183 protein-coding genes, 6 pseudogenes and 5 riboswitches are annotated in these 219979 nt (G+C 69.6%); of the genes and pseudogenes, 108 read left to right on the forward strand and 81 right to left on the reverse strand.

The genetic code is table 11. From position 1 onward, the window contains the following. Both RZ84_RS39500 and RZ84_RS01915 read right to left on the reverse strand, forming a co-directional pair. Positions 1-306: MFS transporter (locus tag RZ84_RS39500; RefSeq protein ID WP_241777510.1), on the reverse strand; the 306-nt coding region annotated here is incomplete at its 3' end. Between the two features lie 235 nt (positions 307-541). Beyond that, complete coding sequence (locus RZ84_RS01915; protein WP_063772649.1) at positions 542-1117, reverse strand: MarR family winged helix-turn-helix transcriptional regulator; 576 nt, start codon at positions 1115-1117, stop codon at positions 542-544. 1263 nt (positions 1118-2380) lie between these two features. Between RZ84_RS01915 and RZ84_RS39505 the strand changes: the two genes are divergently transcribed. Next, positions 2381-2803: a hypothetical protein gene (locus tag RZ84_RS39505; protein ID WP_043262829.1), complete on the forward strand. Its 423-nt coding sequence runs from the start codon at positions 2381-2383 to the stop codon at positions 2801-2803. Positions 2804-4081: 1278 nt separating this feature from the next. Next, positions 4082-5461 carry a cytochrome P450 gene (locus tag RZ84_RS01930; protein WP_052229695.1) on the forward strand — a complete coding sequence of 460 codons (1380 nt, stop codon included), beginning with the start codon at positions 4082-4084 and terminating at the stop codon, positions 5459-5461. A 464-nt stretch (positions 5462-5925) separates the two neighbouring features. On the opposite strand, the gene RZ84_RS01935 is transcribed toward RZ84_RS01930, so the two are convergent. The 12 genes from RZ84_RS01935 to RZ84_RS01990 form a co-directional block, all read right to left on the reverse strand. Beyond that, positions 5926-7335: an alpha/beta fold hydrolase gene (locus tag RZ84_RS01935; RefSeq protein WP_043262831.1), complete on the reverse strand. Its 1410-nt coding sequence runs from the start codon at positions 7333-7335 to the stop codon at positions 5926-5928. Positions 7336-7346: 11 nt separating this feature from the next. Next, positions 7347-7847, reverse strand: a complete 501-nt coding sequence (locus RZ84_RS01940; RefSeq protein ID WP_043262832.1) for a GNAT family N-acetyltransferase — start codon at positions 7845-7847, stop codon at positions 7347-7349. Between the two features lie 10 nt (positions 7848-7857). Beyond that, positions 7858-9402 (reverse strand): MFS transporter, encoded by a 1545-nt coding sequence (locus RZ84_RS01945; protein ID WP_052229696.1) that lies wholly within the window; start codon positions 9400-9402, stop codon positions 7858-7860. A 2-nt stretch (positions 9403-9404) separates the two neighbouring features. Next, positions 9405-10091, reverse strand: coding sequence for a PIG-L deacetylase family protein (locus tag RZ84_RS01950; RefSeq protein WP_043262833.1), 687 nt, complete (start codon positions 10089-10091; stop codon positions 9405-9407). Beyond that, positions 10088-10771 (reverse strand): WbqC family protein, encoded by a 684-nt coding sequence (locus RZ84_RS01955; RefSeq protein WP_043262834.1) that lies wholly within the window; start codon positions 10769-10771, stop codon positions 10088-10090. Before RZ84_RS01955 ends, RZ84_RS01950 begins: the two co-directional genes overlap by 4 nt. After that, positions 10768-11706 (reverse strand): GNAT family N-acetyltransferase, encoded by a 939-nt coding sequence (locus tag RZ84_RS01960; protein ID WP_157878748.1) that lies wholly within the window; start codon positions 11704-11706, stop codon positions 10768-10770. The genes RZ84_RS01955 and RZ84_RS01960 overlap by 4 nt, the downstream gene beginning before the upstream one ends. Beyond that, positions 11699-12970, reverse strand: a complete 1272-nt coding sequence (locus RZ84_RS01965; protein WP_078893500.1) for a DegT/DnrJ/EryC1/StrS family aminotransferase — start codon at positions 12968-12970, stop codon at positions 11699-11701. The genes RZ84_RS01960 and RZ84_RS01965 overlap by 8 nt, the downstream gene beginning before the upstream one ends. After that, a complete protein-coding gene (locus RZ84_RS01970; RefSeq protein WP_043262837.1) occupies positions 12958-13956 on the reverse strand; it encodes an NAD-dependent epimerase/dehydratase family protein in 999 nt (332 codons plus the stop codon). Before RZ84_RS01970 ends, RZ84_RS01965 begins: the two co-directional genes overlap by 13 nt. Before the next feature lie 26 nt (positions 13957-13982). Next, the gene (locus tag RZ84_RS01975) at positions 13983-15173 is read right to left on the reverse strand and encodes a DegT/DnrJ/EryC1/StrS family aminotransferase (RefSeq protein WP_043262838.1); all 1191 of its coding nucleotides are present in this window, start codon (positions 15171-15173) and stop codon (positions 13983-13985) included. Next, complete coding sequence (locus RZ84_RS01980; RefSeq protein WP_052229698.1) at positions 15166-16122, reverse strand: sugar phosphate isomerase/epimerase family protein; 957 nt, start codon at positions 16120-16122, stop codon at positions 15166-15168. Before RZ84_RS01980 ends, RZ84_RS01975 begins: the two co-directional genes overlap by 8 nt. Then, positions 16119-17369, reverse strand: a complete 1251-nt coding sequence (locus tag RZ84_RS01985; protein ID WP_043262839.1) for a nucleotide sugar dehydrogenase — start codon at positions 17367-17369, stop codon at positions 16119-16121. The genes RZ84_RS01980 and RZ84_RS01985 overlap by 4 nt, the downstream gene beginning before the upstream one ends. An 805-nt stretch (positions 17370-18174) precedes the next feature. After that, positions 18175-19029, reverse strand: a complete 855-nt coding sequence (locus tag RZ84_RS01990; protein ID WP_043262840.1) for an esterase/lipase family protein — start codon at positions 19027-19029, stop codon at positions 18175-18177. Between the two features lie 478 nt (positions 19030-19507). Here RZ84_RS01990 and RZ84_RS01995 point away from each other — a divergent pair, with 478 nt between their 5' ends. The 5 genes from RZ84_RS01995 (at position 19508) to RZ84_RS02015 (ending at position 23280) form a co-directional block, all read left to right on the forward strand. Further along, positions 19508-19723, forward strand: a complete 216-nt coding sequence (locus tag RZ84_RS01995; protein WP_043262841.1) for a DUF397 domain-containing protein — start codon at positions 19508-19510, stop codon at positions 19721-19723. A 450-nt stretch (positions 19724-20173) separates the two neighbouring features. Next, positions 20174-20830 carry a class I SAM-dependent methyltransferase gene (locus RZ84_RS02000; RefSeq protein WP_043262842.1) on the forward strand — a complete coding sequence of 219 codons (657 nt, stop codon included), beginning with the start codon at positions 20174-20176 and terminating at the stop codon, positions 20828-20830. Positions 20831-20973: 143 nt separating this feature from the next. Continuing rightward, positions 20974-21222 carry a hypothetical protein gene (locus tag RZ84_RS02005; RefSeq protein WP_043262843.1) on the forward strand — a complete coding sequence of 83 codons (249 nt, stop codon included), beginning with the start codon at positions 20974-20976 and terminating at the stop codon, positions 21220-21222. Positions 21223-21560: 338 nt separating this feature from the next. Beyond that, entirely contained in the window at positions 21561-22709 is a 1149-nt protein-coding gene (locus RZ84_RS02010) for an NAD(P)/FAD-dependent oxidoreductase (protein ID WP_052230394.1), read from the forward strand. A gap of 97 nt (positions 22710-22806) precedes the next feature. Continuing rightward, positions 22807-23280, forward strand: a complete 474-nt coding sequence (locus RZ84_RS02015; RefSeq protein WP_043262844.1) for a flavodoxin family protein — start codon at positions 22807-22809, stop codon at positions 23278-23280. Between the two features lie 41 nt (positions 23281-23321). Here RZ84_RS02015 and RZ84_RS42220 read toward each other — a convergent pair whose 3' ends face one another. Beyond that, positions 23322-23456 carry a hypothetical protein gene (locus RZ84_RS42220; RefSeq protein WP_277816864.1) on the reverse strand — a complete coding sequence of 45 codons (135 nt, stop codon included), beginning with the start codon at positions 23454-23456 and terminating at the stop codon, positions 23322-23324. A gap of 224 nt (positions 23457-23680) precedes the next feature. Then, positions 23681-24211 (reverse strand): GNAT family N-acetyltransferase, encoded by a 531-nt coding sequence (locus RZ84_RS02020; protein ID WP_043262845.1) that lies wholly within the window; start codon positions 24209-24211, stop codon positions 23681-23683. Positions 24212-24381: 170 nt separating this feature from the next. Between RZ84_RS02020 and RZ84_RS02025 the strand changes: the two genes are divergently transcribed. Then, positions 24382-26661, forward strand: coding sequence for an APC family permease (locus RZ84_RS02025; protein WP_043262846.1), 2280 nt, complete (start codon positions 24382-24384; stop codon positions 26659-26661). A 1884-nt stretch (positions 26662-28545) separates the two neighbouring features. On the opposite strand, the gene RZ84_RS40420 is transcribed toward RZ84_RS02025, so the two are convergent. Next, positions 28546-28734 carry a hypothetical protein gene (locus RZ84_RS40420; RefSeq protein WP_241777511.1) on the reverse strand — a complete coding sequence of 63 codons (189 nt, stop codon included), beginning with the start codon at positions 28732-28734 and terminating at the stop codon, positions 28546-28548. 108 nt (positions 28735-28842) lie between these two features. Here RZ84_RS40420 and RZ84_RS40425 point away from each other — a divergent pair, with 108 nt between their 5' ends. After that, the gene (locus RZ84_RS40425) at positions 28843-29079 is read left to right on the forward strand and encodes a hypothetical protein (protein WP_241777512.1); all 237 of its coding nucleotides are present in this window, start codon (positions 28843-28845) and stop codon (positions 29077-29079) included. Between the two features lie 130 nt (positions 29080-29209). On the opposite strand, the gene RZ84_RS35990 is transcribed toward RZ84_RS40425, so the two are convergent. The 4 genes from RZ84_RS35990 to ligD all read right to left on the reverse strand — a co-directional run bounded on the left by RZ84_RS35990 (position 29210) and on the right by ligD (position 34808). After that, entirely contained in the window at positions 29210-29545 is a 336-nt protein-coding gene (locus RZ84_RS35990) for a DUF3040 domain-containing protein (RefSeq protein ID WP_107068217.1), read from the reverse strand. Positions 29546-30609: 1064 nt separating this feature from the next. Then, the gene (locus tag RZ84_RS02035) at positions 30610-32139 is read right to left on the reverse strand and encodes an alpha/beta hydrolase (RefSeq protein WP_241777513.1); all 1530 of its coding nucleotides are present in this window, start codon (positions 32137-32139) and stop codon (positions 30610-30612) included. Between the two features lie 516 nt (positions 32140-32655). Next, positions 32656-33654, reverse strand: a complete 999-nt coding sequence (locus tag RZ84_RS02040) for a pyridoxal-phosphate dependent enzyme (protein ID WP_043262848.1) — start codon at positions 33652-33654, stop codon at positions 32656-32658. 152 nt (positions 33655-33806) lie between these two features. Further along, positions 33807-34808 carry a non-homologous end-joining DNA ligase gene (ligD, locus tag RZ84_RS02045; RefSeq protein WP_043262849.1) on the reverse strand — a complete coding sequence of 334 codons (1002 nt, stop codon included), beginning with the start codon at positions 34806-34808 and terminating at the stop codon, positions 33807-33809. Positions 34809-35125: 317 nt separating this feature from the next. Here ligD and RZ84_RS02050 point away from each other — a divergent pair, with 317 nt between their 5' ends. Beyond that, positions 35126-36268 (forward strand): DUF4185 domain-containing protein, encoded by a 1143-nt coding sequence (locus RZ84_RS02050; RefSeq protein ID WP_043262850.1) that lies wholly within the window; start codon positions 35126-35128, stop codon positions 36266-36268. Between the two features lie 235 nt (positions 36269-36503). Here the strand turns inward: RZ84_RS02050 and RZ84_RS02055 are convergent, their stop codons facing one another. Next, entirely contained in the window at positions 36504-38225 is a 1722-nt protein-coding gene (locus tag RZ84_RS02055) for an acyl-CoA dehydrogenase family protein (RefSeq protein WP_043262851.1), read from the reverse strand. Positions 38226-38319: 94 nt separating this feature from the next. After that, positions 38320-38877, reverse strand: coding sequence for a PadR family transcriptional regulator (locus tag RZ84_RS02060; RefSeq protein ID WP_043262852.1), 558 nt, complete (start codon positions 38875-38877; stop codon positions 38320-38322). 190 nt (positions 38878-39067) lie between these two features. Between RZ84_RS02060 and RZ84_RS02065 the strand changes: the two genes are divergently transcribed. Next, positions 39068-39772 carry a DUF2470 domain-containing protein gene (locus tag RZ84_RS02065; protein ID WP_043262853.1) on the forward strand — a complete coding sequence of 235 codons (705 nt, stop codon included), beginning with the start codon at positions 39068-39070 and terminating at the stop codon, positions 39770-39772. 271 nt (positions 39773-40043) lie between these two features. Here the strand turns inward: RZ84_RS02065 and RZ84_RS02070 are convergent, their stop codons facing one another. The 10 genes from RZ84_RS02070 to RZ84_RS02115 form a co-directional block, all read right to left on the reverse strand. Beyond that, on the reverse strand, positions 40044-41576 hold the full coding sequence (locus tag RZ84_RS02070) for a PepSY-associated TM helix domain-containing protein (protein ID WP_043262854.1): 1533 nt from the start codon (positions 41574-41576) through the stop codon (positions 40044-40046). A gap of 311 nt (positions 41577-41887) precedes the next feature. Then, complete coding sequence (locus RZ84_RS02075) at positions 41888-42625, reverse strand: YcnI family copper-binding membrane protein (RefSeq protein ID WP_043262855.1); 738 nt, start codon at positions 42623-42625, stop codon at positions 41888-41890. 112 nt (positions 42626-42737) lie between these two features. Further along, positions 42738-43376, reverse strand: coding sequence for a hypothetical protein (locus RZ84_RS02080; protein WP_043262856.1), 639 nt, complete (start codon positions 43374-43376; stop codon positions 42738-42740). A gap of 526 nt (positions 43377-43902) precedes the next feature. Next, positions 43903-45222: a C2 family cysteine protease gene (locus tag RZ84_RS02085; protein ID WP_043262857.1), complete on the reverse strand. Its 1320-nt coding sequence runs from the start codon at positions 45220-45222 to the stop codon at positions 43903-43905. A gap of 209 nt (positions 45223-45431) precedes the next feature. Then, the gene (locus RZ84_RS02090) at positions 45432-45929 is read right to left on the reverse strand and encodes a DUF3995 domain-containing protein (protein WP_078894515.1); all 498 of its coding nucleotides are present in this window, start codon (positions 45927-45929) and stop codon (positions 45432-45434) included. 668 nt (positions 45930-46597) lie between these two features. Next, entirely contained in the window at positions 46598-47347 is a 750-nt protein-coding gene (locus RZ84_RS02095; protein ID WP_043262859.1) for a PIG-L deacetylase family protein, read from the reverse strand. A gap of 153 nt (positions 47348-47500) precedes the next feature. Further along, positions 47501-50065, reverse strand: a complete 2565-nt coding sequence (locus RZ84_RS02100) for an ABC transporter permease (protein WP_043262860.1) — start codon at positions 50063-50065, stop codon at positions 47501-47503. Positions 50066-50185: 120 nt separating this feature from the next. Next, on the reverse strand, positions 50186-50962 hold the full coding sequence (locus tag RZ84_RS02105; protein WP_052229702.1) for an ABC transporter ATP-binding protein: 777 nt from the start codon (positions 50960-50962) through the stop codon (positions 50186-50188). Between the two features lie 280 nt (positions 50963-51242). Next, the gene (locus tag RZ84_RS02110) at positions 51243-51911 is read right to left on the reverse strand and encodes a response regulator (protein ID WP_043262861.1); all 669 of its coding nucleotides are present in this window, start codon (positions 51909-51911) and stop codon (positions 51243-51245) included. Next, on the reverse strand, positions 51908-53629 hold the full coding sequence (locus tag RZ84_RS02115) for a sensor histidine kinase (protein WP_241777514.1): 1722 nt from the start codon (positions 53627-53629) through the stop codon (positions 51908-51910). The genes RZ84_RS02110 and RZ84_RS02115 overlap by 4 nt, the downstream gene beginning before the upstream one ends. A gap of 285 nt (positions 53630-53914) precedes the next feature. On the opposite strand from RZ84_RS02115, the gene RZ84_RS02120 reads away from it, so the two are divergent. Together RZ84_RS02120 and RZ84_RS02125 are read left to right on the forward strand one after the other, a co-directional pair. Next, on the forward strand, positions 53915-54673 hold the full coding sequence (locus RZ84_RS02120) for a class I SAM-dependent methyltransferase (protein ID WP_052230395.1): 759 nt from the start codon (positions 53915-53917) through the stop codon (positions 54671-54673). A gap of 142 nt (positions 54674-54815) precedes the next feature. Further along, the gene (locus tag RZ84_RS02125) at positions 54816-55088 is read left to right on the forward strand and encodes a hypothetical protein (protein ID WP_078893507.1); all 273 of its coding nucleotides are present in this window, start codon (positions 54816-54818) and stop codon (positions 55086-55088) included. A 298-nt stretch (positions 55089-55386) separates the two neighbouring features. Here the strand turns inward: RZ84_RS02125 and RZ84_RS02130 are convergent, their stop codons facing one another. The 3 genes from RZ84_RS02130 to RZ84_RS35995 form a co-directional block, all read right to left on the reverse strand. Next, on the reverse strand, positions 55387-56574 hold the full coding sequence (locus RZ84_RS02130) for a cytochrome P450 (protein WP_043262862.1): 1188 nt from the start codon (positions 56572-56574) through the stop codon (positions 55387-55389). Next, on the reverse strand, positions 56571-57284 hold the full coding sequence (locus RZ84_RS02135; RefSeq protein WP_078893508.1) for a cyclodityrosine synthase: 714 nt from the start codon (positions 57282-57284) through the stop codon (positions 56571-56573). Before RZ84_RS02135 ends, RZ84_RS02130 begins: the two co-directional genes overlap by 4 nt. 278 nt (positions 57285-57562) lie before the next feature. Then, positions 57563-58249, reverse strand: coding sequence for a polyketide synthase dehydratase domain-containing protein (locus RZ84_RS35995; RefSeq protein WP_078894518.1), 687 nt, complete (start codon positions 58247-58249; stop codon positions 57563-57565). On the opposite strand from RZ84_RS35995, the gene RZ84_RS02145 reads away from it, so the two are divergent. Then, the gene (locus tag RZ84_RS02145; RefSeq protein ID WP_241777515.1) at positions 58234-58761 is read left to right on the forward strand and encodes a class I SAM-dependent methyltransferase; all 528 of its coding nucleotides are present in this window, start codon (positions 58234-58236) and stop codon (positions 58759-58761) included. The genes RZ84_RS35995 and RZ84_RS02145 overlap by 16 nt on opposite strands. A gap of 293 nt (positions 58762-59054) precedes the next feature. Here RZ84_RS02145 and RZ84_RS02150 read toward each other — a convergent pair whose 3' ends face one another. The 3 genes from RZ84_RS02150 to RZ84_RS02160 form a co-directional block, all read right to left on the reverse strand. Continuing rightward, positions 59055-59810, reverse strand: a complete 756-nt coding sequence (locus tag RZ84_RS02150; RefSeq protein WP_043262864.1) for a PE-PPE domain-containing protein — start codon at positions 59808-59810, stop codon at positions 59055-59057. A gap of 276 nt (positions 59811-60086) precedes the next feature. Further along, positions 60087-60800 (reverse strand): DUF6585 family protein, encoded by a 714-nt coding sequence (locus RZ84_RS02155; protein ID WP_043268885.1) that lies wholly within the window; start codon positions 60798-60800, stop codon positions 60087-60089. A gap of 8 nt (positions 60801-60808) precedes the next feature. Further along, positions 60809-61879: an AfsR/SARP family transcriptional regulator gene (locus tag RZ84_RS02160; protein WP_043262865.1), complete on the reverse strand. Its 1071-nt coding sequence runs from the start codon at positions 61877-61879 to the stop codon at positions 60809-60811. Positions 61880-62041: 162 nt separating this feature from the next. On the opposite strand from RZ84_RS02160, the gene RZ84_RS02165 reads away from it, so the two are divergent. Both RZ84_RS02165 and RZ84_RS02170 read left to right on the forward strand, forming a co-directional pair. Next, positions 62042-64447 carry a helix-turn-helix domain-containing protein gene (locus RZ84_RS02165; protein ID WP_241777516.1) on the forward strand — a complete coding sequence of 802 codons (2406 nt, stop codon included), beginning with the start codon at positions 62042-62044 and terminating at the stop codon, positions 64445-64447. A gap of 427 nt (positions 64448-64874) precedes the next feature. Further along, entirely contained in the window at positions 64875-65639 is a 765-nt protein-coding gene (locus tag RZ84_RS02170; protein ID WP_043262866.1) for a CAP domain-containing protein, read from the forward strand. Between the two features lie 212 nt (positions 65640-65851). Here RZ84_RS02170 and RZ84_RS02175 read toward each other — a convergent pair whose 3' ends face one another. Then, positions 65852-66247: a GNAT family N-acetyltransferase gene (locus RZ84_RS02175; RefSeq protein ID WP_043268889.1), complete on the reverse strand. Its 396-nt coding sequence runs from the start codon at positions 66245-66247 to the stop codon at positions 65852-65854. Between the two features lie 86 nt (positions 66248-66333). Beyond that, on the reverse strand, positions 66334-67932 hold the full coding sequence (locus tag RZ84_RS02180; protein ID WP_241777518.1) for a phosphodiester glycosidase family protein: 1599 nt from the start codon (positions 67930-67932) through the stop codon (positions 66334-66336). Between the two features lie 353 nt (positions 67933-68285). On the opposite strand from RZ84_RS02180, the gene RZ84_RS02185 reads away from it, so the two are divergent. Together RZ84_RS02185 and RZ84_RS02190 are read left to right on the forward strand one after the other, a co-directional pair. Next, complete coding sequence (locus RZ84_RS02185) at positions 68286-69521, forward strand: acyl-CoA dehydrogenase family protein (protein ID WP_043262867.1); 1236 nt, start codon at positions 68286-68288, stop codon at positions 69519-69521. A gap of 408 nt (positions 69522-69929) precedes the next feature. Further along, positions 69930-70241: a YciI family protein gene (locus RZ84_RS02190; RefSeq protein ID WP_043262868.1), complete on the forward strand. Its 312-nt coding sequence runs from the start codon at positions 69930-69932 to the stop codon at positions 70239-70241. Positions 70242-70435: 194 nt separating this feature from the next. Here RZ84_RS02190 and RZ84_RS42225 read toward each other — a convergent pair whose 3' ends face one another. After that, complete coding sequence (locus RZ84_RS42225; protein ID WP_157878749.1) at positions 70436-70900, reverse strand: MarR family winged helix-turn-helix transcriptional regulator; 465 nt, start codon at positions 70898-70900, stop codon at positions 70436-70438. A 65-nt stretch (positions 70901-70965) separates the two neighbouring features. Between RZ84_RS42225 and RZ84_RS34905 the strand changes: the two genes are divergently transcribed. The 7 genes from RZ84_RS34905 (at position 70966) to RZ84_RS02230 (ending at position 77992) form a co-directional block, all read left to right on the forward strand. Next, a complete protein-coding gene (locus RZ84_RS34905; protein ID WP_052229706.1) occupies positions 70966-71841 on the forward strand; it encodes a CE1 family esterase in 876 nt (291 codons plus the stop codon). A 36-nt stretch (positions 71842-71877) separates the two neighbouring features. Beyond that, on the forward strand, positions 71878-72450 hold the full coding sequence (locus RZ84_RS02205) for a YbhB/YbcL family Raf kinase inhibitor-like protein (RefSeq protein WP_043262871.1): 573 nt from the start codon (positions 71878-71880) through the stop codon (positions 72448-72450). Between the two features lie 680 nt (positions 72451-73130). Next, entirely contained in the window at positions 73131-73892 is a 762-nt protein-coding gene (locus RZ84_RS02210) for an iron-containing redox enzyme family protein (RefSeq protein ID WP_052229707.1), read from the forward strand. 32 nt (positions 73893-73924) lie between these two features. Next, positions 73925-75205: a pyridoxal phosphate-dependent aminotransferase gene (locus RZ84_RS02215; RefSeq protein ID WP_043262872.1), complete on the forward strand. Its 1281-nt coding sequence runs from the start codon at positions 73925-73927 to the stop codon at positions 75203-75205. 238 nt (positions 75206-75443) lie between these two features. Further along, positions 75444-76013 carry a membrane protein YczE gene (locus RZ84_RS02220; protein ID WP_241777519.1) on the forward strand — a complete coding sequence of 190 codons (570 nt, stop codon included), beginning with the start codon at positions 75444-75446 and terminating at the stop codon, positions 76011-76013. 213 nt (positions 76014-76226) lie between these two features. Beyond that, positions 76227-77153: a 2-dehydropantoate 2-reductase gene (locus RZ84_RS02225; protein ID WP_043262873.1), complete on the forward strand. Its 927-nt coding sequence runs from the start codon at positions 76227-76229 to the stop codon at positions 77151-77153. Between the two features lie 632 nt (positions 77154-77785). Then, positions 77786-77992: a hypothetical protein gene (locus RZ84_RS02230; protein WP_043262874.1), complete on the forward strand. Its 207-nt coding sequence runs from the start codon at positions 77786-77788 to the stop codon at positions 77990-77992. 762 nt (positions 77993-78754) lie between these two features. On the opposite strand, the gene RZ84_RS02235 is transcribed toward RZ84_RS02230, so the two are convergent. Then, the gene (locus RZ84_RS02235) at positions 78755-79654 is read right to left on the reverse strand and encodes a hypothetical protein (protein ID WP_078893513.1); all 900 of its coding nucleotides are present in this window, start codon (positions 79652-79654) and stop codon (positions 78755-78757) included. A gap of 567 nt (positions 79655-80221) precedes the next feature. Between RZ84_RS02235 and RZ84_RS02240 the strand changes: the two genes are divergently transcribed. The 12 genes from RZ84_RS02240 to RZ84_RS39510 all read left to right on the forward strand — a co-directional run bounded on the left by RZ84_RS02240 (position 80222) and on the right by RZ84_RS39510 (position 92633). Continuing rightward, positions 80222-80593, forward strand: coding sequence for an OsmC family protein (locus RZ84_RS02240; protein ID WP_052229709.1), 372 nt, complete (start codon positions 80222-80224; stop codon positions 80591-80593). A 528-nt stretch (positions 80594-81121) separates the two neighbouring features. Continuing rightward, entirely contained in the window at positions 81122-81367 is a 246-nt protein-coding gene (locus tag RZ84_RS02245; protein WP_043262875.1) for an acyl carrier protein, read from the forward strand. Then, a complete protein-coding gene (locus tag RZ84_RS02250; RefSeq protein ID WP_043262876.1) occupies positions 81364-82584 on the forward strand; it encodes a beta-ketoacyl-[acyl-carrier-protein] synthase family protein in 1221 nt (406 codons plus the stop codon). Before RZ84_RS02245 ends, RZ84_RS02250 begins: the two co-directional genes overlap by 4 nt. 893 nt (positions 82585-83477) lie before the next feature. After that, positions 83478-83651: riboswitch (M-box (ykoK) riboswitch) on the forward strand. A 296-nt stretch (positions 83652-83947) separates the two neighbouring features. Further along, the gene (locus RZ84_RS02255; RefSeq protein WP_043262877.1) at positions 83948-85597 is read left to right on the forward strand and encodes an NRAMP family divalent metal transporter; all 1650 of its coding nucleotides are present in this window, start codon (positions 83948-83950) and stop codon (positions 85595-85597) included. 74 nt (positions 85598-85671) lie between these two features. Beyond that, on the forward strand, positions 85672-86040 hold the full coding sequence (locus RZ84_RS02260; RefSeq protein WP_043262878.1) for a VOC family protein: 369 nt from the start codon (positions 85672-85674) through the stop codon (positions 86038-86040). A 326-nt stretch (positions 86041-86366) separates the two neighbouring features. Continuing rightward, positions 86367-86633 carry a hypothetical protein gene (locus RZ84_RS02265; protein WP_043262879.1) on the forward strand — a complete coding sequence of 89 codons (267 nt, stop codon included), beginning with the start codon at positions 86367-86369 and terminating at the stop codon, positions 86631-86633. 45 nt (positions 86634-86678) lie between these two features. Next, the gene (locus RZ84_RS02270) at positions 86679-87044 is read left to right on the forward strand and encodes a VOC family protein (protein ID WP_043262880.1); all 366 of its coding nucleotides are present in this window, start codon (positions 86679-86681) and stop codon (positions 87042-87044) included. A 171-nt stretch (positions 87045-87215) separates the two neighbouring features. After that, positions 87216-87608 carry a hypothetical protein gene (locus tag RZ84_RS02275; RefSeq protein WP_347232723.1) on the forward strand — a complete coding sequence of 131 codons (393 nt, stop codon included), beginning with the start codon at positions 87216-87218 and terminating at the stop codon, positions 87606-87608. 441 nt (positions 87609-88049) lie between these two features. Continuing rightward, entirely contained in the window at positions 88050-89303 is a 1254-nt protein-coding gene (locus RZ84_RS02280; RefSeq protein ID WP_043262882.1) for an MFS transporter, read from the forward strand. Positions 89304-89531: 228 nt separating this feature from the next. After that, a riboswitch (M-box (ykoK) riboswitch) is annotated at positions 89532-89712 on the forward strand. Positions 89713-90112: 400 nt separating this feature from the next. Then, on the forward strand, positions 90113-90322 hold the full coding sequence (locus RZ84_RS38720; protein ID WP_157878750.1) for a hypothetical protein: 210 nt from the start codon (positions 90113-90115) through the stop codon (positions 90320-90322). 244 nt (positions 90323-90566) lie between these two features. Continuing rightward, positions 90567-91130 carry a hypothetical protein gene (locus RZ84_RS34910; RefSeq protein ID WP_157878751.1) on the forward strand — a complete coding sequence of 188 codons (564 nt, stop codon included), beginning with the start codon at positions 90567-90569 and terminating at the stop codon, positions 91128-91130. Positions 91131-92060: 930 nt separating this feature from the next. Further along, positions 92061-92633, forward strand: a complete 573-nt coding sequence (locus tag RZ84_RS39510; protein ID WP_043262884.1) for a hypothetical protein — start codon at positions 92061-92063, stop codon at positions 92631-92633. 299 nt (positions 92634-92932) lie between these two features. Here the strand turns inward: RZ84_RS39510 and RZ84_RS02300 are convergent. Then, positions 92933-93592, reverse strand: a pseudogene (locus RZ84_RS02300) (erythromycin esterase family protein); the annotation flags it as partial. A gap of 306 nt (positions 93593-93898) precedes the next feature. Here RZ84_RS02300 and RZ84_RS02305 point away from each other — a divergent pair. From RZ84_RS02305 to RZ84_RS02320, 4 genes are all read left to right on the forward strand, one after another. Continuing rightward, on the forward strand, positions 93899-94396 hold the full coding sequence (locus tag RZ84_RS02305; RefSeq protein WP_043268903.1) for a SigE family RNA polymerase sigma factor: 498 nt from the start codon (positions 93899-93901) through the stop codon (positions 94394-94396). Then, positions 94389-94823, forward strand: coding sequence for a hypothetical protein (locus RZ84_RS02310; protein WP_052229711.1), 435 nt, complete (start codon positions 94389-94391; stop codon positions 94821-94823). Before RZ84_RS02305 ends, RZ84_RS02310 begins: the two co-directional genes overlap by 8 nt. An 81-nt stretch (positions 94824-94904) precedes the next feature. Beyond that, positions 94905-96167 (forward strand): mannosyltransferase family protein, encoded by a 1263-nt coding sequence (locus RZ84_RS02315; RefSeq protein WP_043262885.1) that lies wholly within the window; start codon positions 94905-94907, stop codon positions 96165-96167. 201 nt (positions 96168-96368) lie between these two features. Further along, on the forward strand, positions 96369-98105 hold the full coding sequence (locus RZ84_RS02320; RefSeq protein ID WP_347232724.1) for a sensor histidine kinase: 1737 nt from the start codon (positions 96369-96371) through the stop codon (positions 98103-98105). A 60-nt stretch (positions 98106-98165) separates the two neighbouring features. Here the strand turns inward: RZ84_RS02320 and RZ84_RS02325 are convergent, their stop codons facing one another. From RZ84_RS02325 to RZ84_RS02345, 5 genes are all read right to left on the reverse strand, one after another. Continuing rightward, entirely contained in the window at positions 98166-99134 is a 969-nt protein-coding gene (locus RZ84_RS02325; RefSeq protein WP_043262887.1) for an alpha/beta fold hydrolase, read from the reverse strand. A gap of 198 nt (positions 99135-99332) precedes the next feature. Next, positions 99333-100115 carry a DUF899 domain-containing protein gene (locus RZ84_RS02330; RefSeq protein ID WP_043262888.1) on the reverse strand — a complete coding sequence of 261 codons (783 nt, stop codon included), beginning with the start codon at positions 100113-100115 and terminating at the stop codon, positions 99333-99335. Between the two features lie 475 nt (positions 100116-100590). Beyond that, a complete protein-coding gene (locus RZ84_RS02335; RefSeq protein WP_043262889.1) occupies positions 100591-102189 on the reverse strand; it encodes a serine/threonine-protein kinase in 1599 nt (532 codons plus the stop codon). A gap of 329 nt (positions 102190-102518) precedes the next feature. Beyond that, a complete protein-coding gene (locus tag RZ84_RS02340) occupies positions 102519-103721 on the reverse strand; it encodes a polysaccharide deacetylase family protein (protein WP_043262890.1) in 1203 nt (400 codons plus the stop codon). A 545-nt stretch (positions 103722-104266) separates the two neighbouring features. Next, positions 104267-104800, reverse strand: a complete 534-nt coding sequence (locus tag RZ84_RS02345; RefSeq protein ID WP_043262891.1) for a DUF4232 domain-containing protein — start codon at positions 104798-104800, stop codon at positions 104267-104269. Between the two features lie 572 nt (positions 104801-105372). Between RZ84_RS02345 and RZ84_RS02350 the strand changes: the two genes are divergently transcribed. Further along, positions 105373-105726 (forward strand): hypothetical protein, encoded by a 354-nt coding sequence (locus RZ84_RS02350; protein ID WP_157878752.1) that lies wholly within the window; start codon positions 105373-105375, stop codon positions 105724-105726. A gap of 136 nt (positions 105727-105862) precedes the next feature. Here the strand turns inward: RZ84_RS02350 and RZ84_RS02355 are convergent, their stop codons facing one another. Continuing rightward, a complete protein-coding gene (locus RZ84_RS02355; protein WP_043262893.1) occupies positions 105863-106780 on the reverse strand; it encodes a hypothetical protein in 918 nt (305 codons plus the stop codon). A gap of 669 nt (positions 106781-107449) precedes the next feature. On the opposite strand from RZ84_RS02355, the pseudogene RZ84_RS40440 reads away from it, so the two are divergent. Together RZ84_RS40440 and RZ84_RS02360 are read left to right on the forward strand one after the other, a co-directional pair. Continuing rightward, positions 107450-107901: pseudogene (locus RZ84_RS40440) on the forward strand (aminoglycoside phosphotransferase family protein); the annotation flags it as partial. A 268-nt stretch (positions 107902-108169) separates the two neighbouring features. After that, complete coding sequence (locus RZ84_RS02360) at positions 108170-112714, forward strand: cation-translocating P-type ATPase (RefSeq protein WP_043262894.1); 4545 nt, start codon at positions 108170-108172, stop codon at positions 112712-112714. Positions 112715-112903: 189 nt separating this feature from the next. Here RZ84_RS02360 and RZ84_RS02365 read toward each other — a convergent pair. Both RZ84_RS02365 and RZ84_RS02370 read right to left on the reverse strand, forming a co-directional pair. Then, a pseudogene (locus tag RZ84_RS02365) lies at positions 112904-113092 on the reverse strand ((4Fe-4S)-binding protein); the annotation flags it as partial. 20 nt (positions 113093-113112) lie between these two features. Then, positions 113113-114333 carry a cytochrome P450 gene (locus tag RZ84_RS02370; RefSeq protein ID WP_043262895.1) on the reverse strand — a complete coding sequence of 407 codons (1221 nt, stop codon included), beginning with the start codon at positions 114331-114333 and terminating at the stop codon, positions 113113-113115. A gap of 267 nt (positions 114334-114600) precedes the next feature. Between RZ84_RS02370 and RZ84_RS02375 the strand changes: the two genes are divergently transcribed. The 8 genes from RZ84_RS02375 (at position 114601) to RZ84_RS02410 (ending at position 121301) form a co-directional block, all read left to right on the forward strand. After that, positions 114601-115218 (forward strand): TetR/AcrR family transcriptional regulator, encoded by a 618-nt coding sequence (locus RZ84_RS02375; RefSeq protein WP_078893520.1) that lies wholly within the window; start codon positions 114601-114603, stop codon positions 115216-115218. A 508-nt stretch (positions 115219-115726) separates the two neighbouring features. Further along, positions 115727-116698: a metal ABC transporter solute-binding protein, Zn/Mn family gene (locus tag RZ84_RS02380; RefSeq protein ID WP_043262896.1), complete on the forward strand. Its 972-nt coding sequence runs from the start codon at positions 115727-115729 to the stop codon at positions 116696-116698. Further along, positions 116695-117660, forward strand: coding sequence for a metal ABC transporter ATP-binding protein (locus tag RZ84_RS02385; protein WP_241777520.1), 966 nt, complete (start codon positions 116695-116697; stop codon positions 117658-117660). The genes RZ84_RS02380 and RZ84_RS02385 overlap by 4 nt, the downstream gene beginning before the upstream one ends. Continuing rightward, positions 117647-118552 carry a metal ABC transporter permease gene (locus tag RZ84_RS02390; RefSeq protein ID WP_043262897.1) on the forward strand — a complete coding sequence of 302 codons (906 nt, stop codon included), beginning with the start codon at positions 117647-117649 and terminating at the stop codon, positions 118550-118552. The genes RZ84_RS02385 and RZ84_RS02390 overlap by 14 nt, the downstream gene beginning before the upstream one ends. Further along, a complete protein-coding gene (locus RZ84_RS02395) occupies positions 118549-119418 on the forward strand; it encodes a metal ABC transporter permease (protein WP_043262898.1) in 870 nt (289 codons plus the stop codon). Before RZ84_RS02390 ends, RZ84_RS02395 begins: the two co-directional genes overlap by 4 nt. A gap of 15 nt (positions 119419-119433) precedes the next feature. After that, a complete protein-coding gene (locus RZ84_RS02400) occupies positions 119434-119874 on the forward strand; it encodes a Fur family transcriptional regulator (protein ID WP_052229712.1) in 441 nt (146 codons plus the stop codon). Positions 119875-119950: 76 nt separating this feature from the next. Further along, positions 119951-120121 carry a 50S ribosomal protein L32 gene (gene rpmF, locus RZ84_RS02405; RefSeq protein ID WP_043262900.1) on the forward strand — a complete coding sequence of 57 codons (171 nt, stop codon included), beginning with the start codon at positions 119951-119953 and terminating at the stop codon, positions 120119-120121. Positions 120122-120128: 7 nt separating this feature from the next. Then, positions 120129-121301, forward strand: a complete 1173-nt coding sequence (locus tag RZ84_RS02410) for a GTP-binding protein (RefSeq protein WP_043262901.1) — start codon at positions 120129-120131, stop codon at positions 121299-121301. 249 nt (positions 121302-121550) lie between these two features. Here RZ84_RS02410 and RZ84_RS02415 read toward each other — a convergent pair whose 3' ends face one another. Beyond that, the gene (locus RZ84_RS02415) at positions 121551-122204 is read right to left on the reverse strand and encodes a response regulator (protein ID WP_043262902.1); all 654 of its coding nucleotides are present in this window, start codon (positions 122202-122204) and stop codon (positions 121551-121553) included. Between the two features lie 22 nt (positions 122205-122226). Continuing rightward, positions 122227-122835 (reverse strand): hypothetical protein, encoded by a 609-nt coding sequence (locus RZ84_RS34915; RefSeq protein ID WP_052229713.1) that lies wholly within the window; start codon positions 122833-122835, stop codon positions 122227-122229. 532 nt (positions 122836-123367) lie between these two features. Here RZ84_RS34915 and RZ84_RS02425 point away from each other — a divergent pair. Then, positions 123368-124171 (forward strand): class I SAM-dependent methyltransferase, encoded by an 804-nt coding sequence (locus RZ84_RS02425; protein WP_043262903.1) that lies wholly within the window; start codon positions 123368-123370, stop codon positions 124169-124171. Between the two features lie 219 nt (positions 124172-124390). Here RZ84_RS02425 and RZ84_RS02430 read toward each other — a convergent pair whose 3' ends face one another. Beyond that, entirely contained in the window at positions 124391-125659 is a 1269-nt protein-coding gene (locus RZ84_RS02430) for a PP2C family protein-serine/threonine phosphatase (RefSeq protein WP_052230403.1), read from the reverse strand. A 194-nt stretch (positions 125660-125853) separates the two neighbouring features. On the opposite strand from RZ84_RS02430, the pseudogene RZ84_RS36020 reads away from it, so the two are divergent. Then, a pseudogene (locus tag RZ84_RS36020) lies at positions 125854-125970 on the forward strand (GNAT family N-acetyltransferase); the annotation flags it as partial. 140 nt (positions 125971-126110) lie between these two features. Beyond that, a pseudogene (locus RZ84_RS40445) lies at positions 126111-126726 on the forward strand (IS701 family transposase); the annotation flags it as partial. 122 nt (positions 126727-126848) lie between these two features. On the opposite strand, the gene RZ84_RS02440 reads toward RZ84_RS40445, so the two are convergent. Then, positions 126849-127556 carry an AAA family ATPase gene (locus RZ84_RS02440; protein ID WP_043262906.1) on the reverse strand — a complete coding sequence of 236 codons (708 nt, stop codon included), beginning with the start codon at positions 127554-127556 and terminating at the stop codon, positions 126849-126851. Between the two features lie 709 nt (positions 127557-128265). Here RZ84_RS02440 and RZ84_RS02445 point away from each other — a divergent pair. The 5 genes from RZ84_RS02445 to RZ84_RS02465 all read left to right on the forward strand — a co-directional run bounded on the left by RZ84_RS02445 (position 128266) and on the right by RZ84_RS02465 (position 134195). Then, the gene (locus tag RZ84_RS02445; RefSeq protein WP_241777521.1) at positions 128266-129081 is read left to right on the forward strand and encodes a papain-like cysteine protease family protein; all 816 of its coding nucleotides are present in this window, start codon (positions 128266-128268) and stop codon (positions 129079-129081) included. 12 nt (positions 129082-129093) lie between these two features. Then, positions 129094-129963, forward strand: coding sequence for a hypothetical protein (locus tag RZ84_RS02450; RefSeq protein WP_043262907.1), 870 nt, complete (start codon positions 129094-129096; stop codon positions 129961-129963). A gap of 511 nt (positions 129964-130474) precedes the next feature. After that, positions 130475-131986 carry an arsenate reductase/protein-tyrosine-phosphatase family protein gene (locus RZ84_RS42230; RefSeq protein WP_078893522.1) on the forward strand — a complete coding sequence of 504 codons (1512 nt, stop codon included), beginning with the start codon at positions 130475-130477 and terminating at the stop codon, positions 131984-131986. A 167-nt stretch (positions 131987-132153) separates the two neighbouring features. Further along, positions 132154-132882, forward strand: coding sequence for an SDR family oxidoreductase (locus tag RZ84_RS02460; protein ID WP_043262908.1), 729 nt, complete (start codon positions 132154-132156; stop codon positions 132880-132882). Continuing rightward, positions 132882-134195: an MFS transporter gene (locus RZ84_RS02465; protein ID WP_052229717.1), complete on the forward strand. Its 1314-nt coding sequence runs from the start codon at positions 132882-132884 to the stop codon at positions 134193-134195. Before RZ84_RS02460 ends, RZ84_RS02465 begins: the two co-directional genes overlap by 1 nt. 137 nt (positions 134196-134332) lie before the next feature. Here the strand turns inward: RZ84_RS02465 and RZ84_RS02470 are convergent, their stop codons facing one another. Further along, positions 134333-135979 carry an NRAMP family divalent metal transporter gene (locus tag RZ84_RS02470; protein ID WP_052229718.1) on the reverse strand — a complete coding sequence of 549 codons (1647 nt, stop codon included), beginning with the start codon at positions 135977-135979 and terminating at the stop codon, positions 134333-134335. Between the two features lie 296 nt (positions 135980-136275). Then, positions 136276-136449: riboswitch (M-box (ykoK) riboswitch) on the reverse strand. 287 nt (positions 136450-136736) lie between these two features. Here RZ84_RS02470 and RZ84_RS02475 point away from each other — a divergent pair. Continuing rightward, entirely contained in the window at positions 136737-137438 is a 702-nt protein-coding gene (locus RZ84_RS02475) for a mechanosensitive ion channel family protein (RefSeq protein ID WP_052229719.1), read from the forward strand. Positions 137439-137656: 218 nt separating this feature from the next. Here RZ84_RS02475 and RZ84_RS02480 read toward each other — a convergent pair whose 3' ends face one another. Continuing rightward, positions 137657-138121, reverse strand: a complete 465-nt coding sequence (locus tag RZ84_RS02480) for a winged helix-turn-helix transcriptional regulator (protein ID WP_043262909.1) — start codon at positions 138119-138121, stop codon at positions 137657-137659. A gap of 100 nt (positions 138122-138221) precedes the next feature. Here RZ84_RS02480 and RZ84_RS02485 point away from each other — a divergent pair, with 100 nt between their 5' ends. Next, a complete protein-coding gene (locus RZ84_RS02485) occupies positions 138222-139454 on the forward strand; it encodes an MFS transporter (RefSeq protein WP_078893525.1) in 1233 nt (410 codons plus the stop codon). 352 nt (positions 139455-139806) lie between these two features. Here the strand turns inward: RZ84_RS02485 and RZ84_RS02490 are convergent, their stop codons facing one another. Beyond that, complete coding sequence (locus RZ84_RS02490) at positions 139807-140265, reverse strand: hypothetical protein (protein ID WP_157878753.1); 459 nt, start codon at positions 140263-140265, stop codon at positions 139807-139809. Positions 140266-140418: 153 nt separating this feature from the next. Between RZ84_RS02490 and RZ84_RS02495 the strand changes: the two genes are divergently transcribed. Beyond that, a complete protein-coding gene (locus RZ84_RS02495) occupies positions 140419-141096 on the forward strand; it encodes a sigma-70 family RNA polymerase sigma factor (RefSeq protein WP_043262911.1) in 678 nt (225 codons plus the stop codon). A gap of 112 nt (positions 141097-141208) precedes the next feature. On the opposite strand, the gene RZ84_RS02500 is transcribed toward RZ84_RS02495, so the two are convergent. After that, positions 141209-142000: an SAM-dependent methyltransferase gene (locus RZ84_RS02500; protein WP_043262912.1), complete on the reverse strand. Its 792-nt coding sequence runs from the start codon at positions 141998-142000 to the stop codon at positions 141209-141211. Positions 142001-142117: 117 nt separating this feature from the next. Here RZ84_RS02500 and RZ84_RS02505 point away from each other — a divergent pair, with 117 nt between their 5' ends. After that, the gene (locus RZ84_RS02505) at positions 142118-143104 is read left to right on the forward strand and encodes an Lrp/AsnC family transcriptional regulator (RefSeq protein ID WP_043262913.1); all 987 of its coding nucleotides are present in this window, start codon (positions 142118-142120) and stop codon (positions 143102-143104) included. 286 nt (positions 143105-143390) lie between these two features. On the opposite strand, the gene RZ84_RS02510 is transcribed toward RZ84_RS02505, so the two are convergent. Then, positions 143391-143846: a peptidoglycan-binding domain-containing protein gene (locus RZ84_RS02510; RefSeq protein ID WP_043262914.1), complete on the reverse strand. Its 456-nt coding sequence runs from the start codon at positions 143844-143846 to the stop codon at positions 143391-143393. Positions 143847-144568: 722 nt separating this feature from the next. Here RZ84_RS02510 and RZ84_RS02515 point away from each other — a divergent pair. From RZ84_RS02515 to RZ84_RS02540, 6 genes are all read left to right on the forward strand, one after another. Further along, on the forward strand, positions 144569-145087 hold the full coding sequence (locus RZ84_RS02515; RefSeq protein ID WP_043262915.1) for a DUF1203 domain-containing protein: 519 nt from the start codon (positions 144569-144571) through the stop codon (positions 145085-145087). A gap of 325 nt (positions 145088-145412) precedes the next feature. Beyond that, a complete protein-coding gene (locus RZ84_RS02520; protein WP_241777523.1) occupies positions 145413-146483 on the forward strand; it encodes a hypothetical protein in 1071 nt (356 codons plus the stop codon). A 325-nt stretch (positions 146484-146808) separates the two neighbouring features. Beyond that, a complete protein-coding gene (locus RZ84_RS02525; RefSeq protein ID WP_157878754.1) occupies positions 146809-147768 on the forward strand; it encodes a hypothetical protein in 960 nt (319 codons plus the stop codon). Positions 147769-147789: 21 nt separating this feature from the next. Beyond that, positions 147790-148518 (forward strand): hypothetical protein, encoded by a 729-nt coding sequence (locus RZ84_RS02530; protein ID WP_241777524.1) that lies wholly within the window; start codon positions 147790-147792, stop codon positions 148516-148518. Positions 148519-148530: 12 nt separating this feature from the next. Then, complete coding sequence (locus RZ84_RS38735) at positions 148531-149298, forward strand: hypothetical protein (protein ID WP_043262918.1); 768 nt, start codon at positions 148531-148533, stop codon at positions 149296-149298. A 136-nt stretch (positions 149299-149434) separates the two neighbouring features. Next, positions 149435-150538: a M14 family metallopeptidase gene (locus RZ84_RS02540; protein WP_043262919.1), complete on the forward strand. Its 1104-nt coding sequence runs from the start codon at positions 149435-149437 to the stop codon at positions 150536-150538. Positions 150539-150629: 91 nt separating this feature from the next. Here RZ84_RS02540 and RZ84_RS02545 read toward each other — a convergent pair whose 3' ends face one another. Both RZ84_RS02545 and RZ84_RS02550 read right to left on the reverse strand, forming a co-directional pair. Then, positions 150630-151877, reverse strand: a complete 1248-nt coding sequence (locus RZ84_RS02545; protein WP_043262920.1) for an ATP-grasp domain-containing protein — start codon at positions 151875-151877, stop codon at positions 150630-150632. Between the two features lie 117 nt (positions 151878-151994). Next, complete coding sequence (locus RZ84_RS02550) at positions 151995-153374, reverse strand: MDR family MFS transporter (protein WP_043262921.1); 1380 nt, start codon at positions 153372-153374, stop codon at positions 151995-151997. 515 nt (positions 153375-153889) lie between these two features. Between RZ84_RS02550 and RZ84_RS02555 the strand changes: the two genes are divergently transcribed. From RZ84_RS02555 to RZ84_RS02580, 6 genes are all read left to right on the forward strand, one after another. Then, on the forward strand, positions 153890-155197 hold the full coding sequence (locus RZ84_RS02555; protein ID WP_052229721.1) for a hydroxyacid-oxoacid transhydrogenase: 1308 nt from the start codon (positions 153890-153892) through the stop codon (positions 155195-155197). Positions 155198-155244: 47 nt separating this feature from the next. Then, on the forward strand, positions 155245-156702 hold the full coding sequence (locus RZ84_RS02560; protein ID WP_241777526.1) for an aldehyde dehydrogenase family protein: 1458 nt from the start codon (positions 155245-155247) through the stop codon (positions 156700-156702). A gap of 208 nt (positions 156703-156910) precedes the next feature. Continuing rightward, complete coding sequence (locus RZ84_RS02565) at positions 156911-157333, forward strand: LuxR C-terminal-related transcriptional regulator (protein WP_052229722.1); 423 nt, start codon at positions 156911-156913, stop codon at positions 157331-157333. A 77-nt stretch (positions 157334-157410) separates the two neighbouring features. Further along, positions 157411-158385 (forward strand): GlxA family transcriptional regulator, encoded by a 975-nt coding sequence (locus tag RZ84_RS02570; RefSeq protein WP_043262922.1) that lies wholly within the window; start codon positions 157411-157413, stop codon positions 158383-158385. 31 nt (positions 158386-158416) lie between these two features. Next, complete coding sequence (locus tag RZ84_RS02575) at positions 158417-159466, forward strand: aspartate-semialdehyde dehydrogenase (protein ID WP_043262923.1); 1050 nt, start codon at positions 158417-158419, stop codon at positions 159464-159466. Next, complete coding sequence (locus RZ84_RS02580; protein WP_052229723.1) at positions 159463-160662, forward strand: amino acid kinase family protein; 1200 nt, start codon at positions 159463-159465, stop codon at positions 160660-160662. Before RZ84_RS02575 ends, RZ84_RS02580 begins: the two co-directional genes overlap by 4 nt. Before the next feature lie 133 nt (positions 160663-160795). On the opposite strand, the gene RZ84_RS02585 is transcribed toward RZ84_RS02580, so the two are convergent. The 4 genes from RZ84_RS02585 to RZ84_RS02600 form a co-directional block, all read right to left on the reverse strand. Beyond that, positions 160796-161005 carry a cold shock domain-containing protein gene (locus tag RZ84_RS02585; RefSeq protein WP_043262924.1) on the reverse strand — a complete coding sequence of 70 codons (210 nt, stop codon included), beginning with the start codon at positions 161003-161005 and terminating at the stop codon, positions 160796-160798. A 181-nt stretch (positions 161006-161186) separates the two neighbouring features. Continuing rightward, positions 161187-161870 carry a hypothetical protein gene (locus RZ84_RS42450; protein WP_347232725.1) on the reverse strand — a complete coding sequence of 228 codons (684 nt, stop codon included), beginning with the start codon at positions 161868-161870 and terminating at the stop codon, positions 161187-161189. An 87-nt stretch (positions 161871-161957) separates the two neighbouring features. Beyond that, the gene (locus RZ84_RS02595; protein WP_043262926.1) at positions 161958-163613 is read right to left on the reverse strand and encodes an NRAMP family divalent metal transporter; all 1656 of its coding nucleotides are present in this window, start codon (positions 163611-163613) and stop codon (positions 161958-161960) included. 297 nt (positions 163614-163910) lie between these two features. Beyond that, a riboswitch (M-box (ykoK) riboswitch) is annotated at positions 163911-164084 on the reverse strand. 394 nt (positions 164085-164478) lie between these two features. Then, positions 164479-164733 (reverse strand): hypothetical protein, encoded by a 255-nt coding sequence (locus RZ84_RS02600; protein ID WP_043262927.1) that lies wholly within the window; start codon positions 164731-164733, stop codon positions 164479-164481. A 290-nt stretch (positions 164734-165023) separates the two neighbouring features. Between RZ84_RS02600 and RZ84_RS02605 the strand changes: the two genes are divergently transcribed. The 11 genes from RZ84_RS02605 (at position 165024) to RZ84_RS02655 (ending at position 178944) form a co-directional block, all read left to right on the forward strand. Further along, entirely contained in the window at positions 165024-166226 is a 1203-nt protein-coding gene (locus RZ84_RS02605) for an epoxide hydrolase family protein (RefSeq protein ID WP_043262928.1), read from the forward strand. 276 nt (positions 166227-166502) lie between these two features. Continuing rightward, entirely contained in the window at positions 166503-167513 is a 1011-nt protein-coding gene (locus RZ84_RS02610) for a FecCD family ABC transporter permease (protein ID WP_043262929.1), read from the forward strand. Continuing rightward, positions 167510-168580 (forward strand): FecCD family ABC transporter permease, encoded by a 1071-nt coding sequence (locus tag RZ84_RS02615; RefSeq protein ID WP_052229724.1) that lies wholly within the window; start codon positions 167510-167512, stop codon positions 168578-168580. The genes RZ84_RS02610 and RZ84_RS02615 overlap by 4 nt, the downstream gene beginning before the upstream one ends. Further along, positions 168577-169395, forward strand: a complete 819-nt coding sequence (locus RZ84_RS02620) for an ABC transporter ATP-binding protein (RefSeq protein WP_043262930.1) — start codon at positions 168577-168579, stop codon at positions 169393-169395. Before RZ84_RS02615 ends, RZ84_RS02620 begins: the two co-directional genes overlap by 4 nt. Before the next feature lie 94 nt (positions 169396-169489). Then, positions 169490-170500 (forward strand): ABC transporter substrate-binding protein, encoded by a 1011-nt coding sequence (locus RZ84_RS02625; RefSeq protein WP_043262931.1) that lies wholly within the window; start codon positions 169490-169492, stop codon positions 170498-170500. Positions 170501-170733: 233 nt separating this feature from the next. Then, positions 170734-171924, forward strand: a complete 1191-nt coding sequence (locus tag RZ84_RS02630; protein WP_043262932.1) for an ATP-grasp domain-containing protein — start codon at positions 170734-170736, stop codon at positions 171922-171924. Next, on the forward strand, positions 171921-173720 hold the full coding sequence (locus tag RZ84_RS02635) for an IucA/IucC family protein (RefSeq protein ID WP_043262933.1): 1800 nt from the start codon (positions 171921-171923) through the stop codon (positions 173718-173720). Before RZ84_RS02630 ends, RZ84_RS02635 begins: the two co-directional genes overlap by 4 nt. Further along, positions 173717-175033 (forward strand): MFS transporter, encoded by a 1317-nt coding sequence (locus RZ84_RS02640; RefSeq protein ID WP_043262934.1) that lies wholly within the window; start codon positions 173717-173719, stop codon positions 175031-175033. Before RZ84_RS02635 ends, RZ84_RS02640 begins: the two co-directional genes overlap by 4 nt. Further along, entirely contained in the window at positions 175033-176886 is a 1854-nt protein-coding gene (locus tag RZ84_RS02645) for an IucA/IucC family protein (RefSeq protein WP_043262935.1), read from the forward strand. Before RZ84_RS02640 ends, RZ84_RS02645 begins: the two co-directional genes overlap by 1 nt. Beyond that, a complete protein-coding gene (locus RZ84_RS02650) occupies positions 176883-178175 on the forward strand; it encodes a type III PLP-dependent enzyme (protein ID WP_052229725.1) in 1293 nt (430 codons plus the stop codon). Before RZ84_RS02645 ends, RZ84_RS02650 begins: the two co-directional genes overlap by 4 nt. Position 178176: 1 nt before the next feature. Then, complete coding sequence (locus RZ84_RS02655; RefSeq protein WP_043262936.1) at positions 178177-178944, forward strand: HpcH/HpaI aldolase family protein; 768 nt, start codon at positions 178177-178179, stop codon at positions 178942-178944. Between the two features lie 145 nt (positions 178945-179089). Here the strand turns inward: RZ84_RS02655 and RZ84_RS02660 are convergent, their stop codons facing one another. After that, the gene (locus tag RZ84_RS02660; protein ID WP_043262937.1) at positions 179090-179950 is read right to left on the reverse strand and encodes an alpha/beta fold hydrolase; all 861 of its coding nucleotides are present in this window, start codon (positions 179948-179950) and stop codon (positions 179090-179092) included. On the opposite strand from RZ84_RS02660, the gene RZ84_RS02665 reads away from it, so the two are divergent. Next, a complete protein-coding gene (locus RZ84_RS02665; protein WP_347232803.1) occupies positions 179936-180367 on the forward strand; it encodes a DUF3224 domain-containing protein in 432 nt (143 codons plus the stop codon). The two genes, RZ84_RS02660 and RZ84_RS02665, sit on opposite strands and share 15 nt — an antisense overlap. Before the next feature lie 219 nt (positions 180368-180586). Here RZ84_RS02665 and RZ84_RS02670 read toward each other — a convergent pair whose 3' ends face one another. Together RZ84_RS02670 and RZ84_RS02675 are read right to left on the reverse strand one after the other, a co-directional pair. Beyond that, positions 180587-181771 (reverse strand): RNA polymerase sigma factor, encoded by a 1185-nt coding sequence (locus tag RZ84_RS02670; RefSeq protein WP_043262938.1) that lies wholly within the window; start codon positions 181769-181771, stop codon positions 180587-180589. 8 nt (positions 181772-181779) lie between these two features. Beyond that, complete coding sequence (locus tag RZ84_RS02675; RefSeq protein ID WP_043262939.1) at positions 181780-182187, reverse strand: YciI family protein; 408 nt, start codon at positions 182185-182187, stop codon at positions 181780-181782. 819 nt (positions 182188-183006) lie between these two features. Here RZ84_RS02675 and RZ84_RS02680 point away from each other — a divergent pair. Then, entirely contained in the window at positions 183007-183369 is a 363-nt protein-coding gene (locus tag RZ84_RS02680; RefSeq protein WP_043262940.1) for a hypothetical protein, read from the forward strand. A gap of 548 nt (positions 183370-183917) precedes the next feature. Here the strand turns inward: RZ84_RS02680 and RZ84_RS02685 are convergent. Further along, complete coding sequence (locus tag RZ84_RS02685) at positions 183918-185144, reverse strand: MFS transporter (RefSeq protein ID WP_052229726.1); 1227 nt, start codon at positions 185142-185144, stop codon at positions 183918-183920. A gap of 707 nt (positions 185145-185851) precedes the next feature. On the opposite strand from RZ84_RS02685, the gene RZ84_RS02690 reads away from it, so the two are divergent. Further along, the gene (locus RZ84_RS02690; RefSeq protein ID WP_043262941.1) at positions 185852-186796 is read left to right on the forward strand and encodes an ornithine cyclodeaminase family protein; all 945 of its coding nucleotides are present in this window, start codon (positions 185852-185854) and stop codon (positions 186794-186796) included. A gap of 201 nt (positions 186797-186997) precedes the next feature. On the opposite strand, the gene RZ84_RS02695 is transcribed toward RZ84_RS02690, so the two are convergent. Together RZ84_RS02695 and RZ84_RS02700 are read right to left on the reverse strand one after the other, a co-directional pair. Continuing rightward, a complete protein-coding gene (locus tag RZ84_RS02695; RefSeq protein WP_052229727.1) occupies positions 186998-188566 on the reverse strand; it encodes an AMP-binding protein in 1569 nt (522 codons plus the stop codon). A gap of 356 nt (positions 188567-188922) precedes the next feature. Then, the gene (locus RZ84_RS02700) at positions 188923-190023 is read right to left on the reverse strand and encodes a cytochrome P450 (RefSeq protein WP_157878756.1); all 1101 of its coding nucleotides are present in this window, start codon (positions 190021-190023) and stop codon (positions 188923-188925) included. Between the two features lie 618 nt (positions 190024-190641). Between RZ84_RS02700 and RZ84_RS02705 the strand changes: the two genes are divergently transcribed. After that, positions 190642-191097, forward strand: coding sequence for a DnaB-like helicase N-terminal domain-containing protein (locus tag RZ84_RS02705; protein ID WP_043262943.1), 456 nt, complete (start codon positions 190642-190644; stop codon positions 191095-191097). Positions 191098-191320: 223 nt separating this feature from the next. On the opposite strand, the gene RZ84_RS02710 is transcribed toward RZ84_RS02705, so the two are convergent. Continuing rightward, complete coding sequence (locus tag RZ84_RS02710) at positions 191321-192463, reverse strand: ROK family transcriptional regulator (RefSeq protein ID WP_043262944.1); 1143 nt, start codon at positions 192461-192463, stop codon at positions 191321-191323. An 88-nt stretch (positions 192464-192551) separates the two neighbouring features. Between RZ84_RS02710 and RZ84_RS02715 the strand changes: the two genes are divergently transcribed. Beyond that, on the forward strand, positions 192552-193847 hold the full coding sequence (locus RZ84_RS02715; protein ID WP_043262945.1) for a DUF1479 domain-containing protein: 1296 nt from the start codon (positions 192552-192554) through the stop codon (positions 193845-193847). A gap of 422 nt (positions 193848-194269) precedes the next feature. Next, positions 194270-195448 (forward strand): bile acid:sodium symporter family protein, encoded by a 1179-nt coding sequence (locus RZ84_RS02720; RefSeq protein ID WP_078893530.1) that lies wholly within the window; start codon positions 194270-194272, stop codon positions 195446-195448. A 54-nt stretch (positions 195449-195502) separates the two neighbouring features. On the opposite strand, the pseudogene RZ84_RS37815 reads toward RZ84_RS02720, so the two are convergent. Continuing rightward, positions 195503-195624: pseudogene (locus tag RZ84_RS37815) on the reverse strand (IS5/IS1182 family transposase); the annotation flags it as partial. Between the two features lie 614 nt (positions 195625-196238). Here RZ84_RS37815 and RZ84_RS02725 point away from each other — a divergent pair. The 4 genes from RZ84_RS02725 to RZ84_RS02740 all read left to right on the forward strand — a co-directional run bounded on the left by RZ84_RS02725 (position 196239) and on the right by RZ84_RS02740 (position 200438). Further along, the gene (locus tag RZ84_RS02725) at positions 196239-197111 is read left to right on the forward strand and encodes an isocitrate lyase/PEP mutase family protein (RefSeq protein ID WP_043262946.1); all 873 of its coding nucleotides are present in this window, start codon (positions 196239-196241) and stop codon (positions 197109-197111) included. Between the two features lie 1013 nt (positions 197112-198124). After that, entirely contained in the window at positions 198125-198697 is a 573-nt protein-coding gene (locus tag RZ84_RS02730; RefSeq protein WP_206743087.1) for a sensor histidine kinase, read from the forward strand. Positions 198698-198792: 95 nt separating this feature from the next. Then, the gene (locus RZ84_RS02735; protein ID WP_043262948.1) at positions 198793-199452 is read left to right on the forward strand and encodes a response regulator; all 660 of its coding nucleotides are present in this window, start codon (positions 198793-198795) and stop codon (positions 199450-199452) included. Positions 199453-199637: 185 nt separating this feature from the next. Next, entirely contained in the window at positions 199638-200438 is an 801-nt protein-coding gene (locus tag RZ84_RS02740; protein WP_241777527.1) for an alpha/beta fold hydrolase, read from the forward strand. A 519-nt stretch (positions 200439-200957) separates the two neighbouring features. Here the strand turns inward: RZ84_RS02740 and RZ84_RS02745 are convergent. After that, a complete protein-coding gene (locus RZ84_RS02745) occupies positions 200958-202304 on the reverse strand; it encodes an NAD(P)/FAD-dependent oxidoreductase (RefSeq protein WP_052229729.1) in 1347 nt (448 codons plus the stop codon). 952 nt (positions 202305-203256) lie between these two features. Between RZ84_RS02745 and asnB the strand changes: the two genes are divergently transcribed. Both asnB and RZ84_RS02755 read left to right on the forward strand, forming a co-directional pair. Then, positions 203257-205101, forward strand: a complete 1845-nt coding sequence (gene asnB, locus RZ84_RS02750) for an asparagine synthase (glutamine-hydrolyzing) (RefSeq protein WP_043262950.1) — start codon at positions 203257-203259, stop codon at positions 205099-205101. A gap of 66 nt (positions 205102-205167) precedes the next feature. Beyond that, a complete protein-coding gene (locus tag RZ84_RS02755) occupies positions 205168-205596 on the forward strand; it encodes a MarR family winged helix-turn-helix transcriptional regulator (protein ID WP_043262951.1) in 429 nt (142 codons plus the stop codon). Between the two features lie 182 nt (positions 205597-205778). Here the strand turns inward: RZ84_RS02755 and RZ84_RS02760 are convergent, their stop codons facing one another. After that, positions 205779-206279 carry a DUF1003 domain-containing protein gene (locus RZ84_RS02760; RefSeq protein WP_063772651.1) on the reverse strand — a complete coding sequence of 167 codons (501 nt, stop codon included), beginning with the start codon at positions 206277-206279 and terminating at the stop codon, positions 205779-205781. Between the two features lie 422 nt (positions 206280-206701). After that, positions 206702-206875, forward strand: a riboswitch (M-box (ykoK) riboswitch). 292 nt (positions 206876-207167) lie between these two features. Here RZ84_RS02760 and RZ84_RS02765 point away from each other — a divergent pair. From RZ84_RS02765 to RZ84_RS02790, 6 genes are all read left to right on the forward strand, one after another. After that, positions 207168-207416, forward strand: a complete 249-nt coding sequence (locus RZ84_RS02765; protein ID WP_043262952.1) for a hypothetical protein — start codon at positions 207168-207170, stop codon at positions 207414-207416. A gap of 291 nt (positions 207417-207707) precedes the next feature. Beyond that, positions 207708-208148, forward strand: coding sequence for a hypothetical protein (locus tag RZ84_RS02770; protein ID WP_043262953.1), 441 nt, complete (start codon positions 207708-207710; stop codon positions 208146-208148). 25 nt (positions 208149-208173) lie between these two features. Beyond that, positions 208174-208512 (forward strand): hypothetical protein, encoded by a 339-nt coding sequence (locus RZ84_RS02775; protein ID WP_043262954.1) that lies wholly within the window; start codon positions 208174-208176, stop codon positions 208510-208512. A 118-nt stretch (positions 208513-208630) separates the two neighbouring features. Further along, complete coding sequence (locus tag RZ84_RS02780; protein WP_043262955.1) at positions 208631-209026, forward strand: VOC family protein; 396 nt, start codon at positions 208631-208633, stop codon at positions 209024-209026. Positions 209027-209516: 490 nt separating this feature from the next. Continuing rightward, on the forward strand, positions 209517-210083 hold the full coding sequence (locus RZ84_RS38740) for a TIGR03086 family metal-binding protein (protein ID WP_052229730.1): 567 nt from the start codon (positions 209517-209519) through the stop codon (positions 210081-210083). Between the two features lie 459 nt (positions 210084-210542). Next, positions 210543-211910 (forward strand): ABC transporter substrate-binding protein, encoded by a 1368-nt coding sequence (locus RZ84_RS02790; protein ID WP_043262956.1) that lies wholly within the window; start codon positions 210543-210545, stop codon positions 211908-211910. Between the two features lie 134 nt (positions 211911-212044). Here RZ84_RS02790 and RZ84_RS02795 read toward each other — a convergent pair whose 3' ends face one another. Further along, positions 212045-213304, reverse strand: coding sequence for a helix-turn-helix domain-containing protein (locus tag RZ84_RS02795; RefSeq protein ID WP_107068060.1), 1260 nt, complete (start codon positions 213302-213304; stop codon positions 212045-212047). A gap of 305 nt (positions 213305-213609) precedes the next feature. On the opposite strand from RZ84_RS02795, the gene putP reads away from it, so the two are divergent. Then, positions 213610-215199: a sodium/proline symporter PutP gene (gene putP / locus RZ84_RS02800; RefSeq protein WP_078893533.1), complete on the forward strand. Its 1590-nt coding sequence runs from the start codon at positions 213610-213612 to the stop codon at positions 215197-215199. A 230-nt stretch (positions 215200-215429) separates the two neighbouring features. On the opposite strand, the gene RZ84_RS02805 is transcribed toward putP, so the two are convergent. Beyond that, positions 215430-215837 carry a hypothetical protein gene (locus RZ84_RS02805; RefSeq protein ID WP_052229731.1) on the reverse strand — a complete coding sequence of 136 codons (408 nt, stop codon included), beginning with the start codon at positions 215835-215837 and terminating at the stop codon, positions 215430-215432. 532 nt (positions 215838-216369) lie between these two features. On the opposite strand from RZ84_RS02805, the gene RZ84_RS40460 reads away from it, so the two are divergent. Further along, complete coding sequence (locus tag RZ84_RS40460) at positions 216370-216894, forward strand: hypothetical protein (protein ID WP_241777529.1); 525 nt, start codon at positions 216370-216372, stop codon at positions 216892-216894. A gap of 8 nt (positions 216895-216902) precedes the next feature. Beyond that, entirely contained in the window at positions 216903-217490 is a 588-nt protein-coding gene (locus RZ84_RS02815; protein ID WP_241778002.1) for an AfsR/SARP family transcriptional regulator, read from the forward strand. A 53-nt stretch (positions 217491-217543) separates the two neighbouring features. On the opposite strand, the gene RZ84_RS02820 is transcribed toward RZ84_RS02815, so the two are convergent. After that, positions 217544-219403 (reverse strand): choice-of-anchor C family protein, encoded by a 1860-nt coding sequence (locus tag RZ84_RS02820; protein WP_078893536.1) that lies wholly within the window; start codon positions 219401-219403, stop codon positions 217544-217546. A gap of 243 nt (positions 219404-219646) precedes the next feature. Further along, positions 219647-219979, reverse strand: a 333-nt coding sequence (locus RZ84_RS40465; RefSeq protein WP_241777530.1) for a response regulator transcription factor, incomplete at its 5' end; no start/stop codon positions are given.

Consider the following 219979-nt stretch of genomic DNA (forward strand, 5'->3'; position numbering starts at 1 on the left):
CCAACGCCATACGCCCACCGTCAAGAGCGCGCCGATGAGGGCGAGGACGGCGAAGACGTAGCGCCAGGACACCGCCAGCAGCAGGGCGCCGCCGGCCAACGGCGCCAGCACCAGGGCCGTGGCGGTGTTCGCTCCCAGGCGGGAGAAGACCGTAGGAAGGTCACGGTCGTCGAAGAGATCGGCGACGACAGCACGGGAGACGACGATCCCAACCGCTGCCGCAATACCTGGCCCGACGCGTGCGGTGTCGAGGACCTCCACCGTTGGCGCCAGCGCACACACGGTGGAGAAGGCGGTGAACACCACGGCCCCGCCGAGGAGAACAGGTCGGCGGCCGACCGCATCGCTGATCGGGCCCCGGGCGAGTTACCCGGTGATGATTCCCACCAGGAAGCCGGTCAACGACATTTGGACGCCGAAGGCATCGGTCGCCAAGGAGCGGGCGAGGTCCGGCAGGGCGGGGACGTACATATCTGTGGCCGGCGGGCTTACGCCGCTCAGCCCGGCCAGAACCATTAACAGCGGGAAGGATTTCGGCAGTTCAAGGGGCGGACGCGGAAGACCTGCAGCCGCCCTGCCGGTCGAACGGGGCGTCATATTGGCGGCGCCGCCCCCCTTTCTGCGTGACTGTCTGCGCCGGTCCACGGCGCCCCTCGACGGCCGCCTCGGCCTGGGCCACCTGCTCCAGAAGCCCGGCCGCGATCCGCAGCACGCCGCGCTCGGCCGGTGACAGCGTCCGGCCCAGCGCCGCCGCCAGCCAGGCATTGCCGTCACGGACGTGCTCCCGCAGAGCCTCCCGGCCCGCTTCGGTGAGCTCGATGTTCTGGCGACGGGCATCCACCTCGCTACGCGACCGGCGGATGCGGGCCTCTTCCTCCAACTCGTTGAGCACCCGGGTCAGTGACTGGGTCTGCAACCCTTCGATGGCGGCCAGTTTCGACGGGCTCAGTGCGCCGCGGTGTCGGAGGTTGGCGAGCACGGATGCGGCCAGTCGCGTCAGGGATCTCCCGTCCCCCGGCTGCTCGGCGCGCAACCGGGAAGCCAGGCCCGACATGCCCCACCGCAACGCCTCGGCCAGGGCGAGATCATTCGATGCCTCTTCCGGCACATCAACCATGCATACCAAGCTAATGCTTTGCAGATTGCCCACTCAAGCAACACAAAGATCCAAATTCGACAAGCTTCATCTTGCTATCTGCGAGGCGAGTCGAGAGGTGTCGTGTCCCACGGCCCCAGGCATCCTCGTGGCGTCGGCCGCCACCCTGGGAAACCGAGCCCTGGGCGACAAGGCCACTACCAGTGGTCTGGCAGCACAGTTGCCTACACCGGGGGCGGATACCCGATCCTCGAGGATTTCCGGTGCACTCGGTGCAGGTACCCCTCGCTGACTCCGCCCGACACCGCCCACCCCTCGGGCTCTCGTCCGTGGCCTCCTTCCTCTGCTTCCACTTCGCGTTTGAGGCCACCGGCCAGGGTTCACGCGCCTTCCCCGCGGCAGCTGCTACCTCCCTCAGCGCCTGGCCGAACTCGTTCCCACCATCCACCACGCGCGAGGGTTGGCAGTAGAAGAGGACCACCACCGCGTCTCGGTGACATGGCGCCACCTGTACGGACGCGAGCAGACCCGCCACTGCGCAGCTGCCGTCCTGGCCGTGCCGCCGCCCGGTGCCACGGCTCTGTGCTACAGCTCCCGGCAGCCCAATGTGCCAAGCACGCCCCACAGAACGCCCCCTTCTGTGGTGCGCGCAGCGTCCCCGCCATCCGGCAAGCCAGGGAGGGGCCCGGACAGGGAGGGCACGCCGCTACCGTTCTCACTTCCCCCAGCCCCGAGTCAACGCCGACGCGCTGAAGGAGTGCTCCAGCCACTGCCTGCCTTCGGCGGGCCGGAGCGCGACGCACCCTGCGAGTTCGCGGTCGATCATGCTGATCGACGTGACTCCGTGACGAAGGATTCCCGCAGCAGCTACCGCAGCCGGTGCTCGTCCTAGCGCCCAAGGCGTTCCAAATCCGCCGGCATCACCGTCGCCCGCAACTCCGCGACCATCTCGATGTCCGCCTCCGTCGAAGCCCGCAGCATACAGCCCGCAGGACGCTGCGACATGGGCCGTGCAGGCACCGCTCTCTCCGATCTCGGACCGCTCCCCATCCCCCGGCATTCAGGCCGGAGCATCTCAACCTGCCTGCCCTGACAGGCACATGGGCATCTCAATGGGTTCACGAAAGCTCGTGGCACGCTCACTTCGGAAAGGTCGCAGCATTCGCCGAGGTTGGATTGATCCGGCGCGTCGCCTAATTCTTTCGTCATATTTCGTATTACCCTTCCGTAAATGTACGAAGTTGGTACATCAAGGATCAGATCGCTCACACTTCCGGAGAAGAAATGCACAAGCTTCACAAGGCTGCCGTCCTGGCCGCCGCGCTCTGCGGCATCTCTGCCCTCGGCGCCGGCACCGCCCACGCGGGCGGCCATGGCGGCAACAGCTTCGAGGTCAGTCAGCACAGCGCCTGCCGCTCCCACGACCTGAATGTCGACGTGCTCGGCGAGGTCGGGATTGTCAACGGCTTGCTCGGCAACGCGCTCGGCGGCGAGGGCTCGGCGGGTGGACAGGCCAGCTCGCTCGGGTCCCAAATCGGCTGCGACAACACGGCCGGCGCCCACATGGGCGACGACGACGATCACGGCCACGGCGGTGGCGGTGGCGGCGGTGGCGGCGGTGGCGGCGAAAGCCACGGCGGTGGCGGCGGCCACGGCGGCGGTGAAGGCGGCGGTGGCGAAGGCGGCGGCCACGGCGGCGGCGAGTAAGGGAATCAGGTAAGGAGAGGGGCCCCGGCGTCCGACCCCATCATCCTGGCGCCGGGGCCCCTCCACATCCGCACTCCGCGGGCTTGCGGAACCCTCCCAACACCCGTGCGAACGTGGCTACATCCATGACCCCGTTCCCATCACGGACTCTCCGCCGGGATGCCTTCAGCGGGGCGACGCCGTATGGGTAACCCCCGTTCACGACATCCCTGTTGGCCGGCCGCACGTAGTCGGCCGGGCAGCTGGAGCGTTCGACCTTGCATTCGTGACGAACGGACGGCCAGGCCGAATCCGATGCGCCGGTCAGGCTTGGGGGCGGTGTCCGTCTCTCCGCGGCGGCCTTGACTGACAAACGTCTTCGGGCGGGCGCGCGTCGGGGTCGGTGTAGAACAGGTGGAATGCGGGCCATTGCGCCCGCTCTCCTTGGGGAAGTACTTCACATGAGATAGCAGAGGGGACCGGCGCGCAGGCCGGGCCTCTCGCTATCCCATGCGCTGGGCGCCGTAGCGGGCGAGCCCCGGCCGGCCCTGTTTTCGTCCGAAGAGTGAAGTGACGAAGCGGTGTCCATTGCCCCAGACGGGGCCGCCCCTTCGAGTGATTGGTGTTTCTCCAGTCATCCGACGGAGATTGTCTTGGTGGCACTAATCAACAGGAGGAAATCATGCGCGCACCTACTGTCATCGCCGTGGTGGGCTTGACCGTCACCGCTCTTTTTTCCGCTGCCGGGGCCGCTGTTGCAAATAGCCACGACGCCCCTTCCGCTGGAAATGGCGTTCACCGCCCGGGAGTTGATCCCGGGAACCACGCTCAGGATCCATGGGAAGCCCCAGATAGTTCCGCCGGAAACGCGGGGACCGCCAACGACGGGCTGAACCAGACCTTCGGCGAGAACGGCTCCAGCGGCTGACATGCCGTAACACCCGTGAGGCCCTGCCTCTCCACTGGTCCAGTGGGAAGGGGCAGGGCCTATGCCTCGCACCGCCAGGGGCCGGTCTCCGCTTCCCTACCGGAAGCCACCGGCCCTCTGAATACTCCTCCTTACTCCGCTTCCGCCTCCCAGCCGAACACCGCCCGCGGGCGAAGCACGGTGCGCGACACCCTGCACGCTCTCAGCACCGCTTCATGACCGTGATGACTGCCGGGCAGATCGGCTGTTGACGAACTCTTCCCCGCTGATCTCCGTCTCGGCGTCGCGGTCAGTAGACATGGCGGGCCGGAAAGCGGGCTGAGGGAGCCCAATTCGTACGAAAACATTATTGTGCGAGAGCCGGGGTTGCCATGCCGAGGAAATCTACGTTCTCGTCTGCCGGCTGCTCGCGCCGGCCTGCGAATGTCCCGCTTCCCACGCCGGCCAAGCCGCCCGGGCCGCGGCTTCCCCCCATGGTGCAGACCCTGCTCTTCGCGCGGTACCGGGATCGCTGGTTTCCTCGACTGCGACGTAGGTATGGCGAGGTGTTCTGGCTCGACCTGGCGGCGCCGATCCGGCACAACGTCGTGGTCCTGGCCCGGCAAGAAGAAATCAACGAGGTCTTCGGCGGGCCGGTCGACGTACTGCACGCGGGTGCAGGCAACACGGTCCTCAGACCCATCATGGGCGATCACTCGGTGCTGCTCACCGACGAGGACGAACACCGCAGGCTGCGACGGCTGCTGCTCCCCGCCTTCAGCAGTCCGGCCTTGCGCACGTACGAGGACATGATGAGGTCGGTGGCTGTGGCGGAGATCGATCGATGGCCGGTGGGAGAGGTGTTCTGTGCTCACCACCGCATCAGGGAACTCACGCTGGAAGTCATCGGTCGGCTGATTCTCGGGGTGACCGCACAGGCACAACTGACCGCGTTGCGGCCGCTGATGCGTAGGCTCACCGACATCAACCAGATGACCCTGCTCGGACTGTGCCACGCAAAACTGCGCCGGCTGCGTCCCTGGCGCCAGTACCTTTCCGTCCGGCAAAGGCTGGACGAGTTGATCGACGCCCAGGTGGCCCACCGACGGATGGCGGCAGACAACCGGATCGATGTGCTGTCCCATCTGCTGCAGGCGGGACACCGGGCGGACGGTGGTGGCTTGAGCGACGCGGAGCTGCGCGACCAACTCGTCACGCTGCTCCTCGCCGGGCACGAGACCACCGCGACCGGGTTGGCCTGGGCGCTGCACGAACTCAGCCGCAGCCCCGAGCACCTGCGCAGGGCACAACGGGCAGCCGATGAAGGCGACGATGCCCACCTCACCGCGGTCTTCCAGGAGACACTGCGCCGCAAGCCGGTGATCTATCAGGTGGCCAGGTGCCTCACCGAGCCGTTCACCATCGCAGGCTACCGGCTGCCTGCGGGCACAACGGTCATGCCGGCCATCGGCCTGGTCCATCTAGATCCCACGCACCACGAGCAACCGGAGGCGTTCTGCCCGGAACGGTTCCTGGACGGCCAGCCTAGGTCACTTGCCTGGATCCCCTTCGGGGGAGGAGTACGCCGATGCCCGGGTGCCGGCTTCGCCTTGCTGGAGGCGACCATCGTGCTGCGGGAGGTACTCACCCGCTACGACCTGCGCCCCGATCGCTCCCGCCCGGAGACCGCATGCCCCCGCCAGGTCACCCACGGTCCGGCGCGAGGGGCGCGTCTTGTGGTCGCCCCTCGCGGGAATGGTGCCATGGCGTGACAGCCGAATAGCCACAGGGCGCGGCTCCGTCTGCTCGACTCCCCGCCGCCGTCCAGCGGCTCACCGGCCGGGCCTTGCTGCCGTTGAATTGTTCGCAGCGTGCACTCCGAGTGCTCGACCAGCCTGTCGTTCCCGAGCTGCTGAGCCGTCCTGCCGAGCGGCGTCCGGGCCGCTGTCCTGATCCCGGCTGAACGACTGTCGCCGGCACAGGATTCGACGGCGCGTCGCTGCACCCGGCCCCCGGCTCTGCTGCGCACTGTCTTCGGGGCCGTCGCGGACCGGGTGGCCGCCAGGTATCCGCTGTCGCGGTACGGCTCGGCGCCACTGGCGTGGGCCACCGTCGTCACCGACGCGTCGTGGGCGTGCCGGACGGCGACCGAAGGCTGCCGCCCACGCGGCGGGGCCGGCGGGGTGGGCGGGGAGCTCCCGGACGGAGCCCGGTCCCGCCCTGGTGTCCGTCGTCGTCATGTCGCATTGACGAGATGCTCGGCTTCCTTCTGTCGGCCGTACCCGGAGTGCGGCGTGACCGTGTGCCCGTCACCGTCGTAGACGAACAGCCGGGCATGGTCGAACTGGGCGGTGAGCGAGCGTGCCCAGCTCAGCGGCGTTGCGGGGTCGTGGGTGCCATTGGCGACGAGTACGGGAGGGGAGCCGTGGACGTATTGGGGAGCCGGTGGATTGGCGGCGGGAACAGGCCAGTTGAGACAGGTCGTGGCCCAGGTCCACATCTCTGAGTAGCGCCAGGTCAGAGGGGCCAGGATGCGCAGCCGGTCTGCCTTGGCGCGTAGGTCGGGCAGGCTCTTCACTTCGGACGGGAAGTCGTGGCATCCGACGGTGATGTTGGCGGCCTCTTCCGGATCACCGCTGAGCACGACATCCGTCAGGGGTCCGATGTCCGGCCGGGCGGCGGTGGCCTTGGCGAGGAGCCGGGCCAGCTCCGGCCACTCCGCGCGCCGGTAGAGGCGTAGGTACATGGCCTTCGTGATGACCGCTCCGTCCACCTTCTGGCCATCAGGACCGATGAAGGCCCCCCGGTCGGCGCGGGCGGCCAGCGCGGCGAAGTCCGCCGCCACGTCGCGGCCGCGCAGCGCGCAGGAGGGCCGGTGGGCGCACCATGCGGCGAAACGGTGGAAGGCGTCCTCGGTGGCCGCGGCCTCGTCCTGGGCCGCCTGCCATGTCGATCTGGTGTGGTCGACGGCCCCGTCGAGCACGGCTGCGCGGACCTGGCGTGGGTGGAGGGCGATGTAGGCGGAGAACAACTCCGTACCGTAGGAGCCTCCGAGGAGCGAGACGGTCTTCTCTCCCAGGGCGATGCGTATCGCTTCGATGTCCCGTGCCGCGCTCACGGTGTCCACGTGGTGGATCAGCGGTCCGGTGCGCCGGGCGCATTCGGTGCCGGCCCGGCGGTTCGCGTCGAGGAGTTGTCGGTAGCCGCTTTCCTTGGTGGGAAAGGAGCTGACCGAGGCACTCCTGAGGGGAACGGGGCACCGGATGGGGGTGCTGCTGCCCACCCCGCGCGGGTCGAAGCCGATCACGTCGAAACGCTCGTGGAGGATGTCGAACTCCGGTCCAGGGCCTGCTCCTTCGGTGGCGACGTCCTGGACGCCGGATCCTCCGGGTCCGCCGGGATTGGTCAGGAGTACGCCTATCCGCTTCGCCGGGTCGGTGGCCGGGAGCCGGTCGACCGCGAGGTCGATCTTCTGCCCTGTCGGCCGGGACCAGTCGAGCGGGACGGTCACGGTGGCACACTCCAGGCGGGCGGGCGTGCTGTCGGTGTGGCAGTCGTGCCAGGCGAGGGGGGAACGAGGTGGTGGTGTGTCCGCGGGTATGACGGTTCCCGCCAGAACGAGGACAACCGCAAGCAGGGTGCGCAACCGGGACTCTCCTATGCGGTGGGCGCGGTGAGTGTGCGGCGCATGGCAATGCGGGGAGCGACCCCGACCCCGGCCTCGTCTTCTTCTTGCCAGACGTGGTGCAGGTCCGGACCCCATTCCGCGGCGTCAAGGTCGATGAAGCCGCGCGCTCGGTACCAGGGGGCGTTGAAGGGGATGTCGCGGAACGTCGTCAGCGTGATGGCCGGAGCGCCTTGGTCCTGTCCGTGGCGGACGACCGCGTCCAGCAGCAGGCTGCCGAGCCCCCGCCGTCCGTGCTCGGGGCGAACCGAGAGCTGCGCGAGATGGAGATTGCCGTCGACGGTCTCAGTCGTGGCGAACCCGACGGCGGGCTCTCCGATGACGAAGACGTGCTCGGCCTGCAGGACGGTGGCAGCCGGGTCGTCTGGCGGCAGGTCCAGGTCGTATGCGGCGAACATGGTGTCGGCGGCAACGCTGACCCTGACGAGGGTGTCCAGATCCGAGGGGCGGAACGGACGGACGGTTTCGGGCACGGAGGCTCCTTCATCTCGGTGTTGTACGTCGTGCGCGTGGTGTGCGGCGGTGAATGTATGTCAGCAGGAGGCAGAGGGTGAGCAGTACGAGGGCGAGGACGACGACGGAGCGCAGCCCGGTCAGGAACGCCCGCTGGGCGGCCTCCTTGAGCAGTGCCGCGTCGGCTGCCGGGAGCCGGCCGGCTGCCTCGTGCGCAGCCGCCGCCGAGTTCCTGGCCCGGTCCAGGATCCCCGGGGCGAGGCCGGGCGTGTCGTCGAGCGTCGCCGTGTAGAGGGCGCCGGCGATCACTCCGGGAATCGCCACGCCGAGTGCGGTGCCGAGCTCGAAGGCGGTCGCGTCGATGGCCGCGGCCCCGCCGGCCCGGTCGGAGGGAACCGAGGACAGAGCCGTCTCCGAGGCCACGTTGACGGCGACCTGGAACCCGAGCCCCATGCCGAGAAAGCAGAGCGCGAAGACCACCGGACGGTCGGCGCCGCCGACCAGAGTGAGCGGTGCGCAGGCCAGCACGGCGACGGTGAGCCCGGCCCGCAGGGATCGGGATATGCCCACGCGTCCGACGATCGCTCCGCCCGCCAGGCTTCCCAGCATCGTGGCCAGCGCCAGGGGCATCATGCGCACTCCGGCCTCCTGCGGGCCGAGGCCGAGGACGTACTGGAAGTACTGGGCGAAGAGCACTTCCAGTCCGCTGACCGCGATCACCGCGAACAGCACACACGTCACCGCGACCGCGAACCCCCGGTTCCGGAACAGCGTGAGGTCCAGGACCGGATGCGGATGCCGGGCCTGCCGTCTGACGAACCAGCAGAGTCCGACGGCGGCGAGGAGGAGTACCGCGCAGGGGGCCGGCCGTACGCCGGAGTGGGCCATCTCCTTCATCGCGTGGACCAGGCCGAACAGCGAGAGCGCCACCACGAGCGCACCCCGAGCGTCGAACGGTGTCGGGGTGACCTCGCGGTGCCGCGGCACCAGCCGGACAGCGGTGGCGCATACCAACGCCAGCACCGGGAGGTTCATCAGGAACACCGCTCCCCACCAGAAACTCTGGACGAGGGTTCCCCCCACCGCGGGTCCGAGGGCCGAGCCGACCGACCCCACGGCGGTCCAGAGTCCGATGGCGAAGACCCGCTCCTTGCGTTCGTGGAAGACCTGGCGGAGCAGCGCGAGCGACGTGGGCATGATGAGCGCCCCGCCGACGCCCATCCCCGCCCGTGCGGCGATCAGTGCGCCTGGCGAGGTCGACAGCGCGGCCGCGGCGGAGCCGGCGAAGAACAGCACCAGCCCGGCGAGCAGGCACCGCTTGTGGCCGACGCGATCGGCGACCGCCCCCGCGGGCACCAGCAACCCGGCCATGACCAGGGAGTATGCGTCCAATACCCACAGCACCTGGGTCGTGTCGGCCGGCAGGTCGGCGGTCAGGGCCGGCACTGCGACATGCAGGGCCGTGTTGTCCAGGCCCACGGGGAGCAGGCTGAGGCAGAGCACGGCGAGAACGGCCCACCGGCGGCGGCCGGTCGCCGCCGGTGCTGCCGCTGGGACGGCGGTGCGCTCGGGCATGGCTAGCGCTGTCCTGGAGACCAGGTGCCCCGTATGACGCTGAACGCCTCGGCGGCGGCGCCCCCCGCGGCCGCCCCGAAGAGCTCCGCCTGGCTCCGCATGGCCTGGAGGGAGCGGGGGTGCGGAAAGTCGCGCAGCTCGGAGGAGTAGCGGCGCATCGCGGCGAGCTTGGTCTCGAGTGTGTCCGTGACGTCGACGTGGACGGACGGTTCGAAGGGCGGGCGGCCCGCGTAGCCGGCGTCCGTCGCGGACAGTGTGGCGAACGCGAACAGCCAGCGGACCGCGCTCACATGGGGACGGCAGGCGATCATGCAGGCCCGCGCGGTCAGTTCGTGGTCGATGTTGAGGTCACCGGGATGGTGTGTGTAGACGACCTCCGGGGCGAACTCGTCGACCACGGCGCTCACCTGTTGGGCGAGTTCCAGCAGCGGGTAGCTGTCCAGCTGGTTGTCGCGCAGGTCGAGCCGGGTCCACCGGGTGATGCCGAGCTCTGCCATGGACGCCACGGTCTCGTCCCCCGACGCGGCGAGGCTGCCGGCCGGGTCCGGGTCGTCGGCCCTGGACGTCTTGCCCTCGGCGAGGATCAGCACATGGACGTCGTCACCGGCACGCACGTGCTTGGCCAGCGTGCCACCGGGTCCGATCACCTCGTCGTCCGGGTGGGCAACAACCGCCATAACGCGGGTCATTCGGTTCCTTTCACAATGCTGCGGCTGTCGGGGCCGCAGTTCATCAACAGGTCGAGGACGGACAGGTGGGACTCGAAGCCGCCGTGCATCTGCGGGTAGACGGGGTGGCGGTACTCGAAGATTTCGACCCGTACGCCGGTGATGCGGTCCCACTCCAGGTAGTCCCTGGCGTGTACGCCCGCGAGGAAGGTGTGGGCAGAGAACTTCTCGGACAGTGCCGGGATGACGGAGGTACGGTCGAAGTCGCCGAGTCCGAGCTCCGAACTCCGCCACAACGGGCGCTCCAGTCCCAGTTGCCGCATGCAGTACTCGGTGAAGGGCAGGCACGCTTCGGTGATGGTGCGGTACGGCCTGGCGTAATAGTCGGCGAGAAAGTCCGCGTGCTCGTCGAAGTACGGGGCACGCCGGTACGCCATCTGGATCGCCTTCCAGTGCCTGCGCCGCCACCCGTCGTCGACCACTTCGACGACGTCCAGCGTGTGCTCCGCGCGCAGGTCGGTGTGGGACACCGGAACGGTCAGCCATTCCGGGCCGTTGGCGGTACGGATCTTGTTGCGGTTGACGGTTCCGCCGCGGTCGAAGCGGCTCAGGTCGTGCAGGACGAAGGCATCCGCGGCGGCCATCTTCGCGAAGTAGCCGAGCCAGGGCAGATAGGCGGGCTGGTGGGCGGTGAGGATCACGAGTTCGGCTCCTTGGGCCAGCTGACGAGTCGTGTGGGCCGCGGCACGCCGCCCCAGTCGGCCTTGAACCGCTCCTGTCCGCAGCCGGCCGCCGACCCGAGGTCGATCAACCGGACTCCGCGGCGTGCCAGGACGGTGACGGCTTCCCACAGCGCGAGATAGCCGGCATTGGTCCGCCGGCCCTCGTCGGACGTCGTCTGCATCACGTGGTACGCGGTATCAGGCCCCAGGGCGAACACCGCCGCGGCCTGCACACCGGTTTCGTCCCCGGCGACGGTGACCAGCGCGTTCCCGGCGGACCCGTCGACCAGGAACCGCAAATCGGCGTCGCGGTGGCGGGGCGTCACGCCATGACGGCCCATGGTGTGCCTGTACAGCTCCACCAGCCTGGACTCCTGGCCGGACCCGGCTGTCCGGGCGCGCAGCCCCTGCGACCGGGCGCGTCGCACCGCCGTGCGCATGCGTCCCTTGGCGTTCGACCAGACCGCGTCCGCACCGTCAGTCAGGTCGAGCAGATAGGTCGGCCGGCCCGGCGTCGCGGGCCACGCTTCGGTCCACCGGTCCGGTTCCGGATCGGCGGGCGGCAGCAGGGTGCGCACTTCGGTGAGCCCGAGGGTGCGGCAGATCGACTCGGCGAGGGTGGGGAAAGGCGGCAGCGCGCCACCCCGCCAGGTGGCGGCCGGGTAGACCATGCCGTACCCGAAGGCCCCGATCTGCGCCCCGGCCGCCCGCAGGCAGAGCGGCACGAGCAACTCGCCCCGTCCGGGCCAGCCGACCGCGAGGGGGGTGAAGACCAGGTCCGGGTCCGCTACCAGGCCGAGGTTGGTCCAGGTCGGTGTGCCGAACGGCAGGATGTGCGTGGCACCGCCGATCCGGTGCGCCCACTCGGCCGTGGACAGGGTGGTCACGTCTACTGCGGTGCACGGCTCAGGCACGGGAGTCCTCCGCTCGCACCGCGGCGTCGGCGGCGAGGAGGGCTGCCACGAGTCGTTGCGGGCTCAGCCGGGGCTGTGGCTGTTGGGGCACTGTGAGGATGCGTGGCCACAGGTGCTCGGAGCCGGGCATCGGGCCGTGAGCGAATTGCGTGTAAGGGGTCATCCGGTGCAAGGGGTAGTAGTTCCATCCGCTGGGGACGCCCATCCCGGCCAGCGCCCGCGCGAAGACGTGCCGGTGTCCGCGCCGGGCGAAGACCAGGTCGATGCCGGGGGTGAGCCCGGCGGCGGCCGTCGTGAAGCGGCAGCTGGTCAGGTGCTCGCCGGCCTGCGCACGCACGCGGGCCGCGAAGTGGGCTGCGGTGTCAGCGACCGACCGCGCACCGCCGAGCATTACTTGTGCCGCCGCCGTCTGCCAGCGATTCGAAGAGGCCAGCGGTACGTTCTCGGGTCGGTCCGGCAGGTGATCGGCCTTCGTCCGGGACCAGCCGGGGGAACGGCGCTGCCGTCGCTCCACGGTCCTGCGCACTCCGGCCGGCGCGCGCACGGACGCGTAGTGACCGGTGGCACGGAGCACCTCCGCGATGCCGCTCGCGTTACCGGACGCCCGGACCGTCGGGCCGGTACGAGTGTCCGCGCGGGCCGGCAGCAGCACCGCGCCCCCGCCGATGCCGCCGAGCGGTTTGCCCGCGCCGAAGCTGAGCACGAGGGAGCAGTCGGCGGAGGCATAGCGTCCGAGGACGGCGGAGGACGGCATCGCCTGCGCCACGTCCAGGACGGGTGTCCCGCCCCGGTCGGCGACGAGACGCGCGTGCCGCTCCCACTCGTCCATGCCCAGGCCGTTGGTGAGGACGACGAGTCGGCCCTCAAGGTCGGCGGATGCGAAGGCCGGCCCGTGGTCGGGATCGAAGTCCACGAGTACCGGGGTGGCCCCGGTGGACATGATCGCGTCCACCACCGCCGGACAGTTGAAGGTCGACGTCACGACCTGAGTACCGGGACGCGCGCCGTGATGTTCCAGTGCCCACCGCAGCGCGGACCTCCCCGAGGCCGCGAAGACACACGCCCGGCGTCCCGACGCGGCGAGGAGTTCCGCCGCCAGTCGGTCGCGGGTGATCCCGGGCCGCGCCGAGGCCAGCAGGGTGCCGGCCAGGCGGCGCGGGGACATCCGTCCGGGGTGAAGGTAGGCGACGGGTGTGTCCGGTGGGGGTGGATAGCGCAGGTCCTCCAGGACCGTGTCGCGATCGTCCGCGGTCACTGGTCCCATACCGGCCAGTCCTCACGCGTGATCCGCATCGGATGCGGCCCGCTGCCCTGCCTGATCCATTCGACCGTCTCGCGGAGCCGGTCGTCGAAGTCGTTGACCGGTTCGTAGCCGACGAGTTGACGTGCCCGGGTGAGGTCGGGCCTGCGCAGTTCGATGTCGGGCGCGGTGTGCTCCACGTGCACGATCGGGCTGCCGGACCCGCCCATGTCGCGGATGCGGCCGGCCAGTTCGGTGACGGTGAGGTCATTGCGGTCGTCGCCGATGTTGAAGGCCCGGCCGTCGGCGTCCGGGTGGAGCAAGCAGCGGATGAGGCCGTTGGCGAAGTCCTCGGCGTGGCACCACGCCCGGGACTGGGAGCCGTCCCCGTGCACCGTCACGGGCTCGCCGGCAACGGCTCGGGCGGCGAGTGCGCCCACCGCGTATCCGCCGGTGCGCAGCGGTCCGAAGACGTTGAAGGGCCGCACGATGGTGAACGGGAGGCCGTGCTCCGCGTGGTAGGAGTAGGCCAGCGACTCCGCGGCGATCTTGCTGACCGCATAGGACCAGCGGGGATCGTCGGTGCGTACCGCGAGCCAGCTGTCTTCGGCGGCGTTCTCGGCATCGGCTCCGTAGACCTCGCTGGTGCTCAGCAGAAGGAAGCGGCGGGTGTTTCCGCTGCGCACCGCGTAGTCCAGTGCGACCCTGGTGCCGTCGATGTTGACGCGGAGCGTCTCGGTCGGCTCGTTGCGCACCTTGGTGACGCCGAGGATGGCGGCGGCGTGGATGACGTGGTCGGCGGGCCCGAAACGGTCCAGCGAGCCCGGCTGGGTGATGTCCGCACAGCCTGTCGTGACACCGGGGTCCGCCAGCAGGCCGGACATCGCGAGGGAGGATCCGTCGAGGTCGCGGTGGTCGACCAGGACCACTTCGTGTCCGGTCTTCCGCAACCCGGCGGCTACCCAGGTCGCCAGGAATCCGAACCCGCCGGTAATGAGTGTGCGAGGCACGTGCCCAACTCCTTCGCTGTGTTGTGTCATATCGATGCGGCACGTCGCGTGCCGACGAGCTCTTCGACCGCGTCGATCACCCGCTTCTGGTCGGTGTCGCCGAGCCCGTACCAGAGCGGCAGCGAGACCAGCCCGGGGAAGGCGTCGTCCATCGACGGGAAACTCGTGCGCAGTTCGGGCGCCACGGTGCCGAAGGCACCCAGCAGGTGCAGCGGCGTGTAGTGAACCTGGCAGCGGATGCCCCGCTCGTGGAAGAACGTCAGCATCTCCCGCTTGGCCAGACCGAGCCGACGGGTGTCGAACACCACGGGGAAGAGGTGGTGTGCCGAGCCCTCCCGGCGGGTGCCGGGGATGGTGCGCACCGCCGGCAGCCCGGCCAGCGCCTCGTGGTAGCGGGCGGCGAGTCTCGCCCGCTCACGGCGCGTCTCGTCGGCCCGGCGAGCCTGCACCGCGCCCACAGCGGCGTGGAATTCCGACAGCCGCAGGTTCGTTCCCGGGGCTGCGATGTCGTACGGCCAGGGGTCGAAGTCGTCCTCGTGCGTCGCAACCGGTGCCATGTTGTGGTTGCGGAACAGGCGGAGCCGTTCCAGCAGTCGTTCGTCCCGGGTCGCGATCGCGCCTCCCTCGCCCGTGGCGACGGGCTTCGCCGGGTGGAAGCTGAAGTAGGCCGCCAGGGACTTCTCCGAGGAGCCGATCGGCACCGATGGGTCGCCGTGGTGTCCACCGATCGCATGGCAGGCGTCCTCGACAAGGTCCGCGCCGAAGCGCTCGCACACCGCCGAGACGGCGGCCAGGTCACAGGGGTGCCCCGCGTAGTGGACGGGCAGGACCACGATCCTTGCGTACCGGTGACGCACACGGTCGAGGAGCTCGGCGAGGCTGTCGGGGCAGACGGTGAGGTCGGTCGGGGTCACGTCACACAGACCGACGTCCCAGCCGAGCAGCTTCGCGGACGCCGGACCTGCGGCGAAGTTGAGCGTCGGCGACACCAGCAGCTTGGGGCCCTGGACCTGTTCGCCGAGGACCCGCAGCAGCGCGAGGATGGCGGCGGTGCCGCTGGACATGGTGACCACCGGAGCTCCGGTGAGCCTTTCCAACTCGCCTTCGAAGTCGGCGATGTGACCGCCGTTGGTCCAGAAGCCCGAATCCAGCACCTTCTGAAGTGCCACGGCTTCCTCGGTGTTCCAGTACGGCCGTGCGTAGGGTATGTCAGCCACGTGGGCCCTCTCGCATGTCGTTCAGTTCACTCAGTTCGGGACGGATGTTCACCCAGTCCAGGGTTTCCCAGCACTTCTCGCGGCGCAGATAGTCGGTCTCCTGCACCTCGAAAACCACGCCTACGCCTTCGGGCGACGTGCCGGCCGCCGCGTCGATCGCGTTGCGCAGCATTCGGGCGAGGAGTTCGCCGCCGACTTCACCGTCCTGCGGGGTGGCTCCCTCGAAACACTCGCCGCGCCAGAACGGCATCGCGTGTCCGGCGAACGACGCGAAGTGGATATGCCGGACCGGCAGGGGCGGCAAATCCAGTGGGGTCACACCGGCTTGCCGCTGATGGAGCTGAGCGATGGACGCGGCCGTGGTGCAGGTGACCGCCCAGTGGCACAGATCCCAGGTGACGCCGATTCGGGGTGAGTTGAGTGCGGTGAGCACGCGGAAGTCCTCGGGGTAGACGAAGACCGAGTCGTAGTCGATGCCTTGCGCCCCGATAACGGGCAGGTTCTCGATGCCGATCCACAATGGGGTGTCTCGGAGGTGCTCGTCCAACACCCCGAGCCTCTCGGTCACTCGCTCCCTGGCCGCCGGGAGGTCAAAACTGAGCCAGTCCGCCTGGTCGACGAATTGATTGGCGTGCAGTACCACACCATCGGCTCGGTACTCCGCGGCCAGTTCGCAGAACCGCCGCAGATCCGTGAAGGTGCGCGCGTCGTGCACCCAGTCGGCGTGGTCCGTCGGGAAGTGCATCGTCAACTTTTTGACGCCAAGGCCGCGCGCGTGCCTCAGGCTCTTTTCCAACGCCTGCCAGTCGCTCGCGTCCGTGAGGTCCTTCCCGTCGAAGACGTATGCCTCCAGACCGCCGCCGCGGGCCACCCATTCCGCGTCGATCTGTTCGGGCCGAAGCCCGTCGAACGTGTGCTGCCACATGGCCTTCGAGGTCTTCGGGTTCACAGTTGCTCGACCTTGGCGGAGTCGAATCGGCCGCGGCAGTCCAGGATCAGAGGCGCGTTCTGGAAGACCATGGCGTAGTCGAAGTCCTCGTGGTCGGTGACCACCAGCACCGCGTCCGCGTCCGCGCATTCCATCTCTGTCAACTCGGCACGCGTGAACGAAACGGCGCCGGCTCCCTCGGGGACATGGGGATCCACGACCCTGACCCGTGCACCGCGGGCGACGAGTGCATCGCTGATGTCGTAGGTCGGCGAATTCCGCGCATCCGCCACACCCGGCTTGTAGGCGAGTCCCAGTATGAGAACGGTCGCGCCCTCGACCGTCATGCCGGAGCGCTCCAGGGACCGCTCCAGCCGCTCGACGACATAGCTGGGCGCCGCACCGTTGACCTGCGCGGCCGTGCTCAGCAACGTGCTCGGACGGCCGACCGAGCGAAGTGCGTGGTTCAGGTAGTGGATGTTGTTGGGCAGGCAGTGGCCGCCCACACCGGGGCCATGGGAGAACGGCATGAATCCATACGGCTTGGACGCGGCGGCCTGCACCACCTCGTGGAAACTGACGTCCATCTCGCGGGCCGCTCGGCCCAGTTCATTGGCGAACGCGATGTTCAGATAGCGGAACGTGTTCTCGAAGAGCTTGGCGAACTCGGCGATTTCCGCACTCGAAACGGGAACCACGTGCTTGAACACGGTCTCGTAGAAGGCACGGGCCTCGGCCGTCGCCTGTTCGTCCAGACCGCCGACGAGCTTGGGTATTTCTGTGTACTGTGCGTCCCGACCCGGGTCGATGCGCTCCGGGCTGTGCGCGAAGCGCACATCGGTGCCGGCCTGTAGTCCCGAGAGCTGCTCGAACAGCGGCGCCACATGGTGACGTATCGCACCGGGGTATACGGTCGATTCCACCACGATCAACGCTCCCGGAGCGGCGGTACCGGCGACGGTGGCCAATGCTCCGTCAAGAAAACGGAAGTCGGGCTCGTCGGCTTCCGTGATCGGCGTCGGCACGGCGATCAGGTAGACATCGGCGGCCGGCTGGCCTCGGAGATCGGTTACCGGAATGAACCGACCACTGGCAGCGGCCTCGCGCAGATCCTCGTCCGAGACATCAACGATGTATGAGTGGCATCGCGCCAAGGAATCCAACCGATTGGGGTCGGATTCGACTGCGAGAACGGTATGTCCCGCAGCTGCTGCCGCGAGAGCAAGGGGTAAGCCGACATACCCCTGTCCAATGACGGCAACACGCATTATCAACCTTTCCATCACAGACGGGTGCTTGAGCAACCGGGTCAACACGTCGACCCACCGGGTGCTGGCACGGGGCGACCGATGTCGGGCTCATAGCGCAAAAACGTACCGATCTTGATCGCCGGCAGCCGTCAGCAGCAGCGCGTTCCAGACACAAGGAGTTCACCCACACAGGAATGGAACCGCCTGGCAAGAATCACGCCCATGACGGCGGATCACGTGCCTGCGTCCCACCACGTGACCTCAAGGCGTCCGCTCGGGCCAAAGCTCCCAACTTGACTCCCTCCACGGACAGTTGCGAGGACCCAGCAGGCTGGCCCACACGGTAGCGACGGAAATGCGCCTGACGCCGAACCTATGGGAGGACTGACCGGAAATCAGCTTTCGATGGGGAACTTCAAGGTATAGACAAGGTATAGATCAGGCCCCAACTTGGTAATGCACGATGGCCAAAAATATGCACCGCGGGCGGAAGAATCAGCCCACGGCGACCGCGACCAGCCGGCCGATAGGGCTTCGCGCATTCCCGGGACGCGAAATCCCGTTTCCGACCGGTGCTCTGCGGGATGCGGTCGGGCCGCTGCCGACGGACTCCGCCCGGCGGGGCGTGACGGCACAGCGGGCTGGGGCGCACGGACGGCCGGACCCGGCGAACAGACCCGACGATGTGGTCCTGTCCGCCGCGTCCGACGTCCGACTGACCGGCGCGCGGGCTCTACGGGAGGTGGGCCGACCGGCGCCGCCCGCACGCGGGAACCCCACCGCCTGCGCCCGGGCCGGGACCGGGACCGGGACCGGGTTGCACTCAGCTCAGGGCGGAAGCGCAGGTGGTCGGGGTGGCGTGGGCCGGGTCGAGTGCGTTGGCCGTCTCGTGGAAGGCGATCCGGTCGACAAGCCCGATGGAACCGTGCCCAGAGATGTCGAGCGGGCACAGGTCCTGGAGAACGATGTTGTGGACGTGGGGGCCGTGGAGGAACTCCGAGCGGTGGGGCGTGATGACCTCGTCGTACTTGGTGGCGATGACGGTGTAGTGGATGCCGGGAAGGGTGTCGCCACCGGCATTGAGGCGCGTGAGGAGGGGGGACCCCACCTCCTGCTCCATCAGTCCCGGGGTGAGCCCGTGCAGGCCCCTCTTGACGACGGGGACACTGTTCAGCAGCTTGGTCAGACCGTGCAGGTCGGTACCGTGGTTGCTGGGGGCCAGTGCGATCAGTGAGTGCACCTTGTGGCGACCGCCGTGGAACTTCAGGTACACCCGAGGCATCATGCCGCCCTGCGACTGCCCGACGATGTCGACCTTCCGCACCCCGGTCGCGTCCAGCACCCGGTTGACGAACGCGGCGAGCTGCTGGGCCGAGTGGTCGATCGGACCGGCCCCGCCGACGACCGGAAGGCCGAGCAACTGGCCGTAGGTCAGGGAGAATACGCAGTAGCCGCGTGCCATCAGATACGGCGCGAGACCGAGCCAGTTGTCAACGGAGTTGAAGAGCGTACCGTGGACGAGCACGACCGGGCGGGGGTGCGCCGGGGAGGGCTTGCAGGAGAAGTCGTTCCAGCCGCTGGTGACGGTGGGGGCAGCGGCGGCGGGTACCGCTGCGTGGCCCATGACCAGGGTGAGCGCCGGGAGAGCGGTGAGCAGTCTCGACCAACGCAGCTTCATACGATGCTCCTTGCAGAGTGAGGGGCTCCGACGTGCTCTGAGAACCGTTCATGTGCGTTACGGATCGCAAGGGCCAACGTGGTGAATGGCAGGCGGTTACGGTTGGGGAGCCGTACGTACCAGTGGTGGCGGATGCCGGCGCGTTCCTGCTCAGCGGCTGCGCCGGGGCATGCTGCCGGCCCGGAATTGGGTACGTGCGACGAGCCGGCGGACCGAGGGCTATTCCACGGGCTTCTCAAGCTCCAAGAAGGCCAGTAGCCCATGAGCTGTCCCGGAAACGATCTCTGCGCGAGCTGGCCAGGCCGGTTCGTCAGCAGCAGCCGTCCGGGGCCGCTCCTGTGGGTTGCAAACGCGGAGCCCCAAACCCACGGTCGACGACTTCCCGTCACCCGAATAGCCCAACCTGTTGCGTCACGGCTCCCGAGAGCCGTTGAAACTCTCCTGTACGGGCGCAATTGCATCGAGACTGGAGATCGCCATGCGCAAGCAGGACCTCTACCGTCTGGACATCCACGAAGCCGAGTGGCACCGGAGCAGCCACAGCAACCCGAGCGGTAACTGCGTGGAGGTGACACACTTCCCTCAGGGTGGCGTGGCTCTGCGCGACTCGAAGAACCCGAATCACGGGGATCTGCGTTTCACTCAGGACGAGTGGGATGCCTTCCTCGCCGGTGTCCGGGCCGGCGAGTTCTGACCTCGCAGTGCCCACCGGGCCAAACCTGGTGGGCACACCGCCGAAGCGGGCTGACCCAGCGAACCACTGCCGGAAAGACCGGTGAAGATCTTCAGCAGCGGTTTGGCCGAAGTCATGCGAGGGAGGGGCCGGTCACCGTCAGAGGTTGAGGACGTCCGGTGCTTTCGAAGTGCTTCGCGTCCTGGGGCAGCGACCGGTCAGGCCGCTGCTTGCGCCCCACCTCGTGTGGGATTCATGACTTCCCGCACGCACAGAACGCGACCGCTGCCCGCCGCATCGCGGATCCGCACACTCGGTGCGCGTCCTCGGCCGACGCTGCGCAGCGAATCGTGCAACCTACGACGGCAGGCAGGGTCAATCCGCCTCACTGCGTTGGCCGTTGTCGCCCAGCGAACCAGTCGCTCGGCGAAGGAGATGACGCAGACGCCAGGATCTTGATGGAGTGGCGGCATGACGACACTGCCGCACCGCCTCCTACGGGCTCTTGATCAGTTCAATGCCGCGCACCCTTGGGATCACAACGCCCACTACCACCCCTGGATCCTGCGGCAACTCCCCCGGCACTTCGGCAGTGCCCTGGACGTCGGCTGCGGCAGTGGCGACCTGGCCAGGCTCCTGGCCGAGCGCGCCGGCACAGTGCACGGCGTCGACTCCGACCCGGAGATCATCGCCCAGGCACAGCAACTGACCTCTCCGCCAACTCCCGTCACCTTCGCGACCGCAGACGCGCTGGCCGGGATCCCCGCGAACTCCTACGACGTCATCACGTGCGTCGCCGCGATCCACCATCTGCCGTTCACCGAGGCGCTCAGCGCCTTCCGCAAGCACCTGGCGCCCGGAGGAACCCTCGTGATCCTTGGGCTGTCGCGCCCGTCGACGCCAGGCGACTACCTGCTGGGGGCCTTGGCCAGTCCACTCAACGCCGTCACGGGCTGGCTCAAGAACAGGGGCCGTACCGCGCCTCGCCCGGTCTCGATGACGGCCACGACCCGACCGGCGGACATGGCCTTCCCCGACATCGTCCGCGAGGCCCAGGCCGTCCTGCCCGGCGCGCGACCGCGCCGTCGGCTGTTCTGGCGCTACACGCTCGTCTGGCATCACCGCTGAACGCGCGGCCGGAAGCCCGCAACACCAATCGTCCGCCGGCCCCGTAGAGTACGCGGCCACCGCCCGACATCCAGTCCGCGATCGGTGTGCTCGCCCGCCGACCGGAACATCCGGAGCCTCGCAGGATCGACCTCCGCGACGCAGTGCTGTGTGGATTCCTCCTGCAAGGATTCGAGTTCGACGAAGTACCGCGCACCGACCGGGTGTTCCGCACGCAGGCGGACCTGCGCCGGGCCGACCTGCCGGAGTGTGGCGGCCTCGCCGAGGAACAACTCGCGGACGCCCGCATCGAGGACTCCACCCGGCTGCCGCCCGCGCTGCCCGAACTCGCCACCAGGTGGATTGGGGACTGCGGCTCTCCAACGGTGCCCAGGCCGGCGGGCGATCCATGATGACCGCCAGGGTGCGCACTGGCGATGAGGAGCACGGTCTGGTTCTGGTTCTGGTTCTGGTTCTGGTTCCGGCTCCGTCTCCGCTCCTCGCCGGTCAACGGCCCCTTCTGTACGGATCCCGTTCAGTCAACCGGCAGCGGGCATACCGGCCGAACACGTAGCGGTGGAACCTGCCTGACCTGGCGGTTCGCGCGCATCTGTGATCGCGTACCGATCGATGTCACCGCCCCGCCCCACCAACAGCTCCTTGTGACCGTCGCCACATTCCCTGGATGTCACAATCGCCGCGCCTGCGGTGTCCTCAGGGTGTGAGGTCGATCTGATCGGAGGTGGTTGTGGTGGCACGGGTACTGGTGGTCGGCGCCGGCTACGCAGGTGTGATGGCCGCGAATCGGCTGGCGGTCGTGGGACGGTCCGACGTAAAGGTGACGGTGGTCAATCCCCGGCCGGAATTCGTGGAACGGGTCCGGTTGCACGAGCACGCAGCGGGTGGGGCGAGCGCGGTGCGACCGTTGAGCGGTCTGCTGCACCGCGAGGTGCGACTGCGGACAGCGACGGTGGAGGCGATTGCGGAGCGCTCCGTGCTGCTCGATGACGGTGGCGCACTCGACTTCGACTATCTGCTGTACGCGGTGGGCAGCACGGCTGCCCAAGGGCCGTCCGGGTCCGGGAACGCATGGAGTGTCGCCGACCTCGACGGCGCCGAGTCGTTGCGCACGCGACTGCGGCGGCTGCCTGCGGGAGCACATGTCGTGGTGATCGGCGGCGGCCTGACCGGGATCGAGAGTTCCGCCGAAATCGCGTACCAGTACCCGTCGTTGAAGGTCGAGTTGGTCTCACAGTCGGTAGCCGGGTGGTTGCCGGGGTCGAGCCGAGCGGATATCGAACGCAGGCTCGCGAACGCCGGGGTTGTAGTGCGCACCGGACTTCGGGTCACCGGAGTCCGACCGGATGGCGTCGAGACCGATGTCGGCCTGCTGCCCAGCGATTGCACGGTATGGGCGGGCTCGTTCGACGTACCGGACCTGGCACGGCGCAGCGGCCTGCCGGTGACCTCCGACGGCCGCCTGCGCACCGACGATGCTCTGGTGTGTGTGGGCCATCGACGCATCGTCGGTGCCGGTGACGCCGTTGCGGCACCTGGGCATGTGGGAAGTCACCTGCGGATGAGTTGTCAGACGGCGATGCCCATGGGTGCCCACGGCGCCGACACGGTGCTCGCGCTGATACGGGGTGAACAACCCGCGCCGGTGTCGATCGGCATGACCGGCCAGGCGATGAGCCTTGGCCGGCGTGACGGATTCATCCAGGCCACACACCGGGACGACACCCCTCGGGGGTTCGTGTTGTCGGGACGGGTGGCGGCGGTGGTCAAAGAACGAGTGTGCCGCTACACCATCACCTCGATGCGGTTCCCGCGTGCCTACCGGTGGCTTCCCGGCGCCACGCCGACGGAGCCCGCGCCGGCCCCGGCCGCGGCCAGATGAGCGAGGCGGGATCGGGCGGCAGGCGAGCCCGCGCCCGAACTGACCGACAGCACAAGGAAATCGTCGAAGTGAAAGTGGAAGTGAAGGGAGCAACATCATGAAGGCAGTGATCGTGTGCACCTCCGTGTCTCACGGCAACACGAAGCGGATCGCCGACGTCATGGGACAAGTCCTGGAGGCCCCGGTCGTCAACCCCGAACAGATCGACAGCGCGGAGCTCGCCACCTACGATCTGGTGGGATTCGGCTCGGGAATCTTCTTCCAGAACTTCCACCCGCAGCTGCGCCAGTTCGTCCGGTCACTGCCGAGGGGGGACCACGGCAGGGCGTTCGTCTTCGCGACCAGCGGACTGCCCGAACCACCGATCCGCCCCTTCACCCGCCCCCTGGTGCGGCTTCTCGGCCAGAAGGGATTCGAGGTGGCCGACACCTTCACCTGCCGTGCGTTCGACACCTGGCTTCCCATGAAGCTCGTCGGCGGCATCAACAAGGACCGGCCCAACGCCACCGATCTGGAGGCGGCGCGCACGTTTGCCGAACGGCTACGGGCTCGGACCGGTGCGGTGTCCTGACCGGCCGGGCAGGTCATGGCGTGGCCAGGAGTTGCGCCGGATCAGGGCAGGCTGATCCGGCGCAACTCTGGAGCAGGCCCCATGCCGGGCAGGGGCCGGACGGTCACGTGGTGGTCCTGCACGATCCGGCCGTCGGCGTCGTGCCTGACGTGGTATCCGCCGGAGACGACGACCATCCCGTACGCACCTCTGCGACCCGGTCCGCCAGCCAGGCATGGCTTCGGAACTCGGCGTCTTCGACGAACTCGATGCCGCCCGGTGCCCACAACTCGGCGACGGCGCGCTTGCGTACCGTGGCGTCCGGCTCGCTATGCCCTGCCAGGACCCACCGACGGGCGCCGATCCGGTCCCTGGCCCTGACCCGCCGGACAAGCGCATCGCCGGATTCCCTGCCCGCGCGTCAGGCGACCCGGCGGGCCAGCACCTGCCCGGGCCACGCGTCGGAAAGGAAGCGGTCGGTGCGGGTGAAACCGCTGCGCTCGTAGAACGCGACCAGTTCGCCCCCGCCGCCCGCCCAGCAGTCGACCCGCAGCAGTTGTACGCCGGCTCGCCGGGTCTCCTCGGCGGCGTGGGCCAGCAGTGCCGCCCCGATGCCCCGGCCTGCGTACCGTCGGTCGGAGACCAGCAGCCGGACGTATCGCTCGGGTTCCGCTGCCGGCGCGATGGGCATCTGCGGGCTGGGCCCGGAGTCCAACACCAGGGCTCCGACGGGCATGCCGTCCAACTCCGCGATGTAGGGGGAGTTCTCGGTCGTGTAGCGCTCGACCCGGGCCACCCCGCCGGGCTTCTGCGAATACGGTGTCGTGCCCCACTGCTCGGTGTTGCCGCGCGCGTTCATCCAGGCCACCGCGGAGTCCAGCATGTCCAGGATGGCCGGGGCGTCGGCCAGGCTGCCTGGTCTGATCCGTATGCCATGTGTGGTTTCGTTCACGCCGGAAGCTTAGGCACGGTCGGGCGGATCATGGTTGAAACCGTGACCTGATCGCAGCGGTCATGCGGATCCACCCGGATCCCCTCGCCCAGCGGTCCGCGGGTCGGTCGCGGTGCGCTTGCGTCGTGGCGTGCCCTCGGGAGCTGCTCTCGGGGTGCTAGAAGTCGGCTATGGTGCGTCGCCACAAGTCGGACGAGGGTGAGCCGGGTGCTCCGAGCCCGTCGGAGCTGCTGCCGGCTCTGGATGAGGGGCAGCGGGCCGATCTGCGCCAGGTCGGGCGCGTGTGGGGTCGGGCCACGGGTGACGCGGAGGCGTGGCGGCGGGCCTTGCCGGTGAACCCGAGTGTCGGGGACTACCCGGAGACCGTCGAGCCCGGGCGCTTCGGGCGTTTCGTGCGCATCGCGTCGCTGTCGGCGCCCTCGGGCGTGGAGGCGCTGGAGGAGACCGAGGAAGCGACAGAAAGACCGTCGCCCCGCGCGGCCGTCGGCCATCGCGTGCGCCGGATCGTGCTGGGTCACCCGCTCAAGAGCACCGCCATCGCCCATGAGCGCATGCGGAAGTCGGTTGCCCTGCCGGTGCTGTCCGCCGACGCGCTCTCCTCGATCGCGTACGGCCCGGAGGCGTTGATCACGATCCTGGTGCTGGCGGGCGCGGCGGGGCTTCGGTACTCGCTGCCGATCTCGGCCGCGATCGCGTTCTTGATGCTCGCGGTCGGGCTGTCCTACCGGCAGACGATTCGCGGCTACCCGCACGGCGGCGGCTCGTACATCGTCGCCGGCGACAACCTCGGCGAGGTGCCCGGCCTGGTGGCAGCCGCCGGGCTGATGATCGACTACATCCTGACCGTGGCCGTCTCCGTCGCGTCCGGGGTCGCCGCCATCACCTCGGCCCTCCCCTCCCTGGCCCCCGCCACAGTGCCGATCGGACTCGGGGTGATCGCATTACTGCTCGCCGGGAACCTGCGCGGGGTGCGCCAGGCCGGAGTGCTGTTCGCCGCCCCCACCTACGTCTTCATCCTGGCCGTCGCCCTCCTGATCGGCTTCGGACTGGCCGACGCCGCCGGGCGGGGCTTCCGGCCACTGCCCACCCCGCACCTGGCCGGGCACGAGGCGGCGGGACTGCTGCTGGTCCTGCGGGCCTTCGCCTCCGGCTCGACGGCGATGACGGGCATCGAGGCCATCTCCAACGCGGTCCCCGCCTTTCGGCGCGTCGAGTGGCGCAACGCCCGGACCACCCTCAGCTGGATGATCGCGCTGCTGATCGCGATGTTCGTCGGCACCGTGGTGCTGGTGCACCTGGATGCCGTCGTGCCCCAGTCCCAACAGACGGTCCTGTCGCAACTCGCCCGCCACACCTACGGATCCGGGCTCCGCTACGGCTTCACCCAGGCCGCCACCGCCGCGATCCTGCTGCTGGCGGCCAACACCGCCTACAACGACTTTCCGCGGGTGCTGTTCCTGCTGGCCCGCGACCGCTACGCGCCGCGGATGTTCCTACGCATGGGCGACCGGCTCGCCTTCAGCAACGGCATCGTCGTGCTGTCGGTCACCGCAGCCGGACTCTTCGCCGCGTTCGGCGGCCGCACCGATCCACTGATCCCCCTGTACGCCGTCGGCGTCTTCCTCGCCTTCACCATGTCGCAGGCCGGCATGGTGGCCCACTGGTGGCGCGAACGCGGCCGCAACTGGCGCCGTAGCCTGGCCTTCAACGCCGTCGGCGGGTTCCTGACAGCGGTGGTGTTCATCACCGCCGGCATCACCAAATTCATCTCCGGAGCCTGGGTCGCGGTGATCGCCATCGCGCTGTTCATCCTGCTGGCGCTGCGGGTGCGCCACCACTACGACGTCGTCAACCAGGCGACCAGGCTCCACCCGCAAGCCATCGAGGTACCCAAGCGGTCACTGGGCCGCCGCAGCCCGGCCCCCGGCAAGCGGACTCTCCCCGAACACATCCATCCGTCCGCCCGGCCGGACACCGAACCCGAACCCGGCAACCGCATCGAGTCCCGGGAAGACGCGCCGGAAAGCGAGGAAACACCCGAGGAGATCCACCACCTGACCGTGGTCCCGGTGGCCGCCCTCGACCTGGCCGCCATGCGCGCTCTCGCCTACGCCGCCTCGCTCGAACAACCCGTCCTTGCCCTGCACGTCAGCCCCACCCGCGACGAAGCCGAACGCTTCCGCGGCTACTGGCGTGACTGGGGCGACCATCTCCCCCTCGAAGTGCTTGTCTCCCCCTACCGCGCCATCGTCGCCCCACTCGTCGACTACCTCGAAGCACTCCACCACCAGCGCCCCGACCTCACCCTGACCGTCGTCCTCCCCGAAATCGTCACCCGACACTGGTGGCATACCACGCTCCACAGCCACGTCGCGCCCCGGCTGCGTCGTGCCCTGCGCCCCCTGCCGAAAATCGTCATCACCACCATCCCGTTCCACATCCGGCACTGACACCCACGCCCCGCCCTGGAACCATGCGAGGTGGCGGAGGTTGGGCACCGCCGCGGTGGTCGAAGGGGCGTGGCGGCGGGAGGCGCAGTCTCCGGAGATCCGAGTCGGCGGGAATGGGGGGCCGTTACTCGTGGTTGAAGGAGATGCGGGTGGCACGATCCGGAAGCAGGATTCACCCTTCGCAGGGATGTGCTCCGGTCATTCCCTGAAGATTGCTTGTCGACAGAGCCGGCAACTTGCCACCCGCAGTAACCGACTGGTTGCCATTCGGGGCAAGTTGCTTCCGACCTTCTGTGCAACGACCGTGCGAACGCTGCTCAATTGCGCTCTCGAACGTGGGCCTGCCCGGCGCCGGCGTTTGTTTTCGGTGATTCCTCGGGGACGGGAAGCGAGCGCCAGAGGCCACCGCCGGCAGCAGTGACAAGGTTCGGGGCCGCCTTGCGCAGCCGGCCCGCAACGGCGCCGGGGTTCGGCACGGACACGACGAGGAGACTGAAAGCGGACGACGGCCGCAGTCCGATACACAGCACGGGCCCACCGGGCCGCATCGCCACAAAATCCCTTCCGGCGGAGTGCCGGCGTACGCCGATGCACACCACTTCGGGTGCCCAGACGCCCCGCCCGTGTCTCCCGCGCAAGGCACGCCACCAATCCGGTTCGATCACTACGGTACGCACAGCGGAGAGCGGCACCCGTACGCGGCTGCGCCTCGCGGCCACCTTCTCCGACCACGTCAGACGGAGGACGAGCTGATCGTCTTCGACTGTCAGCCGTGCCATCACTCGACACCTCCTCGTCGGCTGCGTGGGGCCTGGCCGCTGCTCGGACACGAGGATGAGTTCCGCTGGACCGGCACGGCCGGGTACGGGATCCCTGGTGCGCGGCGAACGACGTGGAGCAGGGCGTCGGGAGGCGCTCCGCAGTGCGCCGCGTCCTGTGAGGGCGGGTCGGGCAGTTCGTCTTGCGGGGTCAGCCTCCGAGGTGCCGTGAACGGCGCCTGTCCGTGCATACCGGGCACATCCACGGCGTTACCCACAGTGCGCGCCGCGGCAGCGACCCATGCGGAATCGGCACCCTCAGATATCGGCTCGTCACGCAGATGCCGCCGACGCAGCACGATAGCGGGGTCCGGATCCTCGTTGGCGCTGTCGGGCGAGGTGACCAGGTGCAGCGAGGCGTGCGCGCCGGGTTCTTGACGGCGGGGTTCGAGGAAGGAAAGTCGCATCGTCGCTCCTCAGACCGGTCGTCGACGCCTCCGGCCGCAGTTGCCGCCCAGGCCGGATACACCGGGCGAACGGCACCGCGGGGCATGCCTCGTGTCCATGATGCGCCTGCGGGCATGGCCGCGCGCCGGGAGCAGGGCCGGGCCGGTCCCCGGCAGGCTCGCGGCTGAGTCGCGATGACCCGGTGTCGTCTTCCGCGGGGCGATGCATCGAGCTGACCGCGCCGAAGTCACACGCCTGTGCGCGCTACCTGGACCTTGGCCCGCCCGCAGCCGGTCGGGTCGTCTGGCGGGACCCGGGTACATACCAGACACGAGAACTTGACGGAACAGGCAGGCGACCGGGCATGCGCGACGTCGACATCGTGGTGACTGGGATAGGGGTTGGGGTTGGGGGTCAGGGTTGGGAGTGAGAGTGGGGGGCCGGCACGTCGGCGAGCACCGGCCGGGACCGGGCCGAGCGCGGTCGGGGCGGAGACAGAGCTGGTAGGTGGGGAGTGTCCGTGCGCCGCAGCGACACCACCGGCGCGGAAGGTCCTTGAAAGTTCTTGGAAATGGGAAAGGCGGGCCGATGGCACCACGGCTGTTGCTGACTCTGCTCGGCGTGGGGGCGATGAACTCGCCGCGCTTCGCGCCGGCCGGCCTGCTGCTGCGGTACGGCATCACGGATCGCCTTCGATGGCGGCCCCGGTGCCGAACCGCCGTATGACCTGGATGCCTGGTTGGTGACAGACGAACAGGCGGAACTCACCTCCGCTCTGCGGAAGATGGCCGCGGATCGCGGCCTGGAGCCCCGGGTCGGAAACGTGGCAGCGGGCGAGCTCCGGGTAGGCGCGCACCCCGTGGTCCATACCTCGCACCCGGCCTACGGATACCGTATCCGGGCGGCCGGCGGTGTGGTCGTCGTCTAGGCACCGGAGTTCTTCGGTTTCCCACCGTGGGCGGCCGACGCGGATCTCATGTTCGCAGAAGCCTCCGCCTGGGACCGGCCGATCCGCTTCCGCGGAGGTGTGGGAGGCCACGCCGGCGTGCTCGAAGTCGCCACCCGGGCAGAGCAGTACCGAGTGCGGCGCCTGGTCTACGCGCACATCGGACGCCCGTGCATCCGGGCCATCGATGCCGGGCTCAAGCCGGAGTTCGGCACCTGGGGCCGAGAGAACCACACCTACACCGTGAACCCCCGCCCGTGGTCGTGAACCGCTCGGCCTGGAACGCCCTCTCCGTGCAGGCGTGGCACCTGGCGTTTCGTGAATGACTCGCTTCCTGTGCCTGGACGTCTGACGGCTGCGCTCCTCGGGCGATGCCCCGGCACCGCCTCCCTGCCGTCTACTCCGGCGGCTCCTGTTGCGGTGGACCCGTACCGCGTTGCCTTGCCCAACGGCACACCAGCCGGCGGAGGGCGGCGAGGGTCAGCGCCGATACGGCCGCGAAGGCCGAGGCCACGGTTGCTGAGGAGGTCGCGATGGCTGCGGCCAGCAGGGCCACGGAGGAGGCCCCCAACACACAGACGGCACAGCAGAGTTCACGTAGCGGCGACCATGGTGGCAGGGGGTGCCGTCGCATCCTCGCCAGGCGACGGTCCAGGACCGCGTCGTCCGCACGCAGATTTTCTTCGATCACGGCCAGGACGAACTGCTCCCGTGGGGACAGTGCTTCACCCATCGCAGACACCTCCGCTCTGCGTTCACCCGTCCTCCGGGCGGAGCTCCTTCCTCTTCGCGACTCTGCCCGTGCGCGGCGCCATCCGCCCCGTCGGCGGGCCGGGCGGCGAACCGCTCCTGGGCCTGCCGCCAGTGTTCGGTGTATCGGTCCTGGACTGGCACCGGTAACGGCGCGATGTCCGCCGTAACGCTGCCCGGCGGGCAGCGGAGATCGTGCCCGGCCTGCCGTGGGCGGCTGCTTTGGCCCGTCGCCACACGCCAAGCGAGGTACCCGGCCAGAGCGCGCGCCACGAGTCCGGCGGCAATCGGTACGACGATGACGAGATTCCCAGCGGACATCGGCTACCGCCTACGGCTACTCCAGCACGTCAGACATCGAACGAGCCCTCCCTCCCACTGTGGTCCCCGGCTGAGGGGAGGGCAAGCGCTGCCACAAGTCCCGCGCCCGGGCCCGGGCTGCTGCGGCGGCGGGAGCGGCGTGCCAGTCTGGACGTGAGGCTCGGCGCAGTGCCTGAAGCCGTCGCCGCTGCCGAGCCTCACTGCGCCCGTGCGAACCGGCGAGAGGTTCGGTTATGGGCCGAAGTGGACGGTGGCGCTCTGCCGGTCTTCCGGGGTGCGTGGTCCGTAGTCCCGGCTCGCGCTGGAAACCCCCTGGAAGAGTCCGCGCGAGCCGGGCCTTCGAAGGCGCCTGTCTGCGTTGTCCGTCTGTGCCCGGGAGTACACACGCAAGCAGACGCCGTGGCCCCGCGGCGCAGTTGGAAGGGGACCATTGGACCGGGGACCTTGGGCATGACATTACGCCGTGGGTAGTGCGTGACGCGGCAACGACGCACGGCATATGCCCGAACTGGCGGCAGACCGCGTCACGTCGGGGGGTAGTCCCCATCGACGTCTGGAGCGACCGATACGTGTTCCGGTTCGGCGCCCTCGGCGGCGCCCCGGCCGACGAATGCCACCGGGGCAGCCCCCTCACCACCGGGGCAGCCCCCGCGTCGCCGCCCTGCTCACCTGGTACGGAGCCGGGGTCCGCCAATGGGACCCGCCGGCCCCCGACCTGCGTTCCCGTTACCTGATGCCGTGAATGGCTTGGGGGTCGGTGGCCGGGAGGGCGGGCTTGGCCTTCATGGCGGAAGGTGGCGGAGCCACATAGACCGGGGCGGGGTCGGGTTCGGGGGCGCAGGTCTTGGCGATGAAGCCCTTGCCGGTTGGGAGGCGGCCGTCTCGCAGATAGGCGGTGAAGGTGTCGTCCAGACAGGAGTTGCCGTGGAAGAGGATCTCGTGGAAGCTGCCGCCCTTCTGGACGACCAGCTTGGATCCGGGCAGCGCCCTGTGCATGGCGACAGCGCCCGGGTAGGGGGTGGCGGCGTCCTCGGTGGCCTGGAAGAGCAGGACGGGCGGCAAGCCCTTGCCGGTGATCTTCAGTCGGCCGGCCTTGTTGCCCTGGTAGGGCCAGAACATGCAGGCAGCGTTGTACCACATGTTGTTGTAGGTGTAGAAGGGCGCGATGGCGTTGACCTTGGCCTGGTCCTTCTTCCAAAACTCCCAGTCGCGCGGCCAGTTGTTCTCAGTGCACTGGACCGCGTTGTATGCCGGGAACGTTCCGTCGTCAGCGCCCGGGGCCGCGTAGCGGTTGTAGGCGATCTGCAGCGGACGGGTGTCGTTCTGGGTGAGGTAGGCCGACAGTGCCGTCGCCATCTGCGGCCAGCGCAGGAAGTTGTAGCCGCCGCCGTAGAAGGTGTCTTCGAACTCGGCGGGGCCGATCTTGCCGGGAGCCGGGGTGGCATCCACCGGTTTGGTCCGTAGTGCGGCCTCGACCTGGTGGTACTTCCGCTCCACGGTGGCGGCGTCGGTGCCCAGGTGGTAGATCGAGTCGGCCTTCGCGGTCCACGCCGCGAAGGCGTCGAATCGGCGCTGGTGCTCCTTGTCCTGCAGGATGTTGTGGTCGTACCAGGCGATGGTGGGGCCGACGATGCTGTCCAGCACCATCCTGCGCACGTGTGAGGGGAAGAGCTGGCCGTATGTCGAGCCCAGTGAGGTGCCCCATGAGCCACCGTAGAAGTTGATCTTCTGGACGCCGAGCGCCCGCCGGATGCTGTCCATGTCGCGTGCGTTGTCGACGGTGGTCATGTGCGGCAGGATCCGGCTCCAGTTCGCGGCGCAGTCGGCGGCGTACTTGGCCGACTTCTCCAGCCATGCCTTCGAGGTGCCCTGGCTGACTTGGTAGTCCGGCCGCTCGGCGTCGAAGAAGTGCGCGTCGCAGGTGACGTGCGGGGCGCTGGCGTTGGTGCCGCGCGGGTCGAAGCCGATCCAGTCGTAGGTCGAGGCGACGTCCTGGGGGAGCTTTCCGGCGATGTAGGCGGGCATCCACAGGCCGGAGTCGCCGGGACCGCCGGGGTTCAACAGGATCGGGCCCTGCCGCTTGCCCTTGGGCGCGGTGGCCGGGAGCCGGTTCACCTTGATCTTGATCTTGGTGCCGTTCGGATGCGCGTAGTCCAACGGCACTTCGAGCATGGCGCATTGGAGCGCGGGAGTGGTCGCGTCGTGGCAGGAGCTCCAGGTGAGCTTCCCCTGACGTGCGCCCTCTGCTGTGGGCACGGAAGCGGAGGCAGGCGTGATACCCGCGAAGACTCCGCCGATGGCGGCGACGGCCGATAACAGGGCTCTGGCTCTTCTCATGGATGCATGATGTGACATGTGCAATATCACATGACGCTTTACGGAGTGCGTGTTACCCAACTGTGACCGTGATGCGCGGGTTCGTCGAGAAGACCTCGATCAGCAACACGGACCGCACCTGGGACATACGGATACGCCCACTCGCCCGCCCCGATGTCCTCCGGACCGTCGAGTCCGGACACATGTCGCGATCCTGGGCAGCGCTCCTACGCAGCGCCGTCGGCGGGGAGGCTCCAACGAAGCTCCGTGGCGCTTCAGTCGGCGCCTGGGGTGCGAGGCTGCGCCGTGGCCGTCGGCATCCACTCCGAAGCGATGCGCAACGCCGCACGCAATGCTCCCCGCCGCGGCGGCCTGGGCGCGGCCCGCACCGCGCCGGGCCGTTGGACACCGCCGGCGGGTCCGCTCCAACCGGTATGCCCGCGATGGGTCGGCCTGTTACGCCTCGCCGGCCGGGAGGCCGTCGCCGATCTGCTCGCGCAACCACTCGTCGTCGTACACCTTGCTCAGGTAGTTGCGGCCGGAGTCCGGGATCACCACGACCACCAGGTCGTCCGGACCGAGCCCGGCGGCTACCCGGAGCGCCGCAGCCACCGCGGTCCCGGCCGATGCACCCACCAACAGCCCCTCCTCACAGGCCAGTCGGCGGGCGGTCAGCAGCGAGTCGCAGTCGCTGATCCGCTCGAACCGGTCCACCACATCGGTATGGAACGACTCCGGCCAGGAGTCGTCCACCGTCTCGGGGTGCCGGAACAGGCCGATGCTCTCCACCGCGTAGGCGGTGCCGGGCCCGCCCGAGTAGACGGATGCTTCCGGGTCGGCGCCGATCACCTGGACCTGGCCGCCGCTGACCTCCTTGAGGTAGCCGCCGGTGCCGCTGATCGTGCCGCCGGTGCCGACGCCCGCCACCAGGTGCGTGATCCGGCCCTCGGTCTGCCGCCACAGTTCCGGTCCGGTACTGCCGTGGTGCGCACGGGGGTTGGCGGGATTGTTGTACTGGTCGACCAGCCACGCACCGGGCGTGGTCCGGGCGATGCGCTCCGCCGCCGACCTGGGGTGGTCCGGGTGCTCGCGGGGCACGTCGCCGGGGCAGACCACCACTTCGGCCCCATAGGCGCGGAGCACCGCCACCTTCTCGGCGCTGCTCTTCTCCGGCAGGGTGAACACACAGCGGTAGCCGCGCTGTGCCGCCACCATGGCCAGGCCCACTCCGGTGTTGCCCGAGGTGGTCTCCACGAGGGTGCCGCCCGGTCGCAGCAGCCCGGCGTCCTCGGCGGCCCGCACCATGGACAGCGCGATGCGGTCCTTCACACTCCCGCCCGGGTTGACGTACTCCAACTTCGCGTAGATCGGCGTGGAAAGGCCCGCGGTGATCCGGTTGAGCCGGACCAGCGGGGTGTTGCCAACTACCTCGACAAGGGATTCGTAGACGTCCATCACAGCAGTCTGCCGCACAGGCCGAACAGCGGGAGCGGCCTCGCATCCAGTGTCCTGGCCCAGGCAACGGATAGACGGCGACGATGCGTTCAAGGGTTCGGGTCCTGGCGCGGGTAGAGCGCGCCGGCCGGCACGCGACTTCGGTGCGGAACTCATCGCCGCCCTTCGACCGGTTGCTCGCGGACCACGTCGGTGGCGCGCTTGTCGTCGCGCAGCCCCAGGAAGCGCGGGTGCCGCAACCGGCCGGCCCGAGTCCACTCGGTGAAGTCGATCTGGCCGACCAGGCTGGGCCGCACCCAGTGCGCTGTCCGTTCACCGACCTCGTCGACGAACGGCCGGCGGGACCGGGCGAGGCCGTCGAGGCGGTGGCGCAGGTCTGTGAGGGTGGCGGTGTCGTAGCCGGTGCCGACCTTCCCCGCGTACCGGAGTCGGGCGTCCTGGTAGTAGCCGACCAGCAGGGCCCCGAACCCCACGCGGTTGCCGGCCGGTTCGGTGAAGCCCCCGATGACGAACTCCTGCCCCGCACTGCATTTCAGCTTCAGCCAACTGGTAGAACGCTTGTGGACATAGACACCGTCGGCGCGTTTGGCGAGCAGCCCCTCCCAGCCACCGGCACATGCCTGGTCCAGGAGGTCCTGGCCACCTTGATTGCGGTGTGGCGTGAACCGCAACGGAGTACGGAATTCCAGGGCGCCGCGCAGCAATGCCTTGCGGGTGCGCAGCGGCAGCCCGGTGATGTCGTAGCCGTCCAAGCGGAGGAGGCCGAAGAGGTAGAAGTGGACCGTGACGCGGCTGGCTCGGGCAGCGGCCGGGTCCCTGAGCCCCATCCGTTGCTGGAGGGGGGAGAAGTCGGTGCGGCCGTGTCGCAGCGCGACGATTTCGCCGTCCACGGTGAAGTCTTGGCAGTCCTGCGCGGCCAGGGCGTCGACGAGTTCCGGGTAAGTGGCGTTCAGCGGCTTGCCGGTCCGGGACATCAGGCGTACCTCGTTCCCGTCGCGTAGCGCCAGGGCCCGCACACCGTCCAGCTTCCGCTCGAAGAGCCAACCGTCGTCGAAGGCACGGCGGTTGCTGAGGACGGCCAGCATCGGCGGCCCGGTCGATCGGGCCCGCCGGGCACGGCGGGGCAGCTGTCGTTGCTGTTCGGGCAGAACCATGCGACTCGCGACGGTAACCGATCGGATACGCGTTGGGCTCTGCCCGGTGGCGCGGGCGCCCGCGAGGTCGGCCGGCCCATCAGCCACGTCATCGTTGTGTCATCGCCATTTCATCGGCCGTGGTTAGCGTCGACGCCGTCTGCTGCCGAGCCGCTGCCCGGCTCGGACAACTGCCGGGCCATGCCCGACCGGGGATTCATCGCTGCCTCTCCGTCGGCCCAAGCGTGCCGGAGCCCGGGCGACTCGGGACCGGCAGCCGGGCAATGTCCCGACTTCCTCTGCGTGCAAGTGAGTTGACTCCGAAAGGCATCGAGCGAATGACACGTCCATCGGACGAGCAGGACCCGGCGGTCGGCGGGTACTCCCGCCGTAAGCTCCTCAAGATCGGCGTCGGACTGGGTGTCGCCGTGGGAGCGGGCGTCGTCGGTTCGGGTGCCGAGGTAGCGATGGCCGGCGGGCCGAACGACCCGTCCAGTCCGACGCTCGCGACCAAGGTGAAGAACCTGAGCGGTCCGGCCGAGACCGGCCCGTTCGCCTCGCCGTGGACCGACCTCGGCATCCCCGCGCTGTGCCCGAACGGCACCATGCTGTTCGTCGGCGGCGACACCTTCAACGGCGACCACGTACCGCAGCCGGGCGAGCCCGCCGAGGACTGGCGCGCCCCGGTCGGCCTGCGCTCCAGCAGCGCGGACCTGAACAACCTGCGTATCGACGGCAGCGTCGGCGGCGACCACGCCATCAGCCTGGTCGGCGAGCCGCACAACCCGGTCGGCGACAAGGCCACCACGGCGATCCCGTCCGATGTGTTCGTCGTCGACGGCGTCATGTACATGCATCTCATGCGCGGCGTCATCTACGACACCCACCACACGGACTTCTGGCGTTCCACCGACAACGGTGAGACCTGGGAGTACCTGTGCCAGTGGCCGGGTGACCTGCACGGCGGCCAGTTCCAACAGAAGACCTACGCGGTGGCCGAGGGCGACTACTGCTACGTCCTGTCCACGGTCTTCAACCGCGAAGTGGAATCGGGGATGCTGCTGCACCGGGTGCGGAAGGACAGCCTCGGCAACGCGGACGCCTACGAGCCCTGGGGCTACGCCGACGGCGACTGGCGGTGGGGCGCGCCTCCGACGACCGTCTTCGGCACCCGCAAGTGGGGCGAGATCTGCTTCCGTGCCATGGACGGCAAGTACGTTCTCACATGGCTGAACATGAACCCGCTGTCGATCCGGGCTATGGTCTTCCCGCTCCCGACCTCGGACCTGACCAGGACGCTGGAGCAGACGATGATCCTGCCCTGCGCCCCGGGACAGGAGATCGCCAACCTCGTCGCCAGCCCGTACGGCGGGTTCGTCGTCCCCGGCTCGACGTTCGGCAACTTCCACATCGTCGTCAGCCAGTGGTACGACCCGAGGAACTACCGGTTCATGCAGTACAAAATCAACATGCTGTCCTGAGTCCCGTTACGTGTCCCGCACGTAGAACTCGCCGCTGTCAGGTCCGCGCCGGGGCCCTCGTCTTCTGCGGCGACGATGTCGCGAGCGCCGCCGTCGGTGACGCGGCCCTGGACGCTGTCACCGACGAGACATTCACCGCTGGGACGACGAGGTGCCGGCGACACGGCAGGCTCGGGCGGCGTCCTTGGACCTCACCCGAGCCTGCCAAGCCGTCAGGGGCTGGTAACTCCCCGTGCTACGGGGCCATCTCGTACGCTCCGGACAGCGCCGCGACGCGCTCCCAGACACGCTTCGAGCGGGCGTCGTCGACGACCGGGCGCCGGACCGCGCCCAGTGCCCAGCTCTGCTGTTCCGCGGTGGCGGAGTCCTTGCCGTGCAGCTCGACGGCGTGCGCGGAGAAGTCGCGTACGAGGACCGCGAACAGTTCGTCGAGCACGTCTGCGTCGAGGCCGGTCAGGTGTGCCTGTTCCAGGATCAGCTGGGCGTGCACGACGAGCGCGAAGAGCTGGCCGACGGCGAGCAGGAGGTCGAGGTCGCGGCTCTGCGCCTCGTCGGGGGCCGCGGTGGTGACGAACTCGCACAGGGCGTCGGCCTGTTCGCGGAGGCGGGCGACGTTGGGCGTCTCGGCGTAGGCGTCGAAGGCGGCCCGCCAGTCGTGGAAGCGGACGGATCCCAGACCGCGGGCCGGTCCCTGCCGGAAGAGGAACGCATCGTCGGCCGCGTCGAGGCGGGTCGGCACCGGTGCGTACTCGGTGGGGTTCAGCAGGTGGTTGCCCATGAACTTGAGGATCAGGGCGAGGTTGACGTGGACCGTGCCCTCCAGCTTGGGCAGGCCCCGGATCTCGGTGGCGGCCTGGGCGAAGTAGGTGTCCTTCTCGAAGCCCTTGGCCGCGATGACGTCCCACATCAGGTCGATGACCTTCTCGCCCTCGGTGGTCACCTTCATCTTCGTCATCGGGTTGAAGAGGAGGTAGCGGCGGTCGTCGGGGCCGGCGGAGCGGAAGTAGTCGACGGCGCGGTCGCTGAACAGCTTCATCCCGACGAGGCGTACGTAGGCGTCGGTCAGCTCGCGGCGCACGTGCGGGAAGGCGGTGACCGGGCGGCCGTAGAGGATGCGGTTGTGCGCATGGGTGACGGCCTCGTACATCGCGTGTTCGCAGATGCCGATGGCGCCGGTGCAGAGGTTGAACTTGCCGACGTTGACCGTGTTGAGGGCGGCGTCGAAGGCGGCACGGCCGGTGTGCAGGATGTCGTCCTGGCCGACCGGGTAGTCCTCGAGGCGGAATTCGCTGACGTACTTGGAGGAGTCGACGACGTTCTTCACCAGCTGGTAGGCGGGGTGACGGCTGTCGGCGGCGAAGAAGACGTAACCGTCCGGGCCCTCGATGTCGGTGCGGCGGCCGAAGACGGAGACGAGTCCGGCGGCGTTGCCGTTGCCGATGTAGTACTTGGAGCCGCTGGCGCGGAATCCGCCGTCACCGTCGGGCTCCAGCAGCATGTCGGTGGAGTAGATGTCGGCGCCGTGGGCCTTTTCGGACAGGCCGAAGGCGAACACCTCGCCCTCGTCGAGGAGTTCGGCCGCACGGGCACGGACGGTGGCGTTGTCGCTCTGCCAGACCGGGCCGAGACCGAGGATGGTGACCTGCCAGGCGTACCAGTAGTCGAGTCCGTAGAAGCCGAATATCTCGTTGAGGGCGGCGATGCGGGCGGTGTCCCAGCGCTTGTCAGGCTGCCCGTCGGCGGCGGAGGCCGGGGTGAGGAAGGTCGCGAACAGCCCTTCCTTGGCGGAGAACGCGAGGAAGTCCGCCAGCCAGGTGCGGGAGCGGTAGTCCTCGATCAGCCGGCGCTTGCCGCGGTCCTCGAACCAGTCGACGGTGGCGCGCAGCAGCCTGCGGGTCTCGGGGTCGAAGTGCGCCGGGTCGTAGGTGCGGGGGTTGAACAGCAGCTGGTCGGTCATGGACGGTCGCCTTTCCGGATCGGGGTGTGAGGGTGGTGACGGAAAGCTCAGGGCATGCCGGTGGACGGCGGGTCGGGAGTGCGTCGGTGGCGGTTCAGCGCTCGGGGTCGAGTCGGTGGAGGGTGGCGAGCACGTCGTCGAGCCAGGCGAGGGTCATCTGCTCGTACGCGATGCCGCCGCGCAGCACGACGTGCTGGAGCTCCTGCCCGGCGTCGAGCGTGGCGGGGGCCTCGGGGCCGGTGAAGTCCCGTCGCTCCCCGGCGAGATAGTGCGCGAGCCGGTCGGAGTGCGCCTGGTGGTGCCGCTCGACTTCACGGATCAGTGCGGCCGGGTCGTCGAAGGCCGCGCCGCGGATCTTCACGGCGAGTTCGTGCCGGACGCTCTCGGGTTCGATCGGCTCGTGGAGCCATGCGGAGAGCACGGCCCGGCCCGGTGCGGCCACCGAGTACTCCTTCTTGTCCGGTCGGGCCTGCTGCGGCACCTCTCGGACATCGATCCACCCGTCGCCCTCCATCCGCTTGAGGACGCGGTAGATCTGCTGATGGGTGGCGGTCCAGAAGTATCCGATGGACCGGTCGAACCGCCGGGCCAGCTCATAGCCGGAGCCCGGCTGCTCCAGCAGAGAGACGAGGATCGCGTGTTCGAGCGCCATACCTCGAATCTTCTATGCAACTCGTTGCATAGACAAGGGCGGGGCTCCCGGTGAGACGGGGCTCACCCGGGCCGCACAACGGCGGCATCCCATACCGCTCGACAACAACATAGGTTAGCCTTACCTAAGTTGTTGACCCTGCCTAAGTTGTTGCCTGTCTGAGCTCGACCGTCTGACCGGGAGAATCTGGATGCGTCCTCTCCGTGCTCGCCCCACCACGCCGACCTCCGCCGAGCGCGTCCGGTCGATCCTGGCCAGCGCCCACTCGATGACCGTGGTGACTGACGGAGTGCGCACGGAAGTGCGCCACCTCGACAACAAGACGGCGTTTGGCCATATCCACTTGCACGCACCGTCCGAAGACGCCGACGTGAAGCCGTCGACGCTCATCCCCATCCGGCTGGAACTCACCGACATCTCCCCCACTCCGGTGCGCGACCGCCTGCGGGCCCGGGTCACCATGACTGGCCTGTTGGCCGCCCCGTACAACACCGAGACGGCAGAGAGCACCTGTATGGAGTTCGGTCAGGCATTCCTGGACGGGCCGGACGGTCGCAGCCAGGTGACCTTCCAGGACCTGGAGGCGACGGAGCTCGATCCGATCGCGGCGAGCGAGGCCGGCATGCTGACGCATCTCCTTGACCAGCACAGCAAACTCATCCCCCTGCTGCTGCGCCTCGTCCACCCGCGACCCGAGCGCGGCATGACCCGCGCCCTGCCGGTGGCGATGGACCGCTACGGCCTGACCTTGCGCCTGGAATACCCTCACGCCCACCGCGACGTCCGACTGCCTTTCAAGACGACCGTCACGAACATCGACCAGGCCGGCCCGCAAGTACGAGCTCTGCTGGCCACTGCACGACGTGTCACCCATCGCAACCACCTGCTGACCTGACGGACCTGCTCGCCGGCCGGGCCGCCGGGGCGGTGCAGGAGGGTGAGCAGGAGAGCGATGGGAGGAGCGTGCCGGTGCTGCCGGCGAGGTGGCAGACCAGGGCGGGACGGACGTGGGTACCGCCGTGGCGCTCGGACAGGTACGCGAAGGTTGGGTCAGCTCCGGCAAGGTTTCGGCGTCCGCAGGCACGGCCGACCGCCTGAGTGGGGGCGGCGGGTCAGGCGCGTGCTGCGGCGGCGGCAGTGAGGTGTCCCAGGCAGGCAGGGGCCGATCATCCGGCACAGGCGGGGACGCGACGCCGGCGCGCGATCATGCCCAGAGCGACGTCCACGATCAGGAACCCGGCGAGCGAAATGCCGAGCAGCGGTACCGCCCAGCCCACCACCGCGACGACGAGTGCGGACGGAAGCAGTACCCGGAGCGGTATCCGCCGCCAGGCGCCGCGTGGGTTCGGACGCCCGAAGGACAGGGCGCGGTCGCGGGTGGGACGCCGTTGCCACCACATCACGTAACCCCAGACGACCAGGAAGATCAGCGCGAGGGCGAGCGCGGCCAGGGCGATCTGGTTGGCGATGCCGAAGAGGGTACCGGTGTGCAGGTCGATGCCGTAGCGGGTGAGTTTCGCCAGGACGGGATAGTCGGCGAACCGCGAGACGTCGGTGATCTTGCCGGTGGCCGGGTCGACGGCGACCGCGTCCTGCTTCTCGGGCCAGCTGCGCTGGACCTGCTTGACGACATAGGCCGTGTCGCTGTCCTTCGGCAGGTCGATCTCCACGGGATTCGACAGCCCCTCGGCACGGGCCGCCCTCAGCACCCTGTCGATGCCCACGTCCGACGGCGCGGACCCGTCCGACGCACCGCCCTGCTTCCCTTCCATCCCCGGCATGTCGGGCATCCCCGGCATCCCCGCCATCCCCGCCGTGCCGCCATGTTGGGTGTGGTCCCCGGCCACGGCTGTCGAGACGGCCGGCGTCGCCTGCCCCAGGGACTGGCGCAGTGCGCCGATGTTCGCCCCGGCGTAGGTGGACCAGGTCAGGCCGGTCGCGGACAGGAAGAACAGGCCGACCGCGGCCCACATCCCCACCGCGCCGTGCCACGAGAGCGTCCGGCGCCGTCCGGTGACGGTGCGGTCGGGCAGCACGAGCGCCCGCAGCGTGCGGTGTCTGCGCCTACGTGCGATCCACAGCGCGAGGCCGCCGCCGGCGACCACCCACAGCCAGCTGGCGGCCAGTTCGCTGTAGAGGCGCCCCTTCTCCCCCAGGTGCAGATCGCGATGCAGCTCGTCGAGCCAGGCGCGCAGCGGCAGCGCGCCGGTGGAGCCGTAGGTCTGCAGTGCGCCGCGGACATCGCCCGTGTACGGGTTGACGAAGACGGCGAGCTGGTGGTCATCGGGCACCCCCGGCACGCCGGAGAGCAGAACACGAGTGGTGTCCCCTGCTCGCGGCGCCGGGCGTACCGCGGCGACCTTCCCCTCCGGGTGTGCCCGGCGCGCGTCGGCGACCTGCTGCGACAGCGGCAGCGTGCGCGTACCGACGGGAACGTTCAACTCGTGTGCGTAGAGCACCTTCTCGGCCTGGAACGAGCCTGCGTAGAGCAGCCCGGTGACCGCGGCAACCAGGAGAAACGGCGCGACCAGAACACCGGCGTAGAAGTGCAGGCGCAGCACCAGAGGGCGCAGGACCGACCACCCGAACCGTTCGGATCGCCTTACGGGCGCTGCTGGTTGCTCGCCGGAGCCGACACCATCGGTGCTGTCCGGGGCATCGCCGGCATCGCTGGAACGGAGATATTGCTCGGTGGGCACGAAGGTGCTCCCTGGTCGGAGGTGATGTGGCCCGGTCCGCTGCCGTGCCGCTCCAGGGAGTCGGGGGAACGGAAGCCGGAGTTCCGGCGGTGTGCTGTGAGGTGACCCACAGGAAAGGGGCCGGGCCGGCGTCATCACCGACCGCTCGTACGACGAAGAGGACTGGCTTCGACACGGTCGGAGCCAGTCCTCTTCTGCTTCTACCCACGGCCCCCGATCCGCCGACCGGATCGGGGGCGATCGACGCCCCGACGGGTATCCGGCTATACCGGGCGCTCACCTGGGCAGTACGGGGGGGCGGCACCCAGCGGTTACTGCCTCTGCTGCTTGCCGGAGCGGCTTCGGGCCAGGCCGAGGCCGCCCGCGACCAAGCCGAGCACGCCGACCACCAGGCCCGCGATGCCGAGGCTGCGGGCGATCGAGTCACTCGCCTTCGCCGGCACGGTCGGGGAACCCTTCGGCGCCGCGCTCGGTTCATCGGAGGAGGTCGCGGCGGTCAGCTTCAGGGTGGGGGCGGGGTTTTCCGGCTCGGGTCGGCCGGGCCGCTTCGCCTCGATCCAGCGGACGACCTTGCCATTGGAGTAGGTCTGGAGGGCCTTGAAGGCCAACTGGTTGGTTCCGGTGGGCAGTTGTCCGAAGGCGACGGTGAAGTCCTGGTAGTTGCGGGGATCGATCTTGCCGCCGGTCCAGATGACTTCCGAGACGGCGTCGGTGATGTTTCCGTCGTCGGTCTTGATGGGGGTCTTGAGCTTGGTGGTCTTCACCTGCGCCGTCCAGTTCCCGACGGGCGTGACCAGGACGGACGGGATCGGATGGTCCATGGGAAGCGTGATGTCCACCTTGGTGGTGCTCGCGTCGTCCTCCTCGTTCGGCACCCGGAAGGTCAAGGTGCCGTCCGAGGCGCCCTGTGGATAACTGTCGGGGTGGACGGTGACATGGGCGAACGCGGCACCGGCACTGGCCAGCACTCCGGCGGTGGCCAGGGCGCCGACCACGGCGGCGCGGCGCAGCGCACACCGGGCGGCAGAACGTAGGGATGTCGCAGACATGCGATGACTCCGTACAGGTCGACCGGCGGGCGTAACAGCCGCCGGCGAAGCGGTGAGGTGGATCGCCGCACACCGGATCAGCGTGCGGCGTACGGAACCGCGCGAGGACGGCTCACTCGTACAGGGCCGGAGTGAGCCCCACCGCTGGCGGCCCCCGCCGCACCACCGCGTGCCGCAGCCGAAGCTGCCGCGTCCACCGCCCCTCCGCGGCTCTCCGTCCTGTCCGCCCGAGCGATGGCGGCGCCGGTGCTACGACGGCGCGCCACCAGGCCACAAGTCCCGGGACCAGCACCGCCACTTGACGCAGCAGGGACCACACGGCCGCCTCACCGCGGCGCAGCCACCATGACGCCACCAGCGAGGCCACGGCGTGTGCGGCCACCGCCTGACCGCTTTCGCGGTGCTGCGCCGCCATCGCCATCATCGGATGGTGCATGCCCGACATACCGGCCATCGCCATACCCGGCACAGGCGATCCCGACGGCCCGGCGCCCGCGCCCATGGACGCGGCATCGAAGAGGACATGGAGACCGACCTGCACGACGGCCATGACCCCGCAGATGCCCGCCAGTGATCGCTCCCGGCCGCCCAGCACGCACCCGAGACCGAAGACCACCGCAAACCCGACCCCGTCGGCCCACAAGGCGGGCGTCCGATGGCACGCGAGGCTGTGCCCGGCCGCACCCAGCGTGACGCACACCGTGGCGAACACGGCAGCCCGCAGGCTCCGGACCACCAGGGACGCACTCACGCGACGAGGTCCCTTCCCATCGATCGGGCGCAACCGTCCCAGAATGCTGCCCACGTCACTGCAACGCCAGGGCGCACGGCCGTTCACCCGCGCTCCGCTCCGAGTCCGTGCACCACGCCCAGGGCTTGCGACTACGGCGCGAAAGCGGTAGTCGGCCGTCAGGGCGGTGAGCTGCTTGCGATCTCAGCGTGACGACCGCCTGAACATTCCCCTCCGTGGCGTTCGTGCCGGCCGGAGAAGCGCGAGCGGTCGGCCGGCTGCGATCCGGTCGATCGGCGGCCGTGTGCCGGCCGGGAGAATGAACGCCTCCCGTCGGCGGGCGGGGTCCATGCCGCGGCCCGCGGCCACCGTCTCATTGTCGGCACACACATCTCACGATGTTCTTCGGTTGAGGTTCGCAGTATCCATCGGTGCCCTTCAGTCACGGAACGGGTGACCAGCAGGATCCGCGAGGACGCGCCAACTGCGGCGGCCTTCCGGGCGCTGTAGGGCGAGCCACATCAACCGCCACTGTGACGTGGGAATCTCACCAGGTGTCGACGGCGTCGATCTGCACCAGGTAGTAGCCCACCTCCTGCAGCGTCAGCCAGCACTCCCACAACTTCCGGGTAGACCCGTCGCCCCACGGATTGCCCAGGCAGACCCGGCCGCCGGCGGGGTCCGCATCCTTGATGAAGTAGGCGTGGTTCTGGACCAGTCGGCCGCCCGCGATCTGCGCGGCGTCGCCAGGGTCAGCGTTGGGTGCGGCGGCGGTGGTGGCGACGAGTGCCTGACCGCGCGACTTGCGGTTGGCGATCTCCTGGACGAGCCATGGCGAGTTGAGATCGACCTTCTGCCCCACGCGGCCGGTGATCAGGGTGAGCGCGGTGCTCGGGGGACCACCGTGGACGATGTCGTGGTAGTTGCCGTGGAACTGGGCGGCGGCCTTCTCGAAGTAGCCCGGCCAGCTCTCCGCGTAACGGGCATCCTCGGTGTGGCCCTTGGCACCCCAGAGCTTGCCGTGGCCGTACGGCAGGTCGGGCACCAGGGTGATGGCGACCGGGCTGCCCTCGTCGTAGAGGGTGACGGTGACGGTGCCGTTGGCCTCCTGCCGGAGGTGTCGCGGGGCGTGCTGCGGATTGGCCTGGAGCACGGCCTGCATGCTGGTCAGCAGCCAGCAGTCCCCGAAGTGGCCCTGGTCCATGTCCTGCCAGGACATCGCCTCGGTCGAGCCCGGGACCCACTGCCATTTCTCGGTGACGTACGCACCGTCCACCTGGGCGAACGGCCCCTCGGGCAGCACCCAGCCGTGGTCGTCGCAGTGGCACCCGCTGCACGCGGCGTCGAAGTCGGGCTGGCTGCACGACATCCCGGTGCCGATCAGCATCGCGCCGTACGGGCTGACGGTACGGAGCAGCCGGCTGAAGAGCTCCTGCTGCCGCCGCCAGTCATAGGCGGCCTCACCGTGCTCGTCCTCGACGTGGGTGAGGCGGTCCCAGCGGTCCAGGCCCTGCGTCCCGAACCGGCGGACCACCATGTCAAGTTCGGTGGGTGGCAGCGGCATCAGCAGGTTGCCGACCTGGTCGAGCAGCGAGCGGGCACTGTACTGCTGCTCGTCGGCGAACAGCACGTCCCATGCCTGGCGGCCGACCGCCTCCGCCCGCTGTGGGTTCGGTGGCGGACCGGGCGGCTGCCAGGGCAGTTCGACCACCGGATGGCCGCCCCGCACGTACTGGAGCCGGTCCAGGCTGACGCTGTCGCTGATCCCCTGCACCATGTCCACGGCGCCCATCAGCGCCTCACCGCCGGGAATGAACGGCGCGGCCATGTCGGCGACCTGACGCCAGTTATTGCGGTGGTAACCCACGTATTATCCCCCGTCCGTCTCCCAACTCAGCCAACGAGGGTACGCGGCCGGCTCGGCGGCCCTGCCACCACCCCTGCCCGGGGACCAACCCCACCGAACCCGGTCCGGCTCGACCGGTCGCCTGCGCAACTCCCCGGAAATCGGAGGTGGAAGGCGACCCGGGGGCAACGCCGCTCTGCGGCGCTCGTCGTACCCGGTTGCAGCGACCATCAGCTCACACCGCCGCTTGGGCCCTCCACCCTCCCGAATTCCCGTGCGGCCAGACCGAAGGCCAAACCGCCGAGCAGGAACCAGGGATTCCACAGCACCAGCGTCCACAGCCGCTGTTCCGGGCTTATGTCCACCTCCGGGCCGGCCGCGCCGGAGAGCAGCAGCACCTCGACGGCGACGCCGCGCAACAGCAGCACAGCGCAGGCACACCAACCAAGGAACCGGACCACCCGACCTGCTGGGCCACGAAGAGGCCGCGGCCGGGCGAGCAGCCGTCCCAGCACTCCGCCGACCAGGCACAGCATCCCCACGCCCCACAGGCCCAGCGCCACAAACCAACCGGGGCGTTCCTCGGCCAGGGGCCCCGCCGAGACACTCAGCCCCCAACTGCCGCCCAGCGCCCAGTAGAAATGCAGCAGGGCGAAGGCGACCGCCCATATACCGGCAATACGTCCCCACAACCCCGGCATTGATCTGTCCTGCGACTCTTCATGCATGGCCAGAAGCATGCCACTGTCCGGGCACGCAGCCGCCGGCATCGCGCCGCCACCGACCGGCAGAAACGGCCGTATCCGTGTCGCTGGGCGGGCCCGCGCGCGGCTGCCAGGTGTGCGGGAAGGTGGGGATCAGAGAACGCCCTGCGCAGCGAGCTCTCCGGCGAGGCGGGCAGTTGGCGCCCGGCATCGGCGACGGAAGCGACGTGGTCCAAGATGCCGGCCGTCTCGTCGTCTGCGGACTCGGCCGGCATGGCGGCGAAGCTCTCACCTCTCTCGGACGAGGTCGGTCGGGTCGATCGCGAGTGGACACATCGCGAAGTGGGTGTCGATCCCGTGCCAACGACATGCGCCACAGCGGTCCGGCATCCTCGTCACACATCAAACCGTGGCGCTCATCGCGCCGGGACGAACGCACGGAACAAGTGCCGGACCTGCCGGGCGGCCCTGGTGAATCTGCCCGCCCAGGTCCAGTCCCGTCACGGGGGGCCGGCCCAAGGGCGGGGTCTTGGTGATGAGCTGGGGGTGCCGAGCGGGCCTCCACGCCCCGGAAGGGTTGGTGGAGGCCCGCGCTGTCGCTGTCGGTGTCGGGTGACGGTCTCCGGCCGCTTCCCCACGGACCGCGGGCGTCGACCGCAGCCCGTCGGGCGCGTCCGCCTCCGTACGCGGCCTCAGCAAGTGAACAGCTCGAAGGGCACGGCGGGGCGGCCGTCGAACCGGGCGGACGCGGCGTGCAGGGTGCGGTTCAGAAACGACCGACAGTACTGCTCGGGGTCCTGGCCGGTGAGCGCTTCGATGTAGCTGCGGTGGGCCATCAGCGACCGGACGGCTCGCTGGTATCCGGGGCCCGCGTCGACCGCGTGCGTGGGCTTCGGCGAGCCGGCCACGGCCACGTAACGCACGCCGTTCCACGGTACGAGGCCGTCCTCGACGAGTTCGGGGAAGATCCAGCGGTTGCCCGCGTCGCCGACGGCGTCGAGGACGGCGCGGCCGACGGCCCGGTGGTCCGGCGTGTTCCAGGTGACGCCGCCCCAGGTGTCGTGGTGGTTGAGGGTCAGCACCAGTTCGGGGCGGTGGTGCCGGATGGCGGCGGCGAAGTCGCGGCGCAGCGCGGTGCCGTACTCGATGACGCCGTCGGGGTGGCCGAGGAACTCGACTGTGGTGACCCCCACGGCGGCGGCGCCGGCTCGCTGCTCCTGCTCGCGCAGGGGGCCGGCCTTGGCGGGTTCGACGGCGTCGATGCCGGCCTCGCCGAGGGTGGCGAGGACGTAGACGACGTCGCGGCCCGCGTCGGTCCAGGTGGCGATGGCGGCCGACACCCCGTATTCGAGGTCGTCGGGGTGGGCGACGATCGCGAGGGCGCGCTGCCAGTCGGTGGGCATCTCGGCCAGTTGCGCGGGTGCGCGGGAAGTCTCGGCCATCTCGGTCTCCTTCGTCCGCGGTACGGCAGCAGCGTAGGACCTGCCCGCCACAACGGGTCGGCTCTCGAACGGCGGGGGGCCCCCGCACGGCGGGGCGGCAGTGCCGGGGTCCTGTGTCTGGGGCACGTGGCCGGAGGCGGGCCGTGCGTCACCTCACCGCTCGGCGACGGCTTCCAACGGGCTGAGGGCGGCAGCCCGGCGGGCCGGGACGGCTGCCGCGACCACGCCGATCGCGAGGGAGCCCAGGCACACGAGCAGCAGCGTTCCCCAGGGCAGCGCCAGGGAGTACTGCTCCATCGCGCCGTTGGCCAGTGCGCCGACCGCCCACGCGCCGAACAGTCCGCCCGCCAGGCCGAGCAGTGTGCCGAACGCGGCGACGGTCACCGACTCCAGGCGGATCATTCGCCGGATGTCGGAGCGGTGCATGCCGATGGCGCGCAGCACACCGATCTCGCGGGTGCGTTCCGAGACCGACATGGCCAGGGTGTTGACGATGCCGAGCGAGGCGATCACCACGCCGATGGCGAGCAGTCCGTACATCAGGGTGAGCAGGTTGCTCATGGTGCCGGCGGCCTCGTGGACGAGTTGCGCCCGGTCCTGGACGGTCAGCAGCGGGTTATCGCCCACAGCGGTGCGCAGCCGGGTCTCGGTGGTCCGGGAGGTGGTGCCGTTGTCGGTGCGGACCAGGATCCGCTGAACGGAGTGGGGCGTGATGCTGTTCTTCTGTACGTCGGTTCGGGCGCCCAGGGCGTCGTGGGCGATGGGGTTGTCCTTGTAGACGCCGGCGACGGTGTACTGCTTGAGGTCCTGGCCGCGGCCGATGGCGGCGTTGAGTCGGCTGCCGGCGTGCAGGCCCTGTTCCCGGGCGAGGGTGGTGGAGACGGCGATCCGGCCCGGGCCGAGGTCGTGTGGGGAGCCGCTGACGAAGTCGAGCTTCATGACGGCGTTGACGGTGGTGGGGTCGATGCCGGAGATCTGCCGGACATGGCCGCCGGTGAACAGGGTGGAGTCGGCGACGGCCGTCGCGGTCCGTACTCCGGAGGTGTCGGCGACCCGTTGTACGGCGGCGGGGTCGATGCGGATCGTGGGGGTACGGGTGCTGATCACGTAGTCGGCGCCGAGGCCGGCGGCGGCCTGGCGGTCGAGGGCCTGCCCGGTGGAGTTGCCGATGACGGCGAGTCCGGCGACCAGTGCGGTGCTGACCATCAGGGCGGAGGCGGTGGCGGCGGTGCGCCGCGGGTCGCGCAGTGCGTTCTCGCGGGCGAGCCGGCCGGTGATGCCGAAGCGGCGGGTCAGCCGGCCGGTCAGCTTGATCACGGGGGCGGCGAGCAGCGGTGCGAGCGCGATCAGGGCGATGACGAGGAGGGCACAACCGAGCATCGCGCTCTGCAGGTTCCCGACCGAGGCGTCCTTCGCCCCGGTGAGCGAGATCAGCAGCCCTGCGCCGAGGGCGAGCAGGACCAGCCCCACCACGCCTCGAATCCGGGATCGGGTGGTGGAGGGCGGCTGTTCGGCCGAGCGCATCGCTTCGACGGGTGCGACCTTGGCTGCCCGGCGGGAGGGCAGCCACGCGGCGAGCACGGTGACGCCCACGCCGACACCGAGCGCTGCCACGATGGGGCGCGGTCCGATGACGAGGGGACCGTGGGGCAGGGTGTCCTGTGCGGTGCCCAGGATGTCGGGCAGTACGGCGGCGATGCCGAGGCCCAGCAGGAATCCGGCCGCCGATGCGGCGAGGCCGAGCAGGGCGGCCTCCCAGAGGACGGAGCGGACCACCTGGCGGCGTGTGGCGCCGATCGCCCGGAGCAGCGCGATCTCGCGGGTGCGCCGGGACACCAGCATGGTGAAGGTGTTGACGATCAGGAACGAGCCGATGAACAGCGAGACCCCGGCGAAGACCAGGGGCAGCTTCGTGTAGCCCCGGGTCAGGGTGTCGACGTAGGTGGCCTGCTGGGCGGCTTGGGCGGCGCCGCTGGTGGCCTCGGCCCGGTCGGCCGGGAGCATGGCGGTGACCCGGTCGGAGAGGGTGAACTGGTCGGTGCCGGGTGCGGCGGACAGGTCGATCCCGGTGTAGTGGCCCGGGGAGGCGAACAGCCGCTGGGCGGTCGCCTTGTCGAACAGGGCGAGGGTGCCGCCGGCGGTCACCCGGGTGTCCTTGGTGGTGACGATGCCGACGAGCCGCTTGGTCATGACCGGACCGTCGGTGGCCAGCGTGACCTTGTCCCCGATGCCGAAGTGGCCGGCGGCTGCGGTGGTGCTGTCCACGGCGAGTTCGTCGCCGTTGCGGGGGGCGTGGCCCTTGACGAGGGGGTAGCGGCTGTCCTTGCCGTCCTGGCCCGGTACGTAGCCGGCGGCCAGGTTCGCCCATGCCTTACCGGCCCGCAGCGGGGTGCCGTCGGCGGCGTTCAGGATGGCGGAGCCGTCGACCGATGGTCGGACGGTGGCGACGCCGGGGACGTCGGTGAGTTTCCGGGCGAGGGCGTCGTCGAGCACGCCGGTGGGCTGGTTCTCGGTGGCCCCGGGCGGGGGGTCCTTCGGGGTCACGGTGACCGCGGTGTCGGCGAAGTTCTTCGACGCGGCGGCGCGGTAGGCCGCGGCGGAGGAGTCCGCGAAGACGAGGGTGCCGCAGACGAACGCGACACCCAGGCCGACCGCCAGGACGGTCATGACCAGACGGGCCTTGTGCGCCAGGACGTTGCGCAGAGCTGTTCTCAGCATGGCGGAGCTTTCGGGAGTCCGGAAGGTACGGGAGAGGTGCGGCGCGCGAGCACCGGGGGGTCCGGGTGGGGATGTCGGTCAGGGCGAGCAGCGCCGGGTGCGGACCGGGACCGGTCGCGCTCAGGGCGTGTGGTCCTGGGCCTCGAACTGGTGCATCCAGTCGAGGACACGGTCGGAGGTCGGCTCGTGCAGTTCGTCGACGACGCGGCCGTCGGCGAGGAACACCACTCGGTCCGCGTATCCGGCTGCCACCGGGTCGTGGGTGACCATCACCACCGTCTGTCCCAGCTCGCGCACCGAGTCGCGCAGGAAGCCGAGGATCTCGGCGCCGGATCGCGAGTCGAGGTTGCCGGTCGGCTCGTCGGCGAAGATGATCTCGGGCCGGGAAACCAGCGCGCGGGCCACCGCGACCCGCTGCTGCTGGCCGCCGGACAGCTCCGCGGGCCGGTGGCCGAGCCGGCCGGCCAGCCCGACGGTGGCGACGACGGTCTCCAACCAGGCCGCATCGGGCTGCTGTCCGGCGAACCGCAGCGGCAGCGTGATGTTCTCCAGCGCCGTGAGTGTCGGCAGCAGGTTGAAGCCCTGGAACACGAACCCGACCTTTTCCCTGCGCAGTTGGGTCAGTTCCCGCTCGCTCAGGGTCGACAGTTCGATGCCGCCGATGCGGGCCGAACCGGAGGTCACCGGGACCAGTCCGGCCAGGCAGTGCATCAGGGTGGACTTGCCGGAGCCGGACGGCCCCATCACGGCGGTGAACCGGCTCCGTGCGAACTCGACGAACACCTCGTCCAGGGCGGTGACCCGGGTCTGTCCCGCCCCGTACGCCTTGGTCAGGCCCGTGGCTCGCGCGGCCGGTTCGGGAACGGGATGGCTGGGGGCAGGGAACATCTGCGACATGGGTACTCCGCCTGGGATGCGACGGCCCGCGAGAAGTGCGGCGGACCTGGGGACACATCCATCCTCACGGCCCTCACCTGCGGAAACATCGCTCTGAGGGCGGGACTTGGCGTCTGTCCAAGGGAAGTGTTCGCCCTGGCCTTCTCTGCCTTTGGGCAGAGTCCTCGGCGGACGGTGCTCTGCCTTTTGGGGACGGGCAGGCTATGGAGAGACGCGGGCCGAGCAGGGATGCGGGCCGGGGCGGGCTCCTCTGCCTGTTCCCGTCACCCGCCGGTCCCCGTCAGGACGTCAGGCCCATCTGGTGGGCCAGGAGCGCCGCCTGGACCCGGCTGGCCGAGCCGGTCTTGTCGAGGATCGCGCCGACATGGGTCTTGACCGTGCCGATCCCGATGCCGAGCCGTCCGGCGATGTCCTGGTTGGACAGTCCTTCGCCGAGCATCGCGAGGACCTCCCGCTCCCGGGCGGTGAGCCCGGCGATGCGGTCCTCTCCGGGTGCCGTGGCGGGTTCGCCGACGCGGAGCATCCGGGCGATGACCGTGCCGGTCACGCCTGGGGAGAGCACGGCGTCACCGGCGGCGGCCGCCCGCACCGCGCTGATCAGCTCCTGCGGGCCCTCGTCCTTCAGCAGGAAGCCCGTAGCGCCTTCCCGCAGGGCCCGGATGACGTTGTCCTCCTCGCCGAACGTCGTCAGCATGACGATCCGCGGCGCGGGATCAAGGGCGAGCAGCGGTGCGATCGCGGCCAGGCCGTCGCACACCGGCATCCGGATGTCCACCAGCGCCACGTCGGGGCGGTGGGCGGCGGCCAGCTCGACGGCCCGCCGCCCGTCCGCGGCCTCGGCGACGACGTCGATGCCGTCGGCGTGCCGGAGGATCAGGCGGACACCGTGGCGGACCATCGTCTCGTCGTCGACGAGCAGTACGCGGATCGGCTCGGAGGGCTCGGTCACGGGGTCTCCCAGGGTGCGGCGTCCCGGACCGACGGGACGGTGAAACGGTCGATGGCGATCAGACGCTGCGAGGCGTCGAAGCAGTAGCGGGCGACCGTCAGGCCGCCGGGGCGGCTCTCCGTCGCGCCGTTGAACGGATAGATGCAACCGGCCGCACCGGCGGGGCGGGGCGGCTCGTGGCCGGTGGCCGCGGCCCGGACCGCGGCATTGTCCAGTACGCCCGTTCCCGCCACTTCCTGATAGGTCATGCCGAGGCGGGGCAGCGGCGGCGGCCCGGCAGGCCCATGAGGCCGCGCGGCATACACGAAGCCGACGCCGAGGACCATCAGCACGCACAGCGCCACCAGCCCGAAGGCCAGCGTCACCGCCTCGACGGTCCGACGAACGGCCGGAGCAGGCCGGTCACCTCCCATGTACTGCCTCACCGCTGACGGCACGTCGTCTCCCGCCGTCCCGGGCGCAGCAGATCCCGCGCCGGGCCGCTCCAGGACGACGGCATCTCCGGGCTCGGCCGGCAAGCGCGCCTCCACCAGGAACCCCCCGGACGGCAGCGGGCCGGCAGCGAACGTTCCACCGAGCAGTTCCACCCGCTCCCGCAGACCCAGCAGACCGCGACCGGTGCCCCTGCCCTCGACCGAGAGCTGAGCGATCGGCGGAGCGCCGTTGCGGACCGTGACCCGCACCTCCTCCTCGCTGTGCACGACCGTGACGGCGACGTGCGCCGCACTCGCGTACCGGTGCACGTTGGTCAGGGCCTCCCGCACCACCCGCTGCACGGCGCGGCGTACCCGCGCCGGGCGGATGTCGAGGTCAGGGCCCGTCCAGTCGAGCCGTACGGCGATCCCTCCGTCGCGGGACTGTGCCACCAGCGTCTCGATGTCGGCGCGGGAGCCGGTCGCATCCGTGAGCATGTCGGGTCCGGTGTCCCGGCCGCGCGGACCGAGCACCCCGAGGGCCTGCCGCAGTTCGCGCATCGCGTCCCGGGTGGCCTGCCGCACCAGGACCGCCTCCTCGCGCAGTTCGGGGGCGGCTTGGGCCAAGGCCAGTTCCAGTCCGCCGGTGTGCAGCGAGACGAGACTGAGCCGGTGGCCGACCAGATCGTGCATCTCGGCGGCGATACGGGACCGCTCGTGCATGCGTGCCTCGCTGTCGGCGAGCCGGCGGGCTCGTTCGGCCGCGTCGCCGCGTTCGCGCAGCGCCCGCATCAGGCGGCTCTGCTGCCCGTACGCGGTGCCGACCAGGCCGGGGACGATCACCGTGGTCGGTACCAGAACCAAGCCGAGCGCCAGCCCGTACAGCATCCGTCCGGGGCCGGCCCAGGGCGCGGCCACCGTGGCGGATACCACGACCAGTGCGCCGGCCGTGCCCAGCAGCCAGGTCAGCCGGCGGGCCGGGACCGCCCGGCGGGCCACCGCGTACGCGGTGGCCGCGGTGATCGGCCCGAGACAGGGCGCGGGCCCGGTCAGCACCGCGAGCGTGAGGAGCACAGCTCCGGGAAAGCGGCGGCGCAGCGGGAAGAGCACGGCACCGGCGGCGATCACCGGCAACTGGAATCCGGGGTGCGGCAGGTACCCAAGCCATGTGACCGCCGCAAACACACCCAGGGAGGCCAGCACCACGCCGACCGTCTCCGCCCCCGCGCGCCCGGCCCTGCCCCACATCGTTCCGGCGGGCAGACGGGATCGGACGAAGCGGTTGAAGGAGCTGGCGAGAGGCACGGTGTCCAGTATCGGCGTCCGGCAGCCACGGAGGCGTGCGCCTCACGGGGGATCCACCGCTCTACCGAAAGGCAGAGACGCACCGGCAGGCCGCTCGGAGCCTCAGCCCCCGTGCGACGTCCACGGGGCGCTACGGCCGCCGCTCCCCACTCCCACTCCCCCGCCACCGCCGCCACCACCGATACGCAGCTTCCCGAAAGGGCCCCTCCTTGACTGTGGTGAGGCCGACTCAGGAGCCGGGATAGCCTTCGGATGCCATGTGCTACAGGATGTCAGGGAGTGAAATTGAGTTACGACATAGCGTCGCGGCCCTCCGCCCGGCGTCAGGGGAAGTACGGGGTGGACGCCCCCTACGTTCCGGCAATCTACGGAGCCGCGGGCACCGCGCTGCTGGCCTGGGGCGTCATCGCCCTGGCCCTGGGCATTCCCGCCGCCGCGCCCTGGGCGTTCTCCTACGGCTGTCTGGCCCTCATGGCCGCGGGACTGTACATGTACGCCACCCGGCGCGGAAAGTTCGTCGTGTGGGACAAGCTCCTCGACGATCTGGCGCTGCGTGGCGACGAGAGCATCCTCGATCTGGGCTGCGGCCGGGGCGCGGTGCTCCTGACGGCTGCCCGCCGCCTGCCCGAAGGCCGTGCCCACGGTGTCGACCTGTGGCGCAGTCAGGATCAGAGCGGCAACGACCCCGCTGTCACCGAGCGCAACGCGCAGGCAGAAGGTGTGGCCGACCGCATCGAGCTGCACACCGCCGACATGACCCGACTTCCTTTCGAGGACGGCACGTTCGACGCCGTGGTCAGCAGCCTGGCGATCCACAACATCTCCGACTCCGCCGGCCGTACGACGGCAATCGAGGAAGCGGTACGCGTGCTCAGGCCCGGCGGCCGACTCGTCATCGCCGATATCCGCAACACCCGCCGGTACCACGCTGATCTGCAACGGCTCGGACTGCACAGCATCACCCGCCGCGGCGTGGGAGCACGGATGTGGTGGACCGGCCCCTGGATGCCGACCACCGTCGTGTCCGGCACCAAGCCGACGTGACCCACCCCTTCCTCGCCTCTCCGGCGCCCCCTCTGGCCCGTCACCACGACGGAGTAACGGAGCGTAACCGTCATGTTACTGTCCCGTTATCAGCGGTGATCCCGGGACAGGACCGGGACCAGGACAGGAAGGAAGTTCCGTCATGGGTAAGGCAATGCGGTTGGTCGCGGGCGCCCTCGGGGCCGGTGCGCTGCTGGCTTCGGCGGCAGGCACGGCCAACGCCGGGGGGAGTGACGGGCTCTTCGATCAGGATATTCGGTGCACGCCGTCGCTGAGCCTCCTGCTCCCCTCGGAAGGTTGCCAGACCGACATCTTCATTGACAACCACAAGTCGATCTTCAACTTGAAGCAATCCGCCGGGGGCAGCATCAGCGGCACCACTGTCAGCACCAGCCGGAGAGGTTCCGACCGCTAATCCAGGCGCCGTACCCCGGAGCGCGATGCTCGATGCTCCGGGGCGCAGTGTCGCCTCTCACAGCACTGCCCGCCGGTTCCACCGGCGGGCAGTGCTGTGCCCGTATCCGAGAAGCCCGGTGCGATGGCGCAGCCGGCGGGTCGGTACCGCAACGGAGTCCTGGACATCGGACCGGGACCGGTGCCGGAGGGCCGGGGCCGGTCCCGCCGCGATTCCCACAAGGGTGACGGCCCCGACCTCTCTCGGGTCGGGGCCGTCGTGTTGCGTTGGGTGCCGGCTCACGCCGGCGCTGCTGTTCCTACCAGGCGACCGGCAGCCGCTCGGGGATGCGCTTCATGAAGCGGGTGCGCCATACGAGTTGGTCGACGGGGACGGCCAGGTGCAGGCCGGGCATGCGGGTGGTGAGGGTCTCGATCGCTATCTCGATGTGCTTCTTGCCGAGCGGGACGGCGGGGCAGTAGTGCCCGCCGTAGCCGAACGAGAGGTGAGCGGCCGCGTTGGGCCGGTCGATGTCGATGGTGTGCGGGTCGGGGAACACGCTCTCGTCGGTGTTGGCGGCCTCGACCAGGACGAGGACGAGTTCGCCCTGCTTGATCTCCGTGTCGCCGAGCTGCATGTCTTCCATGGCCAGGCGGGGCAGCCCATCGGCGATGGACAGGTTCACCCGCAGCAGCTCATCCACGGCGGCCGGTATCCTGCCGGGCTCCGCACACAACTGCTCCCACACATCGGGGTTCTGGAGGAGCGTGAACACGGCCATGGTCAAGGCACCCATGGTGGAGATGACGCCGGCGCCGAACATGGTGACGCCGACGGTGGCGAGCATCTCGTCGGTGAGGTGGGCATAGTCGGGGTCACCACGGAGGGCGGCGAGTTCGGCCATGAGCCCGTCAGTGGCGGGGTCGTTGAGCCGTCCGGTCATGTAGGCGATGTCCCGGTCCCAGTTCAGGCGCGCCCCGGTGATGGGGCATGCCGAGTTCATGAACGCGATGTCGAGACTGGACGCCAACAGCGGCGCGTCGTCGCGGGGAATGCCGAGGATGTGGCAGTGGAGGTGCTCGGCGTAGGGGTTGGCGAACCGTCCGCGCAGGTCGACCGGCGGGCCGTAGCCGAGGATGCCGTCGACGAGGTGGGCGGCGTGGTCGGTCATCCACTCCGCCAGGCCACCGGTCTTGGGATTGATCGCCTTGAGTACGGCTTTCCGCAGACCGGCGCCGGTGATGTTGCCCATGTTGTTGACCACCTCGGGCGGGATGGTCAGCGCGTACTGCCGGGGAACACCAGGGGCGGACGTGTCCTTGAGGCTGAAGCGGGGGTCTTCGAGCACCTGCCTGCACAACTCGTAGGAGGAGACGAGCCAGGCCTCGTCCCCGGCGATGGTGCGCACCCGCGTGACCGGGGTGGCACGAAGCTGCTCGATCTCCGGCGGGAGGCGGTCGCCGCGCGGGGAGAACGGGAAGTCGATCAGGGTCGGGGCAGTGGTCACTGGTCGTGTCCTTCGGTGATCGTGCCGGCGGGGGTTATCACGGCGTGGCCCTGGTTGCGGGTGGCGCGCAGGCCGTGCCCGCGTGAGTACAGGAGATCGGCCATCGGCAATGCCTGGTGGTAGCAGTTGAGCGACGAGGGGACGCCCATGATCGCGGGGGTATCGATGAACAGCGGCGCTTCGGCACAGATGTAGTCGAGGCAGACCTGACGCTGACGGGCCGTGGGCTGCTGCCCGTCGAGAACCTTGCTGGTCAGGAACTGGACCACGAGCTGATCACAGACCTCGCGGAACGCCGGGTCGGTGGACAGCCGATCGTCGAGGGCGGCACGGATGAGCCGGTAGGCGGGGATGTCCAGCAGCGCGGACATGGGGCGTCCGCGGAGCCTGGTGCCGTCCGGGTCGAGGGCGGCAACGGCGGCGGTCACCTTGGCCCGTACACCACGCAGGTTCTTCACGGCCTTGCGCTGGGCGTCGATGGCCGGATATCCGAGCGCCTCATACATGTCGGCGACATGCAGATCCGTGTAGATGAGGTCGACCTGACGGAAGTTCTCCAATCCCCAGGCGGCGAGGCTGAGGACTCGCTGATGGGTGAAGTAGGAGTTGCCCGGAGAGATGCCGATGACGGCGTGATCACCCTCGTCGGTGATGACTTGGCAGTGCGGGGTGTACGGACGGACGTGAAAGGTCTCGGTCGCTGTCGTCAAGAGACGATGTCCCTACGCGCCGCTAGTCCCTGGGAACCCCGTGTTCCCGGTGTGGCGGCGACACCCGGAACATACCCGACTGTCGGTTCCAGGTGATGTCGAACTGGGCGGTAACTCGCAGGTCAGCCGCCTGGTTGAGTTCATATGGCGTTCACGAGCACGGCCTGACGATCACGAACGAGCTTGTCGCGAAGCCGCTCGGGCCGAACCCTCGGGTCGGGGAAGGCGCACCGTTCTCACACCGATTGCGGACGCCCCGCGCAGATGCCGTTGCCGTATCAGGTGGTGAAGGCCCGCCGGATGTCGGCGCCCAGGAGGGTGCCGACGGCGAGCATGTCCTCGGGCCACGGCCCGGGTTCGAAGGTACGGCCGTGCCGGCGCATGCAGGCGATGATCTGGTCGCCCTGGGCCACGAGGTGCTCCCCGTCGTCGATGCGGGCGTGTTCGCGGTCCTTAAGGAGGACGGCTCGGGCCGGGGAACGCACGTCGGACAGGACACGGACCCGGATGCGGTTGCCGGTGCCAGTGGCCGGTTTCAGGACTTCCGCGGCGATACGGTACTGGGTCGGTCCGGGGTCGCGCGGGTCCGCCCAGACGTAGCTGTCGAAGCGGGCGTCGAGGAAGGCGACCGGCTGCTGGTGCGGTAGCAGGTGGGCGGCTGCCTCCGCGGCCATGGCGATGATGCACATGCCCGGAAGTACGGGCCGGCCGTCCAGCAGATGCTCGGTGAGGTAGCGGTCCCGGGCGGCGTCGAGGTGCCAAGTCCACTGCGCCCGGGTGTCGTTCGTGGTGTCGGGCGTGCCGAGCGGGAGGCCGCCAGGCGCTGCGTCGGTGGGTGCCGTCAGCGCGGTGCATCCTGGGAACCGCTGTTCTGTCAGGGCCAGTTCGCTGGGGCTCTCGTAGAGCGGCCAGGGTTCCGGCGGGCGGGGGGATGTCAGTCTCCGTCGAGATGATCTCCGCCGCACGGGTTAGCGAGCAGCGAGACCCGACGGGGGTGCGTTACGAGGTCGGCGACGTGGCCGAACTGCCCTCTCTCGACCGGCGCTTCGACATCGCGGTGGAAGCGCAGTGCCTCAACTACGCCGAGGACATCGCGACGATGGAGCGGATGTGCCGCAACATCCACCGGAACCTGGTGCCGGGTGGAGAGTTCTTCGTGCTCGCCCAGAAGCCCGACTGCGGGTTCGACTGTCCGTCCCTGGACAAGTACGGGTTCCGCTGCGAGCCGACCGGCGAGGAAATCGAGACGGGGCCGCGGGTGCGGATCACGGCTCTCCTCGATCCGCAGCCGATCAGCATCGTCACCACGGCCCCGCGCCGCGAGGTCTTCGAAAAGTGTCTGCGGGCGGCCGGATTCGGCGAGGTGACCTGGGTCCCACTGGAGGCGTCCGACGCCGGCGTGCGCACGTTCGGCGCGGACTTCTGGGCGGACGTCCTGGCGAACCCGCCGCTGGAGATGCTGCGCTGCCGCGCCTGACGACCGGCCGGACATCCCGGTGGCCCGGTCTCCGGAATGCTCGGCCTTCGGACAGGGCATCAGGCAGTACGCAGTGCCGCCCGGCCTTCCCGGCGTGCGGGGTCAGGGGATCCTGACACGGGTCCTCGGCAGACCGGTCTGCCGACTTCGGCCAACACCAGCCTGCCGAAGGCCTGTTGAGCGGCTTCCCTCGTACGAATTCCACCATACGAAGAACGGTCCGACCGGACTTGCGCCGGTCGGACCGTTGCCCCGCACCCCCGCGGTTACGGGGCCCACCGCCTGACAGGCGATCAGGAGTTGTACCAGGTGACCCCGTCACCGCCGTCGTGGCCGATGGTCTGCACCATGACATTGCCGTCCTGCCAGTACTTGGGGTGCTGGGTCAGGAAGCCGGGGATCGACTGGATCGAGGTGGCGTCGCACGCCAGGTCGGTGCGGATGCAGAAGCGGTGCACCGGGACGCCGTCGAACTTCGCCGGGCCGGCACCGGGCGACGTGAACCCCAACGCGCTCCACCCCTTGGGCACCCGGGCCCCGATTCCGGTGCCGGGCTGCATGGGGTCGGCGTACAGCATGCCGTTCACCTGCGAACGGAGGATGTCGGTACCGCCACTGGCGATCTTCTGGAGCACCTGGTCGGCCACCTGCGCGCCTTGGGAGTAGCCGACGATCGTGAAGCGAGCGCCCGGATCGCGGTGGTAGGTGTTCTCGGCGGCGGTCAGCAGGTTGCGGTATCCCTCGCGCACGCTGGCGTCGTAGCTCGGTGCGTTGACGTCCGGGAGGTTGTGCCCGTTGAGCCAGGGGCCGGCGCTCGCCGGGTAACAGACCGGCACCGGGATGCCGCCGTTGAGGTGCTTGTTGGCGAAGCCGTAGGTGGAGGTGCAGTCGGGCGCGGGCGCCGCCGAGCCCGTGCCGCCGACCTCCAGGTAGTAGTGATGCACCGGGGCGGCGTGGGCGACGGCGGGCGTCACGGCGGTGAGGGCCACCAGGGCTGCCGCTGCGCCGGCCGCACCGGCGGCCTTCTTCCACCTGTTGGGCAAGGTCATCTCTCTGCTTCTCCCCGAGTTGAGGTAGTACACAACTGTCGTACACAACTGCTGTGCTCGGCTGTGACGTTAGCCGCGGCCGTTGGAATGGCGATGAAACGCATGCATGCAGCGATGAAGTTCACCGATGCGTCGATGAAATCGGCGAAGCCGTCTCCGAGCAGACAAGCGCGGTGCACTCCAAGGCACCGGGCGCGCGGAGCCCATGACGGTCTGTCGGACGTCGGGCGGGCAGTCGGGCGGGCGTCGGCGGAGCCTCGCACGATCGGCTCGCCGTCATGGGCGCCTGCCGCCCACGCGAAGGCGCTCGGCGAGGAGGAAGAAGACGAAGAAGTTAGGGATATGGGACACCGCTGGACCAAGCGTATGCCAATTCCCGTTGATATTGAGCCTGATGGCTTCATTCCTCATCTCGATCTGCCGCACCTGCGGCCACCGTGCGAGCACCTCGCCGGACCCGACCTCCTCCTTCGTCAGCCAGATGTCCCCGAAGGTGAGCCGCCCGCCCTTGCCCAGCGCGGCCCAGGCCCAGGGAAGTTGGGCATGGATGACGGCCCGCCGGATCTCCGGCCCCCATTCCTCCGCGTCGCCGGCCTCCGGCCTGCCCCACAGCACCACCCGCTCTCCCTTGGCATCGAGGAGTGTGTAACTGCGCGTGGCGGCGCCGCGGGCCGAACCGGAGGGGTGCCGGGTGCTCATCTGGAACACCGCGGTGGTGTCGTAGCGGACGACGTGGATCCGCCCCTTGACGGCGATGGTCATCCCGCGCTCGTACAGGTCCAGCCGCGCCTCCGCGCTCCCCTTCGCCGCGGACGGTCGGCCGTTCCGGGCGAAGGCCAGCAGGCGCCGGACCACCCGGATCGGCACGGCAGGCGTGCGCTTGGTGTGCGCGATCGCGGCGTAGGTGGCATGCCGCTTACCGATGTGCTCGCGGCCGGCCGCTGCCGAAATCCTCGCCAGCAGCAGCTCCTCACCGCGTGTGCACGGCATCGGTCGGGTCACGACGCGCTGCGGGTGAGGTCGATGCCGGTGTCCTGCCCACGCAGGATCATCTGGTGTGTGCGCCGCAGCATCTGGCCCGGCAGCACCCCCAGCTCGTCGGCCAGACGGCGGCGGGTCCGGTCGAACACCGTCAGCGCATCGACCTGCCGGCCGCTACGGTACAGGGCGCGCATCAGCATCGCGGCGACCGGTTCGTTCAGGGGCTGGGCCACGGCCAGGGCACGCAGTTCGGCCATCGCCTCGGCGTGCTGGCCCAGCTTCAGCTGCCAGTCCAGCTTCCGCTGTACGAGGGCGATCCTGCGTTCGGTGAGCCGCAGCCGCTCCAGTTCGGCGAACGGTCCGGGCAGGCCGGCCAGCGGCTCCCCTCGGAACAGGTCCAGCGCCTGCGAGCAGTATCGGACCGCCTCTGCCAGTTCACCGTCCCGTTCCGCGCTCCCGGCGGCGGTGACCAGCTCCTCCATGCGCACCACGTCCACCTCGACGGCGCCGGGCGTCAGCCGGTAGCCGCAGCGGTCACGCCGGATCACCGAGTCCGTACTGTCCCCGGCTCGCAGGGCCTTGCGCAGCCGGTAGACGTACACCGGAACCACCTTCGTGATCGGCGGCTCCATTCCCCATACCCCGTCGAGCAGTTCCTGCTGGCTGACCGTCCGGTCCGGGCACAGCACCAGCGTGGCCAGTACGGCTTGCTGGCGCAGGTGCCCCAGGTCCACGGGCTGTCCGTCGCGCCGGGCCTGCAGTGGTCCGAGCACGGAGATCCGCAACTGCGGTTCGCGCACGCGGCGGACGGCGGTCCGCGGCACCGGGTCCGCCGCCGGCTTGCGGGGACCGTGGCCGGGGACGACCAGGCCGCAGTCGAAGGCGTGGACGATGGCGGCGGCCCGGTCGCGCAGTTCGAGTTTGGTGAGGATCCGCGCGAGGTGTCCGGCCACGGTGTCCTTGGGCATGGCGAGCACGAAGGCGATCTCGGTGTCTTGCAGGCCGCAGCCGACGGCGTAGAGCACCTCGCGTTCCTGATGTGTGAGTGTGGTGAAGGTCGATGGGCCGGTGATGGCGGTCGTCGGCATCGGGCTCTCCGGGCTCCGTACTGATCGGGCTGGCAGATGCCGTCGATGCTGGTTCCGGCACCGGTCGACGGACAGGCCAGGAGACCGGCCGTATCCGGCCGGTGGCCGCGCTAGAGTCCCTCACCTGGGGAAAGAGACATGTTTCGGGGGAAGACGGTGACCGTGACCAATGAGCTGAGCCCGCTGCTACGGCGGCTGCGGCAGCAGGCGGGGATGACCCAGGAGGCCCTGGCCGAGCGTGCCGGTGTGGGCGTGCGTACCGTCCGTGGCCTGGAGACCGGCGAGCGCGCCGACCCCAGGGTGACCACCGTGCGGCTGCTCGCCGACGCCCTCGGTCTGGCGTCCGAGGAACGCGAGGAGCTTTTGGCGGCGGCCATCCGCCGGAGCGGGGACGGGGGCGGGAGCGGGGACGGTAACGGGGACGGGAAGCAACCGGACGAATCGACCGGCCACGTCGAACCGGCCGCGGAACAGCCGGTCCCGGTGGTGCGCGAAACCCTGGTGGACGTCGCCGAGCAGCTGGCGCACGCGGTGGCTGCCCGCTGGCAGCGCGAGGAGGAGCAGCGGCAGGTCCACGACCCCTACCCGCTGCCGGTGTGCTGGCAACAGGTTCCCGAGGAGCTGACCGACCACTGGGCCAACATCCGCCGTCTACCCGCCGGGGACACCCGCGGCCCGCTGGACCTGAGCGGGCGATTGGACGAGATCGTGGGCGTGTACCGGCGGATCCCGTCCGGGCGGCTGGTGGTGCTGGGCCGGTCCGGCTCCGGGAAGACGATCCTCACCGTGCGGTTCGTCCTGGACCATCTGAAGTCGAGGGCCCGCACCGAAGCAGTACCGGTGATCTTCAGCATCGGTTCATGGGATCCCACCGCCGTCACGTTCCGGGACTGGCTGACCGCGCAACTGACACGCGACCACCCGGGTCTTGCCGCCACGGGCCCCGGTGGAACGAGCCTGGCCGCCGCGCTGGTCGAGACCGGCGGGGTACTCCCCGTCCTGGACGGCTTCGACGAGATCGCCGGCGGCCTGCGCCGTCCCGCACTGGAGGCGCTCAACGCCACCACCCTTCCCCTGCTGCTGACGAGCCGTCCCGCCGAGTACGCCGCCGCGGTGGCGGAGACCGACGTGCTCACCTCCGCCGCCGCGGTGGAGGTGACCGATCTGACGCTGAACGACCTGGCCGCCTACCTGCCGCGCACCGCGCGCAAGGCCCGTGGCGGGGACCCCGCGGCGACGGCTTGGGACCCCGTGCTGAGTGAGCTTCGTGAACGGCCGCACAACCAGGCCGGTGCCAACCTCGCTGCGGTGCTGACCACTCCGCTGATGGTGACGCTCGCCCGCGCCGTCTACAGCGACACCCCCGACCACGACCCGGCCGCGCTTCTGGACACCCGGCGGTTCCCGAGCCCCGAGGACCTGGAGGACCACCTCCTCGACAACTTCACCGCCACCGTCTACCGCCCCCGGCCCGAGCACCGCCCGGGCAGCCGTGCCGTCGACCCGGAGCGCGCCCAGTACTGGCTCGGCTACCTCGCCCACCACCTGACGCGGCTCGACACCCCCAACCTGGAGTGGTGGCGCCTGGGTAGCGGGGTGCGCCGCTCCACCCGCACCCTGACGACCGCGCTGGTGATCTGCCTGGCCATCGGGCTCATCGACAGCGCCGTCGGCGCCCTCTTCGACTCCCTCGGGTTCCAGCTCGCGGACGGCGTGGTGGCAGGGCTCCTCTCCGGGCTCCTGTTCGGGATCGCGTACTGGTTCATGGTCGCGGCCAAGAACACGGCGGTGAAGCCGTCCGGCGTGCGCATGAAACTGTTCGGCAGGGAAGCCAAGACCCTGCGCAGACCGCTCCCCCAACTCCTGATCGGGGTGCTGTGCGGTCTGGTCTTCGGCTGTGGCTACGGCTTCGTACGCGGCATGCTCAACGGCGTCGTCCATCACGCCGGCCTGCCGACCAGCCTGACCGCCGGCCTCGGCGACGGCACCCTCTACGGACTGGTCTTCGCGCTGGGAGCCGGCCCCACCTTCGGCCTCCTGACCCTGCTGGAAACCCCTCTCGACATCCGCTCCGCCGTGAATCCGGTCAGCCTCCTGCGCACGAACTTCCGAACGGTGGCCGCGCAATTCCTCGTGTGGGGCCCCACCTTCGGGCTTCTGGTCGGCTTCGGATCCGAGATCGCGATCCGGCCGATGTCGACGATCCTGGGCCCACTGATCTGGAATGTCGCAGCCGCGATCAAACTCGGCGTCATCAGCGGACTCGGCGGCGGCCTCGGCTACGCACTCAGCCTGACCGCCTGGGGCCAGTGGGCGGTCTTCGCGCGGATCTGGCTGCCGCTGACCGGCCGGCTGCCGTGGTCCGTCGTCGCCTTCCTCGAAGACGCCTATCAGCGGGGCGTGCTACGCCAAGCCGGCGCGGTCTACCAGTTCCGCCACGCCCGCCTCCAACACCACCTCGCCCGCGACTACCGGGAAACGCGTGATCGACCCCGCCGCACGGAAGGCGCGTCGTCCCACGGAGAACATCCGGGCCCGGTTGAAGGCGGTTTGTCCCAACGACGGTGACGCACACTCCCTCCCCGATTTCACACCCCCCATGACATGCATCACACCGACGAACGCAGTCAACTCCCTACCTAGTAGCAGCCTCCGCGCCGACATATGAGGCTTTGTCCGCCTTGATCTGGCAATGACATCCACGGCACGCGACGCTCACCAATTCCACTGATCCTTGTGCCCGCGGATTGCCGCCGGTCACAGTCCTGACGGAGCGACAGGTACATGGGGCACGCGCGGGGAGCGGCGCAGCACGTCCACCCACCCATGGCAAGAGGCACAGCGGCTACTAGGCCGCTTAGTAGAACTGCTCATTGCCCCGCATACCGGGCACTTCTCAGAATGGTGGCCGGCGAGGCATCTTCCCTGCTCAGGTGCGGGTATGGACAGAACCAGCCGTCCGATGGCGATCCGCAGTGAGCGAGTGAGGTCACGTATGACGAAGCACCGCAAGAAGAGGAACTACCGGCGGATAAGCATCGCCGCCCTCACCGTCGGTGCCGTGGGCGTCCCCTCCATCGCCATGGCCTGCTGGGGCGGACAGTCCGGCGAAGCGGGTCACTCCCATCAACAGTGGAGCGCCTCCGCGGTCGAGCACCAGCCGACGCAGGACGACGGGAGCCCGGAACCCACCGCGAGCCCCACGGAGACGTCCGCGACACCGCAGCACCCGGAAACACCGGAGGCGTCGAAGACACCGACGGCACCGAAGAAGACGACCGCACCCGAAGCGCCGACGACTCCCAAGGCACTTGCCACGGCGCCGACTTCCGCGGCGCCCACCGCATCCCCGAGCGCTCCCGCAGTCGTCGCAGCCCCGGCTTCCGACATCGCGGCACGTGTGGTGCAACTCGTCAACCAGGAACGCGCCAAGGCCGGCTGCTCGCCTCTCACCCTCAACACAAAACTGACAAAGGCCGCCCAAGACCACAGCAAGGACATGGCAGACCACAGCAATATGTCGCATATCGGGTCCGATGGGTCCGACCCGGGCGCCCGGATCACGCGCGCCGGCTACAACTGGAGCAGTTACGGCGAGAACGTCGCCTACGGGTACAACACCCCGGAGAGCGTGATGGCGGGCTGGATGTCCAGCCCCGGACACAAACGCAACATTCTCGACTGCTCGTTCAAGGAGATCGGCGTCGGCCTCGCGCAACCCGGCAGCTACTGGACGCAGGACTTCGGCGCCGCTCGGTAGTTGCACCGGATTACGGCAGATATCGGCGATTCGCGACTCCCGCGGTGATCACCGCACGACTACACGGAAGCACCCTCCGGACGGAGTGAGGACTCGTCGGCAGCGGGTCGGATGTCGGCCAATCCGCTCCGACAGCTCGACGATGATCCCTTCCGGGCCGGGGCCGGTATGGCCGGTATGCAGGACGCCGCCGGAACATCTCTGGCACCCGGTCAGAGCGCGATGAGGCCCGCCTTCGTCGGCTTGAATCCGCAGGCGTCGAAGTAGAACGCCCGCAGGTCGTCCTCGAAGTCGACGTGCAGCCACTCGCACCGCGCCGCCCGGGCACCCCGGACAGCTGCTGCGACCAATCCGACCCCGATCCCGGAGCGGCGAAGGTCTCCCTTGACCACGGTGTCCAGGATGAAGGCGTGGACCCCGCCGTCCCACGCGATGTTGACGAAGCCGACAAGTTCGCCGTCGCTCCGGGCGCAGACCCAGCCGAGGCTGTGGCGACGGACCCGCTCCAGCCAGTCGATGTACAGGGCCCGATCGTTGAAGCCCTCCGCGTGCAGTGCGTTGACGGCTGTGTTCTCGAACTCGCCCCGCCATTCGTACGTGATCGTCATGCCGTGAGCGTAGGTCGCCCGGGACAACCGCCGTAGCCCGTCACCATGCCCCCCGGCGATCCCTCTTGAGAGAACGGTGACGGGGCTCAGTGTTGCCGAGAGGGCACCACCTGAATGGTGTCGCCGACCGCACGCTCCCCCGTGACGTCCGAAGGCGTATTGACGAGCCGGCCGTTCACGGCCATGGCCGTCGATCCGCCGCCGTCCAGGTTGAGGGCCTGCACGGCGCCGAGCGAGCGCATGAACGCCGCCCCTTCGGCGAGGGTGAAGCCTTCGCTGCCGCCCTTCCGCCGGCCGTCCACGGTGACCAGGAGGAGCCGCCCTCGGGCGTCGATCCCGGCCATGGTGCGCGGCTGGCGGACGTTCGCCCAGGTGTAGCCGAAGGAGAGGTCTGCGGGGTCGACGACGCCCTCGGTGGCCGCGTCGATGCTGATCCGGCCGCCCCTCACCAGGGTGGGAGCGGCGCTGACGACGCTGTCGTGCGGACCGAGCGGGATCCGTCGGCCGGTCGTGTCGCGGATGTCCTGGGTGATGCGGATGGGGTGTCCCGCCCTGGCGTGGGCCGTCAGCCAGTTCCCGGCCGCACCAATGCCCTGGAGCACCGCACCGTGCGCCGGGACGCTGCCGCCTCGCGCACCGACCGACACCACGCGGCCCGCGGCGTCGATGACCACCTGAGTCCCGGGTCCGGTCGGCAGGGCCGCGCCGAACTCGGGCGTGAGCAGGACCAGATCGTTGGGCTCGTGGCAGGTGACGTCCTGCCAGGGGAGGTCGCTGGGTGAGGCGCCGGGGCGCCCGCAGTCCCGTACCGTGCCAGGCAGGCGGTTGACACCCTGCACCTGGTAAGTGGCCCTGCCGGCACGGGCGGTGACGGTGGTGGTGATGTCGGCCACCCGGTCGTGCCGTCCGCCGTCCTGGAGGACGAGTGCGGCCCGGGCGCCGGCGGACAGCGATTCCAGCCTGCCGCCGTAGGCTCCCAGCCCGGACTGCGTACCCTGCACGCCATCGGAGTCGGCGGTGACGAAGAACCCCCCGTTGATCCCGACCAGGGACCTCAGCTTCGCGGCGACCGACGAGGTCGTCTCGCGCTGCGTGACCTTGCCGTCGTGGGTCGCCTGGACGCTTCCGGCGAAGGCACGCGGGTCGACGACCGCGACGTGCACCACCTCGCCGTCGGCCGGCTGGTCGGCGTCGTAGCCGGTCCATACGACGGCGGTGTGGAACCCGGCGGCGGCGATCGAACCGGCCGCGCTCCGCGCCGCCGCCCGGGTGGCGTACGAGCCCACCCGCACCCGCAGGCCCATCACACCGTTCGGGGTGTCGGTGTAGCCCGGCCAGCGGACGGGCGCAACGCGGGGCCGGAATCCGCTCGTGGTCAGCCGCCGGGCGGTGGTGTCGGCCCAGGACTTCGATCCCACCTCGGACCAGGTCGCGGCGCCGGTCAGCCGACCGGCGGCCGGTGCCTGGACGGTGACCGTCCAGGACGGTGCGGCTGTCGGGTCCTGACGGGTCATGGTGCGAACCTGCACACCCGGGGCCGGCTTCTGCGTCGACGTGGTCAACCACCGTGCACCGGCCGGCGAGCCGGCCTGGGCCGTCCCGTTCGCCCCGGAGGCGGCGGCCACCGCCATCACGACCGCGATACTCGCGCCTGCCCAGGCACGCCTGGCCTTCTTGCTCTCCAAGGGATCCACACTCCTGCGGGACGAAGGTGTCCAACCCGTACGGGACTTCGTATCGGATGTAGGAGGCCGATCGAAACGTGGGGACGGGATATTTCCTGTTCGGCAGCACGACGGCCCGGCGACGCCGAGGTGAACGCTGGGCTGCACGCCGTACCGGCCGGCGCCCACTGCCACCCCGGCAGAAGCGCCACGACCGCGGCCTACTGGCAGGGTGGTCGGAACGTGCCGCGCGGTGAGGGAGGGAGGGCACGGACGACGTCCTTCTGCCACCGCTCGGCGGTTGGTGATGCTTTGATGGGGCAAGTCAGGGTGCTCCCCTTCTGCGACGGCACCCGTGTGTGGAGGAGGGCCCCATGACGACAGGCGCGAGGGACCGGGCCACCGGGCCGACGACCGGCACGGAGCCGGAAGCGACCAGAGAGTGGGCCGATTTACCCGAACGGGCCGCCAGGATGGTCGAGTTGCTTCGGCGCAATGCCGCCCGGACCGAGCAGGACCGGAGGATCGCCGAGGAGAACATCGTCGCGCTCGAAGAGGCCGGCCTGTTCGGCATGACGATCCCCGAGCGGTTCGGCGGCCACCAGGCGAGCATCCGCACCCTGGTCGAAGTGAGCTCGGAACTCGGCCGCGGTTGCGGATCCACCGCCTGGATCACGAGCTTGACCAACATCTCCGGCTGGCTCATCAGCCTCTATCCCGAACGCACGCAGCGCGAGGTATACGAGGCCAACCCCCGCGCCCGCGCCTGTTCCGCCCTTCCTCCCCAGGGCACGAGCGAGGCGGCCGACGGGGGGCAGATCATCTCCGGACGGTGGGGCTTCGTATCCGGTTGCCTGCACGCCGGATGGGCACTGCTCGGTACGCCGGTGACCGGCACGTCAGGCGAGCAGCCGGACCAAGGGCTGGCGCTGGTCCCGATGGAACAGCTGACGATCGAGGACACCTGGCAGGTGACCGGGATGTGCGGCACCGGAAGCAACACCCTTGTCGCCAACGGCGTCTTCGTTCCTGCGCACCGCATCCTGTCGCTGACCAAGGCGAGGCGCGGCGAGTATCCGACCGAGTTCAAGAACGAGGCCCTGTACCGCGCGGCCTTCGTCCCCACGCTCGCCCTGTCCCTCGCCGGTCCGCTGTTGGGCCTCGCCCGCGGCGGACTGGAGCTGGTACTGGCCTCTGTCGCCAAGGGGCGCGGTATTTCGCACACCTTCTACCAGGAAGCCCGCGAGGCACCCGCGACTCAGACGCAGCTCGCCGAGGCCGCTCAGCTGATCGATACGGCCGCCCTGCACCTGATGCGTGCGGCCGACGACGTCGACAAGTGGGCGGTGAGCGGCCGGTGCATGCCCGTTCCCGACCGGGCCCGGGTGCGGATGGACATCGCCACCCTCGTCCGCCGCTCGCGGGAGGCGGTGGACATCCTGCTGAGCGTGCAGGGGGCCAGGAGCTTCGCCGACGGGAACCCGTTGCAGCGCATCTGGCGGGATCTGGGGACCGGCAGTCGGCATGCGATGCTCAACCCCGCCATCGCGACCGAGATCTACGGCCGGTCCCTGCTCGGCATCGAGGAGCAGATCACCCCGCTGATCTGAGACGCTTGCCGAGCGTCCATCACGCCGGTGCTGCCGCGCGCACCACCCCGGCCCGATCTGCGAGGACTTGTCCGGGCGATCACGTGATCGCTTCACGCTTGGATCACCGATCCCTTCGGCCGACCGCTGTGGGCCTCGCCGGCGCGGCGCTGCGCGGTGCCGGCCGACTCGGCCGCTCGGTCCCCTGCGCAACGTCCCTGGCCGACTGGCAACTTCAGACGGCCGGTCGCGGCTCCGTGGCGGAGCCGCCCGCCAAGCGAACCTGCCGCTGATCGTTCGTCCGCGGACACAGCGGCCGGTCGATCCGCCGCGGCTGTCTCCGTCATGGGGCCGACTCGTCGGGCCCCACTATTGTCGGTCCCCACTATTGTGGGCGTTTTGATGCCACGGGCCATGGGGAAAGAGGGCATGCAGTTCCTGCTGATCGCGTATGACGCGAAGGACGAGCAAGCACAGCAGCGGCGACTGGCCGCACGTGAGCGGCACTTGGCCCAAGGGCCACCGTTGGTCGCAGAGGGCAAGGCCCTCTTCGGCACCGCGATCCTCGACGACGAGGGGCGGATGGTCGGCTCCATGCTGGTGATGGATTTTCCCACGCGCGCGGAGTTTGATGCCTGGCTGGAGACGGAGCCTTATGTGACGGACGGGGTGTGGGCCGAGATTCAGGTCCAGCCCTGCCAGGCGGGCCCGGTGTTCCTGGAGGCGTTGGGACGCCGGTGATGGGCGGCTCATAGCGATACGTGTCCGATGGCTCAGGTGTCGGGCCCAGCTCATCGGACATGTTCCGGGATCCCGGAATGAGCGATGAGCCGCTTCGCCTCACGGTCCTGGGTGCGCCACGCCGTACCCGTCGATTGGTCGGGCGGCGGAGGCCAGGACGTTGGCTGCCGCAAGTCCGCCATCTGGGAGACGCCTCAGTCGAGGAGTCGCCGGAGAAGCGTGAGCGCGCTGCGGAGTTCGGTCCGTTCGGCGCCACTGAGGCGGCCGGCGATCGCATCGGTGAGGTTTTCGTGGCCGGCGTCCCGGCGTTCGGTCAGCAGGCGCTTGCCCTCATGTGTGATGTGGAGCAGCTTGCGTCGCCGGTCGTGGGGGTCGGGGATGCGCTGTAGGAGCCCTCGGTCGACCAGGCCGGCCGCGGAGACCGTGACGGACTGGTGAGTGATCTTGTCCAGTCGGGACAGGTCGGCGACGGTGTGCGGTCCCTCGCGGTCGAGCCGTTTGAGGATCGAGACCTGCGACAGGGTCACTTCGCGAGCCGGTGATACCGCCCTCTGCTGCCGGACCAGAGCGCCGACCAGGAACTGGAGCTCATCGGCGATGGCCGCGGCGTCCGGTCCGGTGGCCGCCTCCATGCCCATGGCTGCCGCATCTTCTTCCATGGCGCTAAAGTACAGGATAACTGCGCAGTTCTGTTGCATATATGGGGCCAGGGGGAAGTGGACGCATGGTGAGCGATGGCGAACTGGTAGCTGGTGAGTTCACGGTCGGCGGGAGGCGGCGCAGCTTCACGATCCGGCTGCCGCGAGCGGTGGCGGACGATGGGCAGGTGCCCCTCGTGCTGGTGCTGCACGGCAACCATCCGGACGCCGGCGGCTGGTTGATGCGCGAATGGACCACGTTCGACAAGCAGGCGGATAGGTGGAGCTTCGCGGTCGCCTATCCGGATGGCTACGAGGGGTGCTGGGCGGACGGCCGTGGTGTCACCACGGCGGACGAGGCGGGCGTGGATGACATCGCCTTTCTCCGCGCGATCGTCGACTGGTCGGCCGGACGGTACGGCACGTCGCCCGAGCTGAGCGTGGTGGCGGGAGTCTCCAACGGGGCTTTCATGGCCCACCGGTTCGCGCTGGAAGCGAGCGCTCAGGTGGCGGTGTTGGCGGCCGTCGCCGGCGGGCTGCCCGCGGCCCTGCGCGGTCTGCAACCGACGCATGCGGTGTCGGCGATGCTGATCCATGGCACGGCCGACAGGGTCTCACCGATCGAGGGCGGGTACTCCCGACACCGTGGGCCCAACGGGGAGTTGCGAGGCCGGACGTTGTCGCTCCAGGAGACGGCCGAGCGCTGGCGCGCCATCGACCGGTGCCCTCCCGGACCGGGCCGCACGCGCACCACCGAATTCTCCGGCCGGACCGCGGCCGACGGTGGCGTCGGCGGTTCCCGGGTCGTCGCCTGGACGGTGATCGGAGGCGGTCACACCTGGCCGGGTGTAGCTGCCGCTCCGGGTGGGGCCGAGCCGACCAGTCAGGAATTCGACGCGGCCGAGGAGATCTGCCGCTTCGCCGAGCCCCTGCTCGTACCCGCCGGCGCCCGGCGGCTTTGAACCCCTCCCCCGCACCCTCCCGACAAGGAGAAAGCCATGGCGTTGCTGGGCAAGTTGCTGAAGAACCGACGGGCGGGCCAAGCGGGCCTCGCCTGGAACTCACCGAACCTGGGCGGGGAGAACACGCTCGCACTGAGCAGTCCGGACTTCGAGGAGGAGGCCACGATGCCGACGGTGCACACGGCGACGCGAGCCGGCGGCAAGGACCTGTCGCCGGCCCTGACCTGGTCTCCGGCGCCCGAGGCCACGGCGCAACTGCTCTTGGTGGTCGAGGATCCCGATGCGCCCACCCCCGCGCCGTTCGTCCACTGCGTCGCCCTGCTCGACCCCTCGGTGACCAGCCTCGCCCAGGGGGCGCTGGACGCGGAGAACCCTGCCGACGGCGTACGCCCACTGCGTTCGGGTACGGGCCGCGGCTACTTGGGGCCGGCACCGATCAGGGGCCACGGCCCGCACCGGTATGTGTTCCAACTCTTCGCTCTCACCACACCGATCACCTCGGGTTCGAGCGGTGCCGCCCTGGCCGGCGCGAAACCGCGCGACGTACTGGCCGCCGCCGGTGACGTCCTGGCTCGCGGCCGTCTCGACGGGATGTACGAACGAGCCTGAGGCGTCGGGACATCCGGCAGTCCGGCGGCCGGCGTGGTCGGCGTGACTGGGCGGCCGGCGTGCCCAACTATCACTCCTGGGCGGGGATGACCGTCGGTGTCGCTCACGGCGGGTCCTGAGGAAGGCTGTTCCGCTGCACGGGCGAGAAAAAGTGCGTGGGCCTGGTCACCCCCGCCGGAATTTCCGGCCCCTGAGTATTTTTTCTCGGCCGGCGGCGAACCGGCGGGTAATTGACGGTCCATTCTGAGTCCGTTTTCCCAAACCGGGCCGGATTTTTCTGGGATGACCTGCCGCAATGCCGCAGTTCACGCACGAGGGTCGGCATCCGGTTCGGCTCCGCGACGTGTCGGGCGTGGACCCACGCAGGCGGAATTCCGCATCTGGCCGATTGTGACCTGTTCTCGGTAACGGTCGCTGCGTCACCGTGGATCTCGACCGAGCCGAAGTGGCCCTCGCAGCTTGCCGAAGGGGAACTTTTGCAGGGATCGATCCCAGTGCCTTCGTAAGGCGAGAGGCAAGACGAGAGGCCATGGCTGCCGTCCGGAACGGCTTCTGATGGTGAGCAGATGACTCACCCGACCCACGGCTTCGGTAAGACATTCATCCACTGGAGTGCGGGCCCGCCCGGAAATCTCGCGGGCCGCCCTTCGAAATCTGCGTACACAGGGGGTAGCAGCGAGATGACGAACACCACCGAAGTCGGAATCCACGATCAAGTCACCGCGCTCATCGACGGCTTGGAGCAGCACCGCGTCTACGGCAACGACTACTTCGCCTTCCTTGAGAACACACCGTGGACCGACCGGGCCTACGACTTCCACCGCGCCAACTTCTTCCACCGGACCGAGGGCACGGTCAAGGGCATCGCCTATGTGTGCGCCCAGGCGGCGGCCCACGACGACCGCGACACGCTGGTTCTGTTCTCCCATATCCTCAATGAGGAGACCGGCAACGGTGAGGCGGCGCACTGCCACGAGTTGCTGATGGAGAACTCCCACAACCTCTACGGCCGGACCGAGTTCGGCCTGCCGCCGCTCCTCGTGCGGGAGGCGCGGGACAGCGACCTGGTCATTCCCGAGACGGTGGCCTACCGCGAGCGCACTCTGGAGCTGCTGAGCAGCAACTACCACCGGATGCTGGGCGTGGCGATGGCCCTGGAGTCGCACGCCGACAAGATGCTGCAGGTCTGCCGTACCGCATTCCGCAACAACCGGAAGCAGCTGCCTCCGGACGAGTTCGTGGACAACGTCGAGATCTACTTCAATGTCCATGTCGGCGACGAGGGCGTCGAGGAACGCCACGCCGCCGACGCGAAGAAGTGCGTGCTGAACAACTGCCACACCGATGCGGACGTCGCCGAGATCTCCTATGCGGCGACCGAGACCCTCAACATCCAACTGGACATGTGGAACGCGATGTACAAGGCCGTGGCCACGAGTTGAATTCCGCAGCGGGAGAGGCGACACCTACCATCGTGCAGAAGAATCGCGGCATCTCCGATGCCATCCTGCGTATACCGGAATCGGCGACTCACGGGACCGCGGCGAAGCTCGCAGCCCTCAACCGTGGTCTCCCCGAGGACGAGCAGATCATCGATCTCAGTATCGGCGCGCTGGACACACCCACCGATCCCCGGATCGACTGCGGGGTCGTCGAGTTCGTTCAGAAGCGCTCCGACACGATTCATGCGTTCGCGCCCATCAAAGGGTTTCCGTTCCTGTTGGAGTCCATCGCCGCACGGGTGGCTCGCCTCCACGGAATCTCGTACGACCCGGACAGTGAAATCATGGTCACCCCGGGCGGTGTGAAAGGTTCGATTTCGGTAACCTTCCACGCGCTGCTGAATCCTGGCGACGAGGTCGTCGTTCCCGTGCCCAACTGGCCGCACTACGCCGACATGGTGCGGCTGCACGAGGCCGTCCCGAAAACCGTCCGGGTCACGGCGGGCGACGGCTTGACGGCGCCGGCTCTCGAAGAGGTGCTCTCCGGGCGAACCAAGATCGTCGTACTGGGCGACTGCATCAACCCGACGGGCAAGGTCTATTCGACCGAGGAACTGTCGGCGCTGGCCCGGATCATCGCCCGGCACAACCTGCGGCGCGAGGCCGGCGGCGAGAGCCCGGTCCACGTCCTGTTCGACACCCCCTACGAGGCCCATGTCCTGGGGCCCCGTGCCAAGACCTTCGCCGCCATCGACGTCCAACTCCCCGACGGCAGTCACTGCTCGATGCGGCCGTGGACGGTCGCGGTGACCGGCCCGGGCAAGACCTACGGCATGCACGGCGACCGGATCGGCTACCTCTGCGGTCCATCGGACATCGTGGCGGCGTCCGCCCGCGCACAGGTCAACCTCACCTCGTTCGCCTCCACTTATGGCCAGGTCGCCACGCATGTCGCGCTGCGGCCGGAGATGGACGAGGTGGCGACCGCCAGAGCGAGGGCCGCGCGCACCAATCTCGACGCCATGGTGAAAGAGCTCGACGCGGTCCCCTCGTTGCGGATCAACATCCCGCAGGGAGGGTACTTCCTCTTCGTCGACTTCTCGGCCTTCGCCGACGCCTACCGAAAGCGGGGGTTCCGCACCGCCGACGGGTTCCTGCTGGACGAGGCAAAGGTCGCCACGATCTGCGGCAACCACTTCGCGGAGGGCGAGCCCCTGGACCACTTCGTACGGATCAACTGCGGCCGGACGGGCGCGCTCCTGAGCGAGGCCGGCAGACGGATCAGGAACGCCCTGAGTCGCCTGGAGTCCTGACGAGCAGTGACGCAGGCAGGCACACCCACCGGAGGCGACTGGAGTGGAGCAGGAGATCACGGACACCTACAAGCACGGACTCCGTCGCCGTCGGGAAGAACGCGACGAGGGGCGGGGGGCGGCCCGCACGCGCCCGCCCCTGCCGCCCCCCCCGTACGTTCCCCTCGGTGAGCGTCCGCTGAGACGCTTTCCCCAACTGCTCGTCGGTCTCGCCCTGTACGGGTTCAGCCTCTCGGCCATGGTGCGCACGTCTCTGGGCGTCAACCCCTGGAGCGTCCTCTACGAGGGGCTGGAGCACCACACTCCCCTGAGCTTCGGCATGATCAGTGCGCTCCTCGGCGTTCTCGTGCTTCTGCTGTGGATCCCCCTCAAGCAGAAGCCGACGTTGGGTACCATCGCCAACATCATGGTTGTGGGGTCCTCGTCCGACCTGGGCCTTTCACTCATCCCTCAGCACCTCGGACTGGCCGCCCGGGTCGGCCTGCTCGTCGGGTGTGTGGTGCTCAACGGCCTGTCCGTCGCGGTCTATGTCGGCGCACGCTTCGGCCCCGGCCCCCGGGACGGACTGATGACCGGCACGTCCGCCGCGACCGGACGTTCCATCCGGCTGGTCCGCACCCTGATCGAGCTCACCGTGCTCGGCGTGGGCTGGCTCCTGGGCGGGAGCGTGGGCGTCGGCACGGTGCTGTACGCCCTGATGGTCGGCCCGGTCACCCAGTTCTTCCTGCCCTGGTTCGCCTACCGACGGACCGCCGAACGTTCCGTGGCAGCAGCGGGACCCGTGATCGGTAGACGCATCCGGCGGTAGTCTGCGGGCGGGTTGGCGCAGCTGCCCGAAGGTCCCGGCTCGCCTGCACGACGGTGCGACACCCGCCCCGGCACATCGGTCACCGGTGCTTGCCCGCGGCCACCCACCGGCGTGCGGTGGACCGGCCCCCCCGAACCGCGGGCACCGCGCGACGACCGGTACCCACACCGTTTCGTACCGGGCGGGACACCGCCCACAGGAAGGAGCACCACCGTGCGGATCGCAGTTCTCGGCGCGGGCGGCGTCGGCGGGTACTTCGGCGCCCGCCTCGCCGCCGCGGGCGCGGACGTCACCTTCGTCGCCCGCGGCCGGCACCTCGACGCCCTACAGCGCCAAGGACTGCTGGTCCGCAGCCCGTTGGGGGACGTCCGCACGCCGCCCGCCCGTGCGGTGGCACAGGTCGGCGAACTCGGCCCCACCGACCTGGTCCTCCTCGCCGTCAAGCTCTGGGACACCGAGGAGGCCGCCGCCCAGCTCGCCCCCCTGGCCGACCGAGGGACGGCCGTGCTCTCCCTCCAGAACGGCGTGCACAAGGACAGCGTGCTGCGCCGCCATCTCCCCGAACAGAACATCCTCGGCGGCGCCTGCTTCATCGCCGCCCACATCGAGGAACCCGGCGTCGTCACCCACACCGGCACACTCCAGAAGATGGTCTTCGGCCCCTACCACCCCGACCGCCGGCCCCTCGCGGAGGAACTGCTCGCCGCCTGCCGCGCAGCCGGCATCGAGGCCGAGATCAGCGACGACATCGCCCAGGTGATCTGGCAGAAGTTCGTCTTCCTGGTCGGACTGTCCGCCACCACCACAGCCGTACGCCGGCCCATCGGCACCATCCGGGACAACCCGCGCACCCGCACCCTGCTCCGCGACATCATGGCCGAGACGGTGGCGGTGGCCCGGGCATCCGGCATCGCACTGGACGAGACGTTCCCCGACGACCGGCTCGCCTTCATCGACACCCTGCCCCCGGACATGACCTCCTCCATGCACCACGACCTCGAACGCGGCAATCGCCTGGAACTGCCCTGGCTCAGCGGCGGCGTTGCCGACCTGGCCGCCGAACTCGGCCTCGCAGCGCCCCGCAACCAGACCGTCGCCGACATTCTCGCCCCCTACACCCTCGGAACGCCGAAGGACTGAGGAGACGTTCCGGCCATGACCTGAGGAGACATGGCCACTCGGGAGACGGTGTGGCCGGCGAACCATGGCCCCGTTGAGGCTGCTGCCCTCGACGATGTGGCTGTCGCACTCGGCGCGTTGGCGATCCCCAACGCGGTCGTCGTCGGGCATTCGCCGGCCGGCATGGCCGGCGCGCCTGGCTGGAACGGGCACCCGGACGCCACCGCCACCGCCACCCTCGACGGACACGGGGCGGGAACCGGATCAATACGTGGGTGTGGACCGCCAGTACATCGAACGGCGGGTGCTGAGTAGAGGCACCCAACGCGGGTAGGGGCACGCGCACCCACCACTGCCCAACTACCGGCCGCCCTCACTCTCAGCTGCCAACCTGACCTGTCGGCCAATCAATCACCAACAGAGCCACGGACGGATCGCGGCGGCCGGCATGTTCCCAGGATTCCGGCCCGACGTCAGCCTTCCGCTTCACGAGCTGATGTGTACAGCGCGTGAAGAGTGTGGCGTTTGATCCACCACACCCCACCGGGCGTGCTTTGCTCATGCTCATGACGGGATTCGCAGCAAGGGTTCCCGCTGCAGTGCGCGCGTTACGCATTGCGACCCCATACCAAGATGAAAGGACGCCCATCGCCATGAGCAACACCTCTCCCATTGAGACCCGTGAGATAGCCGACGCCGACCTGGACGGCATAGCCGGTGGCCTCTCCGTCGGTGGCACCGTCGACGGCCTCGTCGCGAAGGTCACCCAGGGCCCCGGTGGCGTGCCTGTCCTGGAAGGCTCCGTGAAGTCCGTCGGCGTCAACGTGTCGGACATCCCCCTGGGCCCGATTACGCTCTGAGGCACGGCTTTCGCATGGTTCTCAGTCACCGGACCCCGACACCGCCCCCGGGCCGCCGGGGGTAGTTCGGCCTCCTGCTTACGTAGGGGCAGCTGACAAAGTCTGCGCGTCTGTAGGCGAGTTCGGCGATCCGGGACCGGGGCAGGCGGGGACCGTCGCTCGCCGGCGAGGAGCGCACAGACCCGTTCCCGCCGCGGGGTGAGCCGACCCAGGCCCACATCGGCCGTTTCGGCCCACTTCCCCGCCGAGCGACAACAGATGCCGAGGCTCAATTCGGGGCCCGGCGTGACGTCGGCCTTCGCGACTTGGTTGTGGTCGTGAAGGCCGACGTTGGCGTATGGGGTGAGTACGGATGTCGATGCATCCCTATGGGGACAAGCAGGATCGATCCCGTCGGAGACGGTTCGGGTGGCGCGAGCGGCGTTTCCGATGGGACGCTCGCGATCAGGGTCCGGGACGGGCTGGGGCCGAGCGAGCCTGGCTCCGATCGGAACGCACGGTTCTCCTCGGCGGTGGGCGTCGCTGACTCACTGGACACTCCCTTCCGGCGCGGATCGGCCTCTGCTCACGAAGGGCTTGTTCGGCCTGAACACAAGGAACACCGCCGGCAGGTCCAAGAGGACGTCGGAGGCAGCGCACACGCTGGCGGCAGGCACCTGACATCGGCGACGCACGCTGACGGGGAGTCGAAGGTGATGCGGCGCCTGCCTCTCGTCCCTGCCCCCGACTCCCCGCGCGTGATCGAGATGCTCTCGTCGGGGGCTACCTGGCGCGAATCCTGAACGGCAACGTGCGGTGGTAGAACGACGTGTCGCCGGTTCCCACCGACACACCCGCGTCAACGTTGGCCGCGGGAGCGTCCCCTGCGACCGCCAGACGCATCCGGTAGACGGCGGTGGCGCCGGGTGCCAGCGGTGTCTTGGCGATCGGGATCAACTGGGCCCCCATGCCTGGGTCGCAGCCGCCGGGCACCAACGACACGCGCTGCCACCCGTGGCCGGGCACATACTGCTGCAGCACCAGGTCCTTGGGGGCCACGGCGCGGCTGCCGCTCTGACCGTAGGCGAAGTACCCCGCGCTGAGCGCCGGGTAGGCCCGCTTGGTGGTGTTCTCGACCGTGAGCTCGAACTCCTTCGCCGCCCCGCCACGCACCAAACCGGCACCGCGCGGCCAGCCCGTGACCCTGGTGGTGGGCCGGTCGACGACGGCGTTGCGCGTTGGTGCGCGGTAGGTGTGGCCGTGGCCGTCATTGACCGAAACGGTCACGGCCAGGCGGCCGGGGCGGTCGATGGCCTGGACCCGGAGGGCCACCGTGGCGGGGCGGCCGGGGCTCGCAGCCGCCGAGACGGGGAAGGAGAACCTTCTCTCGTCCGGCCTTTCGTTGCTGACCGGTTGGACGTCCAGGTCGACCCAGCGGTGGCTTTTCTCGTCGTAACGCTGGATCAGGAGAGAATCGGCGATGAAGCCGCGCGTGGTGACGTCCAGGCTGACGGTGCCCTTGGAGACCGGGGTCCGCAGGGTCACGTTCGAGGACGACCAGAGGCCGATCGGCGCCTCCGGAGCGAGGCTGTAGGAGAGCTTCTGCGCCGCATTTCCGGTGACGGCCGTGGCCGGGGCGTTTTCCGTCCCGGCCGCGGCATTCGTCCGCGTCGCCGCAGTCATGGGTCCCGTCGCAGCAGCACCGCAGCTCGGAGCGGACCGTGCCCCCGCAGTCGCCGCTGCGGGGACCGCCTGCCCAGGAGCCGCCGCCCCGATCACCAAGGCCAGCCCGGCGACCACCGTCACCGCGGAGCCGGCGGTCGCCTTCCACGCCCTCACGGGCTGTTGTGCCATACGTGTCATGTTTCCCCCACTTCGTACTGGACACACCGATGTGCATCTCTGCGAATGATGAGGCGACTCTGGAGTACAGGGTTCCCGCAAGCTCCTGAAATGGCGCATTTTGACGGGAAAGATACGGTCTCGGAGATACTCGCGATCCTCAACCTTCATGCGGCGCAGGGGCATTATCGACGCCGCGACCACGCGCAACTACCTGCCCCCCGGCCAGGCGCCCAGGGGCAGCAGACAAGTGCACACCGAACTTGAGGAATGCTTCGTCGATCACCACCCGCGACAGTGCCCCGTTGCCCAAGTCTTCGGTTCCACCATCTGGATGCCGCTTTCCTGTGATGCGAACTGATCGTTACGATCCTGGCCACTCGGCTTCCGGCAGGAGGGGCAAAGGCGATGATCGAGGCTGTGGCGCTTCCGACGCCCTGGCAGGTCAGGTTCCAGGCCGGCGACAACGAGGGCCTCGCCGACACGCTCAAGGGTGGTATCGGCGGTACGGCGGGGATGCGGCCGCATGAACTGCTGGAGGCGGCGTTGGCCACGTGCATGACCATCTCCGCGCGGATGGCACTGGCCGAGCTGGGCTTCACCGATGCTGAGGTGAGTGTGCGGGTCCATCTGGAGCGCGAGGAGTCGGCGACGCGGTTCCGCTACGAGCTCGCCCTCAACCCGGCGCTGGAGGTGCACCGGTCCGCGGTCACGAAGCGCATCGAGTGCTCGCCGGTCCGCTCCACACTGAGCAGGCAGCTGCTCTTCGAAGCTGCCTGACGGACAGGCTCAGGCGACGTTGGCTTTGTTGACGAGTTCCGGCAGCGGTTCCTGCTCAACAAGCTCGTGGGTGTGCACGAGCAATGATGGTGCCAGGGCACTGAATGATGGTGCCAGGCACTCGCAGCATGACTCGGTGCTGTTCTACCAACTGTTGAAACTTCGTTGAATAATCCGGGTGCTCACTGCGCCGCCGCTGACGCGATCGATGGCATGAAGGTACTCGTGATCCGCGCAGGGCCAGGCCATACGTCCGTAGCCGCGAGGGGAACGGCCCGCTGCCCGTGGAGCAGCGGGCCATCGAGTCGGGCTTGCGGGCCGTCAGGCGGTTTGGGCGCGCGGCGCGCCATACGTCGGGGGCAGGCTCGTGCGCTGCCCCCTGTGCCACGTCCCGCCAGCCATATCCCGTCAGCCATATCCCGCCGTCACAGCGGCCGTCGGAGGACGCGACCTGCCTCTACTCGACCGACTGCGTCGCCACCACCCACGTCCCCACCTGACCGACGAGCGCCCACCCCGGAGCGCGCGATGGACACCACGCTGTACGACCACCTCGCACACTGCCTCACCACCAAGTTCCGCGTCGACCCGGCGGCAGTCCGCCCGCAGGCGACCTTCGACAGCCTGGACCTGGACTCGCTGGCCCGGCTCGAGTTCCTGCTGACGCTCGAGGACGACTTCCACGTGGACATCGACGAGGAGGAGGCCGCGGCCGTCACCACCGTGGCCGCCGCGGTGGATCTGCTGGAACGCAAACGGGCACCCGCACCATGACCACCGCCGCCGTCGCGGTCACCGGCATCGGCCTGATCACCCCCGCCGGCATCGGCGCGGCCCGCAACTGGCGCCGCCTGCTCACCGCGCGGCCCACCGCCGCCACCGACCCCGAACTCGCCGGCCTGCGCGTCGACATCGCCTGTCGCGTACCGGACTTCGACCCCGAACGGCTGCTGGACCCCAAGCTGGTCTGGCGCCTCGACCGCAGCGTGCAGTTCGCGCTGATCGCCGCCCATGAGGCCGTCGCGGACGCCGGCCTGGCGGCGGAGCAACCGGATCCCACGCGTACGGCCGTCGTCATGGGCACGGGTTTCGGCGGCATCAGCAGCCTCCAGGCCCAACACGCCCGCCTCCTGCGCAGCGCCCCCGCCCGGGTCTCCCCGCTGACCGTCCCGATGAGTCTGTCCAACATGGCCGCCGGATGCCTCGCCATCGAGTTCGGCACCCAAGGGCCGAACCTGTCGGTCTCCACCGCCTGTGCCGCCGGCGCCACCGCCATCGGTGTCGCCCGCGACCTGCTGTTGTGCGGCCGCGCGGACGTGGCCCTGGCCGGCGGCACGGAAGCCTGCGTCACCCCGCTGATCGTCGCCGGATTCGCGAAGATGGGAGCCCTCTCGTCCAGAACCGGCGACCCGGCCGGCGCCTCGCGGCCCTTCGACCGGTTCCGGGACGGGTTCGTCATCGGGGAAGGCGCCGGCGTTCTCGTCCTGGAGACCCAGGCACACGCCCGCGCCCGCGGAGCCCACATCCGGGCCCTGATCAGCGGATACGGCGCCTCCGCCGACGCCCACCACCCCACCGCCCCCCACCCCGACGGCACCGGACTCGAGCACGCCCTGCGCGCCGCCCTCGCAGACGCCGGCCTCGCGGACCGCGACATCACCTACACCAACACCCACGGCACCTCGACCCGGCTCAACGACACCGTGGAAGCAACGACCCTGGTCCGCGTCCTGGGCTCCCAGGCGACCATCACCTCCACCAAAGGCGTCACCGGACATCTGCTGGGCGCAGCCGGGGCGGTCGAAGCCGCCTATACGGTCCTGTCCGTCCAGCACCACACCATTCCCCCGACCGCCAACCTCACCACCCAGGACCCCGCCATCCACGCGGACGTCGTCACCTCCCCGCGCCCCGGCCGGATCCGCGCGGCAGTCAGCAACTCCATGGGTTTCGGGGGACAGAACGCGGTGCTTGCCTTCACTGCCGCGTGACGGCCGGATGTACGGAATCCCGGCCGGGACCCCCGCACTCCACAAGCCGAAGCGGTCCGCCGGACGAACCGGCGAACCGGCACGAAACGTTCGGGCTGGTTGGCCGGCGAGACATAGCCGCCGATCGGCATGCGCCAGTACGAGCTGTCGCCCACCGCACCGCTGTATGGGCCGTCGTGGTGGGCGGAGGCGGTTGCGGGATCGTTGGCGACCTCGTTGCCGCCCATGCTCTCGATGGTCCCGTCGCCGTTGACGGCTGTGACGATGGCAACGTGATCGGGGACGGCACCGCCAGAGCCGCTGCGACCATGCTCCTGACGCTGGTGTTCCGCGTCTTCCGAGATGTCATGATTCCCCCTCCGCTTCAGCTGATCCGGACGCAATCGCGGTGAGCCGACGTAACTGATCGGCGGCCGGCCGGGCCCTGCTCCCCCACTCCTGAACGGCGGTGCGCTTCCCAGTACTTGCGCACCACGAACACGTCTGGCAGGACGGGAGAAACACCCGATGGAATAGCCGTGACCCGATGGGGATGGCCATGAAAGGACCGGGTCCACCGGTCCGTGATGGGGGCCGCCCCGTTGGAAGCGCAGGGCTCGCTCGTCGGCGGCTCGCAGCTCCCGCCCCCTTGGCCTGGGACGATGCCTGCCCCGGCCACCGCCACTTCTCCACCATGGGTCCGGTCGGCAACCGGCTGGATTTCCTCGACCCCCTCCACCTGGCCTGACAGCCGTTGGAACGGCGGCCGGTCGCACTCCGGACCCAGGCCCGGCTGGGTGCTGGTGGCGCGTGACCACGACTTGCCGCGCTTTCCGCGACTTGGTCAAGATTGCGTCAAGTAGTTGCGTAATCCCGCAAGCGTTCGGGTAGAGTTTTTGCCGTTTGAACGAATGGAAGCACCTCGTTCGGTGAGGCGTCTTCACGGACACAGGCCACTGACCCCACGACGTCGAGAGACGCCCAGGTTCAGGACAGGTCTCCCCGGCCTAAGGGGTGACCCCAAGTGGCTTCCCCGGTAAGGGGATTACGCCGTGGAGTGCCAAAGCTCTGACGAGTTGGGGTGAACCAGTCATCAGGGACTGGTGCGCTCTTTACTGTGCCCGCTCGGCGCCCGCGTGCGCCCCGGCCAGAAGGAGGCGAGAGACATGGACGGTCATTGCAGTAGTCCGGGCCACAGTTGGCTCCGTATCCGTATGTCTTCTCCGACCTCCGGTACGCGGTAACCACCTTTCCTGCGCCTTCCCCCACCATGCCTGGCACCCGTACGGCCACCGGCCGTCCCGGGTCGCTGTGCTGCGCGCCCGCAGGGGGGATCGCCGCTGCGTACCCCAACCTCCCCCGCCGGGGGACCCGGGAGGCTTCCATGACCAACCTCACCACCACCGCCACACCGCCGACTCCAGCGCAGCGCACCGCGGTGCTCGATGACGCGCACGTGGGCGACATCCGCGGCGCGCTGGGCACCATCAAGCTCGACGACACCGCGCCCCGCACCGGCCTGTCAGCCAAGCTCAAGACCCTCCTGGCCATCGTCGGCCCCGGCCTGATCGTGATGGTCGGCGACAACGACGCCGGCGCCTTCGACACCTACGGCCAGGCCGGGCAGAACTACGGCACCAGCCTGCTGTGGACCCTGCTCCTGCTCATCCCCGTCCTCTACGTCAACCAGGAAATGGTGCTGCGCCTCGGCGCCGTCACCGGCGTCGGCCACGCCCGCCTCATCCTGGAGCGCTTCGGAAAATTCTGGGGCGCCTTCTCCGTCATCGACCTCTTCCTCCTCAACGCCCTCACCCTCGTCACCGAATTCATCGGCATCACCCTGGCCGCCGGCTACTTGGGACTGCCCAAGGCCGGCGCGGTGATCCTGGCCGCCGCCATCATCATCGCCTCCGCCTTCACCGGCTCCTTCCGCCGCTTCGAGCGCATCGCCGTCGCCCTGTGCATCGGCTCGCTGCTGCTGGTCCCGCTCTACTTCCTCATCCACCCCAAGACCTCACAGATGGCGCACGACTTCGTGACGCCCGGCATCCCGGGCGGTGCGGGCCAACTGGCAACCGTCATGCTGCTGATCATCGCGATCGTCGGCACCACCGTCGCCCCCTGGCAGCTGTTCTTCCAGCAGTCCTACGTCATCGACAAGCGCATCACCCCCCGCTTCATGCGCTACGAGAAGGCCGACCTGTGGATCGGCATCGCCATCGTCGTCATCGGCGCCGCCGCCATCATGGGCCTCACCGCCGCGACCTTCGCCGGCACCAACGGCCTCGGGCACTACACCGACCAGGCCGGAATCGCCGCCGGCCTGCAGGCCCACGTGAGCAAGACGGCCGGAGTCCTCTTCGCCATCGCCCTCCTGGACGCCTCGATCATCGGCGCCTTCGCCGTCTCCCTCTCCACCGCCTACGCCATCGGCGACGTCCTCGGCATCAAGCACTCCCTGCACCGCGGCGTCAAAGGCGCCAAGGGCTTCTACGCCGTCTACGCCGGCCTGGTCGCGGTGGCCGCCACGATCGTCCTCATCCCCGGCTCCCCCCTCGGCCTGCTCACCACCGGCGTGCAGACCCTCGCCGGAGTGCTGCTGCCCTCCGCCACCGTCTTCCTGCTGCTGCTCTGCAACGACAAGGCCGTCCTGGGCCCCTGGGTCAACGGCCCCAAGACCAACGCCTTCACCGCCGCGGTGGTCGGAGTCCTGGTCACCCTCTCCATCATCCTGACCGCCTCGGTCCTCTTCCCCGACATCAACTCCACCGCGATCCTCGACATCATGGCCGCCTGCGGCGTCCTCGGAGTCCTCGCAGCCGGATACGCCTTCACCCGCCGCCGCACCGGCACCAAGGAAGACCCGATCGACCGCACCGGCAAGGAGAGTTGGCGGATGCCCCCACTGGACACGCTCACCACACCGGTCATGTCCACCGCACGCAAGCTCGGCATGGGCGCCCTACGCACCTACCTGCTCATCGCGATGGTCCTGGTCGTCGTCAAGATCGTCCAGGTCGCACTGGGACAGTAACGACCGCCCTTCCGGGGCGGGTTGACCGCCCGGCAGGACGCCGATCCCGTCTCTCCCTCGAATGGAGGTTCACCATGCTCGCAGCCCTCGACCACGTTCAACTGGCTGCTCCGGCCGGTTCCGAGGACGTCCTGCGCGGCTTCTACGTCACCGCCCTGCAGATGACGGAGGTTCCCAGGCCGGCCGGACTGGCCCACCGGGGCGGCTGCTGGTTCGCCGCCGACGGCGGCCAGATGCAGATCCACGTCGGGATCGAGAACGACTTCCGCCCACCCCGCAAGGCCCACCCGGCGGTGCGCGTCACCGACCTCGACCAGCTCGCCGCCCGCCTGGAACAGTACGGCGCACCGGTCATGTGGAACGTCAGCATGCCGGGCCACCGCCGCTTTCACACCCAGGACCCGGTCGGCAACCGCCTGGAATTCCTCCAACCACTGCCCTGAGCCAACCCCGCCCCACCACTTTGGCCCGCAATGCCGTCGTGCCCCTGCGCGGCGGCCGTTGCCGGGCATGGGAGGTACCCGATGACCCGCGCCGACCTCGCCGCTCCGGGCCTGGCTCCGGCAACGGAATCGAACACTCCTGCCTGAAGGGCGGCCCGGCATACGGCCCGCAGTCCACATGGCCCACCCGGCCTGTCACCCGCGCCGCAACGCCGGATCACGAATCCGCCCGGCAACCATCGTCCAACCGGCACCAACTTCCCCTCGCCGACGTCACGTTGATGCGCCATGGCGCGCACGACCACCCACCCACGGAGGTGATACGCATGTCCGCACTCACCCACCACCCCATCCGTTACGCCGGCGCACCTGCCCGGCTCATCGGCCGGCTGCTCGCCCGGTTCACCCGCATCGTCCGGCGACTCACCGACAGCCCGCTCGACCACACCGTGCTGCACGCGACCTCCGCCCGCACCACAGCTCCCTCGCCGGCCAAGACATCCGCCCCGGCACGACTGCACGCCCAGTGGCGCATCGTCACCGGCGACGACGTCTGCCGCCACCTTGAGGCCAGCTGGCACACCGGCGCCTGACGCATCAACTCCAGCCGTTCAAAGCTGCACTGGAAGAGACCCCCCATGCTTGTCACGCTCGACGACGTACGGCTCACTGCCCCCGCCGGGTGCGGGCCGATGCTGCGCACCTTCTACGCCGATCTGCTCGGCATGCCAGAGGTCACCGGTCCGCCGGTACTCGCGATCCGCGGCGGCTGCTGGTTCACCGGCGAGCACGGTAGCGCCCAGCTGCATCTCGGCATTGCGGCCCCCGGCCCCGGCACCCGCACCCACCCCGAGCTGTGCGTGCGGGACATCGACGCCCTCGCCGACCGCCTCAGAAGCCACGGCGCGCCCGTCGTCTGGGACAACCAACACCCCGGACAGCGCCGCTTCTACAGCCTGGACCCGGCCGGCAACCGCCTGGAATTCCTCACCCCCACCGACTGACCAGCCTCGTTGGGCCCGCGGACCGGACCGTGCCAGACGGCGGTCCGCGGCGCTCGGCCGCCCATCGCCATCAGCCCTGGTTTCCGTCAAGTAGCCAGGCCGGGCCGCCCCGAAGGCCGCAGCCACCAACCGGCCACAAGCCGCCGGCCGACCAGCTCAGGATGTGCCGCCATGAAACGTCTGTACCGTCGCCTCTCCCAGCGTCCCACGACCCCCATCCGTCCAGCGCCAGCCCACTTCACACTCCACGTCATATGCGATCCACGAGTAGAACGCATGGTGCGAGCCCTGTGCATCGTGACATTCGCCTACACCGATGTCCGGATCAAAAGTCTCCACTCCTCCGAATCCGACGGCAGCGCCGAGATAACCATGGACATCACGCTCACCTCGGACGCAGCCACCGCGGCCCTGGAACGACTGGTCGTTCATCTGGCGCACATACCCCAGGTCAGCGCCCTGCGGTGGCACCCGCACAGCGGAGACGCCCCGGTCCCCGACCCACCGGCCAACCTGTCCCGCAGGGAAGAAAAGTCGCCGCATGCCGCCAACGCACTTTCCTGACCGGTGTCTTCACTGCCCTCGGCACCACTGCCGGCCACCGGCCGGCTCTTCACCCGGCATCAAGGATCTGGCTCGGTCAGTCGACGAACCCTGACCGGTCGAAGTCGTGCAGTCGGCCGCCGTACGATCCTCCGCGCAGACGGACGGCGCGACCGTCAGCCCCTTCCCCGGGATCACCTTCCGGAACGGTGCGCGGGTCGTGAAGTCGTACGTGAAGGGCAGACAAAGACGCTCCGGTGATCCGAATCGCCACGTGCCGCCGTGCGCGCGGGCACCCTTCCGGACATGACTCCCAGGCCACGTCCTGTCGTTGCGGGTCGCGCCATTCGGGTGTGAAACGCAGAAGTGCTGCGTGGCGCGCCCTTCGTTTCCCCGGCGTGAGCGACAGTCCGGTCCGGAGCCGGGAATCCTCGTCCGGCTGCGTTCCGGGCGGGAGAGCACGTGGGATATCTGTTGCTGTTGCGGCGACGGCCTGTCGCGGTGCTGTGGGCGGCCCGCAGTCTGTCCGTCCTCGGTGACCGCGTCTACACCATGGCGCTGATGTGGAGCGTGTACGCGAGCACCGGCTCGGCCTCGCTCATGGGCCTGATCGCGGTCGCCGAGTCGGGGCCCTACGCGGTCCTCGGCTTCCTCGGCCCGCGTGTGATCGCCCGGTTCTCCTCGTACCGAGCCCTGGCCTGGGTGGACGTGGCGCGGGCGGGCGTCGCGGTGACCCTGCCGTACCTGTGGTCGCCCGACCAACGCGGTCTGGCCGTCCTGCTCACCGGGGTGCTGCTCCTGGGCGTGCTGGGCGCCCTCTTCGATCCCAACCTGGCCGCACTGGTGCCCGGACTCGTCGAGCCCGAGCGCGTCCAACAGGTGACCGGACTCTTCGACCTGACCGTCCGCATTGCCCACATCGCGGGCCGGGCCGGCGGCGGCCTGTTGCTCCTGGTCCTCCCCAAGGTGCAGCTCTTCACGATCGACGGCATGACCTTCGCCGTCTCTGCCGCCGCACTGGGAGCGCTGTCCCGCCACCGCACCCGCCTGGCTCCCGCCGCGGTAGCGGAACGACGCTGCGGAACGCGGAAGCCGGCCCGCGCGTGGCCGCTGGTACAGGCGTGCCCGCAAGTCGGACTGGCGATCGCGGTACAGAGCTTGGTACCCCTGTGCGCTACCGCAATGACGATCGGCCTTCCCGTACTTCTCGCCGCCCACAACCGCTCCGGACCCGCCGTCTACGGTGTGGTCACCGCCGCCGTCGGCGTCGGCACGCTGATCGGCAACCCGTTGGTCAGCAACCGGCGCCCGGCGAACTGGGCGATCCTGTGCTGCGGGGCATGGGCGGTGGACGGTGCGGCCACGGCGTGCATGGGGCTGTCGGGCCAGCTGACGCCGCTGGTATCGCTGGCCGTGCTGACCGGAATCGCGGCCCCCACAGCGAGCGTGACCCTGCGCGCCTACATCGGTACCTTCCCGCCCAGTCAATGTCTGCGACTGATGGCGATCGAGAACACCGTGGTGCGAGTGGGCGGTTCAGCCGGGATACTGCTCCTCCCGCTTCTCGTCGATGTCTCACCCCAGGGCGCTTTCCTCGCGGCGGGCGGAGCGGTCGCGGTCGCCGCCACCGGCTCGCTGCTCGCGTCCGCTCACATCCCGCACTCGGGCACTGCCCCGGCCCTCACCGAGCAAGTCGAGGCCATGGCCACGGAGTAGCGCCAGGAGGAGCGAGGCGAGACGAACTGCCTGGAGATCCTCCGGGGGTGAGGGCCTGGTCTCCCGTGATGTGTCAGGACACCACCGACAGATCCGTCGCCTCTGCCGGAATCGGTGCCGAACCGGGCCCACGTCCGCCTGGCGGTTAACGGGTGAGGTCAAGCTCGCATCAAGAAGTTGCGTTCACGCGCAAGTCCGGGGCTATGCTGCTGAGCGTTTGAGAAGCATCAGGCACCTCGCTCGGCGAGGCATCTTCACGGACACAGGCCACTGACCCCACGACGTCGAGAACGCCCAGGTTCAGGACAGGTCTCCCCGGCCCAAGGGGTGACCCCAAGCGGCCAAGTGGCCTCCCCGGTAAGGGGGTTACGCCGTGGAGTGCCAACGCTCCGACGGGTCGGGGTGAACCGGTCATCAGGGACTGGTCCACTCCACGCCGTGTCTGTTCGGCGCCCACGCGCGCCCCTGCCGGAAGGAGGCGAGAGACATGGACGGCCATTGCAGTAGTCCGGGCCACAGTCGGCCCCGCGCCAGTATGTCCTCACTGACTTCCGGTACCCGGTAACCACCTTCCCTACGCGGATATCGCGCTTCCCCTGGCACCCGTGCGGCGCTTCGCCGCCCTGGGCCGTTGGGATGCGCGCTCGCCGGGCGGTCGCTGCCGCGTGCCCCACTCCCCCGCCGGGGCTCGGGAAGTGCCTGTCATCACCGATCGGCAGAATCCGACCTACCGAGCCTTCAACATCCGCAATCCCTCGACCGTGCTGTGCCCTTCCGCCGTCATGCCGCTCAACGGAGGTGACCTTCGCATGTCCGTCCTCCCCGTCGTCCGCACTCTCCGCTACACGACGCCATACGTCCTTCCCGCGGTACGCACCTGCTACCGCTTCGTCAGCAACACCATCCAGGTCCTGGGCGCCCCGGCGCTCGCGCGACCGGCAGTCGGCCACACCACCCTCAGACAACACCGTGCCCGCCGGCACTCGGCCACCGGCTCGACGGCCGGACGCCCTGAATAATCCACCACTGTCATCCGGAGCCCTCGCCGAGGGGCAGCCACGCACCGAGTGAGCGGGAGCCGGTGATCACTGCATTGCGACCGGCCATATCGCCACCGTAATCGACCGGTAACGGAAAATTCCTGCTTACACCGCTCGGATTCACCCGCGGCCAATAGGGTGCATAATTGAAATCTACAATATGGCGCATTCCAGGAGGCTGCCAATGAACGCGCCAATATTCCGGCGCGGTGCCGCCACCCTCATGGCCACCGCCATCGCCGGCACCGCCGGCGTCGCCCTTGCCGGTCCCGCCGGCGCGACCACGTCCTACGGTCACCCGCACCAGAAGGTCATCGTGATCGTCGTGAAGGAATCGCGCCACTGCCGGGACTTCAATGTCGTCAAGGTCGTCGTCGTCAAGAAAGATCGCCAGGTCGTCATCATCAAGAAGTTCCTGAGTTGCGACTTCCGGAGGCACAACGATTACTTCTTCAGAAAAGTCTTCTTCAAGCACGAATTCCACACAACGCACAAGGCGATCGCGATCAAGGAACCGGCTCGCGGGACAGTCCCGCTGACCCTTCCGAAGGTCTCGGTCGGCACCAACCCGATCCGCGTCTCGATCAACGCGCCGCGGACCTCGCTGAACCTCACCTCTCCGTCCTCTCTCGGCAGCTTTGCCCCCGGGCACGTGAACGTGTCGTCCAGCGGCGTCTCCGCCGGCTCCGGTACCAGCGGCGTGAGCCTGGGCACCGGCGGCTCTGCCGCCGGCTCGGGTGCGGCCGGTGTGAGTCTGGGTACCGGCGGCGTCGCAGCGCACCGGTGAGTCGGCAGCGGACGGGCGATCAGCCGGTCATTCGGAGGCTGTGGGACGGGCCCGGAATCGGGGGCCCGTCCCACAGCCTCCTGTGGCAAGTGGCGCGGCCGTTTTCTCCAGGAGCGGAGGACGCGGACATCTGACTGGCCCCTGTCGTCAATTCCCGGCTGCCCCGCGACCCTCAGGCGTATCTCCCCTATGGCATTGACCGAACCGCAGTGCTTCCTCTGCTCCTTTCCGCCCTTCTCGTGGCATTGGCGTCGCGTTTCGACCGGATGAACATTCCGATGGGGCGATTGTGGGAAGGCCGCCGACGGCTCGACACGTTCGCTCGTGTCCGCAACGCCTATGGGTCAGGGGAGATACATCATGGTGCGGGCTTTGCTGAAGCGGTACAGGCACGCGGGCCCGGGAATGCGGGTCGGCGTAGGTGTGGCGGTCCTGGTGGGCGGACTGCTCCCTCCGATGGTGAGCGCGGACACCGCGGCTGCGCAGCCGAACCAGCAGACGAGTTTCACGAATCCGGGCCGGTTCACCTTCACGGTTCCCGGCGGCCCTACCGACGCGAAGATCTTGACCATCAGGGTCTGGGGTGCCGGGGCCGGCGGGAGCGGTGGAGCCGGTGGCGGCGGAGGTGGCGGAGGTGGTGGCGGCGGTAACGCGCTGATCACGCAGGGCGGTGGCGGCGGGGGTGGGGGCGGTGGCGGCGGAGGAGGCGCCAGCGGTGGTGGCGGCGGCTCCGGCAGCTACGTGAAGTGCACCGACGTAGCCGTCGGTGGCGTGACCTTGACCGTCGTGGTGGGAGCAGGGGGGAGTGCCGGCGGCGCGGGGTCCGGCGGCAGTGGTGGCGCCGGCGGCAGCGCCGGCGGTCCCTTCGGCGGCGGTCCCGGTAATGCAGGCGCTTCCGCCGGCCTCGGAGGACCCGGCGGGAGCAGCGCGGTGGCCCTCGTCGCGGGGGTGAACCTGGCCTCTGCCCCCGGCGGCAGCGCCGGCAGCAGGGCCGCGATCGGCGGCCGGGGCGGTAGCGGCGGCGCTCCCGGCGTGCTCGGCGGGGCCGGCGGCCTCGGCGGCGGCGGTGGAGGTGGCGGAACCATCAGCGGTTCCGGCGGTACCGGCGGCGGACTGGCAAGCTGCGTGGTACTTCTCAACGACAGGGCGAACGGCAACAACGGTAACGACGGCGCCGCAGGCAACTCCGGTACGGCTGGTGGCAGTGGCGGTAGCCAAACGAACGGCGCGGGCGGGACCGGTGGCGCTGGTGGTGCCGGCGGCAACGGCGGCACCGGTGGGGCCGGTGGCACCGCCAACACCGCGGATGGGTTCACCTTCGGTGCCGGCGGGGCCGGTGGTGGCGGCGGCAAGGGCGGTGCCGGAGGGGCTGGTGGCGCCGGCGCCACCATTCGAGGTGCTTCCGCCGCCGACGGGTCCGCGGGTAGTGCCGGGGACAACGGCGTGGCCGGAAACGTCGGCGGAAACGGCGCCGTCGTCATCGACGTGTCGTCAGTTCTCTGACCGCGAAACCGGATGTCCGCAGAACGCACCACGTTGAACGCGGGGGCGCGGCCGGTGTATTGGGCTCGCCCGGAGCCGCCGCGCCACCTCCGACGGCCTGACCTCTTGCTCAAAGAACTTGCTCGAAGAACTCGCTCGAAGATCTCGGCCGACTGCATCCGCACCGCCTCGTGGAGCCGGCGTCCCGCAACAGTCAACCCACCCCCGCCCGCATGCCTCATACCACGAGGGACAGCCAACGCCCCATCCTGGTAAGGGACTTCGCGAGGAATCTCCCTGACCAGCCGAAGTCGGTAGCGCTAGATCTGTGCGACGCCCTTGACGAACACGATCCCGTCGTATCCGGCCAGGTGTGCCGGGTCGAGCGGGGCGTAGCCGTAATACGGGGATACGCGGTGGGCGGGCCGCGTGTCGTCGAGGGTGGTGGCCAGCCGGGGTGCGTCGATGACGCAGCGGTCCTCCGGGAGCGCGTACAGGAGTCCTTCGGTGGTGTCCGGTGGCGGGGTGTCCACGCCTTGGTGCCGCATCGTGCCGAGGGCCGTGGCCAGGAAGGCATACCGCCTGCCCAGGTGGGCACTTGCGATGGCGCCGGCGCTCCACCACTCCAACAGCAGGTCGCCCATCCGCATCGAGCTCTTGTCCCGCTGGAGATGGCCGTTGTTGGCGTGGACCAGTGCCGGGCCTCGTTCGGCGAGGGCGAGGAGGTTGTCGGCCATCATCTGGCCCCGCAGGGCCACCAGCCATGTCATGCGGCTCGCTGAGGTGTCGGCCATCCAGTGGTGGTAGCGCAGCAGCCCGGTTGCGGTGCGCCCGTACAGGCGCGCCCGGTCCCAGTCATCCCGCGAAGTCGCGATGATCAGGTGCGGCGTCTGCTCGTTGAACAGCGCCACGAGGTCGTCGGCGAGCAGCCGCAGCTCCCTGGCCTCGGCCGACCGTCCCACGGACTGGACGCGAGAAGGCGGGCACCCTTCCGGTTGCCGGTCACACACCCCACCGCTGCCGCACCTACACCGTCGTTCGGTGGTCTGTCCTGTCGGCGGGCATCGAGGGCGGTGCGTCGTCGGCCGGCTCAACTGGTTCTGACGGCCGCCACGTTGGCTTGTGGCAGGGCGAGGTAATCAGGGCGAGGTGATTCTGCGTGGAGACGCGTGTTTGTCACGACGCGGTTCCGTGAGGACGCTCACACTGTTTTCTTCTGCCTGATGTCGACCGAGAGCCCGCTGCCGGGCGTATGCGCAGTGAAGCGAGAGATCCGGGAGTGGCTGTTGACCGTCGAGGAGTTCGAAGAGTTCTACGCCCAGACGGTCGCGCGGCTCACGGGGCAGTTGTACGTGATGCTCGGCGACCTGCATGAGGCGCAGGACGTGGTGCAGGAGGCGTTCGTCAGGGGGTGGAGCCGGCATCGGCAGCTCGACCGGGACGGCCGGCCCGAGGCGTGGATCCGCACCGTTGCCTGGCGACTGGCGGTCAGCCGGTGGCGGTTCCGGCGCCGGTCGGCCGATGCCTGGAAGCGCAGTGGTGCCCCGCCGCATGTCGAGGGGCCGGGACCGGAGCAAGTGGCACTGGTGGAGTCGTTGCGGGAGCTGCCGGCACAGCAGCGGCGGATCATGACCCTGCACTACCTGTGCGATCTCACGGTCGATCAGGTCGCCGGCGAGACGGGGCTTTCGGCGAGCACCGTCAAGACGCATCTGAGCCGCGGGCGGTCGGCGCTCGCCCACCGCTTGCAGGATCCGCGTATCGAGGAGGCGACCGGTGACTGAGCACCAGGACCCGTTGCGGTCCCTGTTCCGGCAAGCGGCCCAGGTGGGGCAGGCACACAGCGCCGCGGCGCCGGTCGCGTACGTCGCCGAGCGGGCCAGGCGGGCCCGGCGGCGGCAGATCGCGGGCCTGGCCGCGGCGGCGTGCCTGGTCCTGGGGGGCGGGGTGGCGACCGCGCTGCTGCCGGGCCGACCGACGCCGAACGTTCCAGCGACGAACCCGTCGCCCACCCCGTCGCCCAGTCGGCCGGTGCCGGCGCCGACGAGCCAGGCACCGGTGGTGCCGTTCCCCGGGCGGGAGACGACGGGGGCCTCGCCGAGCACCGGGCCGTCGGGCAGTTCCTCCGCCCCGGCCGCGGAGTCCCCGGTCCGTACGGCGCCGCCTTCCGCGCGGAGCACGGAGCCCGGGTCCACCACCGCACCGCCCTAATCGGACGCACGCATCTGTGGCCCCGGCGGGTCGCCGCCGGGCGATGACGCCTGCCCCCCCACGCACGCTGAGGAGTCCCCCATGTCTGCTGTGCCACCCGGTCTGCGGGAGCGCATACCCGCCGCCCCACCGCCCCCGCAGCCGTGGCCCGTCCACCGGCGCGCCACCGGGGTGGCGCGCCGTGTGCGCCGGGTTCTCCTCGGGTGGACGGCTCCGCGCCTGAACGGGGCCGACCGGGAGGTGCTGTGGCTGTACCTGCTGACCCGAACAGGTATCTGGATCGCCGCGTACTGCGTCCGCTGGGTGTTCCCGTCGGACCCGGGCACCCGCGACCCGGGCCCGGTCCTGGCCACCTTCGCACGCTGGGACTGGGGCCTCTTCCTCCATATCGCGAGCGAGGGCTACTTCCCCGGGCAGGGAGGTCCCTGGCAGGCGGGCTGGGACAACCGGGAGGCGTTCTTCCCCGGCTTCCCGCTACTGCTGCGCGCGGTCCATGTCGCCGTACCGAGTTGGACGGCGGCCGGGCTGCTGATCTCCTTGGTCGCCGGAGCGGTCGCCGTGGTGGCCCTGGCGCGTATCACCCGGCTCCATCTGCCGGATGCGGGGGCGGGGCAGCGGGCCGTGCTGTTCTTCCTGGTGTCCCCGTGCGCGGTCTTCCTGGCCGTCGGCTACACGGAGTCCCTGTTCCTCGCCTTCGCGCTGCCCGCCTGGCTCGCGGCCCGGCACCGCAGTTGGCCCCTGGCCACCGCACTGACCGCGCTGGCGACGGCGGTGCGGGTCAGCGGCCTGTTCCTCGCCGCCGCACTCGCGCTGGAGTTCTTCCTGTCCGTCCGTGACCGGCGGGACCTGCGTGCGCTGCCGTGGCTGGCCCTGCCCATGCTGCCGGCCTTCCTCTACGGCTGGTATCTGCACGCCCGCACCGGTGACTGGTGGGCCTGGAAGCACGCCGAGGAGCGGGGCTGGTACCGCGGTTTCCACACTCCGTGGGATGCCTGGAGCCACACCTGGCACGGCGCGTTCGACCATGTGGAGACGACCGGGTACGCGTTCATGTTCCAGGCCGAACTCGCCGCGATGCTCGTCGGTTTGCTGCTGGCCGGTCTGCTGGTCCGTCAACGCCGTTGGCCCGAAGCCCTGTACGTCGGCCTCAGCCTCTGCGCGCTGGGAACCTCGTACTGGTACATGTCCGTCCCCCGCGCCACCCTGCTGTGGTGGCCGCTGTGGATCGCGCTGGCGGCCCGGAGCCTGCGCAGACCACGGTTCCGCTCCGGCTATCTCTGCCTGGTCACGCCGCTGACCGTGGTCTTCACGCTGACGTTCCTGTCGGGACGCTGGGCCGGGTGAGGGCGCAGCCGGCCCGGCGAAGCCCGGGACGCCGGCATCGCCGCCCGACCGACTTTCGTCGTGGGCCGGCACGACCAATGGCGAGTGCGGAGTCCGGCCGAGGCTGCCTACCGTTGCCGTGTGACACATCTGGAACGAATGCCCCCTGCGGAATCGGTTCGCCACGCTCTGACGGCTTGGCTGCGCTCGACGCCACGGCGGTTGACCGATCCGGTCAGGGCCCTCTTCGCCCCCGGGATGTGGACGCCCTGGCGCATCGTGGGCGAAGTACTGCTGAGTGTGATGCTCGGGCTGCTGGCGGCCGGAACCGAGGCCGCAACCGGCCATGGCACCGTAAGGATCATGGCGGTGGCCGTGCTGGCCGCGCTGCTGTCCATGCTGCGACGGGTACTTCCCGCGACCGTTCTTCTGGTGGTCGCCATCACCTCGGGCTGGTTCGACGGCCTCGGCCCGCTGGTCCCCGTCGCCGCCTGGTCGGCCGGACGGCGGATCGACGGTGTCGGCAGGGCGGCCGGCACCTTCGCCGCCGCGTACGCCCTCAGCCTGGGGACGAACGCCCTGGCAGACACCCATAACTTGCCGTTCACCCTGGCCGTCACCGCTCCGCTGCTGCTGGTCATGGTGGTCGTGCCCGGCCTCATCAGCCGCTACTGGTCGCAGCGCCGCACGCTGGCCGACACCCTGCGCGAGTACAACGCCCAGCTGCTGCGCGAACGCACCATGATCGCCGGACAGGCCCGGATGCGGGAGCGCCAGCGGATCGCGCAGGACATGCACGACAGTCTCGGCCATCAGCTCACGCTCATCGCGGTGCATACCGGCGCGCTGGAGGTGGACCGGGAGCTGACCGGGCGCCAGCGGGAGGCCGTGGCAGTGCTGCGCGAGGCGTCGGTGGCCGCGATGCACGAACTGCGCGAGGTGGTCGGGCTGCTCCGGGACGGCACCGAAAGTCCCGGTCAGGCAGACGCCCCTCGCGTACCTGAGGCCGTGGGGAGAGAGGACACCACCGCGCCGTCGCGTGGGGTGGCCGGTATCGAGGGCCTGGTGGAGGCATCCCGGAGCGCGGGCACGACCGTGGAATTCCGGCGCTCCGGCGAGCCGCAGCCGCTCGCCCCGACCGCCGATCACGCGGCGTACCGCGTCGCGCAGGAGGGCCTGACCAACGCCCACAAGCACGCCCCGGGCGCCTCGATCACCATCGAGCTGCGGTACGAGCCGGACGCCCTGGTCGTGGAGGTCGCCAACGACCCGGCCCCCGAGACGACGGGCCCCGGCCGGAACGTGGTGAGCGGCGGGCAGGGCCTGACCGGGCTCGGGGAGCGAACCCGGCTCATCGGCGGCATGGTGCACGCCGGCCCGACGGCGGACGGCGGCTTCCGGTTGGCGGGCGTGCTGCCGTACACCACGCCGGAGAGCAGTGCCCCGAACCGCTCGCCGGGCGGTGCGGAGTCGACGTTCACCGATCGCACCGGCGACTTCCGGGAGCAGCTCCCGGCCGGTTCCCGAGGCGAGGATGACTTCGTCGGCCTGCCGAAGGAGCTGGCCAGGGCGGTGCACCGGAAGACGAAGCGAAGAGGCATGGCCATCGGCTGCGGGGGTGCGGCGCTGGTCATCGTCGTACTGCCGGTGGTCGTCATGGGGGTCGCCGCACTCTTCCTCGCCGGCGGGACGGACCAGGACGCCATCGGTCGGGAGGAGTACGACGCGGTGAAGGTGGGCCAGTCCGAGGCGGAGGTCCGCGCGAAGCTCCCCCGCGCGAAGTCGTCGTTCCTGACCGACGCCCTGGACAGGGGAGCGCCGCCCGAGCCCCAGGGGGCCAACTGCCTCACGCTGATGTCCACCGAGACCGCCGGCAGTACGAGCAAGGAGCCGGTTTTCCGGTTCTGCTTCAAGGACCGCAAGCTGATCGAAAAGAAGTCCTTCGAAGTCAGGGAGTGAGATGGAGTCCAGCCAACGCCGACTCCCGCGGCTGCGACCTGGAGAACCGATGGACCGACCTCAGCCCCGCAGCTCCGTCAGGAACTCGATCAGCGCGGCGTTCACCTCCTCGGGCCGCTCCTGCTGGGTCCAGTGGCCGCAGCCCTTCAGCACGATCGGCTCACGGTGCAGGTTGGGCATCAACTCCGGGAGCTTTGCGATGAGTTCGGGCGTACCGGGGAACGCCGGGACCAGGTCACGGTCTCCGTAGATGTACAGTGCGGGCGGACTGACGACCGCGCCGTGCCAGGCGGCGGTCAGCTCCCAGTTGCGGTCCATGTTGCGGTACCAGTTCAGGGCACCGGTGAAGCCCTTGGCGTAGTTTTCGGTGAGCTCGTCCAGGTCCGTCTCGGTGAGCCAGTGGGGCAGCGCCTCGGGATCGGTCATGTCCGCGAGCCAGCCCCGCGCCGGGTCGGATACCAGGGCCTGGTCGGGTCGGCCGGCGTCGGAGGCGTCGCCGGAGGCGGAGTAGAACAGCTTGCGCAGGGTGGTGCGGGTGTCCTTGGCGAACTCGGCGTCCGCAACCCCGGGCCGGTTGAAATAGTTCCAGTAGAACCGCCCGCCGAACTGCTCCTGCATGGCCGCAAGCGGCGGACGCTGCCCGCGGAACGGCGGCGGCACGCTCAGCCCCGCCACTCCGCGTACCACGTCGGGCCGCAGCAGCGCGGTGTGCCAGGCGACCGGTGCGCCCCAGTCGTGCCCGACGACGAACGCCTCCTCCTCGCCCAGGGCGTGGATCAGCCCGATCACGTCCCCGACGAGATGGAAGATGCTGTACGCGTCCACGTCTTCCGGGTGATCGCTGCGGCCGTATCCGCGCTGGTCGGGAGCGACCACCCGGAACCCGGCGGCAGCCAGCGGGGCGAACTGGTGGCGCCAGGAGTGCCAGGACTCGGGGAAGCCGTGCAGCAGCACGACGAGCGGGCCCGCACCCTCCTCCGCGATGTGCAGCCGGATGCCGTTCACGTCGATCATGCGATGCTCAACCATGGGACGAGCGTACGCCTGCGGGATACGTGCAATTACTGGCGCACCCTTGAACCCGCGCTGTCGCGCACGGCGTTGTCTGTCCGCCGCTCGCCGTCCGCATCGACCTCCCGGAAGGCGGCGCCCACACGGTGCCCGCTGACACCACAGCCGGCCGCCCGGCACCCAACACCTTTGGCCGACGCCGTCGACGAAGGCGCGTCAGTGGTGGTGGCCGTGCCGGCCGAGGGTCTCCACGGGGGTCGCGCCGGGGCGGGTCCACTGCGGTACGGGGCGGCTGGTCGGGCCCCAGGTGGCGTTCCCGTCCGCGTCCGAGCGCCAGAACCAGCACGGGCTGTGTCCCTCGGGCCAGCCGTCGGGGTTGTCCTCCCACGCCTCGCCGCGGCCGTAGGGCGTCATGTCGAGCAGGGCGAGGGACCCGTTGACCGTCTCGTTGCCGCGGCCCGTCGTGGAGTAGGTGAGGAACACCCGGTCGCCGTCGCGCAGGAAGCAGGTGAGGTAACCCATGCTGCCGCCGACCGGTCCGTCCACGTCGCGCACCGAGTACCACGGCTGGGTGTAGCCCATGAACTCGACGTAGGAGGCCACCTCGTCCCAGCGGCCCGTGGTCAGGATGGCGAACGAGACGCCGCGGGCGTTGAGGTAGACGGCGTCCTTCAGGTGCCAGGCCGTGGTGGTGCAGCCCTCGCACTGCCCCTGGTGCGGCGCGCCGTCGTACCACATGTGCTTGTAGACCACGAGCTCGTCGCGGCCCTGGAACAGGTCCAGGAACGGGACCGGGCCGTCGGGTCCGACGACCTCGACCGTCCCGTCGAACTCCACCATCGGCAGCCGGCGGCGGGCCGCGGCGAGGGCGTCGCCCTCATGGGTGTGGGCCTTCTCGCGGACCAGAAGTTCGTCACGGGCGGTCTGCCAGGTGGCCATGTCAACGATGGGCGGGCGGCCGGGCAGCGCGGTGGTCGGGTCGTTCGGTGTGGTCGTCATGGTGTCCTCCGTGGTGTCTCGTGCCGGGCAGCGTCGTACGACGTCCCACGACGCTCACCAGAACAGACTCGCGACCCGGCCGGAACTCATCGCGGCATGCTGCCTCTTCTGCCGAGCCTGTACGGACCCCGTCGGGCTGGCAAGTTCACAGACGCGCTCGGAGAAGAACATGCGGTGGGCTCGTGGACAGGACTGAGCCCCACCAACTCGCCGTGGGCGGACGTGTCGGCTTCTCCTCGACCGCGAAGTACGCAAGCAACGGAACCATCAGACTGCCCTTCGGCGAGGCGAAAACCTCCCCTGTAGCGGCCGGCGACGTCGGCGCAGTCGTGCAGGAGATCCTGGCCGACCCAACCCGGCCCGGCCCGGTCCGGCACATCGACCACATCCATGAGGAACACCGTCATGGCGGCGGCGCCCTTCACCGAAGAGCGTGCAAGGGCCCGGTCCGGGCCCTGTGGGCGCAAGGAAGAAATCACCGCCCGGTCGTGGTGAATCCGTCTCTGCAGGTGTCGAAGATGGGGCGGTAGGTGTCCCACTGCGCTTCCGGTGCCGAGAGGTTGATGTCGTACTCCCGGCCGCCCGCCCGGCCGAAGCCCTGTTCGATGGCGCGGTACACGCGCGCCTTTCCCTTGAAGGCGAACTCCCATACCACGGCCGGCTGTTGCCGGAACGTGGTCTGCTGCATGCGCAGCCTCCGGTACACGGCGTAGTTGACCTTCGTGTTCGCTTCCATGTCCATGAAGTGCGCCATGGGGGTCGATCCCGCGGGTTCCGCCATCTTGACCGTGAGGCCGCCCAGGTGGGACTTGTCGGCGAACGTGACCAGTTCACCCGACCGCTTGACGACCTTCCAGCCGTCCGGCACGGGAAAGGCGGCGCCGAGCTCGCTGACCTGGTGGAAGCCCTTGGGTACGGGCGGTGGCGTGTAGGGCTGTGTCGCAGCACCGGGGGTCTTCCGGGCGCCGGCGCCGGGTGTGCCGGTGCCGTGGTCCGATGTCGCGTAGAGCGTGCCTGCGATGGCCGCGGCCCCTGCTGTCACGGCAACGGCGGTCGTGACGAGGACGCGGCGCTTGCCGCCCCGCCGCCGTTTCCGGCCGCCGTCGGCTGGGGCAAGTGCGGCCGGTACCGTCTCTCCACCGGGGGACCGGGTCGGGTCCTCGCCGTCCTGACCGGCGGACGGGTGTGCAGCGGACCCTGGAGGCAGAACCGTCGTCGACCCGGTCGGTCCAGCCGATGGAACGGGTGCATCCGGTCCGCTGGACCCAGCGGCCCGCAAGGCCCGCTCGGTCTGCTCCGCCGACGGCCGCTCGTCCGGCTCCTTGGACAGGAGGGCTTCGATGAGCGGTGCCAGCGGCCCGGCCTGCCGCATGGGCTCGAAGGGGTCGACGGCGATGGCGTACGCGGACTCCATCGCGGTGGGCCGCTGGAAGGGAGGCCGGCCCTCCACCGCCTGGTACAGCGTCGCGCCCAGCGCCCACAGGTCTGATGACGGTCCGGGCTTCTGGCCGCGTACCCGTTCCGGCGCCATGTACTGGATGGAGCCGACCAGCTCGCCGGTCTTGGTGAGGGTCGAGACGTCGGCGGTCATCGCGATGCCGAAATCGGTGAGCACCACCCGGCCCTCGGCGCCGAGCATGACGTTGCCGGGCTTGACGTCGCGGTGCAGCACCCCCGCGGCGTGCGCGGCCCGCAGCGCGGCGGTCATCCCCAGGCCGATGCGGGCAGCTTCTTCGGGCGGAATGGTCCGCCTCTCCTTGAGAAGATCGCCGAGTGTGACCGCCGGAACGTACTCCATGACGATGCAGGGCTGACCGCCGTCGTCCACGACGTCATGGACCACGACCACATGGGGATGCACGATGCGGGCGGCGCTGCGCGCCTCACGGCGCATGCGCTCGTAGAGGGTGGCGAGTTCGTCATCGGACAGGTGCGGCTGCGCGTGGAGCCGCTTGAGCGCGACCTGGCGGCCCAGGACCTCGTCCTGCACGCGCCACACCGTGCCCATGCCGCCACGGCCGATCTGCTCGATGAGCCGATAGCGCCCGGCGACCAGCCGCCCCTCGTCCGTCACAGCCTGCCTCCGTCAGCTCCGGCCCGTTCGCTTCGTCTTGTCACCATAGCCATCCCTTTGAGCGGCTATGCGGGCCGAGTCCGCCGATGGCATGGCCATGCCATCGACCTCGCCACCAATCCCATCGCAGTCCTCGAGCACGCGCCGGTAGCCGAGGTGCGGACCGGTTCCCGCTGTGACGGACGCTGCTGCCGAGAAGGGCTACCGAGCCCGCGGGCCGGAGCGGGCTGCCTGTGGGAGCGCGGCGGGCGCGATGCGTGTCCCGACCGCTCGCGGGTGTTGATGGCATACCGGTCGACGCCCGCCGTCTTCGTCCCCTGACGGTGCCCTCAGTCACGTCCGGAGAACCGCTGGCCCACCCCGAGGCGTCGCAGGCCGGCGAGGACTTGCGGGTCCTGGGCGTCCAGCCAGTCGCAGAGCTGACGGAAGGAGACCAGTCGGACGTCCTTGTGCCTGTCGTCGGCGATGTGCTTGAGCGCTTCCTCGACGGCGTCCATGTAGATGCCGCCGTTCCACTGCTCGAAGTGGTTGCCGATGAAGAACGGTGCCCGGTTGGTCTCGTAGGCGCGCTTGAAGCCGGCGATGTACGCGTCGGTGGCCTGCTTGCGCCAGCGCGGGTAGTTGGCCGGCGGTCCCTTGGTGGAGTTCTTCGACTGGTTGGCCAGGATGTTGTAGTCCATCGAGAGGACTTCGAAGGAGTGGCCGGGAAACGGCATTTTCTGGAGCGGGAAGTCCCAGACACCGTGCTTCTTGGTGGGCCAGACCTGGATGCCGCCCGGCGAGCTCGCGTCATAGCGCCAGCCGCGCTTGCGCGCCGTGGGAAGCAGGTTGTCCTGACCGAGCAGACACGGGGTTCGGCCGCCGACGAGTTCCTTGGTGTAGTCGAAGGGCAGCGGGTCGAGGTCGGTGAAGCCGGTGTTGGTCCGCCACTTGGTGACGAAGTCCATCGCCTGAGCCGTCTCGGAGTCCCACTGGGCGGAGGTCCAGTGCGCGACCGAGCCCGACCCGGTGCCGCAGAAGTGGCCGTTGAAGTGGGTGCCTATCTCGTGGCCCTCCAGCCAGGCCGCGCGCACGTTCTTCAGCGTCTCCTTGATGTGGTCATCGTTGAGGTAGCCGATGTCGGAGGCGCCGATGCGGTTGTTCGGCGGCCGGTACAGGCGCTTCTTCGACTCCGGCAGGAGATACAGACCGGAGAGGAAGAAGGTCATCGAGGCGTTGTGGTCGCGGGCGAGCTTGCGGAACCGCGGGAAGAGGCCGTTGCCCACCTCGCCCGCCCCGTCCCAGGAGAAGACCACGAACTGCGGCGGCTTCTGGCCCGGCTCCAGCTTCTGCGGTGCGGGCGGCTGATGGGGCTGCTTACCGGTGTACGCGGTCGAGCCGTCGCCTATCGGCTTGCCCGACGGCGTCTGTCCCGGTTTGGTGTCGACCTCGCCGGAAGCGGACGATCCGGAAGACGAGCAGCCGGCGACCGAGAGCGCTGCTGCCGCCCCCATCCCGAGTCCGAATATCTGTCGGCGGCTGAATTCGCGCATCACGATCCCCGTTGCATTGGCTCGAAGTGCTGGTCAGTGGGCGTCCAGAAATGTGGGCCGCCCAGAGAGACGAGCAAGTGGAAGTTGGAGTTCCGTTTATGACCCCAGAAAGACATTTCTCGACGGAGGGTAGCGAGGTGCATACACTCCGCTTCTCTCGGCGAGGCCCGGTAGCCCTTGGCGACCCCACGCGACACAGCACTCCGATCGACTGCCGCGCTCGCATGGGGGTGCCCTCGTGGAGGGCGAAGCTGCCGGTCAGGCGGATGGCAGGCCCGATCAGACCGATCGGTGAGCCGAAGCGCCCGACCGGCGAGCCGGGACGGCCCAGGCGCCGCCCCCGACCCGTCGGTCGGCGAGCCGGCGCTCCTGGACGCCCGCCTCGTACGGGCCGTCGACCGCACCGCGGTGAGCGGCGAGGTACCGCGGGCAACCGACCGTACCTGTCGCATCCGGACGCGTGAATCACCGGGAGATGCCTCCCACTGGCTGATCACAGCGCCCCGACGGCGTCGGCCTGGGCGTCGACCTGACGGTGTCGGTCGTCAGTCCGCGACCCCGGGCTTCAGCGAGGTCACATCGAACTGCCCGCCGCACACCCGCAGCCCGTCGGTGCCGGCGGTGATCGCCTTCTTGGACCCGGGCGCGTAGACGCGGACCAGCTGCGCCCTGGACCAGCACGGCGTGTCCGAGACACCGTCGTTGACCGTGTGCAGCACGGCGTGCGCGCTCTGTCCCGGCTTCAGACGGACAGCGCCGCCCGCGGCGCCCGAGTGGGTGGCGGGCTTGCCGACCGGCGTGCCCTCCTTGAGCGTCAGCGAGGCCCCGGGGAAGCCGCGCAGCGAACAGGTCTTCTTGCCCTTGTTGGTGAAGACCAGCGGTATGCGGATGTTGCCCGCGCCGATGTCCGTGCGCCCCAGGCGCACCGACAGGTTGTCCGCGGTGCAGCGCTCCGGGGCGGTCTTCGCCGCGGTGTGGGCCTGGGCCACGCCGGCGGTGAGCGTGAGCGCCGTGACGGCGATCAGCGATCCGGCAGCGACCCGGCGCCCGCTCCGGAGGGTCTTGGACGTGAGCGACATCGTTGAGTCTCCCCTTCGTCTGATGGCGCACACCCGTCTCGGGACGGGGTGCGCACGGTGGGTCCGTTGCGCTTCCAACGTGATCCAAGACGCTGCCGGACGGCTAATGCGGCACTAACGCACGGCTAATAGCGCAGCCATTGGTCCGCAAGCCCACAGCTCACACCAGCCGTAAGGGCATTTCTCCCGTTTGCCCCACCTTGCGACACCGGCAAAGGCAGTCAGCCACAGGCAACTGGGTTCACGAACGATGGCTCCGGCAGGCAGCACTCGGCCGGACATCTGCCGCTTGAGCACCTTGGTCGGGTAGTCGTGGCCCTCGGCGGCGCCCAACGGAAGGGAAGCATGAGGGCGAGCTCCACTCCCCTACTCCCTACGGCTGTTCGCGAGGTGTCACACCAACCTGCTGGGCCGGCAACGACGTTGTCCGGCCTCGGCCGGATCTGGTTGTTCGGACGTTGTTGTTCGCTCCCGCGCCATCGACCCCGAACAACTTTCTCCGACTACACCAGATCACATCCGGCCCCGCGACCTGCTCGGGTGCCGGCGTGATCGAAGAGGAGAAGGACCACATGTTGAAGACCAAACTGGCAGCAGCGGCGGTCATAGCAACGCTGGGGGTGATGGGCACGGGCGCGGCCTCGGCGTCCACACCGCAGGACGCCGCGGCTCCGGCGACGCCCGCCAAAGCCACGGCGCTCGCCGACCACCCGTGCTGGACCTCGTTCGACCCGCCCAACCCGGACGGCGCGGGCATGTGGCAGTTCTACCGCAATTGCACCAACCGTGAAGTAACGGTGTGCGCCCAGGACATCGAGGACGGCTATCTGCAGCCCAATCACATTTCGCTCCCGCCCGGCTGGGTCGGTAAGTGGCACTGGGAGCGGACCACGCGGGGACACCACTACACAACCATCTACTGCTGACGCGGTGAGCGGTCCGCCGCCCCTTGTGAAGCAAGGGGCGGCACCGTTGCGCGGTTGACCGTGCGCGGGGTCGGCGACAGCTCGCAGCCTGGCTTGCGCCTGATGGGTGTGGTCCTGGATGGATCACGGCCGCCGACTACGGCAGCTGGTTCAAGCCGAGCTGGGACACGACGTGGTGGCTGTCGTTGGAGTTCTGGTCGAAGTCGTTGCCGGAAGGCACGAAGATCGCCAGTGAGTCCCGCGGCCCGTCCGCGCCGGAGTGCACATTGCCGTCCGGCCCGGTGTAGGTGTTGGCCTGGATGCCGAACTGCGCCGTGGTCGGGAGCGCGAACAATGGCGGCACCACGACCATGGCGATGTCGTAGTCGCCGAAGTCGCGGTGCGTGTGGATCAACGACCCCTGAAGGTTGGTGGGCAGGGCGCTGATGGTGTAGAAGGGCCCACCGACATAGAAGAGGTTGGAAGCTGCCGTGGTTGGCAGGTTGATCCCGGTGAGGTTGTTGAACAGCTGGAACTGCGTCACGATCGGGGCCAGCGTGCCAACCAGCGTGGATGTGCAGTGCACGAAGTAGAGGTCCACCGGGTTGGACCCGAGTGGTGGCGTCAAGGGCAGTGGCGGGGCCACCGCGGAGTAGGTCTTGATGTTCCGCGACAGGTTGGTATCGATGTCGTTGCCGGTCGGCAGCACATTCACCACGCCATAGGGCAGCAGGTCGGGGACCGGGCTGTTGGTCGGCGTGCTGAGCGTGACCTCGATGTTCACCGAGTGCTCCTGCGTCCCGCTGCTGCTGAGCTTCGTCGGGTCGTCGTAGCGCAGGATCTGCGGGGCCGCGGGGTTGCTGTACGTGAAGATGTTGATGATCGTGATGCCATGCGGGTTGACCCCGTTCCACCGCACGAACGGTGGAAGCACCACGGTCACCTGCTCCGGCGAGGTGGTGGCGTTGGTGGAGAAGTTCCCGACGGTGATCGTCAACGTGCCCGAAGGCGGGGTGGTCGACGTGGAGAATTTGATCGTCTGCGGCCGCACATAGAGGTTGACGGGGTTCGTCATTGCTGCACCCCTCACGAGATGTGGATGCGATACGGGCCCCGAGCGCGACATTTTTATGTCGCCAACTCGCCTTGTGTGCCCGCCACTTCGCATGATAAGGCCGTTTTCGGTTCGCTGTGAGGCGCGCGAGCGCGGCGCCTGGAGCAGGCCCGCGGCCGTCGCATGCGCGGTCACACACCCTGCGCCAGGTGCGAGGCTTGTGCTCTCCCGTGTGCGACAGCGGGGAGAGCGGTACACCGCCGTGACCGGGTGGTCCACCCCAACCGTCCAGGCCGTTCCGCATTCCCCCGAGCGCAGGCCGGCAAGCGCGCACGACGGATAGGGTTCCGCATGTGCCGGAACTGACAGTTCGCCCGTCATCTCGCCAATCTTCACAGGCCGACGAGCATCCCCATTCGCCTCCGCAGTGGAGCTTTGTTGAGTCGTCGCAACCTGCGTCGAGATGCGCGGCGCTCTCGTCGGGTCGTACCCCAAGTTCTCGTAGAGGGCCGAGAGTTGGGGTGGGGTCCGCGATCGCCTCGTAGGAGCAGCCGAAGCGAAGGGCCTTCCCACTCCTGCATCGCTTCCAACGTCCGGCCGTCCGTTGGGAGAAACGCCTCGACCTGCGCGATGCTCTCGTCTCCCTGACCTGCGGCTCCACCTGCCGGAGACGCCTCGAAGGCCCGAATGGACGGCGCGGTCGGAGCCGGGGAAGCCTCGCTGGTGCTGCCGGTCCGCAAGCAGGGCACGCGCGCGGTTCGCAAACTGCAGATGCCCGGACGGAGACCACCGCCGCACTCATCGGGCTGCGCACCTGGAACGGCGAAGGGATGGTGCGGCTGCTCGACCACGATCCCGTGATCCCGCAAGCACCACCATGCTCCCGGAGCGGCTGGACGCCACCCGCACGCTGGCCTCGATCGAGGACGACGACGTTGCGATGGACATCCTCGCCGAGCTTCGGGCCCGGCTGGTCTGCGTCCCTGCGCCGCAGGGACTGCGCGGCCTCGGCGACATCGCCACTGACCTGCTGGAGCGGGTTCCCGAGGCGGTGGCGGCTCTGGCTGACCCGGCAGACCGGCAGCTCCTGCGCGGCCGGGCGTCGGCGGTGGCCGAGCGCGTCGGCGAGCCCGCGCGACCGTGCTCGCCACCACCGGCCCCGATACCGACGCGGCGCCCGACGGGGCCTCCTTGCCTCCGCCAAGCGGGTGGAGGGCACGCCGACAGCCGCATCGCTCCAGGTTCGTGGCCGGTGCAAAGGTACGGTGCCGATCTACGCCGAAACGCCGTCCGGTCAGGCGGCCGGCTGGCCCGTCCGGCAGAAGACGTCGGCTCTCCGGCCGTCTCGGGCACAGCTCGCTCCCCGCACCGCGGTCACGACCGGTGTGGCTTTCTCGCGAAAGTAGGACAGTGGTGCTGCGTTTGCTGACCGGTCTGCCTGCGGCCGGTCTGGGTCTGGCGCTTACCGTTCCGGCCCGGGTCGTCGGTCGTCTCGCGGCCCCGGCCGAGGAACTCCGGCGCGGGGCCGCCAAGCTTGCCTCCGCCGGTGTGCGCACGGCGGCGAACGCCGCGGCCGAGGCATCGACCACGGCCGTGCGGGTGACCCACGTGGCTCGTCGCGCACTCACTCCCGACGACGGTTGCTGGCGCGCCGGAAGCCGACTTCAGCTGCCCTTGCGACCCTGCCGCGGCACCACCGACGTCCCGGGGCGGGAGGAGGTCGTGCAGAAGGTGGCGGCCGCTGTGCAGGAGCACCCGGACGTGCTCCTGGCCTACTGGGACGGCGGTCTGTCCAGGTTGGTGGTCCGGATGACCGAGGAGGCGCCGGCCGGGGACGTGGAGCGCCGGGCGAGGGAGTTGGCTTCCCGGTACGGACTGGAGTGCTCCGAAGGCGGGGACGAACCGCCCCTGCCGCACCCGGGGGATATCGCTGATGTCCGGGCGACGGCTCTGGCCCTGGCCTGTGACGCGGCCGGTATCGCCACGGCGGTGACGGCGCGGGCGATGCGGCTGCGGCAGTCCCCGCGACCGGTGACCGCGGCGGTGACGCTGCTGCGCGAGGACTCCCGAGTCCGTGGTGTACTGCGCAACCGGCTCGGTGCGGGAGGGACCGATCTGGTGTTGGCAGCTGTCCATGCCGGCGCGCACGGCCTGGGGCAGTCACCGGTCGTCATCGCCCTGGACGCAGCGCTGAGGTTGGGTCAGTTGGCGGAGGCACTGGTCCGGGTTGCCGCGTTCGACGCCGTACACGACGCCCTGTGCGTACCGAACCGGCCGAGCCTGTCCGGGGACGGGCCGGCCCGCCCGCCGGTGCGGCGGAACCCGGGCGAGGAGTACGCCGACAGCGCCGTCACGGGAAGCCTGGTGGGCGCGCTCGCGATGCTGGTGCTCACCCGCAGCCCGGCGGGCGCCGCGGAAGCGGCCCTGGCCGGATCGCCCAAGGCGGCACGCTATGGGCCCGCGGCGTTCACGTCCGCGCTGGGCATGGCGCTGGCCCGTGACGGGTTGCTGGTACGCAGTCCCGAACGGCTGCGGCAGCTGGAACTCGTCGACACCGTGGTCCTGCATCCGGGCGCCCTGCACGGTCGGCGTCGGACTGTCCTCGACGTCCGCCCCACCGCGGCCTCGTGGGGCCACGACCGGCTGTGGCACGCGGCGACCGCGGCGCTGCACGGCTCCGGCGGCACGACGGCCGGCGGCGACGGAATGGTGGTGCACCTGCGGCCGGCGCCCGGCGCGGAGCCGGCGGGGACCGGCTGGCTGATCGCGTCCGTCGGCGGGAAGGACGTCGGCGTCGTACGGGTCGGGTGGGAGCTCGACCCGCTCGCCGAGGAGGTGCTGGACGCGGCGCGCCGTGCCGGCCTGGGCGTGGTGATGGTGGACGACCCGTCGCTGGGCGAATTCGGCGCTCTGGCGGACACCGTCGTCGCCGCCGAACGGCCGTTGGCCGAGGTGGTGCGCGGGTTGCAGGAGGACGGGAAGGTGGTGCTGACCGTCGCCCGCATCGGCCATGAGGACGCCGAGGGCCACCACCTGCTCGCCGGGCTGCTGGCCGGTGATCTCGCGCTGTCCGTCACGGACGGGCGCAGTGCCGTGGTCTGGGGCGCGGACGTTCTGGTGCTGAACGGTCTGGAGGGGGTGTGGCGTCTGCTGGCCGCCGCTCCCGCCGCGCGTGCCGTCGGCCGCCGCGCCAAGACCCTTGCCCGGTCGGGGGCGGCGCTGTCCGGGCTGCTGGTGGTCACGGGAGGTGCTCCCGCGCGCCGTGCGCTGCTGCCCGCCGGTATCCGGCTCAGTCCCGTCAACGCCGCTGCCGGCGCGGCCTTGTTCACGGGCTGGCGGGCCGCCTACGGTGCCGCCGGCCGCAAGGCGCCCCGCCCCGGGCCGCGCGTGCCCTGGCACACCCTGCACCCCGTCGAGGCGCTGTCCCGGCTGGCCGAGCGGCCACGGACCGCACCCACGGCATGGGCCAGGGCCCGTACGCGCGCGGACGCCGTCGCCCGGTCGCCGGCCTTCGCCCCGGCACGCCTGGCGATGTCGTTGTTCACGGCCGTGCGCGCGGAACTCGACGACCCCCTCACCCCTGTTCTCGCGGTCGGCGCGGCTGCTTCCGCGGTCCTCGGATCCACCGTCGACGCGCTTCTGGTCACCGGTGCATTGGGCATGAACGCCCTGGTGGGCGGGGTGCAGCGGTTGCGCGCCGAACACGCGTTGGCAGCACTCGCGGTGGGCCAGCGGCAGACGGGCCGGCGCGTCACCGACCCCCGCACCGGGGCGACCGCGACCGTGGACGCCGCCCGTCTGGCGCCGGGCGATCTGATCGAACTGGCCACCGGCGACGTGGTACCCGCCGACGCCCGACTGCTGGAGGCGGCCGATCTGGAGGTGGACGAATCCGCCCTCACCGGTGAGTCGCTGCCGACCCGCAAGCAGGTCGCCGCCACACCGCGCGCAGCCGTGGCGGCCCGCAGCTGCATGGTGTACGAGGGCACGACGGTGGTGGCCGGGCGGGGGCGTGCCGTCGTGGTGGGTACCGGCGCCCAGACACAGGCCGGGCGTGCCGCGTCCCTGGCCTCGCGGGCGCCGTCCGCGGCCGGTGTCCAGGCACGGCTCCAGGAACTGACGAAACGGGTGCTGCCGCTCACCCTCGCGGGCGGAGCGGCGGTCACCGCACTGTCCCTGCTGCGGGGCAGGCCGGTGCGCGAGGCCGTCGGCGGCGGCGTCGCGGTCGCGGTGGCGGCGGTCCCGGAGGGTCTCCCGCTCGTGGCGACGGTCGCGCAACTGGCTGCGGCGCGCAGGCTCAGCAGGCGTGGCGTGTTGGTGCGCACCCCACGCACGTTGGAGGCGTTGGGCCGCATCGACACCATCTGCTTCGACAAGACCGGAACCCTGACCGAGAACAGGCTGCGCGTCGTACGCCTGGTCACCACCCAAGGCACCGCCTACACCACGGACGACCCGGAGCCCGCCGCAGTGTTGCTGACCGCGGCCCGGGCCTGCGCGGACGCCGACGAGACGGGCATGCACGCACACGCCACCGACGAGGCCGTACTCACCGCGGCACCGCTCGACCGGAAATGGGTCCAGAGCGATGCCCGGCCGTTCGAAGCCAGCCGCGGATACGCGGCTGCCGTCGGCCACTACGCCGACGACGAGCCGCAACTGGTCGTCAAAGGAGCGCCCGAAGTCGTGCTGCCGTGCTGCCACAACCTCCCCCCTGATACGGAGGAGAGAGCCCAGTCCCTGGCCGGTGAGGGCTTGCGTCTGCTCGCCGTCGCGCGGCGCCGGCTGCCTTCCGGCGAAGCGCCCGACGCACTCGACAAGCCGCTCCAGGGTCTGGAGTTCCAGGGGTTCGTGGCTCTGGCCGACACACCACGGGCCAGTTCCGCTCCCCTGGTGGCCGGGCTGCGCCAGGCAGGACTGCGGCCGGTGATGCTCACCGGTGACCATCCGCAGACCGCCCGCACCGTGGCGGTCTCCCTCGGCTGGCCCGAGGACGTCACCATGGTCACCGGCGACCGGCTCTCCGCACTCGACCGGGTCGGCCGGGCCGAACTTCTGCGGGACTGCGGCGTGGTGGCCCGCGTCGCCCCGGAGCAGAAGCTCCAGGTCATCGAGGCACTGCGGGATGCGGGGCGGGTGGTGGCCATGGTCGGCGACGGCGCGAACGACGCCGCCGCCATCCGTGCCGCGGACGTCGGTGTCGGCATCGCGGCCCGGGGGTCGGCCGCGGCCCGCAACGCGGCCGACCTGGTCCTGACCGGTGACGAGCTGTCCGTCCTCATCGACGCGGTCGCCGAAGGCCGGGCCCTGTGGCGCAGCGTGGGTGACGCCATCAGCATCCTGATCGGCGGCAACTTCGGCGAGGTCGGCTTCACCGTACTCGGCACCCTGCTCGACGGCGTATCCCCCCTGTCCGCACGGCAGTTGCTGCTGGTCAACCTCTTCACCGACATGTTCCCGGCCATGGCGGTGGCCGTCACTCCGCAGAACGTGAAGCCGAGCCAGGAGCCGGACCCGGCCGGCACCCCGGTGGGCATCGCGGCCCTCGGCGCTCCGCTGACCCACCAGATCCGCCAACGCGGCCTGGTCACCGGGCTCGGCGCGGCCACGGCCTGGCTGACCGGCCGGCTCACCCCGGGCTCGGCCCGCCGCACCAGCACCATGGCACTGTGCGGAGTGGTCGGCGCCCAGCTCACCCAGACCGTCATGGACCGACAGCACAGTCCCCTGGTCATGGCGACCGCCTTCGGCTCCGCCCTCGTCCTGGCCGGCGTCGTCCAGACACCCGTGGTCAGCCACTTCTTCGGATGCACGCCGCTGGGCCCGGTGGCCTGGACCAGTGTCGGCGCCGCGGTCGGCGTCGCCGCGCTGTCCCCGTGGCTACTGCCTCCGGTCGAACGTCTCGTCACCCGCCTGGCAGCCACCCTGCACCCGACCGCGCACATGACGCGCTGACGGCCCGTCAACCCGCCCTTCCCGGCAACCTGGAACGGTGCCGTGGCGGAGGACACGGAATCGGGCCGGTCGGGCGCAGGGAGACGACGACCGTCAGCGCGGCGCCGACGACGTGCCTGGCTGCGCTCCGGCATCACTCGCAGCGCGAACGCTGCCGAACTCCCCTTCACATGGCTGCTGTTGATCGGCCTCGGTGACCTGAAGGGCGCGGGACGGGCAGAGCGCGGCGGCCTCGCGTGCGGCGGTTCGGGCCTCGGCGTCGGGGTGGGGCTCCAGCACCGTGACGATGCCGTCCTCGTCCTGGTCGAAGACGCCGGGGGCGGTCAGCGCACACATGCCGGCGCCGATGCAGACGGTCCGGTCGGCGGTTACGCGCATCGCTCCTCCTTTCGTACGGCTCACCAGGTCACCGGGAGTTCGTTGACGCCCTGAATCGTGGTACCCGGCCGCAGCGTCAACTGGTCCACCGGTACGGCCAGTCGCAGGGTCGGGACGCGAGCGATCAGTGCAGTGAGGATGACGTCGAGCTCCAGGCGGGCCAGGTTCTGGCCCAGGCACTGGTGGATGCCGAAGCCGAAGGCGAGGTGATGGCGCGCCGTGCGGTGCACGTCGAAGGTGTCCGGGTCCTGGAACACCGTGCCGTCGCGGTTGGCAATGGAGTTGACGACGATCACGCCCTCGCCGGCCCGGATGAGCTGCCCGTCGATCTCGATGTCCGCCTTGGCCACACGGCCACCTGCGATGTCGGCGATGGCGAGGTAGCGCAACAGTTCCTCGACCGCGCCGGGAACGAGACCGGGATCGTCGCGCAGAGCGGCGTACTGGTCGGGGTGTTCCAGCAGGGTGATCACGCTGAGCGCGGTCATCGAGGCCGTGGTTTCGTGGCCGGCGACGAGCAGCAACAGCGCGGTGGAGATCAGCTCCTCGCGGTCGATCTCACCGTTGGCCAGCTGCTGGGCGACCAGGCTGCCGACGAGCCCCGGGCCGGGCTCGCCCTGGAACCTGGTGATCAGCCCGTCCAGATAGCGTTCGAGATCATCGCGCCCGGCGACCGCCTTCTCGGCATCCGTGGACTGCACCAGGCGCCTGCTCGCGTCCTGGAAGAAGTCATGGTCGGCGTAGGGCACTCCGAGCACCCGGCAGATCACCATGGACGGCACCGGCAGGGCGAATTGGCCGACCAGGTCGGCGGGTGGTCCGGCGGCGAGCATCGTGTCGAGGAAGTCGTGCACGATCTGCTCGACCTCCGGGCGCATGCCCTTGATCCGCTTCACGGTGAACTCGCTGATCGTCATCCGCCGCTTGGGGCCGTGTTCGGGTGCGTCGAGCCCGATGAATCCGGGTCGGCGGCCCCGGACCACCTGGAATCGCGGCGAGGTGGCGGGGAACCCGGCGTCGCCACGGTCGGAGGAGAGCCGGGGGTCGGCAAGCAGCTTGCGTGCCGTCTCGTGTTTGGTGACCACCCATGCCTGGCGGCCGTCGTAGAGGGTGACGCGGTGCAGCGGGCCGGCCGCATCCCGCAGCCTGGTGTAGCCGTCCGGTATCCGGTAGGGACAGCTGCGGTCGTTCGGGAAGGCGGGGGTGTCCGCGAGCTGTGGCGTGGTGGCGATCTCCGTCATCGGTTCCCTCGATATCTGTTGATCTCGTGCCATCTCGTGTCGACGTACCTCGTGGACATCGTGTGTCCTGTACGACGCCCACACATTTAAAGAACGCATGGTTCTCTAAATTTGAGAATAGACTGACCTCATAGGGAACGCAACGACCTCTACCGGCCTTCTTCAGGAGCCACCCTGTCACCGAACACCGAACCCGCCACCCCCACCACGGCCGACCACCGCAAAGGGCCCCGCCGCCGCGGTGAGGAGCTGGAGAACGCCATCCTCATGGCGACGCTGGAGGAACTCAGCGAGACCGGTTACGCCGCACTGACGATGGAACGGGTGGCCACCCGCGCCCGCACCGGCAAGGCCGCCCTCTACCGACGCTGGTCCAACCGCGCCGAACTGGTCATGGATGCCTGCAAGTCGGCCGGCGTCCTGGAGTTCAGCCTTCCCGACACCGGCGCATTGCGTACGGACGTCATCACCCTGCTGCAACAGATCGCGGCCAAGATGGCCAGCCCGTTCGGCGGGATCCTCCGTGGCCTGCTCACCGAGATGACACGCGACCCGGACTTCGCCACCGTGGTCCGGGAACGCGTCCAGACCGTCGGCCCGGCCACCCTCGGCGTCATCCTGGAACGCGCCCTCGAACGCGGCGAGATCGAACCCTGGATCCTGGAATCACGGCGCGCCACGGTCGCCACCGACCTGCTGCGCAACCAGTTCCTGCTGTTCGGCGCGCCCATCGAGGACGAGGTCATCACGGAGATCGTCGACGACATCTACCTGCCGCTGGTGCTGCGCCCGGCACCCCGACGCGCAAGCGACACCCGTCCCGCCGACTCCCCGCACTCCACGGGCTCCGCCGGTCCCGCGAATTCCACCAGCGGCGAGGGGTGAGGCACCCGTCCTCGGCGGAAGGTAGTGCTTGCCTCCGCCGCCCCTGTCGGCAGCCGCTCGCCGGGCCTGCCGGAACCGGCCGACCTCGGACCCACCGGCCGGGCCGTGCGGCGTGCGTTGGCATCCCTGTCCGCCCGACAGCTCACGGGCACTTTTCCTGACATGCCGCCAGGACATCAAAACCGGGTCAACAGCCAGTGTCGAGCGTGCACTTGGCGCAGCGCCCGAGGCGCCCGATGCGTCCGAGGCGAGTTCCTCGAAGGAGCGCGGTCAGCTGCTGCGCGCGCAGATCCTCAACCAGTCGCCGGAGCTCCGCGACTGTCGAACCACTGACGGCGGGGTCAGTGGTTCGCGAAACCCGCTCCTGAGTGGTCAGGCACCCGGTCAAAAGACGGCAATGATTTTCATCTAGAATTGAGCTGATAATCATTTCCATCTAGCCTCACGCCTGTCGGCCCCCGGCCGGCACGCGCCCGCCGTGCGCCCGGCATCCCCGAAGGAGCTCCGTATGTCCACCGACCCCGCCTCCCGTTCCGCCCGACCGTCCGCGAGGATCGCGCTCGTCGCCGTGACGGCCGCCCTGACGGCCGTCACGGCGACCGCCTGCTCGACTTCCTCGACGCACGCCGGCAACACCGCCGCGACCGGCAGCGGCTCGGGCAAGACGATCCAGGTGGTGGCGGCGGAGAACTTCTGGGGCAGCATCGCCTCCCAGCTCGGCGGCGACCACGTGAAGGTGACCAGCATCATCACCAACCCCGACACCGACCCGCACGACTACGAGCCGACCGCCGCCGACGGCCGCACCGTGGCCGGCGCCCAGTACGCCGTCGTCAACGGCATCGGTTACGACGCCTGGGCCGACAAGTTGCTCGCCGCCAACCCCGGCAGCGGGCGTACCGAGTTGAAGGTCGGCGACCTGGTCGGCGTGAAGCCGGGCGGCAATCCGCACCGCTGGTACTCACCGGCCGATGTCCACAAGGTCATCGAGATGATCACCGCCGACTACAAGAAGATGGACCCGGCCGACGCCGCCTACTTCGACCAGCAGAAGACGACCTTCGAGACGAAGACGCTCGCCGGCTACAACAAGCTCATAGCGGACATCAGGACGAAGTACGCCGGAACCCCGATCGGCGCCTCCGAGTCCATCGTCACGCCGCTGTCGGACGGCCTGGGGTTGAAGATGCTCACCCCGCAGACGTTTCTGGACGCGATGAGCGAGGGATCCGATCCCACGGCCAAGGACAAGGCCACCATCGACCAGCAGATCAAGAACAAGCAGATCAAGATCTACGTCTACAACTCCCAGAACTCCACGCCGGACGTGCAGGCGCAGGTCAAGGCCGCCAAGGCAGCGGGCATCCCGGTCGCGACGGTGACCGAGACCCTCAGCCCCGCCGCGGCCACCTTCCAGCAGTGGCAGACCACCGAACTGCGGGCCATCGACCAGGCCCTGGCCAAGGCCACCGGGAAGTGAACCGAGCCCTGAACCCGACAGCGAAGGCCCGGGACACCGTCACCACCCACGGCGGTCTCACCGTCCCCACCCGCCGTGGCGGCAGCCACGATGACCGCCACGACACGGTCGCAGGAACCGAAAGCACCCCGGTGGCCGCCCTGCGCGACGCCGCCGTGCGGGTCGGCGGCCGGACGTTGTGGTCGGGGGTGGATCTCCGCATCGGGGCCGGCGAGTTCACCGCAGTCCTCGGTCCCAACGGCGTCGGCAAATCCACCATGATCAAGGTCCTGCTCGGCGCGCTGCCGGCGGCAGCCGGCGACGTACGGGTACTCGGCGCCCGGCCCGGTGAGGCCAACGACCGCATCGGCTATCTGCCGCAGCGCCGCAGCTTCGACGCCTCCCTGCGGATCCGCGGTGTGGATGTGGTGCGCATGGGGCTGGACGGTGACCGGTGGGGAGTACCGCTGCCGTTCCCGAGCGCGCGCCGGCGGGCCGCCCGTGCGCGGGTGGACGAGGTGATCGAGCTCGTCGGGGCGTCGGCGTACGCAGACCGGCCCGTCGGGCAGTGTTCCGGCGGCGAACAGCAACGGCTGCTGATCGCCCAGGCACTGGTCCGCCGGCCCGAACTGCTCCTGCTGGACGAGCCGTTGGACAGTCTCGACCTGCCCAACCAGAGCGCCGTCGCCGCACTGATCGGACGCATCTGCCACCAGGAGGGCGTCTCCGTGGTCATGGTCGCCCATGACGTGAACCCGATACTCCACCACCTGGACCGCGTGGTGTACCTGGCCGAGGGCGGGGCCGCCGCCGGCACGCCGGGCGAGGTCATCACCTCCGAGACGCTGACCCGGCTGTACGGCACGCCGATCGAGGTACTGCGGACCGCGGGCGGACGGATGGTCGTGGTGGGTCAGCCGGAGGCGCCCGCGGTACACACCGACCGGCACCACACCCCGGGGAGCACTCATGACGCTCGCTGAGACGGGGGCACCGGCCTGGTCGTGGAACCTCCTCGCCGACTTCCAGCAGATGTGGTCGTACCCGTTCATGGTCAACGCGTTCCGTGCCGGTGCGGTCGTGGCCGTGGTCTCCGCGCTCGTGGGGTGGTTCGTGGTGCTGCGGCGGCAGACGTTCGCCGCGCACACCGTCTCCATGGTCGCCTTCCCGGGCGCCGCCGGCGCGGTCCTGCTCGGCGTCAGCGCGGTCTACGGGTACTTCACACTGTGCGTGGCCGCCGCGCTGGTCATCGCGGCCCTGCGCGGCGGCGGAGATCACCACGAGTCCGCGCTCACCGGGACCGTACAGGCGTTCCTGCTGGCGTCCGGGTTCCTGTTCGTCGCCCTGTACAAGGGGTTGCTGGAGGGGCCGCAGACCATCCTCTTCGGCACCTTCCTGGGGATCACCTCGGCGCAGGTGACCGTACTGATGGTGGTCGGCGCGGTCGTGCTCGCCGTGCTGGCACTGATCGGACGGCCGTTGCTGTTCTCCTCCGTCGACCCGCAGGTCGCCGCCGGGCGCGGGGTGCCGGTCCGGGCGCTGTCCGTGGCCTTTCTCGTCCTGCTCGGTGCGGCCACCGCCGAGGCGAGTCAGATCACCGGCACCCTCCTGGTCTTCGCCCTCATGGTGATTCCGGCCGCCACCGCGCAAATCCTCACCGCACGCCCGGCGTTGAGCCTGGCGCTGACCGTTCTCCTGGCGTTCGCCGCCACCTGGCTCGGGCTGACCGCCGCCTACTACTCGCCCTATCCCTTGGGCTTCTTCGTGACGACCATCGCCTTCGCCGGCTACCTGCTCGCCCTGGGCCGGCGCTCGCTGCGCACAGTGCTCGGCCGGACCAGGGCCTCGCCCGCCACCGGGGAGGTGGGCGTATGACCGCCCTGCCGGCTGCTGCCCCGCTGTCCCAGCCGTTCTTCCAGCACGCCTTCCTCGCCGGGACCGCCATCGCCGTCGCCTGCGGACTGGTCGGCTACTTCCTGGTCCTGCGCGCCCAGGTCTTCACCGGCGACGCGCTCAACCATGTCGCCTTCACCGGCGCGATGGCCGCCCTCGCCTTCGGCGCCGACCTGCGCCTGGGCCTGTTCGCCGCGACCGTCGCCATGGCGCTGCTCTTCGGCGCCCTCGGCCGCAGGGCGCGACCCGACGACGTGGTCATAGGGAGCGTCTTCTCCTGGATCCTGGGCCTGGGCGCCTTCTTCATCACCCTCTACACGACCTCGCGCAGCACCACCGACGCCACCGCCGGCGTCAGCGTGCTGTTCGGTTCGGTCTTCGGCATCTCCGCCGCCGGCGCGATCGTCGCCGCATCGGTGGCCGCCGGGGTCGTCCTGCTGGTGGTCCTCATCGCCCGGCCGCTGCTGTTCGCCACGCTCGACGAGGCCGTGGCCGCCGCCCGCGGGGTACCGGTCCGCCTACTCGGGTACGGCTTCCTCGCCCTGGCCGGCATCAGCGCCGCCGAGGCGACCCAGGCGGTCGGCTCACTGCTCCTGCTCGGCCTGCTCGCCGCCCCCGCGGGCGCCGCGATCCGGCTCACCGACCGGCCCTACCGGGCACTTGCCCTCTCCGCCGCACTGGCGGCACTGGAGATGTGGACCGGGCTGTTCACCGCGTACACGGTGCCGAAGATACCGCCGAGCTTCGCCATCATGGCCGTCGCCACGGCCGTCTACGCCGCGACGTTCCTGATCCGACGGCCCGCCCCCGGCCCCCGTACGAGAACTGCCGTCCCCACCGGCACCTGAGCAGAAGGCCCGCTGATGGAAAGCGACCGACAGCCCGCCCCCACGCCGTTGGCCGACGTCACGCTCATCGGCCGGCACACCCAGCAACGCACCGTCGTCGTCGAGGCGCTCATCCGGGCCGACGGCTTCGTCGGCGCCCAGGCACTCCACAACCGGCTCCCCGCCGGCGGCTCACCGGTCGGCCTGTCCACCGTCTACCGCACACTGACCGCCCTGGCGAACGCCGGCCGGGCCGACATGGTCCGCGACACCAACGGCGAACGGCTCTTCCGTTACCGCCCCGGAACCGACCACCGCCACTACCTCATCTGCACGGAATGCGGCCTGAGCCGGCCCGTCGACTCCGACCCGGTCGAGGACTGGGCCGACACCATCGCAAGGACCTCCGGCTTCGCGAACGTCCGGCACACGGTGGAGCTGACCGGGGTGTGCCCGGACTGCGAACTCGGCACCTGACCAGGAGTCAGATGGCAACGGAATTCGTTTTCATATAGGCTCTCCATGCATACCGACCCGCCCAGAGGAGAATCCCATGGCCGTTCCCAAGCGGAAGATGTCCCGCAGCAACACCCGCCACCGCCGCGCCCAGTGGAAGGCGTCCGCGCCGACGCTCGTGCCGATCACCGTCGACGGTGTCCCCTACCTGGTGCCGCAGCGACTGGTGAAGGCGTACGAGCGCGGACTGCTGCGCCCCGAGGGCTGATCCTTCGATGACTTCCGACCGACTGCCCGTCACCGTCCTGTCGGGATTCCTCGGCGCGGGCAAGACCACCCTCCTCAACCACGTCCTCGGCAACCGCGAGGGACTCCGCGTCGCGGTCATCGTCAACGACATGAGCGAGGTCAACATCGACGCCACCCTGGTGCGCGGCGGCGAGGCGGCCCATTCGCGCACCGAGGAACGCCTGGTCGAGATGACCAACGGCTGTATCTGCTGCACCCTGCGCGACGACCTACTGGAGGAAGTCGACCGGCTGACCCGCGAGGGCCGCTTCGACTACCTCCTCATCGAGTCGTCCGGCATCTCCGAACCCATGCCGGTGGCCGCGACCTTCGCCTTCGCCCGCGACGACGGCGCCACCCTCGCAGAGGTCGCCCGCCTGGACACCATGGCCACGGTCGTCGACGCCGCCAACTTCCTGCCCGAACTGACAAACGGCGACGAGCTCGTCGCACGCGGCCTGGACCAGTACGAGGACGACGAACGCACCGTCAGCGACCTGCTGATGGACCAGATCGAGTTCGCCGACGTCATCGTCCTCAACAAGCTCGACCTCGTCGACGAGGAGTCGGCCGACCGGCTGCGGGCGACGCTCACCCGCCTCAACCCGGCCGCGCGAATCGTCCCGGCCGTCCAGGGCCGCGTGAAGGTCGGCGACGTCCTGGGTACCAGGCTGTTCGACCTGGAACGCGCCCAACAGGCCCCGGGCTGGGTGATGGAGCTCAACGGCGACCACGTGCCCGAAACGGAAGAGTACGGGATCTCCTCGACCGTCTTCCGCGCCGAACTGCCTTTCCATCCCGGCCGGTTGTGGGCGTTCGTGACCGAGGAGATCGACAGCGGCACGTACGGGCAGATCCTGCGCTCCAAGGGGTTCTTCACACTGGCCAGTCGCCCGCAGGTGACGGGCCTGTGGTCACAGGCCGGCTCCGTCGCACACTTCGAACCCTCCGCCGCCCGCGACACCGACAGCCCCGATCGCCAGGAACTGGTCTTCATCGGCACGCACCTGCACGCAGACGCCCTGCACACGGCACTGAGCGACTGCCTCATGGCCGACGGCGAGAGCCTGCCGCCCGTCGACCCGTTCCCCGCCTGGGACACCTACGGCATCGGCGACGCCTGCGAGCACGAGCATCCGGAACTCGTGGCGGGCGCCTGAATACCCCGGGCCGGGCGGCGAACGCGGCCACGGCGCCGCCCGGCCCGGCAAAGCCCTGGCGCGACGGGAGCGGGGGGTGAGGACTCCGACCACCGTCCCCACCCTGCGTCGGCCCCTGTCAGCGCCTGATCTCCAGCCCCGGAGCCTGCCCGTGTAGCCCTTGAGGACCACGGCGACGGACTCGTCGTCGCGGCCGGACAGCAGGGCGGCCCGCTCGGCGGTCAGCCGAGGCCGCGGCCCGTCGGTGCGTCAGGCAGACAGGCCGGCGTCCCGGGCCAACAGCGCTGCCTGGACCCGGTTTTCGCACTCCAGCTTGGCGAGGATGCGGCTGACGTAGGTCTTCACCGTGGCCTCGCTCATGTGGATGCGCCGCCCTGCGTCCGCGTTCGAGAGCCCTTCGCCGAGCAGTGCCAGTACGTCACGCTCACGCCCGGTCAGTGCCGAGATGCGCCGGCGCGCCTCCTCGCCACGGCTCACGGCGGGCTCCGCTGCGAGCGAGTCGGCCACGTGCCGGGTGGCCGTGGGAGACAGGTACGCCTTGCCGGCAGCCGCCGCCCGTACCGCAGCGATCAGTTCGCCGGGGGCGGTGTCCTTGAGCAGGAAGCCCGCTCCGCCCTGTCGCAGTGCCCGCAGGACGTTGTCGCGTTCCCCGAAGGTCGTGAGGATCAGCACGTGTACATCGGGGGCGGCCCGGCGGAGTTCGGCCAGGGCCGAGAGCCCGTCCAGAAGGGGCATCTGGATGTCGAGCAGGGCGACGTCGACCGCATGGCGGCGCGCCAGCTCGACCGCGTCGCGTCCGTTCGCCGCCTCGGCCACCACCTCGATGTCGTCGGCGGAGCCGAGGATCATCTTGATGCCCGCCCGGATGAGCGGCTCGTCGTCGGCGACGAGGACGCGGATCACCTGGTCTCCTGTCTCCCGGCGGTCAGCCCTTGACGTGGAACTCCCGCTTGTCGGCGAGTTTGCCGCCCTTGAAGCAGAAACGATAAACGGTGTCGGCGGCAGGGTTGTCCTCATCTGCCGTGGACAGGAACAGCAGGCATGTCGAACCGGCTGGTTCGGCCGGCAGCTTGCTCTTGACGCCAGACGTGAGGAACGAACTGCCGGCCGGCAGCTTGTGCCGTACCTGCTCCTCGGGCTCGCCCCCCTTCACACCGGTGTAGACCTGCGGGTCGATCGCCCCCTTCTCGGCACCGCGGACCACCGAACCGACCCCGAAGACGCCGACGACCACGAGCCCCACCAGCATCAGTAGGGCGGTCCCGGCAATGATCAGGCAGCCATTGCTCCGCTTCCTCGTCCTCATGATGGTCCTGAGCTCCTCGCGTGGGTCGAGTTGGTCGATGACCGGCTCACCCTCGCCGAGAGGCTCCGTCCCGTTCTGCTGCCAAAAGTCGTCCACAGCGCTATCGGAAGTCGTCTGTGTGCTCCCCGAACCGTGCGCGGCGCCCGGACCGTGGCCGTTCCCCGCCCGGTACGGGAACAGGCCCGCGAGCCGGAAGCCGCCGTCCTCCGCCGAGCCGGCGTACAGCATTCCGCCGACCGGCCGGGCCCGCTCCCCAGGCCGGTCAGCCCCTGCCCGCCGCCGATCGCGGCCCGATGCCCGGCGCCCGGCGCCGGCCTGCGGTACCGGCCCATTGGCTTCCGCTCACTTCCGCGAGCGCCGTTGCTCCGATGCCGGCTCCTGTGCTGCGGGACGGCTTGTCGCAACCACGTGGACGTTCCGGACGCCCTGCTACGGCCAACCGGCACCGCCAGGCGTACAACAGGGTCGCCCACGCCGCACCACTCCCGTTTCCTGGGCTCATACAGCCCAGCACGGTTAGCCGCGCGACCGCTATGAACAGGGAGTTTCCCGGGTGTCCGCGAGCCGTCGGCGACAGCCCGCCCACGACCGCGCCCGCAGTCCTGGCCGCTGACCGTCACCCGTCCACCGTGCCCGGCGTTGTCACGGGCGAGCGGCTCTTGCGGGCCGCACAGGATCGTGAAGAATCGCGAGCGACGTGACGGTTGCTTTCGGGAGGTGCCGCACAGTGGCATACGGTGCTCAGCGGGCCTGTCCCGCCATGCGTCCCGTGGTCCAGGAGACGTATGGTCCGGCTGATCTGAGCAGTGTTCCGATCTTTGCCGGGGGATTCATCAACTTCGGCTACTGGCAAGCCATCGATCTTGACCGGCCGCTCGGCGAGGCGGATCGGATCCGCAGCCAGGAGGATCTCTACCGGCACGTCCTGGACGTCGCTGGACTGCGGAAGGACCGGAAAGCCCTGGAAGTGGGCTGCGGGCTCGGCATGGGATGTGTGGTGGCCCTGCGGGAATACGGTTCCGCCGCGGTTACCGGCATGGACATCCATCCGGAGCAACTGCGGAGAGCACGCGACGCGCACGCCGGTCTGCTGCGGGCGGAGCCGGAACGGCTGCGGTTCGTCCAGGGCGCTGCGGAGCGCATGCCCTTCGAAGGCGGCGAATTCGATGCCGTCATCAGCGTGGAGGCCGCTCAGCACTTCCCCGATCTCGTCGCCTTCGCGGCAGAGACCTGGCGGGTGCTGCGACCGGGCGGCCGGGTGGCCGTCGCCAGCTTCTTCACCGTGGACGACGCACCCGGCCGGCCCGAGGAGCTCGCCGCGCTTCTGGACAGCTACGCGAACGGCCTGGACATCGCCCGGCCGGCAAAGGCGCTCACGGATGCGTTCACGGAGGGCGGACTCACGGACGTGCGCGTCGAAACCATCGGGCATCACGTCTGGCCGGGCTGGGACCTCTGGCTCGGCCAGTGGTGGGCCCCGGGGACTTGGCCACGGAACTTCCTGCGAGCCTATGAGCAGCGGCTCCTCGACTACTACGTCGTCACGGCAAGTCGTCCGGGCTAGTGCCATGGGCCAGGCGCCGTTGGTCCTCGACGGCGGCCGGCTCCAGCGGGTACGCATCGAACCACCCGGCGCGGCTCTCCGGCCACCCACGCCACTCGCACAGCGCGGGGACGACACGGCCGAAGCAAGCGGCTCGGGGTGGCCGCGGAGGCGCCGGCCGAGTACCGGACCCGGCCGAAGACGGCGTACGAGCACGGCGAGGCTCGGCGCAACACCGCGTCACTGGTACTGCGGGCGCCATTCGAAGAGCAGGATGGTCGCGTCGTCCCGCAGTTGATTGCGCTGGTAATCGAGGATGGCGTGGATGAGCAGCCGCAGGACCTCGGCCGGGAGCTGGCCGGCGGCGGAGGAGCGGATGATGAAGTCGGTGAACCGGTCGAGGCCGAACTCCGCACCGTCTGCGTCGCGAGCCTCCACGACACCGTCGGTGTAGAGCAGGACGCAGTCGCCCGGTTCCAGTGTGGTCTCGTGGACCTGCCGGGCTGCCGGGGCGAGTTGGCCGACCAGGCCGATCGGCGGCTGCGGGGGGCTGTCCAGCACGCCGTTGAGCACCCGCTTGTCACGGATCAGCAGCGGCGGCGGGTGACCGCAGTTGACCCACTGCAGCACCCCGGTGACCGCGTCGAGCCGGCACAGCACGCCGGTGCAGAAGTGGTCGGGCAGCCACTGGGCGAGCGCCTGGTCGACGGAGCCGACGACGTCGGCCAGGTCGCCACCGCCGCGGCGGGCGTTCCGCGCCGCCGCCATGGCGACCGAGGTGGTCAGGCCGGCGGTCAGATCGTGACCCATGGAGTCGAGGATCATGGCGTGCAGAATGTCCTTGACCACCGAGTGGTCGTAGGCGTCGCCGGCGACGTCGTAGGCCGGCTCCAGGACCGCGGTCGACACGCACCTCCTGCTGCCGACGGTGTGGGGTGGTACGAAGGCCCGCAGCATCTCGGTGGGCAGCCGCATGGTGGCGGTGCGGGTGAGGCCGGCGAGCCAGTCACTGTAGGCGCGCTTGGAGGTGATCAGCATGGCGAACAGATGGGCCAGCATCCGGCTGCGGCGCATCCGCACCCTGTCGAGCGAGGCGGTCCGCACCGCCAGCACGCCCAGCCGCTCCGCACCGTCGACCAGAGGTAGCCAGACGATCACGCCGTCGTCGGCCTCGGCCACTCGCGAGGAGACCGTCCGGTAGGCCCAGCCGGCCGACGAGCGGTCCATCGGCAGCGGCACCAAGGCGTCGTCGAGCGGGATGAGCAGCCGTTGTTGCAGGTCGACGAGGTAGATCAGCACAGCGTCCAGGCCGAGGGCCGAGGCGCACCGGTTCGCCAGGGCGGGCAGTTCGAACGGCAGGGCCGTCTGTGCCTCGATGATCAACTCTTCCAGCCGATTCTCGTCGACGGCAGTGCCGGGACCTGCGGACGCGTGCGGTGGGTCCGACACGGGGATCACCCCTTCCGAGCCCAGTCTCACACCGATTCCCGTCTGTCTCACGTCAGGCATGATCGCGCCGGATGCAGCCGGCGCGACGAGGGCGAGAGCTGCGGCCAGGGCGGTGAGCTGAGCTCGCTCGTCCGGGCACACCTCGTGCGCCGGCCACCATGAGCTGGTCCCCACCCCCCTGGGGAGGACCGGACCCGATGTCGGCGGTAGCGCTCAGCCGCTTCGCGACCCCGTCCGGTTCGGTACCGACGACGTCCAGCACGAGCGTGCTGACCAAGGCCGGGTTCGTCCCGGTTGGCCCGGCCGACCCGGCCGACCTCGGCGGTAGGCCGGGCACCTGGTATCAGTGCGACCTGGCACTCCAGCCGTAGATCACGATCTTGCTGGTTGCCCCGCTGCGGGGCGGCTGCGGCCACCGCCGATCATCGGTGCGTGCCGGGCCGCCGATCTTGCGGTGGCCGGGGATCACAGCGTAGATCTTGCCTGCCGGTAGGTGGCGTTCGACGCCTTGGTGTCTCGGATGGCAGGCCGGTTCGCACGGGTCGAACCCCGGTGTCGGGTCAGGGAGTTGGTGCTGGCGCTGCTGTCGGACCTGCCGCGCACGAACCGCTGGAGCATCGCCGAGTGGGCGGGTAAGTCACACCGGACGGCATGCACCACCTGCTCGGCAGGGCCAGGGGGGATGCCGACGCCGTACGCGACGGCATACGCGAGCACGTGCTGGAGACTCCGTGTGATCAAGGGGGCACCGTGTGAGCTGAGTCGCGGGTGACGAGGTCTACGACGCCACCCGACGCTGCGACCCCTGCCCGAAGACCGCGGGGTCGGCTACGTACTCGCCCTCGCCTGCTCGGCTGAAGTCACCACCAAAGCGGGGAAGTTCCGCGCCGATGTGTTTGCCGCGACGGTGCCCAAGCGGGCCTGGCAGAAGCTCTCGGCCGGGGGCCGGTACCGAGGGGCACCGCTTCTACGACTGGGCCGTCATCGGCCTGGCTGAACCCCGCCCCGGCAGCCGCCAGTTGCTGATCCACCGCAACCGCAGCACCGGTGAACTCGCCTACTACCTTCTGGTCGCCCGCCCGGTGCCCCCGGCCACGCGGGTGCGGGTCGCAGGGGCGAGGCGGCGGCCCGTCACCCTGATGACCAGGCGTCTGACCCGCTGGAAGAAGCGCCTGACCCGCCGGCCGCCACCCCGCGCTGACGCTCCCGGGCAAGCCAGCCGGCGCCGGGGTCCACACGGGAAAGGATCTCAATCGAGGATATGCCGCAGATAGGACTGCGGGGCAGCGAGATAGCGGCGCCAGTGGTCGACCAGCTCCAGTTCATCCCATGCCACCCGGCGCATACCGTGCTCGCCTACCTCGATGATGTCTGCACCGGGCAGCGCGGTCAGCAGCGGAGAGTGGGTGGCGCAGATGACCTGGCCCCCGTTCTTCACCAGCTGATTGAGATGGCCAAGCAGTTCCAGGCAGGAAGCGAAGGAAAGGGCCGCCTCCGGCTCATCCATCACATACAGCCCAGGTTGGAGGAACTTTCCTCGGAACGCGGCAAGAAAGCCCTCCCCATGACTGACGGAATCCGGCGCGAACCCTTCCCGGCCCAACGCGTCCAGGGCCGTCTCGGCGCGCAGGAAGAACCCTTTGCGGGCGGCCCAACTGCCCAGCATGCGCCGCCCGCGCGGTGCCGCGTCGAAGCGTATCCTCTCGCCCAGCACCGATTTGGGGCGGTGACTGGCATAGCGCCAGTCGTGCGAGCCGCCCCAGGAGTCCAGACCGAAGCCCTCCGCGAGGGCCTCGACCAAGGTCGACTTGCCCGATCCGTTCTCGCCCACGAGAAAAGTCACCGGCGCGGTGAAACGCAGTCCGTCTGCCAACAGCCCACGCACACAGGGCACGGACCAGGGCCACTCCTCATCCTTCCGTGAGGCCACATGTGCGTACGCGCGTTCGATAATCATGTGGCGAGTCTTTCATGGACCGCATCAACGTACGTCCGAGATGGCACAGGACCACCGGAACGTGACCAATCGTCAGAAGAAGGCACCCATAAACCTCGACGGCCCGGGTCAACAAACTACCGTTAGGGAACTCCCGGCTAGGCCACACCGGTTGGGTGGTTCACGAGGACTTCTTCGGATTCGACGACAACCGACGGGCGACGACTGTCAGTAGCGGTTCGCCATACCCACGTGACACCGAGGAATGCGCAAAGGCACCCAGGCTCAGGCAATTTGATGACTCAGTAACGGCGCCGGTACTGCATGTGACTTGGTGAATTCCACAGCTACTCCCCAGTATTTACAAGGGTTTACACAGCGTCATTGCGTCGGCCGGTGAAGGTGTTGTAGTAATTCTCGTGTGCTTCCGAGCACGGCAGCCCAGGGAGGTTCCGCTGGTGCTCGCTACCCTTCTGTCGCGCATGCGGTAGCGGGCATGTGCGGCCGAATTGAGCGGTAACACGGCGCGCCTGCGAAACGAGTTACGGGAGAGATAGGACCGAATCGAAGTCGCGAAAGCGCGTGTTGGCTGGACGCGCATGGAATTCGCCGGGTGATGACTCGGCCCACTCCAGCGTCAACCACCCGGTGGCCTGCCGCAACACATTCCCCCACACCTCGAAAGAGTCCATAAATGCGCCTTCCCCGCGCCTTAACCCTGTGGAGAACGTTGACGCTGATCGCTTTAACGGCGATCACAGCAGGGTTCGTGCTCAGCGGTGGCAACGCCCGGGCCGGCTCCGTTACCGGCGCCGTGACCGGCGGCCAGACCAATTACCGCAGCATCAACGAGAGGTCATCGCCCAGCCTTTCCGCCCACATCGTCGGCCATGCCGGCATGGGCAGCACAGTGTCGATGACCTGCCGTGTCCAAGGTGACACCGTGGAGAACGACCCACGATGGATCTGGTCTGACTCCGGATCCTTCTACATAGCCAACGCGTTCCTCAAAGGAAACACCGACAACCTGCCGGCCTGCTCGTCCTCACACCCAAAATCCGGCGGACGCACGGCCCTCACCATAGACATGCAGAAGCAGGTTCAGGACCAATGGTGCTGGGACGCCAGCGGACTCACCATCGCCAAGTACTGGGGCTACACCAAGTACAACCAGTACGACTTCTGCCGACTTGCAGCCCAGAACCGCAACCTCAGCTGCAACGACCAGCCTGCCACACTCGACGACATAGCCAACGGCCTGGCCAACGTCGGTCTGAGCAACACCGGACGCGACCTCAACCAAAGTGCCTCCTTCTCACAGATCGGCGAGGAAATCGACGGCGGGCGCCCTTTCCCCGTCCGCATCGGATGGAACTCCGGCGGTGGCCACATGAACGTTATCTACGGCTATGACCCGTCATCGCAAATGATCGCGGTCGGCGACCCCTGGCCATCCACACAGACCTATACCTGGTGGAACTACAACGACTACGTCAACAACTCGTCGTTCCAGTGGACCCATTCACGCCTCGGGATACACAAGTAAGGAGGGCGACACATGCGCAGCAAGAGAATTTCTACCCAACGAAGTGCCGCTCGTCTCGTGAGCCTTTCCCTTTCCCTCGGCGCGGCAGCGACCCTGCTCTCCACCACCGTGTGCGGCCAAGCCCAAGCGGCCGACGGGTCGAGTGCCATTCCCGACTACCAGGGTGCACGCCAAGTGCTCCAGAGCACGCAAGTACACGACACAGTCGCACGGTTCCTCAGTACCACGGCGAACGGTGGCGCCGACGGCGGCTCAGGTGCGGCAGCGCCGATGGCGACCGAACCGCGCGACGGCCAGCAGGCGTTCAGCTTGAACGCCCCGGTCGCGCTGTACGAGCTCGCGCCCGAATTCGTCACCGGGAAGACGAAGCCGACTCCCGGCAGCGTCGTACGCCTGTCACATCTGGCCTCCCTGGCGAACGGCAACAACGGGCACAAGGCCACGGTCCTGCTCTCCTCCGGAGCCAAGAGCGGCGGCAAGAGTTGGCATCTGGCAGGCGTGCGCGACGGCGACAGCGACGTCGCTTATGCCCGGCAGACCACGGGCTCCGGCCCTGCAACGGTCTTCACCGAGCCGCAGATCCACGCCTGGTACCGGCTGAAGAACAACACCGTCGAGCCGCTCAACCGGGAAGCAACCTCCGGCCTGCGAGGCAAGCAGACGGTGACTCTCGCCGAATACCAGAAACTGGTGCACGGCCGCTACGCGGACAAGCTGCCGGGTTCCGCATACGACCGCAAGGGGCTGGCCGGCGGGTACGGCCTGGCGTCTCCGCCCTCGACTCCCCTGCTCCTCGGCGGCTCAGGCGCGGCGGCAGCCGTGCTCGCCGGCGGCACGATCGCCGCCCTGCGCGCCAAACGCAGGCGGTCGCAGGCGAGTTGAGCAACAACCACACTGACCTGGCCGTTTCGACCTCTTCGACTGCGGAGCGCGGCTGAACCCAACGCATGAGAACTCCGGCACCGGATTCCCGTCATCGGAGTCCGGTGCCAGAGTCTCCCGTTTCACACCGCCCACACCGTCGCGTGGGCAGGTTCTCGATGGGGGGGCAGCGGTCGCGACCAGGCGTCTGCGCGCCGTCCGTTCACCGCTACGGCTCCCCCGGCCCAGAACACCACCGGATGCTGCGCGCCTGCATCGCGGACCTTGACCCGGCCGTGCCGCTACTCGCCGATGATGGCACGCTTCGGCATTACCAGCGCCTGCGGCACCTGGTCGTCCTCACCTCAGAACACCGGCCGCAGTCCGCGCCAATGGAAACGACGCCTAAAATGCCGCATGGGACGGGAATGTCGCCCCGTCAGCGGACCCGCGCAGACCCGGAATTGACTATTCCGCCGCACTTCGAAACGAGCCTCGGAAAGATCCTTGTCGGCCCGTGGCGGCATGACCTATGGTGCTGATCATGCACATATCCTTCATCTGTACCGGGAATATCTGTCGCTCCCCGATGGCGGAACTGATGTTTCGGGAACACTTACGCAGGGCCGGAATCGCTGATCGTGTCTCTGTAACCAGTGCAGGCACAGGAACTTGGCATACCGGAAAGCGCATCGATGAACGTGCCGCCCGGGTATTGTCCACACACGGATATCCGGTCCACCATGTAGCTGCCCAATTCGGGGAGCGCGACCTCGACGCCGATCTCTTCGTGGCGATGGACTCCGGCCACGTAGCCGCGCTGAGCGAACGCCTCGGAACGGAAAAGAACGGCGGAGCGGCGGAGACTGGCGAACGAATCCGTCTGCTGCGGTCATTCGCGCCGGAATGCGGTCAAGGACACGATGGCACAGGGGATGTGCCAGACCCGTACTACGGGAAGGATGCGGACTTCGTCGAGGTCTTCTCGGTGATCGAGGCCGCGATGCCGGGCCTGGTGGAGTGGGTGCAGGCCAGGCTGGGGAACGAGCCGATCGTGGAGCCCGACCTTCAGCAGGCCGGCCCCCGAACATCCGCCTTGGTCGTCCGCGATACGCAGGACCTGCCCGCGCAACGGGACGAAGCCGACCGCCTCGGCGAACGGGAAACGCCGGCCCTGGCTGCCACGGCCCTCAGTGAACTGCTGCCCGTCTTCGAGCGCGTATACGGTCCCGAGCACCTGGAGACCCTCACGACGAGGGACATTCACGCGCATTGGCTGGCCGAGGGCGGTCACTTTCTCACGGCGCTGCACGCATTCCGTGGCTACCTTCCGGACTGGGAGCGAGTGGCAGGCCCGGAACACCCCGGAACCCTGCACTGCCGCCAGAACATTTCCTACTGGACGGGCGAGTCGGGCGACTTCGACCTGGCAGTCGAATTGAGCCGGGAACTCCTCCCGATGCGTGTCCGGGCATTGGGGCCGACGCACCCCGATACCCTGCTGACCAGACACCGCCTCGCATACTGGATCGGCGAGGGAGGAGACCCCGCCACCGCCCTGACGCAATTCCGCGAACTGCTGGACATCCGTATCGAGCACCAGGGCCCCGAGCATCCGGACACCCTGACCACCCTGCACGAAATCGCGCGCCGGACCGGCGAAATCGGCGAGGCCGATAAGGCGGCGGAACTCTTCGAGGAACTGGTACCCCGGCGTGAACGTGCCCTGGGGCCCCGGCACATCAGCATGCTGACGACACGTCACGAATACGCCAAGTGGATCGGCGAGGCCGGAGCACCCGACAAGGCACTGGCCATGCTGCACGACCTGTGGCCGGTGCGTAAGGAGATCCAGGGTGCGCACCACCCCCGGACCCTGCTGACCCAGCACGAGCTGGGCCGATGGACTGCGGTGACCGGCGACCGCAACGCCGCGCTGCCGATTGTGCAGCAGGTGCTGCACGCACGGGACCGTGTCCTGGGACCGAATCACCCGCACACACGGCTGACCCGAGACCTGCTCGCGGGCCTCGGCATCCGCTGACCAACACCGCGGTCTCTCTCCGGGCGCGGCACGTGTTCGGCACGTGTACCCGCCTCGGACGAGCACGCAGCAATCCGCACATGTACCCCGCGGGGCACCCACGTCATCGGGCACTCACGTGTGACAACAGGCGCCTGACGAACGGGAATTCCGACACGGAGGCGAACATGACGCTCAGCGGGCGCAAGGTCCTCATCACCGGCGGCTCCGCCGGCATCGGCGCGGCGACAGTCCGTGCCCTGACGGACCAAGGCGCACACATCGCCGTCCTCGCCAGGGACAGCGAACGGCTCCGGGCGATCGCCCACGAGACCGGTGCTCTGCCCGTTCCGGCGGACCTCCGCGACCCCGAAGCGGTGCCACAGGCGGTCGAGGCCGCCGCCGGCCAACTCGGCGGCCTCGACGCCCTGGTGAACAACGCCGGGAGCTTCCGGCTCGGCACTGTCCACGACGGCCGCTACACCGACTGGCAGGAAATGGTCGAGCTGAACATCCTCGGTCTGCTCACCGCTTCCCAAGCCGCCGTCCCTTTCCTGACACGCAGCACATGCGGGCAGCTGATCAACATCAGCTCCATGAGCGGCCGCGGAGGCGCCGGGTCGGTAACCGGCGTCTACGCGGGCACGAAACACGCAGTGCACGCCATCAGCGACGGCCTCCGCGACGAGCTGCACCACCACGGCATTCGGGTCACGGTGCTCTCGCCCGGCATGGTGCTGACCAACCGCGGTGAATACATCAGCGATCCTCAACTGCGCGAAACCACAGCGCGCTGGCACGAGCAGCAAGGACTGGACCCCGCGCACGTCGCCACACAGGTCTGCCACGTCCTGGCCGCACCCCCCGACGTTCACCTGGTCGAGATCGCCCTCATCTCCGCACGGCAAACACCCTGATGGCCAACCCCTCCTCGCGCCTCACCGGCCAGCGCGCGCTGCTGCAATCCTCGACGGTCTCGGCGCTCGGCGACGGTGTCCGCTTCGCCGCCCTGCCGCTGCTGGCCGTCGCCCTCCTGGACAACCCGTTCCAGGTCACCGTCCTTACCGCGGCCGGAACCGCGCCCTGGCTCCTGGTAGCCCTGCCTGCCGGTGTCTATGTCGACCGCCTCGACCGGCAACGCGTCATGATCTACGCCGATCTGCTGCGCTGCTTGGTACTCACCGTGGCGGTCACACTCCTGTTCACCGGGCACCTCACCTTCTGGCCACTCGTGGCCCTGGCGTTCCTCCTCGGCGTCGGCGAGGTCCTCTTCGACTGTGCCGCGCAAGCCCTGCTCCCAGGGCTGGTGCCCGGCGAACACCTGGAACGGGCCAACGGCCACCTCTACGCGACACAGACCATCGGCCGCGACCTCATCGGGCAAGCACTCGGCGGAATGCTCTTCGCGCTGAACAGATGCGTGCCCCTGCTGGTCGACGCGGTGTCCTTCCTGTGCTCGGCACTGCTGCTGCGCAGGGTCCCTACGGCAGGGCGGCACTCCTGCCCGCCCCACCGGTCCGGCCACATCGCACGCGAGATCGGAGAGTGTCTCCGATACCTGTTGCGGCACCGGGTCCTGCTGGAGCTCACAGCCGCGGCGACACTGGTGAACACCGTCTACATGGGACAACTCGCCGTGCTGATCCTCCTGGTGCGAGAGGAACTGCATCTGCCCGCCGCCCTGTACGGTGTGCTGCTGACCATCGGCGCACTGGGCGGCGTAGCAGCGAGCACCACGGCATCACGCCTCACCGAGGCCCTCGGCCGCCGAGCGATCCTCACCGGTGGCCTGGTAATACTGGCCCTGTCGGGACTCGGTATCGCCGCAACGAGGAACATCTACCTCGTCGCCGGCGCGTACTGCCTCTCGGTCTACGCGATCACCTGCTGGACCGTGATCGCCGTATCCCTCCGCCAGGGCATGGTTCCCGACCGGCTCCGTGGACGAAGCACCAGCGTGGATCGCCTCTTCACCTGGGGAACGAACCCGTTCGGTGTGCTGGCCTTCGGAGCGGTCAGCCAACTGTACGGACCCCGCGCGTCGTTCGCGGCCGGAAGCGTATGCGCCTTGGCGGCACTGGCCGTCACCGTCAGCGGCGTCCGTTCCGTCCCGGACCGTATCGGCGCCCGATGGCCCCCGCCACGCGAAGCGCCGGCTGACCGCGAGACGCGCGGCCACCTCGCGCGCACCGCCGACCGCCCATACAGACATGGCGATGGGAATCCCTGAATCCGGCTCGAAGCCGACTCGCTCGCCACCGCCCTCGCGTCGCGCTCGTAGGCCGGGCGCGTGGAGATCTGCCCGGGACCGGCCGGAGCCGGGCGAACGCCCGTGGCGGTGTCAACGCGCCACGGGCGGCCGGGCGTTCACTGCCCGAGGGCGACCTGGACGATCTTGATGACGACGAGGACCATCGCGATGAGCAGGTAGGTGCGCAGGGCGCCCATGCCGATCTTGCGGGTGGTCGACATGGCGGGCTTGGTGAGCGTGTCCAGTGGCGGCATCCGCCAGGCGTCCCGGCCGGTGCGGTCGACCGGGTCTTCCTTCGTCGCGGTGCGGCGGCGGGTGAACGAGTAGCCCGCGGCCAGTACGCCCAGGACACCGCAGGCCGCCATGATGTCGATGATCGTCTGGGAGCTGATGTCCGGGAAGAGGACGGAGGCGGTCAGGATGATGGACAGGGTGACCAGGACGCCGACCACCACCGTGGTGAAGGCGTTGGTCTTCGGGCCGTTGACCCAGGGGCCGAGTACGGCCTTGTCGTTGCAGAGCAGCAGCAGGAAGACGGAGGCGGACGGCAGCAGGACGCCGGCCAGGGTCTGCACGCCCTGGGTGAGCAGGCCGAGCGGGGAACCGGGGATCAGCACGATCGCGGCTGCCACGGCCACGACCCCGGCGTAGATGGCGTAGAAGCCCTTGGCTCCCTTGACGCCGCGGTGCAGGGAGTGCTTGATGCCGAAGACGTCGCCGATGGCGTAGGCGGTGGAGAGCGAGACCGCGAAGGCGCCGATGATCGAGGCGTCGAGCAGGGCGATGGCGAACAGGACGCCGGCGAGTTTACCGGCGTGGGCCTCAAGACCCGCGGCGACCCCTGCCGCATCGGTGAAGTCGCCGAAGCCCTTCGTCCCGGCGAAGGCGGCGGCGGTGAAGCCCATCATGGCGGCGGCGCCGATGACGACGATGGCGATGCCGATCCACAGGTCGGCCTTCTCGTACTTCATGAAGCGGGGGGTGATGCGCTTGTCGATGACGTAGGACTGCTGGAAGAACAGCTGCCAGGGGGCGACGGTGGTCCCGACGATCCCGATGATCAGCAGCATCACGGTCGCCAGTCCACCCGACCCACCGGGCATGGTCGGCACCACGAAGTCGTGCGCCATCTGCGAGGACTTCGGATGGACCATGAAGTACAGCGGAATCAACAGCAGCGACCCCGCGCACAGGAAGATGGCCACGCGCTCGAACCGGCGGAATGATCCCGTGAAGGCGGCGGCGATGATGACGACCGCGGCCAGGATCACCGCGCCGGCCTTGGGCAGTCCCAGATAGCCGGCGGCGAGCGTGATCCCGATGAACTCCGTGAGGATGGTGAGGGCGTTGAGCAGGAAGAGGTCGATGACGGAGAACGCGCCCCAGAACTTCCCGAAGCGCTCCAGGATCAGGCGGGCGTGACCGACCCCGGTGACCGCGCCGAGCCGCAGCACCATCTCCTGGTTGACGTAGAGGACCGGCACCAGCAGGAGCAGGGTCCACAGCAGGCTGGTGCCGTAGTTCTGCCCGGCCTGCCCGTAGGTGGAGAACGCGCCGGCGTCGTTGTCGCCGACCATCACGATCAGGCCGGGGCCGACTATCGCCAGCAGGGTCTTGAGCTTCGCGGACAGGCCCCGCCGCTCGGCGGTGTCGTCCATCTTGATGGTGCCGAGCGCGCCACGGATGTCGCCGACATGGGCGTCGTCGAGGACCGCGGCGCGCGGCTCCGCGGCAGGGGCGGTGGTGGTCAGTTCGGTGGTCATGTTGGGCCTTCCGACTCCCCGGCAGGGGGAGGCGATCGGGACATGCGCGACCGCTTACGGCACCGGGGCGCGGCCCGCCCGCCCGCAGCGCAGTGGGGCCAGGGGCTGGACAAGCACGGGTCAGGGTGCGCGGAAAGTGTCGTTACGGCATGCCGGAGACGGGCGAGGTCGATCGGATGCGGGGCCGACTATGGCCCGGACTACTACAACCGCAGTCCATGTCTCTCGCCTCCCCCCGGCCAGGGCGCTGCCATGGCGCCATACGAATCGGCAAGGGGCAGCCCGGTCTCATCACCGGCTCACCCCAACTCGTCAGAGCTTTGGCACTGCACGGCGTAATCCCCTTACGGGGGAAGCCACTTGGGGTCACCCCTTAGGCCGGGGAGACCTGTCCTGAACCTGGGCGTCTCTCGACGTCGTGGGGTCAGTGGCCTGTGTCCGCGCAGACGCCTCACCGAACGAGGTGCCTCCTTCAAACCTCGACGAGCATAGCCCACCACTTGCGCAATCATGCAATCGATGGGTGAGCCCATGGCCTGAGGTGACCGGCCACGGAGACCGGAGCCCACCGACGCACCACCTGCCCCATCGCCGACTCGTACCCCGTCGCCGACTCGCGCCCATTGCCGGCTCGTGCCCCATCCATCAGCGACAGGCCGAACGGGTATCGGGAACAGGGCGGTCATGACGACCCCGTGAGCATGGGTAACCTGCTGCGCGACACCCACACCACAGAATCGAACACGGGGGCACATCAGTGGGTCATGCGCACAACGCCGCGAGCGGCACCACCGCCGGGCACCGGCTGCACTGGCGAGGAGTGATCCGGACCCGGCGGGCCGTCATCACCACGTCGCTCGCTCTCGGCGGGCTCGTCGTGTCGCTCAACTTCGGCGGACTCCTGGGGAGCCCGGGCAATCATCAGTCACTGGCTTCCCGGGTGATCGCCGGCATCAGCGCCGGAGTCTTCCTCGTGGGTGCGCTGATCGCCGTGCGCGGGGCCACGGACGATCTGGTGAAACTGCTGACCGGGCGGATCAGCGACAATCGCTCCGCCGCGCTGCGGGTGATCTGCCTGCTGTCCGGGTACGCGCTGGTGATCCTGGGCGCGCTCAGCCTGGTCCGGGTGCCGTGGGGCAAGCTGCTGCTGGGTGGTGCGCTGACCGGCGTGATCCTGGGCATCGCCGCCCAGCCGGTACTCGGCAATATCTTCGCCGGGCTGGTCCTGCTGGTCGCGCACCCGTTCACGATCGGCGAGCGGATCACCATCCAGTCGGGTCCACTGGGCGGCCGGATCGAGGGCGAGGTAACCGACATGACCTTGCTGTTCGTCGAACTCCACACGGACAACGGCAAGACACTCCTACCCAACAACGCCGTCCTCGGAGCAGCCATCGGCCGCCCCGACCGCGAGACCCCCGAAGCGGAGAAGGCTCTCCAGGAACGGCCCGCGGTCTAGGCCCTGTCGTCAAACTCCCGCCTGCCGGGCGATCCTGTGCCGAGTCAGATCGTGAGTGCTGCCGCGATGGCCGTGCCGAGGTGGATATGGGCGCGTTTGGTCGCTTTGGTGGTCGACGCGTGAGAGGGGGCTATGGGATCGCCCGCGGATCGGGGGACGTACGACTTCCGTCGATCGGGTCCGTGGTGGGACGGGCCGTGCCGTGGCGGTAGGTGGAGTCAGCCGGCGCCGTCCGCAGGGGGGAGCTTTTCGACGATGGTCTCGTCCGGGTCGATGGGGCGCCCGTCGCTGGAGCGGATCTCCAGCGGGCTCAGCGGGTGCCCGTTCCGGCGGTCGAGCAGTCGCGAGTGCGCCTCCCCCGGACCGAAGCAGTGCAGCTCGCCCCACTGGCGCAGCGCCACGATGACGGGGAAGAGTGCGCGCCCCTTTTCCGTGAGCACGTATTCCCGATAGCGGCTGCCGTCGGAGGCGGGCACGGTTTCCATCACCCCGGTCGCCTCCAGCGTACGCAGCCGGCTGGTGAGGATGTTCTTGGCGATGCCCAGGCTTCGCTGGAACTGACCGAAGCGGCGACTGCCGTCGAACGCGTCGCGCACGATCAGCAGGGACCACCAGTCGCCGATGGCGTCGACCGACCGGGCAACGGGACAGGGTTCGGCGTCCAACCGCGTGCGCGCGACCATCGCACTTCCTCCTTCGCAACACATTTGGTTGCAACATGCTACCTCCTGACCTAGGGTCCAGCAGGCAGCATGTTGCAACCATGAATGGGGAGGGCGCCGTATGCCGAGCGACTGCTCGACGGCCAGCGGCCAGACGGCCGTGAACACCGCACTCGTTCCACCTGGCCCGCCACCCGCGCGCCTGGTCCTGCTCTTCGCCGTCGCCTGCGGCAGCGCGGTGGCCAACGTCTACTTCGCCCAGCCCCTGTTGGTCACGCTCGGCGAGCAGTTCTCGCTCGGCTCCGGCCTGCTCGGCGCCGTCGTCGCGGTCACCCAACTCGGATACGCCGCGGGCCTGTTCCTGCTCGTCCCGCTCGGCGACCTCGTCGACAGGCGCAGACTGATCACACTCCAGCTCGGCCTGCTCGCCGCCGCGCTGCTGATCGCAGGTCTGGCACCCGGGATCACTGCGCTGCTCACCGCCCTCGCGGCGATCGGTGCGCTCGCCGTCGTCGCCCAGACAATGGTCGCCGCAGCGGCCCACCTCACCGCTCCCGCCTTACGAGGGCGGATCGTCGGAGCGGTCACCAGCGGAGTGATCACCGGCATTCTGCTGGCCCGCACCGTGGCAGGCGTAGTGGCCGACCTGGCCGGATGGCGCGCCGTCTACCTCTTCTCGGCTGTGCTGACCGCCATGCTCGCCGTGCTGCTGCGCCTCGCCCTGCCGGCGGACCGGCCGCCGACAGTCACCATGCCGTACCGACGTCTGCTGGCATCAACCGTCGTCCTGTTCGCCCGCCACCCTCTGCTCGGGGTCCGCGGCACACTTGCGCTGCTGGTCTTCGCGGCCTTCAGCACGCTGTGGAGCAGCGTCGTCCAGCCACTCAGCAGTCCCCCCTGGTCACTGACGCACACCGCCATCGGCGCCTTCGGGCTCGCCGGAGCCGCCGGAGCAGCAGCCGCGGGAGCCGCCGGTCGATGGAACGACCGCGGTCTCGCCCAGCGGACCACGGGTTCCGCGCTGGTCCTGCTCGCCGTGTCGTGGCTCCCCCTGGCCCTTACCCGGCAGTCGCTCTGGGCCCTGGCGATCGGAGCGGTCCTCCTGGACTTCGCCGTCCAGGCCGTGCACGTCACCAACCAGTCCCTCATCTACGCCGTCCACCCGGATGCGGGAAGCAGAATCATCGGCGGCTACATGGTCTTCTACTCGGCCGGCAGCGCCCTCGGCGCCATCGGCTCCTCCACGGCGTACGCGGCAGCCGGGTGGAGCGGGGTGTCCGCCCTGGGAGCGGCATTCAGCTGCTCAGCCCTGCTGCTGTGGGCGACGACCCGGCGCCTGGGCCGAGTGTCGTGACTTCCTGAATCCCATGGCAGCCAAGTGCGATCAGGTGGACCGGGGTCGCTTCGATCTCACCCAGGCGGGTCGGGCGGAGTGCGACGCGCAGGAGCGCCTGCACCACGGCCAGGGGCAATGGGTTCCGTAGCGGACAGGCGTGGCAGGGTCCCGACCACCGGCCTTACGGCGGAGGCCGGCCCTGGCCGCGGTTGCAGTAGATCACCAGCCTCACGAACGGCGTGGCCGCGAAGGTGTCCGGACCGACGTCGATCACTCCTCCAGGCTTCGGCGCCGGACGGTTTTGCCGAAGCCTGGAAGAGGCGGTGAAGGACCGCAAAGCGCTGGTGCGGCGCCCAGCGGTGGGGGCTGATCAATCGGCGAGTTCGAACCGGTCGGCGATCCGCTCGATCAGTGGCAGGTGCTCCTCCCACGTCGTGCTTCCCATGCCGAGCACGAAGGCGGCGTTGCCCCGGACCGCGAAGTACTCCCGCGTCCGGCGGATGCCCGTTGCGTTGCCGGTGCGGTGGGTGACGAAGTCCAGTGCCACTCCGGGTTGTCCGGCGAACCGGACCTCGGCGCGGGTGAAGTCGTCGTAGCCATGGGCTGCGAGCCTTTCCTGGGCCTTGTCGGCGACCCCGGCCGCGGTCAGGCCGTTGGCAGGCACCTTGAAGACGATCAGGTGCCTGCCCGGGCCGCCCGTGGCCCGCAGGATCTCCGGACCGTTGGCCGGAACGGGAGGCAGCGCCTCCCAATCTTCCGGCACATGCAGAACCGCCCCATAGGGGACGATCTTGATTGCCTTCCAGGGGGCGTTGCTGGCATCGGACATGAGCAGACCTTCCAGATCCGGCATTAAGCGGTCGCCGGAGTTGATACCGGCAACCGGCGACGGTGCGAACCTCGCATCCGGCGACTGTCCCGGTATCCCCATGCAGGCAGACCGAATGCAGGCAGACCGACACCGACCCGGGAGAGCACCGCGGTGAGCAGCCACCACGCCGAACCTGACGCCGTCCAGCGGGACGGCCTCGTCATGGAGCACGGCCACCTCGTGGAACGGGAGGCCGCCCGCTACCGCACCTGGCACATCGACCGGGCAGACCTGCGGCAGGCCGGCATCCTCGGTCTGCTGATCGCCGCGGCCCGCTTCGATCCCGAGCGCGCCGTGCCCTTCGCCGCATACGCGCGTACCTGGGTACGCAAGGAGATCCAGCGCGCCATCTCCCAACAGGAATTTCCCACCGTCCTGCCCGCCGACCTGGTCGGCCGCACGGTCGCCCTGCGCCGCGCCCTCGACGAGCACGCCGACAGCCTGAACCTGGCCGCAGCCGCCCTCGGGATCTCACCGAACACCGTCGCCGCACTCCACCGGCAACTCCACATCACGGCCACCGAGGACGACGAGGAGCTACCCGCCCCGGGCTACCCCCTCGCCGACCCCGAACAAGCAGCCGTCACCCAGGACTTCATCAGCGCGGCCCGCTCGGCCCTGGCCCGCATGGACCCGCGTCAGGCCGACGCACTGGTCCTGCGCTATGGTCTGGACGACCGGCCGGCACGCTCGTACCGCCAGATCGGCCGCCACCTCGGAGTTTCCGACCACACCGCCCGCAACCTCGTCAAACGAGCCCAGGCAGACCTGCGCGTTCTTCTCACCTGAGAGGGCACACGCAGCTCCACGATCGCCGACGATCCGACCCCTCCTGGACTCACCGAGCCCACTCCTTCCCAGTCTGCCCTGCCCCTCCCCCACGATCACGCGGCCTCCGTCCTCACCGCCCGGCATGCACCAGGTAGCCCCCGGCCGCATTGCTGTCCTGAGGCCATCGCCCCATCTCCTGCCCGACTTCGGCGAACGACACCGACTCCACCCGCCAGCCGCGCTCGGTGAAAAGGGACTGGGGCGCATCCGTGCCGTAGTGCCAGGGCGCGCCCTGCTCGGCGAGTGCGTCCAGCATGGGGCGGGCTTCCGGGTCGCGGAGCAAGGATCCGGCGACGAAATCGGTCAGGAGACGGCTGCCGGGTGCCGAGCAGGCGGTGATGCGGTCGAACAGTCGCAGCACGTCAGGCTCTTGGAGATACTGGGTGAGTCCCTCGACGAGCCAGCAGGTGGGTAGCTCGGCCCGGAAGCCCGCCTCCGCCAGCGACCGGGGCCAGTCACCCGCGAGATCCGCACCGACGGCGACCCGGCGACAAGCCGGCCCGGGGGCATCCGCCAGCAACGTCTCCTTCAGGCGCAGCAGCTCCGGTCGGTCCACCTCGTAGAGGGTGGTGGCGGGGAAGGGCAGCCGGTGGGCCCGGGTGTCCATGCCCGCCGCGAGGATGACAAGCTGCCGGGGTCCGTCCTCACCACCGGTCATCTCGGTGAGCAGGTCGTCGAAGAACCGGGTCCGAATCGCGATGGCGGGCGCATCGCCCAGTCGGTCGGCCAGTTCCCGCCCGATGTCCCCGGCCAGTACCGCGGCCAGCGGATCGGTGAACAGCCGATCGGGCCGCTCGGATTCCCTTGCTCGCAGGGCGGCGGTCAGCCGGGCGGTCCTGGCGACCGGATCGAGAGAAGGCATGGGAACTCCTGTCACGCACAACGTCGGGTACGGATCCCAGAGTGCCGCCCGTTCTCCCTTCGTTGCCCCGAATCGCCCACGCGCCCGGCAAACCCGACGCCGAGGTATCGTTCGTCGGTGGAATCCGTCGTACTGGACACGCTGGACAGGCAGTTGGTACACGCTCTGCGGCTCGACGGGCGGGCCTCGTTCAGCCGTATCGCAGACGTGATCGGCACCTCCGACCGCACCGTCGCTCGCCGCTACCAACGACTACGCGAGGCACAGGCATTGCGGGTGGTCGGACTGCCGGATGTCCGTCGGACGGGCATGGTCGAGTGGTTCGTCCGCCTTGCCTGCGCACCCGAGGCGGTGCTGCCGGTGGCCCAGGCACTGGCCGAACGGACGGACACCTGCTGGGTCGGACTGTCCTCCGGCGGCACCGAGATCACCTGCGTCACACAGGCCCGTCAGGGCTCGCTCAACGGCAGCCTGCTGCTGCCCAAGCTGCCCAAGACCTCCCGGCTGACCGCGGTGAAAGCCCAGTGCAGACTGCGCATCGTCGCCGGGGAATCGGGCTGGCGCGGCAGTATGAGCGCGCTGGACCCACGACAGACCGCGGCCCTGACCCGATCCGTGGACACCTCGCGAGCCCTCCGACTCACCGAGCGGGACGAACGGCTGCTGCGGGTACTCGCCCAGGACGGACGGGCCGCGGTACCTCAACTGGCGGCTGCCACCGGCTGGTCGGAGTCCTCCGTGCGGCGCCGGATGGAGGAGCTGCGGTATGCCGGAGTGCTCCGCTTCGACGTGGAGATGGACCCGTCGCTCTACGGCCGTCCCTTGGAGACGATGCTCTGGCTCACCGTCGCGCCCGCGGAGCTGAACCGGGTGTCCGGCACCCTGGCCGAACACCCCGAGGTCGCCTACGCCGCCACCACCACCGGCCGGAGCAATGTGGTGGCGGTCCTGCTGTGCCGGGATGCGGACGACCTCTACGACTACCTGGCCACGCGCGTGGGCACCCTCGCCGGCGTGCTCGGTGCGGAAACCACTCCGGTCACCCGGCACCTCAAACGGGTGGGCACCGTGCCGACACCCACCCCTCACAGCATCCGACCGTAAGTGTCCGTGACGTCAGGGCTTCTGCGTTGGTTTGCCTGCGAGGGCGACGTCGAGGGCGTCAGCGTGGAAGCACAGGGCTGCGCTGAAGGCTTCGCTGGAGGGCCGGCGGCCGAAGTGGGCGGCGAGGGCCTCTTGCGGGGACCATGGCGACCTGCGGAAACGGGGCCCCTGGACACGGTCGGACGACGGCGTTGACTGCGGTTGCCTGTCCTGGCCGTCCTCCGGCCGACCTTCAGGAACGGCTACGCGGTACAGAGCGCCCTCGTACGCCGCGACGGATGGTCAGTCAGCACCAGCTTCCGCCGTTGAGGTGGGAGAACGCCTGCCAGGCGGCCCTGGTCCTGGTTCCGGCGATGCCGTCGACGCCGCCGGTGTCGTAGCCGAGGTAGACGAGGAAGCTCTGGAGGCCGCGGATGGTGTTGGGGCCGACGATGCCGTCGGCGGTTCCGGCATGGAATCCGCGGTTGTTGAGGAAACCCTGCCAGGCTTTCCAGCTGTTGGAACCGAGCTGGCCGTCAACCGCGCCGGGGTTGAATCCGGCGTCGCGGACGTAGCACTGTACGCTCTTGGCTTCGTCGGTGGTGAGGCCGAGGTTGTTGACGGCCTGGATGGTGACGGTCCGGGTGGGTACCTGCTGGGCGGGTGCGGCGGTGGCTGTGGTTGCGCCGGCGAGGGTGCCGGTCAGACCGAGTACCAGGCCGGCGGCCGTGAGGCCGACAGCGGCCTTTGCGCGTCTGAGCATGAATAGTCCCCTTCTTCCGATTGGGCGGTTGCTGCCCGGGGTTGACCACATGCAGGCAGGGATCTACCAGCACCGCTGAAGGCGGGTCGAGCGCCGTGCAGAGGGTTGCGCATCAATCCGGCCCACCAGGAACCTGACCGAGAACCACACCTGCCCTGGGGACGGTTGCGGGCATTCAGCGACCTGAACACCCGGTGAGGCGACAGGCGCGATGTCACGAGCCGGGACACACGTGACCACTTGTCGCGCACGGTGTCACGCTCCACGCGCGCAGAAATGACTGGTTCCGCGAGGCCGCGGAACCCGATCGGACTGCATCCGGATCACCCCCGACCGCGGCGCCGGCAGGTCCTGCCACGGTCGGAAAGCCAACCGGACATGGACGCGTTGATGGCCGTTCCTACGCCGATTGCTGCGGTACCCGCGCCTGAGACGAACAGCCCGCCGTTCGGCGGACGCCGTTCCTTCCGCTTCATCGCCACATCACTTCGGAACATCCCGACACCCCAACTTCCGGTGCGGGAGTCGGTACTTGTGGGCGGCCTGGACGGCAGCGGCCAGAGCCCACACCGGAGTCCCCCACGGCGGCACCGGGTACGCACCGCGACGCGTGTGCCCCACACACGCCGCGAGGCCCGACCGGCTGACACCCCAACCGCACCGCCGGCCTTCAGGTCCGAATTCCGCCAGCGCGCCAGGGACGCGCCCACGACGCTGGACCCATGACCGCATACATCCCCCTTCCCATCGCTCCCACCGTTCTCAGGGAACTCCGCGAAGCCGACGACTCCGGGCGACCCCTGAAGCCCTACTGCGCGCGCGAGGACGGCGTCCCCCTCAACTGTGTGGGCAGCCCGCTACGTTGTTGCCTGCGGGCCATCGAACCCGGTGAACGGGTCGCACTCGTCTCGTATGCGCCGCTGCGGCGCTGGGCAGCGGCGACCGGGGCAAAGCCCGGAGCGTACGACGAATCGGGGCCGGTGTTCATCCACGCCGAGGAATGCGAGGGGCCACGGGACACCCGGGGCTATCCCTTCGCACGGCCGGGGGCGCTGCGCACCATCCGTCGCTACGACGTCGAGGGGCACATCGTCGGGGGACGTTTCTTCGAGATCCCCGAGGACGCCGAGGCCGGATTCGACCGAGCCTTCGAGGAGGCGTTCGCCGACCCAGCGGTGGCACTGGTGCACGTGCGGGCCTTGGAGTACGGCTGCTTCCAGTTCGAGGTGCGGCGACACTAGGTCCCGTCGTCACTCCCGTCTCCGCGGGAATGGCGGGAATGACCGTCCCGCGTACGGCTGTTGTGTTGTGCCGCGACCGGCAGATGATCAAGACCGGGGCAGGCCCGCGGCCCGGCCAGGGGGTCGTGGCGGGCGGGGCGCGGGGCCTGACCGCCCGAGCGTTCCGCCGCCCCGTACACCGGGCGGCGCGCTCCCGCACAGAGCGAGGCGTGGACCGAACAGGGTGCGGGTGCAGGGACCTTCGTCCTATAGCGGAACGACTCTGCGGTCAGCCAAAGTGATGGCCACGTCGAGGGAATATGCAGAGGCCATGACGGGAGTGATCGTGTCCGCACAGATAACCATTGATCCTGGCCGCTTCAGTCAGTTCGGTGAAGCCACCGGAAGTAGCTTCTGCCTGATCACGAATTCCGAGTTGGTCGATCGGATCGAAGTCGTCGAGACCGTTCCCTACCGGGAGTTCCTCACCATCACACTGGATCGGGGAGACGATTTCACGGAAATCCTCGACAAGAAGATTCCGGAACCCGCACACGTGTTGGTGGTATCCCCCTACAGGTTCTTCGAGTCACCGGATCCCGACCTGGTGGGGCAGCGGAAGATCATGGGCATGGCGTGCAACTCGACGCCCACCGGCCTTGACGAGATCCGGCACTTCCTCGGTGTGATGGAGCGGACATCGGCGGCCGACCAGGCGGCGTTCTGCGACACGTTCTTCGAACTGGCCGAGGATTCGGACCACTTGGTGTACGCGGACCCGGTGCACGGCACCCGCGCCACCCTCGACCACCTGCGCGAGGGCCTGGTGTGGAACCAGCAGGCCGGACCGCTGGACTGGGGTGACCAGCAGATCGTCCCGTCCGGTGAGATCAGCGTGCTGCCGGTCGAGATCAGGGAGTTCGACGAGGCGTTGAAGCTGCCGTTGGAGGGCGAGATCACGCTGCGCGGGTACCCGATCCTGCACAACGGCACGCCCTCCTTCTCCCGGGTCGACCAGGCCCGTATCCACTCCCGGCTCTGGGCGATGCGCAGCAACGCGATCAAGGCCACCGTGGAGGACGGCAGGATCACGCGTCTGGCGGCGCTGGACGCCGGAGCGGTGCCGGCGGTGGCGATGCTGGAGCAGATGTTCGCCGTGGACTCCCGCTACCGGATCGTGTGGGAGATAGGCCACGCCCTCAACGTCTCGCACGACATCCTGCCCGGGAACCACGCCATGAACGAGGTGTACGGCGGTACCGAAGGCTGCCTGCACTTCGGCCTCGGACTCACTCCGTACACCCAGTACCACCTGGACATCATCGTGCCCGACACCCGCGTGCTGACCAGTAAGGGAGTCGCGGTGATCGGCCACCCGGACCACCCCACCGTCGAGCGGGTCGTTCCCGCCGCCTAGCGGAGCACGACCGCCCGATGCGCCGGGGTGAATGCAACGAAATAAAACAAACTGGAGGTGACTCTCATGAAGAAGATCAAGGTACAGAAGAACCGCAACTACCTGGGCACGCTCCTGGGCTGAGTACCGACCCACGGCGGGGCATGAACAATGCCCCGCCGTGGGGTTCTCATTGTCTTTTCTGGGGAGTGCACCCGTGCCATCGCTGGAATTCACAACAAGCGACTTCGGTCAGTTCGGCGAGCCGGCCGAGACATTCTGTCTGATCACGAGTGAACAGCACGGCGAGCCGCTTTCCCTGCTTCCCGGTGACGGATGTTCCCGCGTGCTCCACCTGACGCTCCCGCCCGGCGCGCGCCTGGGCGAGATGATCGCACGGGGCGTTCCCGCGGACGCGCACGTGCTGGCGGTCTGCCCCGGGCGGTTTCTCGACTCGCCGACCGAGCGGGAACTGGGCGGGCGCAAGCTGGCCGTGCTGCCGGCCGGATCCACGCCGCTGACCGATGAGCACATCCGCTACTTCCTGCGCACCGCCGCGCGCACCGATGCCGGCCAACACGCGCGGGTGGCCGAGGAGTTCTTCGACCTGGTGTCAGAGAGCGGCCCACTCGCGATCGTCGACGACGCCTCCGGCACCGAGGCCGAGTTCGATCAGGGGCTCGGCGAGTGTGTCTGGAACCAGCAGGCGGGCGTCCTGGAAGCGGGCGACCAGCAGATCTTCCCGCCGGGGAAGCTGAGCGTCACCGCCGCGGAGATCACCACCTTCGCACCGGACGCCCGGCTGCTCGGCCTCAACGGGGACCTGACCCTGCGCGGCTGGCCCATCGTCCACCGCCACCAGGACCCGGCCGACGGCGCCGACCAGCAGCGGCTGTTCGAGGCGCTCTCACCGCTCGTCGCCAACGCCGTGACGCTGCACGTCGCCGCCGGAAGCATCGAGGGCATCAGCCCACAGACGGCGTCGGCGGCACCGGCCGCCGCGGAGCTGGAGAAGCTCCTCACCGACGACCCGCGCTACCGCGTCATCTGGGAACTCGGCTTCGGGATCAACACCACCACGGAGGTCATTCCGGCGAACTGCGGCCCCAACGAGGTGTACGGCGCGACCGGCGGCGTCGTGAACCTCGGGCTGGGCGTCACTCCGGCGACGCGCTTCGCCCTGGCCTTCCTCTGCCCCCGCAGCTCGCTGCTGACATCGGACGGAACCGCCGTGCTCGGCGCCCGCAAGGCGGTGCGCCGCGGCCGGATGCAGCGCGTCTCCAGCGCCGGCTGCGGCTGCCACTGACCCCAAGGAGGAATGCACGCCATGACGACCAACCCCGAACTGCGCACGAAGGTCGACGCGGTCCTCGACACCTTCATCAAGGACTTCTACGAGACGGTCCCGTATGCCCGGCACCAGAAGAACTCCGCCGAGCTGAACCTCGACTACTACAAGCGCCACAACATCGAGACGATCCTGCGGCTGCGCCGCAAGCGGACCGTGGACGCGCTGGCCATCAAGTACTTCACCAAGGTGGACCCGGTGCAGGCCAAGGCATGGGCGCACTACACCGACGACGAGATGCTGCACGACCGGCTGTTCGCCGCCGACCTCGCCAAGGTCGGGGTCACCAAGGACCAGATCTACTCCACCGAGCCGATGCTCTCCACCAAGCTGCTCACCGGATACCTCCAGTACGGCATGGAGTTCGAGAACAGCCCGCTGGCGCTGATCACCAGCGTGTACTTCGTGGAGTACGTCACCACCCGCACCCAGCCCGAATGGCTGGACAACCTGGGCAACGTGCTCGGCGAGGAGAACGTCAAGGGCGCCCGCGCGCACGTCAACACCGACCTCGACGACGACCACGACGACTTCGTGTGGCGGGTGCTGTCCACACTCGTCACCTCGGAGACCGCCGAGCAGAAGGTCATCGAGCACCTCCACCACATCTACTGGCTGTGGAAGCTGTACTTCGTGGAGCTGCACCAGCTCACCGTGATCGGCAGGAGCGACGCGCAGATTCCGCTGCCCACCGCGGCCGACGTCTGAGCGGGGACGGCGGTGGCTGACGACGGCCGTGCCACGCGGCCGGCCGGGGGACGGCGAGTCGAGGTACTGACCCTGCCGCCCGGCCGGGACCTGCCGACCGAGACCGAGAAGCGGATCGTGGACGGCCTGGTCCTCACCATGCCCGGGCTGCGCACCCGCCAACTCTTCACGCTCCGCCGCGACATGCTGACCAAGGCCGACCACGTCGTCGTCGGGGTGGACCGGGAGCGCGACCGGGTCGTCGCGCTGCTCACCTCGCGGTGGGCGGGGCTGCCGTCGGGGCGGACCTGTCTGCACATCATGATCCAGTTCGTGGGTGACGCGTACCGCAACGGTGCGGTGTTCAAGGAGAGTTGGGCGGCGCACTTCGCCCGGCTGCTCGCCGACGGCCGCCCGTTCCCCGAGGTGATCGCGCTCAAGACGTACAACCCCGTGGTGCACTGCGCGATGTCGGCCTTCAGCGGTCATCCGGACATCAGCATGTACCCGGACCTCGCGGGCAAGGACGACAGCCAGGCGGTCCTGGCGGCCGAGGTCGCCGATGCACTCGCCCCCGGAGCGGCCTTCGACCCGGCTCGCGGAGTCCTCCCCGGCATCGGCCGCCCGCTCGACCTGTACCGGGAACGACCTCTGAGTCATGTGCCCGATGCCAACCGGTACTTCGCCGAGCACACGGAACCGGGCGACCGGGTGCTGTGCCTGCTGCATGTGCCCACACAGGCGGGGGCGCACTCGATCCTCACGGCCCTCGGGGTGCCACTGCCCTCGGCGCAGCGCTGAGCCTCACCCGGCCGACCGGGTCCGGCGTCTCCTACGGGCTCCGGGCCCGTCGGCCGTCCCCGTCCACCGGGAACTCCACCCACCGGAAACGCCAGGAACTCCAGAAACGCCAGGAACTCCAGGAGCGCGAGGCAGCATGGCAGACGAGACTCCCTTCGACTTCGCCCTCGACTACTCCCGGGCACGCGCGGACTTCCTGGGTGCGGCACAAGAGGCGGGCGCACGCCTGAGGACCTTCGTCCTGCCCGGTCACCGCGCGCCCGACGGCGGCGAACTCGGCGTCGACACCGCCTATCTGGGGCCGCCCGACCCGGAGAAGCTGCTGGTGACGGTGTCCGGGACACATGGCATCGAGGGCTTTTGCGGTTCGGCCTGCCAGACCCGGATCCTGCTGCGGGAAGGCGTCGCGAAGGCCGCCGCGGGGCCCGCGACCGGCGTGCTGCTGGTGCACGGTCTCAACCCGTACGGCTTCGCCTATCTGCGGCGCGTCAACGAGGACAACATCGACCTCAACCGCAACTTCGTCGACCACGACGCCCCGCCGCACAACCACGCCTACGACGCCGTGCACGGCACGCTGGTGCCGCCGGAGGGCGACGAGTTCGCCGCCGGCGAGCTGGTCGCGAACCTCACCGCGCTGCGCGACCGGCTCGGCCCGCAGCGTCTCCAGGAGGCCGTTACCCGAGGCCAGTACCGCCACCCCGACGGTCTGTTCTACGGCGGGCAGGCGCCGACCTGGTCCCGGCGGGTGTTCGAGACGGTGGTGGCCGAGCAGATGGCGGGCGTGGCCCACGTCGGATACATCGACCTGCACACCGGGCTCGGCGAACCCGGTGCCGGCGAACCCATCTTCCGCGGCGGTCGCGACGCGGACGCCCACCAGCGGGCCCGTCGCTGGTACGGCGAGGCGCTCACCGCCTCGGAACAGGGCACGTCCTCCTCCACACCGATCGTCGGCAACACGGCGACCGCCGTCGCGGACGGCCTCGGCGCCGGCAGCCAACTGACCGCGATCACCCTGGAGTTCGGCACCCGGCCGGGGCCCCAGGTACTGCTGGCGCTGTGCGCCGACAGCTGGCTGCACCGACACCGTGCACCGGCCGACGCCGTGCGCTCGGACCTCAAGCGGCTGATCCGCGACGCGTTCTGCCCCGACGACGCCGACTGGCGCCGGCGGGTGCTCCAGCGGGCGCGGGAGGTCTTCGACCAGGCCGTCGTCGGGCTCGCCGACGACACGTAGCACGTAGCACGTGGATCGCCGGCCGGACGGCCCGGTCAGGTCGGGTGGGGCTGCCCACCCGACCTGACCGGGCCGTCCGGCCGTGTCACTGTCAGGGCTGACCGAGCGGATCGATCACCACCTTGGCCTCGATCTCCCGCACCCGCTTGGTGTCCTGGTCGAGGACGTCCTGGTCGGGGGTGGAGAGCAGCACCCAGCCGAGCGTGGTGAAGAGGTCTTCGGTCTTGGGCACCCGGGAGCCGTTGGGGTAGCGGCAGGCCAGCTTCTGGAACGAGGCCAGCTCACGCGCCGCGTCGAGCACCTCGGCATTGCTCATGGTGCCGCTGTTCGCGGCGGAGAGCCACACCACCCGGGTGGGCCGCACGATCTCGAATCCGGGGGTGAAGACGGAGTCCAGATGGTGCCGCACGGTGCGGTCGATCTGCGAGTCTCCGGTCGCGAGCCGCGCGGCCTGCTGCGCACAGCCGCCGTCGAGGCGTGCCGCGATCTCGATCAGCCGGGGCCCGTCGTCCGTCAGCATGATCTCGGTGTGTGTGCATCCCGTACGGATGCCAACCGCATCGGCGACCTGGCGCGTGTAGGACTCCAGGACGCCGACCCGCGGATCGTCCGGCAGAAGGTAGTCCTCCGCGTCGTAGACCCCGATGCGGTTCCCCCTGGTCGACTTGGTGTACTGGACCACCGCCACCAGTCCCATCTCCCCGTTGACGGAGTAGGTGTCCACGACGAACTCGGTTCCTGAGGCGAACTCCTGAATCAGAATGCTGTCGTTGGTGAGGTCGAACATGTTGATGGAGCCCAGCAGTTGCCGGAAGGAGGGCCGCCAGTCCTCGCCGGTCTCCACCTTGTGCACCCCGTCGGTCCCGCCGCTGCACCGGGGCTTGAGCACCAGCGCCCGTCCCTCCAGGCCGTTCTCTCTCAGCCAGTCGGCCGCCTCCTCCTCGCTCGCGGTGGCGAACGTGCGAAGGTGCGGAACGCCCGCGCGTGCCACGGCCTGGGCCATGGGCCACTTGTCGCGGCGTGCGGCGGAAAGCTCGGGTATGTTCCCCGTCCCGGGTGTCAGCTCCTCGATCAGCGCGTCCACGAGCCTGACCGCGGACTCGTTGCCGGGTATGACGGCGACCGGATCATAGCCGCGCACGATTCCGGCGAGCTTCGCGAAGTCGCCGTCGTGGAAGTGCGTCGAGGAGAAGTTCTCCGGCTTCCAGCCGTGCAGATACGATTTCAGAGGTGCCGGTGTGCTGAGCACGGCCACCGGTTCGATGTCCCGCGCCCGAAAGGCGTTGGCGTACTCGGCGGCCTCGGAATAGGGGTCGACCAGGACTACATGGCGTGGCATCGGTTTGCTTCCCCTTCTGCGATTGTTCCCGCCGCTTGCACGGCCTTCCGTTGTGCGGTCTTCCGTTGCACAGCTTTCCGTTGTGCGGCCTTCCGTTGTACGGATACGGCGCCCGTCCTAAGTTCCCGTACGGATCTCCGCATCGGCGCTTCCCGCATCGCCGATCTCACCGCTCTTGTCCCCGCTCCCCTTGCCGTTGTCGTTGTCGTTGTCCTTGCCGTCGTCCTCGCCCTTGTCCTTGTCCGCCGTCTCGGCCGCCGGACGCACCCCGCCCCATGCGGCGGCTCCGGCGATCACCCCCACGATCCCGCAGCCGATCCAGAGCCCTTCCTGGAAGCGGTTCCAGATCATCACTCCGATGAACGGGCCGATCGCGCTGCCCAGTCCGTACAGTGCGTTCGAGGCCCCCAGATAGCGTCCCCGCAGTCCGGGCGGGCCCGCCTGCGCGGGGTAGGCGAAGAACAGGGACGGATAGCCGATGATCTCGCCGAGCGACCAGACGAGAGTGGCGATCACGAGTGCGGCCAGGCCCCAGGGCAGGGCGTACATGCTCATGCCGATGCCGGTCAGCAGGACACCGGTGATCACGGCTGTGCGGATCTTCCAGCGCTGTACCACCCTGGCGACGAGGAGTTCGCAGGCGATGACGAGAATGCCGTTCAGCGCGATCATCGCCGCATAGACCTCGACGCCCATGTCGAGGTGCTTCACGGTCAGCGGCAGAGCCGAGATGTGCTGGATGTAGATCACGGAGCTGACGAACATCGCCAGCAGGAACAGCAGATAGCGGCGGTCGGCCAGCACCGCAAGATACGAGGCCCTGGGCGCGTCCCCGCCGTCACCCGCGCCGGCCTCCACCGACCCGGTCGTGTCCGGTGCGACACGGTGCGGCAGGGTGGTCGCGGCGACCGTGCAGAAGATCGCCACGGCCAGTGCCTCGCCCCAGAACAGGAAGTCCCAGGAGACCTTGACGAGCACGGCGCCCAGCAGGGGTGCGGCCGTCGTGCCGAGGTTGATCGCCAACCGGCCCATGGCGAAGATCATGACGTGGCGCTCGGTGGGGGTGAGGTGGCTGATCACGCTGGTGGAGGCGGGCTGGTAGGCCATGCCGGCCGCACCGCTGACGCCGATGACCAGGAGGATCGCCCCGTAGTTGTCCAGATAGAGGACGCAGGGGAGCAGCACGGCCGACCCCAGCAATGTGGACACCATCGTCAGCCGCGGTCCGAGCCTGTCGGACATCCAGCCCCCGACCAGCGTCCCGAGCACAGCTCCCGCGCCGTACACACCGAGCGCCGCACCTGCCTGGGTGTCGGAGAAGCCGCGATGGGTCAGGTACAGCACCATGAAGACCTGCACGAAGCCGCCCAGCCGGTTGATCATGGTGCCGGCCAGCAGGGACTTCACAGCTGTAGGGGACTCGCGCCAGACCTGCCGCACTCCCGCGTGCTGCTTCCCGGCCCCGTCCGACGCTTTCGTCGCGTTGTTCTGTGCCATGCAGCTCACTGTGCGGAAGGAGCTGTGGGAGCAACAGTGGCAGCACTGACGAGGAACCTCGAATTCCTGCCACCACCGTACGGCGCGCCCGGTCGGCCCGCGGGAGCGGGAGCAGGGCGTGCAGCCATTCACCGTGACGAACTGCCTGCCCAAAGGCGAAGCTTGTCAAGGAGTGGGCGCGGTCACGATGTCGATGTCTTGAATCGGGCCACCCAACTGCGGGCACCGAGTGGCCTGTTGAGAGGCTGCCGCGGCCCGGGCGCACCGTCGGAGGCCCCCGCCGATCATTGTTCCTCAAGATTGCCGGCGGTGATACCAGGACGATCCAGCCATAGGACCAGAGTCCTATGGCGTGACCGAAACCGCCTGTCTACTATGGCCCTCATCCGGTCGAATTTAGCGTGATCGGCAACAATTTAGCCACATCACCTGAGTGATTCAACTATGCATCATGTTCACCGTATTGTCCAGAGACCGGAATTCCAAGTTCAGTGTATGAAGGCGGGGGTCGGGCTGTGGAATCGTTCGGGTGGGGCGGAAATGCGCCAGAGCAGGAACGAATAATCAACTGGCAGGCTCCGCCGCTGAAATTCGGTGTCGGCGCCACCCGGGAGATCGGCCACGAGTTACGCAAGTCCGGTATCACATCGATCCTGTTGGTGACCGACCCCGTCCTGGCCGGTCTCGGTCTGCCCTCCCGCGTCGCCAAGCAGATCGAGCAGGAAGGGATCTCGGTCGCGCTGTTCGACCGAGCCCGGGTGGAACCCACCGACGAGAGCTGCGCCGAGGCGGCCCGTGAACTGGCAGCCCTCCAGGTGGACGGCTACGTCGGACTCGGCGGCGGCAGCTCGATCGACACCGCCAAGATGCTGAACCTGCTGCTGAGTTACCCCGGCCGCCCGGTACGCGACTACCTCAACGCCCCGATCGGCGCCGGATCCCCGATTCCCGGCCCGCTCAAGCCGCTGGTCGCGGTGCCCACCACGGCCGGCAGCGGCAGCGAGTGCACCGCCATGGTCGCCCTCGGCGTCACAGGCCTGAACGTGAAGACCGGGATCAGCGACCGGCGGCTGCTGCCCTCCCTGGCGCTGGTGGACCCTGCGAACACCCTGACACTGCCCCCGGCGGTCACCGCCTCGTCCGGGTACGACGTCCTGACGCACGCCTGCGAGTCGTACACCGCACGCGCCTACGACCGGCGCCCGCCCTATCCCACACCGGCGGACCGCCCCCTGTATATCGGCGCCAACCCGATCAGCGACGTATGGGCGGAGCAGGCGCTGGTACTGGTGGGCCGCTACCTCAGGCGGGCCGTGCTCAACCCCGCCGATCTGGAGGCCCGTACGGGGATGAGCCGGGCCGCGAGCTTCGCGGGCATGGGATTCGGCAATGCCGGAACCCACATTCCGCATGCCTGCGCCTACCCCATAGCCGGGCTGGTCCGCGAGTACCGGCCGGACGGATACGACGTCGACCACGCCATGGTCCCGCACGGAGCAGCGGTCGTCTCCACCGCGGCGGCGGCGTTCGAGTTCACCTATCCGACCTCTCCGGAACGCCACCTGCGCGCCGCGGAGTTACTCGGAGCAAACCTCAACGGAGTGACCACGGCCAACGGTTCGGATGTGCTTCCGGCGACGCTGCTGAACATCGTGGCGGACACCGGAGGGCCCGCCGGTCTGGAGGACTTCGGCTACCGCGCCAAGGACGTACGCGCACTCGTCGAGGGCGCGCTCAAGCAGCAGCGGCTGCTGGTGTGCTGCCCGCGTGACGTCGTATCGCGCGATCTCGAAAGGGTGATCGTCGGCTCGATGACGCGCTGACGGCGAAACAACGCTCCCACCCCCATGTCAAGGATCTGGATATATCCGTGAGTGAAGCAGGTTTACCCGAACACGCGGCTGTCATCGCGGGGAAGAGGGTGCCCACCCGGCGGTGGATCGACGTCCTCGATCCGTCGAACGCCCGCCCCTTCGCACGTGTCGCCCGGTGCGGCCCGACCGAGGTCCAGTCGGCCGTGGCAGCGGCCCGGCAGGCGTACGAGACGGTCTGGCGGTTCACGACACCGGTGGAGCGCTCCCGGGTCTGCCGGCGCATCGCCGACGCCGTGCGCGGCGAGCGCGAGGAACTGGCCCGGCTGGAGACCCTCGACACCGGCAAGCCGATCAGCCAGTCACTGACGGACGCCGACGTCGCCGCCCGGTACTTCGACTTCTACGCCAACGCGGTGGAGTCCCTCGGCGGTGAAACGATCCAGCAGCGGCCGGACCGACTGGCCTTCACGCTGCGCGAACCGTACGGCGTGTGCGGGCACATCATCCCGTGGAACTACCCGCTGCAGATCGCCGCCAGGACCGTGGCCCCGGCCCTCGCCGCGGGAAACTGCTGTGTTCTCAAGCCCGCCGAGGACGCGCCGCTGACCTCGCTCCGCCTCGCCGACCTCGCCGAAGGGGCGGGACTCCCGGCAGGTGTCCTGAACGTCGTGCCGGGCTACGGAGCGGAAGCCGGAGCCGCGCTCGCCGCGCACCCCGACGTGGACCGCATCGCTTTCACCGGCTCGCGGGAGGTCGGCGAGGCCGTCATGGCCGCGGCCGCGCGGAACATCGTGCCGGTCACGCTGGAACTGGGCGGCAAGTCACCGCACTTGGTGCTCCCCGACTACGACGCCGTACGGGCGGTGCCGCAGATCGTGGCGGCGATCACGGAGCACGCCGGGCAGAACTGCAGCGCCGGCAGCCGCCTGCTCGTCCACCGGTCCGTGCACGACGAACTGGTGGCCGCCCTCGCGGAGAGGTTCCGCGCCCTGCGCATCGGCCCGGGCATCGACGATCCCGACATGGGGCCGCTGATCTCCGCGAAACAGCGCGCGAGGGTCCTGGACCACCTGGCCGAGGGCCGCCGGGACACCGAGGTCGTCGTCGGCGGCGGAGTGCCCGAAGGGGAGGCGTACGCAGCGGGCTTCTACGTGGAACCCACCATCCTCGACCAGGTGGCCCCCCGGCACCGGGTCTTCAACGAGGAGATCTTCGGCCCGGTCCTGTGCGTGTCGGTCTTCGACACTCTGGAGGAGGCGGTCGCACTGGCGGAACACACCACGTACGGGCTGGCCGCCGGAGTCTGGACGTCCGACGTGACCACGGCCCATTGGCTCGCCGGGCGGCTGAGGGTGGGCCAGGTATTCGTGAACGACTACGGCGCGGCCGGCGGAGTCGAGTTGCCCTTCGGCGGCTACCGGCGCTCCGGAATCGGCGTGGAGAAAGGGCTGGAGGCGCTGCGCGAATACACGCGGTGCAAGACGGTGGCGATCCACACGCGGATTTCTGCCTGACCCGTCGCCCCGCCCCACCCGCACCGTCCCCCGAGTCCTGCGGAGAAGCCCGAGCTTTGCACCGGAGCCCGAGCGTTACGGAGAAGCGCGATTCGATCCACCCATATCGGCGGAGGGAATTCATCGCATGTCACGTGTTGCGCGAGGGCCCGTTGCGGAGTTGAGATATCAGTGGTGCTGCGAGTTCTGCGGAGCGCCGTCGCGGCCCGTGGCGGCCCTGATGGAAGCGGTCGCCAACGTGTACCAGGCGCTCGGCGAGGCACAGGACGCGCTCGCAGCCCAGGAGCAATTGATAGCGAACTTACGGGCGTCCACGGGACCGTCCCCCTCCGAGGGGGTCCTCGCGGCCCGGGCGGCGCTCGACCTCCTGACGGCCCGCGAGCGCCAGATTCTGGTGCTCGTCTCCCAGGGCAATTCCAATCGCCGCGTCGCCAGGGCGCTCGGAATTTCCGAGAAGACGGTGAAGAACCACCTGTCCGCGGTCTTCACCAAGGTGGGTGTATCCGACCGCACACAAGCCGTCGTATTGGGAATCCGCAGTGGGATCGTCTCGCTCGATGAGCCCTTCAACGATGCGACAGCGCCCATGAGTTCGCGGGCAGGACTCCGCACCGATTCAGGACCATGCTGAGAGTATGAGGGCCGATCCAGCCATGGAACAGTGTGAAGACTGTCAGAACCCCTCGCATTACTGCCACATTGGGTCCCATGCTGAAGAACGTAGCCGCGGTCCTGCTCGAGAACGTTCATCCCTTCGAGCTGGGCGTCATATGCGAAGTGTTCGGGATCGATCGACGGGAGGAGGGGCTGCCCGCGTACGACTTCGCGCTCGTCGCCGCGGAGTCCTCGTCGGTGCGGGCGGTGCCCGGGTTCACCATCAGCACGCCCTACGGTCTCGACCGGCTGGCGGACGCCGACCTCATCGCCATCCCGGTCGGGGACGACTTCCACACCAGGGACTTCCCGCCCGCCCTTCTGGAGGCCCTGCGCCAGGCGGTGGCCCGCGGGGTCCGGGTGGTGAGCGTCTGCGTCGGCGCCTTCGTCCTGGGCGCCGCCGGCCTGCTCGACGGACGGCGCTGCACCACGCACTGGCGGTACGCCGAAGCGCTCGCCGCGCGCTACCCCAAGGCCCGGGTCGAACCGGGAGTGCTCTACGTGGACGAGGACCCGATCCTCACCTCGGCCGGTACGTCGGCGGGCATCGACGCCTGCCTCCATCTGGTGCGCAAGCTCCAGGGCAGCGACGTCGCCAACGCCATCGCCCGGCGCATGGTGGTGCCCCCGCACCGGGAGGGCGGCCAGGCCCAGTACATCGAGCGACCGGTCGCGCACTGCGGGGAGGACGGCGTACGCGAGGTGCTGGTCTGGGCCGAGAAGCATCTGGACCAGGAGATCAGCGTCGAACAGCTGTCGGCACGCGCCTGCATGTCGCCACGCACCTTCGCCCGCCGCTTCCGGACGGAGACCGGGACCACCCCCTACCGCTGGCTGCTGGCGCAGCGGGTGCTGAGCGCCCAGCGGCTGCTGGAGAACACCGACGAGACGATGGAGATGATCGCGGACCGTACGGGATTCGCCAACGCGGCGGCCCTGCGCCACCAGTTCGTGCGGTCCCTGAACACCACCCCCAACGCGTACCGACGTGCCTTCCGGGGGCGGTTCTCCGACACCACCAGGCAATGAGCCCCGCGTGGGGCCCGACAGGAGGACGTGCATGCTGCGCATCGCGGTAGTGGGGGCCACCGGAGCGGTGGGCCGGGAGTGCCTGGTCCTGCTCGACGGCGGGATGGTGCCGGTGGAACGGGTGGTGCCCGTCGGCTCGGCGCGCAGCCTCGGCCGGGACCTGGGTGACGAACTGGGGCTGTCGCTGCCCCTGGCGGAGCTGGTGACGCTCGACGGCCTGGACCCCCGGGGCCTGGACGTCGCCGTCTTCTCCGCGGGCGCGGAGATCAGCGCCCGCGAGGCGGAGCGGCTGGCCTCGGCCGGGGTACTGGTCGTCGACAACAGTTCCCACTTCCGGATGCGCCCCGACGTCCCCCTCGTCGTACCCCAGGTCAACCCCGGCGTGCTCGACGACCGGCCGGGACCGAACCTCGTGTCCAACCCCAACTGCTCGACCATCCAGCTGGTGCGCGCCCTGAAACCGCTGCACGAACTGGCGGGCCTGGCGGACGTCGTGGTGGCCACCTACCAGGCGGCGTCCGGCGGCGGAGTGCGCGGCCTGCGGGAACTGGCCGAGGGGTCCAGGGCCATCCTGGACGACCCCCGCGCGCAAGGCGCCCCCGGCGGGCGCTTCGGACAGCCGCTGTCCTTCAACCTCGTCCCCGAGATAGGACTTCAGGACGACACCGGGCTCACCCACGAGGAGCGCAAGCTCGTCCGCGAACCGCGCAGGATCCTCGGCCTGCCGGACCTGCGGGTGAGCGCCACCGCGGTACGGGTGCCGGTCTTCGACTGCCACTCCGAGGCCGTGCACGTCAGGCTGCGGGAGCCGGTCACGACCGGGTCCGTCGAGGCAGCCCTGGCCGCGACACCCGGGCTACGGGCCTACGGCCGGTCGCAGAGCCCCTCGTACCCCATGCCCCGTGCGGTCTTCGCCCGGCCGGAGGACCGCGCCCTGGTCCACGTCGGGCGCATCCGCGTCGAGCCGGAGGACGACAGGGCGGTGGCCCTCTGGGTGGTCGCCGACAACCTGTGGGTGGGGGCGGCGCTCAACGCGCTCCAGATCGTGCAACTCGCCCTGAAAAACGGGTGGCTCGGATGACGGCCGGCCGCCCGCCCGAAGGGCCTCCGCTGGTTCTGAAGTTCGGTGGCTCGGCCTTCGCCGACCTCGACGGCTACCACCTCGTGGCCCGGTACGCGGTGCGCCGCGTCACCGATGAGAAGCGCCCGCTGGTCGTGGTGGCGAGCGCGATGTCCGGGACGACGGGCAGGCTCCAGCAGACCTTGGACGCCCTGGTCGACGCCCCGCCCGCGGACGCCGCCGCGATGCTGCTGACCACCGGCGAAACGGTGAGCGTCGCCCTGCTGGCCGCCGCGCTCGACGCCGAGGGCGTGATGGCCCGCCCCCTCCAGGCGGCGGGCACCGGGCTCCTCGCCGAGGGACCGGACGACCGGGCGGGACTCGTCTCGGCCGGCCCCGGGACGCTGGCCGAGGCCCTGGCCGACTGTCCGGTCGCGGTCGTCCCCGGTGGCCAGGCGGTCGACGCGGACGGGCGGACGGTCATGCTGGGCCGTAACAGCTCGGACCTCTCGGCGGTGGCGGTGGCCGCCGCGCTGGGCGCCGGCACCTGCGAACTCTTCTCCGACGTGCCCGGCGTGTGCACCGCCGACCCCTATCTGGTCCCGGAGGCCCGCACCCTCTCCCGGATCAGTTACGAGGGTGTGCGCCGGATGTCCCGGCACGGAGCCAAGGTCGTCCACGAGGGCGCCGTGGACTGGGCAGAGCGCGAAGGAGTGCGGCTGCTGTGCCGGCCGTTCCCCTGGTGCGAGGGCCCGGACAGCGGGACCGCCGTGGGTACGGGCCCGGAGGCGGCCGCGGTCGTCGTACACAAGAACAGCGACGTGTGGTGCTTCAGGTCCGGGCCGGAACGCCGGGCGGTGGCGGGACAGTTGTGGGCCGAGGGCCTGGCCGTCGCGGAGTTCGACACCGCGGGCGAGGCATGTCTGACGGTGCCGACCGGAGCGCGGGGCGTGGCCCGGCACCTGCGGGCCGCGCACCGCCTCGACGACCTGTGCCTGATCACCACGCTGTGGCCGGACGGCAGGACGGAGCACACCGTGGTACCGCACCCCGAGGCCGCTGCCGAAGCCCGCCGGTGCCACGCCCTGTTGTACCCGGACCCCGAGGGAACCCGTGGACCGCCCGTCCCCCCACCGGCCAAGGCCCGCTCCCCGCACAGCGACGTCCTGGTCGGCCCGGCCCGGCCGTTGCCCACCGAGAACAGGCAGCTGAACTGACCGGGCTGGGACGGCTGCCGCGCACGACGGCGTCTCTCATGCCTTCGGCGGCCTGGCGCGACGACCCGCGGTCATGCCTCAGGCCCTGCCCGATGGGACACCGGCAATCTGCCCGGGATCCGTCGGGCACTGCCTAATCAACGATCCGGACGTGCTCTGCCCGCAGGTCGTCTCCGTCGTCGCCCACGACCACGTATGTGACCCTGAGACCTTCGGTGAGGAAGGTGCCGTCTTCCAGAGCCGCCTGTGCGACGCGCGATTCGCGGCCGTCGTCACCCGTGATGTACCCATATCCCTGGCCCTGGTTGTACCACTTGACATGGCCGGTGACTCGATCGCTCATACCGGTTGGCCTCCTTCGGTGTCATCGTCCGTGGCCGACGGAAGCTCCAGGAAGTCGGGCGTCCCGCACCGCGGTTACGACAGGTCTACCCCACCGTGCACGCAGTCCAAGCAGCCGAACTCCTCTTGGCCGACTCGCCGCCGACCGACCGGCCGAAGCGCGAGAAACACCAACTCGAACCTCACGAACGCGCGTTGACGGCAGGTGGTGATGTGACTTCCTTGTCGGAGGGGGGTTCCTCGTCGGACCTGGTTTCCTTGTCGGACGGGGTGGCCGGCGGCTCGGGTGCGGGGGCATTTTCGGTGTGCGGATGCCAACGCAGGGCACTGACCTTGGGTATGCGTGCCAGTCGGACGACCAGTCGTTCCAGGACCGCGGTCGCTGCGTCCGAGGTGAGCACGATGTGGACGGTTACGTCGGCGCTGCCGTCGGATTCAACGGAGTCGAGGCTCTTGATCCGGACATCGGTGTCGGCGAACATCACGACGCACAGGGCTCGCACCATGCGTTCTATGCGGGGATCGCAGACAGCCTGGAGCGTGAAGTGGACGGGTGCTGGACGGATGGGGGTCTTGGGGTGCCGGAACAGGGGGCGGGACGGAAGTTTCACGACGAATTCCGTTTCGGGCCGGGGAGTTGAACGCCGCCGTAGCCAAGGGTGGTCGACGTGTACAGCCGGGATGTACGGCTGCCGGTGGAGTGTGTGGAGGTGTGCGGCGGTTGGAGGGGGCCATCGGGCCAGGGGTCGACGGGTCGATGGCTGGTTCGTCGGCGGTGGAGAGCGCTTCCGGGGAAGGCCATGGCGGCATCTGGCGGCCGTCGGCAGGCCCGCTGACTGCTTCCACCGTCGGGACCGCACCGACACGACGCAGGCCCGCTGGATTCAAGGCGCATCGGGCATCGGGGGTGCCCCGGGGCGACGGGCGGGGAGGAACCCGCCGCCCCGGGGACGTCAGTGGCCGAGGGCGAGCTGTACGACCTTGACGACGACCAGGACCATCGCGACGAGCAGGTAGGTGCGCAGGGCGGTGAGACCAACCTTGCGGCCGGTGGAGAGGACCGGCTTCGTCAGCTCGTCAAGGGGTGGCATGCGCCAACTCTCCTTGCCGTTGCGATCGACCGGGCCGGAGCGCGCCCAGCCCTTGCGCCGGCGGCGGGTTTCGGCGTAGCCGAGGGCCAGGATGCCGGCGACGCCGCAGACGGCCATGATGTCGAGGATGGCATGGGAGGTGATGTCGGGGAAGAGGACGGAGGCGGTCAGGATGATGGACAGGGTGACCAGGACGGCGACGACGAAGGACGTGAAGATGTTCATCGCGCGGCCGTTGACCCAGGGGCCGAGGACGGCCTTGTCGTTGCAGAGCAGCAGCAGGAAGACCGACGCGGAGGGCAGCAGGACGCCGGCCAGCGTCTGGACGCCGTTGGTGATGAGGCCGAGCGGTGAGCCGGGGATGATCACGATGATCGCGGAGGTCAGGACGACGCCGGCGAAGACGGCGTAGAAGCCCTTGGCGCCGCGTACCCCGCGGTGCAGCGAGTGCTTGAGTCCGAGGACGTCGCCGAGTGCGTAGGCGGTGGACAGGGAGACGGCGGAGGCGCCGATGATCGAGGCATCGAGCAGGGCGATGGCGAACAGGACACCGGCGGTCCGGCCGGCGTATGCCGCGATGCCCTTGGCAAGACCGGCCGCGTCGTCGTAGTTGCCGAAGCCCTTGGTACCGGCGAACGCCGCGGCGGCAAAGCCGATCATGGCGGCGGCGCCGATGATCACGATGGCGATGCCGATCCACAGGTCGGCCTTCTCGTAGCGCATGAAGCGCGGGGTGATCCGCTTGTCGATGACGTACGACTGCTGGAAGAACAGCTGCCAGGGAGCGATCGTGGTGCCGACGATCGAGATGATCAGCAGCATCACCTCGGAAAGCTCGGCGTGCGGCGGCAGGCCCGGGACCACGAAGTCATGCGCCATCGTGCCGAGGGCCGGGTGGCACATGAAGTAGATCGGGACGAGTACCAGCGAGCCCACGCACAGGAACACCGCGGTGCGCTCGAACCGCCGGAAGGATCCGGTGGTCGCGGCCGCGATCACCACGGCGGCGGCGACCAGGACGCTGGCCGTCTTGGGCAGGCCGAGGTAGCCGACGGCGAGGGTGACGCCGATGAACTCGGTCACGATCGTGAGGGCGTTGAGCAGGAAGAGGTCGATGACGGAGAACGCGCCCCAGAACTTTCCGAAGCGCTCGAGGATGAGGCGGGCGTGGCCGACGCCGGTGACGGCACCGAGCCGCAGCACCATCTCCTGGTTGACGTACAGCACGGGCACGAGCAGGAAGAGCGTCCACAGCAGACTGGTGCCGTAGTTCTGCCCGGCGCGGCCGTAGGTGTCGAAGGCGCCGGCGTCGTTGTCGCCGACCATCACGATCAGGCCGGGGCCGACTATCGCCAGCAGGGTCTTGAGCTTGGCCGACAGGCCCTGGCGCGGGGCGGCGTCGTCCGCCTTGATGGTGCCGAGTGCGCCACGGATGTCACCGACGTGCGCATCGTCCAGTACAGCGGTGCGCTGCGATGGGACCGATGGTGTGGTGGTGGAGGTGGTGAGGTTGGTCATGGAAGCCTCCCAGGTCCCCCGGCGGGGGAGGTTGGGCGGCACGCAGCAGCGATCACCCCTGCGAGCGCGCAGCACAGCGACCCGGGACGGCCGGTGGCCGTACGGGTGCCAGGCATGGTGGGGGAAAGCGCAGGGGAGGTGGGTTACCGCGTACCGGAGGTCGGAGAAGACACACGGATGCGGGGCCAACTGTGGCCCGGACTACTGCAATGGCCGTCCATGTCTCTCGCCTCCTTCTGGCCGGGGCGCACGCGGGCGCCGAACGGACACGGCAAAGAGCGCACCAGTCATCCGACCGGTTCACCCCAACTCGTCAGAGCTTTGGCACTCCACGGCGTAATCCCCTTACCGGGGAAGCCACTTGGGGTCACCCCTTAGGCCGGGGAGACCTGTCCTGAACCTGGGCGTCTCTCGACGTCGTGGGGTCAGTGGCCTGTGTCCGTGAAGACGCCTCACCGAACGAGGTGCCTCACATTCATTTCTTCAAACGGCCGAAATCTTACTCTCGCACTTGCATGGTTGCGCAAGCGGTTGGCTCAACCTTGACCAAGTCTCGGGCAACGGAGCACAGTTCGCGATTGCATACCGCCAGCGTCTGCCACACAAGGGCGCCGGGGCGATCGGGGTACGCACGCGGCGACCGCCGCACCACAAGCACGTTGGAGGATCGATCAGGACAGTGCGCGGCGAACGCGAGGCCAGGCAGTCCAGACGTTCTACAGTCCATGCTTCCGTGACGCCGCCCTACTACCGCGCGCCCCTTGACACCGGAGGGGGACCCGGCGACGGTGCCCTGCCTGTGGTCCCAGGTCAGCGAGCTGATCCGCTCCTTCGACGGGACCGGCGATCGCCCCATTGCCCCCGCTCAGCCGAAGAACACCAACAGCAACGACACCACGGTGACGACAACGGCACCGACCACGAACCCTCGGATCACCCTCTGCTGCCAGGGCGCGATATAGCCACCGCGCAGCGCGTTCCCCATCCGGCCGTGCTGTTCGACCCGCCCCATCGGCGTCAGCGGATCCGTCGGGCCCTGCGGCATGCCCTCCGTCCAGTCAGGGCCCGGCTGGGGATACCGGCGACGCCACCCCTCGTCCTCCCGCCACGGCAGTGTCATCTGCTGCTCCTTGCCTCGATCCACGCGTTACGGCCAGGTCCGCATCCCGCGGACCGGCGAACTCGCGACGAGCTCGCCCCCGTCTCATCCGTTCCTCGCCTCGGCTACCCCCGCCCCGACGGACTATGTGTGCGGCGCGAAAGGTCGACGCCGGGCACTGGGCCGGACCGCTCTGGGCGGTCAGTTCAACTTCCCTACGGACGGCCGGTTCTGGTTTTCCACAGGGTGACCCACGCGGAGTCGGCCCGGCAAATCTGCCCACAGGCAGCCGGGACGTAGCATGCCCAGGCATGACGACGTTGTCCGACGAGAGCATCGACCCCTTCCACATCTGCATCCCGCAAGACGAGCTGGACGATCTGCACGAGCGTCTGGATCGCACCCGCTGGCCGGATGAACTGCCGGGAGTGGGCTGGGCATACGGGATCCCCCGGGACTACCTCAAGGAGCTCGTGCGGTACTGGCGGCACGAGTACGACTGGCGCGCCGCGGAAGCCGCGCTGAACGCGTGGCCGCAGTTCACCACCACGATCGACGGGGCAAACATCCACTTCGCCCACATCCGGTCCCCGGAACCGGATGCGACCCCGCTCATCATGACGCATGGCTGGCCGGGCTCGATCGTCGAATTCACCCAGGTCGTCGGTCCGCTCACCGACCCGCGGGCACATGGCGGCGACCCGGCCGACGCGTTCCACCTCGTGCTGCCGAGCATCCCCGGTTTCGGACTGTCCGGCCCGACGCGGGAGACCGGCTGGGAGTTCCAGCGGGTGGCTGCCGCGTTCATCGAGCTCATGGAGCGCCTCGGCTACCGGCGATACGGGGTACAGGGTGGTGACTGGGGAGCCGGCATTTCGCGGGAGATCGGCCGCATCCGGCCCGACCGGGTCATCGGCGTACACCTGAACCTGCTGCCGAACTCGGCCGCTGCACAGGTACCCGACGCGGAGGAGCTGGACACCCTGCCCCCGCACGAACGCGAGCGCACGCTGGCCTCTTGGGAACGCTTCCAGGAGTGGAGCCGGGACCGTCAGGGGTACGCGGACATCCAGGCCACCCGGCCGCAGACACTGGCGTACGGTCTGACCGACTCGCCGGTGGGGCAATTGGCCTGGATCGCCGAGAAGTTCAAGGAGTGGACCGACTCCCGGGACCGCCCGGAGGACGCCGTCGACCGCGACATGATGCTCACCAACGTGATGCTGTACTGGCTGACCGGCACGGCCGGCTCATCCGCCCGCATCTACTACGAGCGCGCGCACGCCGACTACCGGGGCACGGCGCCAGAGCCGTCGACGACGCCCACCGCGCTGGCCGACTTCCCGCGGGACAACTTCATCCCGCTGCGGCACATCGCGGACCGGACGAACAACATCGTGCAGTGGACGGAGTACGACCGGGGCGGTCACTTCCCGGCGATGGAGCAGCCGGACTTGCTGGTCGGCGACGTAAGGACGTTCTTCCGGAAACTCCGCGACACTGACCGCGAGTGACGCCGGCGGGCCCCCGAGGGGTGGTCCGTGATCGTCGGATTTCCCCCTCGCGGGAGGCTGCCGCACGGTGGTGGCCGACTGTGTCTTCGGGCCGCGCCGTCGAGGGTGGGACCTGGTGGGTCGGGGCAGGTGGGTGGTGAAGCGGGTGGGTCCGGTCACGGCTCTCGCCGACGGCACGGTGCCGTTCCCGGAATCCGACTTGCAAGTTTAGGTTTGCCTAACCTAATGTCCTGAGGCGTGTCAACGATCAAGCGACCTGCCGCCACGGCACCCCCCGTGCCCGAGGCGCGCCCTCCCGTGCAAGTGCTGCGGCGTGTACCGCTGTTCGTGGCCGGACTCGGCGCGCTGGCCGTCTGTGCCGCGCTGAGCCTTGCCCTGGGAGCCCGGTCCGTGCCGCTGTCCACCGTGCTGGACGCGTTGTCCGGGAGCACGCACGGGCGGGACGCCCTTGTGGTGACGGGACTCCGACTGCCGCGGACGGTGATCGCGCTCGCGGTCGGCGCGGCGCTCGGCGTCGCCGGCGCGGTCGTCCAGGGCATCACCCGCAACCCGCTCGCCTCGCCCGCCACGCTCGGCATCAACGCCGGCGCCGGCTTCGCCGTGGTCACCGCGATCTACGCACTGCATCTGACCCGGCCCGTCGAGTACGTCTGGTTCGCCTTCGCCGGAGCCGCCGGCGCCGCGGTGTTCGCCCAGGCGCTGGCCCGGCGGGCCGGCGACCTCGATCCGGTGCGGCTGGCGCTGGGCGGCACCGTCCTCCAGCTCGTCCTGCTGTCCTGGACCTCGACCGTCATGCTGGCAAGCAAGCGTTCGCTGGACGAGGCCCGGTTCTGGCTGGCCGGTTCGCTGGCCGAGCGCCCGCTGGCGGTGCTCTGGCCGGTGCTGCCGACGCTGCTGATCGGCCTGGTCGTCGCGCTGGCCATCACCCCGGCCCTCAACGCCCTCGCGCTGGGCGACGATTCGGCGCAGGCGCTGGGGGTGCCGGTGCCCCGGATCCGCGCGGCCGGCGGTCTGGCCGTCGTGCTGCTCGCGGCGTCCGCGGTGGCCGTGGCCGGTCCGCTCGCCTTCATCGGGCTGGCCGCCCCGCACCTGGTCCGCCAGCTGCTGCGCACCTCCGACCACCGGATCGTGGTGCCCGGCTGTCTGATCGCCGGACCGCTGCTGCTGCTCTCCGCCGACATCCTCGGGCGGCTCGTCATCCGGCCGTCCGAGCTCCAGGTCGGCATCGTCACCGCCTTCCTCGGGGCGCCCCTGCTGGCGCTGCTGGCCCGGAAGGCGGCGCGATGAGCGACATTGCGGGGAAGGAGACGGCAGAGAAGAAGGCGTTCGGGGCCTCCGCCACCCGGCGCCGGACCCCGCGGCGCCGTACCGGGCTGGTCGCGGTCGCCGGGGCCGTGGTGCTCTGCGCGCTGATCACGGTGTCGGTGGCGAACGGCGACATGCCGCTGCCGCCCCTCGACGCGGTCAGGGGCCTGTTCGGGCTGGGGGATTCGGCCACCGTTCTGGTGGTCCAGGAGTTCCGGGCCCCGCGGATGGTCGCGGCGATCGTCGCGGGGGCCGGGCTGGCGATGGGCGGTGCGCTGCTCCAGCGGCTGTTCCGCAATCCGCTCGCCTCGCCCGATGTGATGGGGGTGACCGGTGGCGCCTCGTTCGGTGCGGTGGCGATGCTGGCCGCCGGGGCGTCACAGGCGCTGATTCCGTTGGCGGCGCTCGGTGGCGGGCTGCTGGCCGCGGTGCTGCTGGGGGTGTTCGCCTGGCGCGCCGGGGTCAGTGTCACCCGGCTGGTGCTGGTCGGACTCGCCGTGCAGGCGGGGCTGTCCGCCGCGGTGACCTTCATGGTCGTCCGGTTCCCCACCGAGCTGGCCGGCTCGGCACTCCAGTGGACGACGGGCTCGGTGTACGGGCGGACCTGGACCGAAGTATGGGCCGCGGGCGGGGCGTTGGCGGTGGCCCTGGTGGCCGCCTTCGCCCTGCACCGCCGGCTGGCCGTGCTCGATCTGGGCGACGACTCGGCCGGGGCGCTCGGCCTGAACACCCACGCCGCCCGGCTACAGGTCCTGGTCGTCGCCATCGTGCTGGCCTCGCTGGCCGCCGCGCTCACCGGTCCGGTGGCCTTCGTCGCGCTGGCCGTCCCGCACCTGGTGCGGTTCCTCGCCGGCCCGCCGACCGCCGGGACGCTGGCGCTGTCCGGTCTCGCCGGTGCCGTACTGCTGCTCGCCTCCGATCTGGCGGCGCAGTACCTGCTCCCGGTCAGCGGGCTGCCGGTGGGCGTGGTCACCGCCACCCTGGGCGCGCCCTGGCTGCTGGTGCTGATGATCCGTCAAAGCAGTTCCGTCAACAGGAGTGCCCGATGACTGCCCACCCCAACCAGCTCTCCACCCACGGACTGGATCTGCGGTACGGCGAGCGGCTCATCGTCGGCGGTCTCGATCTGGTCCTGCCCGGCGGCGCGGTCACCGCGGTCGTCGGCCCCAACGCCTGTGGCAAGTCCACCCTGTTGCGGGGCCTGTCCCGGCTGCTGACGCCGGCCGCCGGCACGGTGGCACTGGACGGCGCCGACATCCACCGGATGTCCGCCAAGGCGCTGGCGCTGCGGATGGGACTGCTGCCGCAGCAGCCGGTCACCCCCGACGCGATCACCGTCGAGGCGCTGGTCCGGCTCGGCCGCTATCCGCACCAGAAGCTGCTCAGCCCCTGGTCGGCGGCGGACCAGCAGGCGGTCGAGGAGGCGCTGCGGCGCACCGGCACCGCCGAACTGCGCGACCAGCCCGTCGACCAGCTCTCCGGCGGCCAGCGCCAACGTGCCTGGATCGCCCTCGCGCTCGCGCAGGACACCGATCTGCTGCTGCTCGACGAACCCACCACGTTCCTGGACCTGCGGCACCAGCTCGATGTCCTCGACCTGGTCGCCACGCTGCACGCCGAGGCGGGCCGCACCGTGGTGATGGTGCTGCACGACCTCGGACAGGCCGCCCGCTACGCGGACCATCTCGTGGTCCTCAAGGACGGGCAGCTGGCCGCGGCCGGCGCACCGGCCGACGTCCTCGACGCGGAGCTGGTCAAGTCCGTGTTCGACGTGGACTGCCGCGTCATCCCCGACCCCGAAACCGGTACGCCCTTGGTCATCCCCAAAGCCGGCGCGCACCGGAACGCCGCCGTGTCCGCCTGATCCGACCGCCCTCGGCCTTCCGCCCTCCCCACGGGCACTCCCCCGTCCCGTCTCCGCCCCGCACTCCGCTGCCCCTCGAAGGAAGTCGAACCGCATGTTCAACAGAACCGCTCCCGGTGGTATCCGTCGGATGCCGGCCGCCCTGCTCGCCGTCGCCGTGGGCTCCGCCGCCCTGACCGCCTGCGGTGGCGGCACCTCCTCGTCCGACGACTCGGCGAAGAACGCCGGGGCGGGCTTCCCGCGCACCGTCAAGAGCGCCATGGGCGGCGAGGTGAAGATCCCGGCCAAGCCCAAGCGCGTGGTCGTCCTGGACACCGGTGAACTCGACGACGTCACCACGCTCGGCGTCAAGCCCGTCGGCGCGGTCTCCCCGCACATGAAGACCGAGGGCGGCTTCCCCACCTACCTCAAGGACGAGATCGGCGGCGTCAAGGACGTCGGTCCGCTGCTGGAGCCCAACCTCGAAAAGATCATCTCCCTCAAGCCCGACCTGATCCTGTCCTCCAGGGTCCGGCACGAGAAGATCTACGACAAGCTCAAGGAGATCGCGCCGACCGTCTTCACCGAGACCACCGGCGGCCCCTGGAAGGCCAATTTCAAGGTCCACGCCCAGGCGCTGGGCCTGGAGAAGGAGGCCGACCAGAAGCTGAAGGAGTACCAGGCGCGGGCGAAGGCGCTGGGCGAGGCGATCAGGAAGAAGTACGGCAGGATGCCGTCGGCCTCGGTCGTCCGCTTCGTCGCCGGCCCCACCCGGCTCTACCAGAAGTCCTCCTACAGCGGTGTGGTCCTCGACGACATCGGTCTGGCCCGGCCCGCGTCCCAGAGCTCCACGGACCCGAAGAAGACGATGGTCAACGTCAGCCCGGAACAGATCGACAAGGCCAACGCCGACCTGGTGTTCGTCACCGTCGCCGACACCCCGGACAAGACCCAGCAGAAGGACGTCACCTCCAACCCGGTCTGGCAGGACCTGCCCGCCGTCAAGGCCCACAAGGTCTTCACCGTGCCGGACGAGACCTGGATGTCCGGCATCGGCATCCAGGCCGCCGAGCACATGCTCGCCGACGTGGCGAAGGCCGCCGGAGTTCCGCTGCCCAAGAACTGAGCTCATTTCGCAAAGAACTGATCGCCCCTCAGGAATAGACCTCAGTCTCGGAAGAACCCATCGCCCCGCAACGGTGGCGGGCCGCCGTCCTCCCGGGCCACCGGAGCCCAAAAATGGACATGAACTTCATTTTCATTTAGCGTCGGGGCCCGGCCGGCCCCTCGTGTCCCGGCCCGCCACCGTGCCCGAAACGCCAACCCCGCACCGCCCTCGACCCCGAAGGGGTTCCGCTCATGCGGATGTACCTGCTCGCCCTCAACCCCACCGACTCGGTCACCGACGGCTTCCTGCCCGCCGCCGCCCGCCTCGGTCTCGACGTCACGATCCTCACGGACCAGCCCGCAGCACACCGGCAAGCCACCCCCGAGGCCGAGGTCCTGGAGTGCGACGTCCACGACTTCCGCGCCGTCCTCACCCGCATCGCCACCCACCACGGGGCCGACGCGGTGTTCACCAACAGCGACCATCTCCAGACCCAGGCCGCGCTGGCCGCCGACTACCTCGGCCTGCCCGGCAAGGACTGGCGCGTCGCGCTGCGGGCCAAGAACAAGGCCGAGATGCGGCGTCACCTGGCCGCGGCGGGCATCGACCCGGTCCGCTCCGCGGAACTCGCCCCCGGCCAGGACCCGTCCGCCCTCACCGCCGCCGGACTGCCCTACCCCTGTGTCGTCAAACCCCGCGAGGGCGTGGCGAGCGAGGACGTGCGGCTGGCCGTCGACGGGGAAGAACTGGTGGCGCACGCCAAGGAGATCCAGGCCCGGCGTCCGCAGGCCGCGCTGGTCGCCGAGGAGTACCTGGCCGGTGACCTGCACAGCCTGGAGACCCTCGGCGACGGGCGAATACGCCATGTGCTGGGCGGTTTCCGCACCACCGTCTCCGCCCCACCCAGCTTCATCGAGGAGCGGCACGGCTTCACCGCCGCCCACCCGGAGCCGGTGACCGCGCAGGTGCTGGCCCAACTCGACGCGCTGGGCGTGGGGTTCGGCGCCTGCCACACCGAGTTCGTGGTCCACGAGGGCCGGGCCCGCCTCATCGAGGTCAACTACCGCATCATCGGCGACCAGTCCGACCTCCTGCTGGAGCAGGTCCTCGGCATCCCCCTCTTCGAGCAGATCCTGCGGACGCATCTGGGCGAGCCGCTGCCCGCAGACCTGGGGGCCCGGCGGGACGGGGCGGGCCGGCTGGAATACGCCCGCGCCGACCGCGCCGGGACGCTCACCGCCGCCCCGACCGCCACGGACCGCGAGGAGGAGGGCGTACGGCTGGTCTACCGGCCGCTGCGCGCGCTCGGCGCCGCGCACCCGCTGTACCGCACCAACCGCGACTACCTGGGCGTGCTGCGCGCCACCGGCACCGACCAGGCAGCCGTCGACCGGGCCGTGGACCGCTTCTTCGCCACCGAGCGCTGGGAGATCACACCGTGACCACCGCCCTCGACACCACCACCGGCCCGGACGACGCCGCCGCAACCGAGGAGTCCACCCTGCTGCTGCGGGTCCTCGGCGCGCTGCTGCGCGAGGACGTGGTGGGGCTGCGCACCCGCACCACGCCGCTGGAGCGGCCGGACGGCCGCTGGCTACGGCTGCCCGCCGACCCCGCCGCCGGCGCCCTGCTGCTGCCGGTGGAACCGGACGGCTACCAGAGCACGGACGCGGCCCGACTGCCGCTGCTGGTCCGCGAGTCCGACGGCACCCACCTCACCACGCTCGACGAGGCCCTCGCCGCCCTGCGCGCGCTGGCCGACCCACTCGACCGGCCCGGCTTCGACGCCTTCGCCGAGGAGTGCCGCCAGACCCTGGCAACGATGCGGCTGCACGCCCGGACCGCGGACGAGGCGGCGGATGAGCTGACGCGCCGTCACGGCTCGTCGCCGGCTGCCTGGACGGGACTGGATGGCGGCCTCGCCTTCGACGCTCTCGCCGCCCGTCTCGACCACCCCGTCTACCCGACCGCACGCGGCCGATCCGGCCTCGACGAGACGCAACTGCGCTCCTACGCACCGGAGTTCCGGCCCGACTTCGCACTCCGCTGGCTGGCCGTGCCACGCGCCGCGCTCACCGTGCCCGGCGGCCCGGCGGCGCTCCCCGAGTGCTGGCCGACACCGGCCCGGCTCGGCCTGCCGCACCTCGACGGCAGCCATCTCGCCCTCCCCGTCCACCCGTTGACCCTCGGCACCCCGCTCCACGACGCGCTGCGCGAGACCGGACTGGAGAAGGACACCGTACTGTCCCAGCGAAAGCTGCTCACGGTGACGCCGACACTGTCGATGCGGACCGTGGCGGTGGACGCCGATCCGCGGCTGCATCTGAAGCTGCCGCTGGCCACCGCGACGCTCGGACTGCGCAACCGCCGCACCATCAAGCCCCGTACGCTCATCGACGGCGCGGCCGGGCAGCGGCTGCTTCAGACGGTGCTCGACCGCGAGCCGCGGTTCGCGACGTCGGTGCTCCAGGCCGACGAGACGGTCTACGCGCACGCCGGCCACGAACTGCTGGCCGTGCTGTGCCGCCGCTACCCACAGGGCCTGGAGAACAACACCGTCGTGCCGATGGCCGCACTGCTCGCCCAGGCCCCCGGCCGGCGGCTGGTCATCGACGAACTCGCCGACCGCTACTACGGCGGCGACCCGCTGGCCCTGCTCGACGCCGCACTGACCCTGCTCTTCGACTGGCAGACCACCCTGTTCGGCTACGGCATCGGCCTGGAGTCGCACCAGCAGAACATCTCGCTGGTGCTGGACGAGCAGGCGGACGGCACCCGGCTGCGGCTGCTGTTCAAGGACAACGACGCACCCCGGCTCAACACCGTACGACTGCGGGACACCCTGGGTGCGGACGCCCCGGACCCAGCGGAGTTCGCCGACCCCCGGATCCTCGCCGAGGACGACCGGCCGATCCTCGACCTGTTCGCCACCATCACCGTGCACCTGTGCGCCGGCTCGTACGCCTTCGGCCTGGCCCGGCACGGGCGCGCCCCCCTCGACAAGCTGTTGGACCTGGTCCGCGACCGGCTCTCCGAGGCCGTCGAGCGGCTGGGCACCGCCCCCGGCGAACCCGGTGCCGCGCTGCGCTCCTACCTGCTGGACGCCCCGCACCTGCCGGTCAAGGCGATGGTCAGCGCCGGCAGCCTGCTGACCAAGGAACGCTCGGGCGCCGCCGACATCAACAAGCACTACACCACCGGCCCCAACTACCTGCTGCCCACGGGAATGTCCCGATGAGCCAGACGAGCCCGCACGGAACCACCACGCGTCGGACCGATGCGCCCCCGGTCGAGACCAAGGCCCGTCCGGGCCTGTCCGCCCGTCAGGTGTATGCGGTGGCCGGCTGCTACTTCGTGGCGTCGTTCGCCGCGCTGGGCCTGCCGCCCTACCTCACCGAGATCCTGCCCGACCTCGGCGACGGTGCGGCCCGCTGGGCCGGTCTGCTGTACGTCGTACCGACGGTCTTCGCCGCCATCGGCGCCCCACTGTGGGGCCGGCTCGCCGACCGCTTCGGACGCAAGAAGCTGCTGCTGCGGGCCCAACTGGGGCTCGCCGGGGCATTCCTGCTGGCGGGTTGGGCCGACTCGCTGGCCACCTTCACCGTGGCACTGGTGATCCAGGGGGTGCTGGGCGGCACCTTCGCGGCGTCGAACGGCTATCTGGGGGCGGCACTTGAGGGCAAGTCGCTGTCCCGGGCGCTGACACTGATGCAGGGCAGTGCGCGCGCGGCACTGGTCTTCGCACCGATCGTCGTCGGCTCACTGACGCCCTGGCTGTCCCCGCACCGGCAGTACGTGCTACTGGCCGTACTGCCGCTGGCCGCCGCCGCCCTGCTGGCCGCACTCCCGGAACCACCGCAGACAACGGGATCGCCGCGGGCCACACCCACCCCGGCTGCCGGGGAGACCGAAGCGGACGGGGCGAACGGCGGCGCCGGCGCGGCTGAACCACCCGGGCGCGCCCCGGCCTCCTCCCCCCTGCGGGCCCTCTACGCGCTGCAGTTCACCTTCGTCTTCTCCACCGTCATCTCCTTCCCCTACCTGATCTCCCTCATCAAGGAGCGCATACCGGGCACCGGCCCGATGGTCTCCGGCGTCCTGTTCGCCCTCCCGCACATGTGCTACCTGGTCGCCGCGATCCCGGTGCACCACCTCTTCCACCGCCGCCCCCGGCTCGGCATCGCCCTCGGCTTCGGCTGTATCGCGCTGGGCCTGGCCGGACACGGCACAGCCCACTCGCTCGCCGCGTTCATCACGGTGCGGCTGGTGCTCGGCGCCGGGCTCACCCTCGGCCTGGTGTGCATGTCGGTACTGGCCGCCGAGTGCGCCAAGGGCCGGGCCCCCGGCGGGCTGTTCGGCTCGATCGAGTTCTTCTCCAAGGCCGGTGCGGTCGCCGCCGGCCTGGCCGCCGCGGCCGGCAACGACTGGTTCGGCCCCCCCGCCCCCCTCCTGACCGGCACCGCGATCGCCCTGGCCACCGTGGCCGCGACCACCGTCCCCGGTCTGCTGCCCCGCCTTTCCCGTACTCTCCGCACCCGCAGGAGCCTTTGATGCCCCCGCTGACCGACTCCCCCCACACCGCACCGGCCCCCACCACCCCCACCACCCCCGCCGGACTGCCCACCGCCGACCACGCCGTCGCGCACACCCTGCTCAACTGCCTGCTGCGCGAGGTGTCCGCGCCCGAGCACCAGACCGCCGTCGACGACGGCCACCTGCTGCTCAGGCTGCCGCGCCGCGGCGTCCTGCTGCGGATCGCCCTGCGCCGCACCTCCCTGCTCGGCGCGCACCGCTTCACCGGCCCGGTGACCGAGCAGACCGACGACGGCTGGGCCGAGCTCGACTGGCGCCGACTGGCCGAGTACACACACGCCGAACTGTCGCTGCGGACCGGGGTGGACAACGAGGAGTTCCTGGCCCAGATCGCCTCCAGCCACCAGGCCGTCACCGCCGCACTCGCCAAACGGCAGACGGACCATGCCGACGGGCCGGCGACATCCGCCAACCGGCAAGCTGACCACGCTGACTGGCGGACTGCCCCTGCCGACTGGCACGCCGCCCCTACCGACTGGCAATCGGCCTACGTCGCCTCCGAACAGTCGCTGATCCTCGGCCACCGCTTCCACCCCACCCCCAAGGCCCGCACCGGCGACCCCGCCGACTGGCAGTCCTACGCCCCCGAGACCGGCGCCGCCTTCCCGCTCCTCCTGCTCGCCGTGCGCGAGGAACTGATCACCGAGGAGTCCGCCGCCAACGACGCCACACAACCGCTCGACGCACTGTGCACCGACATCCCGGACGGCTACCGGCTACTGCCCGCCCACCCCTGGCAGTACCAGCTGCTGCGCGACCACCCCGGCCTCCAACAGGCCCTGGACCGCGACGACATCCGCATCCTGGGCACCACAGGACAGCCCTTCGCCGCCACCGCCTCCGTCCGCACGCTCTACGACGGCGACACCTTCCTCAAGTTCAGCCTCAACGTCCGCATCACCAACTGCCTCCGCAAGAACGCCAGTTACGAGCTGTCCGGGGCAGTGGCGCTCACCCGCCTCCTCGCCCCGGCCCTCACCGACCTCGCCACCCGCTTCCCGGGCAGCGCGGTGCTCCGCGAACCCGCCTACCGCAGCCTGGCCCTACCGGGCCCTGATGGCCGGCCCGACAACGACCTCCTCGAAGGCTTCGGGGTGATCGTCCGCGAAGGACTGGCCCAGCGGCTACTGCCCGGCACCACCCCACTGCTGGCAGCCGCCGTCGCCGACGAGTACCCCACCAGCCAGGCCCACCTCTCCCGCCTCCTGGACGGCGCCGGCCCCCGGGCCGCGCTGGAGTGGTGGACCGCCTACCTCGGCCTCCTCCTCCCCCCGGTACTCGCCGCCTACTTCGACCACGGCCTGGTACTGGAGCCCCACCTCCAGAACGTCCTGGTCTGCGTCGACGGCGACGGCATGCCCGCCCAGGTCCTCTTCCGCGACCTGGAAGGCACCAAGCTCGTCCCCGAACACCACACCGAACTGCTGGCCTCACTGCCCGAGCACATCGCCGAACCCATGACCTACGACGCCCGGCGCGGCTGGGACCGCGTGGTGTACTGCCTGCTGGTCAACCACATCGCAGAAATGCTGGCCGCCCTCGCCGACCTGCACCCGGGCACCGAGGTCGAACTGTGGGCACAGGTCCGCCGCACCCTCCAGGCATACGCGGACCGGCACGGCTGCCCGCCGCAGCTGGCCGCACTGCTGGCCGGCGTCCCGTTGCCCGCCAAGGCCAACCTCCTCACCCGCTGGGAGCGCAAGGCCGACCGCGAAGCCGGCTACGTCCTGCTGCCCTCACCACTGGCCGAGGACATCCTGTCGGGCACCGTCCGCACCGACGACACCACCCCCTGGAGTGCCGCACCGTGACCACCCCCACCCCCACCCCGACCCCCACACCGGCCGTCCAGGACCGTGCACTCTCCCTCCCCTCCGCCGAACTCCCCGCCTATCTCTACGACTTGACGGCGCTGCGCGGGCACCTTGCCGAGGTGCGCGCCGCGCTGCCCGAGCACGTCGAGCTGTACTACGCGGCCAAGGCCAACCCCGCCCCCGAACTCCTCGCCGCACTGCGCCCGTACGTGGACGGCTACGAGGTCTCCTCGGGCGGCGAACTCACCCATGTCGGCAAGGCGGTACCCGGCGCGCCCCTCGCCTTCGGCGGACCGGGCAAGACCCCCGCGGAGATCACCCGGGCACTGGAGCTCGGCGTCCAGCGCTTCCACGTGGAGAGCGTCCACGAGATCCACCTGCTGGCGGACCTCGCCGCCCGCCTCGCCCCGGAACGCCGCATCGCCGTCCTGGCACGGTTCAACCTCCCCGTCGACGACGGTTCCCTGGACGGCAGTTCGCTCGCCATGGGCGGTCGCCCCACGCCGTTCGGCCTGGACCCCACCCAGGCCGACGAGGTCATCACCCTCCTCACCGACGACACCTACCCGCACCTCGAACTCCGCGGCATCCACGCCCACTTGGCCAGCGGCCTGGAAGCCCCCGAACAGCTCGCGGTCTCGGAATCCATCGTGGCCTGGGCCGCCGACCTGGCCGCACACCACCACATCCCACTGCCCGAGGTGGTCCTGGGCGGCGGCATGAACGTCGACTACACCACCCCGGAGCACCGCTTCGACTGGGCCGCCTACGGCGCCGGCCTGTCCCGACTCGCGGCCACCCACCCCGACCTCACCCTGCGCATCGAGCCGGGCCGCGCGCTGACCGCATACTGCGGCTGGTACGCCACCGAGATACTGGACGTCAAGCACAGCCACGGCGAGGAATTCGCCGTGGTCCGCGGCGGCACCCACCACCTGCGCACCCCCACCACCAAGGGCCACGACCAGCCCTGCACGGTCCTCCCCACCGACACGCCCTGGCCACACCCCTGGCCACGCCCCGCCGCCCACGGCGACCTGGTCACCGTCACCGGCCAACTCTGCACCCCCAAGGACGTCCTGGCCCGCCACGTCCCGGCGCGCGGGCTGCGGGCCGGCGACCGGGTGGTGTTCGCCCTCGCCGGCGCCTACGCCTGGAACATCTCCCACCACGACTTCCTCATGCACCCCCACCCCACCTTCCACTTCCTGGACACCGGCACCGGCACCGCCACGGGCACCGGCGGCGTCGATGACCACACCGTCAGCACGGAAGCCGAGGTCTGAGATGCTCCGCCCCAACGAGGTCCGGCGGAAGCTCGCCGCGGGCGAGGAGGTGTACGGCCTGTTCAGCACGGTTCCCGAGCCCGCGGTGACCGAGATGATCGGCTGCGCCGGCTATGACTTCACCGTCCTCGACACCGAACACACGCTGGTCGATCCGCAACAGCTGGAGAACCTCATCCGGGCCGCCGAGACGGCCGGGCTCACTCCGTTCGTCCGGGTGCCCGAGGCGGACTCCGGAGCGATCCTGCGCGCACTCGACGCGGGGGCGATGGGCATCGTCGTCCCGCATGTCCGCAGGCGCGCGGACATCTGCGCCGCCCTGCGCGCCGCCCGCTACGCCCCGGAGGGCATGCGCTCCCTCAACGGCGGCCGGGGCCCCGGCTTCGGCCGGATCGACCCGGCCGAGTACATCCGCCGGGCCAATGCCGAAACGATGCTCATCGCCCTGATCGAGGACGCCGAGGGAGTCGAGGCGATCGACGACATCCTCGCCCCGGGCGGCGTCGACCTCGTCCTGCCCGGCCCCGCCGACCTCTCCCAGTCCTACGGGGTCCCCTGGCAGCTCCGCCATCCCCGCGTCCAGCAGGCCGTCCGCACCCTCCGCGACGCCTGCGCCCGCCACGCCGTCCCCTTCTGCGCCATGTCCACCACCCCGGAGCGCCGCGCCGAATGGCACGCCGACGGCGTACACGCCTTCGTCCTCGGCGAGGACCGCGATCTCATGGCCCGGGCCCTGCGGGAACACCTGGAGCGCACCTCCGGGCAGTAGCGGGAGCCGAGTCCGCGGCACGAGAGGACCCCGGCGGCCATGTCCGCCGGGGTCCGGTCACCCTCGCTGCCGGGTCAACCCCCGGCACTCGCTACCGCGTTCACCCCCGAGCAGGCAGCCCCTGCCACCGGCCTTTGTCGGCCGGTCAGCCGGACAGCCCGTGGACGAACCCGGAGACCAGTTCCGCGACCGCTTCCGGAACCTCCTGGACCATGGCGTGGGTGGCATCGACGGAAGTGAAGGTGACCGTCGGCCGGACACGGGCGAGTTCCGTCAGTTCGGCGGACAGACCGCGCGCGAACCGGACCTGGAGGTCATCGAACCACTCCGGCGTCGGAAGCGGATCCGGCTTGCCGGCCTGCACCAGGAGCAGCGGGCACCGCACCCCGTCCAGCCACCGGGTGACGCCGAGCGCGCCGAGCCGGTCGAGTTCCGCGTACATCTCCAGCGCCGCCGACCGCTCGGGCAGCATCTGCCAGCTGCCGTCGGGCAGGGGGCGCACGGCCGCGCGGGCGGCGACCTCCGCGGGCCCGGCGGGAATCCCGTAAAGAGCGCACTGGGCGACCTGCTGCCCGATGTACTCGGGCGGTACGACGGCACCGGCCGACGAGCGCAGCGACTTCCCCACCCGCTCGGCGCCCGGATATTCCCCGGGACGTCCCCACCAGAAGCCGTCCAGGTTCACCGCGGCTCGCGTCCGGTCCGGGTACGCCCGCGCGTACTCGACCGCGACCAGCCCGCCGAGCGACGTCCCGACCGCCACGGCCTCCGGCACCTCGTACGCCTCCAACGTCTCCGCGATCAGGCGCACCACCCCGGGCACGTCCCAGGGCGAGAGGTCCGGTGAACGGCCGTGCCCGGGAAGGTCGATCGCGAGAACCCGGTGCCCTACGGCAGCAAGCGCCGTGGCCGCCGTGTCCCAGTCGACGAGCGACCGCCCCGCGCCGTGCAGCAGCACGAGCGGCCGGCCGTCACCCCTGTGGTCGCGAAGGTGCAGCAGCGTCATGGACGCCACGGTAAGGAAGGAACCTGCCCCGCCGGGGCTGAACCGGCCTTTTCACAGGATCCGGAGCTGGCTGACGAGGCCGCAGTGCCTGTGGGTGCAGCCACGATGGACCAGAAGTACGAAGGCGAAGTCGCCGGTCGCTCGGCCACCTTGTTCACCGCCGCGTTCAACCAGTCCACCGCCACCGGCACATATGTCGCCATGGAGTCCTTCGAAGGGACGCTTCACGGCCGGGAGGGCTGCTGCAACTTCGCGCACTCGGCAACCACCGCGGGCCCCAGCCGGGAGGACGAGCTCGTCGTCATCGTTCCGGGCAGCGGAACGAGCCAACTGGCCGGAACAGCCGGGACCGGAGGCATCACGGTCGACTCGGACGGCACACACCGAATCCGGTTCGACTACGAACTCGATCAGTGACCCGGCATGTCAGGCACGAAGCCCTGAGCGGATCGCGGCGAGGCTGACAGTTCCAGCCGCGGAACGCCTCCCGCCGGCAGGCTGCCGGGCTCGGCAGGAGGGGGAGACCACACTCACCATGGACCGGCCCCTACGGCCCGCCGCCTCGGCGTCCGCCAGGACGACCGCTCCGGCCACGGGCCCGCGCCCAGTGCCGCGCGCTCTGCCGACCGCGACCCGTCAGTGACTCCGCCGGGTGTTGAGGCGGGCGGCCTGGCGCGTGAGGTGGTCCCGCTCGGCGAGGTTGGGTGCCTTGTGCGCCGCCTCGGCGTACAGCCGTGCCGCCTTCGCCAGGTCGCCGTCGCGCTCGTGGAGGTACGCCGCCACCGCTGCGTGACGGGGCAGCGATTCGTCCAGCTCCGCGAGCGCCGCCAGGCCGGCGCGCGGTCCGTCGGCCTCGCCGACGGCCACCGCGCGGTTGAGCCGGACGACCGGGCTGTCCGTCAGGCGCACGAGCTCGTCGTACCACTCGACGATCTGCACCCAGTCGGTCTCCTCGGCGGTGAGCGCGTCGGCGTGGAGCGCCGCGATGGCGGCCTGGGCCTGGAACTCGCCCAGCCGGTCCCGGGCAAGTGCCGCCTGAAGGATCTCGACGCCCTCGGCGATCGACTCGGTATCCCACCGGCCGCGGTCCTGCTCGGCGAGCGGCACCAGGCTGCCGTCGGCCGCGGTCCGGGCGGCGCGCCGGGCGTGGTGGAGCAGCATGAGGGCGAGCAGCCCCGCCACCTCCGGGTGGTCGATCGCGGCCGAGAGCTGCCGGGTGAGCCGAATGGCCTCGGCAGCGAGGTCGACATCTCCGACGTAGCCCTCGTTGAAGACCAAGTAGAGGACACGCAGCACCGTGGCGACGTCGCCGGGCTGGTCGAACCGCACGCCGGACACCGTGCGCTTGGCCCGGCTGATCCGCTGCGCCATGGTCGCCTCGGGCACCAGGTATGCCTGGGCGATCTGGCGGGTGGTCAGCCCGCCGACCGCCCGCAGCGTGAGCGCGACCGCGGACGACGGTGTCAGCGACGGGTGCGCGCACAGGAAGTAGAGCTGGAGCGTGTCGTCCACCGCGGGTACGGGACCGGGCGCCGGCTCCTCGTCGACGCGGTCCTCACGCCGGCGGCGGGCGGCGTCCGCCCGGGTGGCGTCGAGGAACCGGCGCCAGGCCACGGTGACCAGCCAGCCCTTCGGATCCCGAATGGGGTCTCCCCTGCTCGAGCCAGGCCGAGAGCTTGGGGAAGGGCCGGTCGGCCAGACGCGGATCGCCTCGACCAGCGCGTCCTGCACGGCGTCCTCGGCCGCCGCGAAGTCGGCTCCGCGGCGGACGAGGATTCCGAGCACGCTCGGCGTAAGGCTCCGGAGCAGGGCCTCGTCCATCTGCGAGATCACTCCGTGATGGTGACCGGGCAGGCCAGGAACGGTCGCACCTCGAGCCACTCGTGGATCGGCTTCCCGCCCGCCCCGGGGGCGGCCGACAGTTCCCCGGCAAGCTCGACGGCGCGCTCGTAGCTGTCGACGTCGATCATCATCCAGCCGGCGATGAGGTCCTTGGTCTCGGCGAACGGGCCGTCGGTGACCGGCGGGCGCCCCTCACCGTCGTACCGGACCCACGTCCCCTCAGGAGCGAGCGCCTGACCATTGACGAACTCGCCGGTCTCCTCCAGCCGGGTCGCGAAGTCCTGCATGTACTTCACATGCGCCGAGATCTCCTCCGGCGTCCACTGATCCATGGGCACGTCGTTGACCGGAGCCGGAGCGCCGCGGTAATGCTTGAGCAGCAAGTACTTGGCCATCGTGTTTCTCCTCGGTGCTGGTGCAACCCATTGTGGTCGCGTTCACCTCGGGGACGGAACCGGTCACGGCTTCTCGACATCGCCGTCCGAATTTTTTTGGGCTCTCTTGCCGGCTCTCACGGATGAGCCTGGGTGAGCCCTCTCGCGGTCTGCGGGCCCCGGAGTGCGCGATGGCGAGCCGGAACGAGCCCTTCCAAGATCAGCAGCGACCGGCCGACGGACGCAGGAGAAGGCTTCGCGTGCGTCACTTTGCGTGTGGCCCTGGCACGTCTACCGGCAGCTCCGCTAGATCCATACCGCCACGAGCCCCGCCGCCGGCCCGCAAGACCGCCGAGACGGTGTCCTGGAGTCGCGCCACACCGGCCCGATCCCCGAGGTCGCCGCTCGCCCGGACGCCACGCCAGTGGCGCACTGAGATCCGTGCCTGCTCCGACACCGGCGGAGTCCCCAACGGCGGTACCCGAGCCATCAGCGGCGCCGGCGAAGAGACCCGACAACTCGCCCACGCCTTCCGCGACTTCACCGACTACGGGATCCGGATCCCGCTCGTCGCGGACGGCACCCGCCCCTACCAGCACCCGCCGACCCGGGCTCGACCGGCCGAACGAGCCGACCCGAGTCGATCCGCGAAGAGCCGCCAAAGCACGCCCGGTGATTATCTGAAATTCAGGCCAGCCGATACGGGCGCCCATACCGGTTCGCGACTCTCGTGGAATTCGGCGCGTCACCGAGTGGGCGCGTCTCATTTTGCTTTAACCTCCATTAACTGTATGAAGTCGATCAATTACTGATCGAAACAGCTCGAATCTCGGAGATGACATGCGCAAGCTTCGCAACACTGCCGCCGTGGTAGCCGTTCTCGGCAGCGTCAGCCTCCTCGGCGCGGGCACCGCCTACGCCGGCAGCGGGTCGGGGGGCGACAGCCCCCAGCAGAGCCGCCAGAGCACCTATCAGCAGCAGTCGAGCGGCCGGTACGACAACGGCAAGTCGCACGGCCGCAAGGTCATCATCCAGCAGAGCACCTCGTGCAGGACATACGACGACAACGTCGATGTCCTCGGCGAGGTACGGGAGTTCCCGCACCACCTGGGTTTCTTCCGGCTCAGAGAGGACGAAAAGCCGGACGTGCAGATCACCAAGCTCGGCTCGTCCCACGGGTGCAACAACGTCATCCGCCTCTGAACCAGTCGGCCCGACGGGGTATATGGGGCGTAGAGGGTTCGGTTCGTTGTGCCGACGGGGTGCATTCCCGGAATTCGAAGAACATCCGCGCAACGTCATTGCCGAGGCGAAAGCGACGGCACCCGTAGCGGAGTTTCGACGACGATGACGTTGCGCGGTCACGGGTCAGCCTGGTATTGCGGACGCCTCAAGGGCCTGTGTGTGCATGTCGGGCGTCGACACGGGCCGGTGCCTCACCGTCGGGGGCCGCCTGTCCACAGACGCTCCACGGCGCGGGAGCCGGGTGGGGGCGGTTGCGGCAGTGTCGCGCTCAGCCGGCGCCCCGCGCGCCATGGACGCAACGCCTGACGCTCGCCGATCTCGCAGACCTGAACGTGAACGTCGCGCCCGAACGGCTCACGCGGCGTGGTCCGTCCGGCCCCCGCGGCATCGGTCAGAACGTAGGAGTCGGGAAGAGGGTGGCAGCAAGGGGCGGTTCTGACCGAGGTCGGCGGAGCGGTCCGGGCCGGTGTCCTGTGCCGCCTGCGGTCACTGGACGGATCGGCGGGTCAGCGACGCGCGGTGCCCCGGCTCGACCGGTGTGACTGTGGCCTTGTCGCGGCCCGCGTCGCCTGCGCCGCAGGCAGCAGCCGCTCGACGAGCAGTACCGCGCAGGCCCCGGTAGTCAGCAGTCCGCCCATGAGGAAGGTGCCGCGAACGCCGGCGAGCGGGAGGGCCAGTGCCCCCAGTGCGGCGCCCGCCGCGATACCGGCGTTGTAGACACCCGAGTTGGCCGCGAGTGCGAGATCCGTGCGGCCCGGCGCGCAGCGCAGCATCTCGTTCTGGGTGGCCATGAACACCGGCCCGAGTGCACCGCCCATCAGCACCAGGAACACCACCGCCGCCACGGGATCGGCACCTGCCGCGTACAGGCCGAGCATGCCCACCGCCTGCGTGGCGATGGCAGTGGTCAGAGTGTGGTGCGGAATGCGGTCCAGCAGCGCCCCGGTGATGCTCACCCCGGCCAGGCACGCGACACCGAAGGCCACGAGCAGGACACTGACCGTGCTCTGGGAGAACCCGCTCACGTCGCCCAGGAACTTGACGATGTAGGTGAATCCTGCGAATGCGCCGGTTGCCGACAGGGCCCCGGCCGTCAGCACGGTTCCGAACCGGCGGGCGCCGGGGTGGGTTCCGTAGGCGGCGTGTCCTTCTTCCGGGCGCGAAGTCGGCAGCAGAACGGCGATCGTCACGAGGGAGATGAGCCCCAGGCCCGCCAACGCCGCGAGTGGCACCGGCCAGTCGCTCCGCTGACCCAGCCAGGACCCGGCGGGAACACCGAGTACGAGGGCGAGCGAGCCGGCGACGGACAGTGCCCCGACCACACGCCCGCGTACCTCGGGCCGGAACAAGCCCACCGCGGTCGGCCCCATGACGGCCCAGAACAGGGCCTGCGCGAGTGCGGTCAGCAGCCGGGCCGCAAGCAGCACCCAGTAGGAGGTGGCCGACGCCGCGACCAGACTGGACACGATGAGCGCGGCCAGCAGCCCGGTGAGCACATGACGTCGGGGCATGGCCCGTGTGATGTGGGCCAGCGGTAGGGATGCCACGGCGACCGTCACGCCGTAACCGGTGACCAGGTAGCCGACCGCCGGCACCGACACCCGTAGGCCCCGTGAGATGAGTTCCAGGAGGCCGACCGGAAGATTCTCCGCGGTGTTGAAGGTGAAGGCGGCCAGCATCAGGGCCGCCAGCACCGCCGACCTGCGCCATGGAGCCGGCTGTGTCGTGACCATACGGCCTCTTCCTGTCCTCGACCGTCCCGCCTGTGCCGACCGCGGCACGACCGAGCCGTTTTCCCCGTACGCACGATGCCGCGGGTACGGAACCCGTCACCGCCGCGCGGCCGTTCACCAGCTCACGCGAACAGGCAAGGGGACGGCAACTGGTTAACCCGTGCCAGGCGGTGCCAACGGCGTCGACCACATCGCGTGGCCGGTGGGTGCACCGGCCGATGCCGTTGTCCTGGCCGTCTGCTCCGTGCCCGTGGATGACAGGCCCGGGTGGTCGGCGTAGTCGGCCGGATCGGCCCACGCCGGGTACGTACCGTGCACCGCCCGGTCGTTGCACGCATGTCGTGGGCGGCCGGCACGGTTGTCACGGCCGGCTGGTGACGCCGTCGAGGTGCCAGGACCGTGCCGTCCGGCGAACCGTCAATGTGTCGCCGGCTCTCCGTTCACCATCGACTGTCCTACCAACTACCTTGCTGGGCCTCAACTTTGGGCAATCCTGGGCTTGGGCAGGCGCGGAGAGGTCCAAGGCCGGTGGTGGATGGAGGGCGGGTGCCCTCGACCGGCGGTTCGGGGCTGCCGGGGCAGGCCGCAGCGCACGCCGCATGGCGAGAAGGGAGGAACGCCCCGCAGGAGCCCTTCTCCCTTCCGCCCGCGCACCGGTCCGTCGAAGATCACGCATCCGCGCTCCGGGCCGGGGCAGACTCGGCAGTATGAGCGCCACTCCCCCTGTTCCCCACCTGCCCCGGATCATCGACGAGCCCGGTCTGCTGCACGCACTCCCGATGGCCGTGGCCATCGACGCACTCCGAGCCGCGCTGCGCGACGGGCCGGATCCCGAAGCCGATCCGCCGCGCACCATCGTGCCCGTCGAGCACGGCCAGTTGCTCCTGATGCCCGCGCACCGCAGCCGCTACGCGGGCGTCAAGGTGGCCACCGTCGCCCCGGACAACCCGGCCGCCGGGCTCCCCCGCGTGCAGGGCCAGTACCTGCTCTTCGACGCCGTGACCCTCACCCCGGTCGCACTGCTCGACGGGATCGCACTGACCACCGTGCGCACTTCGGCCGTCTCGGCCCTCGCCGCCGACCTGCTCGCCGTCCCCGAGGCCGGCCGCCTGGTGGTGTTCGGCACCGGCCCCCAGGCCCGCGGCCACCTGGACGCGCTGCGCGTGGTGCGTCCCCTCACCCACGTGACCGTCGTGGGGCGCACCCCCGCGCACGTCGAGCGGTTCGTCGAGGCGGCCCGCCGGGACACCGGCCTGACCGTCGAGGCCGGCGACCCGTCCGCCGTCGCCGACGCCGATCTCGTCGCCTGCTGCACCACTGCCCGCACCCCGCTGTTCGACGGCGCCCTGCTCCCGTCGCACGCCACGGTGACCGCGGTCGGCTCCCACGAACGCGGTAGCCGCGAGGTGGACGGCGCCACCGTCCTGGGCAGCACCGTCGTGGTCGAGTCCCGGGCCGCCGCGGCCCGCGAAGCCGGCGATCTCATCCCGGAACTGGACAGCGGCCGGCTCGCCCAGGAGGCGCTGGTGACGCTCGCCGACCTGGCCTCCGGAGCCGCCGTTGCGGCCCCGGACCGCCCCCGCCTCTTCAAGAGCGTCGGCATGGCCTGGGAGGACCTCGCCATCGCGGGCGCGGCCTACGAAGCCACCTGACGGCGACGGCACGCGTAACGGCCGTTACGGCGGCCCTGGTGAAGTGCCGGGGCCGCCGTGCCGATGGCGCGTGCCCCCGGCCGAAGCCGAGGGCCGGGGCGTGCGGCGGCGTGCGGGCGTCGACACGGCGGAGCGGTATCCGCACCCGAAGGGCCGCCGAGGCGGTCGCCGTGCCGGAGGAGACCGCAGCCTGATGTGTGGCTAGTGGGCGCTGAGCATGGTCCGCAGCCGCTTCTTGTCGGGCTTGCCGACGGGGGTGAGCGGGATGTCCGGGACGATGTGCACGGCGGCCGGGGCGCTCAGCGCGCCCTTGCGCTCGGTGACGAAGTCCCTGAGCGTGCCGTGCTCGGGGCGGTGCCCGGCAGCCGGGACGACCGCGATGTGCACTTCCTCGGTGGCGTCCGCGCCGCGTACGCCGAAGACCGCGCAGTGGGCGATCGCCGGGTGGGTGAGCAGCAGGTCCTCCAACTCGTGGGTGTAGACATGGCCGCCGACCACGATGATCATGTCCTTGAGGCGGTCGACGATGTAGAGGTAGCCGCCCTCGTCGAGATAGCCCACGTCACCGGTGTGCACCCAGCCGTCGCGCAGTACCTGCGCCGTGAGGTCGGGGCGCCGCCAGTATCCGGTCATGGCCTGCCCGGAGCGCACCCGTACCTCTCCGACCTGCCCGGTGGGCACGGGTCTGCCGTCGTGGGCGTCGTGGATGGCGATGTCGACGCCGGGAATCGCCCGTCCGACCGTGGCCTGCCCGTCCTGGGCCAGGTCCTGGTGTTCCTCTGGTCCGATGACGGTGACGGCGCCCGCTTCGGACTGCCCGTATCCGCCGTACAGGACCGTCCCGAACACCTCGTGGGCTCGGCGCAGACGGGAGGCGGAGGCGGCGCAGCCGCCGTAGCTGATGCGGCGGATGCTGCTCAGGTCGGTGGCGGCCAGGGCGGGGTGGTCGAGGAGCCGGTAGATCAGCGGTGGCAGCAGCCACAGGTGCGTGATCCGCTCCCGCTCCACTGTCGTGAGGACGTCGCCCGGGTCGAACTCCCGGTGCAGGACCACCGATCCGCCCGCCAGCAGGGTGGCGTCGGCGATGTTGCCCGCGACGTGGGCGAGGGGAGTGCAGGCCAGGAAGCGGGGCGGCGCGCCGGCGCCGACGGAGCCGAAGGGAAGCATGTCCTGGTACGGGCCGTGCGGCATCCGTACGCCCTTGGGGACGCCCGTGGTGCCTCCGGTATGGCGTATGCACCAGTCGTCCTCGGGGCGGGCGGCGCCGGGCATCGGGTCGGCCGGGTGCCGCGCGGCGCGCGCGAGCAGGTCCTCGCCCAGCGGGCTGGGTCCGAAGGCGTACACCTGCGGCGGGCGGGCCCGGCTCAGTAGCCGCTCGGCGGCTTCCTGCCAGTCCGGCTCGACGACCAGCAGGTTGGTGTCGACACTGCGGGCGATCTTGGCCAGGGCGTCGGGGGCCATGCCCTGGTAGAGGGAGACCACCCTGGCGCCCAGGAGGTTGGCGGCGTAGCGGGCGGCCAGCACCTCGGGGCGGTTACCGGCGAAGAGCGAGACGGTGCTGCCGCGCCCGATGCCCTGGGCGGCCAGCTCCCGGGCGAAGCGGTACACGGTGTCGAGGAGTTCTCCCGCGGTCACCTGCCGGCCGTCGGCGGCGGTGATCACCGGCTGGGAGCGGTGGCCGGACAGGACGTCGGCAATGGCCTCGACGTAGCAGCGGAAGGCGGTGCGCGGAGCGGATTTCACCGGAGACGCAGGGAAATTGGGACGCATGGAGTATCTCTCCCTACTTTGTAGGCGGCTGCTACTGATGATGGGGAACGCTACCTTCCGGTAGGTCCGGGGAGGCTAAGCGTTAATGAACAGCGGGTAAGGACTGGGGTCGGCGCGCCACCGCCGTTCGCCTGTGCACGTCCGCCCTGCTCCCGGCGGCCTTCGCGCCAGGTCCGGTCCACGTCCTCGGTGGCCTCGTCCCCGGCACCGCCGCTCGGCCGCTCCCCGGACGTGCGCGCTGTGGCTCCCCACTGGTAACCGGCCGGCACGGGCGCCGGCCTCGATCGGCCGTCTTCCCCCAGGGCCGCAGAGACGAAGCCGCCCCAGACCAGCGGGCGTTCCTGGGATGCTGTGCTCTACCGGTCCCAAGTGAGGGGTAGGTCGATGAGGCCGCGCACGGTACCGGTCGATGTCCAGCTCAGTCCACGGTCTTCGACAGCGGGCCGCAGGCCCGGCAAGTGGGTCAGCAGTGTGGTCAGCGCGACGCGTAGTTCGGCGCGCATGAGTGCGGCCCCCAGGCAGTGATGCGGGCCGAGGCCGAAGGAGAGGTGGCGTGGCCCGGTGCGGGTGGGGTCGAACCGGTTGGGTGCCTGAAACACGTTGGAATCGCGGTTGGCCGGACCGAACGCCACCGCCGTGCGGACACCGGCAGCGTCGACGCGGGTCATACCGACAGTGATGGCGGGGCTGAACCGCAGCGTCTCTTCGACCGTCGGGTCCAGGAGGGCGGGTTCGGCGATGAGCCCGGCCATCCAGTGCTGATGCGCGAACAGGCACATCAGGGCGTTGGCGAGTTGGTTCGCGGCGAGGATGTGGCCGTCGAAGAACAGCGAGGCCGCCAGCCCCTTCAGCTCGTCGGCCTCCAGGGCACCGCTGCGGTGTACCCCGAGCAGGTCCCGTAGAAGTCCGGGGTGGACGTCGTGATGGTCAAGCAACTCGCCGACGGCACTGTGCAGGGCCAACTCCGCGCGGTACAGAGCCACCCCGTCGGCATCGGGTCTCTGCGACCGGGCACACGACCGGCGATACAGCGTCTGCCGCGCATGTTCCGGTACGCCCAGCAGGTCACAGTGCACGGCGTAGGCGAACGGGACGCAGAACTCCGCCAGAGCATCACGGCACGGACCCGCCGCGCGCATGCCTTCGGCCAGGGCGCGGGCTCGGTACTCCATCGCCGGCAGTCGCCGCTCGACCGCGCGGTGGGAAAAGGCGGCGCTCAACAGCGCCCGAACCCGGGTGTGCTGCGGCGCGTCCATGTCCGTCACCGACATGGCGGACGCGGGCCCGGAAGGCACCTGGAGCAAAGACGCCCGGCGCTGGCGCGGATCAACGAGGAACCGTCGCGCCTGCTCGTAATCCGTGATCAGTCGGCGGTCGTCGCCGGGCGGCCCGGTCAGGATGACGCGCCGACCCGCCAGCACGAACGCGCGGCCACCCGCGCCACGGACCGTCGACACCGCACCTCCCCGGGATGTCAAGACCACCACCTCCCCGGGATGCAAGACCACCACCATGCTTCCAGATCACCACGTTGCTCCCGGCGAACTGCCCCGGACACTCCCCTCACGAACCGGGCGGCCTCGATGGCTCGTTCAGCATCGAGCTAACCATCTTGGGGGTGTGTGTTGGGTGTGCCGGCCTGGCGATTTGGCTGGTGGGTAGTCGGCAGAACGGCTGCCGGGCACGCACCCCCTTCGGCGTGGTAGCGCACCGGCCTTCGACAAGCCCGCTCCGCGGGAGCCAGGAGCTCGGCAACGCCCGTTGAACACCCTGGCTCCGGCGGCCAGCGCTACTGCACTGGCTCAGCGGCTGGTCTTGACCGATCGGCTGCTGCCCCCTCGTATCCCTGCGGCTCGGAATGCCGCGGGCCGCGCCGGCCGTGCTGTACGGGCGGCCCGCTCCACTACCCGCCGCTGGGGAATCGGACAGCGCGGTCCGATCCGCTCGTGCGCGAAACCGCGGACGGGTTGCCATGCCCGCCAGAAGGTTTCGACGCTTCCGTGGTGCCCCTCCGCTCGTTGCTCATGGCGGGGTCGGCCACCGCCGACCGCCATCGAGCTCAGAGGACCAGGACCATGACCACACTCACCGCCATGCCCGCCCCGGCGGACAGGGAAGCCGCGCAGCGCGCCCGGGTCGGCCGGATGCTCGTCGCCCCCGATTCGATCCCGGAGACGGCCGCTGCCCTGCTGCCGGAGGACCTGTCGGGCCCGCTCGCCGTCGTCTACGTCTCGGTGCTGGCCGTGCACGCGGCCGGGGAGCCGGTCGACGCGATCACCGTCGGCGTGCATCTGCATCGCCGGGGACGGTTCGCCGAAGTCGGCGGAAGCGCCTACCTCACTGCGCTCGCCCAAGCCGGGACGGGCACAGCCGCGTTGGAGGCGTCGCCCACGTTCGATCGGCCGGCGGACGTGGTCCCGATGCGTGTGCCCGCCCAGGTCGCCACAGCCTGCCGCCCTTCACCGCCGTCCAAGGAACTGACCGAGGTCTGGGACAAGGTGATCGCCGAGTTCGTTGCCGCCGTTCAGTGACGCGTAACTCAGCGCGATGCTCGAACTGTTGCAAATTCATGAAACGGGACACGTCCAGGGCCGAGGGCGTGCCGTCGCGCCGTTTCATACGACCGCCTAGGAAACGGCGGTCCGGTCGTTGCTCCCCTCCAACGCCGAGCCAAGAGAGGGAAGACGGCCCGGCCTGGCAGTCATGACGTGGGAACGGTTGGCTTTCGCAGCCGGCCGTTTGCGCGGGTCGCGGTCAGCTGTCGGTGGCTGGGTGCGCGGAGTGGACCACGAGGGACCGCAATTCCTCGACGGCGCGGGTGCGTGCTCCGGCCAGTTCGGGGGCCGTCATCTCGGCTGCGGCGAGGCGGACCGGTCGTGGGCTGTGGCTGAAGTGCCGGTCGATGGCGGCAATGATGTGGGGGTGGCTGCCCCATTCGCCGCCGATGACGATCAGCTCGGGGTCGGTGAGGGAGACGGCGGCCGACAGTACACCGCCGATCGCACGGGCCAGGGCGGTCCGTGTCCGGTGCGCCGGTTCGTCGTCGCCTGCGGTCGCCGACTCCAGGGCCGCGACATCGATGGCTGTGGATGCAGGCCGGCGCAGGCCGAGGGTGGCGAACACCTCCGTCAGCGGCATCGCGGCGCCGTCCGGGCCGACCGTGTAGAGGTGGGCGATCTCGCCGGCCAGCCCGTGGTGTCCGCGCCGGACCGCGCCGTCCTGGACCACGGCACAGCCCAGCCCCTCGCCCAGGTGGACGTAGACGAAGTCATCGATGTCTGCGGCGCGGCCGCTGTGGCCTTCGGCGCGTGCCGCCCAGTTGATGTCGTTGTCCACCAGGACGGGTCCTGCGACGAGCGGGGACAGTACCGCCACCGGGTCCAGGTCGCCGACCAGGAAGGGTGCGTCCGGTAGTTGGACGAGCCGGCCGGTGGCGCGGTCGACGGGGTCGGCGGCGCTGATCACCGCCGTGCGCAGTCCGCCGGCACACGATGACCGGAGTCGGGTGGTGACCGCGGCCAGTGCCTCGGCGGCCCGGTCCGCTCCCGGGGTCCGCCCCAGCTCGGCGTGGGCCTGCCCGGTGACCTGCCCGTGAGCGTCGACCACTTCGGCCGTCACGCCGCGCGGAGTGATGCCGGCGACCAGCGCGGCACCGAACGTCGGCGCGAGGGAGTAGTACAGGCCGGCTCGCCCGCGCCCCGTGGTGCGTTCACCGGTGTCGATGACCAGTCCCGCCTCGCTCAGGCGCTGGACGCTGTCCGAGACGGTCGGCTTCGAGAGGCCGGCGCAGGCCGAGATCTCGGCGCGGGTCAGACGGGGATGGTCCATGAGCGCGCTCAGCACGTGCTCGTCGGTCAGGGCACGCAGCATTTCGAGGGAGGGCTTGGAAGGGGCCATGCACTCATTCTAGTAAGGAGTCTTGCCTAAATATGAGGGTCGCGTTACCGTGGATTTAGTAAGGAGCTCTCACTAAAGGAGTCGAGCGATGAGGCTCGCCGCTGACCAGCAGCTTTCCCCCACCGTGCCGCACTGGGAGCAGACCCCGGAGGACCTTCGGGCCGCCATCCGCGAGATCAAGCCCGCGCTGCGAGCCCGTATCGAATCGTCGGGGCGCACCGTGCGGGAGGTCTTCACGGCCGTCGAGGAACGGATCAAGGCCCGGATCGCGGAAATCGCGGCAGATCAGGAACGCGGCGAGGAGGTGTGGCCGGTCCTCGACTACGACGCGATACGGGGCGGCACCGTCACCCCCGCCCAGTTGGCCAAACTCAAGCGCCGCGGCTGCCTGGTGGTCCGTGGGCACTTCCCCCGCGAGCAGGCCCTGGCCTGGGACGCCGGCATCGTCGACTACGTCGAGCGCAACGCGTTCTTCGAGAACTACGCGGGCCCCGGCGACGACTTCTTCGGCAGCGTCGGCTCCAAGCCCGAGATCTATCCCGTCTACTGGTCGCAGGCCCAGATGCAGGCCCGCCAGTCGGAGCGCATGGCCACCGTGCAGTCGTTCCTCAATTCCTTCTGGAAGCACACCGCGGCGGACGGCACCGAGTGGTTCGACCCGGACCGCGGCGCCGTCTACCCGGACCGCATCCGGCGCCGCCCGCCGGGCAGCAACTCCGCGGGCCTGGGCACCCACTGCGACCCCGGCACCCTCGACCTGTGGATGACCGAGGAATACCAGAAGGCGTTCCGCCACCTCTTCGACGGCACCGCCGAGCAGTACGACCCGTGGGACGCGGCCCACCGCACCACCGGCCCCCAGTACCCCGGCTCGACGATGTGCTCCGCCTTCCGCACCTTCCAGGGGTGGACAGCGCTGTCCGACATGGACAACGACCAAGGCGTCCTGCACACCGTCCCCATCCCCGAGATCATGGCCTATCTGCTGCTCCGCCCCCTCCTGCCGGACGTCCCCGAGGACTCGATGTGCGGTGTCACGGTCAACCAGGTCTTCCCGGTGACCAAGCGCTGGCACCCGCTCCTGTACCGCGCGCTGGTCCCCGTCCCCGACGTCAAGGCGGGCGACTCGGTCTGGTGGCACTGCGACATGATCCACAGCGTGGCCCCGGTGCAGGACCAGAAGGGCTGGGGCAACGTCATGTACATCCCCGCCGCCCCCTGGTGCCCGCGCAACGAGCGCTACGCCGTCGAGGTCCGCGAGGCGTTCGTCACCGGCTCCAGCCCCGGCGACTTCCCCGCCGAACACCACGAACGCAACTGGACCGGCCGCTTCACTCCCGACGACCTCAACGAGACCGGCCGCCGCGGCATAGGGCTCGATTGAGGCGCCCCCTTCGCGGGCACCCGCCTGTGCCGGACGACGACACATCCCACGGCTTCAAAGAAGCCGTGGGGATGTGGTTTGTCTCCGCTGGGGAGTTGGACCAATACCCCACAGATCACGCCGCTCACCGCCGCCGAATTGGCGTGGCCACCACGTAGTCGCAGCTGGGAGGCGCTGCCACCCTGGCGCGCCCCGGGCGCTCCAGGGGTTCACCCCCGCGACTTCGTCGCCCAGTCATGGCAACCGGCGACGGGACCCGTCGTTCATCGCCGTCTCATGCGTCTCATCGCCATCCCGCGCTTATCGCAATCCATGATGGCAGTCACCATGGTAAGCGGGGTTCCCGATCAACCTCGGACCCGGCACCCTGGAGAGGGACCCGTCCGGGCCACGACGTGAGCCACCGACTGCGAAGAGAGATCATGCGCCGCTCTGTGTTCCGCCTCCCCTCCTGGCTCCCCGTGGACGGCTTCCTCGTCGCGTTGGTGGGCACGGTCGGCCTGGCCGCGCTGCTACCGGCCGCCGGGTCCGCCGCCACCGTCGCGGATGGTGCCTCCACCGGGGCCGTCGCCCTGCTCTTCTTCCTCTACGGCGCCCGGCTCTCCACCAAGGAGGCGATGGACGGACTCCGCCACTGGCGCCTCCATCTGACCACCCTGGCCTGCACCTTCGTCGTCTTCCCACTCCTCGGCCTGGCCGCCCGCGCCCTGGTACCGCAGATCCTGACGCCCGCCCTGTACACCGGTCTGCTGTTCCTGTGCCTGGTGCCGTCCACGGTCCAGTCCTCCATCGCCTTCACCTCCATAGCGCGCGGCAATGTGGCGGCGGCGATCTGCGCGGGCTCGTTCTCCAGCCTCGTGGGCATCGTCCTGACACCGCTGCTGGCCGGGCTGGTGCTGCACGGTGCCGGCGCCGGGTTCTCGGCGCACTCCCTGGTCTCGGTCGCCGTCCAGCTGCTTCTCCCGTTCGTGGCCGGGCAGTTGCTGCGACGCTGGATCGCGGGGTTCCTCGCCCGGCACCGGAAGGTCCTCGGCCGGGTGGACCGTGGCTCGATACTGCTGGTCGTCTATGCCGCGTTCAGCGCCGGGATGGTCCAGGGCATCTGGCACCAGGTCTCCCCGCTGCGACTGCTGTGCCTGGTGGGCGTGGAGGCGGTGCTGCTGGCGGCCATGCTGACGGTCACCTCGTACGGCTCGCGGCTGCTCGGCTTCGAGCGGGGGGACCGGATCGCGATCACCTTCGCCGGTTCGAAGAAGAGTCTGGCCGCCGGGCTTCCCATGGCCGGCGTCCTCTTCGGCCCGCAGGCCGGCCTGGCAGTACTGCCGCTGATGCTCTTCCACCAGATGCAGCTGATGGTGTGCGCGGTACTCGCGAAACGGTACGCAGCACAGGCGAGCACCGACGAGCAGGCGAACGCTGACGAGCACGCGAACGCCGAGGAGCACGCGAAGGGAACGCAGGATGTGCCGGTCAACAGGGCGGCGCACAGGACGCAGAACGAGGCCGGAAACGCAACGGCGAACGGCACCGGATACGAGGCAGGGAACGGCACGGCCGTCGAAACGGCGCACGGAGCGGGCGCTGCCCGCCAGTTGCGGTAGGCCGGGTCAGCCCGCTCAGCCCGGTCAGCCACCGCCCTAGCCGCACGGCTCTCTCTTGCGAACCGGGTCCGCGCCCTCCCGTCGCAGCGCGGTGGTCAGCTTGCCGAACTGACGCGCACCCAGCCCGGTGAACAGGTCTACCAGGACGGCCGCGATGCCGTGATCACACCAGACACGACGAATTCATCTCACCCGCGATCGGCATTTACCGGACAGCCTTTAAGTATTTAGCTCCGCAACTTCGGCCAGCTGGCCCCGGCGAGACTGTCCAGCAACTCGTCAGCGAGAACGCCAGCATCAAAACCACCGCGTTCAGCAGCTGAACGCGAACACCACTCACTCCAGGAACCACTCGGAGACGCACCGTCCAGCCTTCGCTTCGCCGAGAAACGCATCGCCGACCCGAAAACCCAGCTCCTCGAACAACATGAATCGTGGGCCTTTCCTCGCGCCTCTACGTCGCGATCACGTACGCGACACATCAGCCCAGGCCAGAAGCCTCACAACCGTTTCGACAATCAACAAAGTCGACGGCTATCGTGAATCGCAGCTTCGGCACCAGGGCACCGACAGAGCTCAATGTCCGGTCCGACCAACCAGGGTCAGGCCAGGCCATCCACACGCAATTCTCTCCAGTTTTCCCAGAATTAACATAGAATTCATGAATATCGAATCCACGGCACATCAGCCGCCTCAAGTCGGCCCAAAAGTCGACCCGCGTAATACTCATGGATGACGATTCCCAACGTGTGCGTGTGCCATGGTGGGGATTCCTCAACAAGGAGGTTTCATGGAGCACGGGCGTCAACTTCGCGAGGAAATCACCCAGAACGGCACTACGCCGTTGATCGGCGTCTTCGACATGTTCTCCGCCTCGGTGGCGGCCCAGCACTACGACGGCATGTTCGTCTCCGGCTTCGGCTTCGCCGCCTCCCACTACGGCCTGCCGGATATCGGATTCATCGCCTGGCCCGACATCGTCGCCTTCGTGCAGCGGCTCCGGCTGGCCTTCCCGGAGCAGCACCTGCTCGTCGACATCGACGACGGTTACGTCGACCCTGAGACGGCCTGCCATGTCGTCCAGCAGCTGGAGGCGATCGGTGCATCGGGGGTCATCCTCGAAGACCAGCAAAGACCCCGACGCTGCGGCCATGTTGACGGCAAACAGGTGCTGCCGCTGGACACCTATCTGGAAAAGCTCGACATGGTCCTCGCCGCCCGCCGCGACCTGGTCGTCGTCGCGCGGACCGACGCCACGGAGGAGGCCGAGATCCTGCGCCGCGCCAAGGCACTGGCGGCCTCGGACGCTGATGTCATCCTCGTCGACGGGGTCCGCAGCGTGGACTGGATACGCAAGGTCCGTCAAGTCATCGGGGACAAACCACTGCTGTTCAACCAGATAGCAGGAGGCAAGTCGCCGCGACTGTCGCTGCCGGAGCTGAGCGAACTCGGTGTGAACGTGGCGATCTACAGCACTCCGTGCCTTTTCGCCGCCCAGAGCGCGATCGACCGGGCGCTGGAAGAACTGAAGAAGGCAGACGGCCGACTTCCGGAGTTCACCGCGGAGAGCGTGGGGGTGGCCGAGTCCCTGGCCCTACTGGAGAAGAACATCAGCAGGCACCACAAACCGGCAGGTACCGCTACCCAGTTGGCCGTCGGCTGACGGCAAAGGCATCGGCGAAGGGGCTCCGGGCGTTCCCGGGGCCCCTTCGTGACCACGACGACGAGGGCGCCGTCGACAACACCTGGCCAAGAACCACGTCATCGGAAGACCTCGCGGGGACCACCACCCAACAGTGTGAGGAACTGGAGGCCGTGACCGGCGGGTTCGCAGCCCCACCCCTGACGACATCAAGGCCATCGCAGGGTGGTTTCGGACTGCGGCCACCCGGCTCGTCGAAGACGCGGTACCTCGCGCCCCTCCCCCACCCCATCGACGAAGCACAGTGCATGGTCAACCTGAGCACCGAGCCCTCCGACGGCTGCCCGGGCAGGCCGAGCGAGGCCGGCACTGTCGTCCTGGCTTGCTCCCACTACCTGATCTGACGTCAACTTGGCTGCGGATCGGGCCACTTGGAGGAGTTCTTGGGCCACTTGGAGAAGTTCTTCACGAACGCCTGCTACCGCCGCGGCATCCGGTGCTCGTGCTCCAACGCGCAGAACGCGTATGCCTTCCAGTCAACCGTGCCCGGTTCAAGGTGCGGCACAGAGAGCATCGGCCGGGCAGCGAACGCAGCGCCTTGAGACCGCCTTCCCGTGCACGCCGTAGCGCGACAGCTCCGCAGGCCGCCGCGGAGTCGCAGACTGCGGGCAGCGATGCCGGTGCCGGCGTGGTTGGAGGGGCAGGGGGGCGGGGGCAACCGGAAGGTGGATTCCCGGCTGGGATGGCGCGTCGCGAGCGGGTCGGGCCCGCGAAACCATTTTCTCGTGGCCGTGCTGATATCGACTGTGCTGATGTGCCGACCTTCTCGTGGGCTTCCCTACAGGGGTGATTCAGCGAGCCGGGAAACCTGGAGCGACGTTGCACGCGATTGTCACGTGCGCGTCCGAGCTTGATCTCCAGCGCACGCGGCAGAGCGCCCTGCTCCAGGGCAGCATGCGCCGAGGAGCAGTTCTGCGGCCGGCGCGAACGGTTGGCCCGGTAGATATCATGAGGGTGATGACTATCGGGTCTCGGTGATGATGTTCCAGACAGGTGCCGTAACCCTCCGTAGAGACGCCGCCGAGCCGATCAAACAGCGGCGCCGAATCGTGCTGTCCGCGGGCGAGAGTGCCATGAACGCACCGCGCGACATCATGACGGAATGGGAGAGCGCCATAGACGGCGCCGAGGACGTACCTGAGAGCACGGGGCCGATGCTTTCCGATCCAGCATCGCCGATAGCGATGTGCCGCCGTGCGGGCGTCAAGATCGGGGGGCATGTCCGACTCGCGCCGCCCCGCCCGGACCGGTCCGCACAGCGGCTCGCCTCCAAGGTGGTCAAAGAAGGCGTATTCAACGCGATGCGTCACACTCCCGATGCGACTGGGGCGAGCAAGATCACCCAATCCGACGGCGACGTGAATGTCACTGTGCGCGACGACCGCCGACCGAAGCGGGCATCACTCTGTCGGGCATCGGTCACGGACCGGGATGGCTGCGGCGGGAAAGTGAGAGAGGCGGTAGGGGACATCTATGCCGGTGCGGATACCGACGGTAGCCTCACGCTCACAGCCACTTTCCTGGACGGAAACCGCGAGGACAAATGAGGCGGAGATCCGCGGTGTGAGCATCTGTGATGACGACGAACGAGGACGGGACGGCATTTCTTCAATGACAGGCGCAGCGAGCACAAGAGGGACAGATGATCCAAGTAGTGATTGCCGACGACGAAGACCTGGTACGCAGCGGGATTCGCGTCATCCTGGAAGCGGCCGATGGGATCGGGGTGGTCGGAGAGGCCCGAGACGGCATGGAAGCCGTCTCACTGTGCGAGCAATTGCGTCCGGACGTGGCGCTCTTGGACGCCCACATGCCCGGCTGCGACGGTTTCGCCGCGACCCGACGCCTCATGGCGGAGCAGGACCCACCGCGCATCATCATCCTGACGGCATTCGGCATGGCTGAGAACCTCTTTCAGGCCATGGAAGCCGGAGCCTCCGGCTTTCTCTTGAAACATCTGAATCCGGCGCAACTGGTGCAAGCGGTCTTCGCCGCGGCGGTCGGCAACACGGTCCTGTCCTCGGACATCGCGAAGAAGGTCTTGACCAGATCGATCGTGGGCCGAGGGATGCCTTCCGAGAACTCGCGGAACGCCCTGTCGAAGTTCGGTCGCCGAGAGCGGGAAGTGCTGGCGCTTCTGGGGCAGGGCATGAGCAACCTCAGCATTTCCAAAGAACTGCATGTGAGCGAATCCAGCGTCAAAACTTACGTCTCCCGCATACTGACCAAACTCCAACTGGAAAACCGAACCCAGGCCGCGCTTCTGGCAGTTGAGCTGGGACTCTCCAACGGCAGCAACTGATCCCTGCCTGATCCTCCAGCCGTAGAGACGTGATCTTCACGGCCCCGCACCCGTGGGCGGCCGCATCGGCTTCAACGGCGCGCCATGCTCGCGGCCCCAGCCGGCGGAGACAAGGGCGGCAGGCCCACCGGCTCTGCCCCAGCACGCTGCACCCACCGTCGGCAACGCGGAATCGAGGACAGCCGGTGTCCGCCATCGTGACTAGCCTGATGCCCGAACAGCAGGGCAAGCATGAAATGAGGGCGGCCATGGCAGAGATCGTTCTGGTTCCCGGGTTCTGGCTCGGAGCGTGGGCATGGGAAGAAGTGACACCGGAGCTGAGGGCGGCGGGACATGACGTCTACCCGCTCACGCTGACCGGCCTGGCCGACCGGGCAGCCGAGGCCACGCCCGATGTGGACGTCTACACGCACACGGACGACATCGTCCGTCTCGTCGATGGCAACGGTCTGCGGGATGTGGTGCTGGTCGGGCACAGCGGAGCAAACCTGCCGGTTACTGGCGCCGCAGACCGGATCCCGGACCGGATCGCACGGATCGTGTATGTGGACACCGGACCGTTGCCCGGCGGCATGGCTGTGATCGACTTCAATGAGCCCCAGACACAGGAGGAGTGGCGCAAGCGGGTCGCGGAGGAGGGGGACGGCTGGCGGCTGCCGGTACCGCAGTTCGACCCGGCAGCGGATCCGGACAACCTGGCAGGACTCACCGGCGAACACCTCGCGCGCATAGCCGAGTTGGCCACACCCCAGCCGTTCGCGACCGCCACTCGCCCCCTGGACCGTCCCATCCCGCCGCCGGACACGCCCTGCTCGGTGATCGCCTCGACATTCACTCCCGAACAGGTACGCATGCTGGCCGACAGCGGCAACCCGGTCTTCGAGCCGATGGCCGGAATGGACCTGCACCACCTGCCGACCGGGCACTGGCCGATGTTCTCCCGGCCGATCGAACTGGCATCACTGCTGGCCGAGATCGCCCGCTGACCAGCGGCCACCCTCACCAGGAGCCCGCCCCGAGCCTCCTGGCAGCCGCGCGAATCACACCAGGACCGCCGGGCCATCGCACGATCCGTCGGACACCGCACCAGCCGGCGCCTCGCCCGAGCTCACCGGGCGAGGCGGCGGCTCCGGGCCACACAACCAGCACCACCCCACCATCGGCCGCGAGCGGCTCGGCGATCGCCGTCGCAGGCATCGTCGGCGTCTCCGCCAACAGTCCCCGGACCTGAAGCCTCCACAGCGCGTGCTCAGGGTCCGCCGGCCTGACGACCGAGGGACCCTGAGCACGGGGCGGGCTCGTGCCACGGCGCCCGTGCCGGACTGCCTGCGTCCACGACGATGGCCGGAGCTTGAGCGCCTCGGTGACCAGCTGCGCCAAGTCGTGTGAGAAGCCCACCGGTTTGCCGGACGCGTCGCGGTTGATGCGTGACCGGATACGACAGAGCGGCTGGAGCGGAGCGGCAGCGTTCACCGGCAGGCTCCGTGGCCCCGCTGCCTGCGGATTCAGGCCGTGGTCGTGCGCAGGCCGCCGCCCGGGCGGGGGCCGATGAGGACGCGGGACAACAGGCGTGGGTCGGCCAGTGCCAGGGGTCCCGCGACCATGTGGAAGAGGCTGGAGAAGGCGGTGTAAACCTGCGGGTCGTATGGGACCGTGTCGACCAGGCGGTTCATGAACCAGTTGCCGGTCTTGACAGGCCAGGTGGACCGCGACTGTCCCCAGGCACGGTCGGGAATGGTCGCCATCAACCATGAGAAGGCGGTGACGCGAGCCAGCCGCTTCTGGAAATCCTGTCCGTCAAGGGGGGTGCGAGGGCGGCGGCTGCGAAGCAGCTGTTCCAGGAGGCGGGCCTCCAGGGCAGCGACGGTCATGCCCTGACCGTAGGCGGGATTGAAGGTGCACACCGCATCCCCCAGGACGATCAGTCCGTCGGGCCAGCGGGCCAGGCGGTGATAGGCGGTCTTGCGGTTGACCGTACGGGCGTAGCGGCGCACAGGGGAGACGGGGGTGAGGGAGGCGATGGTGTCGGCGACGGGGCCGCGCAGGGTTTTGGCGTAGGCGAGGAAGTCATCATCGCCGCGGGGCAGTTGGGTTCCGCCGGCTCCGTGCAGAGTGACGTGGAGTGCGTTGTTCTCGATCTGGATCGCGTAGGAGCCCTTGCGGAAGTCGGGGGCCCGCAGGGGCTCCAGCACGCCCATCCACGACGGCGGGGACTGTCCTTCCGGGTAGGAGTAGAGACGTGAGGCGTAACCGACCTGTGCATCGACCGTCGTCGTACGGGGGCTGGGCAGACCCAGGGCGGCCAGCCATTGCGGCAGGTGGGAGGAGCGCCCCGAGGCGTCCACCACGAGGTCCGCGGCGATCTCGTCCTCGCCGTCACCGGTCTTCACCCGCACCCCGGTGACCTTGCCGGGACCGGCCGTGCGCAGGCCGGTGACGGTCAGTCCGTCCCGCAGGGTGACGGGCTCCAAGGCCGACACCCGTCGGCGGAGAACATGTTCCAGGAGAGGCCGGGAGAAGGTCTGGATCGGCATGCCCATCGGTACCGGCGGCGGGGTGCCGTTGGGCAGCACCGCGCACAGGCCCTCGCCCCAGTCCCACACCGGTGCGCCGCCCTGTTCCAGCTCGGCGCGCAGCCCGGGGAAGTACCCCTCGAACACCTCGGCACCGAGGGCCAGAAGGCCATGTACGTGGTGCCCCTGCGGCACCCCGGTCCTGGGCGCGGACGCGCTCGGAAGCGTGTCGCGTTCGATGACGGTGACGGCCTCGAAGCTGTCGGCCAGGACACGGGCGGCTGCGAGACCCGCCATGCCTGCCCCGATCACCACCGCGTGCCGAATGTCGGTACCCATAGGCATGCTGCTCCCTCCCTGTTGCGAGCCGGACCCCGCTGTTTCCAGGCTCTTCCCTGCCCCGATCGGCCCGCAGGTATTCTGAAGGGGGTAAGCAAATGGGCACGCTCTGTAGCCAGGATGGCATTCCCCATGGCGGAAACCCTTTGTGTGCGGCGCTGGTTGACGAACGCGCCGGCATGGACGGCGACAGGCACGGCATGCACGGCATGCATGGGGAAGGCTCCGGTCGTGGCGGAGCAGACCGCCGACCAAGCCCTTGATCGTACGGCGCCGAAAACCTCCTGCGGCGCGGCGTGCTCGGCGGCCGGCAGGCCCCGGTGCTACGGGTGTCCGACGACGCCGGTGGACGCGCCGGGCGACGGTGACGCGACGGTCAGTGGCGAGGGGGACGCCATTCCGCGTGACACACCCACCAGGCCCAGAGCCTGTTCCGACGCATCCTGCCCGGGACGACTGTCGAGGGTCTGACCCGCGGCGGCACCCCCTGCCCTCCACCCGCCCCCGAGCCGGGGCGATCACGCCCGCCCTCGCGGTCCCGCCGCTACCCGCCACCGCCGTCACACCGCTTCCCAGTAAATTCTCGCCCCCGTTCCTGCGGAGCGGCGCCACCTCGATCCGGGCTGCCCGGATCCCCTCCCCCACACCGAACCCGCAGTTCAGAGCCCCTGCGCCGGCCGTCCCCGTGCCCCTGTGCCCGGCGTCCCCGCCCCTGTCCCGCACGCCGCGGAGCGTCCGTGTGCGCCCCTTCCGTGTTACGCCCGGGTTGACGCGACCCGCCTCCGAGGAACATCCTCGTTACATAGGTGCTCGATACAACTGACTCTGGTGGAGCGGGTCGGGCGACCGTTCATCGGCGTTGCCCGCCCCCGTTCCCGGCCCCGTCCGCCGCGGCGCCCCGCGCTGTCGTGCGGCATCGGTGGCCCCAGGGTTCGGAGCAGGAGGACATGGCATGTGCGGCATCACCGGCTGGATTTCCTTCGACCGCGACCTGCGCTCCGAGCAGGCGACCGTGGACGCGATGACCGAGACGATGGCCTGCCGCGGTCCCGACGACCGCGGCACCTGGGTACGGGGACCCGCCGCACTCGGCCACCGGCGCCTGGCGATCATCGACCTGCCCGGCGGACGTCAGCCGATGACCGCCGAACGCCCAGACGGCAGCCAGGTCGTCATCGTCTACTCCGGCGAGGCCTACAACTTCGATGAGCTGCGCGGCGAACTGGCGGGCAGGGGCCACCGCTTCACCACCGACTCGGACACCGAGGTGGTGCTGCGCGGCTACCTGGAGTGGGGCGAAGCGGTCGCCGAGCACCTCAACGGGATGTTCGCGTTCGCCGTCTGGGACGAGCAGCGCCGGCGGCTGGTGATGATCCGCGACCGGATGGGCATCAAGCCGTTCTACTACTACCCCACCGCCGACGGTGTGCTGTTCGGCTCCGAGCCCAAGGCCGTCCTCGCCAACCCGCTCGCCGAGCGGCGGGTCACGCTGGACGGTCTGCGCGAACTGTTCGCCTTCGTCAAGACGCCCGGGCACGCCGTGTGGGACGGGATGTACGAGGTCGAGCCGGGCACCGTGGTCACCGTCGACGCCGACGGACTGCGGCGGCACGTCTACTGGTCGCTGCGGACCCGGGCACACCAGGACGACCGTGAGACCTCGGTCGGGCACGTCCGCACCCTGCTCGACGACATCGTGCGCCGCCAGCTGGTCGCCGACGTACCGCGCTGCACCCTGCTGTCGGGCGGACTGGACTCCTCTGCGATGACCGCGCTGGCGGCCCGTCAACTTGCCGACGTGGGCGAGTCGGTGCGGAGTTTCGCCGTCGACTTCGTCGGCCAGACCGAGAACTTCATCGCCGACGACCTGCGCGCCACACCCGACACTCCCTACGTCCACGACGTGGCCCGGCTCGCCGGCACCGAGCACCAGGACATCATGCTGGACTCCGCCGCCCTGGCCGACCTCGACGTCCGCGCGAAGATGCTGCGCGCCCGCGACCTCCCGATGGGCCTGGGCGACATGGACGCCTCCCTCTACCTGCTGTTCCAGGCCATCCGTGAGCACTCGACGGTGGCGCTGTCCGGTGAGTCGGCCGACGAGGTCTTCGGCGGGTACAAGCAGTTCTTCGACGAGGAGGCCCGCACGGCCAACACCTTCCCCTGGCTCGTCCGCTTCGCCGAGCACTTCGGCGACGACGGGAACATCCTCACCTCCAACGTCACCAGCGCCCTCGACCTCGGCACCTACATCCAGGACGGCTACGACCGTGCCGTCAAGGACGTCGAACGGCTCGACGGGGAGAGCGACTTCGAGTTCCGGATGCGGAAGATCTGCTATCTGCACCTGACGCGCTTCGTCCGCATCCTCCTGGACCGCAAGGACCGGGCGAGCATGGCCGTCGGACTGGAGGTGCGGGTCCCGTTCTGCGACCACCGCCTGGTCGAGTACGTCTACAACACCCCGTGGTCCCTGAAGTCCTTCGACGGGCGGGAGAAGAGCCTGCTGCGCGAGGCCACCGCCGACCTGCTGCCCCGGTCGGTGTACGACAGGGTCAAGAGCCCGTACCCCTCCACCCAGGACCCGCAGTACGCGGTCGCGCTCCAGCGGCACGCCAAGGACCTGCTGGCGCGCCCCTCGCATCAGGTCTTCGACCTCGTCGACCGTGACTGGCTCAAGCGCGCGGCGGACCACGAGGCGCCGCAGAGCACCCAGGCGTCACGGCGCGGCCTCGAACGAACCCTGGACCTGGCCCTGTGGTTGGAGATGTACTCCCCCGCCATTACGCTCTCCTGATCCACGGCGGCCCTGAGCGGGGATCCGTCGCGGACCAGGTCCGGTACGGCAGGTGATGGGTGAGCGATGACGATCGGTGACGACGCGGCGCTGCAGCTGGTGATCTCGCTGCACCGGCTCACCCGGAGCCTGCGCAGATCCGCCACCGCGGGCAGCGTCCAGCTGACCCACATCGCCGTACTGGCGCTGCTGACCCAGCGCGGACCGTCCCGGATCGGGGAGATCGCGCAGTGGGTGCCCTGCTCCCAACCGACCGCCACCGCCGCGGTGCTGGGCCTGGAGTCGGCGGGTCTGGTACGCCGGGAGGCCGATCCGAAGGACCGGCGCGCCAGTCGGGTCCTGCTCACCGAGCAGGGCACGGCGGCACTGGCGGACGTCGCCCGCGGCGAGGCGCAGGTACTCGCCCGGCGCCTCACCGCGCTCCGGCCGGACGAGATCCGCCGGCTCATCGAGGTCGAGCCGCTGCTGCGGCGACTGGCGGAGGCCGGGGACTGAGTGGGCGCGCGACGGGCTCGGGCCGCCACGTCGGCCCGCAACGGACTGGCGCAGCGACCATGGTCCGCGACCGGCTCCGGGACTGGCACGACCGGCGACGTCTCCGCCCGGACGACCCGTACGGGCCGACGACGGCCGCGGGCTGAATCCGGCGCGCCACCGGGCCGCGGCCGGAAGTGCCGTCAGTTGTCCGGGTTCTCTCCCGCCGGCTCACCACCGGGGGTGGCGTCGATGACCGGTACCTCTTCCAGCCCGATCTTCTCGGCGATCCGGGTCAGCAGCACGTCCTGTGCGGCAAGGTGGCGTTGCAGGTGCGCCACCTCGTGCAGGGTCGCGCTCGCATCGTGGAAGGTCGCCTCGGAACGCCGGTCCGAGGCGGCGGCCTGCACGTTCTGACCGACCATGATGACGGACAGCAGGACCAGTTGCAGGAATGTCTGCGCTACCCAGGCCACTATGGCCGACGCCCCGGCCTTGATCGCGTCCGGGAGGCTGATCAGGTCGAACAGCGCGAAGGCGTAGGCACACCACATGCTGCCGACGGCTCGCGTGATCACGATCGCGGTCCTGGTGTTGAACCGGGTGATCGCATTGCCCTGCGGGTGCTGATCGCTGACTTTCACCGGGCCCTGGGCATGCCGTGAAGCGACGTGCGGGTGCGGCAAGTGCTGGTAGAGCGTCATGGCCTGCCATCCTGTCGAGGGGCGCTGCCCCGGTCGGTGTTCCGGCCACGACAAGGGCGGCGGCCGGAGCGGGCCGCAGGAGCAGGCGGCCCGCCGACCTGCCTCGGAACGCCGAGTCGGCCGGCCTGCGGCAACCCCGCGGGTGCACCCCCTGCTCCGCCCGCACTGCGCTCCCTACCCACAACACCCGCTCCCGGAGCGCGAGTTCCGTCAGGATTGGGCAAGGTCAGCTACCAGGATCGGGGAAGGTCAGCTACCGCAGCAGGAACCTGATCCGGGTCCTGCGCTGCTGCCTGGTCCGTCAGAGTCGGGGCCGTATGCGTGCGACAGGTCGCAGTTGTCACAACCGTCGTCAAGATTGCGTCAAGCAGTTGCGTCCCTGCGCAAGTATTCCGGTAGGCTCTGACGCGTTCGAAAAATGTGAGGCACCTCGTTCGGTGAGGCGTCTTCACGGACACAGGCCACTGACCCCACGACGTCGAGAGACGCCCAGGTTCAGGACAGGTCTCCCCGGCCTAAGGGGTGACCCCAAGTGGCTTCCCCGGTAAGGGGATTACGCCGTGAAGTGCCAAAGCTCTGACGAGTTGGGGTGAACCGGTCGGATGACTGGTGCGCTCTTTGCCGTGTCCGTTCGGCGCCCGCGTGCGCCCCGGCCGGGAGGAGGCGAGAGACATGGACGGTCAAAGCAGTAGTCCGGGCCACAGTTGGCCCCGTATCCGTATGTCTTCTCCGACCTCCGGTACGCGGTAACCACCTCCCCTGCGCCTGTCTCACTGCCCTGGCACCCGTACGGCCACCGGCCGTCCCGGGTCGCTGTGCTGCGCGCTCGCAGGGGGGATCGCTGCTGCGTACCCCGACCTCCCCCGCCGGGGGCCCCGGGAGGCTTCCATGACCGACCTCACCACCACCTCCACGGCCACACGGCCGAACTCACCGCAGCACCCCGCTTGGTCAGGCGCGCTCGACGACACCCAAGTCGGCGACATCCGCAGCGCGTTGGAAACCCTCACAGCCGGCGACACGGCTCCGCGCCGGCGCCGGTCGGCCAGCTTCAAGACCAAGCTCAAAACCCATCTGACCATCGTCTGCCCGAGCCTGATCGTCATCCACGTCGTGCAGCTCACGCGCGGCCACTGACGTCCCTGGGGCGGCGGTGACTCCCCACCCGCCGCCCCCAGGGACCACCCAACACCCGATCGTCACCCGCCGGGAGGGACAGCAAGCCCTGCCCTGCGTCTCCGAGGTCTCCGTCCGACCTTGTACGCCAGCCCGCCTACCCCACACAAGCGCCGCCCCTACGCCCTGTCCGGCGATCTCCGGGACCGACGCAGCCAGAACCAGAACAGTTCAACAGCCCGCCCCAACCGGCCTGACCAGGACCCACCACAACACCAGAACACCACCCCACGACGGAGAGGAGGCGCCGCCATGGCCTTTCCGAACGCCCTGCTGCGTGCCAGCGTCAAACGACTCATCGACCACACCCCGCCATCTGCGACCGACCCCACCGTCCTGGCAACCGTGCACACCCGCTGCGACCCGGACGCGGAACCCCACATCAGGGCCTGGCTCACCCAGGCTCTCCAGGCCCAGGGCGTGGAAACCGGCGAGCCCCGCGTACTGGCCGCCGACCCGGACGCCGTACTCCTGGAGGCACGCTTCACGACCGCCGGCCCCGTCACCGCACCACTGGGCCGACTGATCACCCTCGTCTGGCTGCATCCCGCCGTCCACGAACTCCACTGGCACCTGGACACGCCCATCGGTCGGCGGGCCGACACCATCCCGGTCTCGGCGACCCAGGGCCCCTGCACAGGACTCCCACCGACCGTAACGGAAGCCAACCAGCCATCGGCCACGGCCTGTTGACCATTTCAGCCCGGGAGGTGTCCGCATGAAACTCCGGTTTCACCGGCGCACCGGGCGCACTACGGCCGTGGTGCGCCCGGTACCGACACACTGCGCGCTCCAGGCCGTGTGCGACCGCCGCGTCGAGAAGAAGATACGGGCCCTGTGCTTTCTCGCGTTCGCGAACACCGGCACGCGCCTGCACAGCCTGCACACCGTCGAACCGGACGGCAGCGTCCATGTGCTCCTACGACTCACACTCACCGCGGACAGCCCCGCCGCCGCTGCCCTGGAACGGCTGGTCGTCCAGCTGACCCGCGAACCCCAGGTGCGTGAACTGCACTGGCACCTGCACACCGACAACATCCCTCCGACCACGCCCTGACCGGCCGATCCGGAGCGAGCGAAATAACTACACGGCGCGCCGTCAACCCACCCTCACACGACCGGACTTCGCCCCGACCCCGCCCGCCCGACACCTTCCGAAACGAGACGAGAGTGCCATGACCGTCCGCACCTCGAGTGACTTCACCCTCAGCGGAGTACACCATCTCCAGCTCGCCATCCCGCCTGGCGGCGAGGGTCTGAGCCGCGTGTTCTGGCGCGATCTGCTGGGGATGACCGAGCTGGACAAACCCCTGGACCTGGAAAGCCTGGGCGGATGCTGGTTCCGTGGCGGCGGTCTGGAGGTCCACCTGGTGGTGGAGACCGACTTCCGTCCGTTCCGCCGAGCCCGCCCGGCGATCCTGGTGCGCCGCCTCGGCGATCTCGCCCACCACATGGAAGACCACGGGCACCCGGTCACCTGGGAGGAGAGCCATCCCGGCTTCGACCGCTTCTGGACGTTCGACAAGGTCGGCAACCGCCTGGAATTCCTCGAACCCCGCAACTCCTTCTGACCGGGCCCGCCGCGCCCACTCCGGTCGGCCCCAGCTCCCCTGGCGGAAAGCGGTAAGGGCATCAACCCGTCCCGGCCCGCGCCCAGTTGGAAGGATGCCGGACACCCGCATCGGACACAGGCTTCCGATCGGGGCCGCAGCCGGGCGGGGATCACCAACTCGCCATAGGCACTGTCCGGTGATGGCCCGCGACCGCTGTGGCGGGGCGCAACGGACGGCCGGTGTGGGGCAGTTCGGGTACCGGAACGCGTCCTCGTCGTGGCTGGGGTCGCCTGGGAGCGTTCGAACAAGCGTCGAAGCAATGCTGATTCGTAACGGAAGCGGCCACCACATTCCAGTCCGCTGTCCTTGCGGACAAAAACCGTCCGCAAGGCATGGGACTCTCCCGTTGCCGGCGCATCCGCCGGTGCTTCGCGCAGACGACGACCGGCGAGCCCCGCGGCACATCAGCCGCGGGCGCCTCCCGACCCCATCCCACGGAGAGACACACATGACCCATGACATCGACCTGCTCGGCAAGGCCCTGCACCACACCACACGCCTGCTGAGCAACGTCACCCCGGCCCAGTACGGACAGCCCACCCCCTGCGACGACTTCGACGTGCGGGCCCTGGCCAACCACCTGACCGCCGGCAACCCGTACTACGCCACCCTCGCTCAAGGCGGCGCTCCCGACTTCTCGCTCTTCGCCCAGGACCACATCGGTGACCGGCAACCCGGCGACGTCTACGCCCAGGGCGCGAGGACGGTCCTGGCCGCTTGGCGAGTTGACGGGGCGCTGGATCGGCACATGCCGCTGCCGGGCGGCGGCCTGGGACCGCGGATCGCCGACATACAGCTACTGGAGTCCGTCCTCCACGGCTGGGACCTGGCCACGGCCACCGGCCAGGACCGCACCGGCGACCCGGACGCCGTCCACGCCGTCCGGGAGCGCTGGTACGGGAACTGGCCCGATGAGATCCGCGCACAGACCGGCCTGTTCGCCCCCTCCGAGCCCGCACCCGACGACGCACCGGCCCTCGACCGGATCGCCGCGTACTTCGGCCGCACCACCTGACCCGGGCCGGCCACGAGAAGAAACCTCGGTCATGCCGAGCTTTCGCAACACCGCGGGCTCGGCGTCCGTCCCTACCTGGTCGGTGCGCTCGCCAAGCATTCCGCCATTGTCCAACGGACTTCACCGGAGTCCCGGCCCCCGGCTCCTGTCGCCGCCCGATCGTCCGCACGGAGCCGCCCGAACAGCTGCCTGAACGGCCGTTTCGGGCGGCGCCTGCCAGGTCGATCCTGTAGGGACGCGGCCCAGGGGCGGTCGCAGAGGGGGCGACCGCGCCGGGCGCTGTTGCCCCCGCCCCGAGCTCCGTCCTTCTCCCCCGAGGGGGACGGCCGGGTCTGCCCGATTGCGGCTTGGTGAACGGGCGGACCTTCTCAAGGCCGCCCCGGCCCTCTACCATCCCCGCACAGCGAAGAGGGCCGGGGCGGTCGCCAGCAGGTGGGCCAGGCAGAGGAGCCGATCAGGTTGAGCCGAACCGTTCGCAGAGAACTCCGGGTACGCGCCGCGGTCGCGGTGACCGCGGCCGGGGCGTTGCTTGCGGGGTGTACCGGCGCCGGTGGTACCGGTGGTTCGTCCGGGGGCCGTGTCATCAACGTGCTGATGGTGAACAATCCGCAGATGCTGGAGGTGCAGAAGCTCACCGCCGAGTATTTCACCCAACGGACCGGCATCAAGGTGAACTTCACCGTGCTGCCGGAGAACGACGTCCGGGACAAGATCAGCCAGGATTTCTCCAGTCCGGCCGGGATGTACGACGTCGCCACCATCAGCAATTACGAGGTGCCGCTCTACGCCAGGAACCACTGGCTGCTGCCGCTGAACGAGCGCGCGTCGAAGGACACGACCTTCGATCAGGCCGATGTTCTCGCCCCGATGAGGGAATCGCTGACCGCGGACGACGGCAAGCTGTACGCCGAGCCGTTCTACGGCGAGTCGTCCTTCCTGATGTACCGCAAGGACATCTTCGCCGCCAAAGGGCTGACCATGCCGGCGCATCCCACATGGCAGCAGGTCGCCGATCTGGCGGCCAAGGCCGATGGCGCGCAGCCCGGCATGAAGGGCATCTGCCTGCGTGGCCAGCCGGGTTGGGGCGAGCTGATCGCTCCGCTCACCACCGTCGTCAACACCTTCGGTGGAACGTGGTTCACCAAGGACTGGGAGGCGCAACTCAGCTCCCCCGCCTTCGAATCCGCCACCGACTTCTACGTCGACCTGGTCCGCAAGCACGGCGAGTCCGACGCCGCCGAGTCCGGGTACGCAGAATGCCTCAACGACTTCACCCACGGCGAGACCGCCATGTGGTACGACTCCACGGCCGCGGCCGGCTCCCTGGAGGCCGCGGACTCCCCCCTGAAGGGCAAGATCGGCTACGCACCCGCCCCGGTCGAGAAGACCAGCAGCTCAGGCTGGCTCTACACCTGGGCCTGGGGCGTGCGGAAGACGACCGAACGGCCGGACGACGCCTGGCAGTTCCTCTCCTGGGCTTCGGGCAAGCAGTACCAGCGGCTGGTCGGACGGACCAGCGGATGGGCCAACGCGCCGGCCGGCACCCGCGCCTCCACCTACGCCAACCCCGACTACCGTGCCGCGGCATCCGCGTTCGCCGATGTCACCCGCAATGCGCTCACCAGCACCAATCCCCGAAACCCCGGCCGCCAGCCACGGCCGACGATCGGCATCCAGTTCGTCGACATCCCGGAGTTCGCCGATCTCGGCACCAAGGTCTCCTATGAGATCAGCAACGCCATCGCCGGTGCCGAAACCGTCGACCAGGCCCTGCACAACTCACAGGCACTGGCCGAGCACGTAGCCCAGTCGTACCGGAAGCGATGAGGGCTCCGCGGACCAACGCCCTCCGACGCAGCCGGCAACGGACCGCGCACGAGGCCGGTGAAACGGCTCGCCCGGCAGGTACGCGGAGACGGCCTCGGCCAGGGCCGGTCATCCGAACCAGTCACCCGGGCCAGTCACCCGGCGCCGTCGCAGGTGGGCCGCGTGCCATCGCCGCCGGTTGTCGCGGTGAGCTTCAGCAGGTCGTGAACGGCCGCCGCAAGGCAGGCGATGCGCCAGACGCGGTGCTCGGGGTCGGCCCCGGCAGCGCTGGTCGCGCCGACGGTGATCCGCGCGATCACGGAGTCCAGGTGGTCCCGTGCCACCTGGTGCTCCGGGGGTTCGTGCTGTTCACCGTACGCCGATGTGGGCGGCTCCGGAGCGCGGGCCCTGGTGATGAGATGGCGGGCGATGCCGACGAGTTGGGCGAGGTAGTGGTCCAGCGTGGTCGGATGCGGAACGAGGCGGGCCTTCCACCAGGACTGGGACACCCGAACGACCTCGCGGATGCGGGTGTACCTCAGGTCCACCGGCCCTTTGGGATGGGGCAGTTGAGCGAACGCGCGGGCGAGGGCGATCATCTCTGTCCCCGCGTGCGGGTGTCCCGGTCGCACAATGGGTCGCTGTCCCGGGTAGCAGGTCAGGGTTCCGTCGTCGATGAGGAGGCGGATCGCGGCAGCGATGGGAGGGTCGGCGGAGACCAGATTGCGGGCGAGCAGCGGTCGCGTCGGCAGCGGCGTCCCGGGGGGATAGGCACCCGCGGCGACCAACTCCCGTAGCCAGTCGGCGATCTGCTGCGGGCGATCGGTGCGCACGGGGCTGGTGACGCGGGCGCGGCCGGTCGCACTCAGCTCGACGACGTTCTTCGCGGCCAGGTCGGTGAGCGCGAGTTTCACGCTGTCGACGGGGAGACGCCGGTCCGCCGCGATCTTGGCCGGGCTGAGCGACGCACCGGTCAGGTAGTGACCGCCCTCGATGGCCTCGGCGATCCGTGCGGCGACTTCCGCGACCGGAACGTAGGGCGGTTCGGTATCGCGCAAGGTACGCAGCAGGTCACGGGCGTTGCCCGCCAGTTCCACCAGGCCGGGGAACGAGGGGCACCCCTCTGGTTGGGCAGGCCGGGCGACGGAGTTGATGAGTCCGTCCCACCGTGCCTGATCTGCCGTGGAGCCGGATGCCGCCCGGCGGCGTTGCCTGGCCAGCGGCAGCCACCGCTCCGTAATGTGCCAGGTCTTCTCGTAGCCCCTGGCAACCGCGGCGGGCGAGACGCCGGCTCGGGGGCCGTCGATTCTGCCGAGACGCATGAGGTCGCTGGTGAGAGCCCGGCGTACGGTGTCCGGTGCGGGCCGACGACCACCGCCGCCGGATGTCTGCTCGCAGGTGTTCGTTACCCTCATGCGGTTCTCCGTACGTTGTGGGGGCGGTCCCGGGAGGGCCGGGTGTGGCTGAGTGCGTCAGATGCTCACGTCCGGTTCTTCTGTCCGCAGCCCCCATTGGGGCGGTTCTTCGGGCAGCCGCGTTGCGCGAAAGTGCTCCCGTTCGCCGGCTTCCGAGGGGGCCGGCGCGCACCTAGAGTCCTGGAATCGCGGAGTGCGGCATTCTCCACGATGTGTCGACACGGATGTGGCGACACACCTCCCGACTAGGACTCGATGAAGGTTCGGCGCACCGGTCAGGACCGGTCTCCGCCGACGGAGAAAAGATGAGATTGCAGCTCACGCAGATGGTGCCGGTCATGCTCGTCTTCGGCGCCTTCTTCCTCGTGATGATCGTCTTCGGCATCGCGGTGTACGAGGAGACCCAGACCTTCAACGACTTCGCCCTCGGCGGACGGCGGCTCCGGGCCGTCATCGCCGCTCTGTCCGCCGAAGCCAGCGATATGTCCGGCTGGCTGTTTCTCGGTCTGCCCGGTGCCGTGTACGCGGCAGGGATCGGTGCCACGTGGATCGCGATCGGACTGGCCATCGGTACGTACCTCAACTGGCGGCTGGTCGCGCCCCGTTTGCGCATCTATACACAGCTGGCGAAGAACTCCGTGACGCTCTCCGCGTACCTGGAAGACCGGTTCGAGGACGACAGCAGGGTGCTGCGCACCGTCTCGGCGGCGGTCACCGTCGTGTTCTTCACCGTCTACGTGGCGAGCGGTTTCGTCGCGGGCGGCACATTGGTCGGCCAACTCTTCGGCACCGGCTTCGAGTTCGGTCTCACGGTCTTCGCGGTGGTGATGGTGACGTATTCCGTCCTGGGCGGCTTCCGCGCCGTGAGTACCTCGCACTCGGTCCAAGGCACCCTCATGGTTCTCGCGGCATTCGCCCTCCCCGTGATCGGCATCTGGCAGCTCGGGGGCCTCGGCCCGCTACGCCACGCGCTCACCGCCAAAACCCCGTCACTGCTCGACATGAGCGCAGAGGCAAGCTTCGCCGGCGGCCAGTGGGGCGCCGGCAAGCCCCTCGGCGCCATCGCGGTGATCTCCATGCTCGCCTGGGGGCTCGGCTACTTCGGGCAGCCCCACATCCTGGCCCGCTTCATGGGCATCAGCAGCACGGACGACATTCCGGCGGCCCGGCGTATCGGTGTGAGCTGGGTGATCGTCGCGCTGACCGGTGCCAGCCTCGCGGGACTCATCGGGATCGCCAAGCTCCAACCACCGCTCAAGAACGCAGAGTTGGCCTACATCGCGCTGTCCGCGCAGCTGTCCAACCCATGGGTCACCGGTGTGCTCCTCGTGGCCGTGCTCGCCGCGATCAAGTCCACCGCGGACAGCCAACTGCTGGTCTCGGCGACGTCCCTCTCCGAGGACTTCTTCCATGCGTTCCTCAAAAGGCGGGTCTCGGACACGGCGCTGGTGTGGGTGGCTCGCGGGACGGTGGTCGGCGTCGCCCTGGTCGCCTATGTGATCGCGCTCAGCGGTGGCGGCGTGTTGGACATCGTCGCCTACGCCTGGGCCGGCTTCGGCTCCGCCTTCGGCCCGGTGCTCGTACTGTCGCTCTACTGGCCGCGGATGACGAAGGCCGGGGCCATGGCCGGCATCGTGTCGGGTGCGCTCACCGTGGCGCTCTGGAAGTACATCGACCCGCTGCTCGGCCCGTTCCGCACGGGTCTCTACGCGATGGTGCCGGGGGTGCTGGTCGCCACGGCCGCCGCGCTGCTCTTCGGCGCCTTCGTCGGCCGCCCTCCGCTGCGTGTCTGGGGCGGCATACAGCGGAAAATTGGCAGGGCGGAAAGGAATATCCCCCCTGCCGCTACCGCAGGTTCGCCGCAGAGGGCGAAAGGGTCCCACAGAAAGCACTGAGTCCCACAGAAAGCACTGGACTGAGAGGAGTGCTTTCTTCGGAAAGCGCTGAGAGGGCTGCGGACGGACGGGACCGCTCCGGTACCTCGGCAGGGAGCCGTCCCGTGCCTCTTCCCCTGTGGAGGCGGGGGAAGGGCACGGGACGGCCTTCCGGTCCGCCCCATCGCTTCGGGCAGACCCAGCCGTCCCCGGGGGTGTGGGACGGCGCTCCGGGCCGCGCTCCGGGCACCTCAGGTGGCGCGCCGCGCAGTGGTGTTGGGAGCGCCTGGAGGACCGATCACATCCTCGACGGCCGCTCTCAGTGCCCGCGCATCAGTGATCAGCCGACCCTCGACCGGACGGATCCGCCAGTGCAGCCCGGGTCCTGCCGCTCGGTGCAGCGGCGGCACCACCAGGTACTGGGTCGTGCCGAGCGGGCGGGTGTGTGCGACATCCCAACCGGCCGACGCGCCCGGGGCGATGAACCAGTAGAGGGCGGACTCGCGGGGATCCTCGACCACGGCGGCGCTGCGCCCTCCGAGGACGTCCAGGCAGCGCACGCCAATGCTGCGGGGTACGCGGATGGCGTCCCAGTCGATGCCGGTCGCAAGTAACGAGCAGTCCACCGCGGTCAGCAGGGCGGGGAATGGGGAGGTCATGAGACGCACAGCGGATCGTCCTCTCACCGACGTGGCCGCGCTGGACCGACGTCTGATATGGCTTGTTCGAAGCTCAAAGCTCAAAGCTCAAAGTTCGAAGTTCGAAGTCGTCGACGCCCGGCCACCACTCCTCCGCGGTCATGGGACCGCGCCGACCGAGTGTCTCTCTGTATCTTCGGCGACCGGGCGGTGCCTCTGCAGCGGTCAACGGAACGGTCCGAGGGGTGGTCCAACCGCCCGAAAGTGCGCCCGCCCGCCGGCTGTCGGCGACCGGGCCCGGGTCTAAAGTCGATGTCCGATCGACGTAGCACCGCGTCCTTCGGCGCCGGTCGGCCGACGCCGAAAAAAACTTTGGAGTTCTGCCGTCATAGGGCGGCGCTTCGCGCCACTAATAGGCGTGGATACGAACTGTCACGCACTGCAGCCCGCAGAGATGAGTGCCGCCGCGCCTGAACCCGTCGCGGACGGACCCGGACACCACTTGGTCGGCAAAGGTGCCGACCACCGCACCACCGGACTTGAACCAACCGACGTGCCCACGGTCGACGTCGGGCTATGGCTGCTCGGGATCGCCCTGCGCCTGATCCAGAGAGCCGAGGAGGCGGACGCCGAGGAGGCCGGTGCCGAGGAGGCCGGTGCCGAGGAGGCCGGTGCCGAGGAGGCCGGTGCTGCGGAGATCTATGCCGGTGATCCCCATGCCCATGACCGCCGTTCCGATGAACCCGATACCGATGCCCGCCCCACGGCGGTCCGCCGCCTGCTGTCCATGCTCGACGCCGACGGCCGGCCCACGGCCCTCGAATCCGGCACCCGCCCGCACCAGCACCCTGGGAGCACACCGGCCGCCCCCGCCTCCCCCACCAGCCGCCGACGGCCGCAGACGTCGGCCGCCCCGCACCGCGCGGAGCGCACACCCGGTATGGCGATCTGGTGCTTCGGCGGATTCCGCATGGCCATCGGGGACCGGATCGTCGACTGGATGAAGATCCGTCCCCGCGCCCGTGCCGCGATGCGGCTGCTCGCCATGCGGGCCGGCCGGTACACAAGGAGGCGCTGATCGACGCGCTGTGGCCGGATACCGCGCCCTCTTCGGCCACGGCGAACCTGCAGGTGGCCATCTCCAGTCTGCGCGGCCTGCTGGAACCGGACCGGGAACGCCGTAAGCCACAGCTGGTGGTCCGCACCGGCGACGCCTACCTGCTCAACCTGCCTGCCGACGCCTACCTCGACACCCTCGCGTTCCAGACCGCGCTCACCCGGAGCAGGCGGGCGAGAGCGGTCGGGGACACCGACTCGGCCGTGGCGGACCTCCGGGATGCGCTCGCCTCCTACAGCGGTGAACTGCTGCCCGAGGACGGCCCCGCCGAGTGGCTCCAGCACGACCGGGAGATGTACCGGCGGCAGGCGGCCAACGCCGCCGCGGAGCTGGCCGCCGCCGAACTCGCTGCCGGCAACCCTCGGGATGCGGTGGCCGCGGCCGAGAAGTGCCTGGTCATCGACGCCTTCCACGACACGGGGTGGCAGCTGCTGGTCAGGGCCTACCGGCGTCTCGGCGCACCCGCCGCCGCCGAGCGGGCCCGCCGCCGGTACGCCGCGATGCTCGCGTCGCTCGGCATCGACACCGACGGCCCCGGCCTCGCCAACGGCTGCTGACCGGGCGGTGTGTCGTGGCGTGCTGTGACCTCTGCCTTCACCTATACCTTCACCTATGCCGTGACGACCTTGACACCGTCGATCTCCGGCCCGCACCGGCTGTTGGGATCGGTGGTGCTGGTGAACTGCAGCGTGGTCCGGTCGCTCTGGGCCGTGAACCGCACGGTCTCCACCCGCCACCCCATGTTCGATGCCGAGTGCCCCGTGGTGTCGAAGGACAAGTCCTTTGTCACCGCGCCGACTTGGACTTGGAGTGTCTTGACTGCCGGAGCGCAGGTGACGTTGCCCGCGAGGTAGAAGCCGACCGTGTACGGCCGGCCGGCCGTGGTGGTGAAGGTCTGGGCGATCGCCCCGTTGATGGCGCCGGGCGGATCGCCGTTCAGGTCGATCGACTGCCGGCCTTCCGCGGCCCGCAGGGCATCCGAGCGGACCAGGTTCACGGAGTTCTTGACGACCTGCCACGGACCGATGGCGGTGCCCGCGCGGTACAGGGCCACCGGGGATCCCGCGGCCGGCGACTCGAAGCTTCCGTCGGAGAGCAGCGAAGCAGGAGGCGGGGCAGGTGAGTTGGTGGGAGGGGTCGGGGAAGCAGAGCCAGAGGGGGTGGACGCTCCGTCGTCTCCCCGGCCGAAGGTGCCTCCGGTACCGAAGGCATTGTCGGGGGTCTCCTTCAGCGGGCCGGGGGTCGGCCGGACCGGACGGCTGCTCGACGGGGCCCCGGGGCCCGTCGGCGGGGCCGGTGCCGGACCGGGCGGCGTCGGTTGTCCCGACGAGGGGGAAGGCGTCGCGGCGGAGGCCTTGCCATGCGCACGGGGGTGTGGATGGTCCTCGTGCGCCAGGGGCAGGGGCGCGGCCAGGGTCACGACGGTAAGGCCGGAGACCACCGCGAGGGTGACGACGACGCCGGGAGCCGAGCTCCCCGCGCCTGCACCGTGTCGTAACGGCCCTTGTTCGCCACCGTCGTCCACATGGTGCCCGCTGTCCGGCTGTTGCCCGTCCGGACCCTGTTGCCCGTCCGTCTGCGCATGTGCCGGTCCGTGCTCCGCTCCCTCCGCCGTCGCGTCCGGGGACGCGTCGAACAGCGGCGAGGCCAAGTACCCGGCGAACGCCGGTCCCAGGAGCAGAGGGGCCACAAAGGCACGCAGTCGGCCGGAGACCTCGCGTAGCTCCAGCAGCAGTCGGGGACAGCGCTCGCACTCGTCGAGGTGTTCCTCGACCCGGCGCCGCTCCCGCGGACCGAGGGAGCCGCGCAGATAGGCGGCAAGTTTCCGGGCGCACTTGCGGCATTCCCGTTCCAACTCCCGCTCGGACAGATGCGCCTGCAGATACTCCTTGCGCAGCCCCTCACGCGCCCGGCAGGCCAGTGCAGCAACCGCGTTGGCGGACAACCCCAGGCGAGGCGCCACCTGCGCCGGGCTCTCCCCCTCCACCTCGGTATGCCACAACACCGTCTGCCACCGCTCGGGCAATGCGGCAAACGCCCGCCCGACCAGCGACGCCTCCAACTCCGCCAGCACCGGATCCTCGAACGGAAGCAACGGCGCATAGTCCTCCACCTCCGGCGTGGGCGTGGCGCGCTGCTCCCGCACCACATCGCCCGCAGCCAGTCGGCGCACCACCGTCAGCACATACGGCCGAAAAGCCCGCTGCGGACCGCCGCCGGCCCGAATCGCCCCCAGGACCTGCGCAAAACCCTCGGACGCAAGATCCTCCGCGTCCGCCGCACTGCTCGCATAACAACCGGCCAATCGACAGGCCGACGCGAAGTGCCGCTCGTAGAGCACCACAAACGACGCGTCGTCCCCGCCGCGAGCAAGCACCACCAGTTCGGCATCCGACCGTTCCGCCGATGCGCCCTGGCCCTTCTCCGGCTCACCAAGGTCCCCCGTCCCCTGCCTCGGAACCCTTGTCATCGCCGTTCACCCCTCAACCGCGCCACCTTCGTTCCCGCCGGCGCACACACCGGCCGCCGCCTCATCGACACCAGGGGCAGAAACCTTAGTCACCGGGCCCAGCGGTGTTACCCCCTCCGCGAAAATTCCCCTTCCGGGCGAACGTTCGTTCCGCGCAAGGCAGTTGAGGAGAACCGCATGGTTCCCGGGATGGGCGGCTGTCCTCCCCGCCAGCCGTCATCAGACCAGGCATTGGACCAGGCATCAGATCAGGCCGTGCCGTATCGCGTAGGCGACGGCATGGCAGCGATTGCGGAGGTGGAAGCGGATCTGGATGTCGTGGAGGACCTGCTTCACCGTCCGTGGCGAGTACGCGAGCCTGGTGGCGACTTCGGCGGTGTCGAGCCCGTCGGCGACCAGTCGCAGCACCTCCGACTCCCGCTCCGTGAGGTTGTTGAAGGTCAGCCCGCGGGGCCCCAGCACCTGACGCTGTGCGCGGCCGACCTGACCGAGCAGCCGGCCCAGCAGATCCGGTGGTACGGCGCCCTCCCCCGCGGCAGCCGAGCGGACCACCGTGACCAGCCGCTCCCGGGGGGG

This window comes from Streptomyces sp. CT34, assembly GCF_000805335.1.
Classification (GTDB): Bacteria; Actinomycetota; Actinomycetes; order Streptomycetales; family Streptomycetaceae; genus Streptomyces.

What these genes read in the sequence shown, in the direction of transcription:
- RZ84_RS01915 (WP_063772649.1), bottom strand. Translation starts at nt 1,117, where the DNA reads ATGGTTGATGTGCCGGAAGAGGCATCGAATGATCTCGCCCTGGCCGAG.
- RZ84_RS39505 (WP_043262829.1), top strand. Translation starts at nt 2,381, where the DNA reads ATGCACAAGCTTCACAAGGCTGCCGTCCTGGCCGCCGCGCTCTGCGGC.
- RZ84_RS01930 (WP_052229695.1), top strand. Translation starts at nt 4,082, where the DNA reads ATGCCGAGGAAATCTACGTTCTCGTCTGCCGGCTGCTCGCGCCGGCCT.
- RZ84_RS01945 (WP_052229696.1), bottom strand. Translation starts at nt 9,402, where the DNA reads ATGCCCGAGCGCACCGCCGTCCCAGCGGCAGCACCGGCGGCGACCGGC.
- RZ84_RS01950 (WP_043262833.1), bottom strand. Translation starts at nt 10,091, where the DNA reads ATGACCCGCGTTATGGCGGTTGTTGCCCACCCGGACGACGAGGTGATC.
- RZ84_RS01965 (WP_078893500.1), bottom strand. Translation starts at nt 12,970, where the DNA reads ATGGGACCAGTGACCGCGGACGATCGCGACACGGTCCTGGAGGACCTG.
- RZ84_RS01985 (WP_043262839.1), bottom strand. Translation starts at nt 17,369, where the DNA reads ATGCGTGTTGCCGTCATTGGACAGGGGTATGTCGGCTTACCCCTTGCT.
- RZ84_RS01990 (WP_043262840.1), bottom strand. Translation starts at nt 19,029, where the DNA reads ATGAAGCTGCGTTGGTCGAGACTGCTCACCGCTCTCCCGGCGCTCACC.
- RZ84_RS01995 (WP_043262841.1), top strand. Translation starts at nt 19,508, where the DNA reads ATGCGCAAGCAGGACCTCTACCGTCTGGACATCCACGAAGCCGAGTGG.
- RZ84_RS02000 (WP_043262842.1), top strand. Translation starts at nt 20,174, where the DNA reads ATGACGACACTGCCGCACCGCCTCCTACGGGCTCTTGATCAGTTCAAT.
- RZ84_RS02015 (WP_043262844.1), top strand. Translation starts at nt 22,807, where the DNA reads ATGAAGGCAGTGATCGTGTGCACCTCCGTGTCTCACGGCAACACGAAG.
- RZ84_RS42220 (WP_277816864.1), bottom strand. Translation starts at nt 23,456, where the DNA reads ATGGTCGTCGTCTCCGGCGGATACCACGTCAGGCACGACGCCGACGGC.
- RZ84_RS02025 (WP_043262846.1), top strand. Translation starts at nt 24,382, where the DNA reads ATGGTGCGTCGCCACAAGTCGGACGAGGGTGAGCCGGGTGCTCCGAGC.
- RZ84_RS40420 (WP_241777511.1), bottom strand. Translation starts at nt 28,734, where the DNA reads ATGGACCACGGGGTGCGCGCCTACCCGGAGCTCGCCCGCTGCCACGTT.
- RZ84_RS40425 (WP_241777512.1), top strand. Translation starts at nt 28,843, where the DNA reads ATGTTCGCAGAAGCCTCCGCCTGGGACCGGCCGATCCGCTTCCGCGGA.
- RZ84_RS35990 (WP_107068217.1), bottom strand. Translation starts at nt 29,545, where the DNA reads ATGGGTGAAGCACTGTCCCCACGGGAGCAGTTCGTCCTGGCCGTGATC.
- RZ84_RS02040 (WP_043262848.1), bottom strand. Translation starts at nt 33,654, where the DNA reads ATGGACGTCTACGAATCCCTTGTCGAGGTAGTTGGCAACACCCCGCTG.
- ligD (WP_043262849.1), bottom strand. Translation starts at nt 34,808, where the DNA reads ATGGTTCTGCCCGAACAGCAACGACAGCTGCCCCGCCGTGCCCGGCGG.
- RZ84_RS02050 (WP_043262850.1), top strand. Translation starts at nt 35,126, where the DNA reads ATGACACGTCCATCGGACGAGCAGGACCCGGCGGTCGGCGGGTACTCC.
- RZ84_RS02055 (WP_043262851.1), bottom strand. Translation starts at nt 38,225, where the DNA reads ATGACCGACCAGCTGCTGTTCAACCCCCGCACCTACGACCCGGCGCAC.
- RZ84_RS02060 (WP_043262852.1), bottom strand. Translation starts at nt 38,877, where the DNA reads ATGGCGCTCGAACACGCGATCCTCGTCTCTCTGCTGGAGCAGCCGGGC.
- RZ84_RS02065 (WP_043262853.1), top strand. Translation starts at nt 39,068, where the DNA reads ATGCGTCCTCTCCGTGCTCGCCCCACCACGCCGACCTCCGCCGAGCGC.
- RZ84_RS02075 (WP_043262855.1), bottom strand. Translation starts at nt 42,625, where the DNA reads ATGTCTGCGACATCCCTACGTTCTGCCGCCCGGTGTGCGCTGCGCCGC.
- RZ84_RS02090 (WP_078894515.1), bottom strand. Translation starts at nt 45,929, where the DNA reads ATGCATGAAGAGTCGCAGGACAGATCAATGCCGGGGTTGTGGGGACGT.
- RZ84_RS02095 (WP_043262859.1), bottom strand. Translation starts at nt 47,347, where the DNA reads ATGGCCGAGACTTCCCGCGCACCCGCGCAACTGGCCGAGATGCCCACC.
- RZ84_RS02100 (WP_043262860.1), bottom strand. Translation starts at nt 50,065, where the DNA reads ATGCTGAGAACAGCTCTGCGCAACGTCCTGGCGCACAAGGCCCGTCTG.
- RZ84_RS02105 (WP_052229702.1), bottom strand. Translation starts at nt 50,962, where the DNA reads ATGTCGCAGATGTTCCCTGCCCCCAGCCATCCCGTTCCCGAACCGGCC.
- RZ84_RS02125 (WP_078893507.1), top strand. Translation starts at nt 54,816, where the DNA reads ATGGGTAAGGCAATGCGGTTGGTCGCGGGCGCCCTCGGGGCCGGTGCG.
- RZ84_RS02145 (WP_241777515.1), top strand. Translation starts at nt 58,234, where the DNA reads ATGATCTCCGCCGCACGGGTTAGCGAGCAGCGAGACCCGACGGGGGTG.
- RZ84_RS02150 (WP_043262864.1), bottom strand. Translation starts at nt 59,810, where the DNA reads ATGACCTTGCCCAACAGGTGGAAGAAGGCCGCCGGTGCGGCCGGCGCA.
- RZ84_RS02155 (WP_043268885.1), bottom strand. Translation starts at nt 60,800, where the DNA reads ATGCCGTGCACACGCGGTGAGGAGCTGCTGCTGGCGAGGATTTCGGCA.
- RZ84_RS02160 (WP_043262865.1), bottom strand. Translation starts at nt 61,879, where the DNA reads ATGCCGACGACCGCCATCACCGGCCCATCGACCTTCACCACACTCACA.
- RZ84_RS02170 (WP_043262866.1), top strand. Translation starts at nt 64,875, where the DNA reads ATGACGAAGCACCGCAAGAAGAGGAACTACCGGCGGATAAGCATCGCC.
- RZ84_RS02175 (WP_043268889.1), bottom strand. Translation starts at nt 66,247, where the DNA reads ATGACGATCACGTACGAATGGCGGGGCGAGTTCGAGAACACAGCCGTC.
- RZ84_RS02185 (WP_043262867.1), top strand. Translation starts at nt 68,286, where the DNA reads ATGACGACAGGCGCGAGGGACCGGGCCACCGGGCCGACGACCGGCACG.
- RZ84_RS02190 (WP_043262868.1), top strand. Translation starts at nt 69,930, where the DNA reads ATGCAGTTCCTGCTGATCGCGTATGACGCGAAGGACGAGCAAGCACAG.
- RZ84_RS42225 (WP_157878749.1), bottom strand. Translation starts at nt 70,900, where the DNA reads ATGGAAGAAGATGCGGCAGCCATGGGCATGGAGGCGGCCACCGGACCG.
- RZ84_RS34905 (WP_052229706.1), top strand. Translation starts at nt 70,966, where the DNA reads ATGGTGAGCGATGGCGAACTGGTAGCTGGTGAGTTCACGGTCGGCGGG.
- RZ84_RS02205 (WP_043262871.1), top strand. Translation starts at nt 71,878, where the DNA reads ATGGCGTTGCTGGGCAAGTTGCTGAAGAACCGACGGGCGGGCCAAGCG.
- RZ84_RS02210 (WP_052229707.1), top strand. Translation starts at nt 73,131, where the DNA reads ATGACGAACACCACCGAAGTCGGAATCCACGATCAAGTCACCGCGCTC.
- RZ84_RS02220 (WP_241777519.1), top strand. Translation starts at nt 75,444, where the DNA reads ATGGTGCGCACGTCTCTGGGCGTCAACCCCTGGAGCGTCCTCTACGAG.
- RZ84_RS02230 (WP_043262874.1), top strand. Translation starts at nt 77,786, where the DNA reads ATGAGCAACACCTCTCCCATTGAGACCCGTGAGATAGCCGACGCCGAC.
- RZ84_RS02235 (WP_078893513.1), bottom strand. Translation starts at nt 79,654, where the DNA reads ATGACTGCGGCGACGCGGACGAATGCCGCGGCCGGGACGGAAAACGCC.
- RZ84_RS02240 (WP_052229709.1), top strand. Translation starts at nt 80,222, where the DNA reads ATGATCGAGGCTGTGGCGCTTCCGACGCCCTGGCAGGTCAGGTTCCAG.
- RZ84_RS02245 (WP_043262875.1), top strand. Translation starts at nt 81,122, where the DNA reads ATGGACACCACGCTGTACGACCACCTCGCACACTGCCTCACCACCAAG.
- RZ84_RS02250 (WP_043262876.1), top strand. Translation starts at nt 81,364, where the DNA reads ATGACCACCGCCGCCGTCGCGGTCACCGGCATCGGCCTGATCACCCCC.
- RZ84_RS02255 (WP_043262877.1), top strand. Translation starts at nt 83,948, where the DNA reads ATGACCAACCTCACCACCACCGCCACACCGCCGACTCCAGCGCAGCGC.
- RZ84_RS02260 (WP_043262878.1), top strand. Translation starts at nt 85,672, where the DNA reads ATGCTCGCAGCCCTCGACCACGTTCAACTGGCTGCTCCGGCCGGTTCC.
- RZ84_RS02265 (WP_043262879.1), top strand. Translation starts at nt 86,367, where the DNA reads ATGTCCGCACTCACCCACCACCCCATCCGTTACGCCGGCGCACCTGCC.
- RZ84_RS02270 (WP_043262880.1), top strand. Translation starts at nt 86,679, where the DNA reads ATGCTTGTCACGCTCGACGACGTACGGCTCACTGCCCCCGCCGGGTGC.
- RZ84_RS02275 (WP_347232723.1), top strand. Translation starts at nt 87,216, where the DNA reads ATGAAACGTCTGTACCGTCGCCTCTCCCAGCGTCCCACGACCCCCATC.
- RZ84_RS38720 (WP_157878750.1), top strand. Translation starts at nt 90,113, where the DNA reads ATGTCCGTCCTCCCCGTCGTCCGCACTCTCCGCTACACGACGCCATAC.
- RZ84_RS34910 (WP_157878751.1), top strand. Translation starts at nt 90,567, where the DNA reads ATGGCCACCGCCATCGCCGGCACCGCCGGCGTCGCCCTTGCCGGTCCC.
- RZ84_RS02315 (WP_043262885.1), top strand. Translation starts at nt 94,905, where the DNA reads ATGTCTGCTGTGCCACCCGGTCTGCGGGAGCGCATACCCGCCGCCCCA.
- RZ84_RS02325 (WP_043262887.1), bottom strand. Translation starts at nt 99,134, where the DNA reads ATGGTTGAGCATCGCATGATCGACGTGAACGGCATCCGGCTGCACATC.
- RZ84_RS02330 (WP_043262888.1), bottom strand. Translation starts at nt 100,115, where the DNA reads ATGACGACCACACCGAACGACCCGACCACCGCGCTGCCCGGCCGCCCG.
- RZ84_RS02340 (WP_043262890.1), bottom strand. Translation starts at nt 103,721, where the DNA reads ATGCGCGAATTCAGCCGCCGACAGATATTCGGACTCGGGATGGGGGCG.
- RZ84_RS02345 (WP_043262891.1), bottom strand. Translation starts at nt 104,800, where the DNA reads ATGTCGCTCACGTCCAAGACCCTCCGGAGCGGGCGCCGGGTCGCTGCC.
- RZ84_RS02350 (WP_157878752.1), top strand. Translation starts at nt 105,373, where the DNA reads ATGTTGAAGACCAAACTGGCAGCAGCGGCGGTCATAGCAACGCTGGGG.
- RZ84_RS02355 (WP_043262893.1), bottom strand. Translation starts at nt 106,780, where the DNA reads ATGACGAACCCCGTCAACCTCTATGTGCGGCCGCAGACGATCAAATTC.
- RZ84_RS02370 (WP_043262895.1), bottom strand. Translation starts at nt 114,333, where the DNA reads ATGACGGAGATCGCCACCACGCCACAGCTCGCGGACACCCCCGCCTTC.
- RZ84_RS02375 (WP_078893520.1), top strand. Translation starts at nt 114,601, where the DNA reads ATGGCGACGCTGGAGGAACTCAGCGAGACCGGTTACGCCGCACTGACG.
- RZ84_RS02380 (WP_043262896.1), top strand. Translation starts at nt 115,727, where the DNA reads ATGTCCACCGACCCCGCCTCCCGTTCCGCCCGACCGTCCGCGAGGATC.
- RZ84_RS02390 (WP_043262897.1), top strand. Translation starts at nt 117,647, where the DNA reads ATGACGCTCGCTGAGACGGGGGCACCGGCCTGGTCGTGGAACCTCCTC.
- RZ84_RS02395 (WP_043262898.1), top strand. Translation starts at nt 118,549, where the DNA reads ATGACCGCCCTGCCGGCTGCTGCCCCGCTGTCCCAGCCGTTCTTCCAG.
- RZ84_RS02400 (WP_052229712.1), top strand. Translation starts at nt 119,434, where the DNA reads ATGGAAAGCGACCGACAGCCCGCCCCCACGCCGTTGGCCGACGTCACG.
- rpmF (WP_043262900.1), top strand. Translation starts at nt 119,951, where the DNA reads ATGGCCGTTCCCAAGCGGAAGATGTCCCGCAGCAACACCCGCCACCGC.
- RZ84_RS02410 (WP_043262901.1), top strand. Translation starts at nt 120,129, where the DNA reads ATGACTTCCGACCGACTGCCCGTCACCGTCCTGTCGGGATTCCTCGGC.
- RZ84_RS34915 (WP_052229713.1), bottom strand. Translation starts at nt 122,835, where the DNA reads ATGCTGTACGCCGGCTCGGCGGAGGACGGCGGCTTCCGGCTCGCGGGC.
- RZ84_RS02425 (WP_043262903.1), top strand. Translation starts at nt 123,368, where the DNA reads ATGCGTCCCGTGGTCCAGGAGACGTATGGTCCGGCTGATCTGAGCAGT.
- RZ84_RS02430 (WP_052230403.1), bottom strand. Translation starts at nt 125,659, where the DNA reads ATGCCTGACGTGAGACAGACGGGAATCGGTGTGAGACTGGGCTCGGAA.
- RZ84_RS02440 (WP_043262906.1), bottom strand. Translation starts at nt 127,556, where the DNA reads ATGATTATCGAACGCGCGTACGCACATGTGGCCTCACGGAAGGATGAG.
- RZ84_RS02450 (WP_043262907.1), top strand. Translation starts at nt 129,094, where the DNA reads ATGCGCAGCAAGAGAATTTCTACCCAACGAAGTGCCGCTCGTCTCGTG.
- RZ84_RS42230 (WP_078893522.1), top strand. Translation starts at nt 130,475, where the DNA reads ATGGTGCTGATCATGCACATATCCTTCATCTGTACCGGGAATATCTGT.
- RZ84_RS02460 (WP_043262908.1), top strand. Translation starts at nt 132,154, where the DNA reads ATGACGCTCAGCGGGCGCAAGGTCCTCATCACCGGCGGCTCCGCCGGC.
- RZ84_RS02465 (WP_052229717.1), top strand. Translation starts at nt 132,882, where the DNA reads ATGGCCAACCCCTCCTCGCGCCTCACCGGCCAGCGCGCGCTGCTGCAA.
- RZ84_RS02470 (WP_052229718.1), bottom strand. Translation starts at nt 135,979, where the DNA reads ATGACCACCGAACTGACCACCACCGCCCCTGCCGCGGAGCCGCGCGCC.
- RZ84_RS02480 (WP_043262909.1), bottom strand. Translation starts at nt 138,121, where the DNA reads ATGGTCGCGCGCACGCGGTTGGACGCCGAACCCTGTCCCGTTGCCCGG.
- RZ84_RS02485 (WP_078893525.1), top strand. Translation starts at nt 138,222, where the DNA reads ATGCCGAGCGACTGCTCGACGGCCAGCGGCCAGACGGCCGTGAACACC.
- RZ84_RS02490 (WP_157878753.1), bottom strand. Translation starts at nt 140,265, where the DNA reads ATGTCCGATGCCAGCAACGCCCCCTGGAAGGCAATCAAGATCGTCCCC.
- RZ84_RS02500 (WP_043262912.1), bottom strand. Translation starts at nt 142,000, where the DNA reads ATGCCTTCTCTCGATCCGGTCGCCAGGACCGCCCGGCTGACCGCCGCC.
- RZ84_RS02510 (WP_043262914.1), bottom strand. Translation starts at nt 143,846, where the DNA reads ATGCTCAGACGCGCAAAGGCCGCTGTCGGCCTCACGGCCGCCGGCCTG.
- RZ84_RS02515 (WP_043262915.1), top strand. Translation starts at nt 144,569, where the DNA reads ATGACCGCATACATCCCCCTTCCCATCGCTCCCACCGTTCTCAGGGAA.
- RZ84_RS02530 (WP_241777524.1), top strand. Translation starts at nt 147,790, where the DNA reads ATGACGACCAACCCCGAACTGCGCACGAAGGTCGACGCGGTCCTCGAC.
- RZ84_RS02540 (WP_043262919.1), top strand. Translation starts at nt 149,435, where the DNA reads ATGGCAGACGAGACTCCCTTCGACTTCGCCCTCGACTACTCCCGGGCA.
- RZ84_RS02545 (WP_043262920.1), bottom strand. Translation starts at nt 151,877, where the DNA reads ATGCCACGCCATGTAGTCCTGGTCGACCCCTATTCCGAGGCCGCCGAG.
- RZ84_RS02550 (WP_043262921.1), bottom strand. Translation starts at nt 153,374, where the DNA reads ATGGCACAGAACAACGCGACGAAAGCGTCGGACGGGGCCGGGAAGCAG.
- RZ84_RS02570 (WP_043262922.1), top strand. Translation starts at nt 157,411, where the DNA reads ATGCTGAAGAACGTAGCCGCGGTCCTGCTCGAGAACGTTCATCCCTTC.
- RZ84_RS02575 (WP_043262923.1), top strand. Translation starts at nt 158,417, where the DNA reads ATGCTGCGCATCGCGGTAGTGGGGGCCACCGGAGCGGTGGGCCGGGAG.
- RZ84_RS02580 (WP_052229723.1), top strand. Translation starts at nt 159,463, where the DNA reads ATGACGGCCGGCCGCCCGCCCGAAGGGCCTCCGCTGGTTCTGAAGTTC.
- RZ84_RS02585 (WP_043262924.1), bottom strand. Translation starts at nt 161,005, where the DNA reads ATGAGCGATCGAGTCACCGGCCATGTCAAGTGGTACAACCAGGGCCAG.
- RZ84_RS02595 (WP_043262926.1), bottom strand. Translation starts at nt 163,613, where the DNA reads ATGACCAACCTCACCACCTCCACCACCACACCATCGGTCCCATCGCAG.
- RZ84_RS02600 (WP_043262927.1), bottom strand. Translation starts at nt 164,733, where the DNA reads ATGACACTGCCGTGGCGGGAGGACGAGGGGTGGCGTCGCCGGTATCCC.
- RZ84_RS02605 (WP_043262928.1), top strand. Translation starts at nt 165,024, where the DNA reads ATGACGACGTTGTCCGACGAGAGCATCGACCCCTTCCACATCTGCATC.
- RZ84_RS02615 (WP_052229724.1), top strand. Translation starts at nt 167,510, where the DNA reads ATGAGCGACATTGCGGGGAAGGAGACGGCAGAGAAGAAGGCGTTCGGG.
- RZ84_RS02620 (WP_043262930.1), top strand. Translation starts at nt 168,577, where the DNA reads ATGACTGCCCACCCCAACCAGCTCTCCACCCACGGACTGGATCTGCGG.
- RZ84_RS02625 (WP_043262931.1), top strand. Translation starts at nt 169,490, where the DNA reads ATGTTCAACAGAACCGCTCCCGGTGGTATCCGTCGGATGCCGGCCGCC.
- RZ84_RS02630 (WP_043262932.1), top strand. Translation starts at nt 170,734, where the DNA reads ATGCGGATGTACCTGCTCGCCCTCAACCCCACCGACTCGGTCACCGAC.
- RZ84_RS02640 (WP_043262934.1), top strand. Translation starts at nt 173,717, where the DNA reads ATGAGCCAGACGAGCCCGCACGGAACCACCACGCGTCGGACCGATGCG.
- RZ84_RS02645 (WP_043262935.1), top strand. Translation starts at nt 175,033, where the DNA reads ATGCCCCCGCTGACCGACTCCCCCCACACCGCACCGGCCCCCACCACC.
- RZ84_RS02655 (WP_043262936.1), top strand. Translation starts at nt 178,177, where the DNA reads ATGCTCCGCCCCAACGAGGTCCGGCGGAAGCTCGCCGCGGGCGAGGAG.
- RZ84_RS02660 (WP_043262937.1), bottom strand. Translation starts at nt 179,950, where the DNA reads ATGACGCTGCTGCACCTTCGCGACCACAGGGGTGACGGCCGGCCGCTC.
- RZ84_RS02670 (WP_043262938.1), bottom strand. Translation starts at nt 181,771, where the DNA reads ATGGACGAGGCCCTGCTCCGGAGCCTTACGCCGAGCGTGCTCGGAATC.
- RZ84_RS02675 (WP_043262939.1), bottom strand. Translation starts at nt 182,187, where the DNA reads ATGGCCAAGTACTTGCTGCTCAAGCATTACCGCGGCGCTCCGGCTCCG.
- RZ84_RS02680 (WP_043262940.1), top strand. Translation starts at nt 183,007, where the DNA reads ATGCGCAAGCTTCGCAACACTGCCGCCGTGGTAGCCGTTCTCGGCAGC.
- RZ84_RS02685 (WP_052229726.1), bottom strand. Translation starts at nt 185,144, where the DNA reads ATGGTCACGACACAGCCGGCTCCATGGCGCAGGTCGGCGGTGCTGGCG.
- RZ84_RS02690 (WP_043262941.1), top strand. Translation starts at nt 185,852, where the DNA reads ATGAGCGCCACTCCCCCTGTTCCCCACCTGCCCCGGATCATCGACGAG.
- RZ84_RS02695 (WP_052229727.1), bottom strand. Translation starts at nt 188,566, where the DNA reads ATGCGTCCCAATTTCCCTGCGTCTCCGGTGAAATCCGCTCCGCGCACC.
- RZ84_RS02705 (WP_043262943.1), top strand. Translation starts at nt 190,642, where the DNA reads ATGACCACACTCACCGCCATGCCCGCCCCGGCGGACAGGGAAGCCGCG.
- RZ84_RS02710 (WP_043262944.1), bottom strand. Translation starts at nt 192,463, where the DNA reads ATGGCCCCTTCCAAGCCCTCCCTCGAAATGCTGCGTGCCCTGACCGAC.
- RZ84_RS02715 (WP_043262945.1), top strand. Translation starts at nt 192,552, where the DNA reads ATGAGGCTCGCCGCTGACCAGCAGCTTTCCCCCACCGTGCCGCACTGG.
- RZ84_RS02720 (WP_078893530.1), top strand. Translation starts at nt 194,270, where the DNA reads ATGCGCCGCTCTGTGTTCCGCCTCCCCTCCTGGCTCCCCGTGGACGGC.
- RZ84_RS02725 (WP_043262946.1), top strand. Translation starts at nt 196,239, where the DNA reads ATGGAGCACGGGCGTCAACTTCGCGAGGAAATCACCCAGAACGGCACT.
- RZ84_RS02735 (WP_043262948.1), top strand. Translation starts at nt 198,793, where the DNA reads ATGATCCAAGTAGTGATTGCCGACGACGAAGACCTGGTACGCAGCGGG.
- RZ84_RS02745 (WP_052229729.1), bottom strand. Translation starts at nt 202,304, where the DNA reads ATGGGTACCGACATTCGGCACGCGGTGGTGATCGGGGCAGGCATGGCG.
- asnB (WP_043262950.1), top strand. Translation starts at nt 203,257, where the DNA reads ATGTGCGGCATCACCGGCTGGATTTCCTTCGACCGCGACCTGCGCTCC.
- RZ84_RS02755 (WP_043262951.1), top strand. Translation starts at nt 205,168, where the DNA reads ATGACGATCGGTGACGACGCGGCGCTGCAGCTGGTGATCTCGCTGCAC.
- RZ84_RS02760 (WP_063772651.1), bottom strand. Translation starts at nt 206,279, where the DNA reads ATGACGCTCTACCAGCACTTGCCGCACCCGCACGTCGCTTCACGGCAT.
- RZ84_RS02765 (WP_043262952.1), top strand. Translation starts at nt 207,168, where the DNA reads ATGACCGACCTCACCACCACCTCCACGGCCACACGGCCGAACTCACCG.
- RZ84_RS02770 (WP_043262953.1), top strand. Translation starts at nt 207,708, where the DNA reads ATGGCCTTTCCGAACGCCCTGCTGCGTGCCAGCGTCAAACGACTCATC.
- RZ84_RS02775 (WP_043262954.1), top strand. Translation starts at nt 208,174, where the DNA reads ATGAAACTCCGGTTTCACCGGCGCACCGGGCGCACTACGGCCGTGGTG.
- RZ84_RS02780 (WP_043262955.1), top strand. Translation starts at nt 208,631, where the DNA reads ATGACCGTCCGCACCTCGAGTGACTTCACCCTCAGCGGAGTACACCAT.
- RZ84_RS38740 (WP_052229730.1), top strand. Translation starts at nt 209,517, where the DNA reads ATGACCCATGACATCGACCTGCTCGGCAAGGCCCTGCACCACACCACA.
- RZ84_RS02795 (WP_107068060.1), bottom strand. Translation starts at nt 213,304, where the DNA reads ATGAGGGTAACGAACACCTGCGAGCAGACATCCGGCGGCGGTGGTCGT.
- putP (WP_078893533.1), top strand. Translation starts at nt 213,610, where the DNA reads ATGAGATTGCAGCTCACGCAGATGGTGCCGGTCATGCTCGTCTTCGGC.
- RZ84_RS02805 (WP_052229731.1), bottom strand. Translation starts at nt 215,837, where the DNA reads ATGACCTCCCCATTCCCCGCCCTGCTGACCGCGGTGGACTGCTCGTTA.
- RZ84_RS02820 (WP_078893536.1), bottom strand. Translation starts at nt 219,403, where the DNA reads ATGACAAGGGTTCCGAGGCAGGGGACGGGGGACCTTGGTGAGCCGGAG.